At 65.1% G+C, this 226,071-nt stretch carries 195 protein-coding genes, 11 tRNA genes, 1 other RNA gene and 1 pseudogene (2 of these 208 cut by a window edge); 151 read left to right on the top strand and 57 right to left on the bottom strand.

The genetic code is table 11. From position 1 onward, the window contains the following. Positions 1–2,197, top strand: the 3' portion of a protein-coding gene (locus ACIGJC_RS09960) for an AAA family ATPase (RefSeq protein WP_483708619.1). 104 nt of this gene lie to the left of the window's left edge; the window shows 2,197 of its 2,301 coding nt (coding positions 105–2,301); its start codon lies beyond the left edge, outside the window; it ends in the stop codon at positions 2,195–2,197. Between the two features lie 3 nt (positions 2,198–2,200). Here the strand turns inward: ACIGJC_RS09960 and murI are convergent, their stop codons facing one another. From murI to ACIGJC_RS09940, 4 genes are all read right to left on the bottom strand, one after another. Next, positions 2,201–3,010, bottom strand: a complete 810-nt coding sequence (murI, locus tag ACIGJC_RS09955) for a glutamate racemase (protein ID WP_483708618.1) — start codon at positions 3,008–3,010, stop codon at positions 2,201–2,203. Positions 3,011–3,083: 73 nt separating this feature from the next. Further along, entirely contained in the window at positions 3,084–4,607 is a 1,524-nt protein-coding gene (locus ACIGJC_RS09950) for a fumarate hydratase (protein WP_483708617.1), read from the bottom strand. A 190-nt stretch (positions 4,608–4,797) separates the two neighbouring features. Continuing rightward, entirely contained in the window at positions 4,798–5,331 is a 534-nt protein-coding gene (locus ACIGJC_RS09945; RefSeq protein WP_483708616.1) for a TIGR00645 family protein, read from the bottom strand. Between the two features lie 99 nt (positions 5,332–5,430). After that, positions 5,431–6,309, bottom strand: coding sequence for a DMT family transporter (locus ACIGJC_RS09940; RefSeq protein WP_483711512.1), 879 nt, complete (start codon positions 6,307–6,309; stop codon positions 5,431–5,433). Positions 6,310–6,659: 350 nt separating this feature from the next. Here ACIGJC_RS09940 and acs point away from each other — a divergent pair, with 350 nt between their 5' ends. The 3 genes from acs to ACIGJC_RS09925 all read left to right on the top strand — a co-directional run bounded on the left by acs (position 6,660) and on the right by ACIGJC_RS09925 (position 10,947). Continuing rightward, entirely contained in the window at positions 6,660–8,642 is a 1,983-nt protein-coding gene (acs, locus tag ACIGJC_RS09935) for an acetate--CoA ligase (RefSeq protein ID WP_483708615.1), read from the top strand. 103 nt (positions 8,643–8,745) lie between these two features. Continuing rightward, entirely contained in the window at positions 8,746–10,797 is a 2,052-nt protein-coding gene (locus tag ACIGJC_RS09930) for a sodium:solute symporter family protein (RefSeq protein WP_483708614.1), read from the top strand. Between the two features lie 59 nt (positions 10,798–10,856). After that, positions 10,857–10,947 (top strand) — tRNA-Ser (locus ACIGJC_RS09925). Between the two features lie 64 nt (positions 10,948–11,011). Here ACIGJC_RS09925 and ACIGJC_RS09920 read toward each other — a convergent pair. From ACIGJC_RS09920 to ACIGJC_RS09910, 3 genes are all read right to left on the bottom strand, one after another. Next, positions 11,012–11,407, bottom strand: coding sequence for a winged helix-turn-helix domain-containing protein (locus ACIGJC_RS09920; protein ID WP_483708613.1), 396 nt, complete (start codon positions 11,405–11,407; stop codon positions 11,012–11,014). 177 nt (positions 11,408–11,584) lie between these two features. Beyond that, a complete protein-coding gene (locus tag ACIGJC_RS09915; RefSeq protein ID WP_483708612.1) occupies positions 11,585–11,869 on the bottom strand; it encodes a hypothetical protein in 285 nt (94 codons plus the stop codon). Then, on the bottom strand, positions 11,866–12,138 hold the full coding sequence (locus ACIGJC_RS09910; RefSeq protein ID WP_483708611.1) for a DUF2188 domain-containing protein: 273 nt from the start codon (positions 12,136–12,138) through the stop codon (positions 11,866–11,868). The genes ACIGJC_RS09915 and ACIGJC_RS09910 overlap by 4 nt, the downstream gene beginning before the upstream one ends. 155 nt (positions 12,139–12,293) lie before the next feature. Between ACIGJC_RS09910 and ACIGJC_RS09905 the strand changes: the two genes are divergently transcribed. The 4 genes from ACIGJC_RS09905 (at position 12,294) to ACIGJC_RS09890 (ending at position 14,352) form a co-directional block, all read left to right on the top strand. Then, positions 12,294–12,578 (top strand): hypothetical protein, encoded by a 285-nt coding sequence (locus ACIGJC_RS09905; protein WP_483708610.1) that lies wholly within the window; start codon positions 12,294–12,296, stop codon positions 12,576–12,578. A 174-nt stretch (positions 12,579–12,752) separates the two neighbouring features. Then, the gene (locus ACIGJC_RS09900; protein WP_483708609.1) at positions 12,753–13,082 is read left to right on the top strand and encodes a YciI family protein; all 330 of its coding nucleotides are present in this window, start codon (positions 12,753–12,755) and stop codon (positions 13,080–13,082) included. Positions 13,083–13,172: 90 nt separating this feature from the next. Beyond that, positions 13,173–14,021: a D-amino acid aminotransferase gene (locus ACIGJC_RS09895; RefSeq protein ID WP_483708608.1), complete on the top strand. Its 849-nt coding sequence runs from the start codon at positions 13,173–13,175 to the stop codon at positions 14,019–14,021. Between the two features lie 55 nt (positions 14,022–14,076). Further along, positions 14,077–14,352 carry a hypothetical protein gene (locus ACIGJC_RS09890; protein ID WP_483708607.1) on the top strand — a complete coding sequence of 92 codons (276 nt, stop codon included), beginning with the start codon at positions 14,077–14,079 and terminating at the stop codon, positions 14,350–14,352. Positions 14,353–14,365: 13 nt separating this feature from the next. Here the strand turns inward: ACIGJC_RS09890 and dgcN are convergent, their stop codons facing one another. Both dgcN and yfiR read right to left on the bottom strand, forming a co-directional pair. Continuing rightward, positions 14,366–15,640 (bottom strand): diguanylate cyclase DgcN/YfiN, encoded by a 1,275-nt coding sequence (dgcN, locus tag ACIGJC_RS09885; protein ID WP_483708606.1) that lies wholly within the window; start codon positions 15,638–15,640, stop codon positions 14,366–14,368. Further along, complete coding sequence (gene yfiR, locus ACIGJC_RS09880) at positions 15,637–16,152, bottom strand: regulatory sequestration protein YfiR (protein ID WP_483708605.1); 516 nt, start codon at positions 16,150–16,152, stop codon at positions 15,637–15,639. The genes dgcN and yfiR overlap by 4 nt, the downstream gene beginning before the upstream one ends. Positions 16,153–16,456: 304 nt before the next feature. On the opposite strand from yfiR, the gene ACIGJC_RS09875 reads away from it, so the two are divergent. From ACIGJC_RS09875 to ACIGJC_RS09860, 4 genes are all read left to right on the top strand, one after another. Then, positions 16,457–16,918, top strand: coding sequence for a CopD family protein (locus ACIGJC_RS09875; protein WP_483711511.1), 462 nt, complete (start codon positions 16,457–16,459; stop codon positions 16,916–16,918). Positions 16,919–16,999: 81 nt separating this feature from the next. After that, a complete protein-coding gene (locus ACIGJC_RS09870) occupies positions 17,000–17,203 on the top strand; it encodes a hypothetical protein (protein WP_483708604.1) in 204 nt (67 codons plus the stop codon). Between the two features lie 120 nt (positions 17,204–17,323). After that, positions 17,324–17,725 carry a YXWGXW repeat-containing protein gene (locus ACIGJC_RS09865; protein WP_483708603.1) on the top strand — a complete coding sequence of 134 codons (402 nt, stop codon included), beginning with the start codon at positions 17,324–17,326 and terminating at the stop codon, positions 17,723–17,725. A gap of 138 nt (positions 17,726–17,863) precedes the next feature. Continuing rightward, positions 17,864–18,091, top strand: a complete 228-nt coding sequence (locus tag ACIGJC_RS09860; RefSeq protein ID WP_483708602.1) for a hypothetical protein — start codon at positions 17,864–17,866, stop codon at positions 18,089–18,091. A 41-nt stretch (positions 18,092–18,132) separates the two neighbouring features. Here the strand turns inward: ACIGJC_RS09860 and ACIGJC_RS09855 are convergent, their stop codons facing one another. The 4 genes from ACIGJC_RS09855 to glpK all read right to left on the bottom strand — a co-directional run bounded on the left by ACIGJC_RS09855 (position 18,133) and on the right by glpK (position 22,210). Next, a complete protein-coding gene (locus ACIGJC_RS09855) occupies positions 18,133–18,525 on the bottom strand; it encodes a hypothetical protein (RefSeq protein WP_483708601.1) in 393 nt (130 codons plus the stop codon). A 77-nt stretch (positions 18,526–18,602) separates the two neighbouring features. After that, the gene (locus ACIGJC_RS09850) at positions 18,603–18,974 is read right to left on the bottom strand and encodes an MliC family protein (RefSeq protein ID WP_483708600.1); all 372 of its coding nucleotides are present in this window, start codon (positions 18,972–18,974) and stop codon (positions 18,603–18,605) included. A 45-nt stretch (positions 18,975–19,019) separates the two neighbouring features. Next, positions 19,020–20,624: a glycerol-3-phosphate dehydrogenase/oxidase gene (locus ACIGJC_RS09845; RefSeq protein ID WP_483708599.1), complete on the bottom strand. Its 1,605-nt coding sequence runs from the start codon at positions 20,622–20,624 to the stop codon at positions 19,020–19,022. A gap of 38 nt (positions 20,625–20,662) precedes the next feature. Next, the gene (gene glpK, locus ACIGJC_RS09840; protein ID WP_483708598.1) at positions 20,663–22,210 is read right to left on the bottom strand and encodes a glycerol kinase GlpK; all 1,548 of its coding nucleotides are present in this window, start codon (positions 22,208–22,210) and stop codon (positions 20,663–20,665) included. A gap of 38 nt (positions 22,211–22,248) precedes the next feature. On the opposite strand from glpK, the gene ACIGJC_RS09835 reads away from it, so the two are divergent. Both ACIGJC_RS09835 and purU read left to right on the top strand, forming a co-directional pair. After that, positions 22,249–23,091 carry an NUDIX hydrolase gene (locus tag ACIGJC_RS09835; protein WP_483708597.1) on the top strand — a complete coding sequence of 281 codons (843 nt, stop codon included), beginning with the start codon at positions 22,249–22,251 and terminating at the stop codon, positions 23,089–23,091. 69 nt (positions 23,092–23,160) lie between these two features. Continuing rightward, entirely contained in the window at positions 23,161–24,027 is an 867-nt protein-coding gene (purU, locus tag ACIGJC_RS09830) for a formyltetrahydrofolate deformylase (RefSeq protein ID WP_483708596.1), read from the top strand. A 76-nt stretch (positions 24,028–24,103) separates the two neighbouring features. Here the strand turns inward: purU and ACIGJC_RS09825 are convergent, their stop codons facing one another. Continuing rightward, positions 24,104–24,874: a DeoR/GlpR family DNA-binding transcription regulator gene (locus tag ACIGJC_RS09825; RefSeq protein WP_483708595.1), complete on the bottom strand. Its 771-nt coding sequence runs from the start codon at positions 24,872–24,874 to the stop codon at positions 24,104–24,106. Between the two features lie 158 nt (positions 24,875–25,032). Between ACIGJC_RS09825 and ACIGJC_RS09820 the strand changes: the two genes are divergently transcribed. From ACIGJC_RS09820 to ACIGJC_RS09795, 6 genes are all read left to right on the top strand, one after another. Beyond that, complete coding sequence (locus tag ACIGJC_RS09820) at positions 25,033–26,154, top strand: ABC transporter ATP-binding protein (protein WP_483708594.1); 1,122 nt, start codon at positions 25,033–25,035, stop codon at positions 26,152–26,154. 1 nt (position 26,155) lies between these two features. Further along, positions 26,156–27,274, top strand: coding sequence for an ABC transporter ATP-binding protein (locus tag ACIGJC_RS09815; RefSeq protein WP_483708593.1), 1,119 nt, complete (start codon positions 26,156–26,158; stop codon positions 27,272–27,274). Beyond that, complete coding sequence (locus ACIGJC_RS09810) at positions 27,271–28,155, top strand: carbohydrate ABC transporter permease (protein ID WP_483708592.1); 885 nt, start codon at positions 27,271–27,273, stop codon at positions 28,153–28,155. Before ACIGJC_RS09815 ends, ACIGJC_RS09810 begins: the two co-directional genes overlap by 4 nt. Then, positions 28,148–28,969: a carbohydrate ABC transporter permease gene (locus tag ACIGJC_RS09805; RefSeq protein WP_483708591.1), complete on the top strand. Its 822-nt coding sequence runs from the start codon at positions 28,148–28,150 to the stop codon at positions 28,967–28,969. Before ACIGJC_RS09810 ends, ACIGJC_RS09805 begins: the two co-directional genes overlap by 8 nt. Positions 28,970–28,993: 24 nt before the next feature. After that, on the top strand, positions 28,994–29,302 hold the full coding sequence (locus tag ACIGJC_RS09800; RefSeq protein ID WP_483708590.1) for a DUF2160 domain-containing protein: 309 nt from the start codon (positions 28,994–28,996) through the stop codon (positions 29,300–29,302). Between the two features lie 123 nt (positions 29,303–29,425). Further along, positions 29,426–31,141, top strand: coding sequence for an ABC transporter substrate-binding protein (locus ACIGJC_RS09795; protein ID WP_483711510.1), 1,716 nt, complete (start codon positions 29,426–29,428; stop codon positions 31,139–31,141). A 50-nt stretch (positions 31,142–31,191) separates the two neighbouring features. On the opposite strand, the gene ACIGJC_RS09790 is transcribed toward ACIGJC_RS09795, so the two are convergent. The 6 genes from ACIGJC_RS09790 to ACIGJC_RS09765 form a co-directional block, all read right to left on the bottom strand. Continuing rightward, on the bottom strand, positions 31,192–33,141 hold the full coding sequence (locus tag ACIGJC_RS09790) for a sensor domain-containing diguanylate cyclase (RefSeq protein WP_483708589.1): 1,950 nt from the start codon (positions 33,139–33,141) through the stop codon (positions 31,192–31,194). A 230-nt stretch (positions 33,142–33,371) separates the two neighbouring features. Then, entirely contained in the window at positions 33,372–33,983 is a 612-nt protein-coding gene (locus ACIGJC_RS09785; protein ID WP_483708588.1) for a hypothetical protein, read from the bottom strand. 201 nt (positions 33,984–34,184) lie between these two features. Continuing rightward, a tRNA-Val gene (locus ACIGJC_RS09780) sits at positions 34,185–34,259 on the bottom strand. Positions 34,260–34,380: 121 nt separating this feature from the next. Beyond that, entirely contained in the window at positions 34,381–35,091 is a 711-nt protein-coding gene (gene dnaQ / locus ACIGJC_RS09775; RefSeq protein ID WP_483708587.1) for a DNA polymerase III subunit epsilon, read from the bottom strand. A gap of 31 nt (positions 35,092–35,122) precedes the next feature. Then, positions 35,123–35,560, bottom strand: coding sequence for a ribonuclease HI (rnhA, locus tag ACIGJC_RS09770; protein WP_483708586.1), 438 nt, complete (start codon positions 35,558–35,560; stop codon positions 35,123–35,125). Between the two features lie 59 nt (positions 35,561–35,619). Further along, positions 35,620–36,414 (bottom strand): class I SAM-dependent methyltransferase, encoded by a 795-nt coding sequence (locus tag ACIGJC_RS09765; RefSeq protein ID WP_483708585.1) that lies wholly within the window; start codon positions 36,412–36,414, stop codon positions 35,620–35,622. Positions 36,415–36,426: 12 nt separating this feature from the next. Here ACIGJC_RS09765 and gloB point away from each other — a divergent pair, with 12 nt between their 5' ends. The 15 genes from gloB to ACIGJC_RS09690 all read left to right on the top strand — a co-directional run bounded on the left by gloB (position 36,427) and on the right by ACIGJC_RS09690 (position 55,937). Beyond that, positions 36,427–37,227 (top strand): hydroxyacylglutathione hydrolase, encoded by an 801-nt coding sequence (gloB, locus tag ACIGJC_RS09760; RefSeq protein WP_483708584.1) that lies wholly within the window; start codon positions 36,427–36,429, stop codon positions 37,225–37,227. 128 nt (positions 37,228–37,355) lie between these two features. Beyond that, positions 37,356–39,014 (top strand): transglycosylase SLT domain-containing protein, encoded by a 1,659-nt coding sequence (locus ACIGJC_RS09755; protein ID WP_483708583.1) that lies wholly within the window; start codon positions 37,356–37,358, stop codon positions 39,012–39,014. A 174-nt stretch (positions 39,015–39,188) separates the two neighbouring features. Beyond that, positions 39,189–41,081, top strand: coding sequence for a propionate--CoA ligase (locus ACIGJC_RS09750; protein ID WP_483708582.1), 1,893 nt, complete (start codon positions 39,189–39,191; stop codon positions 41,079–41,081). A 182-nt stretch (positions 41,082–41,263) separates the two neighbouring features. Continuing rightward, positions 41,264–43,633, top strand: a complete 2,370-nt coding sequence (locus tag ACIGJC_RS09745) for a bifunctional salicylyl-CoA 5-hydroxylase/oxidoreductase (protein ID WP_483708581.1) — start codon at positions 41,264–41,266, stop codon at positions 43,631–43,633. Then, the gene (locus tag ACIGJC_RS09740; RefSeq protein ID WP_483708580.1) at positions 43,633–44,433 is read left to right on the top strand and encodes an SDR family NAD(P)-dependent oxidoreductase; all 801 of its coding nucleotides are present in this window, start codon (positions 43,633–43,635) and stop codon (positions 44,431–44,433) included. Before ACIGJC_RS09745 ends, ACIGJC_RS09740 begins: the two co-directional genes overlap by 1 nt. Positions 44,434–44,496: 63 nt before the next feature. Further along, on the top strand, positions 44,497–45,348 hold the full coding sequence (locus ACIGJC_RS09735) for an enoyl-CoA hydratase family protein (protein ID WP_483708579.1): 852 nt from the start codon (positions 44,497–44,499) through the stop codon (positions 45,346–45,348). Between the two features lie 33 nt (positions 45,349–45,381). Beyond that, entirely contained in the window at positions 45,382–46,548 is a 1,167-nt protein-coding gene (locus ACIGJC_RS09730; protein WP_483708578.1) for an acyl-CoA dehydrogenase family protein, read from the top strand. A gap of 50 nt (positions 46,549–46,598) precedes the next feature. Beyond that, positions 46,599–48,275, top strand: coding sequence for an AMP-binding protein (locus tag ACIGJC_RS09725; protein ID WP_483708577.1), 1,677 nt, complete (start codon positions 46,599–46,601; stop codon positions 48,273–48,275). Then, positions 48,272–48,721 carry an acyl-CoA thioesterase gene (locus ACIGJC_RS09720; RefSeq protein ID WP_483708576.1) on the top strand — a complete coding sequence of 150 codons (450 nt, stop codon included), beginning with the start codon at positions 48,272–48,274 and terminating at the stop codon, positions 48,719–48,721. Before ACIGJC_RS09725 ends, ACIGJC_RS09720 begins: the two co-directional genes overlap by 4 nt. Positions 48,722–48,760: 39 nt before the next feature. Next, positions 48,761–49,171 carry a RidA family protein gene (locus ACIGJC_RS09715; protein ID WP_483708575.1) on the top strand — a complete coding sequence of 137 codons (411 nt, stop codon included), beginning with the start codon at positions 48,761–48,763 and terminating at the stop codon, positions 49,169–49,171. 333 nt (positions 49,172–49,504) lie between these two features. Beyond that, complete coding sequence (gene carA, locus ACIGJC_RS09710) at positions 49,505–50,641, top strand: glutamine-hydrolyzing carbamoyl-phosphate synthase small subunit (protein ID WP_483708574.1); 1,137 nt, start codon at positions 49,505–49,507, stop codon at positions 50,639–50,641. Between the two features lie 49 nt (positions 50,642–50,690). Then, entirely contained in the window at positions 50,691–51,371 is a 681-nt protein-coding gene (leuE, locus tag ACIGJC_RS09705) for a leucine efflux protein LeuE (RefSeq protein WP_483708573.1), read from the top strand. A 79-nt stretch (positions 51,372–51,450) separates the two neighbouring features. Beyond that, entirely contained in the window at positions 51,451–54,699 is a 3,249-nt protein-coding gene (gene carB / locus ACIGJC_RS09700) for a carbamoyl-phosphate synthase large subunit (RefSeq protein ID WP_483708572.1), read from the top strand. Positions 54,700–54,923: 224 nt separating this feature from the next. Next, positions 54,924–55,400 (top strand): transcription elongation factor GreA, encoded by a 477-nt coding sequence (gene greA, locus ACIGJC_RS09695; RefSeq protein WP_483708571.1) that lies wholly within the window; start codon positions 54,924–54,926, stop codon positions 55,398–55,400. 33 nt (positions 55,401–55,433) lie between these two features. Then, positions 55,434–55,937, top strand: coding sequence for a DUF4149 domain-containing protein (locus ACIGJC_RS09690; RefSeq protein WP_483708570.1), 504 nt, complete (start codon positions 55,434–55,436; stop codon positions 55,935–55,937). A 45-nt stretch (positions 55,938–55,982) separates the two neighbouring features. Here the strand turns inward: ACIGJC_RS09690 and ACIGJC_RS09685 are convergent, their stop codons facing one another. Then, positions 55,983–56,486 (bottom strand): YhbY family RNA-binding protein, encoded by a 504-nt coding sequence (locus tag ACIGJC_RS09685; protein WP_483708569.1) that lies wholly within the window; start codon positions 56,484–56,486, stop codon positions 55,983–55,985. Positions 56,487–56,693: 207 nt separating this feature from the next. On the opposite strand from ACIGJC_RS09685, the gene ACIGJC_RS09680 reads away from it, so the two are divergent. From ACIGJC_RS09680 to phoR, 11 genes are all read left to right on the top strand, one after another. Further along, positions 56,694–57,371: an RlmE family RNA methyltransferase gene (locus tag ACIGJC_RS09680; RefSeq protein WP_483708568.1), complete on the top strand. Its 678-nt coding sequence runs from the start codon at positions 56,694–56,696 to the stop codon at positions 57,369–57,371. A gap of 135 nt (positions 57,372–57,506) precedes the next feature. Next, positions 57,507–59,390, top strand: coding sequence for an ATP-dependent zinc metalloprotease FtsH (ftsH, locus tag ACIGJC_RS09675; RefSeq protein WP_483708567.1), 1,884 nt, complete (start codon positions 57,507–57,509; stop codon positions 59,388–59,390). A gap of 205 nt (positions 59,391–59,595) precedes the next feature. After that, positions 59,596–60,414, top strand: coding sequence for a dihydropteroate synthase (gene folP, locus ACIGJC_RS09670; protein WP_483708566.1), 819 nt, complete (start codon positions 59,596–59,598; stop codon positions 60,412–60,414). Positions 60,415–60,449: 35 nt separating this feature from the next. Continuing rightward, positions 60,450–61,793 carry a phosphoglucosamine mutase gene (gene glmM, locus ACIGJC_RS09665; protein ID WP_483708565.1) on the top strand — a complete coding sequence of 448 codons (1,344 nt, stop codon included), beginning with the start codon at positions 60,450–60,452 and terminating at the stop codon, positions 61,791–61,793. 242 nt (positions 61,794–62,035) lie between these two features. Next, a complete protein-coding gene (gene pstS / locus ACIGJC_RS09660) occupies positions 62,036–63,067 on the top strand; it encodes a phosphate ABC transporter substrate-binding protein PstS (RefSeq protein ID WP_483708564.1) in 1,032 nt (343 codons plus the stop codon). A gap of 110 nt (positions 63,068–63,177) precedes the next feature. Continuing rightward, positions 63,178–64,143, top strand: coding sequence for a phosphate ABC transporter permease PstC (pstC, locus tag ACIGJC_RS09655; RefSeq protein WP_483708563.1), 966 nt, complete (start codon positions 63,178–63,180; stop codon positions 64,141–64,143). After that, a complete protein-coding gene (gene pstA, locus ACIGJC_RS09650) occupies positions 64,140–65,042 on the top strand; it encodes a phosphate ABC transporter permease PstA (protein ID WP_483708562.1) in 903 nt (300 codons plus the stop codon). The genes pstC and pstA overlap by 4 nt, the downstream gene beginning before the upstream one ends. Before the next feature lie 62 nt (positions 65,043–65,104). Beyond that, positions 65,105–65,893, top strand: a complete 789-nt coding sequence (pstB, locus tag ACIGJC_RS09645) for a phosphate ABC transporter ATP-binding protein PstB (protein WP_483708561.1) — start codon at positions 65,105–65,107, stop codon at positions 65,891–65,893. A 57-nt stretch (positions 65,894–65,950) separates the two neighbouring features. Continuing rightward, complete coding sequence (gene phoU, locus ACIGJC_RS09640) at positions 65,951–66,655, top strand: phosphate signaling complex protein PhoU (RefSeq protein ID WP_483708560.1); 705 nt, start codon at positions 65,951–65,953, stop codon at positions 66,653–66,655. 25 nt (positions 66,656–66,680) lie between these two features. Beyond that, on the top strand, positions 66,681–67,388 hold the full coding sequence (phoB, locus tag ACIGJC_RS09635) for a phosphate regulon transcriptional regulator PhoB (protein WP_483708559.1): 708 nt from the start codon (positions 66,681–66,683) through the stop codon (positions 67,386–67,388). A 120-nt stretch (positions 67,389–67,508) separates the two neighbouring features. Then, positions 67,509–68,837 carry a phosphate regulon sensor histidine kinase PhoR gene (gene phoR, locus ACIGJC_RS09630; RefSeq protein ID WP_483708558.1) on the top strand — a complete coding sequence of 443 codons (1,329 nt, stop codon included), beginning with the start codon at positions 67,509–67,511 and terminating at the stop codon, positions 68,835–68,837. A 90-nt stretch (positions 68,838–68,927) separates the two neighbouring features. On the opposite strand, the gene ppk1 is transcribed toward phoR, so the two are convergent. Continuing rightward, the gene (gene ppk1, locus ACIGJC_RS09625; protein ID WP_483708557.1) at positions 68,928–71,012 is read right to left on the bottom strand and encodes a polyphosphate kinase 1; all 2,085 of its coding nucleotides are present in this window, start codon (positions 71,010–71,012) and stop codon (positions 68,928–68,930) included. A gap of 194 nt (positions 71,013–71,206) precedes the next feature. Between ppk1 and ppx the strand changes: the two genes are divergently transcribed. Next, a complete protein-coding gene (gene ppx / locus ACIGJC_RS09620) occupies positions 71,207–72,739 on the top strand; it encodes an exopolyphosphatase (RefSeq protein ID WP_483708556.1) in 1,533 nt (510 codons plus the stop codon). 77 nt (positions 72,740–72,816) lie between these two features. Here ppx and ACIGJC_RS09615 read toward each other — a convergent pair whose 3' ends face one another. The 3 genes from ACIGJC_RS09615 to infA all read right to left on the bottom strand — a co-directional run bounded on the left by ACIGJC_RS09615 (position 72,817) and on the right by infA (position 74,948). Next, complete coding sequence (locus ACIGJC_RS09615; RefSeq protein WP_483708555.1) at positions 72,817–73,659, bottom strand: GNAT family N-acetyltransferase; 843 nt, start codon at positions 73,657–73,659, stop codon at positions 72,817–72,819. Positions 73,660–74,025: 366 nt separating this feature from the next. After that, complete coding sequence (locus ACIGJC_RS09610) at positions 74,026–74,502, bottom strand: SixA phosphatase family protein (RefSeq protein WP_483708554.1); 477 nt, start codon at positions 74,500–74,502, stop codon at positions 74,026–74,028. A 224-nt stretch (positions 74,503–74,726) separates the two neighbouring features. Then, positions 74,727–74,948, bottom strand: coding sequence for a translation initiation factor IF-1 (gene infA, locus ACIGJC_RS09605; RefSeq protein ID WP_006578938.1), 222 nt, complete (start codon positions 74,946–74,948; stop codon positions 74,727–74,729). Positions 74,949–75,559: 611 nt separating this feature from the next. Between infA and ACIGJC_RS09600 the strand changes: the two genes are divergently transcribed. Further along, positions 75,560–76,093, top strand: a complete 534-nt coding sequence (locus tag ACIGJC_RS09600) for a hypothetical protein (protein WP_483708553.1) — start codon at positions 75,560–75,562, stop codon at positions 76,091–76,093. Positions 76,094–76,358: 265 nt separating this feature from the next. On the opposite strand, the gene ACIGJC_RS09595 is transcribed toward ACIGJC_RS09600, so the two are convergent. After that, positions 76,359–76,435: transfer RNA gene (locus tag ACIGJC_RS09595), tRNA-Pro, on the bottom strand. A gap of 374 nt (positions 76,436–76,809) precedes the next feature. Here ACIGJC_RS09595 and ACIGJC_RS09590 point away from each other — a divergent pair. The 7 genes from ACIGJC_RS09590 to ACIGJC_RS09560 all read left to right on the top strand — a co-directional run bounded on the left by ACIGJC_RS09590 (position 76,810) and on the right by ACIGJC_RS09560 (position 84,414). Continuing rightward, the gene (locus tag ACIGJC_RS09590) at positions 76,810–78,081 is read left to right on the top strand and encodes a GGDEF domain-containing protein (RefSeq protein ID WP_483708552.1); all 1,272 of its coding nucleotides are present in this window, start codon (positions 76,810–76,812) and stop codon (positions 78,079–78,081) included. A 41-nt stretch (positions 78,082–78,122) separates the two neighbouring features. Then, positions 78,123–78,199: transfer RNA gene (locus ACIGJC_RS09585), tRNA-Arg, on the top strand. Positions 78,200–78,521: 322 nt separating this feature from the next. Next, on the top strand, positions 78,522–79,235 hold the full coding sequence (locus tag ACIGJC_RS09580) for a YoaK family protein (RefSeq protein WP_483708551.1): 714 nt from the start codon (positions 78,522–78,524) through the stop codon (positions 79,233–79,235). After that, complete coding sequence (locus tag ACIGJC_RS09575) at positions 79,232–79,843, top strand: TMEM175 family protein (RefSeq protein ID WP_483708550.1); 612 nt, start codon at positions 79,232–79,234, stop codon at positions 79,841–79,843. Before ACIGJC_RS09580 ends, ACIGJC_RS09575 begins: the two co-directional genes overlap by 4 nt. Positions 79,844–80,155: 312 nt before the next feature. Further along, positions 80,156–82,639, top strand: a complete 2,484-nt coding sequence (gene ligD, locus ACIGJC_RS09570; protein WP_483708549.1) for a DNA ligase D — start codon at positions 80,156–80,158, stop codon at positions 82,637–82,639. Between the two features lie 39 nt (positions 82,640–82,678). Then, entirely contained in the window at positions 82,679–83,587 is a 909-nt protein-coding gene (gene ku, locus ACIGJC_RS09565; protein WP_483708548.1) for a non-homologous end joining protein Ku, read from the top strand. A gap of 26 nt (positions 83,588–83,613) precedes the next feature. Then, positions 83,614–84,414, top strand: a complete 801-nt coding sequence (locus ACIGJC_RS09560; RefSeq protein ID WP_483711509.1) for a tetratricopeptide repeat protein — start codon at positions 83,614–83,616, stop codon at positions 84,412–84,414. Positions 84,415–84,654: 240 nt separating this feature from the next. Here the strand turns inward: ACIGJC_RS09560 and ACIGJC_RS09555 are convergent, their stop codons facing one another. Beyond that, a complete protein-coding gene (locus tag ACIGJC_RS09555; RefSeq protein WP_483708547.1) occupies positions 84,655–85,011 on the bottom strand; it encodes a hypothetical protein in 357 nt (118 codons plus the stop codon). Positions 85,012–85,133: 122 nt separating this feature from the next. On the opposite strand from ACIGJC_RS09555, the gene ACIGJC_RS09550 reads away from it, so the two are divergent. The 4 genes from ACIGJC_RS09550 (at position 85,134) to ACIGJC_RS09535 (ending at position 87,563) form a co-directional block, all read left to right on the top strand. Beyond that, positions 85,134–85,523, top strand: coding sequence for a hypothetical protein (locus tag ACIGJC_RS09550; RefSeq protein ID WP_483708546.1), 390 nt, complete (start codon positions 85,134–85,136; stop codon positions 85,521–85,523). Between the two features lie 98 nt (positions 85,524–85,621). Then, positions 85,622–85,876: an RNA-binding protein gene (locus ACIGJC_RS09545; RefSeq protein WP_483708545.1), complete on the top strand. Its 255-nt coding sequence runs from the start codon at positions 85,622–85,624 to the stop codon at positions 85,874–85,876. Between the two features lie 28 nt (positions 85,877–85,904). Then, positions 85,905–86,921 (top strand): hypothetical protein, encoded by a 1,017-nt coding sequence (locus ACIGJC_RS09540; RefSeq protein ID WP_483708544.1) that lies wholly within the window; start codon positions 85,905–85,907, stop codon positions 86,919–86,921. A gap of 54 nt (positions 86,922–86,975) precedes the next feature. Then, a complete protein-coding gene (locus ACIGJC_RS09535) occupies positions 86,976–87,563 on the top strand; it encodes a hypothetical protein (protein WP_483708543.1) in 588 nt (195 codons plus the stop codon). Between the two features lie 208 nt (positions 87,564–87,771). On the opposite strand, the gene ACIGJC_RS09530 is transcribed toward ACIGJC_RS09535, so the two are convergent. Then, the gene (locus ACIGJC_RS09530) at positions 87,772–88,809 is read right to left on the bottom strand and encodes an AraC family transcriptional regulator (RefSeq protein ID WP_483708542.1); all 1,038 of its coding nucleotides are present in this window, start codon (positions 88,807–88,809) and stop codon (positions 87,772–87,774) included. Positions 88,810–89,017: 208 nt separating this feature from the next. Here ACIGJC_RS09530 and ACIGJC_RS09525 point away from each other — a divergent pair, with 208 nt between their 5' ends. The 3 genes from ACIGJC_RS09525 to ACIGJC_RS09515 are packed head-to-tail and all read left to right on the top strand — an operon-like array spanning position 89,018 to position 92,527. Further along, complete coding sequence (locus ACIGJC_RS09525) at positions 89,018–89,998, top strand: quinone oxidoreductase family protein (protein ID WP_483708541.1); 981 nt, start codon at positions 89,018–89,020, stop codon at positions 89,996–89,998. A gap of 12 nt (positions 89,999–90,010) precedes the next feature. After that, positions 90,011–90,859: a TauD/TfdA dioxygenase family protein gene (locus ACIGJC_RS09520; protein ID WP_483708540.1), complete on the top strand. Its 849-nt coding sequence runs from the start codon at positions 90,011–90,013 to the stop codon at positions 90,857–90,859. 21 nt (positions 90,860–90,880) lie between these two features. Continuing rightward, the gene (locus ACIGJC_RS09515; protein WP_483708539.1) at positions 90,881–92,527 is read left to right on the top strand and encodes a fatty acid--CoA ligase; all 1,647 of its coding nucleotides are present in this window, start codon (positions 90,881–90,883) and stop codon (positions 92,525–92,527) included. Between the two features lie 779 nt (positions 92,528–93,306). Here ACIGJC_RS09515 and ACIGJC_RS09510 read toward each other — a convergent pair. From ACIGJC_RS09510 to ACIGJC_RS09500, 3 genes are all read right to left on the bottom strand, one after another. Continuing rightward, entirely contained in the window at positions 93,307–94,284 is a 978-nt protein-coding gene (locus ACIGJC_RS09510; RefSeq protein WP_483708538.1) for a Bug family tripartite tricarboxylate transporter substrate binding protein, read from the bottom strand. 137 nt (positions 94,285–94,421) lie between these two features. Beyond that, positions 94,422–95,120, bottom strand: coding sequence for a DsbA family oxidoreductase (locus ACIGJC_RS09505; RefSeq protein WP_483708537.1), 699 nt, complete (start codon positions 95,118–95,120; stop codon positions 94,422–94,424). Positions 95,121–95,155: 35 nt separating this feature from the next. Then, on the bottom strand, positions 95,156–95,356 hold the full coding sequence (locus ACIGJC_RS09500; protein ID WP_483708536.1) for a DUF1289 domain-containing protein: 201 nt from the start codon (positions 95,354–95,356) through the stop codon (positions 95,156–95,158). Between the two features lie 115 nt (positions 95,357–95,471). On the opposite strand from ACIGJC_RS09500, the gene ACIGJC_RS09495 reads away from it, so the two are divergent. The 7 genes from ACIGJC_RS09495 (at position 95,472) to phaZ (ending at position 103,276) form a co-directional block, all read left to right on the top strand. After that, the gene (locus ACIGJC_RS09495; protein ID WP_483708535.1) at positions 95,472–96,488 is read left to right on the top strand and encodes an AraC family transcriptional regulator; all 1,017 of its coding nucleotides are present in this window, start codon (positions 95,472–95,474) and stop codon (positions 96,486–96,488) included. A gap of 163 nt (positions 96,489–96,651) precedes the next feature. Beyond that, on the top strand, positions 96,652–97,578 hold the full coding sequence (locus ACIGJC_RS09490) for an AraC family transcriptional regulator (RefSeq protein WP_483711508.1): 927 nt from the start codon (positions 96,652–96,654) through the stop codon (positions 97,576–97,578). A 244-nt stretch (positions 97,579–97,822) separates the two neighbouring features. Beyond that, positions 97,823–99,625, top strand: coding sequence for an acyl-CoA dehydrogenase C-terminal domain-containing protein (locus ACIGJC_RS09485; RefSeq protein ID WP_483708534.1), 1,803 nt, complete (start codon positions 97,823–97,825; stop codon positions 99,623–99,625). 38 nt (positions 99,626–99,663) lie between these two features. Continuing rightward, the gene (locus ACIGJC_RS09480) at positions 99,664–100,128 is read left to right on the top strand and encodes a MaoC family dehydratase (RefSeq protein WP_483708532.1); all 465 of its coding nucleotides are present in this window, start codon (positions 99,664–99,666) and stop codon (positions 100,126–100,128) included. Between the two features lie 45 nt (positions 100,129–100,173). Then, the gene (locus tag ACIGJC_RS09475) at positions 100,174–101,904 is read left to right on the top strand and encodes an alpha/beta fold hydrolase (RefSeq protein ID WP_483708530.1); all 1,731 of its coding nucleotides are present in this window, start codon (positions 100,174–100,176) and stop codon (positions 101,902–101,904) included. 54 nt (positions 101,905–101,958) lie between these two features. After that, positions 101,959–102,369: a phasin family protein gene (locus ACIGJC_RS09470; protein WP_483708529.1), complete on the top strand. Its 411-nt coding sequence runs from the start codon at positions 101,959–101,961 to the stop codon at positions 102,367–102,369. Between the two features lie 100 nt (positions 102,370–102,469). Beyond that, positions 102,470–103,276 carry a poly(3-hydroxyalkanoate) depolymerase gene (gene phaZ, locus ACIGJC_RS09465; RefSeq protein ID WP_483708527.1) on the top strand — a complete coding sequence of 269 codons (807 nt, stop codon included), beginning with the start codon at positions 102,470–102,472 and terminating at the stop codon, positions 103,274–103,276. Positions 103,277–103,294: 18 nt separating this feature from the next. Here phaZ and ACIGJC_RS09460 read toward each other — a convergent pair whose 3' ends face one another. From ACIGJC_RS09460 to ACIGJC_RS09445, 4 genes are all read right to left on the bottom strand, one after another. Next, positions 103,295–104,869 (bottom strand): GGDEF domain-containing protein, encoded by a 1,575-nt coding sequence (locus tag ACIGJC_RS09460; RefSeq protein WP_483708526.1) that lies wholly within the window; start codon positions 104,867–104,869, stop codon positions 103,295–103,297. A 237-nt stretch (positions 104,870–105,106) separates the two neighbouring features. Next, positions 105,107–106,270 (bottom strand): porin, encoded by a 1,164-nt coding sequence (locus ACIGJC_RS09455; protein ID WP_483708524.1) that lies wholly within the window; start codon positions 106,268–106,270, stop codon positions 105,107–105,109. A 149-nt stretch (positions 106,271–106,419) separates the two neighbouring features. Further along, entirely contained in the window at positions 106,420–106,989 is a 570-nt protein-coding gene (locus tag ACIGJC_RS09450) for an RBBP9/YdeN family alpha/beta hydrolase (RefSeq protein WP_483708523.1), read from the bottom strand. A 27-nt stretch (positions 106,990–107,016) separates the two neighbouring features. Then, positions 107,017–108,351, bottom strand: coding sequence for an MFS transporter (locus ACIGJC_RS09445; protein ID WP_483708522.1), 1,335 nt, complete (start codon positions 108,349–108,351; stop codon positions 107,017–107,019). Between the two features lie 523 nt (positions 108,352–108,874). Here ACIGJC_RS09445 and ACIGJC_RS09440 point away from each other — a divergent pair. The 3 genes from ACIGJC_RS09440 to ACIGJC_RS09430 are packed head-to-tail and all read left to right on the top strand — an operon-like array spanning position 108,875 to position 111,606. Then, a complete protein-coding gene (locus ACIGJC_RS09440; protein WP_483708521.1) occupies positions 108,875–110,344 on the top strand; it encodes a DUF3300 domain-containing protein in 1,470 nt (489 codons plus the stop codon). Between the two features lie 18 nt (positions 110,345–110,362). Continuing rightward, positions 110,363–111,277 carry a DUF2950 domain-containing protein gene (locus tag ACIGJC_RS09435; RefSeq protein WP_483711507.1) on the top strand — a complete coding sequence of 305 codons (915 nt, stop codon included), beginning with the start codon at positions 110,363–110,365 and terminating at the stop codon, positions 111,275–111,277. Continuing rightward, positions 111,274–111,606 carry a hypothetical protein gene (locus ACIGJC_RS09430; protein ID WP_483708519.1) on the top strand — a complete coding sequence of 111 codons (333 nt, stop codon included), beginning with the start codon at positions 111,274–111,276 and terminating at the stop codon, positions 111,604–111,606. The genes ACIGJC_RS09435 and ACIGJC_RS09430 overlap by 4 nt, the downstream gene beginning before the upstream one ends. Before the next feature lie 87 nt (positions 111,607–111,693). Here the strand turns inward: ACIGJC_RS09430 and fabI are convergent, their stop codons facing one another. Continuing rightward, complete coding sequence (gene fabI / locus ACIGJC_RS09425) at positions 111,694–112,479, bottom strand: enoyl-ACP reductase FabI (RefSeq protein WP_483708518.1); 786 nt, start codon at positions 112,477–112,479, stop codon at positions 111,694–111,696. Between the two features lie 220 nt (positions 112,480–112,699). Between fabI and ACIGJC_RS09420 the strand changes: the two genes are divergently transcribed. The 5 genes from ACIGJC_RS09420 (at position 112,700) to ACIGJC_RS09400 (ending at position 119,480) form a co-directional block, all read left to right on the top strand. Continuing rightward, the gene (locus tag ACIGJC_RS09420; RefSeq protein WP_483708516.1) at positions 112,700–114,589 is read left to right on the top strand and encodes an extracellular solute-binding protein; all 1,890 of its coding nucleotides are present in this window, start codon (positions 112,700–112,702) and stop codon (positions 114,587–114,589) included. Positions 114,590–114,605: 16 nt separating this feature from the next. Next, the gene (locus ACIGJC_RS09415; RefSeq protein WP_483708515.1) at positions 114,606–115,658 is read left to right on the top strand and encodes a microcin C ABC transporter permease YejB; all 1,053 of its coding nucleotides are present in this window, start codon (positions 114,606–114,608) and stop codon (positions 115,656–115,658) included. Then, complete coding sequence (locus ACIGJC_RS09410) at positions 115,655–116,773, top strand: ABC transporter permease (protein WP_483708514.1); 1,119 nt, start codon at positions 115,655–115,657, stop codon at positions 116,771–116,773. Before ACIGJC_RS09415 ends, ACIGJC_RS09410 begins: the two co-directional genes overlap by 4 nt. A gap of 32 nt (positions 116,774–116,805) precedes the next feature. After that, positions 116,806–118,440, top strand: a complete 1,635-nt coding sequence (locus ACIGJC_RS09405) for an ABC transporter ATP-binding protein (protein WP_483711506.1) — start codon at positions 116,806–116,808, stop codon at positions 118,438–118,440. 353 nt (positions 118,441–118,793) lie between these two features. Further along, positions 118,794–119,480 carry a C40 family peptidase gene (locus tag ACIGJC_RS09400; RefSeq protein WP_483708512.1) on the top strand — a complete coding sequence of 229 codons (687 nt, stop codon included), beginning with the start codon at positions 118,794–118,796 and terminating at the stop codon, positions 119,478–119,480. A gap of 68 nt (positions 119,481–119,548) precedes the next feature. On the opposite strand, the gene ACIGJC_RS09395 is transcribed toward ACIGJC_RS09400, so the two are convergent. Further along, entirely contained in the window at positions 119,549–120,481 is a 933-nt protein-coding gene (locus ACIGJC_RS09395) for a patatin-like phospholipase family protein (RefSeq protein ID WP_483708510.1), read from the bottom strand. Positions 120,482–120,744: 263 nt separating this feature from the next. Between ACIGJC_RS09395 and gltX the strand changes: the two genes are divergently transcribed. The 7 genes from gltX to ACIGJC_RS09360 all read left to right on the top strand — a co-directional run bounded on the left by gltX (position 120,745) and on the right by ACIGJC_RS09360 (position 123,376). Continuing rightward, a complete protein-coding gene (gltX, locus tag ACIGJC_RS09390; RefSeq protein ID WP_483708508.1) occupies positions 120,745–122,151 on the top strand; it encodes a glutamate--tRNA ligase in 1,407 nt (468 codons plus the stop codon). Positions 122,152–122,424: 273 nt separating this feature from the next. Next, positions 122,425–122,500: transfer RNA gene (locus tag ACIGJC_RS09385), tRNA-Ala, on the top strand. Between the two features lie 64 nt (positions 122,501–122,564). Then, a tRNA-Glu gene (locus tag ACIGJC_RS09380) sits at positions 122,565–122,640 on the top strand. A 67-nt stretch (positions 122,641–122,707) separates the two neighbouring features. Beyond that, positions 122,708–122,784, top strand: a tRNA-Asp gene (locus tag ACIGJC_RS09375). A 190-nt stretch (positions 122,785–122,974) separates the two neighbouring features. Beyond that, positions 122,975–123,050: transfer RNA gene (locus tag ACIGJC_RS09370), tRNA-Ala, on the top strand. Between the two features lie 107 nt (positions 123,051–123,157). Beyond that, positions 123,158–123,233 (top strand) — tRNA-Glu (locus ACIGJC_RS09365). 66 nt (positions 123,234–123,299) lie between these two features. Then, positions 123,300–123,376, top strand: a tRNA-Asp gene (locus tag ACIGJC_RS09360). A gap of 116 nt (positions 123,377–123,492) precedes the next feature. Here ACIGJC_RS09360 and ACIGJC_RS09355 read toward each other — a convergent pair. The 6 genes from ACIGJC_RS09355 to trxA form a co-directional block, all read right to left on the bottom strand. Then, a complete protein-coding gene (locus ACIGJC_RS09355) occupies positions 123,493–124,845 on the bottom strand; it encodes an MATE family efflux transporter (protein ID WP_483708507.1) in 1,353 nt (450 codons plus the stop codon). 98 nt (positions 124,846–124,943) lie between these two features. Beyond that, positions 124,944–126,725 (bottom strand): ArnT family glycosyltransferase, encoded by a 1,782-nt coding sequence (locus ACIGJC_RS09350; RefSeq protein WP_483708506.1) that lies wholly within the window; start codon positions 126,723–126,725, stop codon positions 124,944–124,946. A 182-nt stretch (positions 126,726–126,907) separates the two neighbouring features. Further along, on the bottom strand, positions 126,908–127,168 hold the full coding sequence (locus ACIGJC_RS09345; protein WP_483708505.1) for a type B 50S ribosomal protein L31: 261 nt from the start codon (positions 127,166–127,168) through the stop codon (positions 126,908–126,910). 174 nt (positions 127,169–127,342) lie between these two features. Then, a complete protein-coding gene (locus ACIGJC_RS09340; protein ID WP_483708504.1) occupies positions 127,343–128,200 on the bottom strand; it encodes a M90 family metallopeptidase in 858 nt (285 codons plus the stop codon). A 103-nt stretch (positions 128,201–128,303) separates the two neighbouring features. Beyond that, entirely contained in the window at positions 128,304–129,566 is a 1,263-nt protein-coding gene (gene rho / locus ACIGJC_RS09335; RefSeq protein WP_483708503.1) for a transcription termination factor Rho, read from the bottom strand. 184 nt (positions 129,567–129,750) lie between these two features. Beyond that, positions 129,751–130,077 (bottom strand): thioredoxin TrxA, encoded by a 327-nt coding sequence (gene trxA / locus ACIGJC_RS09330; protein ID WP_029046118.1) that lies wholly within the window; start codon positions 130,075–130,077, stop codon positions 129,751–129,753. 424 nt (positions 130,078–130,501) lie between these two features. Between trxA and ACIGJC_RS09325 the strand changes: the two genes are divergently transcribed. The 3 genes from ACIGJC_RS09325 (at position 130,502) to ACIGJC_RS09315 (ending at position 137,444) form a co-directional block, all read left to right on the top strand. Continuing rightward, positions 130,502–130,777 (top strand): hypothetical protein, encoded by a 276-nt coding sequence (locus tag ACIGJC_RS09325; RefSeq protein ID WP_483708502.1) that lies wholly within the window; start codon positions 130,502–130,504, stop codon positions 130,775–130,777. A gap of 176 nt (positions 130,778–130,953) precedes the next feature. Continuing rightward, complete coding sequence (locus ACIGJC_RS09320) at positions 130,954–133,833, top strand: PD-(D/E)XK nuclease family protein (protein ID WP_483708501.1); 2,880 nt, start codon at positions 130,954–130,956, stop codon at positions 133,831–133,833. Then, positions 133,830–137,444, top strand: coding sequence for a UvrD-helicase domain-containing protein (locus tag ACIGJC_RS09315; RefSeq protein WP_483708500.1), 3,615 nt, complete (start codon positions 133,830–133,832; stop codon positions 137,442–137,444). Before ACIGJC_RS09320 ends, ACIGJC_RS09315 begins: the two co-directional genes overlap by 4 nt. Before the next feature lie 207 nt (positions 137,445–137,651). Here the strand turns inward: ACIGJC_RS09315 and ffs are convergent. After that, positions 137,652–137,750, bottom strand: an RNA gene (gene ffs, locus ACIGJC_RS09310) — signal recognition particle sRNA small type. Between the two features lie 132 nt (positions 137,751–137,882). Between ffs and ACIGJC_RS09305 the strand changes: the two genes are divergently transcribed. The 11 genes from ACIGJC_RS09305 to ACIGJC_RS09255 all read left to right on the top strand — a co-directional run bounded on the left by ACIGJC_RS09305 (position 137,883) and on the right by ACIGJC_RS09255 (position 151,037). Next, positions 137,883–140,363 (top strand): adenosylcobalamin-dependent ribonucleoside-diphosphate reductase, encoded by a 2,481-nt coding sequence (locus ACIGJC_RS09305; protein WP_483708499.1) that lies wholly within the window; start codon positions 137,883–137,885, stop codon positions 140,361–140,363. A 99-nt stretch (positions 140,364–140,462) separates the two neighbouring features. After that, a complete protein-coding gene (locus tag ACIGJC_RS09300; RefSeq protein ID WP_483708498.1) occupies positions 140,463–142,628 on the top strand; it encodes a DNA polymerase III subunit gamma/tau in 2,166 nt (721 codons plus the stop codon). A 64-nt stretch (positions 142,629–142,692) separates the two neighbouring features. Further along, a complete protein-coding gene (locus tag ACIGJC_RS09295) occupies positions 142,693–143,019 on the top strand; it encodes a YbaB/EbfC family nucleoid-associated protein (protein ID WP_224009115.1) in 327 nt (108 codons plus the stop codon). 58 nt (positions 143,020–143,077) lie between these two features. Further along, positions 143,078–143,692 carry a recombination mediator RecR gene (gene recR, locus ACIGJC_RS09290; RefSeq protein WP_483708497.1) on the top strand — a complete coding sequence of 205 codons (615 nt, stop codon included), beginning with the start codon at positions 143,078–143,080 and terminating at the stop codon, positions 143,690–143,692. A gap of 43 nt (positions 143,693–143,735) precedes the next feature. Then, positions 143,736–144,641: a LysR family transcriptional regulator gene (locus ACIGJC_RS09285; RefSeq protein WP_483708496.1), complete on the top strand. Its 906-nt coding sequence runs from the start codon at positions 143,736–143,738 to the stop codon at positions 144,639–144,641. 148 nt (positions 144,642–144,789) lie between these two features. Beyond that, a complete protein-coding gene (locus tag ACIGJC_RS09280) occupies positions 144,790–145,986 on the top strand; it encodes a CaiB/BaiF CoA transferase family protein (RefSeq protein ID WP_483708495.1) in 1,197 nt (398 codons plus the stop codon). Further along, on the top strand, positions 145,983–146,957 hold the full coding sequence (locus tag ACIGJC_RS09275; protein ID WP_483708494.1) for a hydroxymethylglutaryl-CoA lyase: 975 nt from the start codon (positions 145,983–145,985) through the stop codon (positions 146,955–146,957). The genes ACIGJC_RS09280 and ACIGJC_RS09275 overlap by 4 nt, the downstream gene beginning before the upstream one ends. A gap of 77 nt (positions 146,958–147,034) precedes the next feature. Next, complete coding sequence (locus ACIGJC_RS09270; RefSeq protein ID WP_483708493.1) at positions 147,035–148,048, top strand: Bug family tripartite tricarboxylate transporter substrate binding protein; 1,014 nt, start codon at positions 147,035–147,037, stop codon at positions 148,046–148,048. 168 nt (positions 148,049–148,216) lie between these two features. Continuing rightward, positions 148,217–149,260: an ABC transporter substrate-binding protein gene (locus ACIGJC_RS09265; RefSeq protein WP_483708491.1), complete on the top strand. Its 1,044-nt coding sequence runs from the start codon at positions 148,217–148,219 to the stop codon at positions 149,258–149,260. A 136-nt stretch (positions 149,261–149,396) separates the two neighbouring features. Next, the gene (locus ACIGJC_RS09260) at positions 149,397–150,209 is read left to right on the top strand and encodes an ABC transporter ATP-binding protein (RefSeq protein ID WP_483708490.1); all 813 of its coding nucleotides are present in this window, start codon (positions 149,397–149,399) and stop codon (positions 150,207–150,209) included. Positions 150,210–150,245: 36 nt separating this feature from the next. Continuing rightward, positions 150,246–151,037 carry an ABC transporter permease gene (locus tag ACIGJC_RS09255; protein WP_483708489.1) on the top strand — a complete coding sequence of 264 codons (792 nt, stop codon included), beginning with the start codon at positions 150,246–150,248 and terminating at the stop codon, positions 151,035–151,037. A gap of 7 nt (positions 151,038–151,044) precedes the next feature. Here ACIGJC_RS09255 and ACIGJC_RS09250 read toward each other — a convergent pair whose 3' ends face one another. Both ACIGJC_RS09250 and ACIGJC_RS09245 read right to left on the bottom strand, forming a co-directional pair. Continuing rightward, on the bottom strand, positions 151,045–152,463 hold the full coding sequence (locus ACIGJC_RS09250) for a sensor histidine kinase N-terminal domain-containing protein (RefSeq protein ID WP_483708488.1): 1,419 nt from the start codon (positions 152,461–152,463) through the stop codon (positions 151,045–151,047). Continuing rightward, on the bottom strand, positions 152,460–153,140 hold the full coding sequence (locus tag ACIGJC_RS09245) for a response regulator (RefSeq protein WP_483708487.1): 681 nt from the start codon (positions 153,138–153,140) through the stop codon (positions 152,460–152,462). The genes ACIGJC_RS09250 and ACIGJC_RS09245 overlap by 4 nt, the downstream gene beginning before the upstream one ends. Positions 153,141–153,609: 469 nt before the next feature. Between ACIGJC_RS09245 and ACIGJC_RS09240 the strand changes: the two genes are divergently transcribed. Beyond that, a complete protein-coding gene (locus ACIGJC_RS09240) occupies positions 153,610–154,668 on the top strand; it encodes a porin (RefSeq protein ID WP_483708486.1) in 1,059 nt (352 codons plus the stop codon). A 170-nt stretch (positions 154,669–154,838) separates the two neighbouring features. Here ACIGJC_RS09240 and ACIGJC_RS09235 read toward each other — a convergent pair whose 3' ends face one another. Then, entirely contained in the window at positions 154,839–155,813 is a 975-nt protein-coding gene (locus ACIGJC_RS09235; protein ID WP_483708485.1) for an NADPH:quinone oxidoreductase family protein, read from the bottom strand. A 207-nt stretch (positions 155,814–156,020) separates the two neighbouring features. Between ACIGJC_RS09235 and surE the strand changes: the two genes are divergently transcribed. From surE to ACIGJC_RS09210, 5 genes and pseudogenes are all read left to right on the top strand, one after another. Then, the gene (gene surE, locus ACIGJC_RS09230; protein ID WP_483708483.1) at positions 156,021–156,773 is read left to right on the top strand and encodes a 5'/3'-nucleotidase SurE; all 753 of its coding nucleotides are present in this window, start codon (positions 156,021–156,023) and stop codon (positions 156,771–156,773) included. A gap of 28 nt (positions 156,774–156,801) precedes the next feature. Then, a pseudogene (locus ACIGJC_RS09225) lies at positions 156,802–157,693 on the top strand (protein-L-isoaspartate(D-aspartate) O-methyltransferase). 8 nt (positions 157,694–157,701) lie between these two features. Next, positions 157,702–158,562 (top strand): peptidoglycan DD-metalloendopeptidase family protein, encoded by an 861-nt coding sequence (locus ACIGJC_RS09220; RefSeq protein WP_483708481.1) that lies wholly within the window; start codon positions 157,702–157,704, stop codon positions 158,560–158,562. A 6-nt stretch (positions 158,563–158,568) separates the two neighbouring features. After that, a complete protein-coding gene (gene rpoS, locus ACIGJC_RS09215) occupies positions 158,569–159,735 on the top strand; it encodes an RNA polymerase sigma factor RpoS (protein ID WP_483708480.1) in 1,167 nt (388 codons plus the stop codon). Then, positions 159,732–160,568: a 3'-5' exonuclease gene (locus tag ACIGJC_RS09210; protein ID WP_483708479.1), complete on the top strand. Its 837-nt coding sequence runs from the start codon at positions 159,732–159,734 to the stop codon at positions 160,566–160,568. The genes rpoS and ACIGJC_RS09210 overlap by 4 nt, the downstream gene beginning before the upstream one ends. 36 nt (positions 160,569–160,604) lie before the next feature. Here the strand turns inward: ACIGJC_RS09210 and ACIGJC_RS09205 are convergent, their stop codons facing one another. Continuing rightward, positions 160,605–161,459, bottom strand: a complete 855-nt coding sequence (locus tag ACIGJC_RS09205) for an endonuclease/exonuclease/phosphatase family protein (RefSeq protein WP_483708478.1) — start codon at positions 161,457–161,459, stop codon at positions 160,605–160,607. A gap of 131 nt (positions 161,460–161,590) precedes the next feature. On the opposite strand from ACIGJC_RS09205, the gene rlmD reads away from it, so the two are divergent. Further along, entirely contained in the window at positions 161,591–162,994 is a 1,404-nt protein-coding gene (rlmD, locus tag ACIGJC_RS09200) for a 23S rRNA (uracil(1939)-C(5))-methyltransferase RlmD (protein WP_483711505.1), read from the top strand. Between the two features lie 80 nt (positions 162,995–163,074). Here rlmD and ACIGJC_RS09195 read toward each other — a convergent pair whose 3' ends face one another. After that, complete coding sequence (locus ACIGJC_RS09195) at positions 163,075–163,776, bottom strand: Bax inhibitor-1/YccA family protein (protein ID WP_483708477.1); 702 nt, start codon at positions 163,774–163,776, stop codon at positions 163,075–163,077. A gap of 344 nt (positions 163,777–164,120) precedes the next feature. Between ACIGJC_RS09195 and ndk the strand changes: the two genes are divergently transcribed. The 16 genes from ndk to ACIGJC_RS09115 all read left to right on the top strand — a co-directional run bounded on the left by ndk (position 164,121) and on the right by ACIGJC_RS09115 (position 181,590). Continuing rightward, a complete protein-coding gene (gene ndk / locus ACIGJC_RS09190) occupies positions 164,121–164,546 on the top strand; it encodes a nucleoside-diphosphate kinase (protein WP_483708476.1) in 426 nt (141 codons plus the stop codon). 51 nt (positions 164,547–164,597) lie between these two features. Beyond that, the gene (gene rlmN, locus ACIGJC_RS09185) at positions 164,598–165,752 is read left to right on the top strand and encodes a dual-specificity RNA methyltransferase RlmN (RefSeq protein WP_483708475.1); all 1,155 of its coding nucleotides are present in this window, start codon (positions 164,598–164,600) and stop codon (positions 165,750–165,752) included. Continuing rightward, complete coding sequence (gene pilW, locus ACIGJC_RS09180; protein WP_483708473.1) at positions 165,749–166,528, top strand: type IV pilus biogenesis/stability protein PilW; 780 nt, start codon at positions 165,749–165,751, stop codon at positions 166,526–166,528. Before rlmN ends, pilW begins: the two co-directional genes overlap by 4 nt. After that, positions 166,521–167,531, top strand: a complete 1,011-nt coding sequence (locus tag ACIGJC_RS09175; RefSeq protein WP_483708471.1) for a RodZ domain-containing protein — start codon at positions 166,521–166,523, stop codon at positions 167,529–167,531. Before pilW ends, ACIGJC_RS09175 begins: the two co-directional genes overlap by 8 nt. Before the next feature lie 39 nt (positions 167,532–167,570). Next, positions 167,571–168,863, top strand: a complete 1,293-nt coding sequence (gene ispG, locus ACIGJC_RS09170) for a flavodoxin-dependent (E)-4-hydroxy-3-methylbut-2-enyl-diphosphate synthase (RefSeq protein WP_483708470.1) — start codon at positions 167,571–167,573, stop codon at positions 168,861–168,863. 47 nt (positions 168,864–168,910) lie between these two features. Further along, the gene (gene hisS, locus ACIGJC_RS09165; RefSeq protein WP_483708469.1) at positions 168,911–170,281 is read left to right on the top strand and encodes a histidine--tRNA ligase; all 1,371 of its coding nucleotides are present in this window, start codon (positions 168,911–168,913) and stop codon (positions 170,279–170,281) included. Between the two features lie 96 nt (positions 170,282–170,377). Beyond that, a complete protein-coding gene (locus ACIGJC_RS09160) occupies positions 170,378–171,010 on the top strand; it encodes a tetratricopeptide repeat protein (RefSeq protein WP_483708468.1) in 633 nt (210 codons plus the stop codon). A gap of 67 nt (positions 171,011–171,077) precedes the next feature. Continuing rightward, positions 171,078–172,247: an outer membrane protein assembly factor BamB gene (gene bamB / locus ACIGJC_RS09155; RefSeq protein ID WP_483711504.1), complete on the top strand. Its 1,170-nt coding sequence runs from the start codon at positions 171,078–171,080 to the stop codon at positions 172,245–172,247. A 225-nt stretch (positions 172,248–172,472) separates the two neighbouring features. Next, positions 172,473–173,816 (top strand): ribosome biogenesis GTPase Der, encoded by a 1,344-nt coding sequence (der, locus tag ACIGJC_RS09150; RefSeq protein WP_483708467.1) that lies wholly within the window; start codon positions 172,473–172,475, stop codon positions 173,814–173,816. 210 nt (positions 173,817–174,026) lie between these two features. Beyond that, positions 174,027–174,266: an RNA chaperone Hfq gene (gene hfq / locus ACIGJC_RS09145; RefSeq protein WP_238263859.1), complete on the top strand. Its 240-nt coding sequence runs from the start codon at positions 174,027–174,029 to the stop codon at positions 174,264–174,266. 254 nt (positions 174,267–174,520) lie between these two features. Beyond that, complete coding sequence (gene hflX, locus ACIGJC_RS09140) at positions 174,521–175,756, top strand: GTPase HflX (protein ID WP_483708466.1); 1,236 nt, start codon at positions 174,521–174,523, stop codon at positions 175,754–175,756. Positions 175,757–175,860: 104 nt separating this feature from the next. Continuing rightward, a complete protein-coding gene (hflK, locus tag ACIGJC_RS09135) occupies positions 175,861–177,231 on the top strand; it encodes an FtsH protease activity modulator HflK (protein ID WP_483708465.1) in 1,371 nt (456 codons plus the stop codon). Positions 177,232–177,241: 10 nt separating this feature from the next. Continuing rightward, positions 177,242–178,153, top strand: coding sequence for a protease modulator HflC (gene hflC / locus ACIGJC_RS09130; protein ID WP_483708464.1), 912 nt, complete (start codon positions 177,242–177,244; stop codon positions 178,151–178,153). 171 nt (positions 178,154–178,324) lie between these two features. Then, positions 178,325–179,476 (top strand): ATP phosphoribosyltransferase regulatory subunit, encoded by a 1,152-nt coding sequence (locus ACIGJC_RS09125; RefSeq protein ID WP_483708462.1) that lies wholly within the window; start codon positions 178,325–178,327, stop codon positions 179,474–179,476. A gap of 86 nt (positions 179,477–179,562) precedes the next feature. After that, complete coding sequence (locus tag ACIGJC_RS09120; protein ID WP_483708461.1) at positions 179,563–180,903, top strand: adenylosuccinate synthase; 1,341 nt, start codon at positions 179,563–179,565, stop codon at positions 180,901–180,903. A gap of 123 nt (positions 180,904–181,026) precedes the next feature. Further along, positions 181,027–181,590 carry a phosphoribosyltransferase gene (locus ACIGJC_RS09115; RefSeq protein WP_483708460.1) on the top strand — a complete coding sequence of 188 codons (564 nt, stop codon included), beginning with the start codon at positions 181,027–181,029 and terminating at the stop codon, positions 181,588–181,590. Positions 181,591–181,639: 49 nt separating this feature from the next. Here ACIGJC_RS09115 and ACIGJC_RS09110 read toward each other — a convergent pair whose 3' ends face one another. From ACIGJC_RS09110 to ACIGJC_RS09100, 3 genes are all read right to left on the bottom strand, one after another. Beyond that, a complete protein-coding gene (locus ACIGJC_RS09110; protein WP_483708458.1) occupies positions 181,640–182,251 on the bottom strand; it encodes an NAD(P)-dependent oxidoreductase in 612 nt (203 codons plus the stop codon). A gap of 104 nt (positions 182,252–182,355) precedes the next feature. Then, positions 182,356–182,790, bottom strand: coding sequence for an Rrf2 family transcriptional regulator (locus tag ACIGJC_RS09105; protein ID WP_483708457.1), 435 nt, complete (start codon positions 182,788–182,790; stop codon positions 182,356–182,358). 324 nt (positions 182,791–183,114) lie between these two features. Continuing rightward, positions 183,115–183,201 (bottom strand) — tRNA-Leu (locus ACIGJC_RS09100). A gap of 70 nt (positions 183,202–183,271) precedes the next feature. Between ACIGJC_RS09100 and rnr the strand changes: the two genes are divergently transcribed. From rnr to ACIGJC_RS09085, 3 genes are all read left to right on the top strand, one after another. Then, positions 183,272–185,860, top strand: coding sequence for a ribonuclease R (gene rnr / locus ACIGJC_RS09095; RefSeq protein WP_483708456.1), 2,589 nt, complete (start codon positions 183,272–183,274; stop codon positions 185,858–185,860). 91 nt (positions 185,861–185,951) lie between these two features. After that, positions 185,952–186,692, top strand: a complete 741-nt coding sequence (gene rlmB, locus ACIGJC_RS09090) for a 23S rRNA (guanosine(2251)-2'-O)-methyltransferase RlmB (protein WP_483708454.1) — start codon at positions 185,952–185,954, stop codon at positions 186,690–186,692. 169 nt (positions 186,693–186,861) lie between these two features. Further along, complete coding sequence (locus ACIGJC_RS09085; protein ID WP_483708452.1) at positions 186,862–187,644, top strand: SIR2 family NAD-dependent protein deacylase; 783 nt, start codon at positions 186,862–186,864, stop codon at positions 187,642–187,644. Between the two features lie 18 nt (positions 187,645–187,662). Here the strand turns inward: ACIGJC_RS09085 and tal are convergent, their stop codons facing one another. After that, positions 187,663–188,619, bottom strand: coding sequence for a transaldolase (gene tal / locus ACIGJC_RS09080; protein WP_483708450.1), 957 nt, complete (start codon positions 188,617–188,619; stop codon positions 187,663–187,665). A 158-nt stretch (positions 188,620–188,777) separates the two neighbouring features. On the opposite strand from tal, the gene rpiA reads away from it, so the two are divergent. Next, positions 188,778–189,464 (top strand): ribose-5-phosphate isomerase RpiA, encoded by a 687-nt coding sequence (rpiA, locus tag ACIGJC_RS09075; RefSeq protein WP_483708449.1) that lies wholly within the window; start codon positions 188,778–188,780, stop codon positions 189,462–189,464. 75 nt (positions 189,465–189,539) lie between these two features. On the opposite strand, the gene ACIGJC_RS09070 is transcribed toward rpiA, so the two are convergent. Together ACIGJC_RS09070 and argA are read right to left on the bottom strand one after the other, a co-directional pair. Next, entirely contained in the window at positions 189,540–189,812 is a 273-nt protein-coding gene (locus tag ACIGJC_RS09070) for an oxidative damage protection protein (protein ID WP_483708448.1), read from the bottom strand. Positions 189,813–189,970: 158 nt separating this feature from the next. After that, positions 189,971–191,404, bottom strand: a complete 1,434-nt coding sequence (gene argA / locus ACIGJC_RS09065; protein WP_483708447.1) for an amino-acid N-acetyltransferase — start codon at positions 191,402–191,404, stop codon at positions 189,971–189,973. 23 nt (positions 191,405–191,427) lie between these two features. Here argA and hrpA point away from each other — a divergent pair, with 23 nt between their 5' ends. From hrpA to ACIGJC_RS09035, 6 genes are all read left to right on the top strand, one after another. Beyond that, complete coding sequence (gene hrpA, locus ACIGJC_RS09060; protein ID WP_483708445.1) at positions 191,428–195,402, top strand: ATP-dependent RNA helicase HrpA; 3,975 nt, start codon at positions 191,428–191,430, stop codon at positions 195,400–195,402. 150 nt (positions 195,403–195,552) lie between these two features. Continuing rightward, positions 195,553–196,539 carry a YVTN family beta-propeller repeat protein gene (locus ACIGJC_RS09055; RefSeq protein ID WP_483708444.1) on the top strand — a complete coding sequence of 329 codons (987 nt, stop codon included), beginning with the start codon at positions 195,553–195,555 and terminating at the stop codon, positions 196,537–196,539. 24 nt (positions 196,540–196,563) lie between these two features. Next, the gene (locus tag ACIGJC_RS09050; RefSeq protein ID WP_483708443.1) at positions 196,564–197,409 is read left to right on the top strand and encodes a polysaccharide deacetylase family protein; all 846 of its coding nucleotides are present in this window, start codon (positions 196,564–196,566) and stop codon (positions 197,407–197,409) included. Continuing rightward, the gene (locus ACIGJC_RS09045; RefSeq protein WP_483708442.1) at positions 197,409–198,383 is read left to right on the top strand and encodes a sterol desaturase family protein; all 975 of its coding nucleotides are present in this window, start codon (positions 197,409–197,411) and stop codon (positions 198,381–198,383) included. The genes ACIGJC_RS09050 and ACIGJC_RS09045 overlap by 1 nt, the downstream gene beginning before the upstream one ends. 91 nt (positions 198,384–198,474) lie before the next feature. Further along, the gene (locus ACIGJC_RS09040) at positions 198,475–199,350 is read left to right on the top strand and encodes an EI24 domain-containing protein (protein ID WP_483708441.1); all 876 of its coding nucleotides are present in this window, start codon (positions 198,475–198,477) and stop codon (positions 199,348–199,350) included. 12 nt (positions 199,351–199,362) lie between these two features. Beyond that, on the top strand, positions 199,363–200,184 hold the full coding sequence (locus tag ACIGJC_RS09035) for a competence/damage-inducible protein A (RefSeq protein WP_483708440.1): 822 nt from the start codon (positions 199,363–199,365) through the stop codon (positions 200,182–200,184). A gap of 63 nt (positions 200,185–200,247) precedes the next feature. Here ACIGJC_RS09035 and ACIGJC_RS09030 read toward each other — a convergent pair whose 3' ends face one another. Next, positions 200,248–200,712, bottom strand: coding sequence for a rhodanese-like domain-containing protein (locus ACIGJC_RS09030; RefSeq protein WP_483708438.1), 465 nt, complete (start codon positions 200,710–200,712; stop codon positions 200,248–200,250). 476 nt (positions 200,713–201,188) lie between these two features. On the opposite strand from ACIGJC_RS09030, the gene ACIGJC_RS09025 reads away from it, so the two are divergent. The 4 genes from ACIGJC_RS09025 to ntrC all read left to right on the top strand — a co-directional run bounded on the left by ACIGJC_RS09025 (position 201,189) and on the right by ntrC (position 206,122). Beyond that, a complete protein-coding gene (locus ACIGJC_RS09025) occupies positions 201,189–202,604 on the top strand; it encodes a 3-hydroxylaminophenol mutase (RefSeq protein ID WP_483708437.1) in 1,416 nt (471 codons plus the stop codon). 127 nt (positions 202,605–202,731) lie between these two features. Next, complete coding sequence (locus ACIGJC_RS09020) at positions 202,732–203,310, top strand: DUF4124 domain-containing protein (RefSeq protein ID WP_483708435.1); 579 nt, start codon at positions 202,732–202,734, stop codon at positions 203,308–203,310. Between the two features lie 4 nt (positions 203,311–203,314). Further along, complete coding sequence (gene glnL / locus ACIGJC_RS09015; RefSeq protein ID WP_483708433.1) at positions 203,315–204,481, top strand: nitrogen regulation protein NR(II); 1,167 nt, start codon at positions 203,315–203,317, stop codon at positions 204,479–204,481. A 90-nt stretch (positions 204,482–204,571) separates the two neighbouring features. Beyond that, positions 204,572–206,122 carry a nitrogen regulation protein NR(I) gene (ntrC, locus tag ACIGJC_RS09010; RefSeq protein ID WP_483708432.1) on the top strand — a complete coding sequence of 517 codons (1,551 nt, stop codon included), beginning with the start codon at positions 204,572–204,574 and terminating at the stop codon, positions 206,120–206,122. Between the two features lie 57 nt (positions 206,123–206,179). Here ntrC and ACIGJC_RS09005 read toward each other — a convergent pair whose 3' ends face one another. Then, the gene (locus ACIGJC_RS09005; RefSeq protein ID WP_483708430.1) at positions 206,180–206,977 is read right to left on the bottom strand and encodes an HAD-IIB family hydrolase; all 798 of its coding nucleotides are present in this window, start codon (positions 206,975–206,977) and stop codon (positions 206,180–206,182) included. A gap of 190 nt (positions 206,978–207,167) precedes the next feature. Between ACIGJC_RS09005 and ugpB the strand changes: the two genes are divergently transcribed. The 16 genes from ugpB to ccoG form a co-directional block, all read left to right on the top strand. Next, positions 207,168–208,484, top strand: a complete 1,317-nt coding sequence (gene ugpB / locus ACIGJC_RS09000; RefSeq protein ID WP_483708429.1) for a sn-glycerol-3-phosphate ABC transporter substrate-binding protein UgpB — start codon at positions 207,168–207,170, stop codon at positions 208,482–208,484. Between the two features lie 114 nt (positions 208,485–208,598). After that, a complete protein-coding gene (gene ugpA / locus ACIGJC_RS08995) occupies positions 208,599–209,480 on the top strand; it encodes a sn-glycerol-3-phosphate ABC transporter permease UgpA (RefSeq protein ID WP_483708428.1) in 882 nt (293 codons plus the stop codon). 15 nt (positions 209,481–209,495) lie between these two features. Next, positions 209,496–210,344 carry a sn-glycerol-3-phosphate ABC transporter permease UgpE gene (gene ugpE / locus ACIGJC_RS08990; protein WP_483708427.1) on the top strand — a complete coding sequence of 283 codons (849 nt, stop codon included), beginning with the start codon at positions 209,496–209,498 and terminating at the stop codon, positions 210,342–210,344. A gap of 51 nt (positions 210,345–210,395) precedes the next feature. Next, complete coding sequence (locus ACIGJC_RS08985; protein WP_483708426.1) at positions 210,396–211,493, top strand: sn-glycerol-3-phosphate import ATP-binding protein UgpC; 1,098 nt, start codon at positions 210,396–210,398, stop codon at positions 211,491–211,493. A 2-nt stretch (positions 211,494–211,495) separates the two neighbouring features. Next, positions 211,496–212,260, top strand: a complete 765-nt coding sequence (gene ugpQ, locus ACIGJC_RS08980) for a glycerophosphodiester phosphodiesterase (RefSeq protein ID WP_483708424.1) — start codon at positions 211,496–211,498, stop codon at positions 212,258–212,260. A gap of 313 nt (positions 212,261–212,573) precedes the next feature. Beyond that, positions 212,574–215,426: a 2-oxoglutarate dehydrogenase E1 component gene (locus tag ACIGJC_RS08975; RefSeq protein WP_483708423.1), complete on the top strand. Its 2,853-nt coding sequence runs from the start codon at positions 212,574–212,576 to the stop codon at positions 215,424–215,426. A gap of 86 nt (positions 215,427–215,512) precedes the next feature. Then, on the top strand, positions 215,513–216,760 hold the full coding sequence (gene odhB, locus ACIGJC_RS08970; RefSeq protein ID WP_483708422.1) for a 2-oxoglutarate dehydrogenase complex dihydrolipoyllysine-residue succinyltransferase: 1,248 nt from the start codon (positions 215,513–215,515) through the stop codon (positions 216,758–216,760). A gap of 100 nt (positions 216,761–216,860) precedes the next feature. After that, on the top strand, positions 216,861–218,285 hold the full coding sequence (lpdA, locus tag ACIGJC_RS08965) for a dihydrolipoyl dehydrogenase (protein ID WP_483708420.1): 1,425 nt from the start codon (positions 216,861–216,863) through the stop codon (positions 218,283–218,285). A gap of 152 nt (positions 218,286–218,437) precedes the next feature. Beyond that, positions 218,438–219,535, top strand: a complete 1,098-nt coding sequence (zapE, locus tag ACIGJC_RS08960) for a cell division protein ZapE (RefSeq protein WP_483708419.1) — start codon at positions 218,438–218,440, stop codon at positions 219,533–219,535. 104 nt (positions 219,536–219,639) lie between these two features. Continuing rightward, positions 219,640–222,204 (top strand): heavy metal translocating P-type ATPase, encoded by a 2,565-nt coding sequence (locus ACIGJC_RS08955; RefSeq protein ID WP_483708418.1) that lies wholly within the window; start codon positions 219,640–219,642, stop codon positions 222,202–222,204. Between the two features lie 2 nt (positions 222,205–222,206). Beyond that, positions 222,207–222,353, top strand: coding sequence for a cbb3-type cytochrome oxidase assembly protein CcoS (ccoS, locus tag ACIGJC_RS08950; protein ID WP_483708417.1), 147 nt, complete (start codon positions 222,207–222,209; stop codon positions 222,351–222,353). A gap of 136 nt (positions 222,354–222,489) precedes the next feature. Beyond that, a complete protein-coding gene (ccoN, locus tag ACIGJC_RS08945) occupies positions 222,490–223,938 on the top strand; it encodes a cytochrome-c oxidase, cbb3-type subunit I (protein WP_483708416.1) in 1,449 nt (482 codons plus the stop codon). Between the two features lie 18 nt (positions 223,939–223,956). Next, positions 223,957–224,619 carry a cytochrome-c oxidase, cbb3-type subunit II gene (ccoO, locus tag ACIGJC_RS08940; protein ID WP_483708415.1) on the top strand — a complete coding sequence of 221 codons (663 nt, stop codon included), beginning with the start codon at positions 223,957–223,959 and terminating at the stop codon, positions 224,617–224,619. 3 nt (positions 224,620–224,622) lie between these two features. Then, a complete protein-coding gene (locus tag ACIGJC_RS08935) occupies positions 224,623–224,787 on the top strand; it encodes a cbb3-type cytochrome oxidase subunit 3 (RefSeq protein WP_483708413.1) in 165 nt (54 codons plus the stop codon). Between the two features lie 2 nt (positions 224,788–224,789). Beyond that, positions 224,790–225,704, top strand: a complete 915-nt coding sequence (ccoP, locus tag ACIGJC_RS08930; RefSeq protein ID WP_483708412.1) for a cytochrome-c oxidase, cbb3-type subunit III — start codon at positions 224,790–224,792, stop codon at positions 225,702–225,704. Between the two features lie 49 nt (positions 225,705–225,753). Continuing rightward, positions 225,754–226,071: the 5' portion of a cytochrome c oxidase accessory protein CcoG gene (gene ccoG / locus ACIGJC_RS08925; protein WP_483708411.1), read on the top strand. It continues 1,155 nt past the right edge of the window; 318 of the gene's 1,473 nt are visible here — the first part of the coding sequence; it begins with the start codon at positions 225,754–225,756; its stop codon lies beyond the right edge, outside the window.

Below are 226,071 nucleotides of genomic sequence, written 5' to 3'. Positions count from 1 at the left end.
CCTGCGGGTCGTGTGCGCGCTGGGGCCGCGATTCAATCTGCGCAGCAATATCAATGACGTGCTGACGGTCAGCGCGCAGGAAATGGTGTGGCCGTATGGTGTCGTGCTGCGCGTGCAGCGCTTTCTGTCGGCCCGCTGCGCCGACATGCCGGCGTGGAAAGGGGCGGGACGCCTGACGCCCGAGGAGTTCCTGGAGCGACATGGCCAATGGAACAGCGCTTTCGACGAAAGCGCGCTGTTTTACTACCTCGACGAGTACGTCAAGCACCACGCCAAGGACATGTTCGCGGTGTTCGATGCCTCGGCTTCGGCCATCGCATCGCGGCTCGATGGCGAACGCGTGCTGCTGGTGCGCAATATCGACATGCTCAGTCATGTGCTGGACCTGCCCGAGCACGAGCGCAAGCTGTTGCTCTTCGCGGCGCTTGCCAAGTACAAGCGCGACCTGCGCGCCGTGATGGTGGACTGCAAGGTGGCGCACAGCCAGGAGGCGTTCCAGATACTGTCCGGGCTGACCGGGGCGAGCCCGGCGGACGTGGCCGCGTCGCTGCGGCCAGGTTCGCGGCTGGAGACGCTGAACCTGATCGAGCAGCCCTTGCCCGAGAACAGCGTGACCGACCTGGGCGACCTGATGCGCCTGTCCGACCGCCTGCTGCATGTGCTGCTCGGCAACTATGCCAACGAGGCCGAGATGATGGCGGTGTTCACGCGCCCGGCCGCGCCGCCCACGCTGACCGTTGCCGATTATCCGCATGTCGACACCGACGCGCGCTATCTTTCCGCGCTGCTTTCCAATGCCACGCGCCAGCATGCGGCGGGCGTCAACGTGCTGATCTACGGCCCGCCCGGCACTGGCAAGACCGAATTCGCACGGCTGCTGGCGGGGGAGGCCGGCTGCGAGCTGTATGAGGTCGATTGCCTGGACCGCGACGGCAACAGCCTCTCGGGCAAGGACCGCTATCGCTCGCTGCAGGTGTCGCAGGCCTTCCTGCGCGGGCGGCCGCGCACCGCGCTGCTGTTCGACGAAGTCGAGGACGTGTTCCCCGGCAGTTCGCGCGAGCTGATGAGCCTGTTCGGCCAGGAGGATGCGCGTGCTTCGGTGAACGGCAAGGCCTGGGTCAACCAGACGCTGGAGCAGAATCCGGTCCCCGTGATCTGGATCTCGAATTCGATCCGGCAGATCGATCCCGCCTATCTGCGCCGTTTCCAGTTCCACCTGGAACTGAAGATCCCGCCGCCGCTGGTGCGCGAGAACATCATTCGCAAGCACCTGGGCGGGCTGGATGTCAGCGATCCGTTCATCACCGCGCTGGCCGGGCGCAAGACGCTCACGCCGGCCCAGGTGCAGTCCGCCGCACGCTTCGTGCAACTGGCCCGGCCCGACGTAGAGGAGCCGGTCGAGGCGCTGATCCTGCGCCAGCTCGAGCACGCCGACCGCGCCATGGGGCTGCGGCCGGAGGCCGAGGTCAGGCCCGTGGTGACCCACTATCGGCTGGACAACCTGCACCTGGAAACACGCTACGACGTGGCAAAGATCATTGAAGCGCTACGCGTGCGGCAACGCGGCACGCTGTGCTTTTATGGGCCGCCTGGCACGGGCAAGACCGCGCTGGCGGAACACATTGCCGCGGCGCTGGACACACCCTTGATGATCCGGCGCGCCTCGGACCTGATGAGCAAGTACGTCGGCGAGACCGAGCAGCAGATTGCCGCCATGTTCGCCCGCGCCGAGGAAGACGGCGCGGTGCTGCTCCTCGATGAAGCCGACAGCTTCATGCAAAGCCGCCAGCAGGCCGTGCGCAACTATGAGGTGTCGGAAGTCAACGAGATGCTACAAGGCATGGAGCGCTTCAACGGTATCTTTGTCTGCACGACGAACCTGTTCGACCGCATCGACGAGGCTGCGTTGCGCAGGTTCTCGTTCAAGATCCGCTTCCTGCCGCTGAAGGCCGGCCAGCGCGCCACGATGTTCGTCCATGAAGCGCTGGATGGTGACGAGGCCCGGCTGACGGATGCCATGCGGCAAGAGCTCGATGCGATGGACTGCCTGACGCCCGGCGACTTCGCCACGGTCAAGCGCCAGTGCGTGCTGCTCGGCGATTCGCTGACGCCGGAAGAATTTCTCGCGCAGTTGCGGCACGAGCACGCGGTCAAGCCGGACGTGCGGGCGCACCGTCCGCTCGGCTTTTTGCGCTAGTCGTCAGAAAGCGGGGGCGGGTTCGATGGTCACTGTCTCCGCCTGCGCTTCGATATGCAGCAGCGCGGCCACCATCTGCCTCAGGTGGGCGGCATCCTTGGTCGAGGCGAAGCGGTCCAGCGGCATGGCATCGGGTGCGCTTGCCAGGGCATGTTCCGTCAGCTTGCGCGCCAACTGACGCGCAATGGCGCTGCCGGTATCGACCAATGCCAACTGGTCGCCCACCATGCCGCGGATGGTGTCCGAGAGGAACGGGTAGTGGGTGCAGCCAAGTACCAGCGTGTCGGCGCCAGCCTCAAGCATCGGCGTGAGGTAATTGTTCAGCCGGCCGCGTATGTCAGGCCCGTCGATGTCGCCTTGCTCGATCAGTGGCACCAGGCCGAGCCCTGCTTCGCAGATAAACTGGCTTTCCCCATCTAGCGACTGCAGCAGTCGTGCAAACTTTGCGCTCTTGAGCGTATTGGCTGTGGCCAGCACACCTACCACCTTGCTCCGGCTGGCCGCCGCCGCCGGCTTGAGGCCAGGTTCAACGCCAATAATCGGCACCGGCAGTGTCTGGCGCAGCAGTTCCACGGCGTGACCGGTCGCGGTGTTGCAGGCGATGACAAGCGCCTTGCAGCCTTGCGCCAGCAGCCATTCGCACGCCTGCAGCGTGCGTGCCTGCACGAATGACTCAGGTTTCTCGCCATAGGGCGCGTACTTGGAGTCAGCCAGGTAAAGCAGGGACTCTTGCGGCAGCAATGCGCGGATCTCGCGCAGCACCGACAGGCCGCCGAGGCCGGAATCGAAGACGCCGATGGGAGCGGGGTTCACGTTGGGCAAGCGGAAGGGCGGGGGTGGAAAAAAAGCCGGGGAGAACCCGGCTTTTTCATGCAAGCGCGCAATCTTACAGCGCCGCGACCGGAATCTTGCCGATCTTGGCCTGCCATTCGGCGGGGCCGGTCTTGTGCACCGAGGTACCCTGGCTGTCCACGGCGACCGTCACGGGCATGTCCTTGACGTCGAACTCGTAGATGGCTTCCATGCCGAGGTCTTCGAAGCCGACCACCTTGGCTTCCCGGATCGCCTTGGCTACCAGGTAAGCGGCGCCGCCCACGGCCATCAGGTAGGCCGACTTGTGCTTCTTGATCGCCTCGATGGCGACCGGTCCGCGCTCGGCCTTGCCGATCATCGAGATCAGGCCGGTCTCGGCCAACATCATCTCGGTGAACTTGTCCATGCGCGTGGCGGTGGTGGGGCCGGCCGGGCCGACGGCTTCGTCGCGCACAGGATCGACCGGGCCGACGTAGTAGATCACGCGGTTCTTGAAGTCCACCGGCAGCTTCTCGCCCTTGGCCAGCATGTCGGCTATGCGCTTGTGCGCGGCGTCGCGGCCGGTCAGCATCTTGCCGTTGAGCAGCAGGGTCTGGCCCGGCTTCCACGACGCGACTTCTTCCGGCGTCAGCGTGTTCAGGTCGACGCGCTTCGAGGTTTCGGTGTTCGGCGCCCATTCGACCTTCGGCCATTGCGACAGGTCCGGCGCTTCGAGCTTGGCCGGGCCGCTGCCGTCCAGCGTGAAGTGCGCGTGGCGGGTCGCGGCACAGTTCGGGATCATCGCGACCGGCTTGGACGCGGCGTGCGTCGGGCTGGCCATGATCTTGACGTCGAGCACGGTGGCCAGGCCGCCCAGGCCCTGCGCGCCGATGCCCAGCGCGTTGACCTTCTCGTACAGCTCGACGCGCAGTTCCTCGATCCAGTCCTTCGGACCGCGGGCGATGATGTCCTGGATGTCGATCGACTCCATCAGCGATTCTTTCGCCATCACCATCGCCTTCTCGGCGGTGCCGCCGATGCCGATGCCGAGCATGCCCGGCGGGCACCAGCCGGCGCCCATGGTCGGCACGGTCTTCAGGACCCAGTCGACGATCGAGTCGGACGGGTTCAGCATCACGAACTTGGACTTGTTCTCCGAGCCGCCGCCCTTGGCCGCGACCTGGATGTCCACGGTGTTGCCCGGCACGATCTCGTAGTGGATCACGGCCGGGGTGTTGTCCTTGGTGTTCTTGCGGGCGCCTTCGGGCGGGCTGACGATCGAGGCGCGCAGCACGTTGTCCGGATGGGTGTAGCCGCGGCGCACGCCCTCGTTGATCATGTCCGTCAGGCTCATGGTGGCGCCATCCCAGCGCACGTCCATGCCGACCTTGACGAACACCGTGACGATGCCGGTGTCCTGGCAAATCGGGCGCTTGCCTTCGGCGCACATGCGGCTGTTGGTCAGGATCTGCGCGATCGCATCCTTGGCGGCCGGACTCTGCTCCAGCTCGTAGGCGCGGCCCAGGCTGGTGATGTAGTCCATCGGATGGTAGTAGCTGATGTACTGCAGGGAGTCGGCGACGCTCTGGATGAGGTCTTCTTGCTTGATGACGGTCATTTTATGGGGGGGTGGCAGCGGTGAAACACAGCCCGAAATCATACACCTAGCCGGGGCGCTCTGCCCGTTTGCATACAGGCGTCTACAGTGCGCGGGGCGCCTTTTCCGCCGCTTGGAGGCGCTGCGAGGCGCAAACAAAAACCGCGGCGCAGGGCCGCGGTCCGAAGTGAAGCCAACAGGGCATGCGGCTTCAGTGCGACTGAGACTTGGCATGGGTGCCGGCGGGGTGGGAAACCATCCGGTCCACCCAGGCCATCGCCACGGCCGAGAGCAGGAATGCCAGGTGGATGGCCACCTGCCACATGATGGTGTGGGTCGTGCGCTGTTCGGCGTCGATGAAGGTCTTGAGCAGGTGGATCGACGAGATGCCGATCAGCGCCATCGACAGCTTCACCTTGAGCACGCCGGCGTTGACGTGGTCGAGCCACTCCGGTTCATCGGGATGGTTGTCGATTCCCAGGCGCGAGACGAATGTTTCGTAGCCGCCCACGATCACCATGATCAGCAGGTTGGAGATCATCACCACGTCGATCAGGCCGAGCACCACCAGCATGATCTTGTTCTCGTCGTACTCGGTCACGTGCGACAGCAGGTGCCACACCTCGGCCATGAAGTGATAGACGTAGACGCCCTGCGCGACGATCAGGCCGAGGTACAGCGGCAACTGGAGCCAGCGGGAGGCAAAGATAAGGCGGGGGATCGGGCGCATCGAGGATTCGGCCATGGGCAATCAGCTAGGTCTTTGTTACAAGACATTCGAAATGGGTCTGGATTGTACCGCGCCCATGTGGCGTGCCGCGTGACTGTCGCGCCCTGAAACGATTCAGGCCCTATCCTGCAACACCCGGCGCGCCATCGGCCCGGGCCAGCTTGCCAGCAGGATGCCGCCGAGCACGCAGCCCAGCGCGATGGCGTGCGGCCAGCCCGGTGTCTCGCCCAGAAAGACAATGCCGTAGGCGGCTGCCGCCACTGGCAGTACCGACGTAAAGACGCCCGCGAGTTGGGCCGGTACATGACGGATGCCCTTCATCCACAGCCAGAACGAGAACACGCTCGCGGACAGTGCGTACCACAGCAGCATCAGCCAGGTCTGCGTGGGCACGGTGGTCGGGTCGAAATCCAGCAGCGGAATGAAACCGAGCGGCAGCATCAGCAGGCCGCCAATCAGGTGGGTGTAGGCGCAGATCTCGATGGCGGCCAGCGTCTGCGTCAGCCGACGCGACAGGATCACGTAGATCGATTCGCAGACCACGGCACCCAGGATCATCAGGTTGCCGAGCAGGGCCTGGCTGCCGCCGCTGCCTGCGCCATGCGAACCGCCGCGGGCTACGTTGAGCACCGCCACGCCGGCCACGGCCAGCAGCACCGACGCCACGGTCCGGCGCGACAGCCGTTCACGCAGCCACAGCCAGGACAGGATGGCCACCGTCGCCGGGATCGTGCTCGTAATCACGCCCGCGGCCATGGCGCTGGTCAGGCGCACGCCATTGAGCATCAGCAGCGTGAACAGGAAGGTGCCGAAGAACGCCTGCAGAAAAAGGTTGCGCCACTCCGCGCGCGACACCTGGCGCATGCGCGATGGCCGGTACCACGGTGACAGGCAGACGATGGCGACGACAAAGCGCAGCAGCGCGAACAGCAGCACCGGCACATGGGCGATGATGGACTTTCCCAGGCCGACGTTGCTGCCGACGAGTGCCATCGAGGCGATCAGGAAGAACGGGTAGACGGACACGGATGCTGCCTCGGGGAGTGAGCACAAAGCCCCTTGTGCGGGCCGGGTGCGGGCAGACTGCGGTGGTTCAGCAGGTGCCGGAACAGGGCGCGTTGTGGACGCTGAGGCGCCCGAATATCGGGCCCGGGGCATTATAGCTGTGCTAGCCTAATGAAGAAGGCTGCACATTCCTTGTGATGGCGATTGGCGCACAGGCTTGTTGCTTTGCAGCAAGGTACTGGGCCCGGACGCAGCGCGTGAGAGCGTCAGGTTTAAGTAAGCCGCCGGGCGTAGTTTTGCAGCCAAGCCGTTCAGTCAAAAATCAGGAGACCCGCCTTATGTCCGCTATCGAATCGGTGATGCAGGAGCATCGCGTTTTCAATCCGCCCGAGTCCTTCGTCCGGCAAGCCACGATCTCCGGCATGGATGCCTACCGCGCGCTCTGCGCCGAAGCCGAGCGCGACTACGAAGGCTTCTGGGCCAGCCGCGCGCGCGACCTGCTGCACTGGAACAAGCCGTTCACCAAGGTGCTCGACGAGAGCAATGCCCCGTTCTACAAGTGGTTCGAGGACGGCGAACTCAACGCCTCGTACAACTGCCTGGACCGGAACCTGCAGAACGGCAACGCCGAGAAAACGGCGATCGTGTTCGAAGCCGACGACGGCTCCGTGACCCGCGTGTCTTACCGCGACCTGCATGCCAGGGTCTGCCGTTTTGCCAATGGGTTGAAGAAACTCGGCATCAAGAAGGGCGACCGCGTGGTGATCTACATGCCGATGTCGGTCGAAGGCGTGGTGGCGATGCAGGCCTGCGCGCGCCTGGGTGCCACGCATTCGGTCGTGTTCGGCGGCTTCTCGGCCAAGTCGCTGCAGGAGCGGCTGGTGGACGTGGGCGCCGTGGCGCTGATCACCGCCGACGAGCAGATGCGCGGCGGCAAGGCGCTGCCGCTGAAGGCCATTGCCGATGACGCGCTCGCGCTCGGTGGCTGCGAGGCGGTGAAGGACGTGATCGTCTATCGCCGCACCGGCGGCAAGGTCAACTGGGTGGAAGGCCGCGACCGCTCGATGGAGGATGTCTCCGCCGGCCAGCCCGACACTTGCGAGGCCGTGCCCGTGAGCGCCGAGCATCCGCTGTTCGTGCTCTACACCTCGGGTTCGACCGGCAAGCCCAAGGGCGTGCAGCACAGCACCGGCGGCTACCTGCTGTGGGCGCTGATGACGATGCAGTGGACCTTCGATATCAAGCCCGACGATCTCTTCTGGTGTACCGCCGACATCGGCTGGGTCACCGGCCACACCTACATCGCCTATGGCCCGCTGGCGGCGGGCGCGACCCAGATCATCTTCGAAGGCGTGCCGACCTATCCGAACGCCGGCCGCTTCTGGGACATGATCGCGCGCCACAAGGTCAGCATCTTCTACACCGCGCCCACGGCGATCCGCTCGCTGATCAAGGCCGCCGAGGCCGACGAGAAGATCCACCCGAAGCAATACGACCTGTCCAGCCTGCGCCTGCTCGGCACGGTCGGCGAGCCGATCAATCCCGAAGCGTGGATGTGGTACTACAAGAACATCGGCAACGAGCGCTGCCCGATCGTCGATACCTTCTGGCAGACCGAGACCGGCGGCCACATGATCACGCCGCTGCCGGGCGCGACGCCGCTGGTGCCGGGTTCGTGCACGCTGCCGCTGCCGGGCATCATGGCGGCCATCGTCGACGAGACCGGACAGGATGTGCCGAATGGCGCCGGCGGCATCCTGGTGGTCAAGCGCCCGTGGCCGGCGATGATCCGCACCATCTGGGGAGATCCGGAGCGTTTCAAGAAGAGCTACTTCCCCGAGGAACTTGGCGGCACGCTGTACCTGGCGGGCGATGGCTCGATCCGCGACAAGGACACCGGCTACTTCACCATCATGGGTCGCATCGATGATGTGCTGAACGTGTCGGGCCACCGCATGGGCACGATGGAAATCGAGTCGGCGCTGGTGGCCAACCCGATCGTCGCCGAAGCCGCAGTGGTGGGCCGCCCGGACGACACCACGGGTGAGGCCATCTGCGCGTTCGTAGTGCTCAAGCGTTCGCGTCCGAGCGATGCCGAGGCGCAGCAGATTGCCACGGAGCTGCGCAACTGGGTGGCCAAGGAAATTGGCCCGATCGCCAAGCCGAAGGACATCCGCTTTGGCGATAACTTGCCGAAGACGCGTTCGGGCAAGATCATGCGGCGCCTGCTGCGTTCGCTGGCCAAGGGGGAGGAGATCACGCAGGATACCTCCACGCTGGAGAACCCCGCGATTCTTGATCAACTGAAGCAGGCGCAGTAACCGGATCAACCGGTAACCGCCAGCCGGACAGGACCCGCCGCCGTGCTCAGCGCGCCGGCGGGTTCTTCACTGTAAATCCCCCTTCACCGTCCGACCGCCGCCTATGCCCGACGCCCAGTCGCGTTTCCGCCGCCGGCTGATGCTGTACTACGGCCTGTTCACGCTGGGTTTGTTCGGCTTCGTCGGCATGATGGGGCTGCTCGAAAAATCCAATGCCGATGCGCTCTGGCTCGGCTACGTCTTTCTCTTTATCACGATCGCGATCTACGCCTGCATCGGCCTGATCTGCCGCACATCCGACCTCAACGAATACTACGTAGCCGCGCGGCGGGTGCCCGCCATGTTCAACGGCATGGCGATCGCGGCCGACTGGATGAGCGCGGCATCGTTCATCGGCCTGGCTGGTATCCTGTTCGCGTCCGGCTATGAAGGGTTGGCCTACGTGATGGGGTGGACGGGCGGCTATTGCCTGGTCGCATTCCTGCTCGCACCGTACTTGCGCAAGTACGGTGGCTACACGATTCCCGATTTCCTGGCAGCGCGGTACGGCAATGGCAAGCCGGGCGGCAACCTGCCCGTGCGCGCCATTGCCGTGCTGGCGGCATCGCTGTGCTCGTTCGTCTATCTTGTCGCGCAGATCCAGGGCGTCGGCCTGGTAGTCACGCGCTTTATCGGCGTCGATTTCGCGGTCGGCATTTTCTTCGGGCTGGCCGGCATCCTGGTCTGCTCGTTCCTGGGCGGCATGCGCGCCGTGACGTGGACCCAGGTGGCCCAGTACATCATGATGATCGTGGCCTTCCTGGTCACGGTCTCCATGATCGCGTGGAAGCATCATCAGGAAATGGTGCCGCAGCTCAGCTATGGTCCGATGCTGACCAGGCTTGACCAGCGCGAACGACAGATCGAACGGGAGCCGGCCGAGCAGGCGGTGCGAGAGTACTACCGGCAGCAGGCCATTCAGATGCAGGACCGTATTGCGCGCCTGCCGGAATCGTTCGGCGAGGAGCGCGCGGCGCTCGATGCGCGGCTCCTGGACCTGCGCGCGCGCAATGCGCCACTGCGGGAGATCAAGGCACTGGAACGCGAACGCATCGATTTCCCTGCCGATGCGGCCGCCGCGAAGCAGCAATGGAACCAGATGCGTGAAGACGCGCTGTCGCGCAGCAAGCCTTCCACGCCGTCGACGGAGCCCTATCCCTCGGCGTCCGAGCAGGAGCGCGGGAACAAGCGGCTGAATTTCGTGCTGCTGGTATTCTGCCTGATGGTGGGGACGGCCAGCCTGCCCCATATCCTCACGCGGCTGTACACCACGCCGTCGGTGAAGGAGACGCGCAACTCGGTGGCGTGGGCCATATTCTGCATCGCCTTGCTATACGTATCGGCCCCCGCGCTGGCGGCGCTGGTCAAATACGAGTTCTTCCAGCATGTGGTCGGCACGCCTTATGCCGAACTGCCGCAGTGGGTCGTGCAGTGGCGCAAGGTCGATCCCCCCGTCTTCGCGCTGCGCGACGTTAACGGCGACGGTATCGTGCAGTGGGCGGAAATCCTGCTACAGCCAGACATGATCGTGCTGGCGGCGCCCGAGATTGCAGGGCTGCCGTATGTGATATCGGGGCTGATCGCCGCCGGGGCGCTGGCTGCAGCGCTCTCCACCGCGGACGGCTTGTTGCTGACGATCGCCAATGCGCTGTCGCATGACGTCTTCTATCACATGGTGGACCGCCAGGCGAGCCACCAGCGGCGCGTCACCACAGCCAAGATCGTTCTGCTCGGCGTGGCGCTGTTCGCTTCGTACGTCACATCGCTGCGTCCCGGCAACATCCTGTTCCTGGTCGGCGCCGCCTTCTCGCTGGCCGCGTCGAGCTTCTTCCCGGTGCTGGTGCTGGGCATCTTCTGGCGCCGCACCACCGCCGCCGGCGCGGTGGCAGGCATGGCCGCGGGCCTTGGCATCTCGGTCTACTACATCTTCGTCAACTATCCGTTCTTCACCCGTATGACGGGGATTTTCGGCGATCGATGGTTCGGCGTGGACCCGATCGCGTCCGGTGCGTTTGGCGTCCCGGCGGGCTTTGCGGCGGCCATCCTTGTCAGCCTGGTGACGCCCAGGAACGCGCCTGTGATCGATCGCCTGGTGACTTACCTGCGAAAGGGGTAGACGCTAGATCAGGAATCGCTGGACTCGTCGGCGACCTCTGCTATAATCGCGGACTTCCCGGAGAGATGGATGAGTGGTTTAAGTCGCACGCCTGGAAAGCGTGTATAGGTTAATAGCCTATCGGGGGTTCGAATCCCCCTCTCTCCGCCAGATATTCTGCAAGGCTTTGCCGGTTAGCAGTCGCTAACGACAAAGTCCCGAACAAGGGCCTGGGTCATTGACCCCGGCCCTTTTTGTTTGCCTGGAGCTGGGCCATCGCAATCGGCTCCTCGTCGTCTTCCGACAGCGTCGCCGCAAATTCTGCCATGGCGGCCTCGAGGGCCGGTTGCGTGGCCTGCCGGAAGCGCCATTCGGCGTGCAGGAGTCGCATCGCGAACGGGGTCAGCATCGAGCCATTGCCGCGCGCGCCGACGATGAGTGGCTGCCCCAGCGCCTTTTCCCAACTGCGTATCAGCGTCCAGCCATGCCGTTGGGATAATCCGTTGGCGACGGCGGCCTTGCCCATGGACCGGGTGTCCCGAATGGACGCGAGCAAGCGCAGGACCTTTGCGCCGGTGCGCGGGTTGTCGTCCGTGGTCAGAACCGGAAACAGCTCGAAGTTGAATTCCATCGGGCAGGCCAGCAGATGTCTTCCAGTGCCGGCGCGGCTCCGTTGGGACGACGCCTCTGCACGTGTATTAAATGAGAATCATAACTGATTGCATTCGTGGTTTGTGATGATCGGGGTAGACCGGTGGTAAGTTCTTAAGAATCCGGGGGCGTATGCTCCCCTGGCCTCATGCGGAATTCAGCTTGCCTGGCGGCCGACCGGCCTGACGATCGGCATGCCGTCGATGTTTTCGATGCGAGGCAGTTCGCCCACGGCAATGCGCTGCCTGACGGTGTCCATCAGCTCAGCTGTGTCCCACTGGCCGTCGCCTATCAGGGATGACGCCTCGCCGGTGACGGAAAAGCGGCCGCCGCAACGGGCGCAGCGGTACATCCGATCGCCCTGCAGGGGACCGCGACGGTCATACCAACGCCGTGCCAGATGGCCGCACAACAGGCACGGTACGGCTGTGATGGAGCTCACGATTCGACTCCGGGGCACGGGCGGTGATCGTTCGGAATGGCCTTGTCCTTCAGCGCGGGCCCGATCGGCGCATCCGTGCCTGTGCTTCGCAGGCGGACGGTCCCGTCCTCCCGGCAAATCTCCAGCTCGACCTGCTCTTTTCGCGCGTAGTACCACCCCGCGGCAATGGCAGCTTCGAGCGTGGCGAAATGAAGCGGTGCGGGCAGGCCATCTGCCTGCATCGACCAACCCAAAACAGCCGGCAATACGCGAACCATTCGCGAAGTCATGCCAATCTCCTCGATCCGGGTAGCGAAATACTGTATAGGAAGATGACTGCATATTCGGATGTCCTGAAAGCGACCATTTTGGCGCCACGCACCGCGTGCCGTTTGGGGTGACTTGTGTCTATCCTCAAGTGGAAACCGAATTGCGGGAGAGAGACATGCTTGACCTTGAAACCAAGCTTCTGGATCTCGACCGCAGCACCCGCTATATCCGCGAAGGCCGTGAGCGGATCCGGCACCAGATTGCGCTCGTCAAGGCACTGCGCGCCGAAGGTTATGACGCCACGCCGGCATGCGAACTTCTGGCCGCCTTGCGCTGCGCGATGGCCGCGGAGCGCCAGCACCGGGCGTTGATCGTCGTGCTCAGCGCTTGTCCCGACCCGCAAGCCGATCGCCGGCGCGCTTTCGCGCGCACTGCGACACCGCTTACAGCGAAGGGCTGAGAAAAAAGGCGCGACAAACGCTTACGCTATGTGCGCGAGGCGGACCTCATCACGCGTTGATGAGGGTCAATGCAGTGTTTGCGCGGGTCATCCACGGTAGCAGGCAGTCGGGCGCACCTGCGCGATTCATACGCCTTTCCGCCAGCCTTCGCCCTGTGGTCGAATCCCTTTCGAATGAAAGGCAAACAGGCGGTCATCGTGATGGCACTGAAGCACCTGTACCTCGTTGAACTGACGTACCCGCATCCCGCCGAAAAGTTCTGGAGGCATCTGCAATCGCACCAGGACTACTTGAACAGGATGTTCGAGCAGGACCGCTTCCTGGCCTACGGACCAACGGCCTCCGGGAAGGGCAGCGTGATTCTGGCGCGGGGAGACTTGTCGCGCGATGAGCTCCAGACGCTGCTCGCGGCGGATCCGTTTCATCAGTTCGGTGTGGCAGTGTATCGGGTGACCGAATTCTCGCCATTCGAGTGCCACCCGAGGCTGGCGTCGCTATTTTGACGGCCGGAGATGGCTGTCTTATGCGGTAATTGCATAAGCTGACTCCGCTCCATGTGGAAGAATCGGATTTCCTCTCCAAGCCATCGCGCCATGTCCGACTCCACCGTCTATCTCAACGGCGAACTGACCCCCTTGTCCGAAGCCCGCATTCCGGTCCTGGACCGCGGCTTTATCTTCGGCGATGGGATCTATGAAGTCATTCCCATCTACAACGGCAAGCCGTTCCGCGGTGCCCAGCACCTGGCGCGCCTGGCGCGCAGCCTGGCATCCATCGGCATCCCGGATCCGCACAGCGAGTCCGAATGGCTGGCGCTGATCGCCCGTGTGGTCGAGGCGAACGGCTTGTCCGACCAGATGGTGTACATCCAGGTCACGCGTGGCGTGGCGCGGCGCATGCATGCGTTCCCTGCTGAAGTTACACCGACGGTGCTGATCATGACCAATCCGATGTCGCTGCCGTCGGCGTCGGCCGTGGCCAAGGGCGTGCCGTGCGTGACGATGGAGGATCGCCGCTGGCTCAATTGCCAGATCAAGTCGACCTCGTTGCTGGGCAACGTGCTGGCCGCACAGCATGCCGCGGAACACGGTGTCACCGAGGCGATCCAGTTCCGCGATGGCTGGCTCACCGAGGCGTCTTCATCCAATGTCTGGGTGGTCAGCAAAGGGAGGGTGTCGGCCCCGCCCAAGGACAACCTCATCCTGGAAGGCATTCGCTATGGCCTGATGGAGGAGCTGTGCGCGGCGCTGGATATTTCGCTGGAGGCGCGACGCATCTCGCGTGACGAAGTGTTCGGTGCCGACGAGGTATTGCTGTCGTCGGCAAGCAAGGAGCTTCTGCCCGTGGTTTCCCTTGATGGCCAGGCGATTGGGTCGGGCACGCCCGGACCGGTCTTCCGCAAGCTCTACGACGCCTACCAGGCCGCGAAATCCGCGCTTTGAGCACACGGGTTTGCCCGTGCTAGCATGACTGCCCAACCGCTTCCGGGAGACAGCGATGGCCAAGCGCGAGCGCGGCCGGCGCGCCTTGCAGGACGAGGTGAGCCGGCGAGTCCAGCAGATCGATGAAATCCGAGAGGACGGTGCGAAGATCCGCGTACCGATGCCCGAGCCTCACCCGCGCGATGCGCGCGGACGGAACTGGGATATGAAGGGGTTCGGCAGGGGCACCGGCTATGAGGCCGGCATCCGCGCCGCGGTCGACAAGGTGCGCGACGAGTTCGACTTGTCGGACGCCGTGGAGAATCGAGCGCCCAACCCGTTCGGCGACTGAGGACAGGCCGGCGTCATCGCTGGTCCTGGCAGGCCTCCAGGCGTGGCTCGGCACTCTGCCAGTTGCCGCCAGATTGGCGCTTGGCACCGTACATGGCCGCGTCGGCCGCATGCAGCAGCCCCTGGCTGGCCTGCGCATGCACCGGGAACACGGCCATGCCAATGCTGAGCGAAGCCGTGATGCGGCTGCCATCGGGCAACAGGACGGGCTCGGGAACCCGTTGCAGGATCTGCTCCGCAATCTGGATCGCGTCTGCCGGGGCGCGCAAGGAAGTGGTCAGCACCGCGAACTCGTCGCCGCCCAGCCGGGCGACGACATCGCCTTCGCGCACGCTGGCGCGGATGCGTTGCGCCAGGGCCACCAGTACGGCGTCGCCGGCAGCGTGGCCAAAGCGGTCGTTGATACCCTTGAAGTCATCGCTGTCGAGGTAGAGCACGGCCGCATGGCCGGCGCTCGCCGCTGCCGCGCGCACGGCGAGTTCCAGCAGTTCTTCGAACGCGGAACGGTTGAGCAGGCCCGTCAGCGAGTCATGGCTGGCACGATGGGCGAGCGACCGGTTCTCGTGCTGCATCTGGTTTTGCCACGTTTGCAGTTCGTCGAGCAGGCCGTTGAAGTCATCGCCCAGCGCATTGAGTTCCTCGATGCGGGCAGGCGGCGTGCGCTGGGCAAAATCGCGCTCCGAACGTACGGCGTGGGCCACGCGCATCAGGTTGCGCAGTGGCTCGATGATTTGCACCAGCATGCGGCTCGACAGGTAGTGCGCGCTTACCGCCGTCAGCAGCAGGCAGGCGAGGAGGCCGAGCGCGCCCTGCAGCAGGAAGTGCAGCAGGTTGGACGGATCGCCGGTCATGCGCAGCGTGCCGACCGGCTTGGCGTCATGCAGGATTCGCTGCTCGATCACGCCGGTGCCGAGCAATTCCCCGATCGCGTGGCGCAAGCCGTCACGGCGTTCGTGGCCCGCACGCTGCCAGTCCGCCAGGACGCGGTGGTCCGGATCGAGCACGGTGGCGCGGGATACGTCTTCGGATGCTGCGATCAGGGCCAGGGTCTCGCCGGTGGCAGCCTTGTCGTGGAAAACCACGGGTGCTTCGAGCGTATAGGCAATCGAACGCGCCACCAGCCGCAGGTTGTGGTCGGCATAGACCCGCAGTGCGGTCAGGCCCAGTGCCGTCAGCGAGAGCCCGGCTGTGCAGACCGCCAGCAGCGCCACCCCAAGATGGATGCGGCGCAGCGCGCCGTAGAGGGTAGGGCGTTGCCGGCCATCGGCAGGGCGCGATCCGGGCGTCATGACGATGCGCCCCTGCGCCGGCCCAGTTGCAGCACGGCGGGATGGACATGGACACCGCTGCGGCCGAGCGCATCGAGATTCACGCGGAACGACACCTGGCTCTCGCGGATACTCAGGCAGAACATGCTGCCGGTCTCGCACTCGAAGTCCTCTTCACTGATCACCAGCACCGGGCGGTCCGTCAGTTCCGCGGCGAGGCGCTGGCGCCGGACGTCAGTCATGGCGCCAAGATAGAGCGCGTCGCACTGGCTCGCGAGCGGGTCCGCCATGACGTCGACCTCGCGCGGGCGCACCTGCCTGCCGTTGCTCAGGGTAGCGCCTTCAAGCAAGCGCGCCGGATACCGGCTGGCGTTGTCCACGCACAGGCGGATCGACTCTCGCTCCGCCGGCCAGCGCGCATAGCCGAGCAGGCTGAAGACCACGCGCGCCACCATGTCGACGCGTTGCGGAGCCGGCTGCGCGGTGACGCCCGGGGGCAGCACGGCGGGGGCGATGGCAAGCACGGCGACCATAAGCGGCCGCAGGCAATAACGAAGGAAGATTGGGTTCCGCCTGGAGCGGATGGCTGGGGCGCGAGCCATGTGATGGGCGAGTGTGCGTATGGCCTGATCGGGTTGTTGGGACGGCTCCCGTCTTCTGGTCTTGATCGGTCCGGGATGGAGGAGGGGGCGGTTCCCGGATTGCCAGAGGCAGTTATCGGCACGATCGCGCCAATCCTGAATCGCTATCAAGTCTCGCGGCATCCTGTGCGCACAAATGCGCGTGGCGCATAGAATGCAGGCTTCGGCGCGTAGCGCCCGTTCCCGCACAGCCATGATGACCTTCCTGCCGATTCTCCTGTTCCTGCATGTGATGGCCGCCGTCGTCTGGGTGGGCGGCATGTTCTTCGCCTACCTGTGCCTGCGCCCGGTTGCCGGCCAGGTGCTGGAACCGCCGTCGCGCTTGCGTCTCTGGCACGGCGTTTTTGACCGCTTCTTCCGCTGGGTATGGCTGGCATTGGTGCTGATACTGCTCAGCGGCGGTGCCATGATGGCCAACGTCGGCATGGCCTCGGCACCGCCGAACTGGCATCTGATGGCTGGCATTGGCGTGGTCATGGCGGCGATCTTCGTCTTCGTCTTCTTCGGCCCCTATCCGGTCTTGCGGCGTGCCGTGGAAGCTGGCGAATGGCCCGTTGCCGGCGCCGCGCTCAACCGGATCCGGCAGGCGGTCGGCATCAACCTGGTGCTGGGCCTGATCAATGTCGCGGTAGCCACGCTGGGGCGATTTGCCGGCTGATGGCTTGGGGCGCCACGGGCTGGGGGAACTGTCGGCCTGCTGTGCTAGTCTTCCCAGACACGCATTGCGAGGAGGTGGATCATGACGAGCGAGTCCCGTTCCGGCCTGAAGGCTTTCGTGCAGACCGCGCCCCAGGCGGGCCGCTATGTCTGGATCATTTCACTGGTCGATTTCAATGCCCAGCAGATCCGGCGCACCATTGTTTCCGACGATACGTTCACCACTTCGGACGCGGCGCGCGTCGCGGGCGATGCCGAACTGAAGGCCATGGCGGCGGACCACTAGTCCACCACGCCGTCGTGCCGCGCCACGACGGCCGGCCGGTGCCCGGATACCCTTTCTTACAACGGGTGGACGCCCGTGGGCGTTAGACTTGAGTCACATCCACAAAAAGAAAGGGTTTCCATGACGAATCGTTTTCGCGTCCTGCCGCCCGCGGTCCTGCTTTCGGCCTTCATTTGCGGCGGACTGGCCGCTGGTTCCTCCGCGCAGGCCCAGGTCTCGGTCAACATTGCCATTGGCGTGCCGCCACCGGCACCGCTCTATGAGGTCGTGCCCGCACCGCGTCCCGGCTATGTCTGGGCGCCGGGCTACTGGGACTGGGACGACCACCACCACAAGCATGCATGGAAGCAGGGGCGCTGGGAACGTGAACGCGCTGGCTATGTCTACGAGTCTCCGCGCTGGATCCAGTCGCGCGACGGCTGGGTGCTGGTGCCCGGCCGCTGGGATGATTACCGCGGCAAGGGCAAGAAGGATAAGGGGTATCACTGCCCGCCGGGCCACGCCAAGAAGGGCGAGTGCTGACCTGATGGCGGATGCGGGGCCTGGGCCACTGCCTTAACGAGGAGAGCCGTGGGGATGCCATGCTACGATCCCCGCAACGGTAGTTCGACGCGACTGGGGCCGTCAGGCCCGCCTGCAGCCGACACGGAGAAACGGACCATGGCAAAGCATGTTTTCACGCGTGCCCAGTATCTCGACATCCTCAATGACAGCTTGCGCAACCATCCGGGCTGGCGGCCCGGGATGGCCTTTGTATTCCTGCCGCCAGGCGCCGATGCCAGCCAGGCAACGGCCGTCGGATGCACGGGCCCGCTCGAGGCCATCCCGGTGTATGCGGAAATCCAGCGGGTGGCGGCGGATCTCATCGAGGTGAGGGAAGGTCGCTAGCGCGGCGCGGCCCGCAGTCCTGACCGCGCTGCGCGCGGGCCTTACTCTTCGTCGTCCTCGTCTTCCTCGTCGCCGAGGAATTCGCGGCGCAACATCCAGTTGGCGATTGCCTCGTCGCAGATCTTCTTGAACTTCTGGCGGTCCGGCATCTTGTCGAACATCGAGAAGTTGACCAGCGCCATGCCCGCATCGGTGATGTAGAACATGCGCCGCGGATCGTCGGGGTGGACGATGCGTCCGTCGATGCCGCCTTCGTCACTGTCGGCCGGCATGTCTTCGAGTTCGACGACGCGGCACGTGAAGCGCGGGGTGCGCGTATGGGTCAGGTACTCGAACTCGTCATGCAGGACCTCTCCGCCGCGTCCGGCGGCGATCGCGAAGCCCCAGATGAAGCGTGGCATGGGCAGGTCGGACAGTTCTTCAAGTTCGTCCATGGTGTTCTCCGTATTGCAATGGCCCGCATTATCGCCCGGATTGCCGCTGCCTCAAATGGCGGCGATGACAGACCGCGCTATCGCATGGCGCGGCAGCCGCCCAGCATGGGCGGATTGGCGTCCGTCTGCATCAGGTCGCGCAATGTGCCCTCGTCACCCTTGGTCCACCATTCATAGCGTCCGCCCACATAGCGCGCGCCGGAACCGCTGACCACGCTCACGGCCAGCACGGGCTTGCCCTCCAGCCGCAGGATGGCCGCCTGGTTGTCGGTGCTGTTGAAGTAGCGCACGGTCAGCGGCTTGTCACCGTCGCACTGGTAGCGCACGGTGCGGACCTCGGGAAAGCGCACGCTGTCGATGCCCGGGGCGCCGGCAGCGTAGACGCCCGCGCTGGCGCATGCGGCCAGCAGAAGGGCGGGGAGGGCAAGTCGTGCCGGGCGGTGAGTCATCGGTGGTCCTGTCAAAAATGGAGCATTGGGTCAGCGGCCGCTGGCTCAGGCGAGCATGTAACCGGCGGCGAGCTTGCGGAAGTTCGCCACTTCGCCGGCCTGCCAGGCGTCGTCGTGGCCCAGCTCTTCCGCCAGGATCGCCGCCACGCGCGGCGCGGCGTCCACGGCCGCGCGGGCATCCAGGAAGAGCGCCCGGTTGCGCCGGGCCAGCACATCCTCGACACGCCGCGCCAGTTCATGGCGCGCGGCAAAGCGCACGTGGGCTTCTGTGAGCCCTGCAGTGGGCGCCAAAGAATTTTCATAACCGGGCAGGGCCCGCAATGCCGGCAACTCGTTGCCATAGTAACGGTCCGGCGAGACCGAGTTGGGCGCCGGCAGGTCCGCGGGCAGGCCGCTGGCGCCATGCAGGGCAAGCTCGCCCGTCACGCAAGGCGCGGCACGCAGCATCTGGCGCTGGATGGCGGTCTCGATGACATCTTCGGCCATCTTGCGGTAGGTGGTCCATTTCCCGCCGGTGACCGTGATCAGCCCGGCGCGCGATACCACGATGGTGTGCTCGCGCGACAGCGAAGCGGTCGAGGCCTCTCCGGTCGCCTTGACCAGCGGCCGCAGTCCGGCCCAGACACTGGTGACATCGGCCCGGCCCGGGTCCCTCGCCAGATAGCGCGAGGCGGTATCCAGGATGAAGTCGACATCGTCGGCGCTGGCATCGGGCTCCAGCGGCAGGTCCTTGCGCGGCGTGTCGGTGGTGCCGACGATCGTGTGCCCGTTCCACGGCACCACGAACAGCACGCGGCCATCATCGGTCTTGGGGATCAGCACGGCGCGGTCGCCGGGCAGGAAGGCACGCGGCAGCGTCAGGTGCACGCCCTGGCTGGGCGCGACCATGGTGCGCGCGTGGCCGTCTTCCATCTGGCGGATGGCGTCAACCCAGACGCCCGTGGCGTTGATCACGCAGTCGGCGCGCAGGCGGAAGGTGGCGTCGCCGAGCGCATCGCGCACGGTCACGCCGTTGACGACGCCGCCTTGCTGCGACAGGCCGGTCACCGGCAGGTAGTTGATGGCGGTGCCGCCCACGTCGAACAGCGTGCGCATCAGCGCAATGGCCAGGCGGGCGTCGTCGAACTGGCCGTCGAAGTACAGGTTGCCGCCGCGCAGCGGGCGCCCGCCCACGTGCTCGGCCAGCGCCGGCACGGCGTCCAGCACCTCGCGGTGGCTCAGCCAGCGGCTGCCGTCCAGGTTCAGGCTGCCGGCCAGCATGTCATAGAGCTTCAGGCCGATGCCGTAGAACGGCTGGTCGAACAACTGGTAGGCCGGCACGACAAAGCCCAGCGGCCAGACCAGGTGCGGCGCGTTGCGGGCCAGCAGCCCGCGCTCATGCAGCGCTTCGCGCACCAGGCTGATATTGCCCTGCGCCAGGTAGCGCACGCCGCCGTGCACGAGCTTGGTGGCCTTGCTCGACGTGCCCTTGGCGAAGTCGGCGGCTTCCACCAGCAGTGTGCGATACCCGCGCGACGCCGCGTCGACGGCCGTGCCGAGGCCGGTTGCGCCGCCGCCGATGACGATCACATCCCAGCGCGGCTCCCGTTCCAGGCGCGCAAGCAGGGCGGCGCGGGACGGTGGCTGGATCGGGGTCGGGACTTTCTGCATGACGCGTTCGTGTTGTGGTTGGGGGGCTGGCGTGGCAATCAGGATGTCGCGGCGCCCGCCGCTTCGTCGTCTTCGCGCGCCCAGTCGCGGGCGCGTTCCACGGCGCGGTGCCAGCGGGCCAGCCGGTGCGCGCGCGCATCACCGGACAGGTTCGGCTCGAACCGTTGCTGCACCTGCCATTGCGTCGCGATTTCCCCGGCATCGCTCCAGTATCCGGTGGCCAGCCCGGCCAGGTAGGCCGCGCCGAGTGCCGTGGTTTCCGTGACGCGCGGACGCACCACGGTCGTGCCGAGCAGGTCGGCCTGCATCTGCATCAGCAGGTCGCTGCGCGAGGCGCCGCCGTCCACGCGCAGTTCGGCCAGCGAGAGTCCGGCATCCTTCTGCATGGCGTCGAGCACGTCCACGCTTTGCAGCGCGATCGATTCCAGCGCGGCGCGTGCAATCTGCGCGCGGCCGGTGCCGCGTGTCATGCCGACCAGAGTGCCGCGCGCGAACGCATCCCAGTGCGGCGCGCCCAGGCCGGCAAAGGCCGGCACCAGCACCACGCCGCCGGTGTCATCGCATTGCCGCGCCAGCGGCTCGACCTCGGGCGCGCTCTCGATGATCTTCAGGCCGTCGCGCAGCCACTGGATGGTGGCGCCGCCCATGAAGACGCCGCCCTCCAGGCAGTACTGGGTCTGGTCGCCGATCTGCCATCCGATCGTCGTCAGCAGCCGGTTGCGCGACACCACGGGCTGGTCGCCGGTGTTCATCAGCAGGAAGCAGCCCGTGCCATAGGTGTTCTTGGCCATGCCCGGCGACAAGCAGGCCTGGCCGAAGGTGGCCGCCTGCTGGTCGCCCGCGATGCCGGCAATGGGCACCTCCAGGCCGAACAGGCGCGGCACCGTGCGGGCCACTTCGCCGCTGGACGGCACCACTTCGGGAAGTACCCCGTGCGGGATGTCGAGCAGTGCCAGCAGCGCGTCGTCCCATTGGAAGGTATGGATGTTGAACAGCATCGTGCGCGATGCGTTGGACACGTCGGTCACGTGGCGCGCGCCGTCGGTGAGCTGCCAGATCAGCCAGCTGTCCACGGTGCCGAAGGCCAGCTCGCCGCGCTGCGCGCGTTCCCGTACGCCTGGAATGTTGTCGAGCATCCAGCGCAGCTTGGTGCCCGAGAAGTAGGCGTCGACGACCAGCCCGGTCTTCTCGCGGATCATCCGTTCATGGCCGGCGTCCAGCAGCGCCTCGCACATCTGGGCGGTGCGGCGATCTTGCCAGACCAGCGCGCGGCCCACGGGTTCGCCGGTCTTGCGGTCCCAGAGCACCGTGGTCTCGCGCTGGTTGGTGATGCCGACCGCGCGCAACTGCGAAGCCGAGATACCCGAGCCGTTCAGGACCTCATGCGCGACCGCGAGCTGCGACTGCCAGATTTCATACGGGTCGTGCTCGACGTGGCCGGGATGTGGGTAATATTGGCGGAACTCGCGCTGGGCCAGCCGTACCACGCTGCCGGTGTGGTCGAACAGGATGGCGCGAGAACTGCTGGTGCCCTGGTCGAGCGCCAGTACGAACTGCCGCCCGGCCTGCGTGGTCTGCTGGTTCATGCCTTTCGTCCCTGAAATACCTCAACTTGCGTCTGCCGATGCCTACCGACACCCTTGCCGCCATCGACGCGTCCATTGCCGCGCGCAGCCCGTTCGACCGCACGACCAAGCTGCGCCTGATGGTGTCGGGTCAGCAGGTCGGCTGGTTGCCGCGCGCGCATGCCGACATCCTGCGCGGCATGGGCTGCGTGCTGGGGCCGGAGGAGGACACGCCCATCGGTTGCGCCGTCGACCTGTTGCCGGGCCGTGGCAACTTCACGGTACGCAGCGCCGCGCTCGAGGCCCTGGCCCGGCAGCTGGCCGATGCCGGCCATGTGCGGGGCTGGCGCAACGAGCTGTTCGCCGTGACACCGGCGCTCGAGGCCCCGGCGCTGGCCGTGATCGAGCGCGCGGCGGCGCGCTTCCTTGGCCTGCTCACGTTCGCCTCGCACATGAACGGCGTAATCCGGGGCGAGCCGACTTTCTGGATATCGCGCCGCAGCCAGGCCAAGGCGGTCGACCCCGGCATGTGGGACAACCTGGTGGCCGGCGGCATGCCGCACGGCAGCGACCCCCTGGCCACGCTGGTGCGCGAATGCGAGGAAGAATCGGGCATCCCGGCAGCGCTGGCCCGTGGCGTGCAGGCCCACGGCCACATCGAAGTGCTGCGCGAGATTCCCGAAGGCGTGCAGTGGGAACACGTCTATGCCTATGACCTGGAACTGCCCGCCGACTTCATCCCGCGCAACCAGGACGGCGAGGTGGCCGAACACCGCCGCATCGATCCCGCCGCATTGCTTGCTATCATGTCGGCCGGCACCATGACGGTCGATGCGACACTGGTGACGCTGGATGCCCTCCGCCGGCGCGGCTGGCTGGCATCCGCGGGCGATTCCGCCTGACGCCGGGCCCGCGGCCCCGCCTGCGCCCTCGCGGCCCCGTGCCGCACGCACCCGACAGAACAATTCAAGATGAGCAACACCGGATTCATTCTTACTCTTTCGTGCCCGGACCAGCCGGGCATCGTCCATGCCGTATCGGGCCTGCTGTTCCAGAACGGCTGCAATATCGTCGATTCCGACCAGTACGGCGATGAATTTACCGGCCGCTTCTTCATGCGCGTGCATTTCACCCCGCCGGCCGGCGGCCCGGGGCTGGACACGCTGAAGGCCGCGTTCGCGCCGGTAGGCGAGCAGTTCGGCATGCAGTGGGAGCTGCACGACGCCGCGGCCAAGCCGCGCGTGATGATCATGGTGTCGAAGATCGGCCACTGCCTGAACGACCTGCTGTTCCGCGCCAAGGTGGGCGGCTTGCCGGTCGAGATCGCGGCCATCGTGTCGAATCACCGCGACTTCTATCAGCTGGCGGCGTCCTACGACGTGCCGTTCTTCCACCTGCCGCTGATGAACGCATCGGCCGAGCAGAAGGCCGCGCAGGAAGGCCGCGTGTTCGAAGTCGTGCGCGACCAGAATATCGACCTGGTGGTGCTGGCGCGCTACATGCAGGTGCTGTCCGACGACCTGTGCCGCAAGCTGGCCGGCCGTGCCATCAATATCCACCACTCGTTCCTGCCGAGCTTCAAGGGCGCCAAGCCGTATTACCAGGCCCATGACCGCGGCGTGAAGCTGATCGGCGCGACCGCGCACTACGTGACGGCCGACCTCGACGAAGGCCCGATCATCGAGCAGGAAATCGCGCGCGTGGACCATAGCATGGACCCGGAGCAGCTGACGTCGGTCGGCCGCGACGTGGAATGCGTGGCGCTCGCGCGCGCGGTCAAGTGGCATGCCGAACACCGCATCCTGTTGAACGGCCACAAGACCGTCGTCTTCAAGTAATTCCGGCAGCTTGCCGCCGGCGCGCATCGTGCCGGCCGGTGGGCGGACACGGTCGCGCGCCGCCATGGCGGCTGCTTCAGTCCTGGTCCGCCACCACACAGTTCACTCCGCTGTCCGCGACGATCTGCCCGAACGGGACCGCCAGCGGCTGGTCGGTGAACAGCCTGTCCACCTGCGACAGATGCGCCAGTTCCACCATGGCCTGGCGATGGAACTTGCTGGCGTCCGCCGCCAGCCACACTTCGCGCGCGTGCTCCATGATGGTCCGCGCCACCTTGACCTCGCGGAAATCGTAGTCGCGCAAGGTGCCGTCGGCCTCGATCCCCGAGATGCCGATCAGCCCGATATCTACCTTGAACTGGCGGATGAATTCCACCGTCGCTTCGCCCACGATGCCGCGGTCGCGTGAACGCAGCACGCCACCGGCCACGATGACTTCGCAGTCCGGGTTGTCGGCCAGGATGCCGGCCACGTTAAGGTTGTTGGTAATCACGCGCAGGCCGCGGTGATGCATCAGCGCGCGGGCAATCTCTTCGACCGTCGTGCCGATGTTCAGGATCAGCGAGCAGCCTTCGGGCACCGCCTTGGCCACCGCGCGCGCGATTCGTATCTTGCCTTCGGCGTTGAGTACCTGCCGCTGTCGGTAGCCGATATTCTCGGTGGTCGATCCCTCGACCCGCACCCCACCGTGGAAGCGGGCCAGCATGCCGCTTTCCGCCAGCAGGTTGACGTCGCGCCGTACGGTTTGCAGCGTTACGCCGAACTTGCGCGCAAGCGCTTCGATCGAGGCAAAGCCCTGGTTGCGGACTTCATCGAGCAGGGCGGTCTGGCGCGGATTGAGGGTCATGTCCGGAATTCTAGTTCAATCACAAACGAAAACAAATGATGCGCTGCACTATTGTTTTATGTTCGTTATTTTACTAAAACGAGCATAAAGCCAAGTGCCGTGCGCGTGGGGTGCGCGAATTCTTGTGATGCAAAGGGCATTTCAAACATGGAGCTCGGATGCAGCTGAGTCTCGAGGGCATTGCGCAGCAAGCGGGCTCGGAAGCCTGCCTGTATCCGATGTCGCTGGCGCCCGCCGCGGGTGCGGTGACGGTGCTGCTCGGCGCTACGCAGGCCGGCAAGACCTCGCTGATGCGCGTCATGGCCGGCCTGGACCGGCCCAGCGCGGGCCGCGTACTGGTGGATGGCGCCGACATGACCGGCGTGCCCGTGCGCGCGCGCAACGTCTCGATGGTGTACCAGCAGTTCATCAACTATCCGTCGATGCGGGTGTTCGACAACATCGCGTCGCCGTTGCGGCTGCGGCGGCAGGCGGATCGCCATGACATCGCCGCGCGCGTGCGGTCGCTGGCTGCCCGGCTCCATATCGACCATCTGCTGGACCGCTACCCTTCCGAACTGTCGGGTGGCCAGCAGCAGCGCGTGGCGCTGGCGCGCGCGCTGGCCAAGGGCGCGCCGCTGATGCTGCTGGACGAGCCGCTCGTCAACCTGGACTACAAGCTGCGCGAGGAACTGCGCGAAGAGCTGACCCACCTGTTCGCACAGGGCGATGCCACCGTGGTCTACGCCACCACCGAGCCGGCCGAGGCACTGCTGCTCGGCGGTTACACCGCAGTGCTGGATGCCGGCGAACTGCTGCAGTACGGCCCGACGCCCGACGTCTTCCACTACCCCGATTCACTGCGTGTGGCGCGCGCCTTCAGCGACCCGCCCATGAACCTGGTCGAAGGCACGCTGCAGGGCGGCTGGGTCACGCTCTCGGACGACATCTCGGTGCCCGTGCCCGAAGCCGGCCGTTACGGCGGCCCCGTTACCGTCGGCGTGCGCGCGGCGGCGCTGCGCCTGGAAGGTTTGCCGGGATCGGTGCCGGTGCCGGGCCGCGTGGCGCTGGCGGAGCTGTCCGGCTCCGATACGTTCGTGCACGCCGACACGCCCGTGGGCAACCTGGTCGCGCAGTTCGCCGGCGTGTTCGACCTGCGGCTGGGCGCGCCGCTGATGCTGCATCTCGTCCCGGAGCAGCTCTACGTGTTCGATGAGGAAGGCCAGCGCCTCTGTGCGCCCAGGCGGCCTGCGGGCCTGGCGGCCGATGTCCTGCCACGCCGCGCGGCAGCAAGGGGCTGACATGGCGCGTATCGACCTGGACCTGGCCCATGCCTACGTCGCCAACCCGCAAGCGGACGAGGACTACGCGCTGCTGCCGCTGCGGTTCAGCTTCGAGGACGGCGGGGCCTATGCGCTGCTGGGGCCGTCCGGCTGCGGCAAGACGACCTTGCTGAACTGCATATCCGGTCTGCTGCGCCCGTCGCAGGGCCGCATCCTGTTCGACGGCCGCGACGTGACCGCCGACTCGCCACAGGCGCGCAATATCGCGCAGGTGTTCCAGTTCCCGGTGATCTACGACACCATGACCGTCGGCGAGAACCTGGCCTTCCCATTGCGCAACCGCGGCGTGCCGCCGGCACAGGTGCGCGAACGGGTAGGGCGCGTGGCGGAGATGCTGGACCTGTCGGGCGCGCTGGACCGGCGCGCGAGCGGGCTGGCGGCCGACGCCAAGCAGAAGATCTCGCTGGGCCGCGGACTGGTGCGGCAGGACGTGTCGGCGATCCTGTTCGACGAGCCGCTGACGGTGATCGATCCGCAGCTCAAATGGCAGTTGCGGCGCAAGCTCAAGGAGATCCATCACGAGTTCCGGCTGACGCTGATCTACGTGACCCATGACCAGACCGAGGCGCTGACCTTTGCCGACCAGGTGGTGGTGATGTCGCGCGGCAAGGCCGTGCAGGTCGGGCCCGCCGACGCGCTGTTCGAGCGGCCCGCGCATACCTTTGTCGGGCACTTCATCGGTTCGCCCGGCATGAACTTCCTGCCGGCGAACTGGCGCGACGGTGCTGTTGACATGGGGGGGCGCCGCTATATGCCGGCGTTGCCCGAGGCGGTGGCCGGCGCGTTGCAGGACGCCGGCAGTTTCCGCGTCGGCGTGCGGCCCGAGTACCTGCGACTGGCCGGCAACACCGATACGCAGGCGGTGCCGGTGCGCGTGGAACGCGCGCAGGACATCGGCACCTACTGGCTGGTGACCGGCTCCGTGCAGGAGGCCGGCGGGCAGGTTGGCACGCTGCGCGCGCGCCTCGGGCCGGAAGCCGCGGCGCTACGGCCTGGCGATACGGCGTGGCTGTCCGTGTTCAACCGCCATACCTGCTACTACGTGAATGAAGTGCTGGTGCCATGGAGCCAGCCATGAAGCCGATCAACCAGAAAGCGTGGCTGCTGGTGTTGCCGGTGGTGCTGTGCGTGGCGTTCTCGGCCATCCTGCCGCTGATGACGATCGTCAACTACTCGGTGCAGGACATCATCTCGCCCGAGCGGCGCGTGTTCGTCGGCACGGAGTGGTTCCGCACCGTGCTGCGCGATGGCGAGTTGCATGACGCGCTGCTGCGCCAGCTTGGCTTCTCGCTGGCGGTGCTGGCGGTGGAGATCCCGCTGGGCATCCTGCTCGCGCTGTCGATGCCCGCGAAGGGATGGAAAGCATCGGCCGTGCTGGTCATCATCGCGCTGTCGCTGCTGATCCCGTGGAATGTGGTGGGCACGATCTGGCAGATCTTCGGGCGCACCGATATCGGCCTGCTCGGCGCCGCGCTCGACGGCATGGGGTTTGACTACAACTACACCGGCAGTGCCTTTGATGCGTGGATGACGGTGCTGGTCATGGATGTCTGGCACTGGACGCCGTTGGTGGCGCTGCTCTGCTACGCGGGGTTGCGCGCCATCCCGGACGCTTACTACCAGGCCGCGCAGATCGACGGCGCGAGCCGCTTCGCGGTGTTCCGCTACATCCAGTTGCCGAAGCTGCGCGGCGTGCTGATGATCGCGGTGCTGCTGCGCTTCATGGACAGCTTCATGATCTACACCGAGCCGTTCGTGCTGACCGGCGGCGGCCCGGGCAACGCCACCACGTTCCTGTCGCAGTACCTGACGCAGAAGGCGGTCGGCCAGTTCGACCTGGGCCCGGCCGCGGCCTTCTCGATCGTCTATTTCCTGATCATCCTGCTCATGTGCTTCATCCTCTATAACTGGATGCAGCGCGCGGGCACCGCCGGCAGCGAGGACATGCCCCATGGCTGATACCCGCCACCGCGCCACCGCGTGGCGCACCACGTTCCTGCTGCTCTACCTGCTGTTCGCCATCCTGCCGATCTACTGGATGGTTAACATGTCGTTCAAGACCAACGAGGAGATCCTCTCCACGCTGTCGCTGTGGCCCGCGCAATTCACGCTGGAGCACTACCGGACCATCTTCACCGATGCCTCGTGGTACTCGGGCTATATCAATTCGCTGGTCTACGTCGCCATGAACACCGTGATCGCAATCGCGGTCGCGCTGCCCGCGGCGTACGCTTTTTCGCGCTACCAGTTCATCGGCGACAAGCATGTCTTTTTCTGGCTGCTGACCAACCGCATGACGCCGCCGGCGGTGTTCCTGCTGCCGTTCTTCCAGCTCTACAGCACCATCGGGCTGATGGACACGCACCTGGGCGTGGCGCTCGCGCACCTGGTCTTCAACGTGCCGCTGGCGGTGTGGATCCTGGAGGGCTTCATGTCCGGCGTGCCGCGCGAGATCGACGAGACCGCCTACGTGGACGGCTATTCATTCCCGCGCTTTTTCCTGACCATTTTCCTGCCGCTGATCAAGGCCGGCGTGGGCGTGGCCGCGTTCTTCTGCTTCATGTTCAGCTGGGTGGAACTGCTGCTGGCGCGCACGCTGACCTCGGTCAACGCCAAGCCGATCGTGGCCACCATGACGCGCACGGTATCGGCGTCGGGCATGGACTGGGGCGTGCTGGCCGCGGCCGGCGTGCTGACCATCGTGCCGGGCGGCATCGTGATCTGGTTCGTGCGCCACTACATCGCGAAGGGTTTCGCGATGGGCCGCGTCTAGCCACCGATCCATGAGGAGATCGCCATGCTGAACTGGATGGTCTGGACCACGCCGGTGGCCGTGTTCTTTGCCTGCATCGTCGTCATGCTGGTGGCCATGACGGCATGGGAGGTCCGCTCGCCAGCGGTGCTGCGCAAGGGCTTCCTGCCGATTGCCACCACGCGCGGCGACCGCCTGTTTATCGGCCTCATGTGCGCCGCATGGATCAACCTGGCGTGGGTGGGACTTGGCGAAAGCATGATGCTGTGGTTTTCGCTGGCCGAGGAACCCTCCATCTGGATCAGCTTCGGCCTTTCGATGCTGGTGCTGCTGCTGGTCATGCGCAAGGGCTGAGGGCCGGCCCGCATCACGATTCGCGGGACATGCGGCTTGACCCTTCCCCGGGGCCGCGCGCGGACAGCAAACGGGGAGGGGACTATCGAGGAGACACCGATGAACGTGCACGTGAAGTCAGGAATGACGGTCCTCGCCTGCGCGGCCGCGCTGGCATGCGGCCATGCCTGGGCTGGCGAGGCCGAGGCGAAGAAGTGGATCGACAACGAGTTCCAGCCGTCGTCGCTGTCCAAGGACAAGCAGCAGGCCGAGATGAAATGGTTCATCGATGCGGCCGCCAAGCTCAAGGCCAAGGGGGTCACGCAGATCAACGTGGTGTCGGAGACCATCACCACGCACGAGTACGAGTCCAAGACGCTGGCCAAGGCCTTCGAGGAGATCACCGGCATCAAGGTGAACCACGACATCATCCAGGAAGGCGATGTGGTGGAGAAGCTGCAGACCTCGATGCAGTCGGGCAAGTCGATCTATGACGGGTGGATTTCCGATTCCGACCTGATCGGCACCCACTACCGCTACGGTGCAATCCTGCCGCTGTCGGACTATATGGCCGGCGCCGGCAAGGAATGGACCAATCCCGGCCTGGATGTGAAGGACTTCATCGGCACCAAGTTCACCACCGCGCCGGACGGCAAGCTGTACCAGTTGCCCGACCAGCAATTCGCCAACCTGTACTGGTTCCGCGCTGACTGGTTCGCGCGCAAGGACCTGCAGGACAAGTTCAAGGCCAAGTACGGCTATGACCTGGGCGTGCCGACCAACTGGTCCGCGTACGAGGACATTGCCAATTTCTTCACCAACGACGTGAAGGAACTGGACGGCAAGAAGGTGTACGGGCACATGGACTACGGCAAGAAGGACCCCTCGCTCGGCTGGCGCTTTACCGACGCGTGGCTGTCCATGGCGGGCACGGCCGACAAGGGCCTGCCGAACGGCATGCCGGTCGACGAGTGGGGCATCCGCGTGGCCGAGGATAAGTGCACGCCGGTGGGCGCGTCGGTGTCGCGCGGTGGCGCGACCAACAGCCCGGCGGCGGTCTATGCGCTGACCAAGTACATCGACTGGATGAAAAAGTTCGCCCCGCCACAGGCCATGGGCATGACGTTCTCGGAAGCCGGGCCCGTTCCCGCGCAGGGCCAGGTCGCGCAGCAGGTGTTCTGGTACACGGCCTTTACCGCCGACATGACCAAGAAAGGCCTGCCCGTGGTGAATGCCGACGGCTCGCCGAAATGGCGCATGGCGCCGTCGCCGTATGGTCCGTACTGGAAGCAGGGCATGCAGAACGGCTACCAGGACGTGGGTTCGTGGACCTTCTTCAAGAACACCGATCCCAACCGGCTGGCCGCGGCATGGCTCTATGCGCAATTCGTGACGGCCAAGACGGTGTCGCTGAAGAAGTCGCTGGTCGGCCTGACGTTCATCCGCGACAGTGACATCCATCACGAGTACCTGACCCAGAACGCGGCCAGGTACGGCGGGCTGGTCGAGTTCTACCGCAGCCCGGCGCGCGTAGCGTGGACGCCGACCGGGACCAACGTGCCTGACTATCCGAAGCTCGCGCAGCTCTGGTGGAAGAACGTGGCCACGGCGGTGACCGGCGAGAAGACGCCGCAAGCCGCCATGGACAACCTGGCCGAAGAGATGGACCAGGTCATGGGCCGGCTGCAGCGCGCGGGCATGAGCCATTGCGCGCCCAAGCTCAACACCAAGAGCGAGCCGTCGAAGTGGCTCTCCGGCGAGCACGCGCCGTGGAAGAAGCTCGACAACGAGAAGCCGAAGGGCGAGACCATCGCCTACGACAAGCTGCTGCAAGCGTGGAAGGAAGGGCGCGTGCGCTGATGGCTTGTGGCGGGGCCTGCCGGCACCTGGCAGGCCCCGGCTGACCTTCGCTACGCGGGCGTGTCCGCCAGCGGGGCCGCATAGCGCGCCTTGCCGTGGCGCTTGGCTTCATAAAGCGCCATGTCCGCCCGCATGAACAGTTCGCTGACGGACATGCCTTGTCCGGGCCGGTGAATGGCCGAGCCGACGCTGACGGTGGCGGCATGCGCCTGCCCATCGATGACGAGCGGTGCCAGCGCCGTCTGCACGATGGCGTTGGCGATACGCTCGACCGCGCGGATATCGTTGACGTTCTCCAGGATCACCGCGAATTCGTCACCGCCAATGCGGGCGACGGCGTCTTCCTTGCGCACGCTGCGGGTCAGGCTCTGGGCGAAGGCAATCAGGAGGCGGTCGCCGATGGCGTGCCCGTAGCCGTCGTTGACGGCCTTGAAGTCGTCCAGGTCGACAAGCAGCAGCGCTGCCGCCCGCCCGCCGGTGTCGGCGCGTGCCAGCGCTTCGGCAAAACGCCGGTCGAAGCCCTTGCGGTTGAGCAGGCCGGTCAGGTGGTCGGACATGGTCTGCGCTTCCAGGCTGCGCAGCTTCTGGCGCTCGCTCGTGACATTGCGCGCGAACAGGTGCAGTCCGTGGATGGTGTCTTGCGCATCGTTCCAGGCCGGCTGGCAGGTGATCTGCACGCATTCCGATCCGTCCGGACTTTCGCGCGTGAACTTCACCGCGTTGCCGGCAAAGGCCTGCTCCAGGTACGGGCGCGAGGCCAGGTAGGCCTGGGTGCCCCACAGTTCGCGCAGCGACAGGCCGATGATCTGCTGCGCCGGCAGCCCGAAGTGGCGCGCATAGGCCTGGTTGACGAAGACAAAGCGCTCGTTCATGTCGACGAACGAGACAAAGTCCGGCACGTGGTTGGCAATCGCCTCGATGCGCTTCTCGCTCTCGGCGGCGTGGTCTTTGGCAGCCTTTAGTGCCGCTTCACGCTCGGAAAGCTGGTGCATGACATCGGCGAAGGTCGCTGACAGTTCGCCGATCTCGTCGTCGCGGCCGACCGGCAGTTCCGAGGCGGCGGCGGGATTGGCGGCGACGCGGCGCACCGCGCGGTGCAGCCGCTGCAGCGGCGCGAGCAGCCACACCATCACCAGCCACATCGACGCGGCTGCGACCGCGAGCGACGCCGCGGCAATGGCAAGCACGCGGCGGCGCGCCTCGATCAGCGGGGCGTAGGCTTCGGCGGCCGGCAGCACTGACACCAGTTCCCAGCCATTGGATTCCAGCAGATAGCGCGCAATAACCGGCTGGCGCGGGCGGATGGGCTCCCAGAACGTTTCGGGCTGCTCGGCCCCGCAGTTCTCGCCGACGGCCCTGGCCGGGGTCAGCAGTTTCGCGGCATCCCGATGCATGGCGTAGCGCGGATTGGGACCGGCGGAAACCAGGCAAAAGGTGCCGGTGATACCAACCGGGCTGCGTGCCAGTTCCTGCAGGAAATTGTTCAGCGACAGGTTGATGACGCCGCCGACCACCGCACGCAATTCGCCGTCAGGCCCGCGCAGCGGAACGGCAAGTACCACGCCGGGCGCCTTGGTCAGTTTGCCCTGCAGCAGGTCGGACACCGCAAGCGGGGCGCCATTGGCGATCGCGCGGAAATAGTCGCGCTCGCCCACGTTGATGTGTACGCCGTCCGGCACCGCTGTACTGAAAATCAAATCGCCGGTCGGGCCCGCCAGGAACACGGCGTTGAACATGACTGACAGGTCAGGCATCTGCCTGGCGATGCGCTTGAGTTCGGCCGGGCGATTGCCCAGCGCAGGCGCGAACTGGTGGGCCATCTGGCGCAGGATGGTGGCCCGGTTCTCGAACTTCTCGTCGAGCTCCTCCGCGACCAGCCTGACCATGGTGTCCTGATGGCTCTGCTGCAGCGCCTTCAGGCCGTCGTAAGCGTAGTACTGCGAAGCGAAGGCCCGCAGCACGATGATCAACGTAACCACCATGGCGGTTGCCACCGCCATTCGCAGTTTTATTGAGTGACGCATGATGTGTTTGTTCTTCTGCGCACTGACCCGTTTCCGGTCCCAGGGATATGGATTGACGACCCCGCCCTTCTTGTACGGAACCAGGCGCCAGCGTAGCAGATGTCGTCATCATCGCGATGGGCGCCGACGGTTGTGGTCGGGCATTGTGGGGCTTGCTGCACTCTGACGGCGCAATGGTGGCAACTGCGCGACGGTATTCTCGGCGATCAGCGCGCGCCGACGGGCCACTGGCGGATGCGCAGGATGACCCGGTCGCCGAGCCGGACCAACAGCTCCAGCAGCGCGGGCTCACGCCGGCGCGTGATGCCGGCGGTATAGCGCACGGTGGCTTCGTTGCCGCTCTCCGGCGCATCACGGCAGCCGCATCGGATCGCGAGCCGCAGGATATGCAAAGGCACGAAGCGCTCGGCTTGCTGCATATCCGCCAAGGCCTCCACGGAGAAATGCAGCGGCAGGCGGGACAGCCGGATGAAACGCTCGCGCAGCTTGCCGCATGTGCGCGCATCGAGCGCGGCGCCTTCGGCGTGGAAGCCGGCGCGCGTCATGCCCTGGGCCGCTGGCTGCCAGAGGGCGCCCACGGCGAGGTGGGGCAGGGCGGGCCGGTCGGGACTGGCTTCCAATGATTCATCGATCGCCACGAAGCTGCCCAGCAAGTCATAGGTCAAGGCCGTGCGGCCAAAGGCGCGGTGGTAGCCGGTGATGCAGTCGAGGTCTTCGTCATAGACAGGCCTGGCGTCGCGAGGCACGCGTACCGGGCGGACTTCGAACCAGCCGGGTGACACGGGGGAATGTCCAGACCAGGTAAATGCCGCTTGCATGGCGGGCGCCTGCGAAAGGGCGTGAGGCGAAACGTGTGGCATGAGCCGGCTCCAGATGGTTGTTGGAGCTGACTACCGTATCGGCGCGGCGATCATGCCGGAATGAGACGGCGCCGTTTAGTCGGAACGGGGGTGTTGCGGGAGAACGGGGAGGGTGGGGGGGAATGAAAAAAGCCAGCACAAGGCTGGCTTTCCTGAATCTGGTGGGTGGTACAGGGATTGAACCTGTGACCCCTGCCGTGTGAAGGCAGTGCTCTACCGCTGAGCTAACCACCCCAGGCTGCGTCGCTACCGCGTTGACTTTCGTCGTGCAGCTGAGAAACGAGATTATGCAGACCTTCTTGTATCTTGTAAAGCCCTTGCGCCAGATTTTTTCAGGGGCGGGTGCCGGGCCACCTTACGCCGTAGCGGCTTCCTGCCAGACGGTCTTGCCGCCGCTCGCCTTGTCCAGCTGCTTGAGCACGCCGATATGCGCAGTCGTTTCTTCTTCGCTGGCGCGCAATACGGTCAGGTTGAGGTGCGAGAGGTCCGAATCCGCGACGGAGCCATCCGCGGATTCAGTGCCGTCCAGCATGTCGATGACCAGGGAGTTCTGGCCGCGCGTCATGGCCAGGTAGACCTCGGCCAGCAGCTCGGCATCGAGCAAGGCGCCGTGGAGCGTGCGGTGCGCGTTGCTCACGCCAAGCCGGTCGCACAGGGCATCGAGCGAATTGCGCTTGCCGGGGAACATCTGGCGTGCTTCGAGCAGGGTATCGATCACGCTGGCGGCATGGCCCCGGAACGGCGGCAGCCCCAGCAGGCGGAATTCCATGTCCAGGAAGCCCAGGTCGAACTGCGCGTTGTGGATGATGAGCTCGGCGCCCCGCACGAAGTCGCGGACGTCGTTGACGATCTCCGCGAACTTCGGCTTGTCGGCCAGGAAGTCGATGGTGATGCCGTGGACAGCCACGGCGCCCTCGTCGATATCGCGCTCGGGATTGACGTAGAAGTGCAGGTGACGGCCCGTGAGCCGCCGGTTGACCAGTTCGACACACCCGATTTCAATCAGGCGGTCGCCGCTGGCGGCATTCAGGCCGGTGGTTTCGGTGTCGAGAACGATTTGTCGCATGGCGGGCATTCTAGCGGAGCGGCGGACCGGCTCAGGCGTTGAGCGATTCGACGCCGCGGTTGGCGAGCGCGTCGGCCCGCTCGTTGCCCGGGTGGCCATTGTGGCCGCGTACCCAGTGCCAGCTGATCTGGTGCGGCTGCACCAGATCATCGAGGACTTGCCACAGGTCGGCGTTCTTCACGGGCTTCTTGTCGGCAGTTTTCCAGCCGCGGGCCTTCCAGCCTGGCAGCCATTCGCTGATGCCCTTCTGCACGTACTGCGAGTCGGTGTACACGCGCACGATGCAAGGGCGCTTGAGCGCGCGCAGCGCTTCGATGACCGCGGTCATCTCCATGCGGTTGTTGGTGGTGTTGGCCTCGCCGCCAAACAGCTCTTTTTCGCTGGTGCCGGCCACCAGCACGGCGCCCCAGCCGCCACGGCCGGGATTGCCCTTGCAGGCGCCATCGGAATAAATCGTAACTTCTTGCATGTGTCGTTCGTCAGGGCAGCCCGTCCAGGGCTGCCGCAGGGTTGATGTGCGCGCCGGGATCAGCAGTCGTCGCCGGGCGTCTTGCCGTGTGTGCCGGTCGGGGTCGCCACCGGAGAGGCCACCGGCGTCAGGGCGGCCTTGGCGGTCTTCCAGGCCGGGCCGACCAGGCGGATATTGCGCACGCGCTTGACCGCGGAAATCATGTACACCGCGCCAAAGATCGGCCACCAGCGGTCGCCGGCCTTTTCCATGAAATTGGCGCGCTGCAGCCAGCGGTCGGTGCGGTAGGGCGGGCAGTAGCAGCCGAAGCGGCCGCGAATGATGTCAAAGCCCAGCAGCTTGAGCCAGTCCTTGATGCGTACGAAGCCGATCGATTGCGCATCGGTGGGCAGGAACGGCATGGCGCCAAGCCGGTTCAGGCCCTGGCGCGCACCCCAAAGGCTCATCGGGTTGAAGCAGGTCACCACGACACGGCCTTCGGGCATCAGCACGCGCGAGACCTCGCGCAGCACTTCGTGCGGGTCCTCGGCGAACTCGAGTACATGGGGGAGGGTGGCAAGGTCTATGCTCTGCGTATCGAATGGCAGTTCGTCGAACCGGCACAGCAACTGGCGCGCATCAGGATGCGCCGCGCGCGGCCCGTGGGGGCCGCTGGCCGGATCGAGCGCGAGCGCCGAAAACGGCATCCGGTTTTCGCGCAGGGTGTCGATCACGGGCAGGCCCATCTGGACCGCGTGATAGCCGAAGATATCCGTCACGATCCGGTCGTATTGCTGAGCCTCCCACCGGAGCATGTATTGCCCGGGAGGCGAAGCCAGCCAGTCTTCCCAGCTTACAATCGGACGGTCAGCCATAGGAGTACACGCATGTTGAAGGTGGAGCCGATCCCGGCATTTCAGGATAACTATATCTGGGCCATCCACGACGGCCGCACTGCCGCCGTGGTCGATCCCGGCGAGGCGGCGCCGGTGGAGCGGTTCCTCGTGGACAAAGGCCTGGCTCTGGGCGCTATTGTAATCACCCATCACCATGGCGATCACCAGGGTGGCGTGGCGGCGTTGCTCGCCTCGCACCCGGCTGGCCCCGACGGCGAGCCGATGCCCGTGATCGGGCCGGCAGGCGAGCGTATCGGCGCGCGCACGCAGGCTGTGCGCGAAGGCGATACGGTGACGTTGCAGGCGCCCGCGCTGCAACTGCGCGTGCTCGATGTGCCGGGCCATACCGCAGGCCACGTCGCCTATGTCGGCGAGTTGACCGGCGCCGGGCCAGTCGTGTTCTGCGGCGATACCCTGTTCGCCACCGGCTGCGGCCGCCTGTTCGAAGGCACGCCGGCACAGATGCTGTCGTCGCTGGACAAGCTGGCTTCGCTGCCGGGCGAAACGCGTGTCTACTGCGCGCACGAATACACGCGCAGCAATGTGCGCTTTGCGCGCGCGGTCGAGCCCGGCAATGCGGCGCTGGCGGCCTGGGATGCGCGCGTCGAGGCCTTGCGCGCGCAAGGCCAGCCGACCGTGCCCTCCACCATTGCGCTGGAGCGCGAGGTCAATCCGTTCCTGCGTTCGCGCGAGCCCGCGGTGCGTTCGGCCGTGCAGGCGCAGGGAGGCAGCGTAGCCGGCGATGCGGAGGCTTTTGGCGCCTTGCGGGGCTGGAAAGACAATTTCCGATGAACAGCATCACGACAGGGCTCGAGGCGGTTCGCCGGATTCATAGCCTTGCCACTGGAAAATCTCATTGACGCGAAAGCCTGTTTTTTTTAGCATCACGCAACCTTTTAGCGTCACAATTCGAGAATTTAATGAAATTTGGTCGATTACTGGCGGTGTTTGCAAGCGTGGCGCTGCTGGCTGCCTGCGCCAGCACGCCCACACCGCCCGGCGCCGATGCGTCCGGCGTCCCGACCGCCCTGACTTCCTCGCGCAGCGGCAAGGATCCGCTGAACTCGCTCAGCGCCGACAAGACCGTCGCGCCTGGCGCCGTGAAGATCAACGCTGATCAGCCCGGCCTGGACTGGCTGCGCGGCCCGTCCGCCGATATCTGGGACCGCATCCGCCGGGGCTTCGCCATGCAGGACCTGGAAGGCACGCTGGTGGATGACCGCACGCAGTGGTACGCGCAACGCCCGGAATACATGGAGCGCATGGTAGCCCGGTCCAGCCGCTACCTGTATCACATCGTCGAGGAACTGGAGCGGCGCAATATGCCGACCGAGCTGGCGTTGCTGCCGTTCGTCGAAAGCGCGTTCAATCCGCAGGCGCAGTCGAGCGCCAAGGCCGCGGGCATGTGGCAGTTCATTCCGAGCACCGGCAAGTCCTACAACCTGAAGCAGAACATGTTCCGGGACGAACGCCGCGATGTGCTGGCCTCGACCGACGCGGCGCTCGATTATCTCCAGCGCCTCTATGACATGTTCGGCGACTGGCACCTGGCGCTGGCGGCGTACAACTGGGGTGAAGGGGCGGTGTCGCGCGCGATCGCGCGCAACCAGGCGCGTGGCCTGCCGACGGACTATGCCAGCCTGACGATGCCCAACGAGACGCGCTACTACGTGCCCAAGCTGCAGGCGGTCAAGAATATCATCGCCAACCCGGCGGCCTACGGCGTGCGGTTGCCCGAGATCCCGGACCATCCGTACTTCGTCACGGTCACCACGAGCCGCGATATCGACGTCAAGCTCGCGGCCAAGCTGGCCAATATGTCGCTGGAAGAATTCAAGGCGCTGAACCCGTCGTTCAACCAGCCGGTCATCCTGGGCGCTTCGAATCCGCAGATCCTGCTGCCGTTCGATAACGCCGAACGCTTCCAGTACAACCTGAACACCTATCGTGGCGGTTTGTCGAGCTGGACCGCGGTGACGGTGGACAACCGCGAGCGCGTGGAAGCGCTGGCGGCGCGCCTGAACATTGACCCGGACACGCTGCGCGAGATCAACAGCATTCCGCGCGGCATGCGGCTGAAGGCTGGCTCGACGGTGATGATCCCGCGCTCGGGCCCCCACGACCAGGACATCAGCGCGACGCTGGCCGACAGCGCCATGCTGGCGATGGAGCCCGACCTGCCCGATGCCCGCCGCGTAGTGGTGCGCGCCGGCCGCCGCGATACCGTCACCTCGGTGGCACACCGCTACGGCGTGTCGACTGGTCAGGTGCAATCGTGGAACAAGCTGTCCGGCACCAAGCTGGTGGCGGGACAAAGTCTTGTGCTGATGGTGCCGGTCCGCGCCCGCGGGGCGGTCAGGGCCGCGCGTGCAGAGCCGGCTGCCGACAGGCCCGAAGTGGTGCGGGTGTCGTCGCCTGCACGGGGCAAGGCCACAGCGCGCAAGCGCATGACGGTGGAAGCCGCGCCACGGCAGGCAGCCGGCAAGAGTTCGGGAGCGCCGCGTGCTTCGGCGGCCAAGGCTGCACCGACGGTGAAGGCGTCGTCCAAGGGCAGTTCCAAGGCCGCCAAGACCCGCTAAGGTGCGGCATGAACGGTAAAACGGGGCGTTGCCGGCGGCACGCCCCTTTTTTTGTTGCCCGGGCGTCGCTGTGCGATGTGGCGCATGCCCGTCTGCCAGGGGCGCACAGGACGCCGTGCCGGTGGCAAACTAGCAGGGATGATAACTACCCGCACGACGCGGAGGAGACCTGCCATGACGGCAAGCCATGCCGTGCACGCCCGTTCGCTGGCCGACCCCGAGGGGTTCTGGGCCGAACAGGCACAGCGCATCGATTGGGAAACCCCGTTCGGACAAGTGCTGGACAACAGCCGCGCGCCCTTTACGCGCTGGTTTGTCGGCGGGCGCACGAACCTGTGCCACAACGCCGTGGACCGGCACCTGGCCACGCGCGCGCAACAGCCGGCGCTGGTCTGGGTGTCGACCGAGACCGAGCAGGAGCGCACCTTTACCTACGCCCAGCTGCACGACGAGGTCAGCCGCATGGCAGCGACCTTGCAAGGGCTGGGCGTTCGCAAGGGCGACCGCGTGCTGGTCTACATGCCGATGATTCCGGAGGCGGCGTTCGCCATGCTGGCGTGCGCTCGCATCGGCGCGATCCATTCGGTGGTGTTCGGCGGTTTTGCCTCGGTCAGCCTGGCGGCCCGCATTGACGACGCGCAGCCGCGTGTGATCGTCAGCGCCGACGCCGGCTCGCGGGCCGGCAAGGTGGTACCGTACAAGCCACTGCTCGACGAGGCCATCCGGCTATCCGGGCACAAGCCCGAGAAGGTGCTGCTGGTCGACCGCCAACTCGCCGACATGCCGCGCGTCGCGGGCCGCGACGAAGACTACGCGGCCTGGCGTGAACGCGTGGCCGATACCGAAGTGCCATGCGTCTGGCTGGAATCGTCCGAGCCGTCCTACGTGCTCTACACGTCAGGGACTACCGGCAAGCCCAAGGGCGTGCAGCGCGACACCGGCGGCTACGCGGTGGCGCTGGCGACCTCGATGGAGTACATCTTCTGCGGCAAGGCCGGTGACACCATGTTTACAGCGTCGGACATCGGCTGGGTTGTCGGGCACAGCTACATTGTCTATGGCCCGCTTCTGGCCGGCATGACCACGCTGATGTACGAGGGCACGCCGATCCGCCCCGACGGCGGCATCCTCTGGCGACTGGTCGAGAAGTACAAGGTCAACCTGATGTTCAGCGCGCCCACGGCGATCCGCGTACTGAAGAAGCAGGACCCCGCCTTCCTGACGAAATACGATCTATCGAGCCTGCGGCTGCTGTTCCTGGCCGGCGAGCCGCTCGACGAGCCGACCGCGCGCTGGATCCAGGAGGGCATCGGCAAACCGGTGGTCGACAACTACTGGCAGACGGAATCGGGCTGGCCGATCATCGCCATCCAGCGCGGCATTGCGGTGCTGCCGCCCAAGCTGGGCTCTCCGGGCGTGCCGGCCTATGGCTATGACCTGCGCATCGTGGACGAGAATACGGGCGAAGAATGCGCACCCGGGCAGAAGGGCGTGGTGGCCATCGACGGCCCGTTGCCGCCTGGCTGCATGAGCACCGTGTGGGGCGACGACGACCGATTCGTGCGGACTTACTGGTCTGCGGTGCCGAACCGGCAGTGCTATTCGACGTTCGACTGGGGCGTGCGCGACAAGGATGGCTACGTGTTCATCCTCGGCCGTACCGACGACGTCATCAACGTAGCCGGGCACCGGCTGGGCACGCGCGAGATCGAGGAAAGCCTGTCATCGCACGCAGGCGTGGCCGAAGTGGCCGTTGTGGGCGTGCAGGACGCGCTCAAGGGGCAAGTGGCGATGGGCTTTTGCATTGCCCGTGACGCCGCGCGCACCGCGACGCCCGAGGCGCGGCTGGCGTTCGAGGGCGAACTGATGAAGACGGTGGAGCAACAGCTTGGCGCGGTGGCGCGCCCCGCGCGCGTCTTCTTCGTCAACGTCCTGCCCAAGACGCGCTCGGGCAAATTGCTGCGGCGCGCCATCCAGGCCGTGGCGGAAGGGCGCGATCCGGGCGATCTCACCACGATCGAGGATCCCGCCGCGCTGGAACAGTTGCTATCCGCCCTGAAGAGTTGAGCGCAGCCTCCGAGGCTGCGCCACGGAGACCGACGAAACTTGCGGTGTGCGCCCGTCAGGACACATCGCAAATTCGGCTTGCACGCGCCGCGCATGCGGACTAATATTTGAAGTATAAAATATTTAGACCTGATTTAGATGTGTGCTTCCGCCTGCGGCGGGCGGCACGGCGGAGACGACAGATGCGAGTGCTTTGTATTGGCGGCGGCCCGGCTGGCTTGTACTTCGGCCTGTTGATGAAGTTGCAGGACCCTGACAACGAAGTCGTGGTGGTGGAGCGCAACCGCCCCTACGACACCTTCGGCTGGGGCGTGGTGTTCTCCGACGCCACCATGGACAACCTGAAGCAGGCCGACCCGGTCAGCGCCGTCGAGATCAACGAGGCCTTCAACCACTGGGACGACATCGACATCCACATTGGCGGGCGCACCATCCGCTCGGGCGGCCATGGCTTTATCGGCATCGGCCGCAAGCGGTTGCTCAATATCCTGCAGGCGCGCTGCGAAGCGCTCGGCGTGAAGCTGGTATTCGAGACCGATGTCAGCGACGACCAGGCGCTGGCCATGCAGTACCGGGCCGACCTCGTCATTGCCTCGGACGGCCTGAACAGCCGCATCCGCACGCGCTACGCCGAAACCTTCCAGCCCGATATCGACACGCGCCAGTGCCGCTTTGTCTGGCTGGGCACGCACAAGCTGTTCGACGCCTTCACCTTTGCGTTCGAGAAGACCGAGCACGGCTGGTTCCAGGCCCATGCCTACCGCTTCGACGACAACACCTCCACCTTCATCGTGGAGACGCCGGAAGAGGTCTGGCGCGCTGCAGGCATCGAGCAGATGAGCCAGGAGGAGGGCGTGGCGTACTGCGAGAAGCTCTTCGCCAGATATCTTGATGGCAACAAGCTGATCAGCAATGCCACCCACCTGCGCGGCTCGGCGAACTGGATCCGCTTCCCGCGCGTGATCTGCAAGCACTGGGTGCACTGGAACACGCTGCCCGACGGCCGCCGCGTGCCGGTGGTGCTGATGGGCGATGCCGCGCATACGGCGCACTTCTCGATCGGCTCCGGCACCAAGCTGGCGCTGGAAGATTCGATCGACCTGGCCATGGAGATCGCCAGCGCCGGCCCTTCCGCGCAAGATGCCTTGCCGGCGGCGCTGGAGCGCTACGAGGCCACCCGCGGCGTCGAGGTGCTGAAGATCCAGAACGCCGCGCGCAATTCCACCGAGTGGTTCGAGAACGTCGAGCGCTATGCGGCGCTGGAACCCGAGCAGTTCGCCTATTCGCTGCTGACGCGTTCGCAGCGCATCTCGCACGAGAACCTGCGTGCGCGCGATGCTGGCTATGTTCAGAAGTTCGAGCACTGGCTGGCAGCCCGGGCCGGCGTGTCGCCCGAGACGCTGCGCCTGCGTGAAGACAAGCCGGTGCCGCCCATGTTCACGCCGTTCCAGATACGGGGCGTGACGCTGAAGAATCGCGTGGTGGTGTCCCCGATGGCGATGTATTCGGCCGTGGACGGCGTGCCGGGAGATTTTCACCTCGTCCATCTTGGCTCGCGCGCACTCGGCGGCGCCGGCATGGTGGTGGCCGAGATGACCTGCGTGTCGCCCGATGCGCGCATTACGCCGGCTTGCCCGGGTTTGTGGAACGATGCGCAGCGCGATGCCTGGAAGCGCATCGTCGATTTCGTTCATGCCAACAGCGATGCGCGCATCGCCATGCAGCTCGGCCATGCCGGCCGCAAGGGCTCGACACAGCTCGGCTGGGAGGCCATGGACCATCCGCTGCCGCAGGGCAACTGGCCGCTGCTGTCGGCGTCGCCGATCCCCTACCTGCCCGGTGAATCGCAGGTGCCGCGCGAGATGACGCGCGACGACATGGACCGCGTGCGCGATGACTTCGTCGCAGCCGCGCGCCGCGCCGCGCAGGCCGGCTTCGACTGGCTCGAACTGCATTGCGCGCACGGCTACCTGCTGTCGACATTCATCTCGCCGCTATCCAACCAGCGCACCGACGAGTATGGCGGCACGCTGGCCAACCGCCTGCGCTATCCGCTCGAAGTGTTCGCGGCGGTGCGCGCGGTGTGGCCGCAGGACAAGCCGATTTCGGTGCGCATCTCCGCGCACGACTGGGTCGAAGGCGGCATCACGCCGGACGATGCCGTGGAGATCGCACGGGCCTTCAAGGCGGCCGGCGCCGACATGATCGATTGCTCGTCCGGTCAGGTCAGTCCCGACCAGGCGCCGGTGTATGGCCGCATGTACCAGACCCCTTTCGCCGACCGCATCCGCAACGAGGCGGATATCCCGACCATTGCGGTGGGCGCGATCTTCGAGGCCGACCATGTCGACAGCATCATCGCGGCCGGCCGTGCCGATCTGTGTGCCGTGGCGCGCCCCCACCTGGCCGATCCGGCCTGGACGCTGCATGAAGCGGCCAAGCTTGGCTATCGCGACGTGAGCTGGCCGCGCCAGTATGAAGCCGGCAAGCGCCAGCTCGAAACCAACCTGGATCGCGCCGCAGCCATGGTCCGCGGCGTGGTGGAGCATTGATGATGGCGGTCGATTCCCTGCAAGGCCGGCACGCGCTGGTGACCGGCGGCGGCCGCGGTATTGGCGCGGCCATTGCGCGCCGGCTGTTGGTTGAAGGCGCCAGCGTCACGCTGGTGGGCCGCGATGTGCAGGTGCTGGAGCGTGCTGCGGACGAGCTGCGTGCGCTGCTCGCCGATGGCGCCGTATTGACAGCGGTCCCGGCGGATATCAGCGATGCGGACAGCGTCGCCGCCGCGTTCTCCGTTGCGCAGTCCAAGGCGGGTCCGGTCAGCGTGCTCGTGAACAACGCCGGCCAGGCGCACAGCGCGCCGTTCGGCAAGACCAGCCTGGCGCTGTGGCAGCGCATGCTGGACGTCAACCTGACGGGCACCTTCCTGTGCACGCAGGCCGCGCTGCCCGCCATGACGGCGGCAGGGTGGGGGCGCATCGTCAACGTGGCAAGCACTGCCGGACTGGTCGGCTACGGCTACGTCAGCGCCTATTGCGCGGCCAAGCACGGCGTGATCGGCCTGACGCGCGCGCTGGCGCTGGAGACCGCGCGCAGCGGAATTACCGTCAACGCGGTGTGCCCCGGCTATACGGAGACCGACATCGTGCGCGACGCCGTGGCCAATATCGTCGACAAGACCGGTCGCACCGAAGCCGAAGCACGCGCCGAGCTGGCCGCGCGCAATCCGCAGCGCCGCCTGGTGCGGCCCGACGAAGTGGCGGACGCCGTGGCATGGCTGTGCCGCCCGTCGGCCAGCGCGATCACAGGACAGGCGATCGCCGTGGCGGGCGGGGAAGTAATGACAGGATAAGCGCGGCAGCGCCAGCGAACAGGCAGCGGATCGCGTTGCCCACCGAACTGACAGAGAGAGAACATGACCGATATCGCACTCGATATGCGCCACCACAAGCGCAGCTTCGCGGACTACAAGCCGAAACACTTCCTGTGGTCCGTCTCGGACGACGGCAAGGTGGGCACCATCACGCTGAATCGCCCGGAGCGCAAGAACCCGCTGACGTTCGACTCCTACGCCGAACTGCGCGACCTGTTCCGCGCGCTGTGCTATGCCAGCGATATCAAGACCGTGGTGGTCACGGGCGCCGGCGGCAATTTCTGCTCCGGCGGCGACGTGCACGAGATCATCGGACCGCTCACGAAGATGAGCATGCCCGAACTGCTCGATTTCACGCGCATGACCGGCGATCTGGTCAAGGCCATGCGTGCCTGCCCGCAGCCTGTCATCAGTGCGATCGACGGCATCTGCGCAGGCGCTGGTGCGATGATGGCGCTGGCCTCCGATATGCGCGTGGGGACGGCACAGGCCAAAACCGCATTCCTGTTCGTGCGCGTGGGCCTGGCCGGCGCCGATATGGGCGCATGCTCGCTGCTGCCGCGCGTGATCGGGCAGGGTCGCGCCAGCGAACTGCTCTACACCGGTCGCGTGATGACGGCCGAGGAGGGTTTGCAGTGGGGCTTCTTCAACGCGCTGCATGCGCCGGACAAGGTCCTGGCCGAGGCGCACGCGCTCGCCGCGCAACTTGCCGCGGGCCCGACCTTCGCGCACGGCGTGACCAAGAAGCTGCTGCACCAGGAGTGGAATATGGGTCTCGATGAAGCGATCGAGGCGGAAGCCGAAGCGCAGGCCATCTGCATGCAGACGCGTGACTTCCGACGTGCCTACGAGGCCTTTGTCGCCAAGGGCAAGCCTGTGTTCGAAGGCGACTGACAGCGACTGAAGCGCGAACCAAAGGGATTCCCGATGTCCGACAAGACCTATCTAGACCTGCCGCTGCTCGACGACTCGCACCGTTTGCTGGAGCGCGAGCTGGACGCGTGGTGCGCGGCCAGCCTGAAGGTGGATCACAGCGATACCGACGCCGCCTGCCGCGCACTGGTGCGCAAGCTGGGTGAAGCCGGCTGGCTGCGCTACTGCGTGCCGGCCGAGCATGGCGGAGCCTTGCCGAAGCTCGATTCGCGCGCGCTGTGCCTGCTGCGCGAAACGCTGGCGCGCCATGATGGCCTGGCCGATTTTGCCTTCGCCATGCAGGGCCTTGGCTCCGGCGCAATTTCGCTCGCCGGCAGCGCCGGGATCCGCGAACGCTACCTGCCGCGCGTGGCGCGCGGCGAGGCCATTGCAGCCTTTGCCTTGTCCGAGCCGGACGCCGGCTCCGACGTGGCGGCGATGCAATGCAGCGCGCGGCTCGATGCCGATGGCAGCCACTATGTGATCGATGGCGCCAAGACCTGGATCTCCAATGGCGGCATTGCCGATTTCTACTGCGTGTTCGTGCGCACCGGCGAGGCGCCGGGTGCGCGCGGCATTTCAGCCTTCGTGGTGGATGCCGACACGCCGGGCCTGAGCGTTGCCGAACGGATCGACGTGATGGCGCCGCACCCGCTTGCAACGCTGCGCTTCGATAATTGCCGCGTGCCGGTGGCTAACCGCCTCGGCGAGCCCGGGCAGGGCTTCAAGGTGGCGATGATGACGCTGGACATCTTCCGTGCCTCGGTGGCGGCGGCCGCGCTCGGTTTTGGCCGGGCCGCGCTTGATGAAGCGCTGGCCCGTGCCCGCGCACGGCCGATGTTCGGTGGCGTGCTGGCCGACCTGCAACTCACGCAAGCCGCCATCGGCGACATGGCGACTGCCATCGATGCGGCGGCGCTGCTGACCTATCGCGCGGCCTGGCTGCGCGATGTGAAGGGCGTGCGCACCACGCGCGAGGCGGCCATGGCGAAGATGGTGGCCACGGAAAACGCACAGCAGGTGATCGACCGCGCGGTGCAGATGTTCGGCGGCCTCGGCGTCAAGGTCGGCACGCGCGTGGAAGGGCTCTATCGGGAGATCCGCTCGCTGCGCATCTACGAAGGCGCCACCGAAGTGCAGAAGCTGATCATCGCGCGCGAAACGCTCGCGGCGGCAGGCTGAGCCGGCACGGCACCCGTCAAGTCAGCGACGCAGCAGACAGGAGACAAGTCATGGCGACCACCGCCCATCTCGATACCTTCGCCCGCGACCGGCTGCCCCCGCCGCAGGCGTGGCCGGAATTCCGTTTCAACGCGGATACCGATTACCCCGAGCGCCTGAACTGCGCCGTGGAACTGGTTGACCGGCATGTGCGCGAAGGCCGCGGCGAGCGCGTGGCGGTTCGCCAGCGGCGCGACGGCGGCATGGAGACCATCACCTATGCTCAGCTTGCGGCGCTGAGCAACCGCATCGCCCATGTGCTGACCGAGGACATGGGCCTGGTGCCGGGCAACCGCGTGCTGCTGCGCGGACCGAACAACGTCATGATGGCGGCGAGCTGGCTGGCGACCATCAAGGCGGGGCTGATCGCCGTGCCGACCATGCCGCTGCTGCGCGCGAAGGAGCTCAAGCAAATCATCGACAAGGCACAGGTCACCGCGGCGCTGTGCGATGTGCGGCTGCACGAGGACCTGGAGGCGAACCGGCAAGCCGGTGGCGAGTTTCACTGCCCGAGCCTGACCCAGGCGCTGTACTTCAACGGCGCAGGCGAGGGTTCGCTGGAAGCCGCGATGGCCGGCAAGCCGGACACGTTCAATTCCTGCGACACGGCGGCCGACGACGTATGCCTGATCGCCTTCACGAGCGGCACGACCGGCCAGCCCAAGGGCACGGTTCACTTCCACCGCGACGTGCTGGCGATGTGCGACCTGTTCCCGCGCCACGTACTGCGGCCTGAGCCGGATGACATTTTCTGCGGCACGCCGCCGATCGCCTTCACGTTCGGGCTGGGCGGCATCCTGTGCTTTCCGTGGCGCATCGGCGCCAGCACCGTGCTGGCCGAAAAGCTCACGCCGGATACGCTGCTGGAACTGATTGCGGACTTCCGCGCGACCATCGTGTGCACGGCGCCGACGTTCTATCGCCAGATGGCCGCGCTGGCGTCGCGCTACGACCTGCGCAGCCTGAAGAAAAGCGTGTCGGCCGGCGAGGCGCTGCCCGATGCAACGCGCCAGGCGTGGAAGACCGCCACGGGCATCGAAATGACCGATGGCATCGGCGGCACGGAGATGATGCATATCTTCATTTCGAGCGCGGGCGCCGAGGTGAGGCCGGGCGCTATCGGCAAGGTTGTGCCGGGCTACATCGCGCAGATCGTCGACGAGGACATGCAGCCGGTGCCGCCGGGCACAGTGGGCAAACTGGCGGTGCGCGGCCCGACGGGCTGTCGCTACCTGGACGACCCGCGCCAGGCCAACTACGTGAAGGCCGGGTGGAACCTGCCCGGCGACACGTTCTACATGGATGAGGACGGCTACTACTTCTACCAGGCCCGTTCCGACGACATGATCATCTCCGCCGGCTATAACATCGCCGGCCCCGAGGTGGAAGGCACGCTGATGCAGCACAAGGACGTGGCGGAGTGCGGCGTGGTCGGCGCGCCGGACGCGGAGCGCGGCCAGGTGGTGACGGCCTACGTCGTGCTGCGCGAAGGCGTGGAGGCCAGCGACGCTACGCGCGCTGCGCTGCAGGACTACGTGAAGCGCCAGATCGCGCCATACAAATATCCGCGGCGCATCGTCTTCGTGCCGGCGCTGCCGCGCACGGAAACCGGCAAGCTGCAGCGCTTCCGGCTGCGCCAGCTGGCGCAGCAGGGCAATGGCGGCGGGACCGGGGCCGCCAAGCCATGAACGAGGTGTTCCGCAACGCCGTGCTGGTGCGCTTCGGGCATTGCGATGCCGCCGGCATCGTGTTCTATCCGCGCTACTTCGAGATGCTCAACGACTTCATCGAAGACTGGTTTGCCCAGGCGCTGGACTGGCCTTTCAGTGCTATGCACGGTACGGGGCATGCCGGCGTACCGACCGCCGATCTGCACTGCCGCTTCGTCGCGCCCAGCCGTCTGGGTGAATCGCTCACGCGTGAACTGCGCGTGCTGAAGCTGGGGCAATCGAGCTTCACGGTGCAGGTGCGGTTCATTGGCCCCGACGGCGGCTTGCGACTGGAAGTGACGCAGCGGCTCGTCTGCGTCGACACGGGCGAGATCGCGCCAAGACCGTTGCCAGACCCGGTGCGGCACGCCATGACGCAGTACCTGGATGCCAGCCTGCCCGCACCGGCCGGCCGGGGCATTTGAAGAAGACTATTCGAGTAACCAAGACCTCAGGACGCAATCATGAAGATTCTGCAGCCGCCCGACTGGGCCGCACCGCGCGGCTATTCCAACGGCATCATGACAGAGATGCAGGCCGGCAGCCGGCTCATCTTTGTCGGAGGCCAGATCGGCTGGAACGGCCAGTGCGAGTTCGAGACCGACGACTTCGGCCTGCAAGTGGCCCAGACCTTGCGCAATATCGTCGCAGTGCTCGCGGCGGGCGGCGCAAAGCCGGAGCACATCACGCGCATGACGTGGTATGTGAAGGACAAGGCGGAATACGTGGCGGCTTACCCGGTTATCGGCCAGCATTACCGGGACAGCATCGGCCGGCATTTCCCGGCGATGACGGCCGTGGAGGTCGCGGACCTGGTGGAGCCGCGTGCCAAGGTAGAGATCGAGGTCACGGCGGTGGTGCCGCCGGCTGCCTAACGCGGATGCTGGGGTGGCAGGGAGCGGACGGGGCGGCGCAGGCATGGCCCGTGCCGCACGCAAGTCCTTGAAAACTTGAGAAATTGCCCGGTGCGGGATATAATCCGAAAGTTTCGCTTTCAGAACCCTTCACCCTAGCGCCAACCGCTTTCCACCTTCCGCCGCCCCCGTCCGCGCAGTGTTGCCAGCATTGAAATATGTGATGCAAAGAGCGCGCTGCGACCGAGTCGCGCCGCAATGGCAGCCTTGCCAGTGCGGCCGTACCGGATCTCTTCCAGGGGCACGAGGCGTTGATCAGGTCGGGCACGGGGTGAGTCCAGCAGGAGCCTACCCGTGTTACCGTCTTTTCCGTCCGCCATTCTCGCGCTTGCAGACGGCACGGTCTTTCGTGGCTATTCCATTGGCGCATCCGGCCATACCATCGGCGAAGTGGTGTTCAACACCGCCATCACCGGTTACCAGGAAATCCTCACCGACCCGAGCTATTCCCGGCAGATCGTCACGCTGACGTATCCGCACATCGGGAATTACGGCGTCAACCGTGAGGATATTGAAGCCACGAAAGTCCATGCCGCCGGCCTGATCATCAAGGATCTGCCGATCCTGGCATCGAATTTCCGCAAGGAGCACACGCTCGGCCATTACCTGAAGCAGGAAAAGGTCGTGGCGATCGCGGGCATCGATACCCGCAAGCTGACCCGAATCCTGCGCGAGAAGGGTGCCCAGAACGGCTGCATCCTGGCTGGCGAGGACAATGTGCAGAAGGCCATCGACCTGGCCCGCTCGTTCCCCGGCCTGGCCGGCATGGACCTGGCCAAGGTAGTGTCGGTCAAGGAACCGTACGAGTGGACCCAGTCGGAATGGGCGCTCGGCGCGGGCTACGGCAAGCAGGACAAGCCGCAGTTCCACGTGGTCGCCTATGACTACGGCGTGAAGTTCAACATCCTGCGCATGCTGGCCGAGCGCGGCTGCAAGGTGACGGTGCTGCCGGCCCAGGCCAGCGCGGCCGACGCCCTGGCGCTGAATCCGGACGGCGTGTTCCTGTCCAACGGCCCCGGCGACCCGGAGCCGTGCGACTACGCCATCAAGGCCACGCGCGAATTCATCGAGCGCGGCATCCCGACCTTTGGCATCTGCCTGGGCCACCAGATCATGGCTCTCGCCATCGGTGCCAAGACGCTGAAGATGAAGGCCGGCCACCACGGCGCCAACCATCCGGTCAAGGACCTGGATGACGGCCGTGTGATGATCACGTCGCAAAACCACGGTTTCGCGGTCGATGCGGAAACCCTGCCGGCCAACGCGCGCGTGACGCACGTGTCGCTGTTCGACGGCACGCTGCAGGGCTTCGCGCTGACCGACAAGCCGGCCTTCTGCTTCCAGGGCCACCCGGAAGCGTCGCCGGGCCCGAACGACGTGGCTTACCTGTTCGACCGCTTCACGAAGATGATGGCGGACGCGCGCAAGTAAGCGCGGCGCCATTCGAGAAACAGGGACGAGCAGGGAACAAGGACACGCCATGAACGCCTTCATGCATACCGCTTTCGGCATCACCGATTTCTGGACTTATGTGCTGGGCACGATCTTTATCGTGCTGCTGCCGGGGCCGAATTCGATGTACGTGCTGTCCGTGGCGGCGCAGCGCGGCGTGCGCACGGGCTACAAGGGTGCCTGCGGCGTGTTCCTTGGCGATGCGGTGCTGATGGTGCTGTCGGCGGCAGGCGTCGCCTCGCTGCTCCAGGCCAGCCCGGCGCTGTTCTACGTCGTGAAGTACATCGGCGCGGCGTACCTGGGCTGGATCGGGTTCAACATGCTGCGCGGGGCGGTACGCAACGGGTCCAAGGCAGGTCAGGCGGGGCAGGCAATCAATGCCGCCGCGGCCATGCCCGTCGACCAGTCGAACCCGTTCCGCAAGGCGCTCATCATCAGCCTGATGAACCCCAAGGCCATCCTGTTCTTTATCTCGTTCTTCATCCAGTTCGTCGACCCGGGCTTCGGCTATCCGGCGCTGGCGTTCCTCGCACTGGGCGTGGTCGTGCAGATCTTCAGCTTTCTGTACCTGACGACGCTGATCTTCGTTGGCGTGAAACTGGCCGCCGCCTTTCGCCGCCGCCGCCGCTTGTCGGCGGGCGTGTCGAGCGGCGTGGGCGCCATGTTCATCGGCTTCGGCGCGAAGCTGGCCACGGCCACCCTGAGCTGATTTTCCGAATCCCGCGGGATTCCTGATATTCCGGCGCGGCCGTCCCGAACGGGCGGCCGGCCAAAAAAGAGATAGTGCAATGCCAAAACGCACAGACATCAAGAGCATCCTGATTATCGGCGCCGGCCCCATCATCATCGGCCAGGCGTGCGAGTTCGACTATTCCGGCGCGCAGGCCTGCAAGGCGCTGCGCGAGGAAGGCTTCAAGGTCATCCTGGTCAATTCGAACCCGGCGACCATCATGACCGACCCGGCCACGGCCGACGTGACCTATATCGAGCCGATCACGTGGGAAGTGGTCGAGCGCATCATCGAGAAAGAGCGTCCGGACGCGATCCTGCCGACCATGGGCGGCCAGACCGCGCTGAACTGCGCGCTGGACCTGCATCGCCACGGCGTGCTGGACAAGTACAAGGTCGAACTGATCGGCGCGTCGCCGGAAGCCATCGACAAGGCCGAAGACCGCCAGAAGTTCAAGAATGCGATGACCAAGATCGGACTGGGCTCGGCCAAGTCCGGCATCGCGCATTCCATGGACGAAGCCATGGGCGTGCAGTCGCAAATCGCCACGGAAACCGGCACCAGCGGCTACCCGATCGTCATCCGTCCCTCGTTCACGCTGGGCGGCACCGGCGGCGGCATTGCCTACAACCGCGAAGAATTCGAAGAGATCTGCAAGCGCGGCCTGGACCTGTCGCCGACGCGCGAACTGCTGATCGAAGAATCGCTGCTGGGCTGGAAGGAATACGAGATGGAAGTGGTCCGCGACAAGGCGGACAACTGCATCATCATCTGCTCGATCGAGAACCTCGACCCGATGGGCATCCACACCGGTGACTCGATCACCGTGGCCCCGGCCCAGACGCTGACCGACAAGGAATACCAGATCCTGCGCAATGCCTCGCTGGCCGTGCTGCGCGAGATCGGCGTCGATACCGGCGGCTCGAACGTGCAGTTCTCGATCAATCCGAAGGATGGCCGGATGATCGTGATCGAGATGAACCCGCGCGTGTCGCGTTCGTCGGCGCTGGCCTCGAAGGCCACCGGCTTCCCGATCGCCAAGGTCGCGGCCAAGCTGGCCGTCGGCTACACGCTGGACGAGCTGAAGAACGAGATCACCGGCGGCGCGACCCCGGCTTCGTTCGAGCCGTCGATCGACTACGTGGTCACCAAGGTGCCGCGTTTCGCCTTCGAGAAATTCCCGCAGGCCGACAGCCACCTGACCACCCAGATGAAGTCGGTGGGCGAGGTGATGGCCATGGGCCGCACCTTCCAGGAATCGTTCCAGAAGGCCCTGCGCGGCCTCGAAGTCGGCGTGGACGGCCTGGACGAGAAGTCCACCGACCGCGACGAGATCGTCGAGGAAATCGGCGAGGCCGGTCCGGACCGCATCTGGTACGTGGGAGATGCATTCCGCCTGGGCATGTCTCTCGAAGAGGTATATGCCGAGACCGCGATCGACCCGTGGTTCCTGGCCCAGATCGAGGACATCGTCAAGACCGAAGGGCAGATCAAGGCGCGCACGCTGGCAAGCCTGTCGACGGCCGAGCTGCGCTACGTGAAGCAGAAGGGCTTCTCCGACCGCCGCCTCGCCAAGCTGCTGAAAACCGACGCCAAGGCTGTGCGCGAGGCGCGCATCGCCCAGAACGTGCGTCCGGTGTACAAGCGCGTCGACACCTGCGCGGCCGAGTTCGGCACCAACACCGCCTACATGTACTCGACCTACGAGGCCGAGCATGGCGAGTGCGAGGCCAGCCCGACCGACAAGAAGAAGATCATGGTGCTGGGCGGCGGCCCGAACCGGATCGGCCAGGGCATCGAGTTCGACTATTGCTGCGTGCACGCCGCGCTGGCGCTGCGCGAAGACGGGTACGAGACCATCATGGTCAACTGCAACCCGGAAACCGTGTCGACCGACTATGACACCTCGGACCGCCTGTACTTCGAGCCGGTGACGCTGGAAGACGTGCTCGAGATCGTCGCGATCGAGAAGCCGGTCGGCGTGATCGTGCAGTACGGCGGCCAGACGCCGCTGAAGCTCGCGCTCGACCTGGAGCGCAACGGCGTGCCTATCATCGGCACGACGCCGGACATGATCGACGCCGCGGAAGACCGCGAGCGCTTCCAGAAGCTGCTGCAGGAGCTTGGCCTGCGCCAGCCGCCCAACCGCACCGCACGTGCCGAGGACGAAGCGCTGCGCCTGGCCGAGGAAATCGGCTACCCGCTGGTGGTGCGTCCGTCGTACGTGCTGGGTGGCCGCGCGATGGAAATCGTGCACGAGCCGCGCGACCTCGAGCGCTACATGCGCGAGGCCGTCAAGGTGTCGAACGATTCCCCGGTGCTGCTGGACCGCTTCCTGAACGATGCGATCGAATGCGACGTCGACGCGCTGTCGGATGGCAAGCGCGTGTTCATCGGCGGCGTGATGGAGCACATCGAGCAGGCTGGCGTGCACTCGGGCGACTCGGCTTGCTCGCTGCCGCCGTACTCGCTGTCGGCGGAAACCGTGGCCGAACTGAAGCGCCAGACCGCTGCCATGGCCAAGGCCCTGAACGTGGTCGGCCTGATGAACGTGCAGTTCGCGATCCAGCAGAGCAACGGTGTCGACACCGTCTACGTGCTGGAAGTGAACCCGCGTGCCTCGCGTACCGTGCCGTACGTGTCGAAGGCGACCGGCATGCAGCTCGCCAAGATCGCCGCGCGCTGCATGGCCGGCCAGTCGCTGGACTCGCAGGGCGTTATCGACGAGGTGGTGCCGCCGTACTACAGCGTCAAGGAAGCGGTGTTCCCGTTCAACAAGTTCCCGGGCGTCGATCCGGTCCTCGGACCTGAAATGCGTTCCACCGGTGAAGTGATGGGCGTGGGCAAGTCGTTCGGCGAGGCGCTCTTCAAGAGCCAGCTGGCCGCGGGGTCGCGTCTGCCGGAAAAGGGCACCGTGCTGATCACCGTGAAGGACAGCGACAAGGTACGCGCCGTTGCCGTGGCCCGCATGCTGCACGACATGGGCTACCCGATCGTCGCCACGCGCGGCACGGCCTCGGCCATCGAAGCCGCCGGCATCCCGGTCCGGGTGGTCAACAAGGTCAAGGATGGCCGTCCGCATATCGTGGACATGATCAAGAACGGCGAACTGGCGCTGGTGTTCACCACGGTGGACGAGACCCGCGGTGCGATTGCCGATTCGCGTTCCATCCGTATCTCGGCGCTGGCTAACCGCGTGCCTTACTACACCACCATCGCCGGCGCGAGCGCTGCGGTGGAGGGCCTCAAGCACATGCAGAGCCTGGAGGTCTATGACCTGCAGGGCCTGCATGCGACGCTGGGGTAACAATATGACCTGGCGGGGCGATTGCGCTCCGTCAAGGGCTGGCGGCCCGCCGGTGTTGCTGCCTGCGGGCATCTTGTCCTAAACTACGTCGAATTCATCGATCGGCGCCCGGTATCCCCGGGCGCCTTCCCCATCCGAAGCCGCGGTTGAGCGGAAGTGCCCTGGATTATGTGCCGGGCATGGTTCCAGCTCCGCTGCGGCTCATTTTTTTGTTGATCGAAGACATGAGCACCATTCCGATTACCAAGCGTGGCGCCGAACTGCTGAAGGAAGAACTGCAACGCCTGAAGGCTGTCGAGCGTCCGGCAGTGATCAATGCCATCTCCGAAGCCCGTGCGCAGGGCGACCTGTCCGAAAATGCCGAGTACGATGCTGCCAAGGAAAAGCAGGCATTCATCGAAGGCCGCATTCTGGAAGTCGAATCCAAGCTGTCCACAGCGCAGGTCATTGACCCGACCCAACTGGATACGGATGGCCGCATCGTGTTCGGTGCCACGGTAGACCTGGAAGACCTCGAATCCGGCAGCCCGGTGAGCTACCAGATTGTCGGCGATGACGAGGCTGACCTGGAGAGCGGCAAGATTTCCGTCAGCTCGCCAATCGCGCGTGCGCTGATCGGCAAGTTCGAGGGCGACGTTGCGACCGTCCTGGCGCCCAGCGGTGACCGCGAGTACGAAGTCATCACCGTCCGCTACATCTGAAGTCGGTACCCGACCGACTGGACCAAGCGGATCGTGTTCTCTACTTCCTACTCAAGCCTGCCGCCGCTGCCCCACCGCATCTTCCTGCTCCTGACGGTTGTCTGGGCCGGCAGCCTGTGGACGGTGGGTTACATGGTGGCGCCGACGTTGTTCTCGGTCCTGCCGAGCCGCGAAATGGCGGGCATGATCGCCGGCCATCTGTTCCAGACCGAGGCTATCCTTGGCGTGACCATCGGCGTCTTGCAGCTTGTGCTATGCAACGTGCTGATCCGGCGCGGTGCCAACCGATATCGGGCTCTGCGCTGGCTGGTACTGGCCATGCTGTGTTGCGTGCTGGTGGGCTATTTCGGCACCCAGCCGTTCATGGGCAGCCTCAAGGAGAAGGCGACGGCGCTCGGTGTCGGCGTGTCGGAGTCGCCGTTCCGCGCGCAGTTCGGCATGCTGCACGGCGTTTCCAGCGCCTTCTACCTGGTGCAGAGCCTTCTGGCGCTGGCGCTGGTGTGGCGCGCTTCGGCGCCGCGTTCCGCCGGCGAATAGCCGGCGAATGTATGAAAAAAGGCGGCCCGCTCGGGCCGCCTTCGTTCAGGCCAGCGCCTTTTTCTTCGGGCTGGCGGGCCGGGCACGCGAGCGCTTGACGTTGCCGCCGGCGGTGACGCGTTCATTGCCCAGCACCGTGACGTCCTTGCGGGTCGGACGGCGGTTGGGTGCGCCGCTGGGCTTCTTCACCGTCACGGTACGGGGCGCGGCGCCACCACGGCGGACCGGCGTGTGGCGACCGAGATCCTGAGGCTGGTTTTCCTTGAGGCGGGCGTCGCCCGGCCGCCAGATAACCAGCAGTTTGCCGATATGCTGGATCGGTGCGGCGCTCAGTTCATCGCAAATGGATTCGTAGATGGCGATACGCGCTTCGCGGTCGTCGCCGAACACGCGAATCTTGATCAGGTCGTGCGACGCCAGGCTGCGGTCGATTTCGGCCAGCACCGCGCGCGTGAGGCCTTCCGCGCCGATCATCACGACCGGATTGAGGCCGTGGGCACGGGAGCGGAGTTCGGAGCGCTGGGCTGGAATAAGTTGAAGTGCGGACATAAATAGGCGCTGACGGCGCAGGAATAAGTGCTGCCAACGGCCCGAACGGGCAATGGCGGCCCGAATTGGCCACCGCTGGCATGCGATTGGCGCGTATTATCCGCCAAATCAACGCAGGTTGGCGGCAAGAAACGGCAAAACAGGCAAGAAATTGCGGCGCGCTCGCTTCGCGGGGGAGCCGGCAAACAGGAAACAGGCGTAATCAGAATGGCCAAAGGCAAGTCGAAGAACAAGTTCAATCAGTCGTGGCTCCACGACCATATCAACGACCCGTATGTGAAGATGGCCCAGCGCGAGGGGTATCGCGCGCGCGCGGCCTACAAGCTCAAGGAAATCGACGAGCAGGACAACCTGATCCGTCCAGGCCAGGTCATTGTCGACCTGGGCGCCGCGCCCGGCAGTTGGAGCCAGTATGCGCGCAACAAGCTGGCGGCCTCTGCGCGGGCGGTCGATGGCAAGCCGGATGGCGCGGTAGTGGCCATCGATATCCTGCCCATGGAGGCGGTCGCGGACGTCACGTTTATCCAGGGTGATTTTCGCGAGGAAGAAGTGTTCCGCCAGCTTGAGGAAGTGGTCCTGGCAGCTTCCGGCGGTGCAAAGATCGACCTTGTATTGTCTGACATGGCCCCCAACTTGTCCGGTGTGGCCTTTGCTGACGCCGCCCGCATCGAGTATCTGTGCGAGCTGGCATTGGATTTTGCCCAGGCCCATCTCAAGGCGGACGGGGCATTACTGGTAAAGTGCTTCCACGGTAGTGGTTACAGCCAGATCGTCGAGAAGTTCAAACGGCAGTTCAAGGTGGTCGCGGCACGCAAGCCCAAGGCGTCGCGTGACAAATCCTCTGAAACATTTATCCTTGGGCGTTACCTCAAAGTCATGAATTGACGGATCCGGCGGAAGCCGGGCTGTCTGGTCCCGGGGGGCTATCGGCTCCATAGTTTTCGGTGTTACCCCTTCGGGGCGGGTGCTGCATTACAATGCAGCTATCCGTTGGCAAGGCAATTGCAAAGGAGTTCGGCCTTGAATAACAACCTGTTTCAAAAGGCGGCAATCTGGCTCGTGATCGCGCTGGTGTTGTTTACCGTCTTCAAGCAGTTCGACAAGCCCCGTGCACAGGACGGCGTCACCTATTCGCAGTTCATGGATGACGCCAAGAACGGCAAGGTGTCGCGTGTCGACGTGCAGGGCCGCAACCTCGTGGTGTCGCCGAAAGAGGGCGCCAAGTACACCATCATCTCGCCGGGCGACATCTGGATGGTCGGCGACCTGATGAAGTACGGCGTTCAGGTGACCGGCAAGGCGGACGATGAACCCAATGTGCTGGTCCAGGCGCTGTACTACCTCGGACCGACCCTGCTGATCATCGTGTTCTGGTTCTACATGATGCGGCAGATGCAGGGCGGCGGGAAAGGCGGAGCCTTCTCGTTTGGCAAGTCGCGCGCACGCCTGATTGATGAAAACCAGAATGCCGTCACGTTCCAGGACGTCGCCGGCTGCGACGAGTCCAAGGAAGAAGTCGTCGAACTGGTCGACTTCCTGAAGGACCCGCAAAAGTTCCAGAAGCTGGGCGGCCGCATTCCGCGCGGCGTGCTGCTGGTCGGCCCTCCGGGTACCGGCAAGACGCTGCTGGCGCGCGCCATCGCCGGCGAAGCCAAGGTGCCGTTCTTCAGCATTTCGGGTTCCGACTTCGTTGAAATGTTCGTTGGCGTGGGCGCTGCCCGCGTGCGCGACATGTTCGAGAACGCCAAGAAGCAGGCGCCGTGCATCGTGTTCATCGATGAAATCGACGCGGTCGGCCGCCATCGTGGCGCCGGCATGGGCGGCGGTAACGACGAGCGCGAACAGACCCTCAACCAGATGCTGGTCGAGATGGACGGCTTCGAGGCCAATTCGGGTGTGATCGTGATTGCCGCGACCAACCGCTCCGACGTGCTCGACAAGGCGCTGCTGCGTCCGGGCCGCTTCGACCGCCAGGTCTATGTGGGGCTGCCGGACATCCGCGGCCGCGAGCAGATCCTGAAGGTCCATATGCGCAAGGTACCCATCGGCAACGATGTGGATGCTTCGATCATCGCGCGCGGTACGCCGGGCTTCTCGGGCGCAGACCTGGCCAACCTGGTCAACGAGGCCGCGCTGTTCGCCGCCCGCCGCAGCAAGCGCGTGGTAGACATGCAGGACTTCGAGGACGCCAAGGACAAGATCTACATGGGTCCGGAGCGCAAGTCGACGGTCATGCGCGAAGAAGAGCGCAAGGCCACGGCTTACCACGAGTCCGGCCATGCGGTGGTGGCAAAGCTGCTGCCGAAGGCCGATCCGGTCCACAAGGTCACGATCATGCCGCGTGGCTGGGCGCTGGGCGTGACCTGGCAGCTGCCGGAGCATGACAAGTACTCGAAGTACAAGGACAACATGCTCGAAGAGATTGCGATTCTCTTCGGTGGCCGTGCGGCGGAAGAGGTCTTCCTCAATGCCATGAGCACTGGCGCGTCCAACGACTTCGAGCGCGCGACCAAGATCGCGCGCGACATGGTGACCCGCTTCGGCATGAGCGACGAACTCGGTGCCATGGTCTACGTCGATACCGAGCAGGATGGCATGTTCGGCAAGCTGTCGTCGAAGACCGTGTCGGAAGCCACGCAGCAGAAGGTTGACTACGAGATCCGCCGCATCATCGACGATCAGTACGCGCTGGCCAAGCGCCTGCTCGAAGAGAACCGCGACAAGGTCGAGGCCATGACTGCCGCGCTGATGGAGTGGGAAACGATCGACGCCGATCAGGTCAACGACATCATGGCTGGCAAGCCGCCGCGTCCGCCGCGCGGTGTGTCAGGTCCGAACGGCGGCGGCAATGCCCCGTCCGGTGGTTCGCCGGTGGCGCCTTCGAACGCGCCCGCCGCGGCCTGACGGCTCGGATCGCTGTTCACAGGACTTTGATCGCCTGGTAGTTCCGACAAGCCGGTGCCTCTGCACCGGCTTTCTTGTTTCTGCGCGGCACGCGCGTAGAACCACCCTTTTCCCATTGCGCCTTCCTACCTTGCAGCAGACCTCGCCATCCCCGTATTTCCAGTGCGGCCGTTATTGCTTTGCACTGGATCGTCGCCCGCTCGTCATGGGCATTCTCAATGTCACGCCCGATTCCTTCTCGGATGGCGGCAAGCACGCCACGCGGGACGCAGCGCTGCGGCATGCCGAACAACTGATTGCGCAAGGCGCGAACATCCTCGATATCGGGGGCGAGTCGAGCCGCCCGGGTTCGGCTGCCTTGCCGCTGGACCAGGAACTGGCCCGCGTGATTCCGATCGTCGAGGCATTGCGCGACTGCGGCAGGCCGCTGTCGATCGACACTTACAAGCCGGAGGTGATGCGCGCATCGCTGGCGGCCGGTGCCGATCTGATCAACGATATCTGGGGCTTCCGCATGCCCGGTGCCATCGAGGCGGTTGCCAAAGGGCAGGCCGGCCTGTGCGTGATGCATATGCAGCGGGATCCGCAGACCATGCAGGAGGATCCGCACTACGCCGACGTGGTGGCCGAGGTGGGTGACTTCCTCGGAGAACGCGTGGCTGAATTGCGCAAGGCCGGCGTCGACCCCGCGCGCATCACGCTGGACCCGGGATTTGGCTTCGGCAAGACTCCGGATCATAATCTGCGCCTGCTCGGGCAGTTGCCCGCACTGGAAAGGTTTGGGCTGCCGCTGCTGGTGGGCTTGTCGCGCAAGTCGACACTCGGCGCGATCCTGGGCGGCCGGCCGCCGACGCAGCGTGTGGCAGCGAGCATTGCCGCGGCGGTCTGTGCGGCAGAGCGGGGCGCTTTTATCGTGCGCGTGCATGATGTACAGGATACGGTGGATGCCCTCCAGACCTGGTGGGCCGTACGGAATGAGGCTGTGACGACTGTCGACCAGCCATCGCAGGTATCGCAGCAATAGTTGCCAGACAGAGCAAGAAAGAAAGGACGAATCGAATGACGCGCAAGTATTTCGGGACAGATGGCGTACGGGGCAAGGTCGGCGAGCTGCCGATCACCCCGGATTTCGTGATGCGGCTGGGACACGCCGCCGGCAAGGTGCTCGCCCATGGCGCCCGCACTGCGCAGGGGCGGCCGACCGTGCTGATCGGCAAGGACACGCGGATCTCCGGTTACATGCTGGAGGCAGCGCTGGAGGCCGGCTTTACCTCGGCCGGCGTGCATGTGTTGCTGACCGGGCCGCTCCCGACCCCCGGCATCGCCTACCTGACGCGCGCGCTGCGGCTGTCGGCGGGCGTGGTCATTTCGGCAAGCCACAATCCGTATTACGACAATGGCATCAAGTTCTTCTCGGCCGACGGAGACAAGCTTCCCGACGAGGTCGAGGCGCAGATCGAGTCCGCCATGGATGATCCGATGGTCTGCGCGCCATCCGACGACCTCGGGCGTGCACGGCGCATCAACGATGCCCCGGGACGCTACATCGAATTCTGCAAGAGCACCTTCCCGAACAGCCAGGACCTGCACGGCCTCAAGCTGGTCGTGGACTGCGCGCACGGTGCCGCCTACCACATCGCTCCGCATGTCTTCCACGAGCTTGGCGCGGATGTCGTGGCGATCGGCAACCAGCCTGACGGCCGCAATATCAATGACGGATACGGGGCCACCGCACCGGGAAAGCTGGTGGAGGCAGTGCGTGAACACGGTGCCGACCTGGGGCTGGCATTCGATGGGGATGCGGACCGGCTGCAGGTTGTGGACAGCGAAGGCCGCCTCTACAACGGCGACGAATTGCTGTACCTGATCGTACGCGACCGCATGGCGGAAGGTCAGGCCGTGGAAGGCGCCGTCGGTACGCTGATGACCAATATGGCGGTGGAACTTGCGCTCAAGCGTATTGGCGTGGACTTTGTGCGGGCGAAGGTCGGTGACCGCTATGTGCTCGAAGAGTTGAACAAGCGCAACTGGATCCTTGGCGGCGAGGGGTCGGGCCACTTGCTGTGCCTGGACCGGCACAGCACCGGCGACGGCATCGTCTCCGCGCTGCAGGTGCTGGCAGCGCTGCGCCGCAGCGGCAAGACACTGGCGGGCCTGCTCGAGGGTGTCACCCTGTTTCCGCAGAAGCTTATCAACGTCCGTGTCGAGAAGGGGTTTGACTGGCAGTCACATGCCGGCCTGAAGGCGGCGCAAGCGTTGGTGGAGCCAGAACTGGCAGGCCGCGGCCGCGTGCTGATCCGTGCGTCGGGCACCGAACCCGTGGTCCGCGTGATGGTCGAGGCCGAGAAGGCCGAAACCGCTGAGCGCGCCGCGCAGACACTGGCAGAGGCCTTGCGTGCCTGAACCACGCTAACCCCCGCCGATAGCGATGCGCCGGACATGTTCCGGCGTTTTTTTTTTTTGCCCGATAACGCAATTAACAGATGACATCTCCTGACATGGCCTGGGCAGGGCGGCTGTGAGAGACCCGCATCACCATTGGCTTTCAAGAAGATTTGAAGATGTCATGGAATTGTCATATACGCGGCTTAGAGTTCGTCTTGTCAAAAATTTGTCATTCCCAACCAATGTTCTCTGGAGGACATATGAAGCTGGTCAAGACTGCCGTGGCAGGCATCGTTTCGATGGTCGTAGCGGGTACTGCGTTCGCGGCGGAAATTACCGGTGCAGGCGCTTCCTTCCCGGCGCCCGTGTATTCCAAGTGGGCCGATGCATACCAAAAAGCAACGGGTAACAAGGTCAACTATCAATCCATCGGTTCGTCGGGCGGCATCAAGCAGATTGGCGCCAAGACGGTCGATTTCGGCGCCTCCGACGCGCCGCTGAAGGACGAGGACCTGAGCAAGCAGGGCCTGGTCCAGTTTCCGACGGTGATCGGCGGCGTGGTGCCGGTGATCAACCTGCAAGGCGTGAAGCCGGGCGAACTCACCATCACCGGCGAAGTGCTGGCCAACATCTACCTGGGCAAGATCAAGAAGTGGGACGATCCGGCCATCAAGGCGCTGAACCCGCACGCCAAGCTGCCGAGCCAGGACATCCTGCCGGTGCGTCGCGCTGACGGCTCGGGCACGACCTTCATCTTCACCAACTACCTGTCGAAGGTGAGCCCTGACTGGCAGAAGTCGGTGGGCGAGGGCACCACGGTCAACTGGCCGGGCGGCGGTACCGGCGGCAAGGGCAACGAAGGCGTGGCCGCGTTCGTGCAGCGTCTGAATGGCGCAATTGGCTATGTCGAATACGCCTACGCCAAGCAGAACAAGATGACCTACCTGAACATGAAGAACGCGTCGGGTGCCGTGGTCCAGCCGGGTGACGATGCCTTCAAGGCCGCCGCCGCCGGCGCGGACTGGAGCAAGAGCTACTACCAGATCCTAACCAACCAGCCGGGCAAGACGGCATGGCCGATCGCCGGTGCCACCTTCATCCTGGTTCACAAGAACCAGGAAAAGTCGGCGCAGGGTGCTGAAGTGCTGAAGTTCTTCGACTGGGCCTACAAGAGCGGCGGCAACATGGCTGCCGACCTGGATTACGTGCCGCTGCCCGAGGCGGTCGTGAACCAGATTCGCACCACCTGGAAGACCAGCGTCAAGGACGCTTCGGGCAAGGCACTGTACTAAGCCGCAGTCCGACTGCATGGCAGCCGGCCGCAGCGTGTGCCGCGGCCGGTTGAGTGGCCCGGCGGCTTGCCGCCGGCGCCTGCCAAATCATCGACAGTATTTTCTGCACCATGGCGACTTCGTCCGATCTCTCAGCCGTACGGCCGCCCAGCCGCATTGGCGACATCCTGTTCGGCGGCCTGACGCGCGGGGCCGCCATCGTGACGCTGCTCTTGCTGGGTGGCATCATCGTGTCGCTGGCGATCAGCGCCTGGCCTTCGATCCAGACATTCGGCGCTCGCTTCCTCTGGACTGCGGAGTGGGATCCCCCCGCGGACGTCTATGGCGCGCTCGTGCCGATCTACGGCACGCTCGTCACTTCGCTGATCGCACTGATCATTGCCGTGCCGGTCAGCTTCGGCATCGCGCTGTTCCTCACCGAGCTTTCGCCGGCCTGGCTGCGCCGCCCGCTGGGCACCGCGATCGAACTGCTGGCCGCCGTGCCGTCGATCGTCTACGGCATGTGGGGCCTGCTGGTGTTCGCGCCGCTCTTCGGCGAGTACTTCCAGAAGCCGCTCGCCGCCACGGTCGGCCAGCTTCCGGTGATCGGCAAGCTGTTCCAGGGCGCCCCGCTGGGCATCGGCCTGCTGTGCGCGGGCGTCATCCTCGCGATCATGATCATTCCGTACATCGCCTCGGTGATGCGCGACGTGTTTGAAGTCACCCCGGTGCTGCTCAAGGAATCCGCCTACGGCGTGGGCTGCACCACCTGGGAAGTGATGTGGAACGTGGTCCTGCCCTATACCCGCGCCGGCGTGATCGGCGGCGTCATGCTCGGCCTTGGCCGGGCGCTGGGCGAAACCATGGCTGTCACCTTCGTGATCGGCAATACCAACCTGCTCGACAACGCATCGCTGTTTTCGCCGGGCAACAGCATCACGTCCGCACTGGCCAACGAATTCGCGGAAGCCGGCGCAGGCCTGCACACGGCGGCGCTGATGGAACTGGGGCTGATCCTGTTCTTCATCACGTTCGTGGTGCTGGCGCTGTCCAAGCTGCTGCTGCTGCGACTGGCAAAGAATGAGGGTGGAAAATGAACCAGGCCAGCCACACCGTGTCTTCCGCATCGATCCCGGCCGTGCGGCCCGACGCCGATGCCGTGCGCACGCGCCTGCAAGCGCGCCGTCGCCGCATGAACCTGATCGCATTGACGGCCTCGCTGGGCGCAATGATCTTCGGTCTGTTCTGGCTGGCGTGGATCCTGTTCACCACTGTCACGCTGGGCGTCGGCGGCCTGTCCCTGGACTTGTTCACGCAGATGACGCCGGCGCCGAATACCGCCGGTGGCGGCCTGGCGAACGCGATCTACGGCAGCTTCGTGATGGTGGCGCTGGCCACGCTGCTCGGCACGCCGCTGGGCATCCTGGCAGGCATCTACCTGGCCGAGTATGGCAAGTCGTCGCCGCTGGCCAGCCTGATCCGCTTTATCAACGACATCCTGCTGTCGGCGCCGTCGATCGTGATCGGCCTGTTCGTCTACGCGCTGGTGGTGACCCGCATGGGCCATTTCTCGGGCTGGGCAGGCGTGTGCGCGCTGGCGCTGCTGCAGATTCCGATCGTGGTGCGCACGACCGAGAACATGCTGAACCTGGTGCCGAATGCACTGCGTGAAGCGGCCTTCGCGCTCGGTACGCCGAAGTGGAAGATGGTGCTGTCGATCACGGTCAAGTCCTCGTATGCCGGCATCGTGACCGGCGTGCTGCTGGCCGTGGCGCGTATCGCCGGTGAAACCGCGCCGCTGCTGTTCACCGCGCTGTCCAACCAGTTCTGGACCAGCGATCTGAACAAGCCGATGGCGAACCTGCCCGTCACCATTTTCCGCTTTGCCATGAGCCCGTTCACGGAGTGGCAGCAACTGGCCTGGGCAGGCGTGTTCCTGATTACGGTCGGCGTGCTCGCGCTCAATATCCTGGCGCGCATCCTGTTCAAGAAATAATGACCGGCGCGCGATTCCAGAGCCGGAATCGGACCGGAACCTGAATTCAAGCGAGAACCAGCATGACTTCGACTGTCATCGATATTCCCGACGCCGTGCGCTCCAAGATCGACGTGCGCAACCTGAACTTCTTCTATGGCCAGTTCCATGCCCTGAAGAACATCAACATGTCGATTCCTGACCGCAAGGTGACGGCCTTTATCGGCCCGTCGGGCTGCGGCAAGTCCACGCTGCTGCGCACCTTCAACAAGATGTACGGCCTCTACCCGGAGCAGCGTGCCGAGGGCGAGATCAACATGGACGGCGAGAACCTGCTGACCAGCCGCCAGGACATCGCGCTGCTGCGCGCCAAGGTCGGCATGGTGTTCCAGAAGCCGACGCCGTTCCCGATGTCGATCTACGACAATATCGCCTTTGGCGTGCGCCTGTTCGAGAAGCTGTCGCGTTCCGAAATGGATGACCGCGTGGAGTGGGCACTGTCCAAGGCCGCGCTGTGGAACGAGGCCAAGGACAAGCTGCACCAGTCCGGCTACGGCCTGTCGGGCGGCCAGCAACAGCGCCTGTGCATCGCGCGCGGCATTGCCATTCGCCCCGAAGTCTTGCTGCTCGACGAGCCGTGCTCGGCGCTGGACCCGATTTCCACGGGCCGCATCGAGGAACTGATCGCCGAGCTGAAAGACGAATATACGGTGGTGATCGTGACCCACAATATGCAGCAGGCCGCGCGTTGCTCGGACTACACCGCCTACATGTACCTGGGCGAACTGATCGAATTCGGCGAGACCGAGAAGATCTTCATCAAGCCGCACCGCAAGGAAACGGAAGACTACATTACCGGACGGTTCGGCTGATGCCGGCCGACGTGCCACGCCAACTCCCCGGAAACCCATAGCGGTCTGGAGATACCCATGCCTGAAAAGCACCTGTCAACGCAGTTCGACGCCGACCTCAATGCCATCAACACCAAGCTGCTGCAGATGGGTGGCCTGGTCGAGTCGCAGATCCAGCTCGCCATGCGCGCGCTGGCCGACTTCGATGCCTCGCTGGCCGACCAGGTCATCGCGCGCGAGCAGCAGCTCAATGCGCTGGAAGTCGAGATCGACGCCGACTGCGGCAACATCATCGCGCGTCGCCAGCCGACCGCGCGCGACCTGCGCCTGGTGATGGCGATTTCCAAGACCATCACGAACCTCGAGCGCGCGGGGGACGAGGCCGAGAAGATCGCCAAGCGCACCAAGCACATCATGGAAGACGCGGCGGCGCATAATATCAATTACGCCGAAGTGAAGCTGTCGGGCGAGATGGCCATCTCGCTGCTGCGCCAGGCCCTGGACGCCTTTGCTCGCCTGGACACCGTGGCGGCCGCGAGCATCGTCAAGGACGACAAGGCCATCGACGAGGAATTCCGCGGCTTTGTGCGCAAGCTGATTACCTACATGATGGAAGACGCGCGAACGATCTCGGTCGCCCTGGACTTCCTGTTCGTGGCCAAGGCGGTCGAGCGCATCGGCGACCACGCCAAGAACATTGCCGAGTTCATCATCTATATCGTCAAGGGGACCGATGTCCGCCACGTATCGCGTGAGGACATGGAGCGCGAAGCCCTGAGCTGAGCCGCACCTCCGGAGAAACAGACACATGCCAAGCAGTATTCTCGTTGTCGAAGACGAACCGGCGATCGCCGAGCTGATCGCCGTCAACCTGCAGCACGCGGGGCACTATCCGATCCGTGCCTATAACGCCGAGCAGGCGCTGTCGCTGATGAGCGACGTGCTGCCCGACCTGGTGTTGCTGGACTGGATGCTGCCGGGCAAGTCAGGCGCAACCTTCGCCAAGGAACTGCGTGCCAATGAACGCACCAAGCAGATTCCCATCATCATGCTCACCGCACGCAGCGAGGAACAGGACAAGGTGATGGGCCTTGAGGCCGGTGCGGACGACTACGTCACCAAGCCGTTCTCGCCCAAGGAACTCCTTGCGCGCATCAAGGCCGTGCTGCGCCGTCGTGCGCCGCAGCTTACCGATGATGTGGTGGCGATCAACGGCCTGCGGCTGGATCCGGCCACGCACCGTGTGACCGGAGAAGACAACGCTGGCCAGATCAAGCTCGATCTCGGTCCTACCGAGTTTCGCCTGCTGCACTTCCTGATGACCCATCCGGAACGCGTGCATAGCCGCTCGCAACTGCTCGACCACGTCTGGGGCGACCATGTCTTCGTCGAAGAGCGTACCGTCGACGTGCATATCAAGCGCCTGCGCGCGGCGCTGACGCCCGGTGGCTATAGCAATATGATCGAAACGGTGCGGGGAAGCGGCTATCGGCTGGCCCGTACGCCAGGCAACTGAATGCGGGCATGGCCAGGGCTGCATGGCCCGTCGTCACGAATTCGTGGCAAACTCTGCCGCAAAACGGCGGCTCTGCTGCCATCTGCCCGGACTCCGGGCCTCTGAGTTTCCTTTGCGCGCATGAATGTCATCTGGGCCCGCTCCGCGGCCATCCTGATCAGCCTTGTGGTGGTTGCCGTCGGAACCTATTTCGTGGCGGGCGCGGTACCTGCGCTGGCCGTGATGAGTGCTTCACTGGTATGCCTGGTGGCATTCCATCTCTACCAGATCAACCGGCTGTGGAAGGTCCTGGACGCGCCGGCGTATGGCGAGATTCCCAGCGCGCCCGGTCTCTGGGGCGAGGTCTACTATCGCCTGCACAGGCTGGTCAAGCGCTGGCGCCTGCAGGTCCTGCAGGTCGAGCAGCAGCACACGCGCTTCATCCAGGCCATCCAGGCCTCGCCAAACGGCGTGCTGATGCTCGATGATGCCGACCAGATCGAGTGGTGCAATGACGTGGCCGAACAACATTTCGGCCTGAACGCGCGGCGCGATGTGCGCCAGCGCATCACGCACCTGATCCGCCGTCCCGAGTTCGTCCACTACCTGACGCGCCAGCGCTTCGACGAGCCGCTGTCGATGCGCGACATGGGCGAGCACAAGCAGGGCGTGATCTCGGTGCAGGTGCTGCCCTATGGCGACAACCGCAAGCTGGTCATCACGCAGGACATCACCAAGCTGGAGAACACCGAGGCCATGCGGCGCGACTTCGTGGCCAACGTATCGCACGAGCTGAAGACGCCGCTGACCGTGTTGACCGGCTTTCTCGAGACCGTGCGGGACTTGCCGGTGTCCGAGGAGGACCGGCGGCGCTATGTCGACATGATGCTGGTGCAGTCCATGCGCATGCAAAGCATCGTGGAGGACCTGCTGGCCCTGGCCAAGCTTGAAAGCGACGGGAATGCGCCCGGGCAGGATCTGGTGCCGGTCCGGGAACTGGCGAGCCATCTGGTGCACGACGCGGAAGCGTTGTCGCAGGAGCGCCACGAGATCGTTTCCGAGATCGACCCTACGGTCGGGCTGCGCGGCACCGAGATGGAACTGATGTCGGCGCTGGGCAACCTGGTTTCGAATGCCGTGCGCTACACGCCGGCCGGCGGGCGCATCACGATCCGGCTCGGCTGGGATGACGGACATGCCGTGTTCTCGGTGGCCGATACCGGTCTCGGCATCGCACCCGAGCATATTCCCCGCCTGACCGAGCGCTTCTATCGTGTCGATCGCAGCCGTTCGCGCGATACCGGCGGCACCGGCCTTGGCCTGGCCATCGTCAAGCATGTGGTCTCGCGCCACCATGCCGAACTGCGCGTGAGCAGCGAAGTGGGACGGGGCAGTGTGTTCCGCGTCATCTTCCCGCTGGAGCGCAGCGTGCGCCTGGAAGCAGCCGATCCTTCGCGTCGCGCCGCCTGAAGTCACACCGGCATATCGCTGGAGGAATCTGATGTAAGAAGAAGGGCCCGCTCTGAAGCGGGCCCTTCTTCGTTGTGCCTGTGCAAGCGCTCAGGCGCTGCCGAACATGGCCAGCAGATCGTTCTGGCTCACGTGCGGGTGCTTGGAGCGCGTCTGCTTGCGCACGTAGTTGCCATCCGGCTGCATGATCCACGCCGAGGCATTGTCGCGAAGGTGCACCTGCAGGCTTTCCTTGATGACGCGTGCTTTCAGCGCCTTGTCCAGCACGGGGAACGCTACCTCGACACGGCGGAACAAGTTGCGGTCCATCCAGTCGGCGCTCGAAAGGTAGAGTACGTCTTCGCCGCCCGCCAGGAAGTAATAGACGCGGTGGTGCTCCAGGAAACGCCCGACGATCGAGCGCACCGAGATGTTCTCGGACATGCCCGGCACGCCCGGCATCAGCGCGCAGACGCCGCGTACGATCAGGTCGATCTTCACGCCCGCGCGCGACGCCTTGTACAGCTCGTCGATGATGGACGGCTCCAGCAGCGCGTTCATCTTCGCGATGATGCGGGCCGGCTTGCCGGCACGCGCATTGCGGGCCTCGGCGCGGATATGCTCGACCAGGTTGCTATGCATGCTGAAGGGCGACTGCCACAGATGGTTCAGCCGGATCGTGCCGGCGGTCCCCGTCAGCAGCTGGAAGACGTGGTGAACGTCCTCGCAGATGGCCTCGTTGGCGGTCAGCAGGCCGAAATCCGTGTACAGGCGTGCAGTGCGCGGATGGTAGTTGCCCGTGCCGAGGTGGGCGTAGCGGCGCAGCTTGACCTGCTTGGCCTTGGCGCCGGCGGCTTCGCGCCGCACGATCAGCAGCATCTTGGCATGGCACTTGTGTCCGACCACGCCGTAGATGACATGGGCGCCGGCCGATTCCAGGCGCTCGGCCCAGTTGATGTTGGTTTCCTCGTCGAAGCGCGCCAGGAGTTCCACGACGACGGTGACTTCCTTGCCGTTGCGCGCGGCGGTCATCAGCGCTTCCATGACCAGCGATTCATTGCCGGTGCGGTAGACCGTTTGCTTGATCGCCACCACGTGCGGGTCGGTCGCGGCCTGCTGCAGCAGGTCGAGCACGGAGTTGAAGCTCTCGAACGGATGGTGCAGCAGCACATCCTGCTGGCGGATGACATCGAAAATCGGTGCGCCGGTCGTGAATGGCTTGACCGGTGCCGGCACGTGTGGCGGAAACTTCAGCGCCGGACGATCCACCATGTCCGGAATCTGCATCAACCGCACCAGGTTCACGGGCCCCGAGACGCGATACAGGTCCTGCTGGCCGAGGCCCGATTCCAGCAACAGCCGACGCGAAAGCGCCGGCGGGGTGTCCGACGACACTTCCAGCCGCACGGTGTCGCCGAAGTGGCGCGCCGGCAGTTCGCCCTGCAGCGCTTCGCGCAGGTCGGTGATCTCGTCTTCGGAAACAAAGAGGTCGGAATTGCGCGTCACGCGGAACTGGTAGCAGCCCAGGACGTCGATCGACGGAAACAGTTCATGCACGAATGCCTGCATGAACGAGGACAGCATCACGAAGCCGAACGGGTAGCCGGACAGCTTTTCAGGCATCTTCACCACGCGTGGCAGCGCGCGGGGCGCCTGCACGATGGCCAGGTCCGCATCGCGGCCGAAGGCGTCCTTGCCTGACAGCTCGACCACGAAGTTCAGGCTCTTGTTCAGGACACGGGGGAACGGGTGTGCCGGGTCCAGGGCGATTGGCGTAAGGACCGGGCCGAGTTCGCGCACAAAGAAATCCCTGGCCCACTCGCGCTGCGTATCGGTCCAGGTCGTCGTCAGGTGAAAAAAGATGCCTTCCTTCTCAAGAAGGGGAAAAATGACGTTCTGCAGCATGTCATACTGCGAAGCCACCAACTGCTGGGTGCGCGCCGTGACAAGCTGATAGGTCTGCTGGAAGGAGAGGCCGTCGGGCGTGAGGCCGGAAGCGTTGTCGCGCATCTGTTCTTTCAACCCTGCCATGCGGATTTCAAAGAACTCGTCCAGATTGCTGGACACGATGCAGATGAATTTCAGCCGTTCCAGCAGCGGAACCTTGGGGTCGGCAGCCTGTGCCAGGACGCGCGCGTTGAATTCCAGAATGCCTAGCTCGCGGTTGAGCAGCGTGCTGGACGGTGTCGTCGACATGGGCATGACCTTCTTTTGGTAATGTGGCGACTTTTCCATAAATTCATGTCACTTTTATGACACTTTGATTTTGTCATGATGTTGACATGGCGAGGACATAATTTTCTGGTGTATCACCATGCCGGCCAAGCGACCACGCGTCCCTTGCTGCGCGGTAACCTGTACGCCATGCGTTCCAGTTTTCCAGACATCGAATGAACAACTCTCCACGCTTGCTGGCTGCCGTCGACATGGGCTCGAACAGCTTTCGCCTCATGATCGGGCGAGTGGACGAAACCCCTACCGCCAATGGCCCGGCCAGCCAGATCTTTCAGGTCGACGCGCTGCGCGAGCCGGTGCGGCTGGCGGCGGGACTGACGCCGGATAAATATCTCGATCAGCCTGCGCGTCGGCGCGGCATCGATGCCTTGCGCCGCTTTGGCGACCGGCTGCGCGATTTCCCGCCTGACCAGGTGCGCGCCGTGGCGACAAACACGCTGCGCGTGGCCAAGAACGCCTCGGAGTTCCTGATCGAGGCCGAGGCCGCGCTCGGCTTCCCGATCGAAGTCATTGCCGGCCGCGAAGAAGCACGCCTGATCTACCTGGGTGCATCGCACGACGCGCCGGTCTGCCAGGGCAACCGGCTGGTGGTCGACATCGGCGGCGGGTCTACCGAGTTCATCATCGGCAGCGGTTACCAGTCGAAGCTGATGGAAAGCCTCTACATCGGCTGCGTATCGCACAGCCGCCAGTTCTTTCCGAGCGGCAACGTCGACGAGTACGCGATGAAGCAGGCCGAACTGGCCGCACGGCGCGAGATCCAGGTGCTGGTGCGCCAGTATCGCGCGGCCGGTTGGCAGCAGGCGGTCGGATCATCGGGCACGGCGCGCGCGCTGGCCGAGCTGATCGAACTCAACGGCATGAACGACAGCACGGCCGAGCATGGCATTACACGTGAAGGGCTGGAGAGGCTCAAGCGCGCACTGGTCAAGGCCGAGAATACCAATCGCGTCAAGCTGGCGGGGCTGAAGGCGGACCGCATTCCGGTGTTGCCGGGTGGGCTCTCGATCATGCTTGGTGTGTTCGCCGAACTCGACATCGACCGCATGGATGTGACCGATGGCGCGTTGCGCCTCGGCGTGCTCTACGACCTCCTCGGGCGCAGCCACCACGAGGACATGCGAACCGTGACCGTGGACCAGTTCATGCGCCGCTACGGCGTGGACCGCGCCCAGGCGACCCGCGTGCGCCGCGCCGCGACCACGTTGTTGTCGCAGTTTCCCGAGCCGGCTGATGAACGCCGCGAGGACAATCTCGGTTTGCTTGGTTGGGCCGCCAGCCTGCATGAGGTGGGGATGTCGATTTCCCACAGCGGCTACCACAAGCATTCGGCCTATATCGCGACGCACGCGGACATGCCGGGCTTCTCCAGGACCGACCAGGCGCGCCTGGCGGCCTTGCTGCTCGGTCACGCCGGCAAGCTCGGCAAGCTTTCAGGCAGCGGCAAGTTCCTCGACTGGCGCATGCTGTTCAGCTTGCGGCTGGCATTCGTGCTGTGCCGCCGGCGTTCGGATGCACCGCTGCCCGATATCCGTGTGTCGCAGCGCTCGGATGCGTTGGACGAGGGCTTCGAGGTTCGAGTGCCCAAGAGCTGGATCGAAGCCAATCCACTGGTCGAATACAGCCTGACGCAGGAGGCCGACGAATGGCAGCGCGTCGGCAAGCGGTACAAGGTGGTGTACGCCTGAGTGGTTCCCCGGCGCCGCCGGGGCGCCAAACAGAAGCGGCGGCCCCTGGCCGCCGTTTTTCATTGCGCCAGAGCGATTCAGGCCGGGCGGTTCAGGCCCAGGAAGTGGCGCGCATAGCGCGGGTTCATGTCGTTCACGCGCAGCAGCGTCAGGAAGTCGGCCACGTTGAAGTCAGGATCCCATGCGGGCAGGCCGCAGATGCGGGCGCCCAGGCGCAGGTAACCCTTGATCAGCGCCGGCGGCTCGACTTCAAGTTGCTGGTTGAGGTCTTCGACGGGTAGCGGCAGGCGCGGGAAGGCGTGGTACTCGATCGGTGCCAGCGAGCGCTCGCTGAACAGCCGGTACAGGCTGGCCGCATAGTGCCCGCCATCGCTCATCGGCACGCTGGCGCAGCCGAGCATGGACTCGATGCCCCAGCGCTGCAGATACTCGCCCAGGCCGCCCCACAGGGCCATGATGACGCTGCCAGAGCGATAGTCGCGATGCACGCAGGAGCGCCCAAGCTCGAGCATCTTGGGGCGCAGGTGCGACAGGCGAACGAGGTCGAATTCCGATTCGGCATACAGGCAGCCGATGCGCTTGGCCTGGTGCGGCGGCAGCACCCGGTAAGTGCCCACCACCTTCAGCGTGGCCATGTCCCGTACGATCAGGTGGTCGCAGTAGTCATCGAACATGTCGACGTCCAGCTCGGGCACCTTCGATGCCAGGCGCGCGCCCATCTCTTCGGCGAACACCTTGTAGCGCAGGCGCTGGGCTTCGACTACTTCGTCCTGGTGGCGCGCCCACGCCACGTTGAGAACAGGCGATTCATTTGCCGGTGTATCCGACGGGCGATGAAGACGCCTCCGCGCCGACTGGCCGACAAGGCCATTGGGCAGGGAGTCGAAAAGCGGCTGGGTCGGCGTCGGGAGGTCTCGCATCAGAGTGTCCTTTTGGTGACGAAACTGTTGCGAAGCAATGTAGTGAGCCGCGGTGACAGTGCCGTGACCCGGCGATGACGCTTCCATGACGCATGCCGGCGCAGCATGGCTACCGGGGGCCACCGACGGCGGTGTGGGGTGGGCCGGGCGGTTGGGGCGGGTAAGCGGGGTGGGGCTGCGGGACATGCCTGTTTCTCCGGGTCAGCGGCGCCGGACGCGCCGGCGAACCCCGCGACTCTATTGAGTGGAGAAACAACGAACTATCGTTCTTTGCTGAATTTTCTCTGGGCGCCGGGCCGATGAGCGACAACTGGCGTGTCCACGCGGCGCCTGAGCGAAGATTGAGAAATGCCTTGCCGGCGAATCTCAAAGAAATTCAGGATTGATGACCGCGCGCAGCACCGTTTGCGCTTCGCTTTCGCGGGTACGGCTGGCCAGCCACCAGATGCCGCTCTTGCGCACGCTCCAGTTCATTTCGGTGCCGGCCAGCAGCAGGCTCGCCAGCCTGCCGATCCAGGGCTGGTGACCCACCACCACGACGTTCTCGTCGCCCTGCGGCCAGCCAATTGCGCTGAGGACCGCGCTGACGTCCGCACCGGGCACCAGGTTCTCCACAATTTCAGGATGGCCGCTGTACGCCGCTGCGGTTTCGCGCGCGCGCAGCGCAGGGCTGCACAATACCCGGGTCTTGGCCGGCAACTGAGCCCGCAGCCACGCCGCGGAGTCGTCCGCCTGCTTGCGCCCGCGGCGCGTGAGCGGTCGCTGCAGGTCCGCGTTCCGGCTCAGGCTGAGCGGATCGGGGAGTTCTTCGGCTTCGGCGTGACGCCACAGGATCAGGTTCATGTCGGAGCAGGCCAGGGAGTGAGCTTCGAGTATGGTGAAGCCGTCCGACAGGCGCAAGCAGCGCGCGCCGTGGTGGCGGCGCGCACAAACAATACGGGCTGCCTGTCAGGCAGCCCGCAAGTGTCTCCGAGCGTAGTGTCAGGCACGTGACACACGCCGGCGCGCAATCATTGCGCTGAGGCCGGGGCCGGAAAATCGCTTCCGAACCCGGCGCTGGCAAAGACTCAGGACTTGTGGCGGAAGTTGATGCGGCCCTTGGTCAGGTCGTACGGCGACATTTCCAGGGTAACGCGATCGCCTGCCAGAATGCGGATGCGGTGCTTTTGCATCTTGCCCGATGCATAGGCCCAGATCTCGACGCCATTCTCGAGCAGGACTCGGTAACGATTGTCGGGCAGGGCTTCCGACACCACACCGCCAAATTCAATGAGTTCTTCCTTAGCCAATCTATCTTCCTTTTCTGCAACCCGCAGGGTGCAATGGTTTCGTTTTACATTCGATGTGACGCGACGCGCGGGCATGCTGGTCCGGCGCATGTGCACAGACTTGCCGCATGGCGGCGGGGGCGCACCTTGAGTTGTCCCAGGCAAGCTGACACGGTCCAGAAGGCGCTGCAAACCGCGTGCCAACTGGTCCAGCTAGGAAATCGTCCAGGGGGCGCTGTCTGCCCGGCCGATCTGTCTTGCCGATACGGCCGCAGAACCTCGGCCGTGCGAGTCGCGGGTGCGCGGGCAACGTGTTACCGGTCGCTCGCCATGTTTGTAACGCTGCGGAAGGATCTGAAGGGCCGGCCTTCACGCTGGAGAGAACGCCCGGTGACAGGGATGCGCGGAACATCCCGGGCTAACGGCATATTGTACCACGGGCATGGGTTTTCAATGAAAGGTACGTAAGCGCGGGAGCGGGGCTTCCTGCGTTGGCCCGGCAGGCGATAGCCATGGGTGAATAAGTGATTCATGGTTATCAGTAGCGCGGCTATGGCCCTTGGTATTTGACCGATATGCACTAGAACTAACTCCACAGGCCTTGTCAGAAGGTCTAGCAAACGGAGGTAGTCATGGAACTCCACCTGCAATCGCACCACTATGCACGCTGCCGCCCTGACTGGCGCATGGCCGTCGTCGCCGGCCTGATTGCCGGCACGGTGTACATGGTGCTGGAACTGCTGACCGCACGCTTCCTGTTCTACCTCGGCGCCTGGGACACGGTGAAGATGGTGGCGGCCATCATCCTAGGGCGCGAGGCGCTGGCTTCGCCGGACACCTTCAACTGGACTATCGTCCTTGCCGCGGGTACGGTTCACTATGCGCTGTCGATCATCCTCGCGTCGGCGCTGGCATTCATCCTGGGCTCTTTTCGACTGGATTCGAGCATGGGCCTGGCATCCGTCGTCGGGATCGTCTTCGGCGTCATGGTGTACCTGGTGAACTTCTACGCGCTGGGGCGCTATTTCAACTGGTTTGATGAGGCGCGAGGCTGGGAAAGCCTGTTTGCGCATGCCCTCTTCGGGTTGGTCGCCGCCGATGCCTACTGCCATTTCGAGCGGCGCAATGCGGCGGCGGGCGAGGCGCAACCGTCTTCGCCTCCGTGAATCAGCTCATTGTCGGCAGCTCAGACGGTGCCGGAACCATGCAAGTTACTTTGTCGGTGCGCTATATCCGTACGGGCACTGTAGGGTCGGCGGTGGCAAACGGCTACGGGACCTTCACCGATGATCTATCCGTGGAGCAGAAAAAGCCCGCGCGAGGCGGACCAGAACTGCTGTCACGAGCGGTACTGGCGACCTATTATCGGGAAAGAAAAGAAAAACGGCTTAGACATCACTGTCTAAGCCGTTGATCTGTAAAGCAAAAAACTGGTCGGAGCGATAGGATTCGAACCTACGACCCTCTGATCCCAAATCAGATGCGCTACCAGGCTGCGCTACGCTCCGAAGCCGACTATTGTAGCGGGCTCTGCGTGGCGCGGTCAATCCATCTTAAAAAGTGTTGTCCACAACGCCCCGGAGGTGCCGCCGCGTACGCATCCCGCTTTGGGCGGGTCAACTGCAGCTTGACTTGGATTCGGGCCCGGCGATAATCGCCACACCGCCGTAGTCCGCCCGTCGCCGCTGGGTATCGATGGGGGGTACACCTCTTGGGCGGACTGTCCAGATCATCATGAAGAAGTGCGCTGCCGTGCGCGGAAAGCGTGCCCGCCGTACCAATCCGTTTGCCGCCTTGGCTGCCGGATGTCCGGAGCGGTCTGGCGGCAACTTGAAAACGACGGTCCCAAAGCAGGATCGATACAAAAAGGGACGGTGGCGTCGTGCGGGTCGCTGCCTGTCGCTGGACGGGAATGAAGATGTTTCAGTCGCACATGATTGTGCTCATTGCGGGCCTGCTGGCCCTGCAAATGGCAGTGGTTTGCGCCGTGCTGCGCCGCTCGCAGGGAATGGGGCTGAGCGGCCTCATGTCGTGGGCACTCGGCGACCTTGTGGCCGCTTCAGCGGCCGCCATGCCGGCCGTGGCCGAGTTCACTGGGTACTGGCTGGCTGCCGATGCCGTCGACATGGTCCTGTTCGCCGGCATTTCGCTGATGGTGGTGGGCACGCGGCATTTCGCCGGCAGGCCTGGCCGCGCGTCCTTGCTGGCCGTCCTGAATCTGATTTTGGGTGCCGCGATTGCCGGTGGCACGTGGTTGCCGCATGCCGACTGGCTACAGGCGCTGCGCCCATGGGTGCCGATAGCGCTTGGCATCGGACAGACCTTGCTGCTGCTGGATATCGTTCGCAGCGTTGCGCCGTTGCTCCGGCAGAAGCGGGGCACGGGCAGGTTCGCTGCGCTGTCGCTGGTCCTGATTGCTGCCGGCTGTGCCGGGCTGAATGCCTGGAATCTCTCTGGTTCCATCGCGCAGCCCGGTGTACCGGGTCTGCTGGCGCAGGACGGCTCGATGATCGTACTGAACATGTTCGCCGTGGTGGGGCTGTCGGTCAGCTTTGCCCTGATGGCCCACGACCGCCTTCGCCGGATGCTGGAGAGCAGGGCCAGCCATGACGACCTGACGGGGCTGCTGGCGCGCGGCGCATTCTGGCAGCAGCTGGAGGACGCGAGTGCGCTGGCGGACCGGAATGGCAAGCCCCTCACCGTCGCGTTCGTTGACCTGGATCATTTCAAAGCCATCAACGATGTCTACGGGCACCTGGCCGGCGATAGCGTGCTGAGGCATTTCGCGGGTTTGCTGCGCAAGACGGTGGGTCCCCAAGACATCATTGGCCGGCTCGGTGGCGAAGAGTTCGCCGTGGTCATGCAGGAGACCACGCTCGAGCGGGGACGCGTGACAAGCCTGCGCCTGAGCTCGGCCGTGAGAAGCACGCCGTGTCCTTCCGAGCCGGACGCGATTGCCTATACCGTCAGCATCGGCATGGCCCAGCGCGAGCCGACCGAGACTGTTGACAATCTGATGCGCCGCGCTGACCAGGCGCTCTACGATGCAAAGCACGCAGGCCGCAATTGCGTATCGCTTCACCGTGACAGTAAGGCAGGGCATCGCACGGGCGCAGTCGAATCCGCACCCTGGCAGCGGCGCGTCACTTCCTGATCCGCCATGCGGCACCGCGCTGCGGTAGAATGCTGCCCTTCGCGTCCTTAGCTCAGCTGGATAGAGCACTCGCCTTCTAAGCGAGCGGTCAGAGGTTCGAGTCCTCTAGGACGCGCCAGTCTTCTTGCGGGTGTGCGGTCAATTCTCGACAAGGCCCGATCCGCTGTATAGGTCCCGGTAACAATCTGCGGACAACGGCTTTCTTGTGGCCATGTGGCAACAAGGGGGCAGAGCGGGCTTCCCCGACTGTCTAGCCCCCCGAATGGTAGTTATCTTCTTCCTTTTTGGTCGCTTCGGATTCGCGGTGAAGAGCGGTGCCCTGGTTTTTGTCGCACGCTGCAGGCGCAGTTCCAACGCTTTCAGTTTGAATGTCAGTCCGTCAGTCCGTCAGTCCTGCACAAGTTCCGCGGCGCCCGAGGCCATTTGGAGATGCATTCGACATGACAGCCATCAGCGATTCGCAGTCACATGACAGCCCGCCCGTCAGCTTGTGGATGCAATGCCGCACAACAGTGCTGCTTACCATCGTCGGGGGCGCCATTGACACAATAGGCTTTATCGCTTTGCTGGGCTTTTTCACTGCCCATGTGACAGGCAACCTGGTGCTGGCCGGCGCTGCCTTCGTGAAGGGCGGAGCGGGACTGTGGATCAAGCTGGGCGCCATCCCGTTATTCATCGCCACGGTCATGCTTGTCAAAATCTGGATAGACCATTGCGGCCAGTCCCACAAGACCCTGGGCTGGCTGTTCGTGGCAGAGGCGGCATTCCTGTCGGCCTTTATGCTGGCGGGCTTGTGCTTCGATCCACTTCGCGATCCGGACGCCGGCGTCCTGGCCTTGACCGGCGGCCTGGGCCTGGTGGCGCTGGCGATCCGCAATACGGCGAGCAAGACGTTGATCAAGCACATCAGCCCCAGCACCATGATGACGGGCAATACCACTCAGCTTGGCATCGATCTGTCCAACTTCGTGCGCACGCTCAGCCGCGAGCATGGTACGGCCTTGCTGAAAAGCGCAAGCATCGTGGCAGGTTTCGTCCTGGGTGCATTTCTTGGCGCCGTGCTCTACGTGCGTATCGGGTTCTGGAGCGTGCTGCCCTTCATGCTGATCATTCTGTATCTGGCCAGTCTTTCATTCCGCAAACAGTTCATTTGAGGGAGTCCATCATCATCAACAAGAGCCGACTCGAGTCCTTCAGTGATGGTGTCATTGCCGTGAGCCTGACGCTGATGCTCTATCAGATTCAACTGCCGGCAGAATTCAACTGGAACGGCGTGCTGGCGGAGGCCCGGCAGTTCCTTGGCTATGTGCTCAGTTTTATTTACGTCGGCATTTACTGGAATAACCATCATCACTTGTTCCAGGTGGTGCGCGGAATAAACGGAAGAATCATGTGGGTCAATCTCAACCTGCTGTTCTGGTTGACGATGATTCCCATCGCGACCACCTGGATGGGGAAATCCGGCTTCCTGGCAATTCCGACTGCGCTATATGCTTTTGTGCTGTTCATGTGTGCCGTATCCTTTTGGGCGCTGCAGCGTGCCATCATTGCGGCGGAGGGAAAGGATTCCCCGCTCGCGGATACGATCGGCAAGGATCGGAAAGGGAAGTCCTCGCTTGTGGTGTATGCGCTGGCCATTGCGGCAAGCTTTTACAGCAGCGTTGGAGCAACGATTATTCTCGTTGCGATGGCCGCGCTTTGGTTTCTTCCTGATTCGCGCATCGAACGGCACCTCCTGAAGCAGGATGGCCGAAAGCCGTAGCCGCGTTGATCGGGATTCGTGGCATAGGGAAATGGGCGGAGGATTTCCGGCACAAGCGTAATTCCGTCCGCTTACCGGGCGCGCATCGCTTGCTGTGGATCAGCAGGAAGAACGCGACAACGCCGCGATAGCGGCAACGCCGGCCAACGCGAACCTCGGTTCCATATGTTCGATGCGATCTTGCCAATGACCTGCGCATCACGGTCCAACGTCAACGACTTCCGCGCGATCGTGATCGACTGATTGATTTCTGACGCCCAGGTAGGAGAACGCCGGCTACGCCACCCGCATGCTCGCGCCTATGCTGTTCACATGGCGCACGATTCGCTCGCCCGTTACCGCGACAAACGTGATTTTCGAATCACGGAAGAGCCGGCTGCGCGCACGCGCACCCGACGCTCCGCGACGAAGCCGCTGCGCTTCGTGATCCAGAAGCACTGGGCGCGGCGCCTGCATTACGACTTCCGTCTTGAACTCGATGGAGTGCTGCTGAGCTGGGCGGTGCCCAAGGGGCCCAGCTTTGACCCGTCCGACAAGCGCATCGCGATCCACGTCGAGGATCATCCGATCGACTATGCCGGCTTCGAGGGAACCATTCCGCCCAGGCAATACGGCGCCGGCTCCGTCATCGTCTGGGACAACGGCACGTGGGAACCGGTCGGTGATGCCCGGGCTGGCATGGCGAAAGGCAAGCTCGAATTCGCACTGCATGGACAAAAGCTGGCGGGCCGCTGGGAACTGGTGAAGATTTCGAAAGCCGGGGAGGCACACGACCAGTGGATGCTTTTCAAGAAGCGCGATCAGTGGGCACGGTCTCATGCGGAGTTCGATGTCATCACGGCTCTGCCCGACAGCGTGGTCGCGCATCCGCTGGGGCCGGTCGAGCAGCGCGAGAACAGCCGCGGCGTGAAGGAGCCGGACGAACCCGACCTGTCGGCCGCCGTGAACGCGCCATTGCCGGCGCGCCTCGCACCGCAGCTTGCCACGCCGACGGCCAGCCTGCCATCGGGCGGTGGGTGGATCATCGAGACGAAGTTCGATGGCTACCGGCTGCTCGCACGGATCGTCGACGCCAAGGTGCACCTGATCACACGCAACGGCCATGACTGGACCCGCAGGCTCGCCAGCCTTGCGAAGGAGGTCGAGAAGCTCGATATTTCCGAGGGCTGGCTTGACGGTGAAATCGTGGTGCTGCGCGACGGCTTGCCGGACTTCAATGCGTTGCAGAACGCGATCGACGGGCACCAGAACGACGCGATCGTCTACTTCGTGTTCGATGTTCCGTACTGGGAGGGGCGAGATCTTCGCCACGTGCCCTTGCGCGAGCGCCGTGCGCATCTGGCCCGACTGATCGACGAGCACTCGGACCGCGTTCGTTTCAGCGAGAGCTTTGACGCGCCCGCGGCACAGGTCTTCCAGGCCGCGGCCGAGCTCGGCCTGGAGGGCGTCATGCTGAAGCGCGCCGATTCCGTCTATAGCTCATCGCGCAATGCCGACTGGCTCAAGGTCAAATGCCGCTTGCGACAGGAATTTGTCATCTGCGGTTTTTCGGAGCGGGAGGGTGCCCCGAGCGAAATCGGCAGCTTGCTGCTTGGCGTGAACGAGGACGGCCAACTGCGCTATGCCGGCAACGTCGGCACGGGGTGGGACAGCAAGACTGCCGCGACCCTGCGGCACAAGCTTTCAAGGCTCGCGACCGAAGCGGCCCCGTTTCCGCCGGCCACCATTCGGCGCAGCCGGTGGGGGACGGCGCGGACCGGTGCGCCGCAGTGGGTGAAGCCATCGCTCGTGGCCGAGGTCGAGTTTGCCGAATGGACGTCATCGGGACAAGTGCGCCAGGCATCGTTCAAGGCGCTGCGCAGCGAAACGCCGGCGAGCGACGTCCGGCGCGAAGCCGTACGGGTCGATCCCACGCCATCGCGCACTAACGTGAAGGTCACCAACCCCGAGCGCGTGATCGATGCCTCGACCGGCATCACCAAGCTCGACCTGGTGCGCTACTACGAGAGCGTGGCGGAGTGGATGCTTCCGCATCTCGCACTGCGCCCCGTGGCCTTGCTGCGCGCACCGGACGGCATCGGCGGCGAGGTCTTCTTCCAGAAGCACGCCGAGACCACGAGTTTGCCGGGCCTGACCGAACAACCTGAGGCACTGTGGCCGGGACACGGCCGCCTGCTGACGGTCGAGTCGGCCGACGGGCTTGTCGCCGCCGCGCAGCTTAACGTGGTCGAATTCCACACCTGGAATTCGACGACCGAAGATCTGCCCCAGCCGGATCGCGTCATCTTCGACCTGGACCCCGGGGAAGGCGTGCCGTGGCAGCACGTGCAGGAGGCCGCCTTGCTCGTGCAGACCCTGTTGGGCGAACTGGGCCTGCAGGCGTGGCTGAAGACGAGCGGCGGAAAGGGATTGCACGTCGTCGTGCCACTCGCTCCGGCGCTTGACTACGATACCGTGAAGGCCTTCTCGCGCGCGGCCGTCATGCACCTGGCGCGGGCCATTCCGCAGCGGTTCGTGGCGAGGTCCGGCCCCAGCAATCGCAAGGGCCGGGTCTTTGTCGACTACCTGCGCAACGGCACCGGGCAGACCACGGCCGCGGCATTTTCGGCGCGCGCCCGGCCGGGCATGGGGGTGTCGATGCCAGTATCATGGGACCAGTTGCTCCAGCTCAAAAGCGCGGATCAATGGAACGTCGGGAACGCCCGGGAATACCTCAGCTTCCGCACCGGCGACCCGTGGCGTGGCTTCTGGTCATCCCCCCAGAGCCTGAAAGGCGCGATCGAGCACCTGGCGTGAGTGCGCATGGTTTTTCGTTTGTGACGTGGAGAATGCATTATGGCTGCGCGATCACTGGCATCCCTGTCCCTGTCGTTCGGCCTCGTGTCGATTCCGGTCAAGCTGTACACGGCGACAGATTCCGAAAGCGCGGTGCGCTTCAACCTGCTCAGCAAGGAAGGCTCGCGGCTCAAGCAGCAGTATGTGTCGGAGCAGACGCGGGAAGTAGTGCCGCGCGACCAGATGGTCAAGGGCTACGAATTCGAGAAGGACCAGTTCGTGATCTTCAGCCCCGATGAGCTGAAGGCGCTCGAAGAAGGCGCGAGCCACCTCGTGGAGATCGTCGCGTTCGTGCCGGAGAAGGGCGTCGACCCGATCTATTACGACAAGACCTACTACATCGCGCCGGACAAGCGTGGCGGCAAGCCGTACAGCCTGCTGCGGGCCGCCATGGCCAAGACCGGGCGGTGCGCCATCGCCAAGTGGGCCGCGAAAGGCAAGTCGCACATGGTGCAGATCCGGCCGATCGAGGGCGGGCTGGTCTTCCAGCAGTTGCTGTTTGCGGATGAAGTCCGGTCGATTGTCGACCTGCATGTCGAGGAAGTCGCGGTGTCCGACGCGGAACTGAAGCTGGCGATCCAGCTGATCGAGCAGGCCTCGGAGGATCACTACGACGCCAGCCAGTATCGCGACGAGGAAAAGCAGCGCGTCCTGGCTGCCATCGATGCAAAGATCGCCGGCAAGCAGATCGTCTCGCCCGAACCGGTCGAGGTCTCTCCGTCCGGCCAGGTCATTGACCTGGTGGAGGCGCTGAAGAAGAGTCTGTCGGCAGGCAAGAGAACCGCGCCGGCTGCCAAGACCGCCGCCGTCAAGGCGGCGGCGGGGGAATCGCCGGCACCGCGCAAGAGTGCCAAGCGAACCGCATCGACCGTGGCGGCCGTTCCCAAACGTGCGGCGAAGAAGGCCTGAGCATGCAGTCTTACACATTGAGCGACGTGCTGGCTTTGGTCGGCATTTCGCGTTCCGTGGTCAATGCCATGCTGACAGCGGGGGTGGTGACGCCCGATCGCGGCCGCGGCAACGCGTACCGCTTTTCGTTTCAGGACCTGCTGCTGTTCCGTACCGCCCAGTCCTTGCGTGCGGCCAACGTGCCGACGCGACGTGTCGTCCGGTCACTCAAGAAACTCGAGAGCCTGGAAGCCGGCCGGGCCCTGACCGGTGTCCGCATTACGGCGCATGGCGGCACCGTTGCCGCCCGGGACGCCCACGGTCAGTGGCTAGTCGAGACCGGCCAGCGGATCATCGATTTCGACGCGCGCGAGCGTTCTGCCCGCGTGGTGACGATCGGGGGGGCTCCGACGACGCGGACACCGGCGGCAGCGATGGATGGCTATACGCTGTTCGAGATGGCCCAGGAGCTTGAGCGCGCAGGATCCGCCGAGGCCGCTGCGGTCTACCGGCAGGCCATCGCCGCGGAGCCGGGGCTGGTCGATGCCTACGTGAATCTCGGGTACTTGATGTGCGAGCGCGCCGCGTTCGACGAAGCCATCGCGCTGTATCGAACCGCACTCGAACAAGGCACGGATGCGCCGCTGATCCGCTTCAACCTGGCGGTGGCGCTGGAAGACAGCGGCGATGCCGTGGGGGCGCTGGCTGAATACCATGCCTGCATCGCGCTGGCTCCCGATTTTGCCGACGCGCACTACAACGCGGCAAGACTGCATGAAGCGCTGGGGGACAGCCAGCGGGCCATCCGCCACTATCAACAGTACCGGCGGCTGGAGCCCGGCCGCTGACGCGGCGGCTTGGGACGGCACGGCGTGCCACGAATTCAGGCGCCCCGGATTGTCCAGAATAGTGCGGTTGCTGACACGCCCGAAGAGTAGATTTCGTTGACAGGTCATGGGAAAGTAGGTCCCGGAAGTCCCTGGCGTGGACATCCGATACCACTCCAGCCCTCGTCCTCCCCGGCCGAGGGCTTCTTTTTTTAAGCCACCCGATCGCCGGCGGGGATTCCAGTTGCCTGACGGCGTGGCTCAAGTGCAATTCGCCCGGTACGTCTCCTGCAATTCCTTGCGGCTCTTGTCCCGTTCGATCTTCGGGATCGGGCGACCCTGCGCGTTATGCGTGGCGGTACCCGACGACTGGTAATTCCGCTGTTTCGAGGTCCCGTTGAATTCCTCCTTCAGCGCTTCGCACTTGGCGCGCCTGGCCTCCTCGGGATCGGTGCTCCCACCCGAGGGCGGGCGATAGGGGTTGGTGCCGCCCTGGACCGCCTCGGAGATCGCGTTGGCCGCGCCCTGGCCCTGGCCCGGCGCGGTCTGCGCCCGGGCCGTGGAGGCAAGGCCCAGCACCATCAGGCCGGTCAGAAACAACGGAAGGGGCTTTCGCATGGGGTCTCCGGAGGAAGGGAATGCCGCTGGCCTGTCCAGCGGGCTAGACTAAGGGTAGCGATGCCGGGCTCGGTATGTCAAAGCGGCACGCCCTGGACGGGGAATTCGAGAGGGGGGCCTCCATGCGTTTGAACCATCCCCGCCATGCGCGGGCTGCCGTGCTGGTGCTCGTCATGGCGACGTCTCCGGTCCACGCGTATTTCGATCATTTCCTGAAAAACACCGTCATCGGAACCCTTCAGAAAGACGAGGTCCCGCAATACATCCAGCTCTACAAGGACGCGCTCGCCAACCTGCCGGATGGCGGCACGGCACCCGTGCACTTCCCCGCCGTCAACCGGCGTCCGGCCATCGACGGCACGCTCACGGTCGAGCGTAGCCGGACGGAGCAGGGTAAAAAATGCCGCCGCGTGCGTTCCGATCTGACGCAATCCGGCCGCAAGGAACACTGGGCGGGATGGTTCTGCCAGACGCCGGACGGGGACTGGAAGCGGCAAACCTCGAAGCGCTGAGCCGGCTTTTGCACACCAAATGCCTTGTACTTCACCAAAGATGAGCTAGAACATACAGGGATGCGGCCACATTTGTGGCGACGAACGGGGGACTGATCATGGCCGTGTTGTTTCTGGGGAACGTCGACGCCGGGACCACCGACGAGGAAGTCCGGGATTTTCTGACTAAATACGGTTTTCCTGCCTGCGACGAGATCGAGCCTGTGCAAGGCGACGGCACGCATCCGGGCGTGACGGTGATCTTCAACGAACTCGACCCCGAAGCGTTGCGCAAGCTGCAGCCGCGCATCCATGGCATGTTCTGGAAGGGCCACAAGATCAACGCGATGGTGATGGCCGAACGTTACCGGTGACATAAGCGGCTCACCGGCAAGCGCCGCCATGGGCTTTCTGCGGTGGATCCAGCGGCAGGGCCGTAAGCCGCAGCGCCGCGACGACAAGGAACTCGTCGCGATGACTGCGCGCGTGACGGCGCTGAACCCGCGCCTGCGCCTGGTTTCGCACTACGAGAAGCGGCTGGCGCCGGGGCTGCGCACGGCGCTGGAAGCAGTCCGCGCGACCGTGGCGGGACTGCCCGCGCCGCGCGAAGCCAGCGAGGCCGCCTGGGACAGCGATCCCCATATCCACGCGTACTTCGGCACCGCGGCGGACGTCGTTCGCGCCTTCAGCCGTTCACCGGACCTGCGCGAGTTCTTCGACCGTACGCCGTTCGCGGAACACGCCTATGCAGTGCTCGGCATGGCCATGAACGAGCGCCGCACGCTGGGCGTGGCGATGGAAGGCGATGTCATGCACACGGACGTGCCCCAGACGCTGGTGTCGTTCAGCGACTACCAGCTGAGGATTTGCGCGGAATCCGACGCCGCGCTGCGCGCGGAGATCCTGCTGCGCATGCTGGACCAGTTCGCCATCGAGGCCATGGCGCAGTTCGCGGCGGGCAAGGGCCGCCGCGACACGCTCGAGCGCGAGCAGGCCCTGCTCAAGGCGCAACTCAAGCTCTATGAACGGCAAGGCATTGGCCTGCGCTCGATGGTGGGCGGAGAGACACCCGACGGGGCGGCGGTCCAGTCGGTCAAGGACGAGATCGCGCAGAACGAGAGCGAACTGGCAGCGCTGGGCCACGGCGGCGACACGCTCGAGCGGCAGCTCGAATGCCTGGGAGAAGTCCTGGGCGACGCCGCCAACCGCATGCATGTCCAGCGGCGCCAGATCCGCCTGAGCCAGGTGAACGTGGTGCTGGGGGCGGACAGCACCGTGCCCGGTGTCGACCTCGAACTGCTTTGTGCGCACGTGCCCGGCGATCCGCCGCTCGTGCGGTGGTTTTCGATCGTGCGGTTCGCGCGGGCCGACATGCTGTCGCAGGCCACGCTGCTGGACGAGGCGGCACGCATGTTGTAGCCCGAGGGCGGAATCCACCGCCCGAATTTTCCAACCTGGCGCAAGGAGCCAAGCATGAATCCCAGCAAGATACTGGTCGCCGCCGCCGTGGCCGCGGCATCCCACCTGGCCATGGCCCAGCCGGAGACCCGCGTCGAAGCGGCTTCCGGCGTCGGCGCGGCCATGGTGACCGGCACGGTCAAGTCCACGGCGACGATCACGGCGATCGATCCCGCCACGCGCACGGTCTCGCTGAAGAACAAGCAGGGCAAGGTCACCGACGTGCAGGTCGGTGACGAGGTGCGCAATTTCGATCAGCTCCGCGTCGGCGACACGGTCACGGCGGAATACAAGGAAGCCCTTTCGGTCAACCTGACCAAGCAGACCGGCATGCGCTCGAGTACCGAGCGTGCGATGGAAGACCGGGCCGCGCCCGGCGCCAAGCCCGGCGGCATGGTCGGGCGCGAGGTGACCGTGACCGCCGATGTCGTCGCCGTGAACAGCAAGACCGGCAAGGTGACCCTGAAGGGGCCGAAGGGCAGGACGGTGGACCTGCATGTCGAAGACCCGCAGCAGCTGAAGGGCATCCGCAAGGGCGACCAGGTCCAGGCCGTGTACACGGAGGCCTTCGCGGTCTCGGTGACGCCCAAGGGCGGTCACTAGGCGCGCGAGGCCGCCGGACGTAGCCCCGGAGCCCGGAGCCCGGAGCCCGAAGCACGCGCGCGACGACGCGGGCCCGGCGCCCGGGTTTACGCCATCGGCACTCGACGTTCGGAGCCAGGGCCGCGGCTCGGCACGGAGCGGATGTTCTTCAGCCGAGCAGGCTGTGGCAAGCTTTGCCGAGCGCCGCAAGTCCGTGCAGGAATGAGCGTCAGCCCGGTGGCCCGGGATGGACGGGGACCGGCTGTGGCGCGCGCGAGCCATGCCGGCGCCGCCAGGTCACAGGCGCCTCGCCGAACTGGCTGGAGAACCAGCGCGTGAATGAACTCGCCGAGCCGTACCCCAGCAATTCGGCCACGCGCAGCAGCGAGTATTGCGGATTCTCCACATAGCGCCGCGCCAGTTCGCGGCGCACCTCGTTCAGGATGTCCGTGAAGGTTTCGCCGGCTTCATCGAGCTGGCGCTGCATGGTGCGCAGGCTCATGCCCAGGCCCTGCGCCACGCCTTCGCACGTGGCGCGGCCCATTGGCAGCATCAGGTACACGGCGCTGCGCACGTCGCGTCCGATAGACGGGGCATTGACGCGCGGCAGCGTATCGACAAAGCGCTGCGCATAGCGCGCCATGCCCGGGTCCGCGTTCGGGATGGCGGCGTCGAGGTCGGCCGCCAGGCAGGTGATGCCATTGAACTCGCTGCCGAACTCCAGCGGGCAGCCGAACAGGCGGCGGTGGACCTGGAGGTCTGCCGGGGCCGCATGGGTGAAATTGACATTGAGCGGATGCCAGTGCGGTCCGAGCAACGCGCGGCACAGGCGGAACACCACGCCAAGCGCCAGTTCGGTGCCCTGCCGGGAAGGCGTATCGAGTACGACCTCCTGCCGGATGATGACTACCTTTCCGGCATCTTCGAGCAGGATGGCGAGAGATTCGTTGACCAGGTGCCGATAGCGGATGATCGTGGCCAGCGCATCGCGCAAGGTGGGCTGCTGGCTGATGAGCAGGCTCATCACGCCGAAGTCCGACAACTGGCGCGACTCGGCCATGCGCAGGCCGAAGGTCTCGCATTGCGCGGCCTGGGCCGCGAGTTCCAGCAGCCTGGCGCAGGCGTTGACGGAAACGCGCTGGTCCGGGTCGCTCAGCAGCGCACGCGACAGGCGCGCTTCCCGCAGAAGCGGCTGGGGATTGAGGCCGAGATCCCGGGCCACTTCAAAGAAGTTGGTTACTGCGCCGGCGCGTATCAGCGTGTCCAAGGCTTGTCTCCGAATTCTCGTTATGTGTGCGGCGCACGCTTTGGGGCGTGCGCCTTGCTGCATTGCCTTCGCAGCGCATGATAGGCGGCCGTGGCATGAAATGCAAAGTCAGCGGAGGCCAATGCAAAGCGGCGCGCGCCGGCAGGTCCTAAATTTCAGGGCATGAGCGGCGCCCCCTGCGCCGATGCAAATACCAGGAGACGAGCAAATGGCAAAAGTCGTGCGCATGTATGAGGCCGGTGGCCCTGAAGTGCTTCGCGTGGAAGAGATGGAAGTCGGCGACCCGGGGCCGGGCCAGGTACGCATCCGCCACGTGGCGGTGGGCCTGAACTATGCCGACACGTATTTCCGCAACGGCACCTATCCGGTGCCGCTGCCGGCCGGCATGGGCGTGGAAGCCGCTGGCGTCGTGCAGGCGGTCGGTCCCGGTGTCACCAACGTTGCCGTGGGCGATCGCGTGACCTATACCGGCTTCATCAACACGCTGGGCGCGTACAGCACCGAGCGCCTGGTGCCGGCCGCGCCGCTGATCAAGCTGCCCGAAACCATCGGCTTCGAGACGGCTGCCGCCATGACCATGCGTGGGTTGACCTCGGCATACCTGATGCGTCGCATCTACAACTTCAAGGAAGGCGACACCATCCTGCTGCACGCGGCAGCGGGCGGCGTCGGCCTGATCGTGTCGCAATGGGCGAAGCTGCTGGGCCTGACCGTGATCGGCACGGTATCGAGCGAAGCCAAGGCCGAAGTGGCGCGCGCCCATGGCTGCGACCACATCATCAACTACAGCCATGAGGACGTGGCCAAGCGCGTGCGTGAACTGACCGACGGCGTCGGCGTGTCGGTGGTGTTCGACAGCGTGGGCAAGAACACCTTCATGTCGTCGCTCGATTCGCTCAAGCGCCGCGGCACGATGGTGTGTGTCGGTACCGCTTCGGGCCCGATCCCGCCGTTCGATCCGGTGCTGCTGGCGATGAAGGGCTCGCTGTTCCTGACGCGTCCGGCCCTGGCCGACTACATTGCCGACCCGGCCGAGAAGGCCGAGCTGGCCGGCGAAATCTTCGGTCATGTCGGTGCGGGCCGGATCCAGATCGAGATCAACCAGCGCTATGCGCTCGAAGACGCGGTGCAGGCGCATCGGGACCTGGAGTCGCGCAAGACCACGGGTTCGTCAATCTTCGTGATCTAAGGGAGCCGGACCATGCAAGTCAAGCCACTCACCTGCTCGCTGGGCGCGGAACTGGTCGGCGTGAATCTCGGCGATGCCGTGCGCGATGACGCCCTGTTTGCGGAGATCCGCGCGCAGTTGCTGAAGCACCGCGTGCTGTTCCTGCGCAACCAGGACATCAGCCGCGCTGACCACGTCGCGTTCGCGCGCCGCTTCGGCGAACTGGAAGATCACCCCGTTGCCGGCAGCGATCCGGAGCATCCGGGCCTGGTGCGCATCTACAAGACGCCGGATCAGCCCAACGACCGCTACGAGAACGCCTGGCATTCGGACACCACGTGGCGCGAAGCGCCGCAATTCGGCGCCGTGCTGCGCTGCGTGGAATGCCCGCCGGTTGGCGGCGACACCATGTGGGCGAACATGGCGCTGGCCTATGAGCGCCTGCCCGAACATATCAAGGCGCAGATCGCCGACCTGCGCGCGCGCCACAGCATCGAGGCGAGCTTCGGTGCGGCCATGCCGATCGAGAAGCGCCTGGCACTCAAGGCGCAGTTTCCCGACGCCGAGCACCCGGTGGTGCGTACGCACCCGGACACCGGCGAGAAGATCCTGTACGTGAACGCGTTCGCCACGCACTTCACCAACTTCCATACGCCGGAACGCGTGCGTTTCGGCATGGACGCGAATCCGGGCGCGCCCGACCTGCTGCGTTATCTGATCAGCCAGGCATATGTGCCCGAGTACCAGGTGCGCTGGCGCTGGGAACCCAACAGTGTCGCGATCTGGGACAACACGGCCACGCAGCACTATGCCGTGATGGATTACCCGCCTTGCCACCGCAAGATGGAACGCGCCGGCATCATCGGCACCAAGCCGTACTAAGATCGGCCCGAGGAAGACAGTATGCAGAACAATTTGATCGTATCCACGCCGTCGGCGTATTCCTTTCCGTTGCTGGTCAAGCAGTTGCTGACCCATTCGCTGAGCCTTTATGGCGACCAGGAGATCAGCTATCGCGGCGAGATGCGCTACACGTACCGCGATTTCCGCCGCCGCGTGGGCCAACTGGCTTCGACGCTGGCCTCGCTGGGCGCGAAGCACGGTTCCACCGTGGCGGTGATGGACTGGGACAGCCACCGCTACCTGGAGTGCTATTTCGGCGTGCCGATGATGGGCGCGACGCTGTTCACCGTGAACGTGCGCCTGTCGCCGCAGCAGATCCTCTACACGCTCAACGACGCCGACGCGGACATCGTGCTGGTCCATCCCGACTTCGTGCCGGTGCTGGACCAGATCCGCGGCGAGCTGACGTGCAAGCCGCGCTTCGTGCTGATGGCCGATGGCCAGGCCGCGCCGCAGACCGAACTGCCGTTGGCGGGCGAGTACGAGGCCTTGCTGGCAGACGCGTCGCCGGACTTCGAGTTTCCCGAGTTCGACGAGAACACCAAGGCGGCCACGTTCTACACCACCGGCACCACCGGCGATCCGAAGGGCGTGTGCTACAGCCATCGCGACATCGTGCTGCACACGCTGACGACCTCGGCCAGCCTGTGCTCGCCGCGCGAGGGTCAGCGCATGCACCGTGAAGACGTGTACATGCCGATCACGCCGATGTTCCACGTGCTGGCGTGGGGCATTCCTTACGTCGCGGTCATGCTTGGCCTGCGCACCGTGCTGCCGGGCCGCTATGCGCCGGACATGCTGCTGAAGCTGCGCCAGCAGGAGAAGGTCACGTTCTCGCATTGCGTGCCGACCATCCTGCAGATGCTGTTGCAGTCGTCGCAGGACAGCGCGCAGGACCTGTCGGGCTGGAAGATCATCATCGGCGGGTCGGCCTTGCCGCCGGCACTGTGCGATGCTGCGCTCTCGCGCGGCATCGATATCTTTGCGGGCTATGGCATGTCGGAAACCGGGCCGATCGTCTCGCTGGCGCAGTTGCCGCCGCGCGTCGCGCCGAAGGACCGCGCGGACGAAGTGCGCATGCGTTGCTCCACGGGGCGTCCGGTGGTGATGGTGGATTTCCGCATCGTCAGCGAAGACATGCAGGACCTGCCGCGCGACGGTACGAGCCGTGGCGAGATCGTGCTGCGTGCGCCGTACCTGACGCAGTCGTACTTCAAGAAGCCGGCGGCTTCCGAAGACCTGTGGGCGGGTGGCTACCTGCATACCCAGGACGTCGCGGTCATGGGGCAGGACGGCTTCGTGCAGATCGTCGATCGCATCAAGGACGTCATCAAGACCGGGGGTGAATGGGTGTCGTCGATCGAAGTCGAAAACCTCATCACCGAAGTGCCGGGCGTGCAGGAGTGCGCGGTAATCGGGGTGCCCGATGCCAAGTGGGGAGAGCGCCCGATGGCGTTTGTCGTCCGCAAGGCCGGGGCCGAGGTGGGTGCGGATTCCATCCGCCAGCAATTGCTCGGACACGTCGATACGCAACGCCTCAGCAAATTCGCTGTGCCCGAGGCGGAACGGATTGCGTTTGTGGCTGAGATTCCCAAGACCAGTGTGGGGAAGATCAATAAGAAGCAACTGCGTGAGAAGGCAGTCTGAAGGGTAGGAAAGGGAGAAGGTTTGGACGCTGGCTCTTGAAGGGGGGTCAGCGTTTTTTTTTGGTTGGCTGGGATGATGAGGTTATCGTTCTTGGCAGGCGCTGCTGTTTCGCCGGCGTAGCCGGCGAGTCACTTTTGTCTCGCGACAAAAGTAACCAAAAACGCGTTTTCGTGGTCGACGAACGGCCCGTGGTGGTGAAGACGGTACAGGGCATAGCCAGACTGCCTGCCGCGTAGATGATCAGGATAGACACGTCAGATGAGCGAACCCGGATTACTTGGTGGCTCCTCCTAACCCCGCCATCGGTAGGACGCCTACGGCTGCGCTGCGCGCACTCTGTGAAAACCGAGGGAAGAGAAGGGAAGGGAAGAGAAGAGAAGAGACAGAAGCACCAGCCTCTGCACCGTTGATGTCGTCCGGCCTGCCGACTACTGAGCCGCGCAGCAGCCGAAGGCGATGATGCGATAACGGTGGCAGTGTCGGGCCACGGACAGTTTCGGGGCTCGTTCAATCATTGCCGGAGAGCCTGCATACGGACGCGCTCCACGCGGCAGGCAGCCGGGCAGACTCTGAAGCTCATACCCGTACGAAATTCTTGGCACACTACGATCAATATTCGTCCGCTAGGACAAGCGACGCGTTTTTTGGTTACTTTTTGTCGCTCGGACAAAAAGTGACTCGCCGGCTACGCCGGCGAAACAGCCGCGCGTGTCAAGAACGCTAAAAAAAAATCGCCCTCCAGAACGGAAGGCGATTATTAATAAAAAAAAATCAAAAATTCAAGGCTGAATATTAAACGCCTTAACAATCTTCCCATTCCTTTCATATTCAGCCTGCAGCGACTGGCTAAGCTGCGGCAGCGTCTGCGCCGCCATCGGCTCATAGCCAAGCGTTTCCATCCGCTCATGAACCTTGGGCGTTGCTGCGGCCTTGTAAGCTGCAGTCTGGATTTTCTGCGCCAGTTCAACCGGCACCTTGGCGGAGGCAATCACCCCGATCCAGTTGCTGAATTCAACATCCCCATATCCCAGCTCCGCAAACGTCGGCACCTGCGGCAGCAGCGGCGAGCGGCTCTTCGAAGCCACCGCGAACGCCTGCACCTTGCCCGCCTTGATCATCGGCAGCGAGGTCACCATGCCGTCGTACATGACTGCAATCTGTCCCCCCATGACCTGGGTCAGCGCTGGCCCTGAACCGGCGAACGGCACATGCTGCAGATCCATCCCGGCCTTCTGGTTCATGATCATGCCGGCGTAGTGCGACGCGGTGCCCGAACTGTAGGAAGCGAAGCTGAGCTTGCCGGGATTGGCCTTGACATAGCTGACCAGGGACGGCAAGTCCTTGGCCGGCAGCGTCGGCGCACCGATCATCACCAGGCGCGACCGCGCCACGGCCGCCAGCGGACGGATGTCCTTCATGGTGTCGAACGACTGCTTCAGAACATGCGGCACTTCGGTCAGCACATTGGTGGCCGTCACCATGATGGTCTGTCCATCCGCCGGCGCCGCCAGCAGCGTGTTGATGGCAATGCCGCCACCGGCTCCCGGCTTGTTGTCCACCACCACCGGCTGCCCGAGATCGACGGAGAGCTGGTCGGCCAGCAGCCGCGCCATGACATCCATGGTGCCGCCAGCCGGCGCCGGCACCAGCATGCGGACCGGCTTGTTGGTCCATGCCATTGCGGCGGGCATGGAAACGATCATGACGGCGGCCAGCGCGGCGCGGCGCAGGCGAAGCAGGGCGGTGCGGTTCTTCATTTTTTTGTTGTCTCCGTTATGAACTTGATTTTAGGCGTGCAAAGGCACCCGTGCCCCGCCGTTCAACGGCACAGGCACGAGTATTGGGAATACGTTCGATACGGACGTGATTCGCTCCCGTTGAGGAAGAACCGCCTTCAGGCGGCAGCACGCGTGGCGATCTGCTTTGCCCGCGCCAAAGAGCGCAGCATGGCTTCCAGCAGCGCTTCCGGCGGGCGCGAGCCCGACACGCTGTGTGTGCCGTTGAAGACGAAATGCGGCACGCCAAGTCCTGCTCGCGGCGGCGAATCTTCGGGGCCATTCAACGCCGGCAGCCATTCCAGGTCATGCCGCACAGGCGTGCCTGCGTTGCCCGGCACCTCGATGCCGCACTCGATCAGCGCGTCGCCGAGCACTTGCCCGTCACCGATGTTCTGGGCGCGCAGGAAATAGCGCGTGAACAGGTTGTCGACCAGCGCCGTCGCGGCCTGTGCACCGTCCTGCTGGCGCACGAAGCGCACCAGCCGATGCGCCAGCAGCGTGTTGGGAAAGGTTTCGATGCGTTCGAGCGCCAACTCCAGGCCGGCTTCGCGCGCGGCACTCTTTACTTGTGCCTGGCGCACGGCGACGGCCTGCGGGCTGCCCAGCCGCGCGACGTAGAAGTCGCGATACGGAATGCCATCGGGCGGCGTGGCGGGAATCAGCGGATACGAGCGCCATTCGACTTGCACGGTAACGTCCGGGCGCTCGCGCGCTAGCAGGTCGATGGCGGTTTCAAGATGCCGTTTGCCGATCAGGCACCACGGACAGATCAGGTCGAAGTACGCTTCGACCGACAGAGTGTTGGTTGGGGTCATGTCTGGGGAGGGCGCGGAGGGTGGGCGCGTAGCGGTCAGGCGCTCGGCGCCGCCGTGCTGCGATTCGGGCGTCGTGTCGGCAGCGCGGCCATGACTTCGGCGCGCTGCACATCGGTCATCTGTTCCCAGCGGCCGATTTCCACGAGGGTCCTGCCACAACCCTGGCAATACTTGCCAGCCAGGTCCATGCGGCAGATGTTGATGCAGGGATTGACGACGGAATTGGACGCGTTCACGGTTCCTTCACTTGCGGTGGCGAGTTTGGGTGACCGAAGTATCGGTGAACGGCGCATGGAAATTTGACGATCCGGGACGGTCGATTTACATTTCGGGACAGTCAGGGAAAACGCGATGTCCTACTACCTTCGCAGTGCCAGCCTTACCAACTATGTGGAAGTGGCCCGCTCCGTGGGCCTGGATCCGCATCAGCAGTTGCGCGCCGCGAAGATCAGCCGCGATGCGCTGCTCGACCCGGATATCCGCATCCCGGCGGAGAAGGTCGGCCGCCTGCTGGATGATTCCGCGCGCGCCGCGCACGTGGACGATTTTGGCGTGCGCATGGCGGAACTGCGCCAGGTTTCGAATCTTGGTCCGCTTGCCTTCGTCGTGCGCGAGCAGCCGACGTTGCGGCGCGCGCTGGAGTCGATGGTGCGTTACATGGGCGTACAGAACGAAGCGCTTGCAATGCGCATGGAAGAGTCGGAGGGCCTTCTGATGATCCGTCTGCATGTCCTCAGCGACGTGCCAGGTACGTTACGGCAGGCCACGGATCTCGCGGTCGGCGTGATCTACCGCTTGCTGAGCGTATGCCTGGGACCGTCCTGGCGGCCGCGCAGCATCTGCTTCACGCACGCGCCACCCGCGAGCCAGGCCACGTTCCAGCGCGTGTTCGGCATGCCAAGCCTGTTCAACCAGGACTTCGACGGCATTGTCTGCGTCGCCGCCGACCTGGAAGGACCGTTGCCGTCGTATGACCCCGTCATGGCGCACCAGGTCAAGCGCTACCTCGGCACCTTGCTGGCCCAGGCAAACACCACGTTGCCCGACAAGGTGCGCGAACTCGTCCACGTGCTGCTGCCATCCGGCATGTGCTCGGTCGACCGCGTGGCGCAGCATCTCGGCGTGGACCGCCGTACGGTCCACCGGCGCCTGGCGCAGGAAAACACCAGCTACTCGGATATCGTCGACGAGGCCCGCGCCAGCCTGGTCGTGCGTTATATCGACAACCGCGAGCGGCCGCTGTCCGAGGTCGCCACGTTGCTGGGCTTCTCGTCGCTGAGCGCATTTTCGCGCTGGTTCGGCGGCCAGTTCGGCTGCAGTGTGTCGAAATGGCGCCTGCAGCAGGACGAAGCCCGGAACAACATGTAGCCGTCGGGTTCTCACCGCGTGGCGGCTGTGACAGAATGCGCCAGCCGCCACCTTTTCATCGCACGCATTGCCAAGGCCTCGCGTGAACGACGTGAACGACTTCTCCGCCACTGTCCCCATCTCCGTCGTCAACGGCTTCCTGTCCGGCGCCGACCCCGCCGCGATGGCACGGCTGGCCGAGTGCTCCGGCATTGCCTCCGAGCTGCTGGCCGAGCCGGCTGCCCGCGTCACGCAGGAACAGTTCGCGACGCTGTACCGGCTGCTGGCGAAGGAGCTGGACGATGAAATGCCCGGCATCTTCAGCCGGCCATTGCGCAACGGCACGCTCAAGTACCTCTGCCTGAGCCTGCTCGATGCGCCACGGCTCGAAGTCGCGCTGCGTCGCTTCGGGCAGTTCTTCCACCTGATCCTCGACGACTTCCGCATGGAATCCCGGCGCGAGGGTTCGGCTGGCATCGTCGAACTGGCAGACAGCACCTGCGCCCCCCCCGCGAGCATGCTGGGGCGCGAGCTGATGCTCAAGCTTGTGCATGGCGTGGCGTCCTGGCTGATTCGCCAGCGCATACCGTTGCTGGCGGTCGAGCTGCCCGATGCCCGGCCGCAATTCGCGAGCGACCATCTTTACCTGTTTCCGGGGCCCGTGCATTTCGACCGGCAGCACACGCGGCTGGTGTTCGACGCGGCCCTTCTGGACCTGCCTGTGCGGCAACGCAAGCCCGATCTCGAGAAGTTCCTGGCACGCGCGCCGGAAGACTGGATCTTCGTCTCGTTCGCAGAGGAGATGACCTGCCACCGGGTGCGCCAGCACGTGGCCGACTGCCTGCCGGCATCGCCCACCATCGATGAGGTGGCGCAGGCGCTGCACCATTCGGTGCGCACGCTGTGCCGTCGGCTCTCGGCCGAAGGCACTACGTTCCAGGCCATCAAGGACGAGGTGCGGCGCGATATCGCCATCCGCCGCCTGACGCGTTCCGAAGATGCCATCGCGGCCATCGCCTTCGACGTTGGCTTCGACAACCCTACCGCCTTTCATCGCGCCTTCCGCCACTGGACGGGCAGCACGCCGAACGCCTACCGGCGCGCGCCGTAGGCGTGCAGCGGCTGGCAAGGCTGGCCGTCGACTGACAAATCATGCCACTTCACGCGTCTCTGGCGTCGCACCGCGCGTGCGCCAGCCTTCGCATGCTGCAATGCGGCACGATTTGTCATTCAAAGGGCGGGTTTAGGTAATCGCTTTCGCGGGGATGGCCCTTACGATCAGGGCCATCAATGATGTCGCAGCACCGCAGGGCTTTGTCCCGGAGCCGGCGCTGCATCGCCGCGAAAGGAATGAGATGAGCTATACCGCGCCCACCAAGGACATGCTGTTCGCCATGCGCGAACTGGCCGGACTGACAAAGATTGCCACGCTGCCGGGCTATGAAGATGCCACGCCGGAAACGGTCGAGGCAGTGCTGGAGGAAGCCGCCAAGTTCCACGGCGAAGTGCTGGCCCCGCTGAACGCCGCGGGCGACCGCCAGCCGAGCAGCTGGAACGACGGCCAGGTCACGACCACCGAAGGCTTCCGCGACGCGTTCCGCCAGTTCGGCGAAGGCGGCTGGCAGGGCGTCGTGCATCCGGCGGAGTTCGGCGGCCAGGGCCTGCCCAAGCTGCTGGCCGCGCCGTGCATCGAGATGATGAACGCGGCCAACATGTCGTTCGCGCTGTGCCCGCTGCTGACCGACGGCGCGATCGAGGCACTGCTCACGGCCGGCTCGGACGAACTGAAGCAACGCTACCTGCCGCGCCTGATCGCCGGCGAGTGGACCGGCACCATGAACCTGACCGAGCCGCAGGCCGGGTCGGACCTGGCCCTGGTGCGCACGCGCGCCGACCGGCAGGCGGATGGTACCTACAAGGTGTCCGGCACCAAGATCTTCATCACCTACGGCGAGCACGACATGGCCGGGAACATCGTGCACCTGGTGCTGGCCCGCACGCCGGACGCGCCCGAAGGCGTGAAGGGCATCTCGCTGTTCCTGGTACCGAAGTTCCTGGTCAATGACGACGGTTCGCTGGGCGCGCGCAACGACGTGGAGTGCGTGTCGATCGAGCACAAGCTCGGCATCAAGGCCAGCCCGACCGCCGTGCTGCAGTTCGGCGACAACGGCGGCGCCATCGGCTACCTGATCGGCGAGGAGAACCGCGGCCTGGAGTACATGTTCGTGATGATGAACGCTGCGCGCTTCGGCGTGGGCGTGCAGGGCATCGCCATCTCCGATCGTGCCTACCAGCAGGCCGTGGCCTATGCGAAGGACCGCGTGCAGAGCCGCCCGGTCGATGGCTCGGCGAAAGAGGCCGTGTCGATCATCCACCATCCCGACGTGCGCCGCATGCTGACCGAAATGCGCGCGCTGACCGAAGGCGCGCGTGCGCTGGCACTGGTGGCCGCAGGCTATTCCGACTTTGCGCACCGGTCGCCGGACGCCGCGGCGCGGGAACAATTCGGCGCGGCCTACGAATACCTGGTGCCCGTCATCAAGGGCTGGAGCACGGAGATGTCGCTGGAAGTGACCAGTCTTGGCGTGCAGGTGCACGGCGGCATGGGCTTTATCGAAGAGACCGGCGCGGCGCAACACTACCGCGACGCGCGCATCCTGCCGATCTACGAAGGCACCACGGCGATCCAGGCCAACGACCTGATCGGCCGCAAGACCGTGCGCGATGGCGGCGCGGCGGCGCGCGGCATCCTGGCCGAAATCGACAAGACCCTGGAAGCCCTGAAGGAATACGCCGACGGCTGCCGCAATGGTGCATGCAGCGCCATGCTGATGCGCCTTGGCGTGGCGCGCCTGGCCCTGGGCAATGCGGTGGACCACGTGGTGGAGAACACCCGCAAGGACCCGAATGCCGTGTTCGGCGCAAGCGTCGCTTATCTGAAGCTGACGGGCATCGTGCTGACGGGCTGGCAGATGGCGCGGGCGCTGATCGTCGCGACGCAGAAGCGTGCCGAGGACGAAGCCTTCTACGGCGCCAAGATCGCGACCGCCGAGTACTTCGCCAATCACATCCTGCCGCGCGCCTCCGCGTTCGAGGCAGCCGTCATCAGCACGACGGGCCGGGACGGTTTCCTGGCGCTAGACGAATCCTGCTTCTGACGCGGCGGACCCGAATACAAGACAACGAAGGAAAGAAGATGGCAATCGAAGGCTACAGCATGGCCACGCTCGACGCGTTCGTCGGCAAGGAACTCGGCGTGTCCGAGTGGGTGGAGATCGACCAGGCGCGCATCGACGCGTTCGCGCATTGCACCGGCGACCACCAGTGGATCCACGTGGACGTGGATCGCGCGCAGCGCGAAAGCCCGTTCGGCGGCACCATTGCCCACGGCTACCTGACGCTCTCGCTCGTGGCGAGCCAGATGATCGAGCTGGGCGCAGTGCCGCACGACGCGAGCGCCGCGGTGAACTACGGCCTGGAGAAGGCCCGCTTCCTGACCCCGGTGAAGGCGGGTGCGCGCGTGCGCAACCGTCTGAGCCTGATTGCCGCCGACCGCAAGGGCGACGGTCGCGTGCTGGTGCGGATGGAGAACGCGGTAGAGATCGAAGGCGAGGGCAAGCCCGCACTGGTGGCAGAGTCGCTCGCGCTGCTGGTCGCCTGAAGCACAAACCAAACACGAATAAACAAAGCAGGACGAGGTGGCAGCATGACAACAGCCGTGAGTACGAGAACGCCGGCAAAGAAGGCAAAGAAGACGACAGCCAGGGCAGCCGCTCCGGCGGAGATCCTGGACAACACGCCGGCCGTGACGGGGCCGAATCCGTTCGTGGGCATGCGGCCGCAGGACCTGGTCAGCACCGCGCAGCAGATCGGCGCGCAGTGCGTGCAGGAACCGACGCTGCTGCTGGAGCAGCAGTCCCGGCTCGCGCAGGACCTGATGGCTGTCGCGAACGGCACGGCGCCCGCGCCCACCACGCGCGACCGCCGCTTTGGCGATCCTGCCTGGCAGGACAACCCGGTCTACCGCATGGCCCTGCAGGGATACCAGGCGTGGCGTGATGCGGTGACCGGTTTCGTCACCCGCTCGGTAATGGACGGCCGCAGCAAGGACCGCGCGCAGTATTTCACCGACCTGCTGATGGATGCGGTGGCGCCGACCAACACGCTGCTGGGTAATCCCGCCGCGCTGCGCAAGACGTTCGAAACCGGTGGCCTGAACCTGGTCAGCGGCCTGGTCAACCTGCTGACCGATACCCTGACCAACCAGGGCATGCCGTCGCAGGTGGACAAGGGCGCGTTCCGCGTCGGCAAGAACCTTGCCGCCACGCCCGGCGCGGTGGTGTTTCGCAATGATGTGCTCGAACTGATCCAGTACACGCCGACCACCGCGAACGTCCATGCCCGGCCGCAGCTGATCGTGCCGCCGCAGGTGAACAAGTTCTATGTGTTCGACCTTGCGCCGGGCAAGAGCATGGTTGAACACCTGCTGCGCAACGAGCTGCAGGTGTTCATGGTGAGCTGGCGCAATCCGACCTCGGCCCACCGCAACTGGAACCTCGACACCTACGTCGGTTCGCTGGTGGAAGCCATCCATGCGATCCGCGAGATCACGGGCAGCCCCGACGTGAACCTGCATGGCGCATGCTCCGGCGCGATGACGATGTCGGCGCTGATGGGCTACTGCGCCGCGCGTGGCGAGAAGCTCGTGCATTCGGCCACGCTGATGGTGTCCGTGTTCGGCCTTGACGCGCAGTCCCAGCTGGGCCTGTTCGCGACGCCGGAAGCCATCGATGCCGCGCGGCAGGGCAGCCAGGCCCGCGGCGTGCTCGACGGCGAGGAACTCGGCCGTGTATTCGCATGGATGCGGCCGAACGACCTGGTGTGGAACTACTGGGTCAACAACTACCTGCTCGGCAAGGCCCCGCCGGCCTTCGACATCCTGTTCTGGAACAACGACACCACGCGCCTGCCGGCAGGCCTGCATGGCCAGCTGCTCGACATGCTGACGCTGAACCAGCTGGCGACGCCGGGCGCGCTGCGCATCCTTGGCGAGCCGATCGACCTGGCCGCAGTGGATTGCGACAAGTACGTGCTGGCCGGCATGACCGACCACATCACGCCGTGGAAGGGCGTGTACAGCTCGGTGCGCGCCTTTGGCGGCAAGACCGAGTTCGTGCTCAGCTCCAGTGGCCACGTGCAGAGCCTGATCAACCCGCCCGGCAATGCCAAGGCGAAGTACTTCCTGAACGACGCGCAAGGGGCGGATCCCGAGGCGTGGCTCGAAGGCGCCACGACGACCCAGGCGTCCTGGTGGGAGCACTGGGGCGAATGGCTGAAGACGCGCTCGGGCGACATGCACGCCGCGCCGTCGGAACTGGGCAGCGCGCGCCATGTGCCCTTGTGCGAAGCGCCCGGACGCTATGTGACCGAGGCCTGATCTCCGGATCTCGGCCCGTCGATTTTGTGACGTAACCTGTAAGGAGAGTTGAAGATGGAAGCCACCAATACCGCCGCCTACAAAAAGGTGTTTGATTTCGTCAAGCAGAACCGCCTGGACCCGGCGGCGATCCTCGAATCGCGCCGCAAGGACATCGAGGCGATCGCCAGCGTGAACGTCACGCTGCTGGCCGGCCTGCAATCGCTGGTGCGTCAGCAGGCCGAGTTCCTGACGGACACCGCCGCCGAGCTGCAGTCGCTCGCGCGCCGTGGCCAGGGCGCCGACGGCGAGTCCGCGGCCAAGGTCTCGGAAGTGCTGCCGCGCTCGCTGCAGAAGGCCGTGGCCGGCCTGCGCGGCCTGACCGATACGGTGTACAAGGCCCAGGCCGACAGCGTTGCCACGGTGGGCAAGCGCCTGGCGGAAAACGTCGAAGAGGTGAAGGGCATCCTGCGTCCCAAGCAGTAAGCGCAAGGGAAGCATGGCCGCCCCCGGCCATGCTTCGCCGCCATTCTCTCCGGGACACTTGATGACGACAAACAACACCAGCCTCGACGCTGGACAAATCATGCAGACCCGAACGGTAGACCTGGACGGGCAGGAACTCAGGGTCGGCATCCGGCCCGGCAGCCGCGCGCATCCGCCGCTGCTCATCTTCAACGGCATTGGCGCCAACCTCGAACTCGTCGAGCCGTTCGTCGATGCGCTGGAGGACGTCGAAGTCATCATCTTCGACATCCCCGGTGCAGGGCACTCTCCGGCGCCATTGTTTCCCTATCGCTTTTCCAACCTGTGCGTGATGGCCGACAAGCTGCTGTCGCGCCTTGGCTATGCGGGACCCGTCGATACGCTCGGCGTTTCATGGGGCGGGGCGCTCGCGCAGGAGTTCGCGCGGCTGTATCCGCGGCGCTGCCGCCGGCTGGTGCTGGCCGCGACGTCGCCCGGTGTCCTGATGGTGCCGGGCAGTCCGTCCGTGCTCACGAAGATGATCGGCGTGCGGCGGTATTCCGATCCGCAGTACCTGCAGCGCGTGGGCGCGGAGCTTTACGGCGGGGCTTTCCGTGACGACCCGTCACTGCTCGACGAGCATGGCCGTCATATGCATCCGCCGCGCGGACGCGGCTACCTTTACCAGCTGATGGCCGCATGGGGCTGGAGCAGCCTGCCATGGCTCGGGGCGCTGAAGCAGCACACGCTGGTGTTGCATGGCAGCGATGATCCGATCGTGCCGCTGGTGAATGCGAGGATCCTGGCAAAGTGCATTCCGCACGCCACGCTCCGAGTTTTCGACGATGACGGCCACCTTTTCCTGCTGACCGCCGCCGGTGAAACGGCGCGCGTGGTGGCGGAGTTCCTGCACGGGAACAGCCACTGAGGATAGCGTGCGGGAGTTTCAGGAACTCGGTACGCCGGGCGCCTGCTCCTGCACGAAGCGGTTACGGCCGGTGCGCTTGGCCTGGTACATGGCGCTGTCGGCGCGGCTCAGGAGGGTGTCGATCGCCGGCATCTCCGGAATCGCGCAGACCGCGCCCAGGCTGATCGTGACCACCGGCTGGGTCGGCGAGCCGTCGTGCGGGATATCCAGGCGGCGCACCGCCGCGACCAGCCGCTGCGCCAGCGCGTGCGTGTCCTGCGGGCTGGCTTCGGGCAACACCACCGCAAATTCCTCACCGCCCAGGCGCGCGCAGAACTGGCCAGGCTCCAGTTCGCTGACCAGGGCGCCTGCCACCTGCCGCAGGCACGCGTCGCCGACCGGATGGCCGTAGAGATCGTTGAACTGCTTGAAGCGATCGATATCGAGGATCATCAATCCCAGCAAGCTGCCGCGTGCAAACGCGCGCTCGGCGGCGGCGTGCGCTTCGCGCTGGAAATATCGGCGGTTGGGAATGCCGGTCAGCGCGTCGATGTCCAGGTCGGCCTGGATGCGCGACAGCTGCGCCTGGGTCTGGCCCAAGCGCTGGGTCAGCGCCAGTTCGCGCTCGCGATAGCGGGTGATATCACGCAGGAAGACCAGCGTGCCGATGCGCTTGCCGTCCATGCGACGGACCGCCTCGGCGCACAGTTCGAACGGCATGCCGGGCGGCACGATCGGCACCGCATTGCCGGCCGTCTCGGACAGCACGCTTTCCAGCGCCGCGGGCGCCGGCCGGTTCCGGGCAATCTCCGGCAGCAGCCGCGCGCAAGCCGGGTTGAAATCCACCACCATGCCCTCGGGGCTCACGATCACGCAGCCTTCGCCGAGGGCATCGAAGACGCGCAGCCGCGCGTAATGGCCAATGTCGCCAAGATGCGTGCGCAGGGCGCAGAACCACACCAGCACCGCCATCAGCGAGAACGTGGCAGGCGTCAGGTCGCCGCCCAGCGGGCCGGTCCAGCGCACAAGGTAGGCCGCGTGCGCGCTCAGCGGAAGCAGCAGGGCGCCGGCGAGGATATTGCGGCCCCGTCGCGACAGCGCTTCGTTCGGCACTTCGGCGGTCAGCAGGAAGTACAGGCTCAGGGCCAGCAGCCCGTAGGTCCACGCGGCGGCCAGGGCATAGCCGGGGCCGTGCTCGAACACCGCTCCCGGCGCAACGCCAGGCGGCGAGAGCGTGATGCGGGTCCAGATCCAGTGGTGGTATTCGTTGGTAAAGACCAGCGCGACCGTCACGGCCGCCGCCAGCCATGGCAGAGACAGGATCGACCACGGCACCACGTAGCGCGGCCGGCTCAGGTGCGCCATGGCTACAAGCCAGCCGATCGGAACGGCGACGATGCCGAAATACTGGATCTTCGCCCAGAGGATGCGCCAGTAAAGGTCTGGCGAACTGACCTCCAGCAGCCGCCCGCCACTCCAGATCGCCACGCCGACCGCCAGCGTCAGGAATGCCCTGACGGTCGGATCATCGCGCCGCGGCAGGGCGGTGAAGATCATGCCAACGGCACCGACTACGGCAATCGTCAGGCAAAGGACTAGAGGGTAGAAAGGCATGGGTCGCGGCTGGCCCGGAGGGCATCGCAGGTCGTCTGCCTTGCCTGCCCTGAATGGTGGCGCCCATTATAGATCGGGCTCCGGCCGACTCCACGCCACGGTATCGGGCTGGCTGTCGGCGGGTTGCCGGAAAGCCAGCGACGCTGGTTCTTGGTGGGGGCAGGCAAAGAAAAAAAACGGCTGCGCGGGGATCTCTCCCCGACACAGCCGCAACGAGCATGCTTTTCTTAAGTCGGCTTAGAACTTGTGGCGAATACCCAGGGCCACGCCAAGCATGGAGTTCTGGCCATTGGCCAGCGCGTAGCTGTTGCCCGTGGCAAGGCTGGTGGCGAAGACGTTGGCGACCGAATCCATGGACAGGCCGGCGTGCTTGGAGTAGGCCGTGCTCAGGTACACATCGGTACGCTTGGAGAATGCGTAGTTCGCAATGAACGCGACCTGCCAGGGATTGGCGAGACCGGTGTTGCCGAACTGGCTCTTGAGGTTGTCGTAGTCGTACTCGAGCGACAGGGCAACGGACGGCGTCACCTGGTAGGCGGCGCCGATCCAGTAGAAGTCATCGCGCTGGATCAGGACGTCCGCCGCATTCTTGTTCTGGCCCCAGCGGTAGCCGCCCATGACCTTGGCCGGCCCGTAGGTGTAGCTGGCAGCGACCACGGCCTTCTTGAAGGTGCCGTTGCCGGTGCCGATGGTCGGATTCCACTGGTCGTAGCCGGCGGTAACGCCGAACGGGCCCGCCGAGTAGGCCAGGGCCGTACCGTAGGCGCTGTCGCGCCGGAACTGGCCCGGGACTTCGCCGTTGCCGCCGATCGGCGTGGCCGCGCCGATAAAGGCCGGCAGGGCCAGCCCGGTACCGAACGACCAGTGGGCCAGGGCCGTGACCGGGCCGAACTGGCCCGTGTACTTCACCGTGTTGTCTTCACGGAAGTTCGGGCCGGTCAGGAAGGCAGCCGGCTCGTACTGCGTGGCATAGGCACCCGGCACGAAGTTGGCGAGCGCTTCGAAGATCGAGGTGTACTGGCGACCGAGGGTGACCTGGCCGAAAGTGGCGCTCTGCACGCCGACATACGCCTGGCGGCCGAACAGGCGGCTGCTCTGCTGCAGGGTGCCGCTATCCAGGCTGAAGCCGTTCTCGAGCACGAACAGCGCCTTCAGGCCATTGCCGAGATCTTCGGTGCCGCGCAGGCCCCAGCGGGAGCCCGACACACCACCGGAGTCCATGCGGTAGACGTTGTGGGACGGACCCGAATTGAACTGGTTGGCCGCCTGCGGAATGGCGCCAACATGGTTTGCATATTCGATGTTGATGTCGGCGACGCCGTACAGCGTGACGTTGGATTGCGCAAATGCGCTTCCCGAACAGGCAAGCAATGTGGCCAGGGCCATGCTCCTGAGTTTCATGGGGCAATTCTCCGTTTCTTTCTTTGGTGGTGGTGCGGGTGTTCCCGTCGAAATGAGGTGCTGCTGGGTACTGCTTTGGGGGCGCGCGCCGACGCGGCCCGTGCCGACCTTGCGGTCTGCGGGTCTGCTGCCGGCGTTTGTCGTATTCGTCAGCAGAGGCGGAGTAACTGGTCGATCAGTTCCGTAGCGCGCGGCCAAGGTCCGTAGCCGGCGGCCGGGTTGAGGTGGCCGACCTCGCCGAGGTCGACCAGCTGGCTGCCCCAGTCGCTCGCCATCCGGGTGGCGCGTTCGTACGTTGCCAGCGGATCATTGCGGCTCGCGGCCAGGATGCTCGGGAAGGGCAGCGGCTTGCGTGGCACGGGCAGCCAGCCATGCTCGGCCAGGGCTTCCTTTTGCGGATAGCCGGCCGGCATCGGCGTTTCGAGGTCGGCCGGCGTCACCAGCAGGGCGCCGCGGATCTTGCGGTGATGCTTAGCGGCCCAGTGCACGCTGATCATCACGCCGGCGCTGTGGGCGACCAGCACCACGGGACCGTTGATCTTCGCCAGCGCAGCGTCCAGCGCGGCCACGCGTGCGTCGCGGCTCAGCTTGTCGTGCTCCAGCGGCGCCACGGAACGAGCGTTCGGCAGTTGCGCCTCGAGCAGGGTTTGCCAGTGCTCGGCCACGTGGTCGCGCAGACCGGGAACCAGCAGGACGGTGGTGTCGGGAGTCAGGCTCATCGGGATTCCAGTTAGTCGGGGTGGAGGTCAGTGGGCGGCTTGCCGGGCGTCGCACTGGCGTTCCAGGCGCTGCAGGTCATCGGCGTAGTAGCGGCGGCCGACGATGAAGCACACCGCGGCGAGCAGGCCGGTCAGCGGAATCCACTGCAGGGCGCCGAGCAGGCCGATGCGGTCGGCGAGCACGCCGGTGACGAACGGTCCGGGCGCCAGGCCCATCAGGTTGTTGGCCAGCGTGAGCGTGGCGAATGCCGTGGCGTGGATGGCGGGATTCGTCAGGTTGGCGACCACCGCACTGGCGGGGCCGGCCGTACCGCCCACCAGCAGCATGCCGGCACCGATCAGGGCCAGTTGCGCTGCACCGGCCGGCATCCGGAAGGCCACGGCCAGCAGCGCGCAGCAGACCAGGCTATAGGCGATCGCCATCAGCCATTTGCGGGCCGGGCAACGACGGGCGACCCAGTCGGTCAGCGCGCCGCACGCCACCATGCCGACGCCCGCAGCCAGTACGAAGGCGGCAGCGGTGATGCCTGCGCGATCGGTCGCCATGCCGTAGTAGCGCGACAGGTAGCTGGGCATCCAGGCCAGCAGCGCCCCCATGACGAGCAGTTGCAGCGCGCTGCCAACGTAGGCGCAGAGGATCGAACGGGCCGAGAACAGTGCGGACAGCAGCGGGCGCAGGGCCAGGCTCTCGCGCTTGGTTTCGTCGGGTGCGTCCTCCCCAAGCGCGAGGCGTTGAGCCTTCAGGCGCGGTTCCGTGATGAGAGCGCGATAGATGACTACCAGCACCAGGCCGAAGATCGCCATGCCGGCGAATGCCCAGCGCCAGCCGAACTGGGCCGACAGCGTGCCGCCGGCGGCCATGCCCAGCACCGAACCGAAGGCGCCGCCGGCGATGAAGGCCGAGCTCAGGCTGGCGCGCAGGTGGCGCGGGAATACCGACAGCACCACGGCGATGCCGACGCTGCCGTAAGCGGCTTCGCCGATGCCGACACACAGTCGGGCGATGAACATTTCACCAAAATTGTTGGCCAGTGCGCAGCCCAGCGTGGCCAGGCTCCAGAGCGCGGCCATCAGCGTCAGGCTTTTGACGCGGCCCCAGCGGTCGGCAAGGATCGACAGCGGAAACGTAAGCAGGCCGACCATCAGGGCGACGATGCCGCCCAGGGCGCCCAGCTCGGTATCGGTCAGCGCCCATTCCGCCTTCAGCAGCGGGAACACGGCGTTGAGCACCTGGCGCGACATGTAGTCGGACAGCAGCAGGCCGAAGCTCAGGGCGAACACCAGCCACGGGTACAGGCGCGAAGCGGTCGCGGCCGGCTTGCCGGTCAGCATGGTGGGGTGGGTGGATTGTTGTCCAAGCATGGATGCCTCTCTTCTGTAAGACTCGATCGCTTGCGGCTGCGGCCGCCGGGCGTCGCCGCTTCTGCCCGGGCACTTGAACGGCTCCGGTCGCGACTGGCGAAGTATCGGGGATTGTCAGGTCGCGGTTTGACTATCCGGGACAACTTGTTTGCATCTCGGGACAGTCGGGGAAAACGCGTAGGAGGTGCCCGGCGGGCCGCACCGCGCGTGTCGGACAGTGCAATTCGGCAGCGGTGATGGGCCTGCTTCACCCATCTTAGGCAGGCATCCGATGCGTCGCCGGATCGGTTGTGTGTCCGCGGATTGATGACCCCGATACGCTCCATCACACGCCGACGCACTCGTGAATGAAAGCGCTGTGCAGGCCTGGCCCAAGTGATCTGAATTAATTCGCGAGAAATTGCAAATGTGCCCGCGACGCACTATCGTCGTAGCGTGACCGTCACTCGCAGTGCCCGGACGGTTCGCGCGCGCACGGGCAACCGTGCCGCTTTTCCGCTGACTTCAGCCGGGGAGAGTCGTCATGAGTGTTTGTGGAAGGAGCCTGGTCCGGGTGGCCTGCGGCGTGCTCGTGACCAGCCTGATGTCAGGCGCTGGCACTGTCATTGCGCAACAACAGGCGCCCGCTCCGGGACAGCCGCAGCCGCAGGCGTCTACGCAGCCACAGGCGCCCACGTTCAAGCCCGAGGAACTGGAGGCGCTGGTAGCGCCCATTGCGCTTTACCCGGATTCGGTGTTGTCGCAGGTGCTGATGGCCTCAACCTACCCGCTTGAAATCGTGCAGGCGGCGCGCTGGGTCAAGGCCAATCCCAAGCTCAAGGGCGACGATGCCGTCAAGGCGGTGGCCAACCAGTCGTGGGATGTCAGCGTCAAGTCGCTGGTCGCCTTCCCGCAGGCGCTGGAGCCGATGAACGACAAGCTCGACTGGACCCAGAAGCTCGGCGATGCGTTCCTGGCGCAGGAAGCGGACGTGCTGGCCGCGGTGCAGCGCCTGCGCGCAAAGGCGCAGCAGGCCGGCAACCTGAAGTCGAACGAGCAGCAGCAGGTGAGCGTAGAGCAGGGCATGGTATCGGGGCAGCCGGGACAAACCATCGTCAAGATCGAGCCGGCCAACCCGGAAGTCATCTACGTGCCGTCCTATAACCCGACCGTGGTGTACGGGTCATGGGGATATCCTTCCTATCCGCCGTATTACTGGCCGCCGTATCCGGCCTACTATCCTGGCGCCGCGCTGGCGACGGGCTTCGCCTGGGGCGTCGGCCTGGCGGCGGCGGGCGCGATCTTCGGTGGCTGCAACTGGGGCGGTGGCGACGTCAACGTCAACGTCAACCGGGCCACCAATATCGACCGCAACTTCAACGCCTCCAAGGTGCAGAACGGCAAGTGGCAGCACGACGCCGGCCACCGCAAGGGCGTGGCCTACCGGGACAATGCCTCGCGCGAGAAATTCGGCCGCAATGTGCCCGGAGGCGATCGGCGCAACGAGTTCCGTGGCCGCGAAGGTGCCGGAGACAGGGGCGGTCTCGGTGATCGCGGGGGCGTGGGTGACCGGGGGGGCGTTGGCGATCGCGGCGGCGTGGGCGACCGGGGCGGCGTGGGCGACCGCGGTGGTGTCGGTGACCGTGGTGGTGTAGGCGATCGCGGTGGCGTAGGCGATCGCGGTGGCGTCGGCGATCGCGGCGGTGCATCGAACCGGGCTGGTGTTTCGGACCGGGCTGGCACCGGGAATCGTGGCGGCGCGGCGGGTGCGGGGAACCGCGCACAGACCGCGAATCGTAGCGGAGCCCGCGATAGTGCCTTCCAGGGCGTTGGCGGCGGCGGCGCGTCGCAGCGTGATTTCGATCGCGGCCGCAGCAGCCTGCAATCGTCGCCGGCCAATCGCGGTGGCGGCGGGTTCAGTGGCGGAGGCGGCGGTGGCCGCGGAGGCGGTGGATTTGGCGGTGGCGGTCGCGGCGGCGGTGGCGGCGGTCGTGGCGGTGGTGGCAGGCGCTGAACGGGGAGAACGGCCATGATGAAGCCACTTGTCTTTTCCGGTATGCCATTTGCGGCCCGGTGCCGCCAGGTCGCCGTCGCGCTGGCGCTGGTCGCCGGCACCGCAGGGTTCGCGCACGCGCAGCAGAACTTCCCGACGGCCAATGACGCGATGGCCGCCTTTGGGTCTGCGGTCGAAAGCAGCGACGACGCGGCCATGAAGAAAATCTTCGGTGAAGGGTTCGCGAAGCTGATTCCACCCGTCGGCGCCGACATCCGTACCCGGTTCCTGACCGCCTGGGGTGCGTCCCACGCGGTGCAGGCAGTCGATGACCAGCATGCGCGCATTGCCGTCGGCTCGGATGGATGGACACTGCCCGTGCCGCTGGTCAAGACCGCGCAAGGCTGGCACTTCGATACGGCCGCGGGCCTTCAGGAAATGCGCGTGCGCCAGATCGGGCGCAACGAACTGGCCGTCATGCAGACCTTGCTGGCCATTCACGATGCGCAGGCCGAGTATGCGCAGGTCGATCACGACGGCAGCGGCGTGCTCGCCTATGCCTCGAAGCTGGCCAGCTCGCCCGGCAAGCAGGACGGCCTGTACTGGCCCACCAAGCCGGGAGAAAAGCCGAGCCCGCTGGGCGAGGCGTTCCTGACCGCCGGCAAGCGCGGCGCGGGCGCGGAAGGCTACTACGGCTACCACTACAAGCTGCTCACGAAGCAGGGCGCGAGCGCGCCCGGCGGCGCATTCGATTACCAGGTGCGCGGCAAGCTGTTCGGGGGATTCGCCGTGATCGCCTGGCCGGTCCGCTATGGCCAGACCGGTGTGAAGACCTTCATGGTCAGCCATTCGGGTGAGGTCTTCGAGCGCGACCTCGGCACCGAGACCGCGACCAAGGCGGCAGCGACGACCTCATTCGATCCGGGATCGGGCTGGACCAGGGTGACGCCATGACACGCATCTTCCTCGCGGGGCTGGCTGCGGTGCTGATGACCTTCCAGGGTGGATGCACCTACTATGGCGCGCCGGCGATGGTGCCGGCGAATTTCGATCGCTCGTTCGACGCCGCGGCGGGCGCCATGCGCGATGAGGGTGTGGCTGTCAGTGTGCAGGATCGCGCCAGCGGGTCCATTGCCGGCAATGTCGGCAATACGATGATCCGGGCCAGCGTAGTGCGGCAGGCCGACGGCTCGGTGCGCGTACAGTTCGATTCGAGCGATTCACGCGATCCGGGCCTGCTCGGACGTATCTCCAGCCGTTACGACCAGCGCATGGGCCGGTGAGGCCTGCGCGCGTGCACTGAACCGCCGCCCATGAAAAAGGCGCCAGCAAAGCTGGCGCCCCTTCAGGGCCGGCAGGCGGACGGCGGCTTACGCGTCGGCCGGCATCGCGCCGACGACATTGAAGCCGGCATCGACATACGTGATTTCGCCGGTCACGCCGCTGGCCAGGTCCGACAGCAGGAACGCCGCGACATTGCCCACTTCCTCGATGGTCACGTTGCGACGCAGCGGGGCCGTGTTCTCGAAGGCGTTGAGCAGCTTGCCGAAGTCCTTGATGCCGGACGCCGCCAGCGTCTTGATCGGGCCGGCCGAAATGCCGTTGGCACGGATGCCGCGCGGACCGACCGAGGCCGCCAGGTAGCGCACGCTGGCTTCCAGCGCGGCCTTGGCCAGGCCCATGGTGTTGTAGTTGGGCACCACGCGCTCGGCACCGAGGTAGGTCATGGTCAGCAGCGAGGCATTGTCCGCCAGCATCGGCAGCGCGGCCTTGGCCAGTGCCGGGAAGCTGTAGGCCGAGATGTCGTGCGCGACGCGGAAGCCTTCGCGCGACAGGCCTTCCAGGAAGTCGCCGGCAATGGCTTCACGCGGGGCGAAACCGATCGAGTGCACCAGGCCGTCGAGCTTTTCCCAGCGCTGGCCCAGGCCGGCGAAGGTCGCGGCGATCTGCTCGTCGCTGCCGACGTCGCAGTCGAAGATGAGGTCGGTGCCGAATTCCTTGGCAAAGTCGCTGATCCGGTCCTTGAACCGTTCACCGACGTAGGTGAAGGCGAGTTCGGCGCCTTCGCGTTTGCAGGCCGAGGCGATGCCATAGGCAATCGAACGGTTCGAGAGCAAGCCGGTGATGAGGATCCGCTTTCCTGCCAGAAATCCCATGAATTCTCCTAGGTGGTCAAGGTGGTGTTTGGGGCACGCTTTCTGCGTCGGCCCTGCGGCCGGGGGCATGCCCCCGGTGTCAGACGGCCATTTTATTGCGCCGCGTAGAGGGAATGTCCGGATGGCTGGAGCCCACCCGAACGCATGTAAAATTGTCTCACAACTTGGCCCGGCCGCAGAACGCCGGACCCCAGAGGTCATATTGGAGGAATCCAGCGGGATGCCTATTCAAGCACGTTGGCCGCTTCAGGCGGCATGGCAGTGCTTCCGTCGGGATGCGGTACTGCGGGTTGGGCTGGCGCTGGCGCTGGCGGCGGGGGTTCCCGCTACGGCGAATGCGGAGCATGGTTTTGCCTTGCACGGCGATCTCAAATACCCCGCCGATTTCAAGCATTTCGATTATGTCAATCCGGACGCCCCGATCGGCGGTACGCTGACACTCGCCAATCCGGACCGCCGCACGAGCTTCGACAAGTTCAACCCGTTCACGCTGAAGGGAACTGCCGCGCCGGGCCTCAATGCCCTGATGTTCGAGTCGCTGCTGATCAGCAGCGCCGATGAAACCGCCAGCTCGTATGGCCTGCTGGCCGATGACGTCACGGTGGCGCCGGACGAGCTGTCGGTGGTCTTCCATATCCGTCCCGAGGCACGCTTCTCCAATGGGGATCCGGTCCTCGCTTCGGACGTGAAGTATTCCTACGACATGCTGATGAGCAAGGCGTCCAGCCCCGGCTACCGCAGCATGTGCACGGACGTGAAATCGGTGGTGGTCACGGGCGAGCGTAGCGTGCGCTTCGATTTCAAGCAGCGCAACCGCGAATTGCCGCTGATTGTCGGCTCGCTGCCCGTGTTCTCAAAGAAGTGGACCCAGAAGGTGTCGTTCGAGAAGCTGACCTTCGAGGAGCCGGTGACCAGCGGCCCGTACATCATCGACCGCTATGACGCGGGCCGCGGCATCATCTTCAAGCGCGACCCGAACTACTGGGGCAAGAACCTCGCGGTGCGGCGCGGCACCTTCAACTTCGAGCGCGTGGTGTACCGGCTCTACAAGGACGAAACCGCCAAGCTCGAAGCCTTCAAGGCCGGCGAATTCGACGCCATCGTCGAATACCGTGCCAAGAACTGGGCCAAGAGCTACCAGGGCACGCGCTTCAGCAAGGGCGAGCTGATCAAGACCGAGTTCCCGCACCGCAACGGCGCCGGCATGCAGGGCTTCGTCATGAATATGCGCAAGCCGATCTTCAAGGACGTGCGGGTCAGGCAGGCGCTGATCCTCGCGCTGGATTTCGAATGGCTCAACCGCCAGCTCTTCTATGGCGCATACAAGCGGCTGAACAGCTGGTTCTCCAACAGCGAACTGGCGGCAAGCGCCACCTTTGACGGCAGGCCGGGGCCGGGGGAGCTGAAGCTGCTCGAGCCGATGCAGGCCAAACTGCCGTCCGAGGTCTTTGGCCCCGATGTCGTGCAGCCGAGCACCAATCCGCCGCGCTCGCTGCGGGACAACCTGCGCGAGGCGCGCCGCCTGCTGGCGCAGGCCGGCTGGACCTACACCGATGATGCGCTGCGCAACGCCAAGGGCGAGCCGATGGTGTTCGAGTTTCTTGACGACGGCGGCGCCATGAGCCGGGTGATCACGACCTACGTCCGCAATCTCGAGAAGCTCGGCATCCAGGTCAACCAGCGCACCACCGACTACGCGCTGTACCAGAAGCGGCTCGAGGACTTCGACTTCGACATGGTGTCGATCCGCTTCCCCGATTCGCAGAGCCCGGGCAACGAACTGCGCGACCGGTTCTCGAGCGAGGCGGCCGATACGCCGGGCTCGGACAACCTGTTCGGGTTGAAGTCGCCGCAGGTCGACCGGCTCGTGGACGATGTCCTGCACGCCAATACGCGTGAGGAACTCGTCACTGCGGGCCGGGCGCTGGACCGGGTGCTGATGCATGGCTATTACATCGTGCCGAACTGGTACAGTGCTTCGCATCGGGTGGCTTACCGCAAGGAACTGAGCTATCCGAAGGACCGGCTGCCTTACTACTACACGGCCGAAGGCTGGATTCTGAGCAACTGGTGGCGCACCGATACGGTCGCGTCATCCGCGGCTCGCTGAAGAAAGGGGGCAGCCGATGCTTGCCTATCTGTTCAAGCGCATCCTGCTGATGATTCCGACGCTGATCGGGGTCATCACGCTGACCTTCGCCGTGATCCAGTTCGTGCCGGGCGGCCCCGTCGAGCAGATGATGCTCGAACTCAAGGGGCGCGGCGGCGGTGGCGGCGAAGCCAGCGGCGGCGGTGCCGAGTACCGTGGCCGCCGCGGCGTGGATCCAGAGAAGATCAAGGAAATCCAGGCCCTGTATGGCTTCGACAAGCCGCCGCTCGAGCGCTACTTCCTGATGCTCAAGCGCTTTGCCAGGTTTGACCTTGGCCAGAGCTATTTCCAGCACCGCAGCGTGTGGGAGCTGGTCAAGTCCAAGCTGCCGGTCTCGGTGAGCCTCGGGCTGTGGACCTTCTTCCTGACCTACCTGATATCGGTGCCGCTCGGGATTTCCAAGGCCATCCGCGCCGGCAGCCGGTTCGACGTGGTGACCAGCATGATCGTGCTGGTCGGCTACGCCATCCCGGGCTTCGTGCTGGGGGTGCTGCTGCTGGTGCTGTTCGGTGGCGGTACCTTCGTCCAGTGGTTTCCGCTGCGCGGCCTGACCTCCGACAACTGGGACCAGCTGTCGCTGATGGGCAAGGTCATGGACTACCTGTGGCACCTGGTGCTGCCGATTACCGCGTCGGTGGTGGGCAGCTTTGCCGTGGTGACCATGCTGACCAAGAACGCCTTCCTGGACGAGATCCGCCGCCAGTACGTGCTGACCGCGCGGGCCAAGGGTTTGTCGGAGCGCCGCGTGCTCTGGAAGCACGTGTTCCGCAACGCCTTGATCCCGCTGGTCACCGGGTTCCCGGCCGCGTTCATCGGCGCGTTCTTCACCGGGTCGCTGCTGATCGAAACGCTGTTCTCGCTCGACGGCCTTGGCCTGCTGTCGTATGAGGCCGTGCTTCGGCGCGACTATCCGGTGGTGCTGGGCACGCTTTACCTGTTCACCCTGATCGGCCTGGTTACCCGGCTGATTTCCGACGTCTGCTACGTGCTGGTCGATCCGCGCATCCATTTCGAGGCCTTGCACCGATGAAATCACTTTCGCAAGCGACGGGCTTGCCGCACTCGCTGTCGCCGCGCCAGCGGGCGTGGCAGCGATTCCGGCGCAATCGCCTGGGCTACTGGAGCCTGATCCTGTTCGTGGCGATCTTTGCGCTGAGCCTGTGTGCGGAAGTGCTGTCGAGCGACCGCCCGCTGGTGGTGCGCTACAAGGGCGAGTGGTATTTCCCGATCGTCAAGGTCTATCCTGAAACCACCTTCGATGGGGATTTCGCCACGCCGGCGGACTACCTCGATCCCTATATCCGCGACCGCATCACCTCGAATGGCAATTTCGCGGTGTTCCCGCTGAACCGCTATTCGTACGACTCGCTCAACTACTTCGCCAAGGAGCCCAACCCCGCACCGCCGTCGGCTGAAAACTGGCTCGGCACCGATGACCGTGGCCGCGACATCCTGGCGCGGCTGCTCTATGGCTTCCGCGTGTCGGTGCTGTTCGGCATGGCGCTGACGGTGCTTGGCGTGCTGATCGGAACACTGACCGGCGCGCTGATGGGCTTCTTTGGCGGGCGCTTCGATTTGTTCTCGCAGCGGGCCATCGAAATCTGGAGTTCCATGCCGGAGCTGTACCTGCTGATCATCTTCGCGTCGATCTTCGAGCCCAGCCTGGCGCTGCTGATCATCCTGCTGTCGCTGTTCGGCTGGATGGGGCTTTCGGATTACGTGCGCGCGGAGTTCTACCGCAATCGCTCGCTCGACTACGTCAAGGCCGCGCGCGCGCTGGGCCTGTCCAACGTGCAGATCATGTGGCGCCATATCCTGCCCAACAGCCTGACGCCGGTGATCACGTTCCTGCCGTTCCGCATGAGCGCGGCGATCCTGGCGCTCACCAGCCTGGATTTCCTGGGCCTGGGCGTGCCGCCCACCACGCCCAGCCTGGGCGAGTTGCTGGCGCAGGGCAAGGGGAACCTCGATGCCTGGTGGATCTCGCTGTCGACCTTCGCCGTGCTGGTGGTGACCTTGCTGCTGCTGACGTTCATGGGCGATGCGCTGCGCGATGCCTTCGACACGCGCCTGGGCCTGGCCGCGCTACGCGGCCGCGTGGCGCCCAAGGTGCCGGCTGGTGCGCCTGCGGGAGCAACGCCATGAACGTGGTGCCCAAGCTCCGCGAAGCGGAGGCCATGCTGGCCGATCCGTCGCCACCGCCGTCGGCAGGTGGCACGCTGATCTGCGTGGACAAGCTTTCGGTCACGTTCGGCCATGGCGACGATGCCACGCGCGCCGTGCGCGAAGTCAGCTTCGACCTGCGCGCCGGCGAGCGCTACGCGCTGGTCGGGGAGTCAGGCTCCGGCAAGACGGTGACCGCGCTGGCGATGCTGCGCCTCGTGGAAGACGCCCACTACGATGGGGCGATCCGTTTCCAGGACCGGAACCTGCTCGACGTCTCGGATCGGGAGATGCGTGCCATCCGCGGCGCGGAGATCGCCATGATCTTCCAGGAGCCGATGACCGCGCTGAATCCGCTTTACACGATCGGCAACCAGATCGTCGAGACGCTGGCGCTGCATGAAGGGCTGGACCGGCGCGCGGCGCGCGAGCGCGCCATTGCCTTGCTGGAGCGCACCGGCATCAGCGATGCCGCGCATCGCTTCGACAGTTTCCCGCACCAGCTGTCAGGCGGGCAGCGCCAGCGCGCCATGATTGCCATGGCCCTGGCATGCCGCCCGAAGCTGCTGCTGGCCGACGAGCCGACCACGGCGCTGGACGTCACCATCCGTGCGCAGATCATGGACCTGCTGCGCGACTTGCAGACCGAGTTCGGCATGGCGGTGATGCTGATCACCCACGACCTGAACCTAGTGCGCTCGTTTGCCCAGCGGGTCGGTGTCATGGAGAAGGGCGTGATGGTCGAGACGGGCGACACTGCCCAGGTGTTCGCCTCGCCCCAGCATCCCTATACGCGCAAGCTCATCGACAGCCGCCCGCGCCGCGAGGTGCTGCCGCTGGTGCCGCTGGCGCCTACGCTGCTGGAAGCGCGCGGACTTTGCGTGAACTACTCGCGCAAGCGCAAGGGGATGGCGGGGTGGTTCGGCAAGGACCAGTTCGCGGCCGTCAAGGATGTCGATTTCCAGCTGCGCGAGGGCGAGACCATCGGCATCGTCGGGGAATCGGGCTCGGGCAAGACCACGCTGGCCCATGCGGTGCTGGCCCTGCAGCGCAAGAGCGCCGGCACTATCCATTTCCTCGGGAGCAGTTTCGACGGCGCCACGCGCAAGGACCGTTGCGAAATGCGTTCGCGCATGCAGGTCGTGTTCCAGGATCCGTTCGGGTCGCTGTCGCCACGCATGACGATCGAGCAGATTGTCGGCGAGGGGCTGGGGCTGCACCAGAAGGGTTTGTCGCGCGACGCCATGCGTCAGCAGGTCATCGAGGCGCTGCGCGAAGTCGGGCTCGACCGCACGGCGCTGGGACGCTACCCGCATGAGTTCTCGGGTGGCCAGCGCCAGCGCATCGCCATCGCCAGGGTGCTGATCCTCAAGCCGCAGGTGCTGGTGCTCGACGAGCCCACTTCGGCGCTCGATGTCTCGATCCAGCAGCAGGTGCTGGGGCTTCTTTCCCAGTTGCAGCACAAGTACAACCTCAGCTACCTGTTTATCAGCCACGACCTCGCCGTGATACGCGCCATGGCGCACCGGGTCATCGTGATGAAGGCGGGCGAGGTGGTCGAGGCGGGGCAAACCGAGTCGGTTCTCGGCGCGCCGCAACATCCGTATACGCGCAAGCTGATGGCGGCTGCCCAGGTTGGTGCAGCCTGACATCATTGCTGTGCAGCATGCACACTGCCTGCGGGCGGTGTCACGCCACTGGCATGCGGAAAGCAACATTCCAGATGCGGAAACCGAAGTAGGTCGTTGATTGGAAAGCTATTTCTGTCAAATTTGTAACGAACTTTGACAGAGTGGCGACGAGCCGATACCATCCCGCGAGGACTATTTTTGGGGTGGTCGCTCGTCCGCTTTGGGACGTGCCCTGCACGGCTTGTATGCCTTTGTGACCGGCGCGGTTCTTGCGTACGGTCATCCCCGCAATGATTCAGGCATCACCATATTCGCTGGCGTTATTCGTCGGGCGTGATGGCGATGATTCGAACGATTCATCAGGAGAACCAATGCAGCGATCGGTACTTCATTCCCTGGCACGCGTGGCCGTCGGGATTGCCATTGCCTGCGGTGCGACTGTGTCGAATGGAGTGCTGGCGGATACGGTTTTCAAGGACCCCGATGCCCGCATCGATGCTTCGGCCCAACTGGGCGCGGACACGCATGCGGAAGGCAAGCGCGGCTTGCTGTCGTCGGTCGTGAATTCCACCAGCCACGTCGCCAGCAAGGCGGGCGACCTGGTCATGAATGCGCTTGGCCTGATTGGGGTGCGTTACCGCTTTGGCGGCAACAGCCCGGAATCCGGCCTGGACTGCAGCGGCTTTGTCCGCTACGTGTTCAATGACACCTTCGGCTTCATGCTGCCGCGCCGTTCCGTCGAGATCAGCCAGGTTGGCACCAATGTGGCTGTCAATGAACTACGCCCGGGCGACCTGGTGTTCTTCAACACCATGCGCCAGACCTTCTCGCACGTTGGCATCTATATCGGCGACAACAAGTTCGTGCATGCCCCCTCCACGGGCAGCAAGATCCGCGTCGACGACATGCGCGCCGCCTATTGGGTGACGCGCTACAACGGCGCACGCCGTATCGACGACGGCCAGTCATCGAACCGCGGCGACGGCCTTGGCAACATGGTCGAGACGCTCAAGCGATTCGACCCGAACGCCACCTCGCGTACGCTGTACGGCGGTTGAAGCCGGACCGGCTGCAACAAAAAAAGGACTGCTTCGGCAGTCCTTTTTTGTTGGTGGGAAGCGTCCGGCTATTGCGCCGCCACGGTGCCGGCCGGCTGCAAGCGGGCCCGCTCCAGCCGCTGGCGCAACGTGGACATCATGGCGGCCGTGGCCTGTTCGCCGGCCAGAACCGCGCGGTTGCGCGCATTGAAGTCGCTGCCGCCCATGTCGGGCAGTTCGGGGCGGATCACCACGTCGGCGCGCGCCAGCGCCATCTTGTTGATCGACTGGCCCATGATCGTCGTCGTCTGCAGCAGCACGCCGCTCTGGCCGTCATTCTTCTGGCTGGACGGGTCCGCCGAGATATTGACGGCAATGACGAAGTCCGCGCCCATGCTGCGTGCCGAATCCACGGGAACCGGCTCGACGAGACCGCCATCCACATAGTCCCGCCCCTGGACCGAGACCGGCTGGAACACGCCCGGCACGCTGCTGGACGCGCGTACGGCCTGTCCCGTATTGCCGCGCCGGAACAGGACGCGCTCGCCGGTCTTGAGGTCGGTCGCCACGATGCCCAGCGGCAGCTTCATGGCCTCGATCGGACGATTCGAAACCAGGCGGTTCACGTACTTTTGCAGCGCCTCGCCCTTGAGCCAGCCGCCAAAACGGCTGCCGAAGGGCAGGGCCCAGTCGGCAATGGCGGCCTCGTCCATGGTCAGCGCCAGCTTGTTGAGTTCGAAGCCGCTCATGCCGGTGGCGTAGAGCGCGGCGACCACCGCTCCGGCGCTGGTGCCCGTGACCAGGTCAGGGTGGATGCCTTGGGCTTCGAGTGCCTTGATCACGCCGATATGGGCGAAACCACGTGCGGCGCCGCCGCCCAGCGCCAGGCCGATCTTGATGGGGCGCGGTGCCGGCTGGGTCGCCACCGGGTTGGCCGTCGTCGGCGTGCCGCGGCGCGGGCCGAACGAACAGGCGGAAAGCAGGGCGGCTGCCGAGGCGCCAAGGAAATGACGTCGTTGCATGAATCGAGGGTGCCGGTGGATGGGCAGAGGCGGGCGGAAATTCAAATGTGACTGGATCGGCGTGAGGATAGGGCGTTTCGTACCGGCCGTTCCTGTGACTCCGCGAAGCATAAATGATTCCGTTGGAGACGGTGGCGATGCCGGCCGTGCTCAATCCGTGGGTCGGCAGGGCGGCCAGGCTTCGCATTGCTATAATGCAGGATCGACATATATATCCAGCCTGCGCGCGTCCGCGCGGGCTTTTTTGTTTGTTCCCGACCACCATGACCCAACGCGTCCGCACCCGCTTTGCGCCGAGCCCGACCGGCTTCATCCATCTCGGCAATATCCGATCCGCGCTTTATCCGTGGGCGTTTGCCCGGCGCATGAAGGGCGATTTCGTGCTGCGCATCGAAGATACCGATGTCGAGCGCTCCTCGCAGGAAGCCGTCGACGTGATCCTCGAAGGCATGGAATGGCTCGGCCTGGATATCGACGAGGGCCCGTTCTACCAGATGCAGCGCATGGACCGCTACCGCGAGGTGCTGGCCCAGATGGTCGACAGCGGGCTGGCCTACCCGTGCTACATGAGCACGGAAGAACTGGACGCATTGCGTGAAGCCCAGCGCGAGCGCGGCGAAAAGCCGCGCTACAACGGCTTCTGGCGCCCGGAGCCGGGCAAGGTCCTGCCGCAGCCGCCGGCCGGGGTGAAGCCGGTGCTGCGCTTCCGCAATCCGCTCGACGGCAGTGTGGTGTGGGATGACGCGGTGAAGGGCCGCATCGAGATCTCGAACGAAGAACTCGATGACCTCGTCATCGCACGCCCGGATGGCACGCCGACCTACAACTTCTGCGTCGTGGTGGACGATCTCGACATGAAGATCACGCACGTGATCCGTGGCGATGATCATGTCAATAACACGCCGCGCCAGATCAACATCATCCGCGCGCTCGGCGGCGCCACGCCGGTCTACGCGCACCTGCCGACCGTGCTCAATGAGAGCGGCGAGAAGATGAGCAAGCGTCACGGGGCCATGAGCGTGACCGGCTATCGCGACGAAGGCTATCTGCCCGAGGCCGTGGTGAACTACCTGGCCCGCCTGGGCTGGGCGCACGGTGACGCGGAAATCTTCAGCCGCGAGCAGTTCGTCGAATGGTTCGACCTCGAGCACCTGGGCAAGTCGCCGGCGCAATACAACGCCGAAAAGCTTGCCTGGCTGAACAACCACTATATCAAGGTGGGCGACAACGCGCGTCTGGCTGAGCTGACGCGTCCGTTTATCGAGTCGCTCGGCGGCAAGGTGGAGGGCGCGGACCTGGTCGGGGTGATCGCCCTGGTCAAGGACCGTGCCAATACGCTGAAGGAAGTTGCCCAGACGGCACTGCTTTTCTATCGTGGCGAGCCGCAGGCCGATGCGGCCCTGAAGGCGGAACACCTGACGCCGGAAATCCAGCCGGCGCTGAAGGCGCTGGCGACCCAGCTCGGTGCGCTGCCCGAATGGAAGCGGGAAGCGATCAGCGCCACCTTCAAGGCGGTGCTGGCAGAGTTCGGGCTCAAGATGCCCAAGCTCGCCATGCCGGTACGCCTGCTGGTTGCTGGTCAACTCCAGACACCGGCTATCGACGCGGTGCTGGAGCTGTTCGGCCGCGATATCGTGCTGCGCCGCCTTGCGGCTGGCTTGATCGGTTAAAAAAGTTGCGAAAAGTCCTGGTGGGGGCTTGCGCTCCGCCCGGGACTTAGCCATAATCTCGTTCTCCCTGCAGCGCGGTCAGAAACAAGATCAGCGGGCGATCTGAAAAGAATCTCGTGGCCGTCAGGTCAGAATCTGCGAAAGCGGATTGAGAGGAAAAACAGATCGGGGGGCTTGCAAAAAATCGAGGTTGATATATAATCTCGGCTTCGCTTGAAACGGTAATTTTTCCGATAGGGCGAATAAGCAGGTTGCAGTAGATGGAAGTACCATGGGGCTATAGCTCAGCTGGGAGAGCGCTTGCATGGCATGCAAGAGGTCAGCGGTTCGATCCCGCTTAGCTCCACCAAGACATCGGGATTATCTGCGGTTCGGGATGATTCCAGACGGAACGCGTTGAAAGACAAGTTTCTGTCCCCTTCGTCTAGAGGCCTAGGACATCACCCTTTCACGGTGAGTACAGGGGTTCGAATCCCCTAGGGGACGCCATAACATCAGGCGTAATCATATGTCTGGATTGTCGCACCGAGCGAAGCTCGGTGTGACGATGGAATATGGAGTGGTAGTTCAGTTGGTTAGAATACCGGCCTGTCACGCCGGGGGTCGCGGGTTCGAGTCCCGTCCACTCCGCCAAAACTAAACCCACATGGTTAATGCCATGTGGGTTTTTTCTTATAAGTGAGAGGATTATCTGATAATCACCGCGGCGGTAAATAAGTGTTGCGGTTTATATCAAGGCAGTATAGAATCCTTTTATTCGCCCATGCATTTTCGTTAATGCTGAAGCGGTGAATAAGCAGTGCCGTAGTAAATGCTGTAATAAGGGGCTATAGCTCAGCTGGGAGAGCGCTTGCATGGCATGCAAGAGGTCAGCGGTTCGATCCCGCTTAGCTCCACCAGAATTCAGGATGCATCGCAGTAAAAAGATGCTTCCAAAGCGAAGAAAAGTTTGTTAGAATGACGGACTGCTCAACGCGAGACGGAACGTGTTGAAAGACAAGTTTCTGTCCCCTTCGTCTAGAGGCCTAGGACATCACCCTTTCACGGTGAGTACAGGGGTTCGAATCCCCTAGGGGACGCCATAACATCGGGCGTAATCATATGCCTGGATTGCTGCAGCGAGCAAAGCTCGGGTGGCGATGGAATATGGAGTGGTAGTTCAGTTGGTTAGAATACCGGCCTGTCACGCCGGGGGTCGCGGGTTCGAGTCCCGTCCACTCCGCCAAAACTAAACCCACATGGTTAATGCCATGTGGGTTTTTTCTTTTGTACTCTGCATGTCAAGCCAATGGCGCTGCGTCGCACCGTCCGTTCCGCCTGGAGCCGGCCAGGTGCGCGCAATCAATGCCGTTGCGCAGCACTGATGCGCATGAAGTAGCGCACCAGCAGGCAGCCGGCAATGGCCAGGCTCAAGCTGTTGGCGATCCAGAAGCCTGAGGCACCGCGCGTAAAGGCCGGCAGTGTCTCGATCAGGCCGAAACCCAGCACGTAGCCCCCGCCAATGCCAATGCCCCAAAGCGAAGCGGCGTAGATCAGCGTCGGGATCAGCGCGATCTTGTAGGCGCGCAGGATAAAGGCGGTCATGACCTGCACGGCATCAAAGGCCTGGTAGAAGGCGATGAACAGTACCAGCGGCAACGCGGCGGCCACCACGGCAGCATCCTTGGTATAGGCATGCAGCACGGGCTCCCTGAGCAGCCACAGCAGGCAACCTGTTATCAAGGCGAGGGAGGCGGCCAGGCAGATGCCGCGCCATGCGAGCCGGCTGGCGCCCGCCATGTCGCGTGCGCCGATCGACTGTGCCACCAGCGTCGACGTGGCGATGGCCAGCGATAACGGCAGCATGTAGGCCACGGCTCCGAGATTGGCAATGATCTGGTGCCCGGCAAGGGTGACTGTTCCCATGCGCGTGATGAAGATCGACATCAGCGTGAAGGATGTGATCTCGATCAGGTACGTAAGTCCCATCGGCACGCCCAGGCGCAGCAGTGCCATCAGCTGTGCCGGCGCCGGCCAGCTCCAGGCGGAGAAGATCTCCAGGGACAGATAGACGGCGCTATGGCGAAGGATCAGCAGGCCGGTAACGCACCAGCCCCAGCTGATCAGCGTCGACGCCAGTGCGCAGCCCGGACCGCCCATGGCCGGAATGCCAAATCCCCCGTTGATAAACCACGCGTTGAGTGGCACCTTCAGGCCCAGGCCGACGATTTGCAGCACCGTCACCATGACCGGACGCGAAAGCGCGTTATTGAGTGCGGAATAGATGCGGAAACCCAGTGCTGCGGGCAAGCCGAACGCGCCAATGTGAAGATACTGGCTGGCCTTGTCGACCAGTTCTGGCGGGGCCTTGGCAAAGGCGAGCAGTGGCTCCGGGAACATCAGCAGCAGCACGCCGGGAACAGACAGTGCCAGGCCCAGCCATGCGGCTTGCCTGACTTCGCTGCCGATCTTTTCGCTGCGGCCGGCACCGTAAAGCTGGCCCGCGATCGGTGCGAGTGCCTGCAGCACGCCCATCAGGCTGATATAGACCGTCACGTAGATCGAACCGCCGAGGCCGACCGCGGCGAGGTCATTCGCCGAGGCCCGGCCGGCCATGATGGTATCCATGACGCCGAATGCGATCACAGCGAGCTGGCCGACCAGTACCGGCGCGGCAAGATGGGCGATACGACGCAGATCGTGAAGCAGGTTCATGCCGGTTCCGCGCAGGCGCTTTCACGCGCCCGAGAGCCGGCCGGCAGCGGCGGCGGCGGCGCGGCCGCCAGCCATGCCGCCGGCAGGAGGGTTGGGAATTACTGGGGCAGGCGGTGGCGCGGCAGTTCCGGTCGTGCGTGCGTCGCGCGCGAAGTATCGACCAGGCGATACATGCGGAAACGCTCGTCACGGTCAGCGGGCCGGCGACCTTCCCAGATCAGCCGCCATTCGAAATGCGAGATCTTGCTCGGTTCGCCGTAGTCGGCGCTATCGTGCCGCAGCAGGATGTCGCAACCGTCTTCGGGGCCGCCGAAGCGGAAATGGCCAAAGTAGGCGAATGACGCTAGCTGGGCATTGCCCATGCGGATCGGCTGCACGCACTGGTACGTAGACGGCAGCGCCATGGCGGCAGCCTCGACCACGTCGCGGTAGGTCTTGCCGTAGTTGATCGACGGCAGCCAAAGCGTCATGGCCATGACCCACATCAGCGTGGTGCCGGCGGCGGAAATCACCACCGGACGCCAGATCTGTTTGGGCGCGCGCGACAGCCGCCAGCGTACCACCAGCACCCAGGCCACCGTCACCAGCAAGGCAAAGATGACTGAGGAAAGCTTGAAGTGATGCTGGTAGCCGGGCAACTGCCGGAACACGTTGCCCGCGATGCGCGGTGGCCAGCCCGTGGTCTTGGCGAGCCACAGGAACCACACCGTGCCACCGAAAATGGTGAAGAACAGCAGGGCGAACCAGTCGATCGCGTTGATCACGCCGCGCGCCAGCGTGGGCAGCGCAAACGCACCGAGGATCGCCATCGGCGGCAGCAGCAGGATGAACTGGACATCGCTGGCATTGGTCTGCAGGAACAGCAGCGCCAGTGTCGGCAGCAGCAGCGCCAGCGGCAGCGCCACATGTGGGGCGCGGCGCATGCCGGCCCACGCCACCCAGGCCCAGGCCGCGATCGGCCAGACCGGCCACGCGTACAGGAACAGGTTGCGCATATTGAAGCCGAACGACTGCATGTTCGGCGCGCCGTAGCTGCGCCGGTCATAGCGGGCCCATTCGCGGATGAAGGTCACCGCGTCGTGCCGGTCCGCCGCGCTAAAGTAAGCGGCGGCCAGCCAGGCGGCGACAATCAGCAACGCCAGCGGCACGCCGATGGCCGCCAGCCGTCGACCGGGCATCGGGGCGCAGACGGCGGCGCAGATCGTGGCGGCAACCAGCAGGGCCAGCGGCAGGATCGGCCCGCTGGCCAGGGTCAGCGCGCCCAGGCCGAGTCCGAACACAAGGCTGCCCTGCACGGGCTTGTCGAGGCTGCGCACCAGCCCGTACAGGATCATGGCGATCAGCGCGACCTGGCCGACCTGCGCGGTGGTTTCATGTCCCCGGACCGCCAGCCCCACGCAGGCCAGGAACACGAGCAGGGCGCCGTCGGCCAGCGTGCGGCCATAGTCGCGCGCGCTGGGCTGGCCGCCGAAGGCGTAGGCAAACGGCTGCACTTCGTCCCGGCGGCCGAGCAGGTAGGTGGTGTACCAGATGAAAGCGCAGGTGCCGAAGAAGCACAGTGCCGTGGCCAGGCGCGACGCATCCGGGGCGCCGAGCCAGCCGCCGAACAGGCGGATCATGGCCGCGCCGATCCAGAAGACCAGTGGCCCGTCCTCGGTGAACGGACGTCCCGCGATGTTGGGCATCAGCCAATCATGCGCGCCGCCCGTGGCCAGTTGCCACATCACGCCGAAACCGGCGGCATCCTCGTTCTTCCACGGGTCGCGGTGGAACAGGCCGGTCAGCCCATAGATGATGCAGATCGCCAGCAGCAGGGCGCGCGGCAACGCGCCCGTTGCGGCGGCGGTCAACTGAACGGGGGAAGTCTTGGCTTCACGCATCGGCGGATCGGGTCAGCAGCGCGGTACCGGCCGGGCTGCCGCAAGCGAGTGGCGGCGCCCAGGGCCGGACGGTAAGGAGGGCACAAATGCAAAGAGGCAGCCGCTGCTGCCTCTTTGCGGGTCTGCGGGGCGCCGGAACATCTGTCCGCTGGCGCCGCGCAAACGGGTGTTCGCAAGAGCGATTACTTCGCAGCCTTGCCCAGCTTGCTGCCGAACTTCTGGCGGAACTTCTCGACGCGGCCGGCGGTGTCCATGATCTTCTGGGTGCCGGTGTAGAACGGGTGCGATTCCGACGAGACTTCGATCTTGGCCAGCGGGTATTCCTTGCCGTCCCTCACGATCGTGTCGCGCGTCTGGATGGTCGAACGCGTGATGAAGCTGAAGTCGCTCGACATGTCCTGGAACACGACTTCGCGGTAATTCGGGTGGATGCCTTCTTTCATGGTGATTCCTTTCTGGTTGGGTAGCCAGTCCGTTGCGCGCTGCCGGCCCATTGCCGCGGCGCGAGACGAACCACTTGCCGATTACGGGCAAACCAGGATTATGGCAGAAAAACAATGGCTCGGGGAAGCGTAACGGCAATTCCCGTCGGGCCGGCGAGCCGCGGATTGGACAGCTTACGCCGATGTGCCGGCCGGGTCCTGCCGGAAGAACGTTGCAAGGCATTGGTACACCACGGGCCAGTGACGTTTCAGGCCCGTTGGTTCAACAAAAAATGCTTCGGCCGTCACGGCGAAGAATTCGCTCGGTGCTTCGCAGCCGTAAGGGTCGATCAGGCGCAAGGCAGGCGGCAGCCGTTCAGGGTGCTCCCAGGCTGTCGCAGGATGCTGGTCCCAGGTTTCGGCGAAACGGTCGTACTCGCTCAGGAAGGTCTCCGCCCAGGCTTCGGCATCGACGCCGGGGTGCAAGACCCGGGAGAAGGGTGGAACGCCGTCGGGTTCGCCGTCGAGCATGTCCAGCTTATGGGCGAATTCATGGACCACCACGTTGTAGGTGTCGGCCGGAACATCGTGTTCGGTATCGAGGCCGCCGCCCGGCATCTCGACATCGGGCCAGGACAGGATGACCGGGCCGTGTTCCCACGCTTCACCGCTGGCCTCCTCGACGACGCCATGCACCAGCCCGATTTCGTCCTGCACCGTGCGCCGGATGACGAACTCGCCCGGATACAGCACGATGCCGTGCCAGCCGCGATACCACTCGATCCCGAGCCGCAGGATGGGCACGCAGGCCTGCACCGCGACGCTGACCACCATTTCGTCGGTCAGCGGCAGCTCGTGCGCGGTGGAGTATTCCTTTTCGGCGATGAATAGCGTGGCCAGTTCGCGCAGCGCGCGCCGGTCGTCCTCGGCGTAGCGCCGCACGAACGGCAGCGCCGACACGGTGCGTTCCCACAGCGCATCGGGAATGGCGTAGTGCTCGAGCTTGCGGGCTTTCGAGCGGGTACGCAGGAATTGGGTCAGTTTGCCGAGCATGGTGCGTTGAGGGCTAAAAGCCGGGGCCAGCCCTGGCAATGCGACAAAACAAAAAGGCGTGCCGCGGCACGCCTTTTTCTGTTCGGACGAAGATGCCGGAGGCTTAGCCGCCTCTGCGCATCATATCGAAAAACTCCACGTTGTTCTTCGTCGCCTTCATCTTGTCCATGATGAATTCCATGGCCTGCACTTCGTCCATGTCGGAGATGAACTTGCGCAGGATCCAGATCTTCTGGAGGATGTCCGGCTTGATCAGCAGTTCTTCGCGGCGCGTACCGGACTTGTTCAGGTTGATCGATGGATAGACGCGTTTTTCCGCAAGGCGGCGTTCCAGGTGCACTTCCATGTTGCCGGTGCCCTTGAACTCTTCGTAGATCACGTCGTCCATGCGGCTGCCCGTCTCGATCAGCGCGGTGGCGATGATGGTCAGCGAACCACCTTCCTCCAGGTTACGCGCGGCACCGAAGAAGCGCTTCGGACGTTGCAGCGCGTTGGCGTCGACACCTCCGGTCAGCACCTTGCCCGAGGCCGGCACCACCGTGTTGTAGGCACGCGCCAGACGTGTGATCGAGTCCAGCAGGATGACCACGTCGCGCTTCAGTTCGACCAGGCGCTTGGCTTTTTCGATGACCATTTCGGCGACCTGCACGTGGCGGATGGCCGGTTCGTCGAAGGTCGACGCCACCACTTCGCCGCGCACCGAGCGCTGCATTTCGGTCACTTCTTCCGGGCGCTCGTCGATCAGCAGCACGAACAGGTCCGCTTCCGGATGATTGTTGGCGATCGCGTGTGCAATGTGCTGCAGCATCACGGTCTTGCCGGACTTCGGCGATGCCACCAGCAGCGCGCGCTGGCCGCGGCCGATCGGCGCGATCATGTCGATGATGCGGCCGGTGATGTTCTCTTCGGCCTTGATGTCGCGTTCGAGCTGGAGCGGCCGGTTCGGATGCAGCGGCGTCAGGTTCTCGAACATGATGCGGTTCTTCACCGCCTCGGGCGCTTGCCCGTTGACCTTGTCGACCTTTACCAGGGCAAAGTAGCGCTCGCCGTCCTTGGGCGTGCGCACTTCGCCTTCGATCGAATCACCGGTATGCAGGTTGAAGCGGCGGATCTGCGACGGGCTGATGTAGATGTCATCCGTGCTGGCCAGGTACGAGGTTTCCGGCGAGCGCAGGAAACCGAAGCCGTCCGGCAGAACTTCCAGGGTTCCGTCGCCGTAGATGGTTTCGCCCATCTTGGCGCGCTTCTTCAGGATCGCAAACATCAGTTCCTGTTTGCGCATCCGCTGTGCGTTGTCGATCTCGAGCGTTGCCGCCATTTCGAGAAGCGCAGACACGTGAAGCGATTTGAGTTCTGTCAGGTGCATAGACAAGGGGTACAGAAGCCCGGACGGGCGAGACCTAGAGGGAAGGGGGAAAGAAATGAGCGAACGCTCGGGGAAGTTGTTGGTGGCATCTTAGCACAATCCGACCGGCGCGCCAGGGGGTGGCGCACGCACATCGGATTGTGGGAAACCCGGAGCCCATGCCAGGGCTCCGGCATGCAAGCGCTTACAGGTTGCCGTCGAGGAACGCCGTGAGTTGCGACTTGGACAGCGCGCCGACCTTCTGGGCCGCGACCGCACCATTCTTGAACAGGATCAGCGTCGGGATGCCGCGGATGCCGAACTTGGCCGGCACTTGCTGGTTCTCATCGACGTTGATCTTGGCGACCTGCAGCTTGTCGCCGTAGTCCTTGGCCACTTCGTCCAGGATCGGGGCGATCATCTTGCAGGGGCCGCACCATTCCGCCCAGAAGTCGAGCAGGACCGGCTTGTCGGACTGGAGGACGTCGGCGTCGAACGAGGCGTCGCTCACATACTTGATTTGTTCACTCATGGCGGAAAACCTCTGGTTTCGCTCTGTTTATGTCAATGGCTGGGAATGGCCGAACTGCTACCTTACACGAGAATCCCGGGATTCGCCTGACGGTACAGTCGGGGATTCTCCGCGGCGGCGGCGGTTGCGCGCCGGTTTCGTCGATATGTTACCAGTTTGCGGATTTTCAAGATGGCACCCAAAAGAGCCCATTGGCAGTCCGGATAATCGACGGCGGTGCATATATTCTGCCTTGGATTTGCGAGGCGCATGAATGGTTGTTTCAATCGCGGCGAGAGATTTCCGCAATCGAGGATGTGGGCTATGCCGCACGTTGTCGATGGCTCTGATTTGCCCCGCACGTGTGCCGGATGCGCCCGCCGGACGCGTAGAATAGAAGGACAGCACTTCCTGCGCGCCATGCGCCATTGACAAGGCCATCGACATGACTCCTGATTCCCGCAAGCCCACGCAGCCGGACGCCGAGCCGGCGTCTCCGGATGTGGAACACCTGAGCGACGCGCTGGACCACATCAGCAGCGCGGTCGAGACTGAAAGCATTGCCAGCGGCGCGGCCAAGGGGCTGGTTTACAGCATCATCGAAACCCTGGGCACGCTGGTCGGCGACCCGGACCTGCCCGAGCACGCGCGCTCGGGCTATGAAGGCCTGCTCGAAACCGCGCGCGAGATCCGGGCGCGTCTGGAGGGCGGTTCGGACTGAATCCGGTGCGGGGCAGCCCGCGCGATTTGCAGATCGCCCCGCGCGCTGACATTTCAGTGCGCGGGAAGCGGCCTTCGTTGTTCCCGCAATAGCCGTTCCCGCAATAGCCGTTGTTTCCTTCCCTTGTTTTCACCCTTTGCCTCCCGCAGTCCGCCTGACCCGCGGCACGCGCGCCCATGACACCACTGCGCTTTCGTCCCGGCCCGGATTTCCTCGACCAGGCGGCTGCGGCTGCCTGGCATTTTCTTGACCACTGCGGTGTGCCGGAAGCCGCCGCGCATGTGGTCGTGCCGACCGCGGCGCAGATTCCAGGCGTGCGCATGGCGCTCGATGCCGTGGCGCGCGCGGCCGGCCGGCCGCGGTTGCTGCCGCGCGTCGTGACGCTCGGCCACTGGCTGCTAGACCTGCCGCCCGATGGCACGCCGGTGCGCAGCCCCGCCGCGCGCCTGCTGGCCGTGCAGCAGGCGGTGCGCGCGCAGGACTGGCTGAGGCGCTCGTTCGGCGCGCAAACGGAGTCCGCGGCGTGGGGCCTGGCGCAGACGCTGCTGTCGGTCTGCGACGAACTCAATACGCGCTGGCTCGAGGACGTCGCGGTGAGCGATGGCGAAGCCATGGACGGCGCCGATCGCGCATCGCTGCTGCAGGGCGCGCTGGAACGGACCTATGCGCATCTGACCGAGCGGATGCTCGGCGAGGAGGCGCGCATCGTGCTGGCGTTCTGGCAGGCGCTGTCCGGTCCCGACGATCCCATGCCATCGCGCCGGCGCGCGTTGCGGCAGCTTGCCCAGCAACTGCGCGGGCCGGTCGTGTGGATCGCCCCGACGCCGCCGACGCCGATCGAGTCCGCGTTCCTGAACGATGCCGCCGAGCTGGTGCCGGTGCTCGCGGTTGGCTACGACTGGTCCGGGGCCACCGAAGCCGGACACAAGGACGATGCCGCCGGTTGGTATGAGACGCTGGTTGCCCTGTGGCCCGAGGCACGTATTGCCACTGACGACGATGCGCCGCCATTCACGCATGCCCTGCCCGTGTTGCCGGAAGCGCGGCCATCGATCCGCGTCATCGGCGCTGCCCGCTTCGAAGACGAAGCGGCCGCCGCGGCCGATCAGCTCGTGCAATGGCTCAACGCAGGCCGGCGCAACATTGCGTTGGTCGCGCACGATCGCGTCGTGGCAAGGCGCGTGCGGGCGTTGCTGGCCCGCGCGGGCGCACCCGTGCGTGATGAAACCGGCTGGAAGCTCTCAACCACGCGCGCGGCCGCGGCGCTGATGCGTTGGTTCGACTTGCTGGTGCGCGATGGCGACACTGCCGCGCTGCTCGATTTGCTGAAGAGCCCCTTCTGCCTGCCCGAATTTCCGGATCGCGGCGCCGCTATCGCGTTGATCGAGCGTCAGGTCCGGCGTGACGGTATCAGCGGCGGATGGGACCGGCTGCGCCACCTGTCCGGCGCGTCGCCATCCGTGTCGGCAGACGCCGACGATGCGGAAGTCCAGCGTGCGGAAGCGGCGCGCCGCAGCGCGGGTGACCTGCTTCTCGTGCTCGCCGATGAGGCGGCCCGTTGGCCGCGCGGCATTGCTCAGCATCCGTTGTCGATGTGGCTCCGTTGCCTAGAGGGTACGCTCGACGCGCTCGGCATGCGCGCCGCCCTCGCCGCGGAGGAAGCTGGCCGCCAGCTGCTTGACGCGCTGGCGCGGCTGCAGGAGCTGCCGTCCGACGAAACCAGTGCGCACGCCACGCTGTCCCAGGCGGAATTCCGCTCGATGCTGTCTGCGTTGCTGGAGTCGGTGGCCTACAAGGAGCCACCGGCCAGCGGCGCGGCGCGGATCACGATCCTGCCGCTGAACGGCGCGCGCATGCGGCGCTTCGACGGGGTCGTGGTGGTGGGCTGCGACGACGCCCAGCTGCCGTCGAGCGCCGCGGAGCTGATGTTCTTCTCCAACCAGATGCGCCGCGAGCTGGAACTGGAGGACCGCGAAGCGCGTTTTGCGCAGCAGGCCCGCGACCTGGCGGAAGTCCTGCTGAACAATGACGACGTGGTGCTGACCTGGCAGCGCCTGGGCGGGCGTGGCGAGCCCAAGCACGTGTCCGGCTGGATCGAGCGCCTGTTCGCATGCTGCGCGCGTGCGGGCGTGAAGATCGATGCGAGCATGGCGCCGCTCTTCCACCAGACGTTCGCCGATACGCGTGGCATGCCCGCGCCGGCGGCACCGGAGCTGGTGCCGGCCCGCTGGAGCGCGCAGGCCTACAACATGCTGCGTCGCTGTCCCTACCAGTTTTTCGCCGGCCGCATGCTGGGGCTGGCCGGGCTCGAGATCGTCAGCGACGACCTGGAAAAGCGCGATATCGGCGACCTGCTGCACCGCGTGCTGTTGCGCTACCACCGCGAACTGCTGGCGCGCCGCGAGCGCGGCGAGGCGGTGCCGGAAGCGGCGCGGCTCGAGCGGTTGCGCGAAATCTCGGACGACGTCTTCGGCGCGCTGATGGCCGAGGACGGCAATGCGATCGGCTACTACCGACGCTGGTGCGAAGTGCTGCCTTCCTATGTGTCCTGGCAGACCGCGCGCGAAGCGCAGGGATGGTACTGGCGCGGCGGCGAGGTCGACGCGGGCGTGGACCTGCCCATGCCGGACGGCAAGCCGATCCGGCTGAACGGCCGCATCGACCGGCTCGACCAGGGGCCCGATGGCACGCATGCCGTGCTCGACTACAAGACGCAGAGCGCCACGCGCCTCAAGCGCAAGGCGAGCGAGGTCGAGGAGGATTGCCAGTTGCCGTTCTATGGCCTGCTGCGTGCCGATGCCGTGGGCGGAAGCTGGGTGGCGCTGGAGGGCGCGCGCGAAGGCGCCGCCGCGCCGCAGCGCGAAGTCGACCTGCCGGATTTCGACGCCGCCGTGGCGTGGCTGGAGCGGCAGATGCGCGACGACGTCATGCGCCTGCGCCAGGGCGCGCGGCTGCCGGCGTTCGGCGACGCGTCGGCCTGTACCTATTGCAGTGCCCGTGGCCTGTGCCGCAAGGGCTTCTGGGAATCCACCGCCGTGCCGGTGCTGACATCATGACAGTCCACGCCTACCTGCGCGACGGCCAGCCCGTCAGCGAGCCCGATTTCACCCGCGCGGCCTGCGATCCCGCCAGCTCCGTGGTGGTGGAAGCCTGCGCCGGCAGCGGCAAGACCTGGCTGCTGGTGGCGCGCCTGGTGCGCCTGCTGCTGGCGGGTGCCGCGCCACACGAAGTGCTTGCCATCACGTTCACCCGCAAGGCGGCCGAAGAGATGCGCGAGCGCTTGCTGGAAGTGCTCGCGCAGATGGCGCGCGACAGCGACGACGCGGTGGTCGAGGCGCTGGTCATGCGCGGCATGACGACGCAGGCCGCGCATGAAGCGCTGCCGCGTGCGCGGCGCCTGCATGCACAGGTGCTGGCGGCGCCCGGACGCATGGCCATCGACACCTTTCACGGCTGGTTCGGCACGCTGCTCCGGGGCGCACCGCTTGCCTCCGGGGTCGTGCCGGGCGCGTCCCTGCGCGAGGACTCGCTGCGCATGAAGCGCGAAGCATGGGCCCCGGTCTGGCGCTCGCTCGCGGCGCCGCGCTATGCCGAGCTGCGGCAGGCCTATGAGACGCTGGTGGATGCAGTCGGCGAGTTCCAGGCCCGTGGCCTGCTCGACGCCATGTTCCATGCACGCAGCGAATGGTGGGCCATGCGCGAAGGCGGCGACCCCGCCCAGGCGCTGGCCGATTGCCTTGGCGAAGATGCGCAGGGCGACGTTCTGGTGCCGGTGCTCAGCGACGAAGCCTGGCTTGAAATGTGTCAAGCGCTCGCATCGCGGCTCGGTGCCGGCGGCAAGACCGAACAAGCCCACGCGGGCCGGATCCAGGACGCGCTGATCGCCATCGGCAACTGGCGCGAGGACGGAGCGGCCGCTGGCAAGCCGGCCGAACACGCGTTCGCGCTGCTGCGCACCGCATTCTTCACCGCGGCGGGCAGTCCGCGTTCGCTGCGCCGAACCAGCGCGCTGGTCAAGGCGGCCGGCGGGGATTCGCAGGCCGATGCGCTGGTGGCGCAGCACGGCGAGTTGTGCGCGATGCTCGACGAGATCAGCGCGCGCCGCTGCGAGGCCGCGGTGCTTGCCGTCAACCTGGCGCTCTATCGCTTTGGCGACGCACTGCTGGACCGCTACCAGCAGTACAAGAGCGAGCAGCGCGCGATGGATTTCGCCGACCTCGAGTGGCAGGCCGCCTGCCTGATGGCCGAGGAAGAAACCGCCACCTATCTGCAGGTGCGCCTCGACGCGCGTTACCGCCACCTGCTGCTGGACGAATTCCAGGACACCAACCCGCTGCAGTGGCGCATCCTGCAGGGATGGCTGGCTGGCTATGCGGGCCTGGGCGAGCGCCCGACGGTGTTCCTGGTCGGCGATCCCAAGCAGTCGATCTACCGCTTCCGTCGCGCCGACGCGCGCCTGTTCGGTGCCGCAAGCGCGATGCTTCAGGCGGAGTTCGGGGCCACGGTGCTACGCACCAACCGCACCCGCCGCAACCGCACCGAAGTGCTGGCGTGGGTCAACGCCGTGTTCGATGCCGCCCGAGGCGAGGGCCGCTATCCGCTCTACGAGACCCAGACCACCGCGTTGCCGGAAGGCGGCGGCCCGGTCTGGCTGCTGCCGCTGGTGGAGCCTGAGGACGGCGGATCGGCCGCTGCGGCGGCCGAGGAAGATGGCACACCTTCGGATGTGCAAACCGAAGCCGGCCATCGCGACACGCTGCTGCAGCCGCGGCAGCACGAGGGCGACTCGTTGCGCCTGGAAGAGGGGCGGCGCGTCGCGGCATGGTTGCGGCATATCCACGATACGGTCCCGGTTCATGAGGGCAGCGAGCGAAGGCCGGCGCGCTGGAGCGATATGCACCTGCTGGTGCGGCGCAAGACCCATCTGGCCGACTACGAGCGCGCCCTGCGCGAGGCCGGCATCCCGTGCCTGAGCCCGCGCCGTGGCGGCCTGCTGGCCACGCTGGAGGCGCTGGACCTGTCTGCGTTGCTGGCGTTCCTGATGACGCCGGAATCCGACCTGGACTTGGCCCACGTGCTCAAGAGCCCGCTGGTCGGAGCCACCGACGATGACCTGATAGCGCTGTCGCAACAGGAAGGCGAGGGCGGCTGGTGGGCGCGCATCGAGTCAGGCGGCGTGCCGGAAGCCTGTTCCGATGCCGTCCGCGAAGGCGTGGCGCGGCTGCGGCGCTGGTTGCGGCTGGCGCCGCACCAGCCGGTGCATGACCTGATCGACCAGATTTTCCACGGCGGCGAAGTGCGGCGGCGTTACGCCGAAGCGGCGCCGCCGGATATCCGCGAGCAGGTGCTGGCCAACCTCGATGCGTTCCTGAAGCTGTCGCTCGACCTGGATGGCGGCCGCTATCCCAGCCTGCCGAAGTTCATCGACGAGCTGCAGGAAATCCGGCGTGGCGACGAGCAGGAAAGCCCTGACGAGGGCGGCATGGCGGACGACGCCGAACCCGCCGACGAGGACCCCACGCAGGCGGGCCTGGATGCCGTGCATATCCTGACCGTCCACGCCGCCAAGGGGCTGGAGGCGCCGTTCGTCGTGCTGCTCGATGCGAATCACAGCGACCCGGCGCCCGATCGTGGCGGGATCCTCATCGACTGGTCGCCGGAGTCGCGCGTGCCGCGGCATTTCTCCGCCTACGGCAAGCGCAGCGAGCGCGGGCTGGCCCGCGCGCCGCTGTTCGAGGCCGAAGCCGCGCTGGGCGAGCGCGAGAACTGGAATCTGCTGTACGTCGCGATGACGCGTGCGCAGCAGGGTTTGCTGGTCAGCGGCGTCAGGGGACGGGCGAGCCGCAACGCTGAATCCGAAGCGGGCAGCGAGATCGCGGGCAGCTGGTATGTGCGACTGCAGGCCGCCGGCGTGGCAGACGCCGTGGCGGAGCGTCCGCCCACCGTGGCGGACAACCTGCCCGCAGCTTCGCGCCTGAGTGAGCCCGTGCGTTTCACGGATTTCCGGCTGCGTTATCACGATGCGGCGGACGTAGTGGCCTTTGATGATGATGATGCCGACGGCATGGGGGAGCTACGCATGGGGGAGCTACTGCTCGAAGCGTCGGCCGATGAATCCGAAGGCATCGTCTTCAATGCCGCCGCGGCCCGCCATGGCGAACTGATCCACGCACTGCTGGAGCGGATCACGCGCTATCCAGATGCGTTCGATGCCGTGCCGGACGTGCCGACCGTGCTGCGCTGGTTCCCGCTGGCGGGGGCCGGCTCCCCAGGCGCGCGGCAGGCATGGCAGGGGCAGGTGGAAGAGGCCGTCGGCGCGGTGCAGGCAATGCTCGCGGCACCGGCGCTGTCGCGGCTGCTGCAGCCGTTTGATGCGATGTCCGCGCGCAATGAGGTCGAACTCTATGATGCAAGGGGCAGGCTGCTGCGTATCGACCGCCTGGTCGAATTCGAAGACAGGGTCGTCATCATCGATTACAAGCTGCGTCTGTTGCCCCAGGAACATGCCGCCTATCGTGCCCAGCTCATGCGCTACGTGGCCGCAGTGGCGCCGATGTTCGCCGGCAAGCCGGTGGAGGCTGGCGTGGCCACGTCGAATGGCGAGTGGATTCCGGTCGAAGCGCTGTCCGCGCCGGCTGCGGAGCCGGTGCAAGGCTCCTTGTTCTGAATGCCTGACGGGCCGCGTCCTGCTGTCTCGCCCGAATCGGCGCAGAATGCGGGAGGCGGCGCCCGGAATCCCGCTGTACTAAAGTGACGGAATGCCCGGTGTGGCCGGCTGTGGGGATGCGTAGGGAATTCTTGCGGGACGGCCCGTGTTCCGATCGGATGACGGGAAGCGGGCGGCAAAGCGAGAGGCAAAGCGGGAAGGAATGAGGTGGACGAGCCTGGCCCTCGGCACTGGTGGAAAACGGCTATGGCTGCTTCGTTCCCGACCTGACCAGGTTGACCGCGCCACCATGCGAGGAGGCCCGTCCGACCGCTATTGTAACCCAGAGTGGCGCACTGCGTTGAAATTGCATCAAGCTTGATTTGGGACAGGCGATATTCGCTGTCATGGCACGAGCATACCGGCTGCCCAATCCGGACACGAATGGTGAGCCAAGACATGAACGCAAACGACCAGATCCTCCGCGGCGCGCTGGCGCCGCAGGAAATCTCGACCGAAGTCCTGCTGGAGAAATATGCCAAGGGCGAAGAGCAGAGCGTCACGGACGTGCGTGAGCGCGTGGCGCGCGCGCTGGCGCAGGTGGAGGCCGAAGACCAGCGCGAAGCCTGGGCGGCGCGTTTCCTGTGGGCGCAGGAGAACGGCTTCGTGCCGGCCGGGCGGATCAATTCCGCCGCGGGTACCGGTATCCAGGCCACGCTGATCAATTGCTTCGTGCAGCCCGTCGGGGACTCAGTGTCGGAGCCGCGCGAGGGCCGGCCCAGCATCTACACGGCGGTGGCGCAGGCTGCCGAAACCATGCGGCGCGGCGGCGGCGTCGGCTATGACTTCTCGGCCATCCGCCCGGCCGGCGCGCTGGTGCGCGCCACGCACTCGCGCGCATCGGGGCCGGTGTCCTTCATGAAGGTGTTCGACGCATCGTGCGCGACGGTCGAGTCGGCCGGCGCGCGGCGCGGCGCGCAGATGGGCGTGCTGCGCTGCGACCATCCGGATATCGAGAGCTTCATCCACGCCAAGGACAAGGGCGAACTGAGCAACTTCAATATCTCGATCGGGGTCACCGACGCGTTCATGCGCGCGGTGGAGGGCGACGACGAGGTGGAACTGATCCACGAGGCCGAGCCCGGCGCCGACCTGATCGCCAGTGGCGCGTACCGTCGCGACGACGGCCAATGGGTCTACCGCCGCATGCCCGCGCGCCTGCTGTGGGACCAGGTCATGCACGCGACCTACGATCACGCGGAGCCCGGCATCCTGTTCCTGTCGCGCATCAACGCCGACAACAACCTCTATTATTGCGAGACCATCGAGGCGACCAATCCCTGTGCCGAGCAGCCGCTGCCGTCGTATGGCTGCTGCTGCCTGGGGTCGATCAACCTGACCGGCTTCGTGCGCAAGCCGTTCATGGCGGACAGCGAATTCGACTTCGATGCGTTCGCGGAGGTCGTCCGCGTGGCCACGCGCATGCTGGACAACGTGCTCGACGCGACGTTCTGGCCCTTGCCCGAACAGAGGGCCGAGGCGCAGGCCAAGCGCCGCGTGGGCCTGGGGTTCCTCGGCCTTGGCAGCGCGCTGGTGATGCTCGGCCTGCGCTATGACAGCGAGCCGGCACGCGAAATTGCCGCCCGCATCTCCGAGCGCATGCGCGACGAGGCCTACCTGGCATCGACCGGACTGGCCGCCGAGAAGGGCGCGTTTCCGCTGTTCGATACCGAGGCCTACCTGCAGAGCGGCTTCGCCAGCCGGCTGCCCGAGCCCGTGCGCGAGGCGATCGGGCGCAACGGGCTGCGCAACTCGCACCTGCTGTCGATCGCGCCGACGGGGACGATCACGCTGGCGTTTGCCGACAACGCGTCGAACGGCATCGAGCCGGCGTTCTCGTGGACGTACAACCGCCGCAAGCGCATGCCGGACAACAGCTACCGCGCCTACGAGGTGGCCGACCACGCATGGCGGCTCTACCGTCACACGGGTGCCGACATGGAGCAGTTGCCGGACGCGTTCGTGACGGCGCTGCAGATGTCGGCGCTGGACCATATGCGGATGCTGCAGGCCGTGCAGCCCTATATCGACACGAGCATCAGCAAGACCGTCAACGTGCCGGAGGACTATCCGTACGAGGCGTTCCGCAACCTGTATTTCGAGGCCTGGAAGGCGGGGCTGAAGGGTCTGGCGACGTACCGGCCGAACAGCGTGCTCGGTGCCGTGCTGTCCGTCAGCGCGCCGGCGGCGGCACCCGTCGCGGCGCCCGCGGCGGACGATCCGCTGGTTCGCCCGTTCGGCAGCCGCCCGGTCGGCGACCTGGAAGGTGTGACCTCCAAGCTCGACTACATGACCTACGAGGGCCACAAGACCGTCTACCTGACCGTGAATTTCCTGCGGGTCAGCGGCATGCTCGATGGCAAGCCGGTCGAGATCGAGCGGCCGATCGAGTTCTTCATGCCGGCCGGGCAGCGCAGCGAGGGGCAGCAGTGGATCACATCGACCATGCGCCTGCTGTCCATGGTGGCGCGCTCGGGCGGGTCGGTGGCCAAGTCGCTCGCCGACATGCGCAATGTCGTGTGGGACAAAGGCACGGTGCGCTACGGCACGCTGGCCCGGCAGGACGGCACGGAGGTGCCGCGCTTCCATGATTCGGAGGTGGCGGCGATCGGGTATGCGCTGCAGCGCATCCTGATCAAGCGCGGCTTCCTGGACGCCGAAGGCGGCCAGGTGCCGGTGGCCGGGCTGGCGGCGCGCCTGGCCAGGCGCGAGGGCGGCGCCGTCGCGGCGGAGAACGGCGAGGGCGCCACTGCCGCTGCCCCGGTCAATCCGGCCCTCGGCACGGGAAAACCTTGCCCGGAGTGCGGCGCGCACGCCCTGCACAAAGTGGACGGCTGTGCCAAGTGCGCCAACTGCGGATACGTGGGGGAATGCGGCTGACCGGGCCTGGCGCGAGCCCAGGCGGCGCCACGCCTGGCGGGCGGGCGGGTTGCCGCGGCGGCCGCCGTCGGCGCGCCGCCTTTTGCTACAATCGCCGCCATGAGTTATCAAGTTCTAGCGCGCAAATGGCGCCCCAGGGATTTCACCACGCTGGTCGGCCAGGAGCACGTGGTCCGCGCGCTCACGCACGCGCTGGAACAGCAACGGCTGCACCACGCCTACCTGTTCACCGGCACGCGCGGGGTCGGCAAGACCACGCTGTCCCGGATCCTGGCCAAGGCCCTGAACTGTACCGGCCCTGACGGCAACGGCGGCATCACCGCGCAGCCGTGCGGCCAGTGCAAGGCCTGCACGGAAATCGACAGCGGCCGCTTCGTCGACTATATCGAGATGGACGCGGCCTCCAACCGCGGCGTCGACGAAATGGCGCAGCTGCTGGACAAGGCGGTGTACGCGCCGACGGCGGGGCGCTTCAAGGTCTACATGATCGACGAAGTGCACATGCTGACCAACCACGCCTTCAACGCCATGCTGAAGACGCTGGAGGAGCCGCCCGGCCACGTCAAGTTCATCCTGGCCACCACCGACCCGCAGAAGATCCCGGTCACGGTGCTGTCGCGCTGCCTGCAGTTCAACCTCAAGCAGATGCCGCCGGCGCAGATCGTGTCCCACCTGGACAACGTCCTGGCGCAGGAAGGCATCGGCCACGACGGCAACGCGCTGCGGCTGCTGGCCCAGGCGGCCCACGGCTCGATGCGCGACGCGCTGTCGCTGACCGACCAGGCCATTGCCTATAGCGCCGGCCAGGTCTCCGAGGAAGCCGTGCGCGGCATGCTGGGGGCAATCGACCAGGGTTACCTGGTGCAGCTGCTCGATGCGCTGGCTGCCGAGGACGGCGCCGCGCTGATCGGTATCGCCGATGCCATGGCCGACCGCAGCCTGTCGTTCGCGGGGGCCCTGCAGGATCTCGGTTCCCTGCTGCACAAGATCGCACTGGCGCAGGCCGTGCCGGCATCGGTGCAGGAAGAGTGGCCGGAAGCCGGCGACGTGCGCCGGCTGGCTGGCGTGTTCGATGCCCAGGAAGTCCAGCTGTTCTACCAGATTGCCAATCTCGGCCGCAACGAACTGGCGCTGGCCCCCGACGAGTACGCGGGCTTCACCATGACGCTGCTGCGCATGCTGGCCTTCCGCCCGTCGTCCAGTCCGGAGCCCCTGCCCGCCACGGCAGCGGGGCAGGGCGGTGGTGCCACGCCACGCGCGCGGTCTGCGGCTGCCGCGCAGGTTGCGGCGCCAGTTGCCGCCGCCGAACCGGTAGCCCGCCCTGTGGCGGTCGCCGCGCCGCCGGCAGCCGCGCCCGTGGCGCAGGCTCCGGTCGCTGCAGCGCCGGCCATGCCGGATGCCCGTAGCGACGCGCCGATGTCGCCGGCCCGGGCGGCCCTGGCGGCGGCACGTCAGGCGTCCGCTGCTCGCGGCGGTGGCGGCCGTACGCCGGTCGCAGCGCCCATGCCGTCGCCGACAGGTGGCGCCGCGCGCCAGCCGGCTCAGCCGCTGCGCGCGCCCGCGCCCACTACGGTGTCACGTCCCGCTCCCGCTCCCGCGCCCGCTGCGAGGCCTGCACCGGCTCGCAAGCCCGAGCCGGAAACGGAAAGCGTGCCACCGTGGGAAGCCGCCGGTGGCAGCGACATCCCGCCGTGGGAAGACCTGCCGCCCGACCTGCCAGCCTTTGGACCTTATGACAGCGAGCCCGCGAGCTTGCCGCCGAAGGCGACGACTCCCGCGCGCCAGTCAAAACCCGAGGCCCCCGCGCCGGAGGCCCCGCGCGCGCGGCCCGTCGCTGCAGCGGTCGCGCCACGGCCGCCCGTCGCGGCGGAAGACGGCACGCCGCCCGTGTTCACCGGCGCGTGGCCTGCACTGGCTGCCAGCCTGTCGATCAAGGGCCTGGCGCAACAGCTGGCGTACCAGAGCGAACTGACCCAGGTGGTGGGACGCACCTTCCACCTGCGCATCCCGGTCGCGGCCATCGGCGAGAATGGCGTCGCGGAACGCCTGCAGCAGGTGCTGTCGGACCATTTCGGCGTCGAAGTGCGTGTCCAGTGCGAAATCGGCGCGGTTTCGGAAACGGCCGCCGCGGCCGATGCCCAGGCCCGCGCCGAGCGCCAGGCCGAGGCCGAGGCCAATATCGAGGCCGATCCATTTGTGCAAGGCCTGCTGCGCGATTTTGGCGGGCAGATCGTGCCCGGTTCGATCCAGCCGCGCGTAGCCTGATTTTCCGGGCCGCGCGGGGCGCGGCCTTCCATCCGTTTACCATCGAATCCAGGAGCATTCCATCATGATGAAAGGTCAACTGGCGGGGCTGATGAAGCAAGCCCAGCAAATGCAGGAAAACATGAAGAAGATGCAGGAGCAACTGGCCCTGATCGAAGTCGAGGGCCAGTCCGGCGCCGGCCTCGTCAAGGTGGTCATGACCTGCAAGAACGACGTCAAGCGCGTCACCATCGATCCGAGCCTGCTGGCCGACGACAAGGACCTGCTGGAAGACCTGGTGGCCGCCGCGTTCAACGACGCCGTGCGCAAGGCCGAGGCGACCACGCAGGAAAAGATGGGCTCGATGACTTCGGGCCTGCCGCTGCCGCCGGGCTTCAAGCTGCCGTTCTGATCGATACTGCCGGCACGATGATGCGCGCAATGTCCATGTCGACGACGGGAGAGCGGCCGTGAAGGCATCGCCGCCGACCTCGCTGCAGGCGCTGATCGAGGCGCTGAGGGTGCTGCCCGGCGTGGGGCCGAAGTCCGCCCAGCGCATGGCCTACCACCTGCTGCAGCACGACCGCGAAGGCGCGCGCAAGCTGGGCGACGCCCTGCGCGGCGCGGCTGACCATATCCGCCATTGCGCGCGCTGCAATACCTTCACCGAGCAGGAAATCTGCGAGACCTGCCTGGACGACCGGCGCGACGCCTCGGTCCTGTGCGTGGTGGAGACGCCCGCCGACCAGGTCATGATCGAGCAGACCCTGACCTATCGCGGCAAGTATTTCGTGCTGATGGGCCGGCTCTCGCCGCTCGACGGCATCGGTCCCAAGGAAATCCATCTCGATCGCCTGCTGGCACGTGCCACCGATCCGGAAATGGGCGGTCCGGTGGGCGAAGTCATCGTCGCCACCAACTTCACCAGCGAAGGCGAAGCGACCGCGCACTACATCGGCGAAATGCTCAAGGCGCGCGGACTCAAGGTATCGCGGCTGGCGCGCGGCGTGCCGGTGGGCGGTGAACTCGAGTACGTAGATGCCGGCACCATTGCCCGTGCGGTGATGGACCGGCGCAATCTCTGAGCCCCGGACTTCCGTCCGCCAACCCACTCCGGCAACGCCTGCAATGAACCTGGCCCGCTTCGATCTTGTCACGCTCGGCTTGTTCGTGGCCGTGGTCCGGCAGGGCAGCATTTCGGCGGGCGCCAGGCAGTCTCACCTGGCGGTGGCGGCCGCCAGCAAGCGGATCTCGGACCTGGAAGCGGCCGTTGGCGCGCCGCTGTTCTTCCGTCACGCCGCCGGTGTGCAGCTCACCGAGGCCGGGCAGGCCTGCTTCCACCACGCGCTGACCATCCTGCAGGACGTCGAACGCATGGCCGGCGTGATGTCGGATTATGCGAGCGGCGTGCGCGGACAGGTGCGCGTCTGCTCCAACACCTCGGCCATCACGCAGTTCCTGCCGGATGACCTCGCGACGTTCATGCGGCTGCACCCGACCATCCGCATCGAACTGGAAGAGCAGAACAGCAGCGATATCGTCGCGGCGCTGGTCGAGAACCGCGCCGACGTCGGCATCTTTGCCGACCGCACGCCGAGCGCGGGCCTGGTGACCGTGGAGTACCGCCAGGACGAGCTGGTCATGGTCACGCCGCCGGGCCACCCGCTTTCGGAGCGCGGGCCGGTGCGCTACGCCGATACGCTCGAATACGACTTCGTCAGCCTGCCGCAGGTGACCTCGCTGGCTGCGCGCCTGCTCGAGGAAAGCAGCCGGCTGGACCGTCCGTTCCGGCTGCGCATCCAGGTGCGCAGCTTCGACGCCATGTGCCGCATGGTGATGGCCGGGCTGGGCGTAGGCGTGCTGCCGCGCATCGCCGCCGAGCCGCATGTGAAGTCGATGGGCCTGTCGCTCGTGACGCTGCAGGATGCCTGGGCCAAGCGCTCGCTGCTGATCGGCATGCGCGATCCGGCCGGCCTGACCGTCTCGGCCCGGTTGCTGATTACGCACCTTTGCGGCGATCGCGCGCCGTTCTAGCCACCTCACGCAAGGCCGCGGCCTTTCGCATTCCGAGAAAGCCCGCTTCACCGATTGCCGATTCCGGCCAGCAGGCCGCTGAGGCACACTCCGTCAAAACGCAATTGCGGCCCTCGTAAGGACAGGCCGCAACGGAACGGAGACAAGCATGGCGCAACAGATTCTCGAGGGCATCCGCGTCCTCGAACTTGGGCAACTGATTGCCGGCCCTTTCGCTGCCAAGACCCTGGCCGACTTCGGCGCCCACGTGGTGAAGGTCGAACCGCCCGGGCAGGGCGACCCGCTGCGCAAATGGCGCATGCTGCATGAAGGCACCTCGGTGTGGTGGGAAGCGCAATCGCGCAACAAGGAGTCGATCTGCATCGACCTGCGCCAGCCGGAAGGGCAGGCGCTGGTGCGCAAGCTGGCCGCCGAGGCCGACGTCCTGATCGAGAATTTCCGCCCCGGCACCATGGAGAAGTGGGGCCTTGGCTGGGACGTGCTGCACGCCGACAATCCGCGCCTGATCATGCTGCGCGTGTCGGGCTATGGCCAGACCGGCCCGAAGAAGGACGAACCCGGGTTTGCGGCCGTGGCCGAAGCCATGGCCGGCCTGCGGCACCTGACCGGCGAGCCGGGCCGTGCGCCGGTGCGCGCGGGCCTGTCGCTCGGCGATACGATCGCAGGGCTGCACGGCGCAATGGGCGTGCTGCTCGCCCTCTACCAGCGCGATGCGCGTGGCGGCGAGGGGCAGGTCATCGACGTGGCGCTGTATGAGTCGCTGTTCAACCTGAGCGAAAGCCTGCTGCCGGAGTACTCGGCATTCGGCGCAGTGCGCCAGCCTGCGGGCGGCGCGCTGCCCGGCATTGCGCCGTCGAACGCCTATCCGTGCCAGAGCGGGGAATATGTCCTGGTCGCGGCCAATGGCGACGCCATCTTCAAGCGACTGATGCACGCGATCGGCCGCGCCGACCTGGCGGAAGACCCGGCGCTCGCGCATAACGACGGCCGCGTGAAGCGCGTCGAGGAAATCGACGCCGCCATTACGGCCTGGACCCGCACGCAAGGCGTGGAACCGGTGCTGGCCGTGCTGCGCGAGGCCGAGGTGCCGTCGGGGCGCATCTACACCGTGAAGGACATTGCCGAAGACCCGCACTACCGCGCGCGCGGCGTGATCGAATCGGTCACGTCGGCCGGCGGCCTGACCGTGGAAGTGCCCGGCGTCGTGCCGAAGCTCTCGGGCAGTCCCGGCGGCATCCATGACCGCGCGCCGACGCTGGGCGAGCATACCGATGCCGTGCTGGCCCAGGCGGGGTTCGATGCCGCGGCCATCGCAGACCTTCGTGCCCGCAAGGTGATCGCATGAGCGCCGCAGCAAGCTCAGCCCTGCGCGGCCCGGCCCGCATCGAGATCAACGAGGTGTCGCCGCGCGACGGCCTGCAGATTGAGCCGGTGGTGGTGCCGACCGATGCCAAGGTGGCTTTTCTCGATGCGCTGTCCGCTTGCGGCTTCGCCCGGATCGAAGCAACGTCGTTCACATCCGCCAAAGCCATCCTCGCGCTGGCCGATGCCGAGGCGCTGATGCACCGCATGCACCGCCAGCCCGGCGTGCGCTACACCGCGCTGGTGCCGAACCTGCGCGGCCTGGAGCGCGCGCTGTCGTGCCAGCCGGACGAGGTCAACCTGGTGATGTCGGTCAGCGAAACCCACAACCGCGCCAACCTGCGCATGACACGCAAGCAGTCGCAGGCGCAGTTGCTGGCGATGATCGCCGAGGCGCGCGCCGGGGGCGTGCCGGTCAACGTGTCGTTGTCGACAGTGTTCGGCTGCCCGTTCGAGGGCGAGGTGGACAGCGATGCGGTAATGGCGCTTGCGGAGAACTTTGCGCAAGCCGGCGCGCAAGGCATCACGCTGTGCGACACCACCGGCATGGCTTATCCGAATCAGGTGGCGCAGCTGTGCGAGCAGTTTCAGCAGCGCCTGCCGGACGCGGGGCTGACCATCCATCTGCACAACACGCGCGGCATGGGGCTGGCCAATGCCGTGGCGGCATGGGAAACCGGCGTCACGCGCTTCGATGCCGCCGCCGGCGGACTGGGCGGCTGCCCTTATGCGCCGGGCGCCAGCGGCAACGTCGGCACCGAGGAACTCGTGCACATGTTTGCCTGCATGGGCGTGCAGACCGGTGTCGACCTCCCGGCGCTGCTCGACGTCGTGGCCGGCATTCCGGCGCTGGTGGACCGCGAAATCGGCAGCCAGCTGCTGCGCGCCGGCCCGCGCCTGCGCACGCATCAGCCGCCGGCCTGGCTGGCTGAACACTTCGCCGGCCAGGACTAGCTTCCTGCGGCAAGCGCGCCGCCGCAAGGCAGGCGTCACCATAAAAAATCAGTCAATACCGATACCGGAGACATTTCATGAAGAAAGCCTTCTCTTTCCTGCCCGCGCGCCGCAAGCAGATGGCCGCAGCCGTGCTCGCCCTTGGGGGCGCCATCGCGGCGACGACCCCACGTGCCTTTGCCCAGGACGGCAGCTACCCGAGCCGCCCCATCACCCTGGTGGTTTCCGCCGCGGCCGGCGGCACCACGGACCTCGCGGCCCGCATGATTTCCGAGCCGCTGGCCAAGGCCCTGGGGCAGGCCGTTGTCGTGGACAACCGCCCGGGCGGCAACGGCAGCATCGCCGCGCAGGTCGTGGCACGGGCCAAGCCCGATGGCTACACGTTGCTGGTGCAGTACTCGGGCTTCCATGTCATCACGCCGCTGCTGGTGAAGAACCTGCCGTGGGACCCGGTCAAGGATTTCGCGCCGGTGGCCAACCTGCTGTCGGCGCCGCAGGTGCTGGTGGTGCGCCAGGCGCTGCCGGTCAAGTCGCTCAAGGAGCTGGTGGCCTATGCCAAGAGCCATCCGGACAAGCTGAACTACGCGTCGTCGGGCAACGGCTCGCTGCAGCATGTCTCGACCGAGTTGCTGAACCAGATGGCGGGGATCCACATCACCCACGTGCCGTACAAGGGCACCGGTCCGGCGATGACCGACCTGCTTGGCGGCAACGTGGACATGACCATGACCACGCCGCCGCCGCTGATGGGCCATATCGCCGCGGGCAAGCTGCGCCCGCTCGTGGTGACCAGCAAGACCCGGCTGCCCAGCCTGAAGGACGTGCCGTCGGCGCCGGAAGCGGGCTACCCCGACCTGGAGGTGTCGTCGTGGTTCGCCATGTACGCACCGGCGGGCACGCCCAAGCCCGTGATCGACAAGCTGGCCGGCGAGATCGAAAAGATCATGCGCACGGACGCGTTCCGCAAGAAGGCCGAGGAACTCGGCGCGCAAGCCGATTTCATGGGGCCGCAACAGCTGGCGCAGTACCAGAAGGCAGAGCTGGCGCGCTGGGCCAAGGTCATCAAGTCCGCCGATATCCACGCCGAATAAGCCCGGGCGGCAAGCCGATCGAAAGCAAAGGCGCGTAAGCTGGGGCCGGCTGCCATTTGGCCGGCTTTAGGTGTTCGCCCCGATGCGGGTCCGTGAAGGGTCCGCTAGCATCGCACTGAGCCGCCGCGCGGCACGCCGTTTGCAGACCCCAACGGGCAGGAGAATCAAATGGATAACAAGAAATTCTGGAAACAGTTGCTGATCGCGCTGGCGTTGTTCCTGGCAGGGTGGCTCACCTTCGGCCAGGCGCAGGCACAGGGCAAGCCGGAAAAGACCAAGGTCACGATTGCCGTCGGCGGCAAGAACCTGTTCTATTACCTGCCGCTGACCATCGCCGAGCGGCTTGGGTACTTCAAGGAAGAAGGGCTGGACGTCGATATCGTCGACTTCGCCGGCGGCGCCAAGGCGCTGCAGGCTGTGGTGGGCGGCAGCGCGGACGTGGTGTCCGGCGCGTACGAACACACCATCGGCCTGCAGGCCAAGGGCCAGCGCTACCAGGAGTTCGTGCTCCAGGGCCGCGCGCCGCAGATCGTGCTGGTGGTGTCGAACAAGACCATGCCGGGCTTCAAGTCGGTCGCCGACCTGAAGGGCAAGAAGATCGGCGTGACCGCGCCGGGCTCGTCGACCAACATGATGGCGAACTTCGTGCTGGCCAAGGCCGGTCTCAAGCCGTCGGACGTGTCGTTCATCGGCGTCGGCGCCAGCGCCGGCGCGGTGGCGGCGATGCGCTCGGGCCAGATCGATGCCATGGCCAACCTGGATCCGGTGATCTCGATGCTGACGCAAAAGAACGAAGTCCGCATCGCATCGGATACCCGCACGCTCAAGGACACGCAAGCGGTGTTCGGCGGCAATATGCCGTCGGGCTGCCTGTATGCGTCGTCGGCGTTCATCCAGCAGAACCCGAACACCACGCAGGCGCTGACCAATGCCATGGTCCGCGCGCTGAAGTGGCTGCAGAAGGCCGGTCCGTCCGACATCGTCAAGACCGTGCCGGAGAGCTACCTGCTGGGCGACCGCGCGCTGTACCTGGCAGCCTGGGACAAGGTCAAGGAAGCGATCTCGCCGGACGGCATGATGCCGGCTGACGGTCCGCGCACCGCGCAGAACATGCTGCAGCAGTTCGATGCCGAACTGAAGGGCAAGTCCATCAAGCTGGAAGATACGTACACCAACGCGTTTGTGCAGAAGGCCAACGCCAAGTACAAGTAAGCCCAGTTCACCCACACAGCCTCCGTTGCCGGCCCGCTGTGCGCAGCGGGCCTTTGCTTTGGGCGGCGGTGGCCATTCACTCACTCGATCCGAGCCGGCGCAAGCCGCGGCGGCAAGGTTGACGAGACGGTTTCCCATGAGCACTCCCGCACTTTCCCTCGACAAGGTCACCTGCACCTTTGTCTCGCGCGAAGACCGCAACCAGCGCTATACGGCGGTCAAGGACGTTACCCTGGCGATCCAGCCGGGCGAGTTCGTATCGGTGGTCGGCCCGACGGGCTGCGGCAAATCCACGCTGCTCAATGTCGGCGCCGGCCTGCTGGAGCCGTCCACCGGCAAGGTCACGGTGTTCGGCGAGCCGCTGCGCGGCATCAACCAGCGCGCCGGCTACATGTTCCAGGCCGAGGCGCTGATGCCGTGGCGCAGCGCGCTCGACAACGTGGTGGCGGGACTGGAGTTCCGCGGCGTGCCGCGTGCCGAGGCGGTGAAGCAGGGCGAGGAATGGCTGCGCCGCGTTGGCCTGGGCGGTTTCGGCGACCGCTATCCGCACCAGCTCTCCGGCGGCATGCGCAAGCGCGTCAGCCTGGCGCAAACGCTGGTGCTGGACCCCGACATCATCCTGATGGACGAGCCGTTCTCCGCGCTCGATATCCAGACGCGCCAGCTGATGGAGAACGAGGTGCTGGACCTGTGGGCGGCCAGGCGCAAGGCGGTGCTGTTCATCACGCACGACCTCGACGAGGCGATTGCCATGAGCGACCGCGTGGTGGTGCTGTCCGCCGGACCGGGCACGCACCCGATCGGCGAGTTCGCGATCGACCTGCCGCGCCCGCGCGACGTGGCGGAGATCCGCAACCATCCGCGCTTTGTCGAGCTGCACGCCGCAATCTGGGACGTGCTGCGCGAAGAAGTTCTCAAGGGCTATGCGCAGCAGCGCAACGCGGCCTGAACCCGACGGCCAATCTGATACCGAAACCGAATTCCCATGGCATTCCGTCCTGACTCAAAGGGCATGCTGCGCGTCTGGCAGCTGCTGGTCCTGGTGGTGATCCTCGGCGTGTGGCACTTCGCCACGCGCTCGCAAGAGATCGCCTTCTTCTTTGGCGAGCCGCTGATGGTGGCGCAACGCATCTGGAACTGGTTTATCGTCGAGCGCGATATCTACCTGCACCTCGGCGTGACGCTGATCGAAACGGTGCTGGCATTCGGCATCGGCACCGTGGCCGGCCTGGGCGTGGGCCTGTGGCTGGCGCTGAGCCCGATGACCGCCGCCATCCTCGATCCCTACGTGAAGGCGATGAACTCGATGCCGCGCGTGATCCTGGCGCCGATCTTCGCGGTGTGGTTCGGGCTGGGGATCTGGTCCAAGGTGGCGCTGGCCGTGACGCTGGTATTCTTCATCGTGTTCTTCAACGTCTACCAGGGCGTGAAGGAAGTCAGCCCGGTGGTGCTGGCCAATGCGCGCATGCTGGGTGCCAACCAGCAGCAGTTGCTGCGCCACGTGTACCTGCCGAGCGCGACGAGCTGGGTGTTTTCGTCGTTGCACACCTCGGTGGGCCTGGCCTTCGTCGGCGCGGTGGTGGGCGAATATCTCGGCTCCGCGCGCGGCGTGGGCTACCTGATCCTGCAGGCCGAGGGCACCTTCGACATCAACACCGTGTTCGCGGGCATCGTGGTCCTGACGGCCTTCGCGCTTGTGCTGGACTGGATGGTCGGCATCGGCGAAAAGCGGCTGATGAAGTGGCAGCCGAAGACCGGCGAGACCGAAAAACTCTGAACGGGCGCTAGGGCAGCGACTGTCCGCCCGGCGCGGGGAAGCGCACCGTGACGGTCAGGCCTCCGCCGGGAGTTTCATCCAGCGTGGTAGCGGCCTGGTGCAGCCTGGCGATCTCCCTGACGATCGGCAGGCCAAGCCCGGAGCCTTCGACGCCCTGGCCGCTCTCGCCGCGGTAAAAGCGCCGGAACACGTCTTCGCGCTCGGCCGGCGCAATGCCGGGGCCATTGTCGATCACCTGCAGCACGGCGGCCCCGTCCGCTTCTTGCGCGACCCTGACCGTGACAGCGGCGCCAGCGCCCGCATAGCGGATGGCATTGTCGATGAGATTGGCGGTCAGCTCCTGCAGCAGTTCCGTTTGCCCGAGCACGGTCGCCGGCTTATCTCCCTCGAAACCCAGATCGACGCCCTGGCGGCGCGCGACCAGCGCCCATTCCAGCGCCACCGCGCGCGCCGCGGCGTCGAGCGGAAGATCGCGTAGCGTGGGCGCGTAGCCGCTTTCTGAGTCGAGCCGCGACAGCGACAGCAGTTGCTGCACACCCTTTGCGGCATGGCGCACGGTGCCGTGCAGCACACGCATGTGTTCGCGCACGCGCTCGCCATCGGGCTCGCGCAGCGCCAGTTCGGATTCGGCCTGGATCACGGCCAGCGGCGTCTTGAGCTGGTGCGCGGCATCGGCGAAGAAGCGCTTGCGCGCCTGCAGCATGCGGTGCAGGCGGTCGACGTACTGGTTGAGCGCGCGCACCAGCGGCTTCATCTCCGACGGCAGGTCGCGGTGCTCGATCGGATCGAGCTGGCTGGCGCTGCGCGCCGCCACGGTATCGGACAGGCGGTGCAGGGGCCGCAGGCCGCGGCGCACGCCGAGCCAGACGATGCCCAGCGCCAGCGCCACCAGCACGAGTTCCTGCAGCAGTGAACCGACCAGGATCTCCCGCGCCAGTGCCTGGCGCGGCTCGATGGTTTCGCCGATGACGATCCATACCAGCTGGCTGCGCGCGGAGCCCACGTCGTGGACCGGCAGTGCCTGCGCCGCCATGCGCAGCGGCTGCTCGCGGAAGACGGTGTCGTAGAACACGGTCCGGTACAGCGGCGGGCGCGCGCCGGGCGGCCCCGGCAGGTCGTTGTAGCCGGTGACCGTGTCGCCATGGTCGTCGCGCACCTGGTAGAAGACATGCGGGCCGGCCTTGTCGTCGAACAGCTCCAGGGCGAGGTTCGGCACGTCGATGTCCAGCCGGCCATCGCGCAGCGCAATGCCCTCGCGCATCGCGCGCAGCGAGGCTTCTAGCGTGCGGTCGAAGGCCGTGTGCGCCGCCGACATGGCGCGCTCGTACGTGAGCCAGGCATCGAGTGCCAGCAATCCCAGCAGCGGCAGCAGCAGCCACAGCGACAGTTGCAGGCGCAGGCTCGGCGTCCTGCCGAGGCGGCTCATGGCGCGGGATCTGCGCGCGCTTCGAGCAGGTAGCCGAGGCCCCGCAGGGTGACGATGCCCACGCCGCTACCGTCCAGCTTCTTGCGCAGGCGGTGGATATAGATCTCGATCGCATCGGGGTTGACCGACTCGTCGATGCCGAAGATCTTCTCGGACAGGGCCGCTTTGTTCACGGCCTTGCCATCGCGCAGCATCAGCACTTCCAGCACCGAGCGCTCGCGCTTCGTGAGCTGCAGCAGTTCGCCGTCGATCGTGAAAGCGTGGCTGATCGTGTCGTAATGCAGCGGGCCGCAATCGAGCTGCGTGGATTCGTGCCCGTGGCTGCGGCGGATCAGCGCCCGTGCTCGTGCCTCCAGTTCCGAGAGATCGAAGGGCTTGGCCAGGTAGTCGTCCGCGCCCAGGTCCAGGCCGCGCACGCGGTCTTCGACCGAGCCATGGGCGGTGAGGATCAGCACGGGCATCCGGTTGCGGCGCTGGCGCAGCCGGCGCAGCACCTCAAGACCGTCGAGACGCGGCAGGCCAAGATCCAGGATCAGCAGCGCATAGTCCTGCGTGGCCAGCAGGTGGTCGGCGCTGCGGCCGTCGTGCATGCAGTCGACCGCGAAGCCGGCCTGGGTCATGGCCTGCGTCAGGGAGTTGGCCAGCATCACGTTGTCTTCGGCAAGCAGGATACGCATCAGGTAATTCAAGGCAGCAGGGCAGGCGGCGCGGCGGCATGGGCCGGGCGGCGCTCGCTGCACAAGCGGGATGTGCCCGTCCGTGACCCGTCACGGCGCACAGCCCTGGGCAATTCAAATGAATGGAATGGCCCAGACTGATACAGCGAAGTGCGCAATCTTTAAAGCTAGGGAAACTCCCAACCCCGAGTTGGCCCAACACGCGCCAAAGCGCGTTCGCCCGAAAGCGAACTGAAAGTGCCGCTCCCCTACGATGCCGCCATTCCAGCGTTCCACCGCTTGCCGGATGGAACGCCATAACGACCAGGGGACAGTTGCGAGGGACGTGCCGGCAGACGGCTGCCGGCACCGGGGCCGACGCGGGGCGGCCACGACTCCAACGCAATGCGCTGCCGGCTTGCCCGGCGGACAAGATCCTCCGGCGCAAGCGACTGGCATTACCACAACAAGCAAAGCAAGGAGAGAAAGCATGAAACGTACGGCACTGGCCCTGGCCTGCATCGGTCTGACGGGTACCGGTTCGGCCTTCGCGCAGTCGAGCGTGACGATGTATGGCCTGGTGGATGCAGGCGTCGAGTATGTCAACCATGCCGGGCCCAATGGCTCCGTGGTCAAGCTGACGTCGGGCGGCCGCAATACCTCGCGCTGGGGCCTGCGCGGTACCGAGGACCTGGGTGGTGGCCTGAAGGCGCTCTTCAACCTGGAAAGCGGCATTGCCATCGACACCGGCAACCTCGATACCAGCGGCACGCTGTTCGATCGCCGTGCGACGGTGGGCCTGAGCAGCAGCTATGGCCAGGTGGTGATGGGACGCACGTTCACCACGACCTACGATTTCATGCTGCCTTTCGATCCGATGGGCTACGCGCCGAACTATTCGTGGGCGACGTCTTCGACCGCCACCGGCGGCCGCAAGGACGGGCTGTTCTCGCGCGCGTCGAATGCCATCCGCTATGACGGCGCCTTCGGTGGCTTCAAGCTGGGCGCGACCGCGGCCATGGGTGAAGTGGCGGGTGATTTCAAGACTTCGTCGAAGTATGCCCTCGGCGTTGGCTACAACGCGGGCAAGTTCGCCGCCGCGGCGACCTGGGACCGCCAGAACGGCGCCGGCAGCAGCACCACGCCAGCCGATGCCACCGACTACATCCAGGGCATCCACGCTGGTGCCAGCTATGACTTCGGCAGCCTGTCGCTGTTCGCCGGCTACCGCAACTACAAGCGCACGCTGACCACGGGCGCGGCTTCGGAGCGCAGCGACATGTACTGGGGCGGCGCCAGCTACGACTTCACGCCGGCGTTCACGCTGTATGGCGCGGTCTACAAGCAGAACATCAAGGGCGGCAACGACGCCGACCCGATCCTGTTCTCGCTGCGCGCGCAATACTCGTTCTCGAAGCGCACGCTGGCCTATCTGTCGGCCGGCTACGCCAAGGCCCGCAATGGCCAGAACGTCAGCCTGTCGCGCGATTTCATCGGCTATGCCAACAGCCAGACCGGCGTGATGGCCGGTCTGCAGCACCGCTTCTGACGAGGTCCATGTCGATGCAGCAATCCACCGATTGCTGATTTGGGAACTGTCTTCCGCTGCCAGTAGGGGTGTGCATTCAGGCGGAAGACGGCTTGGGGCGAATTGCCCCATCGGAGGGCGCAGGGCGTTGCCGCACGCACTGCGCCCTTATTTTTATGACCGTTTCCGCTTCAGGGAACGATCACGACCTTGCCGGTCACCTTGCGCGCTTCCATGTCCTTGAGCGCTTGCGGAGCCTGCTCCAGCGAGTAGCGCGCGGAAATGTGCGGACGCAGCTTGCCTTCCCTTATCCAGCCCAGCATCTGCGCCATATTGGCCGCGTTGGCTCGCGGTTCGCGCCGCACGAAGTCGCCCCAGAACACGCCCACCAGCGATGCGCCCTTCAGCAGCGCCAGGTTCAGCGGAATCTTCGGGATCTCGCCATTGGCGAAGCCCACCACCAGATAGCGGCCGCGCCATCCGATCGAGCGGAAGGCCGGCTCGGCATAGACGCCGCCGACGGGGTCGTAGATGACGTCCGGGCCGTTGCCGTCGGTCAGCGCCTTGACGCGTTCGCGCAGGTCTTCGGTGCTGTAGTTGATCAGCGCGTCGGCGCCGTGCTCCTTGCAGACCGCGAGTTTTTCATCGGTCGATGCCGCCGCGATGACCCGCGCGCCGATTGCCTTGCCGATTTCGATCGCGGCGAGCCCGACGCCACCAGCGGCGCCCAGCACCAGCATGGTCTGGCCAGCCTTGAGTTCGCCGCGGTCCACCACCGCGTGGTGGGAGGTGCCGTAGGTGAGGGTGAACGCTGCCGCGGTTTCAAAATCGATGCCCGGCGGCATCGGCATGACCTTGTTGGCGGGCGCTTTCACGTGCGAAGCGAAGGCGCCATTACCGAGATAGGCAATCACGTGGTCGCCCGGCTTGACGTGGCTCACTCCCGCGCCGACCGCGGTGACGATGCCTGCCAGTTCCGAACCCGGCGTGAACGGCAGTTCGGGCTTGGCCTGGTATTTGTTCTGGATGATGAGCACGTCCGGAAAGTTCACGCCGGCGGCCTTCACCTCGATCAGCACTTCGCCCTGGTCCGGGACCGGATCCGGCAGGGTTTCGACGGTCAGGGAATCGGGCGGCCCCCAGGCTTTGCACAGAACGGCTTTCATCTTGTCTCCGGTGATAGGTATGGTTGATTAATGCTGGCGCCTGTCCGCTTGCCGCAGCCAGACGGCAAAGCCAAGTGTAGCGCAAATAGCACGATCGTTTTTTTTCTCGATTTCACCGGTTTGCGTCCCGCATGGCGGCGCGGGACGGCAGCTTTCGCGGCGCCTGCGGGGGCCGCTTGTGCAGGCGCCGTCAGGTACAATCGCGGGATGCACATCCTTCTAGCCAACGACGACGGTTATCTCGCGCCGGGACTCGCCGTCTTGCACGCCGCGCTCGCTCCGCTGGCGCGTATCACGGTGATTGCACCCGAGCAAAACCACAGCGGGGCTTCGAACTCGCTGACGCTGCAGCGGCCGCTGTCGATCTACGAGGCGCGTGAAGGCGTGCAGAAGGGATTCCGCTTCGTCAACGGCACGCCGACCGACTGCGTGCATATCGCGCTGACCGGCCTGCTCGACGAAAAACCCGACCTGGTGGTGTCCGGCATCAACCAGGGGCAGAACATGGGCGAGGACGTGCTGTATTCCGGCACGGTCGCGGCCGCCATCGAGGGCTACCTGCTCGGCATTCCCTCGATCGCGTTCTCGCAGGTGCACAAGGGCTGGGAGCATCTCGACGCTGCTGCGCGTGTGGCGCGTGCCGTGGTCGAGCGCGCGATTGCGACGCCGCCCACCGAGCCGTTCCTGCTGAACGTCAATATCCCGAACCTGCCTTTCGAACATATCAAGGGCTACCGCGCGACGCGGCTTGGCAAGCGGCATCCGTCGCAGCCGGTGATCACGCAGGTCAACCCCCGCGGCGATACCAACTACTGGATCGGCCCGGCGGGCGACGCGCGCGATGCGAGCGAGGGCACCGATTTCCACGCGACGGGCGAGGGCTATGTGTCGCTCACGCCGTTGCAGCTCGACCTGACGCATCGCGGCCAGCTCGACGCGCTTGCCAAGTGGCTGAACTAGCCATTCCCGCCGTAGCGTCTCACCCCCGATGAGCCCAACGCCCCCTCGCAGCAAGCCCCCTGCCGCTGGACGCCGTCGTGCAGCGCAAGCCGGAACCGGCGCGCACGGCCGGCATGCCGGCAGTCGGCGCGCCACGCCCGGCAGGGGCGCCGGCCAAGCTCCGCGACAAGCAGCCCTGCACGCCCACGCCCGCGGCGAGTGCCGTGGAGGCACGCGCTTCGGCCGCGACGGCGGGCGGCGGCGGCATGGCATCGGACCGCGCGCGTGGCGCGCTGGCGGCGCGGCTGCGTGCCGGGGGCATCCGCGACGAACGCGTGCTGGCCGCCATCGGCACCGTGCCGCGTCATCTGTTCGTCGAGCCAGGGCTGGCATCGCAGGCCTATGAGGATGCCGCGCTGCCCATTGGCCATCAGCAAACCATCTCGAAGCCGTCGGTGGTCGCGCGCATGATCGAACTCCTGCGTGAGGGACTGCCGGCGGCCACCCCCCTGGAGCGCGTGCTGGAGATCGGCACCGGCTGCGGCTACCAGGCCGCGGTGCTGAGCCTGGTCGCGCGTGAAGTCTTTTCCATCGAGCGCATCCGTCCGCTGCATGAGCAGGCGAAGGCGAACCTGCGGCCGCTGCGCGTGCCAAACCTGCGGCTGCATTATGGCGATGGCATGCTCGGCCTGCCGCAGGCGGCGCCGTTCTCGGCCATCATCCTTGCCGCGGCCGGCATGGACGTGCCACAGGCCCTGCTCGAGCAGCTTGCCATTGGCGGCCGGCTGATCGCGCCAGTGGCGCTGATGCCGCCACCCGGAGCAACGGGCCAGACGGTCACGCAGCAGCTGCTGCTGATCGAGCGGCTCAATCGGCATCGCTTTCACCGGACCGCGCTTGAAGCCGTTTTCTTTGTGCCCTTAAAATCGGGCACCATCTGAGTCGAACTATGCACAAGATCGTGAATTCGCATCACTTTGCACGCGCTGGCCAGCTTGTGGCGGCTTCCACGCTGGCGACGCTGTTGGCCGCCTGCGCCAATTCGCCGATGCCGGCGCCCGTGGTGGACCGCACCTCGACCGCCAGCACGGCGGCTGCGCCGCTGGAACCCGCACCTCCTGGATACTATCGGGTCAAGCGAGGCGATACCCTTTACCGCATCGCGCTCGAGAACGGCCAGTCGTACCGCGATGTCGCGGGCTGGAACAATATCAGCAACGCCAACCAGATCGAGGTGGGCCAGTTGTTGCGTGTCGTCCCGCCTGGCGCGGACGTCAATGCCGGCCAGGGCGTGACCACCACGCCGGTGGCGCCGGGTTCGATCCAGGGGCAGCCGCTCGACCAGGCGCGTCCGGCTGGCACGCCGGTGCCGCCTGCCCCGGCCGCCGCCGCGGCGGCGGCAGGTGCCGCAGCGTCCGCCAGCACGTCCGCGCCGGTCGCCGACGGGGCGATGAAACTGGCGTGGCCGGCAACCGGCCAACTGATCGGTAGATTTGATGACAAGAGCAATAAAGGCATCGATATTGCGGGCAAGAAAGGCGATGCCGTGCTGGCTGCCGACGACGGTCGGGTGATTCACGTTGGCCCCTTGCGCGGCTACGGGAATCTTGTCATCATCAAACACAATGAGACATTTCTTACTGCCTACGGTCACAACGACAAGGTGCTGGTGGCAGAGCAATCAACGGTCCGAAAGGGACAGAAGATTGCGGAGATGGGCAACAGTGATACCGACCGGGTAAAGCTTCACTTCGAAGTTCGCAAGAACGGAAAACCGGTTGATCCGATGCGGTATCTGCCGCCACAGTGAGGGTTCATGCCACGCCAGAAAACTGTCTCCTCCGGAACCGCCAGCAGGGCCCGCCGTCCCAAGCAGCCGGAAGTGAAGGCTGGTGTGGCCCATGCCGACGATCGCGTTGATCTGGACGACGTCGGCGCTGACCTGCTCCCCGTCACCGATGAACCGATCGCGACGACGGCGGCCGTCGGCCTTCGCGAGGCCGACCTGCTCAGCGACGACAATGATCGCCAGCTGCGCGATGATGACGACGATGAGGCAGAAGAGGAAGAAGAGAGCGAGGGCGAGAATGGCACTGAACCCGCCGCGGCGGAGCACGATGACTTCCGCACGGTCCTGCACACGGAACTGGCTGCCGATACGGTCCAGCACTACCTGAACCGCATCAGCATCAAGCCGCTGCTGTCGGCGCCCGAGGAGCTGCATTTCTCGACGTTGGCCAAGGACGGCGACTTCTCCGCGCGGCAGGTCATGATCGAGCGTAACTTGCGCCTGGTCGTGAGTATCGCCAAGGGCTACCTCAACCGCGGCGTGCCGCTGCTGGACCTGATCGAGGAAGGCAACCTCGGCCTGATGCACGCGATCGAGAAATTCGATCCCTCGCGCGGCTTTCGTTTTTCCACTTATGCGACCTGGTGGATCCGCCAGAGCATCGAGCGCGCCATCATGAACCAGGCGCGCACGGTACGCTTGCCGGTCCACGTGATCCGTGAACTCAACCAGGTGCTGCGTGCAAAGCGGCACCTGGAAAAAGGCGGCACCGACGGCCGCGACGCCAGCCTCGAAGATATTGCCCACCTGCTGGGCAAGACGCCTGACGAAGTGCAGGACGTGCTGGCGCTTAACGAACATACCACCTCGCTCGATACGCCGTTTGACCTGGACCCGGGCTCCAGCCTGCTGGACTTCCTTTCCGACGAGCACAACGCCGCGCCGGACCAGGAGGTCGCGCACCGCGAGCTCGAAGGGCTGATGAAGCTGTGGCTGGCCCGCTTGTCGGAAAAGCACCGCTATGTGGTGGAGCGCCGCTTCGGCCTGAACCACATCGAACCGGCCACGCTGGAAGAGCTGGCCGAGGAAATGGGCCTGACGCGCGAGCGCGTGCGCCAGATCCAGCAGGAAGCCCTGGTCAAGCTCAAGCGGCATTTCGCATCGCAAGGTGTCAGGAAGGACGCCGTTCTATGACTCCTGTGCTGGTATTCGACATCGAGACCATTCCCGATGTCGACGGCCTGCGCCGTTTGCATGACCATCCCGCATCGATGAGCGACGACGAAGTCGCCGAGCATGCGTTCTCAGCCCGCCGCGAAAAGACCGGAAGCGATTTCCTGCCGCACTACCTGCAGCGCGTGGCAGCGATTTCCTGCGTGTTGCGCCGTACGCAGCGCGACGGATCGGCCGTCTTCCATGTCGGCTCGCTGGGAACCCTGGAGGATGGCGAAGCGACGCTGATCCAGAAATTCTATGAACTGATTGCGCGCTACAGCCCGCAGCTGGTGTCGTGGAATGGCGGCGGTTTCGACTTGCCCGTGCTGCACTACCGTGGCCTGGTCCACGGCGTGGCCGCGCCGCGCTACTGGGAAATGGGCGAGGGCCGCGAGGACGACAGCCGCGACTTCAAGTGGAACAACTACATCAGCCGCTACCACATGCGGCACCTGGACCTGATGGACCTGCTTGCCATGTACCAGCCGCGCGCGAGCGCACCGCTGGATGACCTGGCCAAGCTGTGCGGCTTCCCAGGCAAGATGGGCATGGACGGCAGCAAGGTATGGCGCGCGTTCCAGGATGGCCAGCTCGAATCCATCCGTGCGTACTGCGAGACCGACGTCGTCAATACGTATCTGATGTACTGCCGCTTCCAGCTGATGCGGGGCGGCGTGACGCCGCGAGAGTTCGATCAGGAGGTGGAGCTCGTGCAGGAGTCGCTGGCCGAACTGCCGGGCGAGCAATGGATGGAATACCTCCAGGCGTTCCGCCTGAAGCGCCTGACGCCGGAAGACGAAGAGCTGGACTGAGTCACCGGCGGGGCCCGCCGGTGGCGCGGGCTTTCTTCAGATGTCCAGTGACAGCACGATGGGCTGGTGGTCCGAGTCCTTCGTCGCGGCATTGACCTCGCACCGGGTGACCTGGCCGGCAAGATTCTCCGTCACGAAGACGAAATCGCAGGCGAAGGGCGGTTCGGGCCATTGCTCCTTGTCGTACATGGCGCAGGTGGGCGCGTGCGGCTGGCCCGGATGCCCGAGCAGCCATGCGTCGCGCCATGGCGTGGTGCCATCGTCGAAAGGCTCCAGCACCCTCCGGTAAGCAATGTCGGAGGGTTTGCTGTTGAAGTCGCCGCACAGGACGGCTTCGGATGGCCGGGCTTCCGGTGTGAATGGTCCAGGGGTCGGTTCGCTGCGGCCGGGACGGCGTGCGTGGCCGCAGGCCTCGGCGTGCCAGTTGCGCAAGGCGTCGGCCTGGGCCGCACGCTGGGTCGCCGAATAGTATTCCAGGTGCGTACAGACGACGCGCAGGCGCTTGCTTCCCGATTGAACAGTAGCTTCCAGTGCCACGCGGGGCATCGATGCCACATCGGGATCGGGAGGCCAGGGCAGGGCGTGGCGGAATAACTCTCGCACCGTTAGCCGCGTGGCGATCACATTGCCGAACTGGCGCGGACCGCCGTTGCTGCCGAAGCGGTCGACGCCCGGGGCGAACATCACGCGATAGCCCGGCAGCAGCGCCGCCAGCTCCGCCACCTGATCGGCACCGGGGGCTCCGCGCAGGTCGCCAAAGCCGCGGGTGACTTCCTGCAGGCAGATGACGTCGGCGTCTGCCATCGCGCGCATGGTGGCCACGCTGCGCGACAGGTCGACTTGTCCGTCGGCGCCCCGGCCCCACTGGATATTCCACGAAATCAGTTCCATGGCATGACTCCTTTCGCGGTGCGCCACCGTTCGACCGGCTTCGCACTGCGTGTCTGGACTACAATCGCGCTTTCGCAAAACAATACGTCAGGTTTCGTCTGGTGTCCCAAGTCGTGTCCTCTCCGCAAGAAATGCCGGCAACGCCGCGTGCTGTATCTGCCAACCCCCCCGCGGCCCCCGCTGCCGCCGCGCCCACGGCTGATCCCGTGGTCGCCATTGACAGCCTCGACATGGAGGCCCGCGGTGTCGGCCGCCTGGTCAATGAGGACGGTACACCCGGCAAGGTGATCTTCGTCGAGGGCGCACTGCCCGGCGAGACCGTGACCTACAAGAGCTATCGCCGCAAGCCGAGCTACGAGCAGGCTCACCTGCTTGAAATCCGGCAAGAGTCCGTCATGCGGGTCAAGCCGGGCTGCCAGTATTTCGGCATTTGCGGCGGGTGCTCGATGCAGCATCTTGACTCGCGCGCGCAGCTCGCCATCAAGCAGCGCGTGCTGGAAGACAATCTCTGGCATCTCTCGAAAGTCCGGCCGGAAGTGATGTTCCGGCCCATTGCCGGCCCGGACTGGGGCTACCGCTATCGGGCGCGCCTGACCGTACGGCACGTCGCCAAGAAGGGCGGGGTACTGGTCGGCTTCCACGAACGCAAGAGCAGCTATGTCGCGGATATGAAGAGCTGCGAGATTCTTCCGCCACATGTCTCCGCGATGCTGGTGCCGTTGCGCGAACTGGTGGGGAGTCTCTCGATCCTCGACCGCTTGCCGCAAATCGAACTGGCGGTCGGCCACGAAGTCACGGCGCTGGTGCTGCGTATTCTTGAGCCGCTGACCGAAGCGGACAAGGACTTGCTGCGCGCTTTCGCCGACCAGCACAACGTCCAGTTCTGGCTGCAGCCCAAGGGGCCGGACACCGTGGCGCCGTTCTATCCGCTCGACCGGGAGCTGGCCTATACGCTGCCGGAGTTCGGCATCCGCATGCCGTTCAAGCCGACGGATTTCACGCAGGTCAACCACCAGATCAACCGTGTGCTGATCGGCCGTGCTTTGCGTCTGCTGGACGCCAGGCCGGATGACCGCCTGCTCGACCTGTTCTGCGGCATCGGCAACTTCACGCTGCCGCTGGCTACGCAGGGCCGCTCGGTCATGGGTATCGAAGGCAGCGAAGCGCTGACGACCCGCGCGCTGGCCAATGCCGGTCACAACGGGCTGGCGCACAAGACGGAATTCGCCTGCCGCAATCTGTTTGAAGTCACTGCCGAGGATATCGCCGCGCTGGGCCGCTTTGACCGCTGGTTGGTAGATCCGCCGCGCGAGGGCGCGCTGGCGGTGTGCAAGGCGCTTGGCGAACTGGCGCAGCAGGGCAGCGACGTGCTCCCGAGCCGGATCGTCTACGTTTCATGCAGCCCGTCGACGCTGGCCCGCGATGCTGGCCTGCTGGTGCACGAGGCTGGCTACCGGCTGGTGGGCGCGGGCGTCGTGAACATGTTCCCGCATACCTCGCACGTCGAGTCGATCGCCGTGTTCGAGCGCGGTTGAGCGGCAGGGCAGCGATAGCCGCCCAATGAAAAACGCCGGCCATGTGGCCGGCGTTTTTCTCATCTTCGCCGAAAGCGGTGTCAGTCCCGGCTGCCGCCGAAAATGCCCAGCAGGGCCAGCAGGTTCGTGAACACGTTGTAGACGTCGAGGTAGATCGCCAGGGTCGCGGTGATGTAGTTGGTTTCGCCGCCATTCACCACGCGCTGCACATCGAACAGGATGTAGGCCGAGAAAATACCGATGGCGATGACCGACACCGTGATCATCAGCGACGGCAGTTGCAGCCAGATGTTGGCCACGCTGGCCAGGATCAGCAGGATCACGCCGACGAACAGGAACTTGCTCAGCCCGGAGAAATCACGCTTGCTGACCGTGGCGATGGTGGCCATGGCGCCGAATACGGCCGCGGTGCCGCCAAAGGCATACATGATCAGTGCCGGCCCGTTCGAGAACTGCAGCACCGCGCCAATCAGGCGCGACAGCATCAGCCCCATGAAGAACGTGAAGGCCAGCAACAGGACCACGCCCATGCTGCTGTTCTTGGTCTTCTCGATGCCGTAGAAGAACGCGAACGCGATGCCCAGGAAGAGGATCAGCGACAGGCCGGGGCTACCCGCCATGAAGCTGAAGCCGCTCGCCACGCCGATCCACGCGCCGAGCACGGTCGGGATCATCGAGATGGCCAGCAGCCAGTAAGTGTTGCGCAAGACCCGGTTGCGCACGACGACGTCACTGACCGTCGACGCATTGCCGAATCCATATGTGTTCAGCTTGTTATCCATGGTGACTCCTGTTTCTTAACGGTGAGGCGCCGGGGCAACCCGGTGCCGACGCATCGCCAATGTGGCATCGCCTCTGCGGAATTGCAAGGGGATTAAAGTGTTACATCGGTCACTTATATGCAGTTGTGGTCGGGTTTGTGGCTCATGTTTGACGGTTTTGCATGTATTGCGTTCCGTGCATGGGGCCGGCGCGGGATATGAAGAATGTGTCGCATCGCATGTTGCAGTGCCGCATCCGGCTTCCCTTGGGCCAGCATAGGGCGGGCGCGCTCGAAACCGTCATCGTCTCATGCTAGAATTCTCGTTTAATCCATTTGTAACCCCTTCATTTTTCGGAGTTTTTCATGGCGATTGAGCGCACCCTGTCGATTATCAAGCCGGATGCCGTGGCCAAGAACGTTATCGGCCAGATCTACGCCCGTTTCGAAGCTGCTGGCCTGAAGGTCATCGCTGCCAAGATGGTGCACCTGTCGCGCGGCGAAGCCGAGCAGTTCTACGCTGTCCACAAGGAGCGCCCGTTCTTCAAGGACCTGGTCGACTTCATGGTTTCGGGCCCGGTCATGATCCAGGCTCTGGAAGGCGAGAACGCCATTGCCAAGAACCGTGAGCTGATGGGCGCCACCGACCCGAAGAAGGCCGACAAGGGCACCATCCGCGCCGACTTCGCCGACAGCATCGATGCCAACGCCGTGCACGGTTCGGACGCTGCTGAAACCGCCGCTGTGGAAGTTGCCTTCTTCTTCCCTGGCATGAACGTTTACAGCCGTTGATTGTCTGGTCTTCCACAAGCCTGGACTAAAACGGAAGTTGAGTTTGCCGTCATGAACGATCTCGTCAACCTGCTCGACCTGGATGCGGACGCGCTCACCGCCTATTGCGGAGAGCTCGGCGAGAAGCCGTTTCGTGCGCGGCAGCTGCAACGCTGGATCCACCAGTTCGGTGCCAGCCGTTTCGACGCCATGTCGGATCTCGCCAAGTCGCTGCGCGAAAAGCTCGCGACGCGCGCCGAGATCCGCTCGCCGGCCGTCATCACCGACCATTTGTCGGGTGACGGCACGCGCAAGTGGCTGCTCGATGTCGGCAACGGCAACGCAGTGGAGACGGTGTACATCCCCGAGGAAACGCGCGGCACGCTGTGCGTCTCCTCGCAGGCCGGATGCGCCGTCAACTGCCGGTTCTGCTCGACCGGCAAGCAGGGGTTTTCGCGCAACCTGACCACGGGCGAGATCATCGGCCAGCTCTGGATGGCGGAATTCGCCATGCGCGAGCAACTGGGCCGTGGTCCCAAAGATGACCGCGTCATCTCCAACGTGGTGATGATGGGCATGGGCGAGCCGCTGCTGAACTACGACCAGGTCGTCCCGGCCATGCGGCTGATGCTGGACGACAACGCGTATGGCCTGTCGCGCCGGCGCGTGACGCTGTCCACCTCTGGCGTGGTGCCGATGATGGACCGGTTGTCGAAAGACCTGCCGGTGGCCCTGGCGGTGTCGCTGCACGCGTCCAATGACGCCCTGCGCGACATGCTCGTGCCGCTGAACAAGAAGTATCCGCTGGCCGAGCTGATGGCGGCATGCCGCCGCTACCTCGAGTTCGCGCCGCGCGACTTCGTTACCTTCGAATACTGCATGCTGGATGGCGTCAATGACGGCGTCGAGCATGCGCGGGAGCTGTTGAAGCTGGTGGCCGACGTGCCTTGCAAGTTCAACCTGATCCCGTTCAATCCCTTCCCCGAATCGGGCCTGAAGCGCTCCAACAACGAACAGATCCGGCGCTTTGCGCAGGTGTTGATGGATGCCGGCATCGTGACCACGATCCGCAAGACGCGTGGCGACGATATCGACGCGGCGTGCGGCCAGCTGGCCGGGGAAGTCAAGGATCGCACCCGGCTTGCCGAGCGCGGCAAGTTCGGCAAGATCACGCCTTTGGTGCCGGTCGCCGCGACTGGCCAAGCTGGGGAGGCTCGCCCTGCATGATCCGTCTGATCGCTGCAGTCCTGCTGGGGCTGCTGATGTTGTCCGCCTGCCAGTTGCCGTCAGCGCCCACGCAGGATCTCCAGACCACTTCCGACCAGACCGATGCACGGCGCCGCGCCAGCATCCGGCTGCAACTGGCCACGAATTACCTTGAAGCCGGCCAGAACAGCGTTGCACTCGACGAGGTGAAGCAGGCGATTGCCGCTGATCCGACCATGGCCGATGCCTACCATGTGCGGGCGCTGACCTACATGGCCATGAACGAGAAGGCGCTGGCCGACGACAGCTTCCGCACGGCGGTTTCGATGCGCGGCAACGATGGCGACCTGCTCAATAACTATGGCTGGTTCCTGTGCCAGGAAGGGCGTTATAGCGAGGCAGTCCCGGTGCTGGAGCGTGCGGTGTCCGCTCCCTCGGCGGGCGGGCCGGCCAAGCCGCTGATCAGCCTCGGCGCTTGTCAGATTCGCAATGGCGCGGGCGCTGACGCCGAAAAGAACCTCAAGGCGGCGCTTGGCTATGACCGGAACAACCCGGTCGCCAGCACCAACCTTGCGCTGGTCTACTACCGGCGCGGCGATCTGAAGCAGGCTCAGCAGTATGTCGAGCGTGTCAACAACGGTAAATTCGCAAGCGCGCAATCCCTCTGGCTGGGTGCGCGCATTGCGCGTCGTCAGGGCGACACGGCAGCGCAGGGTGCCCTGGTGGCACAGCTACGCCAACGTTTTCCCGACTCGCGCGAACTGAGCGCCTACGAACAAGGAGCATGGGATGAGTGAGCAAGAGCGCGCCGCAGGCCAGGCCGCTTCGACGGGACACGTCGGCGGTGGCGCGACAGATTCGGAACGTGAAGCCGTAGCGCGCGAAATCGGCGCGCTGCTGGCGCAGGCACGGGAATCGCAACGGCTGTCCGTCGAGGACGTGAGCGCCCGGCTGAAAGTCGCCGCGCCAAAGCTGGCAGCGGTCGAGGCCGGTGACCTGGCCGCGTTGCCGGACGTCACCTTTGCCAAGGGCGTGATGCGTGCCTATGCGCGTATCCTGCACGTCGACGTTGACGCCTCGCTCGCGCGCTTGCAGCCGCGACCGGTGCAGGTGACCGAGATGGCGCGCCAGCGCGAAGGCGGTATCAACCAGACGTTCGACGATCGCAGGCGCTTCGGCAGGCGCAGCGGCGCCGGCGCTGGCGGACGCTGGGTCTGGCTGGCGTTGGTCGTCGCAGGCGTGGCGGCGGGCGGCTGGTTCGGGCTCGATCATATGAAGCAATGGCTGGAAGCGCGCAACAGCGCGGCGCCAGCCGCGCACGTCGAAGCGCAGGAGCAGCCGGCTCAGACGTCCGAGTCCGGCACCGTGACGGCCGCTCTGCCGCCGGTCATGGCTGGCGCCGACTCTCCGGCTCCGTCCGAGGCGTTGCCTGCCAGCGCGCCGGCCGCAGCCGCCAGCAACGCTGCCGTGCCCGTAGCGGTTGCGGCGGTGGCCCCAGCCGCGACCGTGGAGCCGGCCGCGCCGGCCGCCGCGACGGCGCCCGCGACGGCTGGCTCGGCACAGGGTGAACTGCAGATCAAGTTCGCGTCCGACACGTGGTACGAGATCCGCGACCGCAACGGCAAGGTCGTGCTGGGCGGCACCGCCAAGGCCGGCCAGGAGGTCTCCGGCGGGGGCGCGGCACCGTACAAGGTGGTCATCGGCAACGTGAAGGGCGTGGAGTCGATGAGCCGCAACGGCACGCCGGTCGACCTGAAGGCGGCCAACCGCAACAACGTCGCGCGGCTGACCCTGCCCTGACGCCAGCCCGGCACCGCATCATTGCGAGGTGGTAACGCTATGAACGAACAGCTTTGTCTTCCGGTACTGCCCGGCCCGCTGCCGCGCCGCGAAACGCGCCAGGCGCGTATCGCATGGCGCGATAACATCGTCACGATCGGTGGCGGGGCGCCGGTGCGCGTGCAGTCGATGACGAATACGGACACCGTCGATGCCATCGGTACGGCCATCCAGGTCAAGGAGTTGGCGCGCGCGGGGTCGGAGATCGTGCGCATCACCGTCAATACGCCCGAGGCCGCCGCGGCCGTGCCGCACATTCGCGAGCAGCTCGACCGCATGGGCGTCGACGTGCCGCTGGTGGGTGACTTCCACTACAACGGCCACAAGCTGTTGCAGGACTATCCGGCTTGTGCCGAGGCGCTGTCGAAGTACCGCATCAATCCCGGTAATGTCGGGCAAGGTGCCAAGCGCGACACGCAGTTCGGCCAGATGATCGAGATGGCTTGCCGGTTCAACAAGCCGGTGCGCATCGGCGTCAACTGGGGCAGCCTGGACCAGGACCTGCTGGCGCGCATCATGGACGAGAACGCCGGCCGCGCCGAGCCCTGGCCCGCGCAAAGCGTGATGGTCGAGGCGCTGATCACCTCGGCGATCGACTCGGCGAAGAAGGCCGAGGAAATCGGCTTGCCGGGCAACCAGATCATCCTGTCGTGCAAGGTGTCGCAGGTGCAGGAGCTGATCGCGGTGTACCGCGAGCTGGCGCGCCGCTGCGACTATGCGCTGCATCTCGGGCTGACCGAGGCGGGCATGGGCAGCAAGGGCATCGTGGCCTCGACGGCGGCGCTGTCGGTGCTGCTCCAGGAAGGCATCGGCGATACCATCCGCATCTCGCTGACGCCGGAACCGGGCGCACCGCGCGAGAAGGAAGTCTATGTCGGGCAGGAAATCCTGCAGACCATGGGCATGCGCAACTTCACGCCGATGGTCATTGCGTGCCCGGGCTGCGGCCGTACGACCAGCACCGTGTTCCAGGAACTGGCGGCAAGCATCCAGGCCTACCTGCGCGAGCAGATGCCCCACTGGAAGACGGCCTATCCAGGTGTCGAAGAGATGGACGTGGCCGTGATGGGCTGCATCGTCAACGGTCCGGGCGAGAGCAAGCACGCGAATATCGGCATCTCGCTGCCGGGATCGGGCGAATCGCCGGCGGCGCCGGTGTTCGTGGATGGCGTCAAGGTCAAGACGCTGCGCGGCGAGCGTATCTCGGAAGAATTCCAGGCGATCGTCGACGAGTACGTTCGCACGCATTACGGCCCGGGCGCGGCGCGGGCAGAGAAGCAAGCGGTGGCCTGAGCCGGTTTGGACCGGCTCGACCCCCACCCCAGCACGATAACTACAGAATGACGCAAAACGAGAATCCGTCCGCGCAAAGCGGCGCCAAGACAGAAGAGAAAGCACGCCCCGCCAAGGCATTGCAGGGCGTGAAGGGCATGAACGACATGCTGCCGGCCGATGCCCCGTTGTGGGAGCATTTCGAGAACGCCGCGCGCGCGATGCTGCGTGCCTACGGCTACCAGCAGGTTCGCACGCCCATCGTCGAGCATACCCAGCTTTTCGTGCGTGGCATCGGCGAGGTGACGGACATTGTCGAGAAGGAAATGTATTCCTTCACCGATTCGCTGAACGGTGAGCAACTGACGCTGCGTCCGGAAGGCACCGCTGCCGCCGTGCGCGCCACCATCGAGCACAACCTGCTGTACGACGGCCCCAAGCGCCTGTGGTACACCGGCCCGATGTTCCGCCACGAGCGTCCGCAGCGCGGCCGCTATCGCCAGTTCCACCAGCTCGGCGCCGAGGCGCTGGGTTTCGCCGGGCCGGACGTGGATGCCGAGATCATCCTGATGTGCCAGCGCCTGTGGGATGACCTGGGCCTGGTGGGCGTGCGCCTGGAGATCAATTCGCTGGGGCAGGCCAACGAGCGTGCCGCGCATCGCGAAGAGCTGATCAAGTACCTGGAAGGGTTCAAGGAGATCCTGGACGAAGATGGCAAGCGCCGCCTGTACACCAATCCGCTGCGCGTGCTGGATACCAAGAATCCCGCGCTGCAGGAGATGGCGGCCAACGCGCCGAAGCTGATCGACTTTCTCGGCGAGGAATCGCTGGCTCACTTCGAAGGCGTGCAGCGCCTGCTCAAGGCCAACAACATTCCGTACAAGATTAACCCCCGCCTGGTGCGTGGGCTGGACTACTACAACCTGACGGTGTTCGAGTGGATCACCGACAAGCTCGGCGCGCAGGGCACCATTGCCGGTGGTGGCCGCTACGATCCGCTGATCGCGCAGATGGGCGGCAAGCCGGCGCCTGCCTGCGGCTGGGCCATGGGCATCGAGCGCATCATCGAGCTGATCCGTGAAGAAGGCGTGGTGCCGGATGCGGTGGGCTGCGATGTCTACCTCGTGCACCAGGGCGAGGCCGCGTCCCAGCAGGCCATGGTCGCCGCCGAGCGCCTGCGCGACGCCGGGCTGGACGTGGTCGTGCATGCCACGACCGACGGCAAGAGCGGCAGCTTCAAGTCGCAGATGAAACGTGCTGACGCGAGCGGCGCGGCGTATGCCGTGATCATCGGCGACGATGAAGTCGCTGCCGGCGTGGTGCAGGTGAAGGAACTTCGCCAGGCCGCGCAGGCCGAAGGCGGTGGCCAGCAGGCGCAGGTGCCGGCTGAAGGCCTGGTCGATTACCTGATCGACGCAATGGTCGGCGCGAGCGAATAACGTAGCGAGCCGCGGCCCGCGATATCTGTCCAGCAGGAAACGGAGGCCGCCCGGGCGGCCTTTGACCCCAACCCAAACGCAAGAGATTGCCTCGACATGGCATACGATCTGGAAGAGCAGGAACAGCTTGAAAACCTGAAGGCCTGGTGGCGTCAGTACGGCAATGCCCTGACGTGGCTCCTGATTGCCGCCCTGCTGGCGTTCGCCGCCTGGAACGGCTGGAAGTACTGGGAGCGCAAGCAGGCCTCCGAGGCGGCCGTGTTGTACGACCAGGTGGTCAAGGCCGCCGAAGGCCGCGATGCCGAGCGCGTCAAGCGCGCCGCCGGCGACCTCGAAGACAAGTTCGGCAAGACCGCGTATGGTCCGATGAGCGCGTTGGTGGCCGCCAAGGTGCTGTACGATGCGGGCGACCTCGCGGCTGCCAAGACGCAGCTGCAGTGGGCCATTGATCATGGCGACGGCGAGTACGCGCTGATCGCCCGCGTGCGCCTTGCCGGCGTGCTGCTCGACGAAAAGGCCTACGACAAGGGCCTGGCGCTGCTCAAGGACGAGCCGCCGGCACCGTTCGTCGCGCTGTATGCGGACCGCAAGGGCGATCTGTTGGCCGCGCAGGACAAGCGCGACGACGCGCGCGCGGCCTACCGCAAGGCGCTGGACAAGCTGGGCGCCGACGATCAGTCGATGCGCCAGATCATCCAGTTCAAGCTCGACGCGCTTGGCGCGGCCTGACCGAGTGCCGCTCTACGTGAAGGACATCCGCCACCAACCAATGCAGGATCCTAACCTTATGACGTCAATGCTCTCCGCTGCCGAACAACAAGGCGACTCGCGCCGCAAGATTGCCCGTGCGTTCGTCGCCGGCGCCTGCCTTGTGGCGCTGGGCGGTTGCTCGCTGTTCAGCAAGGAGAACAAGCATCCGCCGGCCGAACTGAAGCCGGTGTCGGCGACGCTGTCCGTGCGTCAGGCCTGGAAGGCGGATGTCGGCAAGAGCGGCCCGTATGCGCTGCAGCCGGCCGCGGCCGGCAACAACGTGTACGTGTCGGCCAACAATGGCAACATCATGGCGCTGGACGGGGCCACCGGCCGTACGCTGTGGAAGGCCAAGACCGATGTCGACATCACCACCGGTCCGGGCAGTGACGGGTCCGTGACGGCGGTGGCAGGCGAGAAGGGCGCGGTCTACGCCTTCGACACCAGCGGCAAGCAGATCTGGAAAAAGCAGGTCAACGGCGAAGTCCTGTCGGCGCCGCTGGTCGGCAACGGCGTGGTGGTGGTGCGCACTACCGATACGCGGGTGCTCGCGCTGGACGCCCAGACTGGTGAACGGCGCTGGATCTACCAGCGTTCGCAGACGCCGCTGAACCTGCGCGCCGCCATGGGCATGGTGTTCGCCGGTGACGGCATAGTCATGGGCTTCCCCGGGGGCAAGCTGGGCGTCCTGACGCCGGGCAATGGCGTGCTTCGCTGGGAGAGCGCGGTATCGTATCCGAAGGGTGTTTCGGAGATCGAGCGCCTGAACGATGTCACCGGCCAGCCCATGGTCAGCGGCCGCCAGGTTTGCGCCACGACCTTCCAGGGCCGTATCGCCTGCCTGGAACTGGCCAGCGGCCAGCCGCAATGGGGCAAGGATTTCTCGTCGCCGACCGGCCTCGCCCAGGATGACAATGCCATCTATGCCAGCGACGAACAGTCCGTGGTATTTGCATTCGATCGCCAGAACGGCAACGAGCGCTGGAAGAACAACGAACTGCGCTATCGCCGCCTCGGCGCGCCCTTGGTGCTGGGCCGCTCGGTGGTGATGGGCGACTTCGAAGGCTATGTGCACTTCCTCTCGCGAGACGATGGCACCGAAGTGGCGCGCATGAAGACCGATGGCAGCGCCATCAGCGCCGCGCCGGTGGTGGCAGGACAGACGCTGGTCGTCCAGACCCGCGACGGCGACGTCTACGGCTACGTGCCGGACTGAGCCATCGATGGCAGCGCAGGCCGTACACCTGTCGGTACGGGCTGCGCCAATTCCGGTAGCATGATCCCTGGTCGTGCGGCGAAATACGGAGCGGGCCCTGGGGCTACGTTCCACCCGACAGGAGAAGCGGCTGGCCATGCATTTTTTGCATGAGGCGCCGTCGGATCAACTGACTCCGGAGTTCCAGGGGGGCGGCAGGTGCCGGCCCCCGTTTCCGTTTATTGCATGAAACCAGTTATTGCACTTGTCGGCCGCCCGAACGTCGGGAAGTCGACGCTATTCAACCGCATGACCCGGTCGCGCGACGCGCTTGTCGCCGACCTGCCGGGCCTGACGCGCGACCGCCACTACGGCGAAGGGCGTATTGGCGAACGTCCCTTCATTGCGATCGATACCGGCGGTTTCGAGCCGGTGGTCAAGGAAGGCATCGTCGCCGAGATGGCCAAGCAGACCAAGCAGGCCGTGGTCGAGGCGGACGTGGTCATCTTCATTGTCGACGGCAGGCTGGGCCTGGCGCCGCAAGATCGCGCCATCGCGGACTACCTGCGCAAGACCGGCCGGCGCGTGATGCTGGCCGTCAACAAGGCCGAGGGCATGAAGTACACCTCGGTTGCCGCCGATTTCTACGAACTCGGCATGGGCGATCCCTATGCGATCTCGGCGGCGCACGGCGACGGCGTTCGCGAGCTCGTGGACGAAGCGCTGCAACTGGCGATTCAGGAGCGTCCGGAGCTGGCCGAGGAAGAGGACGACAGCGGCAAGGGCGTGAAGATCGCCATCGTCGGCCGTCCGAACGTCGGCAAGTCGACGCTCGTGAATACGCTGATCGGCGAGGAGCGCGTGATTGCGTTCGACATGCCCGGCACCACGCGCGACGCCATCTACGTGGAGTTCGAGCGTGGCGGCAAGCCGTACACGTTGATCGACACGGCGGGCCTGCGGCGGCGCGGCAAGGTGTTCGAAGCGATCGAGAAGTTCTCGGTGGTCAAGACGCTGCAGTCGATCGCCGACGCCAACGTCGTGATCCTGCTGCTCGACGCGCAACAGGATATTTCCGACCAGGATGCCCATATCGCCGGCTTTATCGTCGAGTCCGGCCGAGCGCTGGTAGTGGGCGTCAACAAGTGGGATGGTCTCGATGGGCATACCCGCGATCGCATCAAGCATGACCTCGAGCGCAAGCTGCAATTCCTGAGCTTCGCCAATTTCCACTTCGTGTCTGCGCGGGAACGCACAGGCATTGGCGCCCTGATGCGTTCGGTCGACGACGCCTATGCCGCGGCCATGGTCAAACTGCCCACGCCGCAGCTCACGCGCGTGTTGCAGGAAGCGGTGGAGTTCCAGCAGCCCAAGCGCGCCGGCGTATCGCGGCCGAAGCTGCGCTACGCGCACCAGGGCGGGTCCAACCCGCCGATCATCGTGATCCACGGCAACGCCTTGTCGAGCGTTTCCGAGACCTACCGGCGCTACCTGGAAAACCGCTACCGCGCGGCGTTCAAGTTGAAGGGCACCCCTCTTCGCATTGAATTTCGCACGAACAAAAACCCGTATGCGGACTCGAAAGACTGAGTTCCGGGCGAGTGCATGGCGAGGCAAGTTTTCGTTTGCGTTCGTTTGGAACTGCGGCTAAATTTGCGTAAGCAGGGGGTTCTCTGCGCGCTGATGCCGCTTTGGTACTGTTTTTGATCTTTTTTCTGGCGCGAGCTTGCGCCGCATGACTTGAACCGGGGACTTTCGTCCCCATTAATCACCACTAAACCTATAAATTTGGAGTGTGCCATGAGCAACAAAGGGCAACTGCTACAAGACCCGTTCCTGAACGCGCTGCGCAAAGAGCACGTGCCGGTTTCCATCTATCTCGTCAATGGCATCAAGCTGCAAGGCAACATCGAATCGTTCGACCAGTATGTCGTGCTGCTGCGTAACACCGTGACGCAGATGGTCTACAAGCATGCAATTTCCACCGTCGTCCCGGCTCGCGCGGTCAATTTCCGCGTGGATGATTCGACCGAAGGCTGATCTTCCCGGGGGCCGCAAGTCGTTGCGGCCCTCGACAGCCGGCATCGCGCACACGCCACCCGACGTTGCGGCGGTGCCGGCCTCCGGTTCGCGCATGCGGCCGGCTCGCGGTGAACCGGACTGGCTGCCTGCCATGCCGGCGCCTCAATCGCGCAAGGGAGCGCGTGCCTGTACCGGCCCGCTCCCGTCTCAGAATCCGGCCAGTTCCGGCCATCCTCCCAAAACCGTCTTTCTTCGCGCGTAGCGCCGCCCGCTTGGATCCCAGAGCTACCTCCAACACCGAACCGTCACGTGCCATTCTCGTTGGCGTGGATTTCGGCAAGCACGACTTTCAGGAAAGCCTGAGCGAACTTGCCCTGTTGACCACCACCGCAGGCTCCATGCCGGTGCATACGCTGACCGGCAAGCGCTCGCGGCCGGACCCTGCGCTGTTCATTGGCTCGGGCAAGGCCGAGGAGCTGAAGGAGGCCGCCGATGCGCTGGATGCCGACATCGTGGTGTTCAACCATGCCCTGAGCCCGGCGCAGCAACGTAACCTGGAGCGCTTTCTCCAGCGCCATGTGATCGACCGTACCGGCCTGATCCTGGATATCTTTGCCCAGCGCGCCCAGAGCCATGTGGGCAAGGTGCAGGTGGAGCTGGCGCAGGTCCAGTACCAGGCATCGCGCCTGGTTCGTGCGTGGAGCCACCTGGAGCGGCAGAAGGGCGGTATCGGCATGCGCGGCGGACCTGGCGAGCGCCAGCTCGAACTGGACCGCCGCATGCTCGATACCCGGGCCAAGCGGCTGAAGACCGACCTTGCCCGGCTGCAGCGGCAGCACAGCACGCAGCGGCGTGCCCGTGCGCGCAACGAGACCTTGAGCATCTCGCTGGTCGGCTATACCAACGCGGGCAAGTCGACGCTGTTCAATGCCTTGACCAAGGCCGGCGCCTATGCGGCCAACCAGCTCTTCGCGACGCTCGATACCACGTCGCGCCGGATGTTCCTGGACGGGCTCGGCAACGTGGTGCTGTCCGATACGGTCGGCTTTATCCGCGACCTGCCTACCCAGCTTGTCGAGGCGTTCCGCGCGACACTCGACGAAACCGTGCACGCCGATCTCCTGCTGCATGTCGTGGACGCCTCGAGTACGGTGCGTCACGAGCAGATCGAGCAGGTGAACCGGGTGCTGGCGGAAATCGACGCCTCCGGAATTCCGCAGATCGTCGTGATGAACAAGATCGATGCGGCGCCGGAATTGCAGGAGCAGGGCGCGCGTATCGAGCGCGACGAAAACGGCGTGCCGACGCGCGTGTTTCTGAGCGCCCGCGAGGGCGTGGGCCTGGACGCGTTGCGGCAGTCCATCGTCGAAGTCGCGCAGTGGCTGGCAAACCAGCCGCCTGAACCGGCGCCGTTCGATCCGCGGCTATCGGAGCAGGGCCCGCGCGTGGAAGATGACGAATTTGACAGGGACGAGGGGCGCGATCCCGATGATCGCGTCCAGTCCTGAGCCATTTCGGCGAGATTCGGGCCGGTTTGCGCGATTTGGCCAAAAGTGGCGCAGATGACTGCTAGAATCCCCCAGTTACAAACTTCCCCGGACCCGTGCACTTCATGCCCCAGTTTTCCCGGAATCCTGAATCGAGCCAGCCCCCGGGCGGCCGCTTTCCGCTGCATGCGGGATGGCAGCGCCTGCGCGCAATCTTCTCGCTGAACGATCCTCGCTGGGGACGCGACGGCCAGGATGAGGATGACAAGGACAGCCGCGGGAACGACCGTGATGCGAACCGTCAGCACCAGCGGCCGCAGGATGGTCCGCCCGATCTCGACGAGCTCTGGCGCGACTTCAACCGGCGCCTGAACGGGCTGCTCGGACGCAAGGAGAACGGCGGTGGCGGCAACCAGGGCTTCGGCGGCCCGCGCGTGCCGGGCAAGGGCTCGGGCGTCGGTGTTGGCGTAGTGGTGGCCGCCGTGGTGGGTATCTGGCTGGCCAGCGGTTTCTTCATGGTGCAGGAAGGCCAGACCGCGGTGATCCTGCAGTTCGGCAAGTTCAAGTATTCGACGGGTCCCGGTATCAACTGGCGCCTGCCCTGGCCGATTCAATCGGCCGAAGTCGTCAACCTGTCGGCCGTGCGTTCGGTGGAGGTGGGCCGCTCCACGTCCATCAAGGACAGCAACCTGAAAGACTCGTCGATGCTGACGCAGGATGAGAACATCATCGACGTCCGCTTCACGGTCCAGTACTCCATCCAGGACGCCAGCGAGTTCCTGTTCTTCAACAAGACCGATCGTGGCGGCGACGAGGAACTCGTGACGCAGGCCGCCGAAACCTCGGTGCGCGAGATCGTCGGCCGCAACAAGATGGATGCGGTGCTGTACGAGAATCGCGAGCAGATCGCGCAGGGGCTGGCCAAATCGATCCAGTCGATCCTGACCGCGTACAAGACGGGTATCCGTGTCATCTCGGTCAACGTGCAGAGCGTGCAGCCGCCCGAGCAGGTGCAGGCCGCGTTCGATGACGTGAACAAGGCCAGCCAGGACCGCGAGCGCGCGATCAGCGAAGGCCAGGCCTATGCGAACGACGTGATTCCGCGCGCCAAGGGTACGGCCGCGCGGCTGAAGGAAGAATCCGAAGCCTACCGCGCCCGCGTGGTGGCGCAGGCCGAGGGTGATGCTTCTCGGTTCCGCTCGGTGCAGGGCGAATACGCCAAGGCACCGCAGGTGACGCGCGACCGCATCTATATCGAGACCATGCAGCAGATCTACGCCAATTCGACCAAGGTGCTCGTGGATGCGCGCCAGGGCAGCAACCTCCTGTATCTCCCGCTCGACAAGCTGATGGCGCAAGCCCAGGCAGATAACCGCGGCACGGCGTCGCCATCCCAGCCGGCCAGCAGTGCCGGCACGCAGGCTCCGGCGCAGGATTCGGCTGCCGATATCCGGTCGCGTGAATCCCTGCGCAACCGTGACCGCGATTCGCGTTGAGGAGACCGTCATGAACCGACTGATTTCCTTCGCGATTGGCGCTTTCATCCTGCTGGCCGTGGCATCTTCGATGATGTTCGTGGTGGACCAGCGCCAGTACGCCGTGGTGTTCGCCTTTGGCGAGATCAAGCAGGTCGTGCGCGAGCCGGGCCTGCACTTCAAGCTGCCGCCGCCGCTGCAAAACGTGGTATTCATGGACCGCCGCCTGCAGACCATCGACGTTGCGGCCAGCGAGCGTTTCCTGACCGCCGAGAAGAAGAGCATGGTGGTGGACTGGTTCGTCAAATGGCGCATTACGGAGCCGCGCAAGTTCTACGTCGCCTTTGGCGGTAATGTGCGCGGTGCCCAGGACCGCATGACCCAGCGTATCGACGCCGTGGCACGCGAGGAGTTCGGCAAGCGCACCGTGGCCGACGTGGTCGCAGGCGAGCGCGAGAAGGTCATGCAGAACATTCGCGCCGGCATGGCCGAGTACGCGCAGTCGGTCGGCGTGGAAATCCTCGACGTGCGCCTGAAGCGCGTGGATCTGCTGCCGGCCATCAGCGAATCGGTGTACCGCCGCATGGAAGCCGAGCGCAAGCGCGTGGCCAACGAGCTGCGTTCGACCGGCGCGGCCGAGGGCGAGAAGATTCGCGCCGATGCCGACCGCCAGCGCGAGGTGGTACTGGCCGAAGCCTATCGCGATGCGCAGGTGATCAAGGGTGAAGGCGATGCCAAGTCGTCGCAGATCTATGCGGATGCCTTTGGCAAGGATCCCCAGTTCGCCCAGTTCTGGCGCAGCATGGAAGCCTATCGCAATACCTTCCGCGACAAGCGCGACATCATGGTGCTGGAGCCGAATTCGGACTTCTTCCGCTATATGCGCTCGAGCGGCGGCGCCGCGGCGCCGGCGGCTAGCGGTGCGTCCGGAGGGCGGCGCTAGCGAGACCGCTGAAATTGTGGCGAGTTGACAAAACCCCGGCTTGCCGGGGTTTTGTCCGGCTGGAGGTCCGTGTCTGAAGTGACGGCGCGGACGCGCGCGGCCGTATCCGATTCGCCGGGTGTGCAGGCTGGGGCCTGCTCGCAAACGTGTCATACAGAGAAGAGATTCATCATGTCCAACCATTGGCTGCTGCCAGAAAACATTGCCGACGTCCTGCCGTCGGAGGCCCGCAAGATCGAGGAATTGCGCCGCCGCATGCTGGACCTGTTCCGCACCTACGGCTATGAACTGGTCATGCCGCCGATGCTGGAGTACCTGGAGTCGCTGCTGACCGGAACCGGGCATGACCTGGACCTGCGCACGCTCAAGCTGGTGGACCAGCTGTCCGGCCGCACGATGGGCCTGCGCGCCGATATCACGCCGCAGGTCGCCCGCATCGACGCGCACCTGCTGAACCGGCCCGGCGTGACGCGCCTGTGCTATGCGGGCAACGTCCTGCATGCGCGCCCGGCTGGGTTCCATGCCACCCGCGAGCCGATTCAGGTCGGCACGGAAATCTATGGCCACGCGGGCCTGGAGGCCGATGTCGAGATCCAGGAGCTGATGCTGGCTGCGCTGCAGGCGGCGGGGCTGTCGGATATCCGCATCGACCTGTGCCATGCTGGCATCCTGGAGGCGCTGCTGGAAGGCCTGCCTTCGATCCGAAAGATCGAAGATGCCCTGTTCGCGGCGCTGGAAACCAAGGACAGTTCGGCCCTGCGCGAAATCACGCAAGGCATGCCCCAGACCGAGCGCGACGCTCTGCTGGCGCTGCCGACGCTGTACGGTGGCGTCGAAGTCCTCGACCGCGCGCGCGCCACGCTGCCCGCCAGCCCGGCGATCGGGCGCGCACTGGATGAGCTCGCGGCATTGGCGACGCAGGTGCGCGGCGCCAGCGTCAACGTCGACCTGTCCGATCTGCGCGGCTACCACTATCACAGCGGTGTGATGTTTACGGCGTATGTGGCGGGGCTTCCAAACTATGTGGCGCGGGGCGGCCGCTATGACAAGGTTGGCGAGGCCTTTGGCCGCGCGCGTCCGGCCACCGGCTTTTCGCTGGACCTGCGCGAGGTGGCTGCACTGTCACCCATTGAAGTGCGTGCCCAGGCAGTTTTCGCACCTTGGGATGCGGATCCGGCGCTTCGTGCCGCGATCGTCGCGCTGCGGGCCGCCGGGGAGATCGTGATCCAGTCGCTGCCCGGGCATACCAATGAACTCGACGAGTTCAATTGCGACCGTCAACTCGTGCGCCAGGACGCTGGCTGGGTTGTTGTGCCGCGCTGAGCCTTGATACCGGTCATTTGCCCAAAAAGCGAGAATCGACCGGCAACGAGAGTAGAATACGTTTTTAACCTATTGACCAAAGCAATATGTCCGCATCCGCAGTAGGCCAGGGACGCAACGTCGTCGTGATCGGCACCCAGTGGGGTGACGAAGGCAAAGGAAAAATCGTCGATTGGCTTACCGACCATGCAAAGGGCGTGGTGCGGTTCCAGGGCGGCCACAACGCTGGTCACACCCTGATCATCGGCGGCAAGAAGACCATCCTGCGATTGATCCCGTCGGGGATCATGCGCGAAGGCACGGTCTGCTACATCGGCAACGGTGTGGTGCTGTCGCCCGAAGCCCTGTTCCACGAAATCGAAGAACTCGAATCCGCTGGCCTGGAAGTGCAGAAGCGTCTGCGCATCTCGGAAGCGGCGACGCTGATCCTGCCGTACCACGTGGCCATCGACAAGGCGCGCGAAGCGCGCCGCGGCGCCGCCAAGATCGGCACGACTGGCCGTGGCATCGGTCCCGCCTATGAAGACAAGGTGGCTCGCCGCGCGCTGCGCGTGCAGGACCTGTTCGATCCGAAGCAATTCGCCGAGCGCCTGCGCGAAAACCTGGACTTCCACAACTTCATGCTGACGCAGTACCTCGGTGCGGAAGCCGTGGACTACCAGCAGACGCTCGACGCTGCGCTAGCCTTCGCGCCGCGCCTGGCGCCGATGGTCGCGGACGTGTCGGCCGAGCTCTACGCGGTCAATGCCGCCGGTGGCAACCTGATGTTCGAGGGCGCGCAAGGCACGCTGCTCGACGTGGACCATGGCACGTACCCGTACGTCACCTCCAGCAACTGCGTGGCTGGTGCGGCTGCCGCAGGGGCCGGCGTGGGACCGGGTCGCCTGAACTACATCCTGGGCATCACCAAGGCGTACTGCACGCGCGTTGGTGCGGGTCCGTTCCCGAGCGAGCTGTACGACAACGACAATCCCGCTCGCCAGGATCCCGTCGGCGTGCGGCTTGCCAACGTCGGCAAGGAATTCGGCTCGGTGACTGGCCGTCCGCGCCGCACCGGCTGGCTGGATGCCGCCGCGCTCAAGCGCTCGGTGCAGATCAACGGTGTCTCGGGCCTGTGCCTGACCAAGCTCGACGTGCTCGATGGCCTGGAAAGCATCGGCCTGTGCGTGGGCTACAAGCTCGATGGCAAGACCGTGGACATCCTGCCGCGCGGTTCGGATGCCGTGGCGCGCTGCGAACCGGTCTACGAAGAGTTCCCTGGCTGGAACGAGTCGACCTTCGGCGTGAAGTCGTGGGACGCGCTGCCGGAAGCCGCACGCAACTACCTGAAGCGCGTGGAGGAAGTGGTCGGCATTCCGATCGACATGATTTCGACCGGCCCGGATCGCGACGAGACGATCCTGCTGCGTCATCCGTACCTGGCCTGACCCGGCGTACACAGGTGCCAAGGCCGCGCGCCAAAAGCGCAGCGGCTCAGCAATAACAAATCGGCCCGCGCAAGCGGGCCGAGCCATATCGGTCAACCGACCAGAAGAACAAGCGAGTCAATCATGAATCAGCCAACAAACGACGATGAGAACCTGTGGGTATCCTGGGATGAATACCATCGCCTGATCGCACGTCTGTCGCTGAACGTGCACGAGTCGGGCTGGAAGTTCGATAAGATCCTGTGCCTGGCGCGCGGTGGCCTGCGCGTGGGCGACCAGATGTCGCGCATCTTCGATGTGCCGCTGGCCATCCTGGCAACCAGCAGCTACCGCGAGGCCGCGGGCACCCTGCAAGGCGATCTCGATATCGCGCAGTACATCACCATGACGCGCGGCGAGCTCGCCGGCAAGATCCTGCTGGTGGACGATCTGGTCGATTCAGGGGTGACTCTGGAGCGCGTGGGGCGGCATCTGAAAGAGCGCTATCCCGCCGTGACGGAAGTCCGTTCCGCGGTGCTCTGGTACAAGGACTGCTCCAAGGTCAAGCCTGACTACCACGTGACCTTCCTGCCGTCGAACCCCTGGATTCACCAGCCGTTCGAGGAATACGACACGCTGCGCCCGCATAACCTTGCGGCCTGGCTCAAGCGCGGCAAGCGCGCGCCGGAAGACGGCACGCAAGGCTGACGCCGTCGTGAAACAGGCGGCCCCGCCCAAGGGCCGCTCCGATCAGACTTCAGTAGCCGACCGTGAAACGCTGGCGCGGATGCGCTGGCTTCTCGATCTCGTCGAGCATGGCGATCGCGTAGTCTTCCATCGTGATCCAGCTCTTGCCGGCAGCATCCGCCAGCAACGCATCCTGGCCCACACGGTATTTGCCGGTGCGCTCGCCCGGCTCGAACAAGGCCGACGGCGACAGGAAGGTCCAGTCAAGATCCGATTTTCCGCGCAAGGCATCGAGGAAGTCGCGGCCTGCCTGCGCCTCGCCTTTGTATGCCGCCGGGAATCCCGGTGTATCCACGAGTTGCGTGCCAGGCGCGACGAACAGGCTGCCGGCGCCGCCAACCACGAGCAGGCGCGAGACGCCCGCTGCCTTGACGGGGCCGATGACCTGCGGTGCCTTCAGTTGCTCGAACCGTGCTGTGCTGATGGCCACATCGTGGCCAGCCAGGGCGGCCGCCAAAGCGTGGCTGTCCGTTGCGTCGACATCGCGTGTGATCAGGCCTTTGCGAACAGGCAAGTGGCTGGCCGTGCGGGCCAGGGCGGTGACGCGATGGCCACGGCGCAGGGCTTCGTCGATCAGGCGGGTTCCCACGCGGCCGGTGGCGCCGATGATGGCAATGTTCATGTTTGCTCCTTCTTTGTCAGGGTAAGGGTCGGTCAGGTAAATGCCGCGTCGTGCGTGGCGGCTCCGATATGAAACTGATGTGGTTACACATCAGGGCAAAAAAATCAGCGCTTGCGGCGCCGGGCGGCATGCTCGACATCGGCGAGCATGCCGGCAATGGTGATCTCCGCCAAGGCATTGTCCATGGCGGACTGGGCCCGGTCCGCGACCAGTCGAAGGGCGCCGGTGATCTCCCTGCCTACCATGCATGCCGGATTCGGGGCGCTCTGGTGCAGGGCGATCAGTGCAGTGGTTTCGACTGCCCGGAACACGTCCAGCAAGGTAATGCGTTCAGCCGGGCGCGCCAGCGCCGAGCCACCGGTGCTGCCCATGGTGCTGGTGACAAGTCCGGCTTCGGCCAGTTGTCCGATCAGCCGCCGGATCAGCGCCGGATTGGTTCCGACGCTGCCGGCGATCAGCGATGACGGCAGCGGCTCGCTGGCGCTTGCCAGCAAGGTAAGGATATGGACGGCGACGGCGAACCGGCTGCTTGTGCTCATGGTCGGAATGGTAATGTGAAACCATGATAGTTACAGATTCGGTGGTCTGTCAATCCGTCGGGCGTGTCGCATGTGTTAGTGTGCGGCGACATGACGGTCGTTGCGATTTGTGTCGGAAGGGTGGCAGGAGAATGCCGGAATCGCCACTGAAACTGATACACTCGCCTGCAGTGCAGTCATTTGGCTGCCACAGATCAACAAAGGGCATGCGGTCTGACCAGACTGCGAATCGAGGAGTGCAAGTTGCCGGATCAGATGTGCGAGGCGAGAGCGGAAAACAAAAAACCCGCAGGCTTTAAAAGCGCTGCGGGTTTCTCGCTGATCTGGTGCCCAGGAGAGGACTCGAACCTCCACAGTGTTGCCACCGCTAGGACCTGAACCTAGTGCGTCTACCAATTCCGCCACCTGGGCAGGTGTCGAAACAACCGAAGCGCTCATTATAGAGAGTGCGGAAATTTTGTCAAATAGTTTTCACAAAAAATTGAATCAAAACAACTATCCGATCCCTAGCCGGGAAGAAATCCTTGGCGTACTGAGAACATCGGGGTCGCCCCAGTCGGCCGGCGATATTGCCAAGGCTCTGTCCGTCACGCGCAAGGAGCATGACGGATTCCAGAAACGCCTGGCCGCGATGGAACGCGACGGGCAGATCGAGCTGAATCGCAAGGGCCGCTATGAACTGGCCCATCAACCGAACTTCGTCACCGGCCGCGTGCAGGGGCACCGAGACGGTTTTGGCTTCCTGATTCGCGACGACGGCGAAGACGACATCTTCCTGCCGGAACGCGAGCTGCAGAAGGCCATGCACAACGACCGCGCGCAGGTGCGCGTGGTTGGCTACGACCGCCGCGGCCGCCCGGAAGGGCAGATCGTGGAGATCATCGAGCGCGCCAACCGCTACGTGATCGGTCGCCTGCTCAGCGAGGGCGGCGTGCTGGTGGTGGCGCCCGAGGACAAGCGCATCAGCCAGGACATCCTGATTCCGCCGAAGGCGCAGGGCAAGGCGCGCGTGGGGCAGGTGGTCAGTGTCGAGCTGATCGAATATCCGGATCGCTATGTGCAGCCGGTCGGCCGCGTGGTGGAAGTGCTGGGCGAAATCGATGATCCGGGCATGGAGATCGAGATCGCGGTGCGCAAGTACGGTGTGCCGCATGCGTTCTCGGATGCGGCGGCCAAGGAAGCCTCGGCGCTGCCCGACGAGGTGCGGCAAGCCGACCTCGATCACCGCATCGACCTGCGCGACGTGGCGCTCGTCACGATCGATGGCGAAGATGCGCGCGACTTTGACGATGCCGTTTACTGCGAGCCGGTGAAGATCGGCCGCACCAAGGGCTGGCGCCTGATCGTTGCCATTGCCGACGTATCGCACTACGTGCGGCCCGGTACGCCACTGGATGCCGATGCGCTCGACCGCGCCACCTCGGTGTATTTCCCACGCCGGGTGATCCCGATGCTGCCGGAGAAGCTGTCCAACGGCCTGTGCTCGCTCAACCCGCAGGTCGACCGCCTGTGCATGGTGTGCGATGCGGTGATTACCGCCAAGGGGGAACTGAAGGGCTATCAGTTCTATCCTGCCGTGATGCATTCGAAGGCACGGCTGACCTACAACGAGGTCTGGTCGATCCTGTCGAACACCAAGGGCCCGGAGGCGCACAAGCGCGCCGACCTCGTGCCTTACCTGCAGAACCTGTACGAGTTGTTCCAGGTCCTGCTCAAGGCGCGGCGTGCGCGCGGCGCGATCGATTTCGATACCACCGAGACGTATATCGTCTGCAACGCGCAGGGCAAGATCGAACAGATCCTGCCGCGCACGCGCAACGACGCGCACCGGCTGATCGAGGAGTGCATGCTGACGGCCAACGTCTGCGCGGCCGATTTCCTCGAGCGCTTCAAGCACCCGGCGCTGTATCGGATCCACGCGGGCCCGAGCGAGGAAAAGCTGAAGAACCTGCGCGAGTTCCTGAGAACCTCCGGCCTGTCGCTCGGTGGCGGCGACAAGCCGCAGGCGTCCGATTACGCCGAGGTGATGGACAAGATCAAGTCGCGGCCCGACGCGCCGATGCTGCAGACCATGCTGCTGCGCTCGATGCAGCAGGCGGTCTACAGCCCGGACAATATCGGCCACTTCGGCCTGGCCTACGAGGCCTACGCGCACTTCACCAGCCCGATCCGCCGCTATCCCGACCTGCTGGTGCACCGTGCCATCAAGGCGATCCTGGCCCACACCAAGTACCAGCCGGCTTTCGCGCACGGCACCGAGTTCAATACCGCGGTGTCGCCCAAGGCACGGCGCCTGCAGGCCAAGGACGCCGAGCAGAAGGCAGAGCTGACCGCGGCGCGTGCGCGGCGCAATGAAGCCATCTGGGACGAACTCGGGTTGCATTGCTCGGCCAACGAGCGCCGCGCCGACGAGGCGTCGCGCGATGTCGAAGCCTGGCTCAAGTGCTACTTCATGCGCGACAAGCTGGGCAGCGACTTTGCCGGCACCGTCAGCGCCGTGACGTCGTTCGGCATCTTCGTGCAGCTCGACGAGCTGTACGTGGAGGGCCTGGTGCACGTCACCGAACTCGGCAGCGACTACTTCCAGTACGACGAAGCGCGCAACGAACTGCGTGGCGAGCGTACCGGCATCCGTTATCGCCTGACCGACCGCGTGCGCGTGCAGGTGTCGCGCGTGGACCTGGATGCGCGCAAGATCGACTTCCGCCTGGTGCAGGAGCCGTCGGTCAAGACCCTGCGCGCTCGCGCCGGCGTGTCCGAGCCGCCGCGCGTGCCGGCCGCGCATGCGGTGCCGGCACGCAAGAAGGGGCGGCAACTGGCGGCCCTGCTGGGCGGGACTTCCAAGCCGGAGGAGTCGTTCGACGAGACGCTCGATCGCGTGATCGAAGAGCAGCCGGTGTTCGAGGCGGTGATCACGCCGCTGCCGCCGCACGTCAAGACCGGCGGCAAGCCGGCCAAGCGTGCCGCCAAGCCCAAGCCGGGCCATCTGGAGAAGCCGCGCAAGCCGGGTTCGAAGACGCACGCCGCAAAGGCCGCGGGCAAGACTTCGCGCCCGCCTCGCAAGCGTTGATCGGGGCTGTCCGGGGCGCGCGGTAATAGCGTTCCCGGACAGCGCGCAGCAAGCGTGCTGGCGAGCCGGGCAGGGCGAGTACAATCGCGCCATGGCTAAACAAAAACTTCTGATCGGCTTTCACGCCGTGACCGCGCGCTTGCGCCAGGACGCCAAGGGCGTTACCGATGTCTATGTCGAGGCTTCGCGCCGCGACCGTCGCATGCAGGACTTCATCCGCCTGGCCGAAGGCCTGGGCGTTCGTCTGCACCCCGTCGATGCCGAACGCCTGCGCGGCATGGCCGGCACCGATCGTCACCAGGGCGTGGTGGCGCGCGCCGAAGACGTGTCGCTGGCACTGAATCTCGACGAACTGCTGGATGGCATTGAAGGCACCCCGCTGCTGCTGGTGCTCGATGGCGTGACCGATCCTCATAACCTCGGCGCTTGCCTGCGCGTGGCGGACGGCGCCGGTGCGCACGCCGTGATCGCGCCCAAGGACCGCAGCGTCGGGCTGAACACCACGGTGGCGAAGGTGGCCAGCGGTGCGGCCGAGACCGTGCCCTATATCACCGTGACCAATCTGGCCCGCACGCTGCGCGAACTGCAGGAACGCGGCATCTGGGTGGTCGGCACGGCCGACGGCACCGACAAGACGCTTTACGACGTGGACCTGAAGGGGCCAATGGCCATCGTCATGGGTGCCGAAGGCGAGGGCATGCGCCGCCTCACGCGCGAGACCTGCGACGAGCTGGTCGGCATTCCGATGCTTGGCGGCGTCGAAAGCCTCAATGTGTCGGTGGCCAGCGGGGTCTGCCTGTACGAGGCCGTGCGCCAGCGGCGCCTGAAGTAAGTGTCTTCAAAACCTACGCGCCGCGATAACGCGGCGCGTGCCAGGCTGGCAGGTGGCGTCGATTCTGACGCCCGCCACTATTCTGCAAACAGGTCCGGTCCAAACACCTCGTAGTGGATACGCGTCTCCCGGACCCCCAGATCCTTCAGTGGCGCGCAGCGCTGACCGCATGACCTTTGATCCTCTGATCCCCACCTCGTCTCCATGGCCCGGCCTGGAAGAAGCTCGGGACCTGATCGCCCAGGCGCGCAGCGTGTTCGTGCTGACCGGTGCGGGCATTTCCGCCGAATCGGGCGTGCCGACATTTCGCGATGCGCTGACTGGGCTTTGGGCCCGCTTCGATCCGGAAGAACTGGCAAGCGAGGAAGCCTACCGCCGCCAGCCCGCGCTTGTGTGGGAGTGGTACCAGCACCGGCGCGAGCTGGTCGCGGCCGCCCGTCCGAATCCGGCGCACTATGCGCTGGCTGCGCTGGCCGCACAGAAGCCGGTGACGCTGGTGACGCAGAATGTCGACGGCCTGCACCAGCGCGCAGGCAGCGAGCATGTGATCGAGTTGCACGGCAACCTGTTCGCCAACCAATGGCTGAACGGATGCGGACGCTGTGACGAGGCCACCGCCATTCCCGGCGACCCGCCACGCTGCAGCCTGTGCGGCGCGCTGATGCGGCCCGGTGTGGTGTGGTTCGGCGAGGACTTGCCGCGCGTGGCGCGCTTCCGCGCCGAGCATGCTGCCGAGACTGCCGACCTGTGCCTGGTGGTGGGGACGTCGGGGCTGGTGTATCCGGCGGCCGGGTTGCCCGGCCGGGCCAAAGATCACGGCGCGCGGGTCGTCGTGGTGAATCCGCAGCCGTCGGTGCTGGACCAGACCGCCGACGTCGTGCTGCCAGCGGCGGCAGGGGCATGCCTGCCGCTGCTCTGGCCGCCATCCGGCCCCGAGGCGGAGCCGGATTAAGCGACGGGCTTCAGGCTTTTAGCCAGCGATTTCCGCGACCAGCTTTTCCAGCTTGATCGCGTCCGCTGCAAACTGGCGGATGCCTTCGGCGAGCTTCTCGGTGGCCATGGCATCTTCATTCAGCTGCCAACGGAACGCGGGCTCGTCCGCCGGAATGCGCGCAACGTTGCCGGCCTGCGCCAGGTCGACCGACAGCTTGCGTTCCACCGTGCCTTCGGTACTGGCTAATTGCTCGAGCAGATCGGGACTGATGGTGAGCAGGTCGCTGCCGGCCAGGGCCAGGATCTGCGCGGGGCTGCGGAAGCTCGCGCCCATCACTTCGGTCGAGTAACCGAACTTCTTGTAGTAGTCGTAGATCTGGCGCACCGAGCGCACGCCTGGATCGTTGTCGCCGGCATTGGCGGCAGCGTCCCACTGATCGCCTGCTTGCTTCTTGTACCAGTCGAGAATCCGGCCCACAAACGGCGAGATCAGCTGTGCGCCGGCCTCGGCGCAGGCGACGGCCTGCACCAGCGAGAACAGCAGCGTCATGTTGCAGCGGATGCCTTCGCGCTGCAGGATCTCCGCCGCGCGGATGCCTTCCCAGGTCGATGCAATCTTGATCAACACGCGCTCTCGGGCCACGCCGCGCTGCTCGTACAGGCGGATCAGGTGCCGGGCTTTCTCGACCGTTGCACCGGTGTCGAACGACAAGCGGGCATCGACTTCGGTCGACACGCGCCCCGGCACGATGGCGAGGATCTCGCAGCCAAAAGCAATCAGCACGCCGTCCATCACGGCATCGACGCCGCCTTCGTCGTGGTAATCGCGTACGGCCTGTTCGAGCAGCCCGCGGTACTCGGGCTTCTGCACGGCCTTGAGGATCAGCGACGGATTGGTGGTGGCGTCCTGGGGGGTGTACTGCTTCATCAACTGGAAGTCGCCGGTATCGGCCACGACCGTGGTGAACTGCTTGAGTTGTTCGAGCTGGTTCATGATCGGTATGTCGTTGCAGTCGTCATGTTGAGGCGGAGAGGGCGGCGGTACGTCAGGGCCGTGCGTGCCTTCCGGGCCATTGTACCGTCGCGCGCAAGCCGGGCCGCCGCAATCCGCTACACTACGCGTTTTCTTCCCCAAGCCATCTGGCTGTTGTCATGACTCAGGATGAACTCAAGGCGCTGGTGGCGCAAGCCGCGGCCGACTACGTGAAGCAGGAAGTCCCGGCGGGCGCGGTGCTCGGCGTCGGTACCGGTTCCACTGCCAATCTTTTCATTGACGCCGTGGCGGCGTTCAAGGAACGCTTCGCGGGTGCGGTATCCAGCTCGGAGGCATCCACGCGCCGGCTGCAGCAGCATGGTTTCAAGGTGCTGGACCTGAACGAAGTCGACGATATCCCGGTTTATGTCGACGGCGCTGACGAAGTCGACGCCAGCGGCGCGATGATCAAGGGCGGCGGCGGCGCGCTGACGCGCGAGAAGATCGTGGCCTCGGTCGCGGGCCGTTTCGTGTGCATCGCGGATGGCAGCAAGCTGGTGCAGACCATGGGCGCGTTCCCGCTGCCCGTCGAAGTGATTCCGATGGCACGTGCTGCCGTGGCACGCCAGCTGGCCGCGCTAGGTGGCCAGCCGCGCCTGCGCATGAACAAGGACGGCGGAATCTACAAGACCGACAACGGCAATGTGATTCTGGACGTGGCCGGGCTGAAAATTACGGATCCGCGCGGGCTGGAGCAGTCCGTCAACCAGATCCCGGGCGTGGTGACGGTCGGCCTGTTCGCGCTGCGTGGCGCGAACGTGCTGCTGCTGGGCACGGGGGACGGCGTCCAGCGCACCGACTTCTGATCCAACGGCGCTGACGCGCCGATGGCAAAAAGGGGTGCCGCCGGCACCCCTTTTTCATTTGGCTGGTCCGGATACTCAGGCCGACGGCGGCACGTAGCCCTGAGCCTGGTCCGCGCCTTCGCCGAAGAAGTACTTCTCGGTCTGCTTGAGCAGGTACTGGCGCGCACGGGCGTCAGCCATGTTCAGGCGGTTCTCGTTGATGAGCATGGTCTGGTGCTTGAGCCAGCCGGCCCAGGCTTCCTTCGAGACGCTTTGCCAGATCTTCTTGCCGAGTTCGCCGGGCAGCGGCGGGAGATCGAGCCCTTCGGCTTCCTTGTTCAGCTTGATGCAGTGGACCATGCGGGCCATGGGAACTCCTTCTTGTAGGTTGGCGTGAGCGGGGCGGCACGGCGGGTTCATGCCAGGTGCCGCGCGCTCGCGATTCTGTATTTCAGTCGACGACCGGTGCGCTATTGTAGCCAAGCAAGGCAGAGGCACCGCCGCCTGGCGGCATTGCCCCTACGGTTCTACAGTTTTTTCATGAGCACCATCGACTTGCGCTGCCAGTTGTAGAGCTTGCGCTTGTCTTCCGGCAGGTCATCCACCGTGGCGTGGACGAAGCCGCGCTTGAGGAACCAGTGTTCGGTCCGCGTGGTGAGCACGAACAGGCGCTCCAGCCCGAGCGAGCGCGCGCGCCGTTCGATGCGCTTGAGCAGGCGTTCGCCATCGCCAGTGCCTTGTGCTTCGGACGACACCGTCAGGCAGGCCATCTCGCCCATGTTCTCGCGCGGGTAGTCGTACAGCGCGGCGCAACCGAACAGCACGCCGTCGTGCTCGATCACCGAGAAGTTGGCGATGTCGCGCTCGATCAGGTGCCGGCCGCGCGGGACCAGCGTGCCGTCCTGCTCGAGCGGAGCGATCAGCTGCAGGATGCCGCCGACATCGTCCAGCGTGGCTTCACGCAGGCTTTCCAGGTCCGTGTCGGAGATCATGGTGCCGACGCCATCGTGCAGGAACAGCTCCAGCAGCACCGAGCCGTCCAGCGAATAGGGGATCAGGTGCGCGCGGGGCACGCCGCCCTTGAGCGCCTTGACCAGGTGCTCCAGGTAGAAGCCGACGTCGGGCGTCAGGTGGTTGTTCTGCAGGCGCTCAACGGCGGTGCGCAGCGACATTTCCTTCATCAGCTTGCCGACCGGATCGAGCACGCCCGGCACTTCGGTGATGAAGATAAGCTTGTCGGCCTTCAGCGTGGTGGCCGTGGCGCTGGCCACGTCTTCCATGGACAGGTTGAAGGCCTGCCCCGTGGGCGAGAAACCCAGCGGCGAGAACAGCACGATCTTGCCATGCGACAGCGACATGCGCACCGATTCGCCATCGATCTTGCGCACCAGGCCGGTGTGCTGGTAGTCCACGCCGTTGACGATGCCCACCGGCCGGGCCGTGACGAAGTTGCCCGAGATCACCGACAGCTGGGCGCCCGCCATCGGCGTGTTGGGCAGCCCCTGGCTGAAGGCGGCCTCGATATCCAGGCGCAGTTCGCCGGAGGCCTCCTTGGCGCATTCGAGCGCGGCGTTGTCGGTGATGCGCACGCCATCGGCAAACTGGGACTCGACATGGCGCAGCGCCAGCTGTTCTTCCACCTGCGGGCGCGAGCCATGCACCAGCACGATCTGCATGCCCATGGCATGCAGCAGTGCCACGTCGTTGACCAGTGCGTTGAGTACGCCGGCCTTGACCAGTTCGCCGTCGAAGGCGATCACGAAGGTCTTGCCGCGGAACGCGTGAATGTAGGGCGCGACGGTACGCAGCCAGTCGACGAACTGCTGGTGGTCGGGCGCGCCGCGCTCGCCGACTTCAGTCTGGGGCGCACCCGTGGCGGGCTGCGATTCGGTGGCAGGCTGGGGCTCGGCCGGCTCGGAAGGAGCCGGTGCCTGCGGTGGCGTGTCGGTTCTGGCGTTCATGCCGCGGATTATAATCCCGGCCAATGTCAGAACAACGTCCCGCCAATCCTTCTTCGCCACGCCAGCCAGCCGCCGGCGCACGGCCCGCCCCCCGACACGACGGCCGCGCCGAGCAGCGCCCGCCATCCCGCCCCGGACCTCGGCCCGAACGCGCGCCCGAACGCGCGCCCGGCGGGGAGGCGCAGTCCGGGCGCCGGCGCGCGCCACGCCCGCCGCGACAGGCCAATCCGCTGCCGCCGATCACGTTTCCCGAAGCGCTGCCAGTCTCGGCCCGCCGCGACGAGATCGCGGCCGCGCTGCAGGCCAACCAGGTCGTCATCGTGTCCGGCGAGACCGGTTCGGGCAAAACCACGCAGCTGCCCAAGATCTGCCTGTCGATCGGGCGCGGCCCCGGGCGCGAAGGCGGCGGCCTGATCGGCCACACCCAGCCGCGACGCATTGCCGCTACGTCGACCGCCAAGCGCATCGCGCAGGAACTCGGCTCGCCGGTGGGCGAGCACGTGGGCTACCAGGTGCGCTTCAATGACGCGCTGTCGGCGGGCGCCTCGGTCAAGCTGATGACCGATGGCATCCTGCTGGCCGAAACGCAGAATGATCCGCTGCTGCGCGCGTACGACACCATCATCATCGACGAGGCGCACGAACGCAGCCTGAACATCGACTTCCTGATCGGCTATCTGAGGCAGATCCTGCCCAAGCGGCCCGATCTCAAGGTGATCATCACGTCGGCGACGATCGATGCGCAGCGCTTTGCCGCCCATTTCTCGGTGGATGGCAAGCCGGCTCCAGTCATCGAGGTCAGCGGGCGGCTGTATCCGGTGGAGATCCGCTACCGGCCGATCCGGCAGGATGCGCCCGCAGACAGCCCGCCAAAGAGCGCCCAGGCCCGCGAGCGTGACCTGTACGACGGCATCGTCGATGCCGTGGACGAGCTATCGCGCCTGGGCCCCGGCGACGTGCTGGTGTTCCTGCCGGGCGAACGCGAGATCCGCGAGGCCGCCGAGGCGCTGCGCAAGCATCATCCGCCGCACACGGAAATCCTGCCGCTGTTCGCGCGCCTGTCGGTGCAGGAGCAGGAGCGCGTGTTCAAGCCGTCCAATGCACGCCGCATCGTGCTGGCAACTAACGTCGCCGAGACCTCGCTGACGGTGCCGGGCATCCGCTACGTGGTCGATACGGGGCTCGCTCGCGTCAAGCGCTATTCCTACCGCAACAAGGTTGAACAGCTGCAGATCGAGTCGATTTCGCAGGCGGCTGCCAACCAGCGCGCCGGCCGCTGCGGACGCGTGGCCGATGGGGTTTGTATCCGGCTCTATGAGGAATCGGATTTCGTCGGCCGCGTGCGCTTTACGGATCCTGAGATCCTGCGTTCCTCGCTGGCCGCGGTGATCCTGCGCATGAAGGCGCTGCGGCTGACGGATATCGAAGCGTTCCCGTTCATCGAGCCGCCGCTGGGCCGGGCCGTCGCCGACGGCTACCAGCTGCTGCAGGAACTTGGCGCGGTGGACGACGCCAACCAGCTCACGGGCACCGGCCGCCAGCTCGCCAAATTACCGCTGGACCCGCGCGTGGCGCGCATGATCCTGGCCGCGCGCGAGCAGCATTGCCTGCGCGAGGTGCTGGTCATTGCCAGCGCGCTGTCGGTGCAGGATCCGCGCGAGCGTCCGCAGGAAGCGCAGGAGGCGGCCGACCAGGCGCATCGCAAGTTCATGGACGAGAAGTCCGAGTTCCTGGGCTGGGTCAAGCTCTGGAAATGGTTCGAAGAGGCCATTGCGCACAAGAAATCCAACCGGCAACTGCAGGACCTCTGTCGCGCGAGCTTCCTGTCCCATGTGCGGCTGCGCGAGTGGCGCGACGTACATTCGCAGTTGCTGACCACGGTAACGGAGCAGGGCTGGCGCCTGAACGACAGCGAACCGACTTTCGAGCAACTGCACAAGGCCTTGCTGACCGGTCTCCTGGGCAACATCGGCTGCCGCATCGAGGACAGCGACGGCAAGGGGCGCGAATACCTTGGCGCGCGCGGCATCAAGTTCCACCTGTGGCCGGGCTCGCTGATTGCGCGCAAGGTGGGCCGCTGGGTCATGGCGTCCGAACTGGTCGAGACCAGCCGACTGTTTGCGCGCACGCTCGCGCGCATCGAGCCGGAGTGGCTGGAACAGGTCGGGCGCCATTTGCTCAAGGTGAGCTGGAGCGACCCGCACTGGGAAAAGAAGGCCGGGCAGGTGCTGGCACTGGAACGCGCCACGCTGTACGGGCTGGTGGTGTACCAGCACCGCCGGGTCCACTACGGCCCGATGAACCCGACCGAAGCGCGCGAGATATTTATCCGCCGCGCTCTGGTCGAGGGCGAGTTCGAAACGCGCCTGCCGTTCTATGCGCACAACCAGCGGCTCGTGCGCGAGATCGAGAACCTCGAGCACAAGTCGCGCCGCCAGGACGTACTGGTCGACGATGAGCTGATCTACGCGTTCTACGATCGCGCGATTCCGGCCGATATCTGCCAGCAGACTACGTTCGAGCAGTGGTACCAGGCCGAAAGCGCCAGGGACCGCAAGCTGCTCTACCTCAACCGCGATGAGCTGATGCGGCACGAGGCGGCCGGCATCACCACGGACCTGTTCCCCAAGACCCTGTCGGTGGCTGGCGTCGACATGGGCCTGACTTACCATTTCGAACCCGGCAGCCACCGCGACGGCGTCACGCTGGCCGTGCCGCTCTACGCGCTCAACCAGGTGCGCCCGGAGCGGGCGGAGTGGCTGGTGCCGGGCATGATCAAGGAAAAGGTCCACCTGCTGCTCAAGTCGCTGCCGCAGAAGCTGCGCCGCCACTGCGTGCCGCTGCCGGACTACGCCGCCAGTTTCGTGGCGCGGCGCCCGTTCGGCGAAGGCGAGCTGGTCGATGTCCTGATAGCTGACATTCGCGAGCAGACCGGCACGATGGTGAAACGTGCCGATTTCAAGCCGGAAACGCTGTCCGCGCACCACTTCATGAATTTCAAGGTGGTCGACGAACACGGCCGCCAGCTCGACATGGGGCGCAACCTGGCGCAGTTGCGCGCGGAATTGGGCGGCCAGGCGCAGCAGTCGTTCCAGAACATTGCCGCGCGCGACGTGCCGGCCGCCGAGGCCGGCCAGTACGAAGGTTTGACGTCCTGGTCGTTCGGCGAGCTGCCCGACCTGCTGGAAATCCGCAAGGGCAACCAGACGCTGTTTGGCTACCCGGCACTGGTCGACAGGGGCACGCATTGCGACGTGGAAGTTTTCGATGATCCGCAGGAAGCCGAGCGCATCCACCATGCGGGCCTGCGCCGGCTGTTCGCGCTGCAGTTGCGCGAGCCGGTCAAGTTCATCGAGAAGAACATCCCCGGCATGCAGCAGATGGCCATGCAGTACATGACGCTGGGCACGCAGGAGATGCTGCGCGACCAGATCGTGTTGCTGGCGCTGGAACGCGCCTGCCTGCAGGCGCCGCTGCCGCGCAACGACGCCGAGTTCAGCGCCCGCAAGGACGAGGGGCGGGCCAGGCTGTCGCTCCTGGCGCAGGAGATCGCGCGGCTGGCCGGCACCATCCTGGCCGAATACGCGGGGCTGCCGCGCAAGTTGCTGCAGGCGAAGCCTTTCGGTACGGCCTATACCGATATGGAGGGCCAACTCGGCCGTCTGGTGGGCAAGCAATTCCTGATCGAAACGCCGTACACGCAGCTCGTGCATTTCCCGCGCTACCTGAAGGGCATCGCCATGCGCGTGGACAAGCTCAAGGGCGACCCGGCGCGCGACACGCAGCGCATGCAGGAGATGATGCCGTTGCTGCAGCAGTGGCAGCGCGCCGAGAAGCAACTGCGGTCGCAAGGCAAGGGTGCCGCGGATGCCAGGCTGGATGAGTTCAGGTGGATGCTGGAAGAACTGCGCATTGCACTGTTTGCCCAGGAACTGCGTACGCCGGTCCCGATGTCCGTCAAGCGCTTGCAGAAGGTCTGGGAGGCTATGCAGCGATAAGCTGCGTGGCCTTGCCGGGCGAATTGGCACGAACGGCGTAGAGATATGTAACCAATTGTGAAAGTCTTGTCCGTGGTCAGTTCGCCGGTCATCTGGGCGCCCCTGCGAAACGTTAGAATGTGCGATTCCGCCCTTGGATTGACTGGACTTATGCTCGTGTTGCGTCGTGTTGTTGCTGGTGTGTTGACGGTCGGCTCCCTGGCCTTGGGGCTGATGGCTTCGCCGGCTTCGGCGGAAGTCGTGGTGGTGCTCAATTCAGGTGATGCAACCGTCACGCTGATCGACAAGGACACGCAGAAGGTGCTTGAAACCTTCCCGGTCGGCAAGGAGCCTCATCACCTGATCGCCACCCCGGATGAAAAGTCCCTGATCGTGGCGAATGCCGTGGGCAATGATTTGGTCTTCCTGGATCCGGTCACCGGCAAGGTTCAGCAGCGGGTGCCCGGCATCGACGATCCCTACCAGATCGGTTTTTCGCCGGACCAGAAGTGGTTCATCACCACGGGAAACCGGCTCGACCGCGTCGATCTCTACCGCTGGGACGGCAAGGCGCTGAAGATGGCCAAGCAGTTCCCGCTGGCCAAGACGCCGAGCCATATCGCCTACACCGCCGACAGCCGTATTGCATTCATTACGCTGCAGGACTCGAACGAGGTCGTCGCCATCGACCTGGCCACGCAGAACGTGATGTGGCGCATGGACGCGGGCTCGGCGCCGGCGGGTATCTGGGTCACGCCTGACCAGCGCTACCTGCTGGTCGGCATGACGGGCGCGGATTATGTGGCCGTGATCGACTGGCGCACCCGTACCATCGTGAAGCAGATCCAGACCGGCAAGGGCGCGCACAACTTCCGTGCGGTGGGTGACAAGCGCCACCTGTTCCTGAGCAACCGCGTGACCGGGAGCATCAGCATCATCGATCAGCAGACCCTGACCAAGGTGGGCGACATTACCGGCCTGCCGCCCGGTCCGGACGACATGGAACTGACTGCCGACGGCAAGACGCTGTGGGTGACGTTCCGCTGGGCACGCGCGGTGGGCCTGATCGACGTGGCGAATCGCAAGCTGGTCAAGACCATTCGCGTGGGACGTTCTCCCCACGGGATCTATTTCCGCACCCGGGCGCCGCTCTACTGAAGCCGACAGGGCAGGGGAAGCAACATGCGCAAATCCGTCGCGCCTCGCTTGAAAACGCTGCTGGTTGCCCTGGCGACTACAGTCGCGCCGGTGACGGGACTGCAGGCGGCTGATGCGGCGGCGCCGGCCGCAAAAGCCTGCCCGGCGGGAACGCTGTATCTCACGTTCGACACGGGCAGCATGAGCCAGGCCCAGCTGATCGCCGATACGCTGCGCCGCCACCATATCAAGGCCACGTTCTTCCTGGCCAACGAGCCGACCATCAACAAGGACAGCTCGCTCGAGCCCGGTTGGGCACCCTACTGGAAATCACTCGCCGCAGACGGCCATGCCTTCGGCACGCATACCTACGACCACGTCTACCTGCGCAGCGTGCGTGACGGCAAGGTGATCATGCGTCCGCAGTTCGGGGCGCAGGCCGGCAAGGATGTGAGCATGGACGCCGATGGTTTTTGCCGCGAGCTGCAACGCAGCGCGCAGGCGCTGCGTGGCATGACCGGCGTCGACCTGGTGCCGCTGTGGCGCGCGCCGGGCGGCCGCACCGCGCCGCAAACGCTGCAGTGGGCGGAGCAGTGCGGCTTCCGGCATGTAGGCTGGGCGCCGGCCGGGTTCCTGGGCGACGAGCTGTCATCGGAGCGCTACCCGAACCAGGCGCTGCTGGCACGCGCGCTGCGCGACCTGCGCGATGGCGACATCGCCATGGCACACCTCGGCATCTGGTCGCGCAAGGATCCGTGGGCCCCGGGCGTGCTCGAGCCGCTGATTTCCGGCCTGGAGCGCAAGGGCTTCTGCTTTGCCACGCTGCGCGAGCATCCCGCTTACCGGGACTGGATCGCCGCGGCCGGGCAACGCAAGGAGGGCAAGCGCTGATGCTGGACACGCTCAATGGCTGGATTGCCCAACTGGAAGGCTCGCTGTTCCAGGACGTGGTCCTGCCGGTGGTCTACAACCTGGGCTTCGGCGGCTATGCGGAGGATGCATTCACCGGCACCGAGTGGCTGCTGGTAGGCCTGGTGCAGATTGCCGTGATGGTGCTGATCCTGGGGCCGCTGGAAAAGCTGCGTCCGGTCGAGGCCGTGACCGACCGTGCCGGCATTCGCACGGATATCGTCTATACGCTGATCCATCGGCTGGGACTGTTCCGGCTGGCGATGTTCTTCATGCTGGCGCCGCTGTCCGATCTGCTGGAAGGACACCTGCGGCTCGTCGGCTGGCAACGCCTGAACGTGGAGGACTTGTGGCCGGGCGTGACGTCGATCCCGCTGGTCAGCTTCTTCGCCTACCTGTTGTTGTTCGACCTGCTCGACTACTGGTACCACCGCCTGTCGCACACCTACCGCTGGTGGTGGAGCCTGCACGCGGTGCACCACAGCCAGCGCCAGATGACGCTGTGGAGCGACAATCGCAATCACCTGCTCGACGACATGCTGCGCGACCTGGTGTTCGCCGTGGTTGCCATCGCCGTAGGGGTGGAGCCGTCGCAGTACGTGTTGCTGGTAGCGCTGTCACAGCTACTGCAAAGCCTGCAGCACGCCAACCTGCGGCTGCATTTCGGCGCGATCGGCGAGCGCCTGCTGATCTCGCCGCGATTCCACCGCACGCACCACGCCGTGGGAATCGGGCATGAGGCGGCCGGCGTGCCGGCACGCCTCGGTGGCTGCAACTATGGCGTGATCTTCCCGTGGTGGGACATGCTGTTCTGCACGGCGGTCTTCACGCCGGCCTATCATCCGACCGGCATCCGCGACCAGATGCCGCCGCCGACAGGCAAGGGCCGAGACTATGGCGCCGGGCTGCTGGCCCAGCAGTGGTACGGCATCAAGCGTCTGCTGCGCCTCGGCTGAACCGACACGCCGCGTTCCGGGCGGCGTATGCTAGTGTCTCGGTGCGCGTGCATTTTCCGGCGCATTGCACTGTTCCATTCCGACATCCCGCATGAACGACATTTTTCGCTCGTTTGGCCGAGCGCTCGTGAGCCAGTTGCATCCGCGCATGCTGATGCTGACGGTCCTGCCCTTCGTCCTTGCCACGGCCCTCTGGGGCGGCCTGTTCTGGTGGGGCTGGGATCCGATCATGGGCGCGACGCGTTCTTTCCTGGAAGCTTCGGTCCTGACCAGCTGGATCTACAGTGCGCTGGACTGGTTCGGCCTGCAGTCGATGCGAGCCGTGGTCGCGCCGCTATTCGTGGCCGCGCTGGCAGTGCCGCTGGTCATTGCCTCGATGCTGCTGTTCATCAGCCTGTTTTCGGTGCCTGCAGTCGTGCGCCATCTGGAGCGCAGTTATCCGGACCTGGCCAAGGAGCGCGGTGGCAGCATCTTGGGCAGCGTGTTGCAGTCGCTGGGCAGCACGGTGGTGTTCCTGGTGTTGGTGCTGGTGACATTGCCGCTGTGGCTGTTGCCGTTGTTCTTTGCGCTGATCCCGCCCGTGCTGTGGGGTTGGCTGACCTACCGCGTGATGACTTACGACGCGCTGGCTGACCACGCGTCCGCCGAGGAGCGCAAGACCCTGATGCGGCGCCATCGTGTCCCGCTGCTGACGATGGGTGTCGTGGTGGGACTGCTCGGTTCGGCGCCGACGCTGCTGTGGGTGTCATCGGCCGCGGTCATTTTCCTGTTTCCATTTGTGCTGGCGGGCATGCTGTGGCTGTATGTGCTTATCTTCATTTTTTCGGCACTGTGGTTCGGCCACTTCTGCCTGCGCGCGCTGGCGCAACTGCGTGCCGAGCGCGGCGCGGCCGCGCCGCCATCGGCGTCGGCTGGCGACGTGATTGATCTGGCGCCGTCGGACGTGCGCCGCATTGAACATTCCTGAAGCGGGGGCATCATGGGTTTCGGCCTGATCGTCATTGGCGACGAAATACTTTCCGGGCGGCGCGAGGACAAGCACCTGCGCCGCGCCATCGAGTTGCTGGGCGCGCGTGGGCTGAAGCTGGACTGGGCGCAGTATGTCGGCGACGACCGCGACAGCATCACGGCAACGCTGCGCCGCACGCTCGCGGGGCCGGACATCGTGTTCTGCACGGGCGGCATCGGCGCGACCCCGGACGACCATACGCGCCAGTGCGTGGCCGCCGCGCTCGGCGTGCCGCTACAGCTGCATCCCGAGGCGCGCGAGCTGATCGCGCTGCGGATTGCGGAAACCGCGCAAGGGGATCCGGTCAAGGGCGACCTCAACCTGCCCGAAAACCAGCATCGCTTCAAGATGGGCGAGTTTCCGCAAGGCGCGCGCATCATCCCGAACAGCTACAACCGGATTCCCGGGTTCTCGGTGGCTGACCATCATTTCATGCCTGGTTTTCCGGTCATGGCGTGGCCGATGATGGAATGGGTGTTGGATCACGGCTATGCCCACCTGTTCAACCAGGCCGGTCAGCAGGAGCGGGCGTTCTACGTGTTCGAGGCGCCCGAGTCGACGTTGACACCGCTGATGGAGCGGGTCGAGGCTGCTTTCCCCGGCATTCGGGTGTTCAGCCTGCCATCCGTGGGAGACGCCCAGCGCGGCGACCAACTGGCGCGGCGCCATATCGACCTGGGCGTGAAGGGATCTGCGGAGCAGGTCGGCCCGGCGTATGCGATGCTGCTCGAAGGCGTGCGAGGCATGGGCTTTGAAACGGTAGAGCAGACGGTGGCGGACGCTGGCAACTGAAGCCGATCGAGAAAAACGAAACAGGGGCCGGTCAGCCCCTGTTTCGTTTTGCGTGTCGCCGTGTCAGGCGCCGTGCCAGGGAAGGCCGCGCACACACCAGCCCTCCACGGTCTTGCGGTGGTGGTTGTCGTCGCGGTTCCCTTCGAAGCCTTCCAGCACGTCCATGGCGAACCGATAGCCGGCTTCGGTGGCCACGCGGGCGGCGTGCTTGGAGCGCGCAGCGCTGCGGCACAGGAACAGCACCGGTGCATCGGCCGGCACGCGCGCCTTCAGTTCTTCGATGAAGCGCGAGTTCTGCGCGCCGCCCGGGTAGGACATCCATTCGACGTGGGCGAACTGGGCATCGGGCAGATCGACGCAGCCTACCCAGTCGAGCTCGGCCTGCGTGCGTACGTCCACCAGCACGGCCGACGGATCGCCCTGCAGCAGCGCGAAGGCTTCCACGGGCGACAGGGCGCCGAAATAGGGAAGCTGGTTCTGTTGCTGGCGCAGTTGCGCAGCCTTGAGGAGTTCGTCTCGCGTAGTCATCTGGGTGACAAGATTGATAGATGGAATGGCGGATGCCAGTCCGCTATTCTATAGCGCGCCCGCGATTCGCCGCCGCCCCGGAGTAATTTGGAAGATGGCGGTGCAGAGATAACCTGTTTGGTGCATAAGCACTAATAAGGTGCCAAAACTTGATGCGTGCACCGATATGGTGTTTTATGGATGCGGTGTCCATGAATCACCTTGTTGCGCTGACATCACGTGCGCATGGCGTCGTGCGCAACCGGCCGAGGGATGAACCCCGGTATGGTGCGCCGGCCGTGGGTGGACGGCTTTTTGGCAACTGCGGGATGGGAGAGGAAGTTTACTTGGCATGCTTTCTGCTAACATTCCTCGTCCCTTTTTAGGGCAAGGAATCGCGCGGGCGCAGTGGCTCGGAACCACAGCACTTCGCACCGGCGCGATGACCGGCCCACGAATGACTTTCTAGACTTCAGCCGAATTTCCAGGAGATTGGCATGGCCCAAAGCGTTGCAGATGTGATGAAGCTTGTGAAAGAAAACGACGTCAAGTTCGTCGATTTCCGCTTCACGGATACCAAAGGCAAGGAGCAACACGTTTCGGTTCCGACGTCGCACTTCGACGATGACAAGTTCGAAAGTGGCCACGCCTTCGACGGCTCGTCCATCGCTGGCTGGAAGGGTATCGAGGCTTCGGACATGCTGCTGATGCCGGATCCGAACACCGCCATCATCGACCCGTTCTACGAAGAGCCGACGCTGGTCCTGACCTGCGACGTGGTGGAACCGTCGGACGGCAAGGGCTACGACCGCGATCCGCGTTCGATCGCCAAGCGCGCGGAAGCCTACCTGAAGAGCACCGGCCTGGGCGACACCGCCTTCTTCGGTCCGGAACCCGAATTCTTCATCTTCGACGGCGTGACCTGGAACGTCGACATGCAAGGCTGCTTCGTGAAGGTGCATTCCGAAGAAGCCCCGTGGTCGTCGGGCAAGGAATTCGAGCACGGCAACTCGGGCCACCGTCCGGGCAAGAAGGGCGGCTACTTCCCGGTCGCCCCGATCGACACGTTCCAGGACATGCGTTCGGAAATGTGCCTGATCCTGGAATCGCTGGGCATCCCTGTTGAAGTCCACCACCACGAAGTGGCTGGCCAGGGCCAGAACGAAATCGGCACCCGCTTCAGCACGCTGGTGCAGCGCGCCGACTGGACCCAGCTGCAGAAGTACGTGATCCAGAACGTCGCCCACACCTACGGCAAGACCGCCACGTTTATGCCGAAGCCCATCGTTGGCGACAACGGCTCGGGCATGCACGTGCACCAGTCGATCTGGAAGGACGGCCAGAACCTGTTCGCGGGCAACGGCTACGCCGGCCTGTCGGAATTCGCCCTGTACTACATCGGCGGCATCATCAAGCACGCGCGGGCGCTGAACGCCATCACCAACCCGGGCACGAACTCGTACAAGCGCCTGGTGCCGGGCTTCGAAGCCCCGGTGAAGCTGGCCTACTCGGCCCGCAACCGTTCGGCCTCGATCCGTATTCCTTACGTCGCCAACCCGAAGGGCCGCCGTATCGAAACCCGCTTCCCGGATCCGCTGATGAACCCGTACCTGGGCTTCTCGGCGCTGATGATGGCTGGCCTGGACGGCGTGATGAACAAGATCCACCCGGGCGAAGCTGCCGACAAGAACCTGTACGACCTGCCGCCGGAAGAAGATGCAAAGATCCCGACCGTCTGCAACAGCCTTGACCAGGCGCTGGAATACCTCGACAACGACCGTGAGTTCCTGACCCGCGGCGGCGTGTTCTCCAACTCCATGCTCGACGCCTACATCGAGCTGAAGATGGAAGAAGTCACCCGCTTCCGCATGACCACTCACCCGGTCGAGTTCGAAATGTATTACTCGCTGTAAGCGAGTTGTTGCCCGGCAATGACGACAGGTTGTGGTCGGGCAACAGTTGCACCAGCAAGGGGCGGCTCAGGCTGTCCCTTTTTCTTTTGATGGCTAGAATGGGGCTTTCCGTTCCACCCTACCGCTGATGTTCATGAACGCGTTCCCGCCCACGGCCACACCGGCCAAGCCGTTGCACCAGACTCGTGTGCGACTCCCCATGCTGGTGTCTGCCGCATTGCTGGTGGCGTCCGCGTGGAGTCAGGTTGCCCTGGCGCAGTCCTCTGACGTCTATGTTTGCGTCGGACCCAATGGGGTGCCGGAGTATCGCAACGGCAGCGCGGGTAAGGGGTGCAAGCGGCTGAACCTGCCCGATGTGGTCACCGTCCCGGGAGGACGTACGGCCGGCGCGGCAAAGGCCGCGTCGACGTCAGGCGGAGCAGGCGGCGGGACGGCGGCCACGAGCGGTTTTCCGCGCGTGGACAGCGCCACGCAGAGAAGCCGCGACAGCGAGCGGCGCACCGTGCTGGAGCAGGAGCTGCAGGCCGAGGACGCCAAGCTGGCGGCGCTGCGCGCCGAATACAACAACGGCCAGCCGGAGCGGCAGGGCAATGAACGGAATTATCAGAAGTATCTCGATCGGACGGCAGGTCTGCGCGATGACATCGGCCGCAGCGAGGCCAACGCGGCGTCGCTGCGCCGTGAACTCTCCAACCTGAAGGACTAGTCTTATGCGTCGCCTGATTCGCAGTGTGCCGCGCAAGGGCGGCGGCGCTGACGGCGGCCGCGGCGACACGGCTGGTCTGGCTTCACCGGTCGCGGGCCAGTGTGGCGGTCAGGTGTCGCCGCTGCAGGCGGGCCTCGATGTCGTGGCCAATCCCGTCCTGCTGGTCAGGCAGCCGGGTCTGCGCGTAGCCTATGCGAATCCGGCGGCCGAATCGACCTTCGCGGTATCGCGCAAGGCCATGCTGGAACTGTCCCTGCCGGACCTGTTCGGACCGTCTGAAGAGCTGCAGGGCATGATCGATACGGTGATCACGCGACAGTTCGACGTACGCCGGCAGGACCTGGTGTTGCGCCCGCCCTTGCAGGAGCCGATCCACGCGCATGTGGTGATCGGCGCGCTGGAAGCCTTCGGCGATACCGTGCTGGTCGAAGTCCTGCTTAATGAGCAGAAAGTCCGCAGCGACCGCGAGGAGCGTATCCTCGACCTGACTTCCGCCAATAAAGAACTCATCCGCAATCTGGCGCACGAGATCAAGAATCCGCTGGGCGGCATCCGCGGCGCGGCGCAATTGCTGGAATTCGAACTACCAGAGCGCTCGCTGCGCGAGTACACGCAGGTCATCATCAAGGAATCGGACCGCTTGCAGACGCTGGTGGACCGGCTGCTGGAGCCGCACCGCCATCCGCATATCGTGTCGAGCCTGAATATCCACGAGGTGCTGGAGCGCGTGCGCTCGGTCGTGCTGGCCGAGTTTCCCAATGGCCTGGACATCGTGCGCGACTACGATGCGAGCCTGCCGGAGTTGCACGGCGATATGGAGCAGCTGATCCAGGCCGTGCTGAACATCGTCCATAACGCCGCGCAGGCGCTGGCCGAACGCATCGCGCGCGGCGATGCGCAGATCGTCTTGCGCACCCGGGTCGCGCGCCAGGTCACGATCGCCAAGCGTCTTTTCAAGCTGGCATTGGACTTGCATGTGATCGACAACGGCCCGGGAATTCCCGATGACATCCGCGAACGCATCTTCTATCCGCTGGTTTCGGGCAGGGATGGCGGCAGCGGTCTCGGTCTCACACTCGCTCAAACCTTCGTGCAGCAGCACGAGGGCTTGATCGAATGCGAGAGCAGGCCGGGCTGTACCGACTTCCGCATCCTGCTGCCGCTGCACTAGCTGTCCCGCCGGCATCCGCGATCGAACGTTGCACTGTCGCCAGGCGGGCATGCGGAAGACCAAATGACACCGAGCAGACAAGCGACGCACATGAAGCCGATCTGGATAGTCGACGACGACCAATCAATCCGCTGGGTACTTGAAAAGGCCCTGGCCCGTGAAAGCCTGCTCTCCCGCAGCTTTACCAATGTCCGCGACGTGCTAGCGGCATTGGAAGACGATGTTCCGCAAGTCCTGATATCGGATATCCGCATGCCCGGAGGATCGGGCCTGGACTTGCTGCAGACCATCAAGGCCAAGCACCCAGGCCTGCCCGTCATCATCATGACGGCCTATTCGGACCTCGACAGCGCTGTGGCGGCGTTCCAGGGCGGGGCCTTCGAATACCTGGCCAAGCCATTCGATGTCGACAAGGCGGTCGAACTAATCCGCCGCGCGCTGGAGGAAAGCCTGCGCGAGGCCGAGATGGACGACCGGCTCGTCGATGCGCCTGAAATCCTCGGCCAGGCGCCCGCCATGCAGGATGTCTTCCGCGCCATCGGCAGGTTGTCGCAGTCGAACGTGACCGTGATGATCACTGGCGAATCAGGCACCGGCAAGGAGCTGGTCGCGCGCGCGCTGCACAAGCACAGCCCGCGCGCCAACGGCCCGTTCATCGCCCTGAATACGGCCGCCATTCCGAAGGACCTGCTTGAATCGGAGCTGTTCGGGCACGAACGCGGTGCGTTCACGGGCGCGCAAACCATGCGCCGCGGGCGTTTCGAGCAAGCCGAGGGCGGCACGCTGTTCCTCGATGAAATCGGCGACATGCCGTTCGACCTGCAGACCCGGTTGCTGCGCGTGCTGTCCGACGGCAATTTCTATCGTGTTGGCGGCCACAATCCGCTGCGCGCCAATGTCCGGGTCATTGCAGCCACGCACCAGAACCTGGAGGTGCGCGTCAAGGAAGGCCTGTTCCGGGAGGACTTGTTCCATCGCCTGAACGTGATCCGGTTGCGGCTGCCTCCGCTGCGCGAGCGGCCGGAAGACATCACGCTGCTGGCCCGGCATTTCCTGCAGAAGAGCGCGAAGGAGCTGGGCGTGGAGCCCAAGCGCATGTCCGACGAGGCGCTGACCTATGTCAGCACCTTGCCGTTCCCGGGCAATGTGCGGCAGCTAGAAAACCTCTGCAACTGGCTGACCGTGATGGCGCCGGCCCAGACCATCGAGGTCAAGGACCTGCCGCGCGAAATGATCGGGACGGGCAGTGTCGTAGGCGTGCCGGCGGTGCATCGAGCCGTCGAGCCGCGCTTGCCTTCAACGGAGTCCGCTGGCGGCCACGACCTGTCTGACTATGGCGGCCTGGCCATGCCGGTTGCCGAGTCGGACACCATGACGGCGGTGCGACCCGTCACCGCATCGGCAGCTTCCGCGTTGGCATCGTCGACGGGCGGATGGGAAGGGTTGCTCGCCGGCGAGGCACGCGCGATGCTCGAATCCGGGTTGCCCGAAGTGATGGATGTGCTGACGCGGCGCTTTGAAAAGGCCGTCCTGGAGGCGGCGCTGGGCGTCACGCGCGGCCGCCGCGTGGAAGCCGCCACGCGCCTGGGCATTGGGCGCAATACCATTACGCGCAAGCTGCAGGAGCTGGGATTCGACTAGGCCGAAAAAGGCGCCCATTGATGTGTAAAAAGGCCGGGTTTTTTGTCCCGGCCTTTTTCATTGCCCGCTGCGCGCCGCTAGCAGCTGTCCTGCCATTTCAGCAAATCCTTCGCCGCCGCTGGCCTCGGTCACATAGGCGGGCGGGACCGGCAGTTGCGGCAGGATTTCGCGCACATTGGCCACCCCGACCGACAGCGGGAAATGCCGGAACATGCTGGCATCGTTGGCGGAGTCGCCAATGAACAGCCATTCGTCGCGTTGCGCATCGAGGTCATCGCCCAGGAGCTCGGCCACGCACAGCCGGCTCATGCTGAGCTTGTCATGCTGGCCGAACCAGCCGTTGACGTGAATGGAGCTGACGGTGGCGGTCATGCCGGCGTCCTGCATGAGCCGGACGATCCGGGTCACGGCATCTTCCGGCAGTGGCGCGACGTCTTCCGCATGGTCGATGGCGAGGTCGGCCGCATGCCAGGCCTGGTCTGAAGCGAGCGCGCTGCCGGGCACCTCGCGCCGGATGCGTTCGCCCAGTGCATGGATACGCTCAAGGTTGCGTGCCCGGGTCGGGGCATCATCGAGAAAGCGGGTCAGCAGCCGGCCATTGCGCAGATGGGAATAGAACGCGCCGTTCTCGCCGATGATGGCATTCACGGGCCAGAGCCGGACCAGGATCTCGGCCCATGCGATGCAGCGCCCGGTGACAGGAATGACATGCAGGCCGGACTGGCTCAATTGTTCAAGGGCCTGGGCCGCTCGCGCCGGCAGCCTGCCGCCGGTAGTCAGGGTGCCGTCGATATCCGTCAGGATGCCGCGCACGCGGCGCAGGGCGGAGGCGGGGAGATTTCGCAGGGGATGCATGGGTCGGCATTTTACTGCCGTCCGTCGCGAGCTTGCGGCATTGCACTGCAGCATGTCGCCTACTGGTGGTTTTGCTGAATTGCCCCGCGGGGTGCGACAGGCGTAACATGCCGCTGTCACAAAAAGCACATAAATTCGCTTGATTGACGATCACGATGCAGCGAAGACCCTGACCAGGAGAGACTGACCCATGTCCTTTTCCCGTAGTGTGCTGAAGATCGCCGTGCTGGCCGCCCTGACCGGGGCAGGCAGTGCCCAGGCAGCGGTCGAAATCCAGTGGTGGCATTCGATGGAAGGCGCCTTGAACGACAAGGTGAATGCCATAGCCAACCAGTTCAATGCCAGCCAGTCCGACTACAAGATCGTGCCGGTCTACAAGGGCCAGTATGACGAGTCGCTGGCGGCCGGTATCGCGGCGTTCCGTTCAGGCAACGCGCCCGCTATCCTGCAGGTCTTCGAAGTGGGCACGGCGACCATGATGAACGCCAAGGGCGCCATCAAGCCGGTGGCCACGGTCATGAAGGAAGCCGGCGAGAAATTCGACCCCAAGGCGTACATTCCCGCTGTCGCTGGCTATTACACGTCGAACAAGGGCGAGATGATGTCGTTCCCGTTCAACAGTTCGACCACGATCATGTACTACAACAAGGACGCCTTCAAGAAGGCCGGCCTTGACCCCAACAAGCCACCCGCGACGTGGCAGGAGGTGGCGACCGACTCGGCCAAGCTGAAGGCTGCCGGTGTTTCATGCGGCTATACCACTGACTGGCAGTCGTGGGTGCAACTGGAGAGTTTCTCAGCCTGGCACAACGTACTCTTCGCCACCGAAAACAATGGCTTCGGCGGCCCAGGTGCGCGCCTCGTGTTCAACTCGCCATTGCATGTGAAGCATATCGCCAATCTGCTCGACATGGCGCAGAAGGGCTACTTTGTCTATGGCGGCCGCAAGGACGAGCCGAAGGCCAAGTTCATTGCCGGGCAATGCGCGATGCTGACGGGTTCGTCGGCGGCGCTGGCCAATATTCGCAAGAACGCCAAGTTCGACTTCACGGCCGCGCCGTTGCCGTACGAGCAGGGCGTGCCGGGCGCGCCGCAGAACACGATCATCGGCGGTGCCTCGCTGTGGGTGATGGGCGGCCGCAAGCCCGAGGAATACAAGGGCGTGGCCAAGTTCTTCTCGTACCTGTCGCGCCCGGATGTCCAGGCCGACTGGCACCAGTCGACGGGCTACCTGCCGGTGACGGTGGCCGCCTATGAACTGACCAAGAAGTCCGGCTACTACGACAAGAACCCCGGTGCGGACGTGGCGGTCAAGCAGATGATCGTCAAGACTACCGACAAGTCGCGCGGTATCCGCCTGGGCAACTTTCCGCAGATCCGCAGCGTGATCGACGAAGAGCTCGAGGCTGTCTGGTCGGGCAAGAAGCAACCCAAGGAGGCGCTTGATGCCGCCGTGGCGCGCGGCAACGAACTGCTGGAGCGTTTCCAGAAGACGGTGCGCGAGTAAGCGTCGCGAGTTCGTGTAGCGGGGCAAGGCGAAGGCAGCCGCAACGGCGGCGCCCGGCCCTTGCCCGTTGTCCATGCGAGGCGGCGCCGTAACCGCCGCGGCACGAGATGCTTTATGGAAAAACGCGTTGTCTTCCGTTCATCCTGGCTGCCTTATCTGCTGGTGTTGCCGCAGATGGCGGTCACGCTGATTTTTTTCTTCCTGCCTGCCGGACAAGCGCTGTACCAGTCTGTGTTCCAGCAGGACGCCTTTGGCATCGAATTGCAGTACGTCGGGCTGGACAATTTCCGGACACTGCTGAATGACGGCGAATACCTGCACTCATTGCAAGTCACCGCGGTGTTCGCGGTGGGTGTGACGCTGCTGGGTTTGTCCGTCTCGCTGCTGCTGGCTTACTTTGCCGACCGCGTCGTGCGCGGCGCGACGGGGTACAAGACGCTCCTGATCTGGCCCTATGCCGTGGCGCCCGCCGTGGCGGGCGTGCTGTGGATGTTCCTCTTCAATCCTACGCTGGGCGTCGTTTCCTACGCGCTGCATGCGGCCGGCGTGGACTGGAATTTCCTGCTCAACGCCAACCAGGCCATGCTGCTGGTCGTCATCGTCGCCGCGTGGAAGCAGATCAGCTACAACTTCCTGTTCTTCCTCGCTGGCTTGCAGAGCATTCCGAAATCGCTGATCGAGGCGGCGGCGATCGATGGCGCCGGACCGTGGCGGCGCTTCTGGTCGATCGTATTTCCGCTGTTGTCGCCGACCACTTTCTTCCTGATGGTGGTCAATGTGGTCTACGCCTTTTTCGACACCTTTGCGATCATCGATGCCGTGACGCATGGGGGGCCGGTCAATGCCACCAATACGCTGGTGTACAAGGTCTATCACGACGGCTTCCGCGGACTCGATATCGGCGGCTCGGCGGCGCAGTCAGTCGTGCTGATGGGGATCGTGATCGCGTTGACGGTCGTGCAGTTCCAGTACGTGGAACGCAAGGTGCAATACTAAAAGGCGGACTGCAAGATGGTGGAACGACGACCTTTGCTCGATGTACTTTCGCATTTGATGCTGCTGCTTGGCGTGGGCATCGTGGCGTTTCCGGTCTATGTGACCTTTGTCGCCTCGACGCTAACCGCGGACCAGGTCTTGCAGGCGCCCATGACGTTGGTGCCCGGCAGCCACTTGCTGGAAAACTACAGGACGGTCCTGGTGGATGGCGTCGGCAATGCCGCATCGCCCGTCTCCACCATGATGAAGAACAGCCTCATCATGGCGCTGGGCATCGCGCTGGGGAAGATCGCGATCTCGATCATTTCCGCGTTTGCCATCGTCTATTTCCGCTTCCCGCTGCGCAAAACGTTCTTCTGGCTGATCTTCATCACGCTGATGCTGCCGGTGGAGGTCCGCATCCTGCCCACCTACAAGGTGGTGTCGGACCTCGGCATGCTGGACAGTTACTTCGGCCTGACGATTCCCATCATCGCCTCTGCCACGGCCACGTTCCTGTTCCGGCAGTTCTTCCTGACCATTCCCGATGAGCTGGCCGAAGCCGCGCGCATCGACGGGGCGGGGCCGTTGCGCTTCTTCTGGGACGTGGTGCTGCCGCTGTCGCGCACCAGCATCGCGGCGCTTTTTGTGATCCAGTTCATCTATGGCTGGAACCAGTACCTGTGGCCACTGCTGATCACCACGCAGAAGTCGATGACGCCGGTGGTCGTGGGCGTGACGCAGATGATCTCGCGCTCCGGCGATGCCGCGACGGACTGGAACCTGGTGATGGCGACAGTGATGCTGGCCATGATCCCGCCGGCCGTGGTGGTGGTGCTGATGCAGAAGTGGTTCGTCAAGGGACTGGTCGAAACCGAGAAGTAAGCGTGACCGGGGCGCGTGACCGGGTCACGCAGGCTGCACAGGAATATAACAATGGCAAAACTGTCGCTTCGCAATGTTCAGAAGACCTATGCCGGCAATGTCAGGGTCGTGCACGGTATCGACATGGAGATCGCCGATGGCGAGTTCATCGTCATCGTAGGGCCGTCCGGTTGTGGCAAGTCGACGCTGCTGCGCATGGTGGCGGGGCTGGAGACCATAACCGGCGGCGACGTCCATATTGGCGACAGGATCGTCAACCAGCTGGAGCCGGCGGAGCGGGATATCGCCATGGTGTTCCAGAACTACGCGCTGTACCCGCATATGACCGTGTACGACAACATGGCATACGGGCTGAAGATACGCGGCATGGCGAAGGCCGAGATCGAGCAGCGCGTCAGGCACGCGGCGGGTATCCTGGAGCTGGCGCCGCTGCTGGAGCGCAGGCCCCGGCAGTTGTCCGGCGGACAGCGTCAGCGCGTGGCGATGGGGCGTGCCATCGTGCGCGAGCCGTCGGTGTTCCTGTTCGACGAGCCGTTGTCGAACCTCGATGCCAAGCTGCGCGTGCAGATGCGGCTGGAGCTCAAGGAGTTGCATCGGCGCCTGGGAACCACCAGCCTGTACGTGACGCATGACCAGGTCGAGGCCATGACGCTGGCGGACCGCATGATGGTGCTCAATGGCGGGCGGGTGGAGCAGATCGGCACGCCGCTGGAGGTCTATGCCCGCCCGGCGAGTACGTTCGTCGCTGGCTTCATCGGTTCGCCGCCGATGAATCTCGTCCCCGTCGCGCGCAACGGCGACGCGGGCGGGGCGCAGATGCGGGTCGTCGGCAAGGAGGGGAATGCCAACGGCGCAACGCTGGGCCACCTGCCCATGGGGTTGCATCTGCCCGCGGAGGCGCTGCTGGGCCTGCGGCCCGAACATATCGAGCCCTGCGCCGCGCATGAGGCGATTGCCGAGGTGGATGTGCGCGTGGTCGAGGCGCTGGGCGCCGACTCCTTTGCTTATGGATCGCTGGGTGGCCAGCCCATCGTCGTGCGGCTGGACAGCCATGCGCGGGTGCAAGCGGGAGACAGGCTGCCGGTCACATCATCGGCCGATCACCTGCATTTTTTTGACGCCCAGTCGGGCAAGCGCATCGAGGCCTGAGCATGGGCACAAGCAATTCTCCGGTCGTCACGGCGGCCAACTGGCCATACCCGCGCTACATCGCTCATCGTGGCGCCGGCAAGCTGGCGCCGGAAAACACGCTGGCGGCATTTCGCCTCGGGGCGTCGCTCGGCTACCGCATGTTCGAGTTCGACGTGAAGCTCAGTGCGGACGGCAAGCCGATCCTGATGCACGACGCGACGCTGGACCGGACGACTTCCGGTTCGGGCCGCGTCGATGGGCTGACCCTGGGCGAGCTGGCGCAGCTCGACGCCGGTGCCTGGCACAGCCCGGCCTATGCTGGCGAGCCGGTTGCGACTCTGGCTGCCGTAGCCTGCTATACGCAAGCCAACGGGCTGCACAGCAATATCGAGATCAAGCCGGTGCCGGGGCGCGAAGCGCAGACCGGCGCTGCGGTGGCGCTGGATGCCCAGGGTTTGTGGCGCGACGCCGCGGTGCCGCCGCTGCTGTCGTCATTCTCGGAAGAGGCCCTGTCTGCGGCGCGCCAGGCCGTTCCAGAGCTGCCGCGTGCGCTGTTGGTTGACACCTTGCCCCGTGACTGGCTTGAGCGTGCCAGGGCCCTCGGTTGCGTGGCGCTGGACGCCAATCACAAGGTGCTGGAGGCGCAGCTTATCGCCGCGGCGCACGCCGCAGGATTGAAAGTCCTGAGCTTTACGGTCAATGATCCCGAACGGGCCAGGGAACTGCTCGCCCGGGGGCTGGACGGGCTGATCACGGATGCGGTCGATGTCATCGCGCCGGCCTGATCATTATTGCGAAAGCGTTGTTTCCAAACCGAATTGATGCGTTACGCAGTTCCGCATCGCGAAAAGTCCACATTGCGCATAAGCAAACGTGCTATTCTTACCGCCGTGAAGACTTAGGTCCTTCCCCGCACAACTTGCCCTTTCGGGCCTTGTGACGGCACTTTCACTTCGGCGCCCTTGTGGTGCCGTTTGTCCAAGGGCCGTCCGTTGGGCTCCCAAGAGTTGTTTGCAATCCGCTAACCGGTCAAGCCGTGTCGCGGAAGGTTGAATAACCCGCTGAACTCCGGCATTCCCGGAGAAAAGTGAGCGTCCCATGATGCAGCAGTATCAGAGCAATTCGTATCTCTTCGGCGGCAACGCCCCGTACGTTGAAGAGCTGTACGAAGCCTACCTCCAGAACCCGACTTCGGTTCCCGACAACTGGCGCGCGTATTTCGACGCGATGCAGAACGTCCCCGCCGTCGACGGTTCCAATTCGCGTGACGTCCCGCACGCTCCCATCGTCGCCTCGTTCGCCGAGCGCGCCAAAGCCGGCCCCATCAAGACCATCGTTGCCTCGGCCGATTCCGACATGGGCCGCAAGCGCGTCGCTGCCACCCAGCTGATCGCCGCTTACCGCAACATTGGTACGCACTGGGCCGACCTGGACCCGCTCAAGCGCCAGGAGCGTCCGCCCCTGCCCGATCTGGACCCGGCTTTCTACGGTTTCTCCGAAGCTGATCTCGACATCGTCTTCAATGCCAGCAACACGTACTTTGGCAAGGAGTCGATGAGCCTGCGCGAGTTGCTCAACAACCTGCGCGAAACGTACTGCGGCACCATCGGCGCCGAATTCATGTATGTGAGCGACCAGGCGCAAAAGCGCTGGTGGCAGGAGCGCCTGGAATCCACGCGTTCCAAGCCGGTCTTCACGCTGGAAAAGAAGAAGCACATCCTGGACCGCCTGACCGCGGCCGAAGGCCTGGAGCGCTTCCTCCACACCAAGTACGTCGGCCAGAAGCGCTTCTCGCTGGAAGGCGGCGAAAGCTTCATCGCAGCGATGGACGAGCTGATCCAGGAAGCGGGCAGCAAGGGCGTGCAGGAAATCGTGATCGGCATGGCCCACCGCGGTCGCCTGAACGTGCTGGTCAATACGCTGGGCAAGATGCCGGCCGACCTGTTCGCCGAGTTCGAGGGCAAGCACGTCGATGACCTGCCGGCCGGTGACGTCAAGTACCACAAGGGCTTCTCGAGCGATGTCTCGACCCAGGGTGGCCCGGTTCACCTGTCGCTCGCTTTCAACCCGTCGCACCTGGAAATCGTCAACCCGGTGGTCGAAGGCTCGGCCAAGGCCCGCCAGGAGCGCCGCGGCGAAGTCGGCCACAAGGAAGTGCTGCCGGTGCAGGTGCACGGCGACGCGGCCTTCGCCGGCCAGGGCGTGGTCATGGAAACGCTGAACCTCGCGCAGACCCGCGGCTATGGCACGGGCGGCTCGATGCACATCGTCATCAACAACCAGATCGGCTTCACCACCTCCGATCCGCGCGATGCCCGTTCGACGCTGTACTGCACGGACGTGGTCAAGATGATCGAGGCCCCGGTGCTGCACGTGAACGGCGACGATCCCGAAGCCGTCGTGTACGCCATGCAGCTGGCCGTGGACTTCCGCATGGAGTTCAACAAGGATGTCGTGGTCGACATCATCTGCTTCCGCAAGCTGGGTCACAACGAGCAGGACACCCCGGCCGTCACGCAGCCGCTGATGTACAAGAAAATCAGCCAGCATCCGGGCACGCGCAAGCTGTACGCGGACAAGCTGGTCGCCCAGGGCCTGGTGCCGGCCGACTTCGGCGACGAAAAGGTCAAGGAATACCGCGCTGCAATGGACGCCGGCAAGCACACTGCCGACCCCGTCCTGTCGAACTTCAAGAACAAGTTCGCCGTGGACTGGATGCCGTTCCTGAACCGCAAGTGGACCGATGCTGCCGACACCGCCGTGCCGGTGACCGAGCTCAAGCGCCTGGCCGAACGCATCACCACCACGCCTGACACGCTGAAGCTGCACCCGCTGGTGGAGAAGGTCGTCAAGGACCGCGCCAACATGGGCCGCGGCGACCAGCCGCTGGACTGGGGCATGGGTGAACACCTGGCCTTCGCTTCGCTGGTGTCGTCGGGCTACCCGGTGCGCATCACCGGCCAGGATGCAGGCCGTGGCACCTTCACCCACCGTCACGCCGTACTGCACGACCAGGCCCGCGAACGCTGGGATGCCGGCTCGTATGTGCCGCTGCAGAACGTGTCGGAAAACCAGGCACCGTTCACGGTAATCGACTCGGTGCTGTCGGAAGAAGCCGTGCTCGGCTTCGAATACGGCTACTCGGCCGCCGAGCCGAACGCGATGGTGATCTGGGAAGCCCAGTTCGGCGACTTCGTCAACGGTGCCCAGGTGGTGATCGACCAGTTCATCTCGTCGGGCGAAGTGAAGTGGGGCCGTGCCTCGGGCCTGACGCTGATGCTGCCGCACGGCTACGAAGGCCAGGGTCCGGAACACAGCTCGGCCCGTATCGAGCGTTTCCTGCAGCTTTGCGCGGACCACAACATGCAGGTCTGCCAGCCGACCACGCCGGCACAGATCTTCCACCTGCTGCGCCGCCAGATGATCCGCCTGTTCCGCAAGCCGCTGGTGATCATGACGCCGAAGTCGCTGCTGCGTAACAAGGAAGCCGTCTCGCCGCTGTCCGACCTGGCCAAGGGCCACTTCGAAACGGTCATCCCCGACCACGAAGAGCTGAACGCCAGCAAGGTCAAGCGCGTGATCATGTGCTCGGGCAAGGTCTACTACGACCTGGTCAACTCGCGCAAGGAGCGCGAGGCGAACGACGCAGCGATCATCCGCCTGGAGCAGCTGTATCCGTTCCCGCACAAGGCGCTTGCCGCAGAGCTCAAGAAGTACCCGAACGCCACCGAAATCGTGTGGTGCCAGGACGAGCCGCAGAACCAGGGTGCCTGGTTCTTCGTGCAGCACTACATCATGGAAAACATGACGGAAGGCCAGAAGCTCGGTTATGCCGGTCGTCCCGCTTCGGCTTCGCCGGCAGTGGGCTACTACGCAAAGCACAACGAGCAACAGAAGGCGCTGCTGGATGCAGCGTTCGCCAAGCTCAAGGGCTTTGTCCTGACCAAGTAATTGTGGCAGCACGGCGGCGCTCGCAGATGACCGCCGTGTTCTTTTCTGCCTGAAGAACAAAACGCATACACGAGGAATTCACAACCATGGCTATCGTTGACGTCAAGGTTCCGCAACTGTCCGAATCGGTCGCCGAAGCGACCATGCTGAACTGGAAGAAGAAGCCCGGCGAAGCTGTCGCCCAGGACGAAATCCTGATCGAGATCGAGACCGACAAGGTCGTGCTCGAAGTGCCGGCCCCGTCCGCCGGCGTGCTGTCGCAGATCATCAAGAACGACGGCGACACCGTCGTGGCCGATGAGCTCATCGCCCAGATCGACACCGAAGCCACCGCTGGCGCCGCTGCCCCAGCAGCGGCCGCCCCGGCACCGGCCGCTGCTGCACCGGCGCCCGCCGCCGCAGCGCCCGCCGCCGGCGCAGTTGCCATGCCTTCGGCGGCCAAGCTGATGGCCGAAGCCGGCCTGTCGGCTGGCCAGGTTGCCGGCACCGGCAAGGATGGCCGCATCACCAAGGGCGACGTGCTCGGCGCCTCGGCGGCCCCGGCTCCCGCCGCCAAGGCTGCTCCGGCTCCCGCCGCTGCCAAGCCGGCGCTGCAGCAAGTCGCCGCCAACCTGGATCTCGCCGCGCTGAGCGACCGTCCGGAAGAGCGCGTGCCGATGAGCCGCCTGCGCGCCCGTATCGCCGAGCGCCTGGTGCAGTCGCAATCGACCAACGCCATCCTCACCACCTTCAATGAAGTGAACATGAAGCCGGTGATGGATTTGCGCAACAAGTACAAGGACCGCTTCGAGAAGGAACACGGCGTGAAGCTCGGCTTCATGTCGTTCTTCGTGAAGGCCGCTGTCCACGCGCTGAAGAAGTACCCGGTCATCAACGCTTCGGTGGACGGCAACGACATCGTCTATCACGGCTACTTCGACATCGGTATCGCCGTGGGTTCGCCGCGTGGCCTGGTGGTGCCGATCCTGCGCAATGCCGACCAGATGAGCCTGGCCGACATCGAGAAGAAGATTGCCGAGTACGGTGCCAAGGCCCGCGACGGCAAGCTGTCGCTGGAAGAGCTGACCGGCGGTACGTTCTCGATCTCGAACGGCGGCACCTTCGGTTCGATGCTGTCGACCCCGATCATCAACCCGCCGCAATCGGCCATCCTGGGCGTTCACGCCACCAAGGATCGCGCCGTGGTGGAAGATGGCCAGATCGTCATCCGTCCGATGAACTACCTGGCCATGTCGTATGACCACCGCATCATCGATGGCCGCGAAGCCGTTCTTGGCCTGGTGGCGATGAAGGAAGCGCTGGAAGATCCGGCCCGCCTGCTGCTGGATCTGTAAGAACCGGTCCCCCCGCGCATGGCCACCCTGGCCGCGCGGGCGCGTTCCCAGTGTTGACGGTGCGCCGGCGCGAGCTGCCGGCGTCCAGAAAGGAATCTCCATGAGCAAACAATTCGACGTGCTGGTGATCGGCGCCGGCCCCGGCGGCTATATCGCCGCCATCCGCGCAGGCCAGCTTGGCCTGAACGTGGCCTGCTGCGAAGGCAACGCCTACGACGATCCCAAGAACGAACCGCGCCTGGGCGGCACCTGCCTGAACGTGGGTTGCATTCCCTCGAAGGCGCTGCTGGCTTCCTCGGAAGAATTCGAGAACGTCCAGCACCACCTCGGCGACCACGGCATCACCGTGGGCGACGTCAAGGTTGACGTTGCCAAGATGCTCAAGCGCAAGGACGACATCGTCGGCAAGATGACCAAGGGCATCGAGTTCCTGTTCCGCAAGAACAAGGTCACGCTGCTCAAGGGCTACGGCAAGTTCGTCGGCAAGACGGCCGAGGGCTTCCAGGTCGAGATCGCAGGTGAAGTCGTGACCGCCAAGCAGGTCATCATCGCCACCGGTTCGAAGGCTCGCCACCTGCCGGGCATCGCGGTCGACAACGACCTGGTCAGCGATAACGAAGGCGCGCTCAAGTTCCCGTCCGTGCCCAAGAAGCTGGGCGTGATCGGCGCCGGCGTGATCGGCCTGGAGCTGGGCTCGGTGTGGCGCCGCCTCGGTGCCGACGTGACCGTGCTGGAAGCGCTGCCCGCGTTCCTGGGTGCCGCCGACGAAGGCGTGGCCAAGGAAGCCCAGAAGCAGCTGACCAAGCAGGGCCTGAAGTTCAGCCTCGGCGTGAAGGTGGACGAAGTGACGACCGGCAAGGCCGGCGTGACGGTCAAGTACACCGACAAGGACGGCGCTGCCCAGACCCTGGAAGTGGACCGCCTGATCGTGTCGGTCGGCCGCGTGCCGAACACCGACAACCTGGGCCTGGAGGCTATCGGCCTGGCTGCAGACCAGCGCGGCTTCATCGAGGTGGACGAGCACTGCGCCACCAAGGTGCCGGGCCTGTGGGCGATTGGTGACGTGGTGCGTGGCCCGATGCTCGCGCACAAGGCCGAGGACGAAGGCGTGGCCGTGGCCGAGCGTATCGCCGGCCAGAAGCCGCATATCGACTACAACTGCATTCCGTGGGTGATCTACACCTTCCCGGAAATCGCATGGGTCGGCAAGACCGAGGCCCAGCTCAAGGCCGAAGGCCGCGAGTTCAAGGCTGGCCAGTTCCCGTTCATGGCCAACGGCCGTGCGCTGGGCATGGGTCATCCGGAAGGCTTCGTCAAGATGCTGGCCGACGCCAAGACCGACGAGATCCTTGGCGTGCACATCGTTGCCGCCAACGCATCAGACCTGATCGCCGAAGCTGTGGTGGCGATGGAGTTCAAGGCCGCGAGTGAAGATATCGGCCGCGTCTGCCATCCGCACCCGTCGATGTCGGAAGTCATGCGCGAAGCTGCGCTGGCCGTCGACAAGCGTCAGCTCAATATGTAAGGCATCTGTCCGCATTTGCCTGAGCACCGGCGCGCCGCAACAGCGGCGCGCCGTTTTCACTTGCAAACCATGCCGGATCGAAACGACTCCGGGCATGGCCGGGGAAGGTGCGGCCGCACTTTCCGCGCGCAGTCCAGAACGAAACAGCCAGCATGAACGTCAGCGAGTATTACGAGAAGGAACTGAAGCAGCGCGGCTACCATTCCGACGAAGCGCAACTGCGCGCCGTGGCTCGCCTGCAGCAATGCTACGACGAGTGGGTGGCCTACAAGAGCCGCCGCAGCAATGCCATCCGCAAGCTGCTGGTGCACCCGGAAGTGCCCAAGGGCGTGTACATGTGGGGCGGGGTGGGGCGCGGGAAGTCCTTCCTGATGGACAGCTTCTATACGTGCGTCCCGGTGGTGCGCAAGACGCGCCTGCACTTCCACGAGTTCATGCGCGAAGTTCACCGCCAGCTGGAAGAGCTGCGCGGACGCCCCGATCCACTGGACGAACTGGCCAAGCGGATTGCCCGGCGCTACCGCCTGATCTGCTTCGATGAATTCCACGTCAATGACGTCGCCGATGCCATGATGCTGCACCGGTTGCTGCAACAGCTGTTCGAGAACGGCGTGCAGTTCGTCATGACTTCCAACTACCGGCCCGACCTGCTTTACCCGGACGGGTTGCACCGTGACCGTGTGCTGCCGGCCATCGCGTTGCTCCAGCAGAAGTTGGACGTGCTCAACGTCGATGCCGGGATCGACTATCGCAAGCGCGCGCTGGAGCAGGTGGAGGCGTATCACACGCCGCTCGATGCCAGGGCCAATTCGGCGCTCCGCGACGCCTTTACCGCCATCGCCGGCGTAGCGGACGAGTCGCCGCTCCTGCATATCGAGCATCGCGAATTGCGCGCCCTGCGCAAGGCCAATGGCGTGGTCTGGTTCGACTTTGCCACGTTGTGCGGCGGCCCGCGCTCGCAGAATGACTACCTGGAACTGGCCTCTCAGTTCCATACGGTCATTTTGTCCGATGTTCCGCGCATGACGCCGAGGATGTCGTCGGAAGCTCGCCGCTTCACATGGCTGATCGATGTGTTCTACGACCACAAGGTCAAGCTCCTGATGTCGGCCGAAGTCCCGGCGGATGAACTCTACGTCGAGGGCCAGATGGCGAATGAATTCCATCGCACGGTGTCGCGCATCATCGAGATGCAGTCCCGGGAGTACCTGGAAGCCGAGCGCAGGACCGCAGACACCTCGCTTACCTGAGCGCTGCGTTCCGGCTTTGGGAAACAAGACCGGCCGCTATTGACATATATCAAGGCCGATTTGGAGATCGGCATATACCCTCCAACGGGTAAAAAAAGATCTCCATGTCCGCCCCCAACGCCAGTCTCCTTGCCGACGCCCCGACGTCCGCTTTCCCGCCAGTTCCTGCCGGTCGCTCCGCGCCCGTGACGGCGCAGCATGCCGCCCAGCCGGCATGCTTTCATTGTGGCCAGATCGTGCCCGGTGGCCGGGAACTGTCCGAGGAGCTGGACGGCCAGCGACGCGTCTTTTGCTGCGGCGGTTGCCAGACGCTGGCACGCACGTTGCACTCGGCAGGCTTTGCGCACCTCTACGGAGACGAGGCGCGTTTTGCCAGGCCGATCGATGACGCCGCAAGGCGGGAATCTGAGCCGGTATGGGCGGCCTACGATACCCCTGAGTTGCGCAGCCAGTTCGTCCGTCCGCTTGACGGCGGTCGCGCCGAGATCACGCTGGCGCCCGAGAACATCCGCTGTGCGGCGTGTGCGTGGCTGATCGAGCAGCACCTGGGGCGCCTGCCGGGCGTGGAATCCACGATCGCCAATGTGGCGACGCGCCGCCTGGTGGTGCGCTGGCGCGAGGCCGACCAGACAGTTTCCGGCCTGCTCGCCGCGCTGGCCGATATTGGTTACGTTGCGTGGCCGTTTGAAGTCTCCCGCAGCGACCAAGCCGACCGCCGTGCCCGCCGCAGCCTGCTGATGCGCATGGCCGTGGCCATGCTTGGCATGATGCAGGTGATGATGTACGCGTGGCCCATCTATACCCACGAGGCCACCATCGATCCCGGCCAGCTGCAGTTGATGCGCTGGGCCAGCCTGGCCCTCACGCTGCCGGTCGTTTTCTATTCCGCTTCGCCGATTTTTTCCGGTGCCTGGCGCAGCCTGCGCCATTGGCACATGGGCATGGATGTGCCGGTGGCGCTTGGCGTTTCGGCAGGGTTTGTTGCCAGCACGGTAGCGACCGTCCGCGGAGTCGGGGAGGTCTACTTCGATTCGGTGACGATGTTCGTCGCCTTCCTGCTGGCTGCCCGCTATCTCGAATTGCGTGTGCGGCAGGCTTCGCGCAGCGGTGCGGAGATGCTGGCGCGGCAGTTGCCGGCTACATGTGAACGGCTTGGCGCAGGCGATCTGGTCGCGGAGCGCATACCGGTGGCGCGCCTGCGGCAGGGCGACCGTATCCGTGTCAGGGCCGGCGAAATCATTCCGGCGGACGGCACCATCGTCGCGGGCGCCAGTGAACTTGACGAATCGATGCTGACCGGCGAAAGCCGCCCGGTGCACCGCACCGTGGGCGAGGTAGCGCTGGCCGGCTGCTACAACACCGCCAGCCCGCTCGAGATCGCCGTGGACCGCGTTGGCGCGGGCACGCGCCTGGCTGAAATCGTCGCCGTGCTGGACCGTGCACTGGCGGAAAAGCCGCGGTTGGCGGCGCTTGCCGACCGAGTTGCCGGATGGTTCGTGGCCACGCTGCTGGCGCTGGCGGCGTTGACCGGGACGGTGTGGGCACTCTGGATCGATCCTTCCCGGGCCTTGCTGGTCACGGTTGCAGTGCTTGTTGTCAGCTGCCCGTGTGCGCTTTCCCTTGCGACCCCGGCGGCGCTGGCCGCCGCGGGCGCGGCGCTGTCGCGGCGCGGCTTGCTGTTGACCCGTTCGCATGCACTGGAGACGCTGGCGCGCGTGACAGACGTCGTGCTGGACAAAACGGGCACACTGACCGAAGGCTGTTTTGTCCTGACGGGACAGCAGACGCTCGGCGCCATGCCAGCCGCCCAATGTCTTGCACTGGCAGCGGTGCTGGAAGCGGGTAGCGAGCATCCGATCGGCAGGGCGCTGGTCGGCGCGGCCGGTAGGGCGGATATCGGTGGAGACAGCCCGTCAGTTACCGCCGTGCTAAATGTGCCGGGGCAGGGCGTGCAGGCCGACATTGACGGCAAGCGATTCCGGCTGGGCCGCGTCACCTTTGTCGCCGAAATCGCCAAGTCATGCGCCACGGCATCGGTACCGGACGCGGACCGCGCTCGAATTCCCGGCGCCACGCAAGTTTGGCTGGGCGCCGAAGACGGCATGCTGGCTTTATTCGAGCTGTCCGACCAGGCCCGTGAATCGACGCCGGAACTGCTTGAAGCGCTGCGCCGACAGGGTGCGCGCTGCCACCTGGTCAGCGGCGACAGCATCGAAACCGTGCAGTGGTGGGCGTCGCACTTCGGCATGGAGCGAGCCCGCGGCGCCGTATCCCCCGAAGGCAAGCGTGAATATGTCGCACGGCTCCAGCGTGAAGGGGCCGTGGTGCTGGCCGTCGGGGATGGCATCAATGACGCGCCGGTGCTGGCGCAGGCGCAGGTATCCGTTGCCATCGGCAGCGGCGCCCCGCTTGCGCAGGCGGGGGCCGACGCTGTGCTGACGCACGGAAACGTCGCGGAAATCGCTCGGGCGATCGCGCTGGCGCGGCAGACGCGCCGCGTAGTGCGGCAGAACCTTGGCTGGGCCTTCTTCTACAACGTGGTGGCCATCCCGCTGGCGGCGACGGGTTTTGTCACGGCATGGATGGCCGGCATCGGCATGTCGGTGTCCTCGCTGCTCGTGGTGGCGAACGCCTGGCGCCTGCTGCGTGCGGGCAGAAACGGAGTCTAGGAATGGAAACGCTGTACCTGCTGGTGCCCATGAGCCTGGTTCTTGTCATTGTCATCGCTGGTGCGCTCTGGTGGGCCCTGCATGCCGGCCAGTACGACGATCTCGACCGGCCCGGGGAGGCCATTTTGCTGGACAACGACAAGCCCTGAAGGGTGCCGTCGACTTGCAGTGCGGAGATAGGTTCATGGGCTCCCTGTGCAACTTGATAAAGATCAACGCGGTAAGAGCGCTCGTTCCATAAAGTCACAACGTCAATCGGTTTATCTTTCTAATGTGGGGGTCTGAATGGATGTCTCAGCCGCGTCTTCACGCGTCGACACCTTCAATTACGGCGTCGTAAGGCAGTTCGCTGTCATGACGGTAGTCTGGGGGATCGTCGGCATGGCCGTCGGCGTGCTGCTCGCAGCACAGCTGATCTGGCCGGATCTCAACTTCAACACGCCATGGCTGTCGTTCGGCCGACTGAGGCCGCTGCATACCAATGCGGTGATCTTCGCTTTCGGCGGCAGCGCGCTGTTTGCGACTTCGTACTACGTCGTGCAGCGTACCTGCCAGGCGCGCCTGTTCTGCGGTCCGCTTGCTGCCTTTACGTTCTGGGGCTGGCAACTCGTGATCGTCGCGGCGGCTATCACGCTGCCGCTGGGTATCACCAGCTCGAAGGAATACGCCGAACTGGAATGGCCGATCGACTTGCTGATCACGGCCGTCTGGGTGGCCTACGCCGTGGTCTTTTTCGGCACCATCGTCAAGCGCAAGACCCGGCATATCTACGTTGCCAACTGGTTCTTCGGCGCGTACATCCTGACGATCGCCATCCTGCACATCGTCAACAACATTGAAATGCCGGTGTCGATGTGGAAGTCCTATTCCGCCTATGCCGGCGTGCAGGACGCCATGATCCAGTGGTGGTATGGCCATAACGCCGTAGGCTTTTTCCTGACCACCAGCTTCCTGGGCATGATGTACTACTTCATCCCGAAGCAGGCGGAACGGCCAATCTATTCGTATCGCCTGTCGATCGTCCACTTCTGGGCGCTGAACTTCACGTACATGTGGGCCGGGCCCCACCACCTGCAGTACACCGCGCTGCCTGACTGGGCACAGTCGCTGGGCATGGTGTTCTCGCTGATTCTGCTGGCACCGTCCTGGGGCGGCATGATCAACGGCATCATGACGCTGTCGGGCGCCTGGCACAAGCTGCGCACCGACCCGATCCTGAAGTTCCTGGTAGTGGCGCTGTCGTTCTATGGCATGGCCACGTTCGAAGGCTCGATGATGTCGATCAAGACCGTCAACGCGCTTTCGCACTACACGGACTGGACGATTGGCCACGTGCATTCGGGCGCGCTGGGCTGGGTGGCGATGATTTCCATCGGCTCGCTTTATTACCTCATTCCTCGCCTGTTCGGCGAGAAGCAGATGTACAGCGTTCGTCTGATCGAGTGGCACTTCTGGATCGCCACCATCGGCGTGGTGCTCTATATCGCCTCGATGTGGATCGCCGGTGTGATGGAAGGTCTGATGTGGCGCGCCACGCAGCCCGACGGCACGCTGACCTACGCGTTCGTTGAAGCGGTCAAGGCCAAGTACCCGTTCTACCTGATCCGTCTGCTGGGCGGCATCTGCTTCCTGTCCGGCATGCTGCTGATGGCCTATAACGTCGCGAAAACCATCATCGGCAAGCGTGCGGTGGATGCGCCGATCCCGGCCAGCATTCCTGCCTCTGCCCACTGATCCATCAGGATAGAAACGATGTCCGAAAAACAAAGCTTCTTTTCCCACGAAACGCTGGAGAAGAACATCGGCTGGCTGATCATCTGCACGATCCTGGTGGTCAGCATTGCCGGCCTGGTGCAGATCGTGCCGCTGTTCTTCCAGCATTCCACCACCAAGCCCGATGTCGGGATCAAGCCGTATTCGCCGCTTCGGCTGATGGGCCGTGATATCTACATCCGCGAAGGCTGTGTCGGCTGCCATTCGCAGCAGGTCCGTACGCTGCAGGCCGAGACCGAGCGCTATGGCCATTTCTCGACGGCGGGTGAATCGGTCTACGACCATCCGTTCCTGTGGGGCTCCAAGCGCACCGGGCCCGACCTCGCGCGCGTCGGTGGCCGCTACTCCGATGACTGGCAACGCATTCACCTGCGCAATCCGCGCGATGTCGTGCCGGAATCGGTGATGCCGTCCTATCCGTGGCTCGAGAAGGCTCAACTGCCGACCGATGATATCCAGGCCCGCATGCGCGCACTGGTGCGACTGGGCGTGCCGTACACCGAGGCGGAAATCGCCAAGGCCCCTGAAGAGCTCAAGAACAAGAGCGAAGAGGATGCGCTGGTCGCCTACCTGCAAGGATTGGGCACCAACCGTCGCAATGTGCGCGTGGACGCAGCCGCAGCCGCGCCTGCGAAGGAGTAAGTCATGGCGATGCTGACCGCTTTTGCCACGATCGTGTCGATGGTCGTATTCCTGGGAATTTGCTGGTGGGCCTGGTCGAATGGCCGGCAAGCCGCCAACCAGGAGTCCGCCATGCTGCCGTTCGCACTGCCTGACGAGACCCACACAACATCGAGCCGGAATACCTAGTCATGAGCGATTTCTTTTCCGATTTCTGGAGCTACTACATCGCTGCCATCGCGCTCGTCGGCATCGTCTGGTGCGTGTGGCTGCTTTTTTCTCAACGCAAGGTCACAAAGGTTGCCAACGCCGGTGATGACACCGGCCATGTCTGGGACGGCGATCTGCGCGAGCTGAACAACCCGTTGCCACGCTGGTGGATGTGGATGTTCCTGCTGGCCTGCATCTTCGGCCTGGTCTACCTGGTCCTCTATCCTGGACTCGGCTCGTATGCGGGCGTGCTGAAGACTTCGACGCAAGGCGAACTGGCCGCGCATCAGCAGGCACAGGAGAAGTTGCAGCACGATGTCTACGCCAAGTACCTGAATATGGACGTCAAGCAGGTGGCGGCAGACCCGCAGGCCCGCGAGATTGGCCAGCGCCTGTTCCTGAACTACTGCGCGCAATGCCATGGCTCGGACGCACGCGGCAGCCGCGGCTTTCCGAACCTGACGGACCACGACTGGCTCTATGGCGGTGAACCCGAGACGATCCAGCAGACCATCACGAAGGGCCGCAATGGCGTGATGCCGTCGTTTGCCTCGACCATCGACGGCAAGCTCGCAGCGGATGTGGCGCAGTATGTGCGATCGCTGTCGGGCCTGTCGTTCGACCCGATCCGGGCATCGCGCGGCGAGAGCACGTTCAAGTCCACCTGTGCTGCGTGCCATGGTGCGACCGGCAAGGGCAATCAGGCACTCGGCGCGCCCAACCTGTCCGATAACGTGTGGCTGTATGGCAGTTCGGAAGGCAGTATTGTCGAGGCCATCCTGAAGGGTCACAACAACCACATGCCCGCGCACGAAGAGATCCTGACTCCCGAGCGTATCCGCATGCTGACGGCCTATGTCTGGGGGCTTTCCAATACCGGAGGCTCAGGGCAATGATCACCGACTCAGGCACGGGGTGCGCCATGGCGTCTGAAGGAGCGCGCGCATGAACGCCCCCGGGACAGAACCTCTGGCCCGCACGGCCGGCCCGCAAGGGCCGGCGTCGTCGCCTGTCGAAACCTCCGACGAAACGCTCTACGAGGTTCGACGCAAGATCTACCCGCGCTCGGTGACGGGCGCGTTCTCCAACTGGCGGGTCTGGATGGTACTCCTGACCCAGCTCATCTACTACGGCACGCCCTGGCTGCAATGGAATGGCAGACAGGCCGTGCTGTTCGACCTTGGCGCCCGCAAGTTCTATATCTTCGGACTGGTGCTTTGGCCGCAGGATGTCATCTATCTTGCCGTCCTGCTGGTGATCTCC

It is taken from the genome of Cupriavidus sp. C3SS-1 (genome assembly GCF_057073755.1).
Note: the sequence above shows the minus strand (reverse complement) of the source record. Positions and strands in the feature narration are given on the sequence as shown.

What these genes read in the sequence shown, in the direction of transcription:
- ACIGJC_RS09910 (WP_483708611.1), bottom strand. Translation starts at nt 12,138, where the DNA reads ATGACTTCGCGAATGGTTCGCGTATTGCCGGCTGTTTTGGGTTGGTCG.
- ACIGJC_RS09265 (WP_483708491.1), top strand. Translation starts at nt 148,217, where the DNA reads ATGGATAACAAGAAATTCTGGAAACAGTTGCTGATCGCGCTGGCGTTG.
- ACIGJC_RS09755 (WP_483708583.1), top strand. Translation starts at nt 37,356, where the DNA reads ATGAAATTTGGTCGATTACTGGCGGTGTTTGCAAGCGTGGCGCTGCTG.
- ACIGJC_RS09020 (WP_483708435.1), top strand. Translation starts at nt 202,732, where the DNA reads ATGTTCATGAACGCGTTCCCGCCCACGGCCACACCGGCCAAGCCGTTG.
- ACIGJC_RS09685 (WP_483708569.1), bottom strand. Translation starts at nt 56,486, where the DNA reads ATGTCCGCACTTCAACTTATTCCAGCCCAGCGCTCCGAACTCCGCTCC.
- ACIGJC_RS09800 (WP_483708590.1), top strand. Translation starts at nt 28,994, where the DNA reads ATGCTGAACTGGATGGTCTGGACCACGCCGGTGGCCGTGTTCTTTGCC.
- ACIGJC_RS09730 (WP_483708578.1), top strand. Translation starts at nt 45,382, where the DNA reads ATGTCCGACAAGACCTATCTAGACCTGCCGCTGCTCGACGACTCGCAC.
- ACIGJC_RS09435 (WP_483711507.1), top strand. Translation starts at nt 110,363, where the DNA reads ATGAAGCCACTTGTCTTTTCCGGTATGCCATTTGCGGCCCGGTGCCGC.
- ugpA (WP_483708428.1), top strand. Translation starts at nt 208,599, where the DNA reads ATGGAAAAACGCGTTGTCTTCCGTTCATCCTGGCTGCCTTATCTGCTG.
- ACIGJC_RS09105 (WP_483708457.1), bottom strand. Translation starts at nt 182,790, where the DNA reads ATGAGCACAAGCAGCCGGTTCGCCGTCGCCGTCCATATCCTTACCTTG.
- pstS (WP_483708564.1), top strand. Translation starts at nt 62,036, where the DNA reads ATGAAGCTGGTCAAGACTGCCGTGGCAGGCATCGTTTCGATGGTCGTA.
- ispG (WP_483708470.1), top strand. Translation starts at nt 167,571, where the DNA reads ATGAACGAACAGCTTTGTCTTCCGGTACTGCCCGGCCCGCTGCCGCGC.
- ACIGJC_RS09415 (WP_483708515.1), top strand. Translation starts at nt 114,606, where the DNA reads ATGCTTGCCTATCTGTTCAAGCGCATCCTGCTGATGATTCCGACGCTG.
- ACIGJC_RS09160 (WP_483708468.1), top strand. Translation starts at nt 170,378, where the DNA reads ATGGCATACGATCTGGAAGAGCAGGAACAGCTTGAAAACCTGAAGGCC.
- ACIGJC_RS09520 (WP_483708540.1), top strand. Translation starts at nt 90,011, where the DNA reads ATGCAAGTCAAGCCACTCACCTGCTCGCTGGGCGCGGAACTGGTCGGC.
- ACIGJC_RS09615 (WP_483708555.1), bottom strand. Translation starts at nt 73,659, where the DNA reads ATGCGAGACCTCCCGACGCCGACCCAGCCGCTTTTCGACTCCCTGCCC.
- ACIGJC_RS09740 (WP_483708580.1), top strand. Translation starts at nt 43,633, where the DNA reads ATGATGGCGGTCGATTCCCTGCAAGGCCGGCACGCGCTGGTGACCGGC.
- ACIGJC_RS09300 (WP_483708498.1), top strand. Translation starts at nt 140,463, where the DNA reads ATGAGTTATCAAGTTCTAGCGCGCAAATGGCGCCCCAGGGATTTCACC.
- ndk (WP_483708476.1), top strand. Translation starts at nt 164,121, where the DNA reads ATGGCGATTGAGCGCACCCTGTCGATTATCAAGCCGGATGCCGTGGCC.
- ACIGJC_RS09835 (WP_483708597.1), top strand. Translation starts at nt 22,249, where the DNA reads ATGCCTACCGACACCCTTGCCGCCATCGACGCGTCCATTGCCGCGCGC.
- ACIGJC_RS09470 (WP_483708529.1), top strand. Translation starts at nt 101,959, where the DNA reads ATGGAAGCCACCAATACCGCCGCCTACAAAAAGGTGTTTGATTTCGTC.
- carB (WP_483708572.1), top strand. Translation starts at nt 51,451, where the DNA reads ATGCCAAAACGCACAGACATCAAGAGCATCCTGATTATCGGCGCCGGC.
- ACIGJC_RS09195 (WP_483708477.1), bottom strand. Translation starts at nt 163,776, where the DNA reads ATGGATAACAAGCTGAACACATATGGATTCGGCAATGCGTCGACGGTC.
- ACIGJC_RS09280 (WP_483708495.1), top strand. Translation starts at nt 144,790, where the DNA reads ATGGCGCAACAGATTCTCGAGGGCATCCGCGTCCTCGAACTTGGGCAA.
- ACIGJC_RS09945 (WP_483708616.1), bottom strand. Translation starts at nt 5,331, where the DNA reads ATGGCCGAATCCTCGATGCGCCCGATCCCCCGCCTTATCTTTGCCTCC.
- ACIGJC_RS09875 (WP_483711511.1), top strand. Translation starts at nt 16,457, where the DNA reads ATGACCTTCCTGCCGATTCTCCTGTTCCTGCATGTGATGGCCGCCGTC.
- ACIGJC_RS09870 (WP_483708604.1), top strand. Translation starts at nt 17,000, where the DNA reads ATGACGAGCGAGTCCCGTTCCGGCCTGAAGGCTTTCGTGCAGACCGCG.
- ACIGJC_RS09235 (WP_483708485.1), bottom strand. Translation starts at nt 155,813, where the DNA reads ATGAAAGCCGTTCTGTGCAAAGCCTGGGGGCCGCCCGATTCCCTGACC.
- ACIGJC_RS09210 (WP_483708479.1), top strand. Translation starts at nt 159,732, where the DNA reads ATGACTCCTGTGCTGGTATTCGACATCGAGACCATTCCCGATGTCGAC.
- odhB (WP_483708422.1), top strand. Translation starts at nt 215,513, where the DNA reads ATGGCTATCGTTGACGTCAAGGTTCCGCAACTGTCCGAATCGGTCGCC.
- hfq (WP_238263859.1), top strand. Translation starts at nt 174,027, where the DNA reads ATGAGCAACAAAGGGCAACTGCTACAAGACCCGTTCCTGAACGCGCTG.
- ACIGJC_RS09750 (WP_483708582.1), top strand. Translation starts at nt 39,189, where the DNA reads ATGACGGCAAGCCATGCCGTGCACGCCCGTTCGCTGGCCGACCCCGAG.
- ACIGJC_RS09860 (WP_483708602.1), top strand. Translation starts at nt 17,864, where the DNA reads ATGGCAAAGCATGTTTTCACGCGTGCCCAGTATCTCGACATCCTCAAT.
- ACIGJC_RS09900 (WP_483708609.1), top strand. Translation starts at nt 12,753, where the DNA reads ATGAAAGGCAAACAGGCGGTCATCGTGATGGCACTGAAGCACCTGTAC.
- ACIGJC_RS09260 (WP_483708490.1), top strand. Translation starts at nt 149,397, where the DNA reads ATGAGCACTCCCGCACTTTCCCTCGACAAGGTCACCTGCACCTTTGTC.
- ACIGJC_RS09600 (WP_483708553.1), top strand. Translation starts at nt 75,560, where the DNA reads ATGGAACTCCACCTGCAATCGCACCACTATGCACGCTGCCGCCCTGAC.
- hrpA (WP_483708445.1), top strand. Translation starts at nt 191,428, where the DNA reads ATGTCAGAACAACGTCCCGCCAATCCTTCTTCGCCACGCCAGCCAGCC.
- ACIGJC_RS09785 (WP_483708588.1), bottom strand. Translation starts at nt 33,983, where the DNA reads ATGCAAGCGGCATTTACCTGGTCTGGACATTCCCCCGTGTCACCCGGC.
- ACIGJC_RS09890 (WP_483708607.1), top strand. Translation starts at nt 14,077, where the DNA reads ATGGCCAAGCGCGAGCGCGGCCGGCGCGCCTTGCAGGACGAGGTGAGC.
- ACIGJC_RS09085 (WP_483708452.1), top strand. Translation starts at nt 186,862, where the DNA reads ATGACCTTTGATCCTCTGATCCCCACCTCGTCTCCATGGCCCGGCCTG.
- argA (WP_483708447.1), bottom strand. Translation starts at nt 191,404, where the DNA reads ATGAACGCCAGAACCGACACGCCACCGCAGGCACCGGCTCCTTCCGAG.
- ACIGJC_RS09850 (WP_483708600.1), bottom strand. Translation starts at nt 18,974, where the DNA reads ATGACTCACCGCCCGGCACGACTTGCCCTCCCCGCCCTTCTGCTGGCC.
- dgcN (WP_483708606.1), bottom strand. Translation starts at nt 15,640, where the DNA reads ATGACGCCCGGATCGCGCCCTGCCGATGGCCGGCAACGCCCTACCCTC.
- ACIGJC_RS09765 (WP_483708585.1), bottom strand. Translation starts at nt 36,414, where the DNA reads ATGGCTGACCGTCCGATTGTAAGCTGGGAAGACTGGCTGGCTTCGCCT.
- ACIGJC_RS08935 (WP_483708413.1), top strand. Translation starts at nt 224,623, where the DNA reads ATGGCGATGCTGACCGCTTTTGCCACGATCGTGTCGATGGTCGTATTC.
- ACIGJC_RS09410 (WP_483708514.1), top strand. Translation starts at nt 115,655, where the DNA reads ATGAAATCACTTTCGCAAGCGACGGGCTTGCCGCACTCGCTGTCGCCG.
- hisS (WP_483708469.1), top strand. Translation starts at nt 168,911, where the DNA reads ATGACGCAAAACGAGAATCCGTCCGCGCAAAGCGGCGCCAAGACAGAA.
- rpiA (WP_483708449.1), top strand. Translation starts at nt 188,778, where the DNA reads ATGACTCAGGATGAACTCAAGGCGCTGGTGGCGCAAGCCGCGGCCGAC.
- rpoS (WP_483708480.1), top strand. Translation starts at nt 158,569, where the DNA reads ATGCCACGCCAGAAAACTGTCTCCTCCGGAACCGCCAGCAGGGCCCGC.
- ACIGJC_RS09510 (WP_483708538.1), bottom strand. Translation starts at nt 94,284, where the DNA reads ATGAAGAACCGCACCGCCCTGCTTCGCCTGCGCCGCGCCGCGCTGGCC.
- ACIGJC_RS09070 (WP_483708448.1), bottom strand. Translation starts at nt 189,812, where the DNA reads ATGGCCCGCATGGTCCACTGCATCAAGCTGAACAAGGAAGCCGAAGGG.
- ACIGJC_RS09610 (WP_483708554.1), bottom strand. Translation starts at nt 74,502, where the DNA reads ATGAACCTGATCCTGTGGCGTCACGCCGAAGCCGAAGAACTCCCCGAT.
- ACIGJC_RS09240 (WP_483708486.1), top strand. Translation starts at nt 153,610, where the DNA reads ATGAAACGTACGGCACTGGCCCTGGCCTGCATCGGTCTGACGGGTACC.
- folP (WP_483708566.1), top strand. Translation starts at nt 59,596, where the DNA reads ATGGGCATTCTCAATGTCACGCCCGATTCCTTCTCGGATGGCGGCAAG.
- acs (WP_483708615.1), top strand. Translation starts at nt 6,660, where the DNA reads ATGTCCGCTATCGAATCGGTGATGCAGGAGCATCGCGTTTTCAATCCG.
- ACIGJC_RS09125 (WP_483708462.1), top strand. Translation starts at nt 178,325, where the DNA reads ATGTCCAACCATTGGCTGCTGCCAGAAAACATTGCCGACGTCCTGCCG.
- der (WP_483708467.1), top strand. Translation starts at nt 172,473, where the DNA reads ATGAAACCAGTTATTGCACTTGTCGGCCGCCCGAACGTCGGGAAGTCG.
- phoR (WP_483708558.1), top strand. Translation starts at nt 67,509, where the DNA reads ATGAATGTCATCTGGGCCCGCTCCGCGGCCATCCTGATCAGCCTTGTG.
- ACIGJC_RS09110 (WP_483708458.1), bottom strand. Translation starts at nt 182,251, where the DNA reads ATGAACATTGCCATCATCGGCGCCACCGGCCGCGTGGGAACCCGCCTG.
- ACIGJC_RS09035 (WP_483708440.1), top strand. Translation starts at nt 199,363, where the DNA reads ATGGGTTTCGGCCTGATCGTCATTGGCGACGAAATACTTTCCGGGCGG.
- glnL (WP_483708433.1), top strand. Translation starts at nt 203,315, where the DNA reads ATGCGTCGCCTGATTCGCAGTGTGCCGCGCAAGGGCGGCGGCGCTGAC.
- trxA (WP_029046118.1), bottom strand. Translation starts at nt 130,077, where the DNA reads ATGAGTGAACAAATCAAGTATGTGAGCGACGCCTCGTTCGACGCCGAC.
- ligD (WP_483708549.1), top strand. Translation starts at nt 80,156, where the DNA reads ATGGCGCACGATTCGCTCGCCCGTTACCGCGACAAACGTGATTTTCGA.
- ACIGJC_RS09555 (WP_483708547.1), bottom strand. Translation starts at nt 85,011, where the DNA reads ATGCGAAAGCCCCTTCCGTTGTTTCTGACCGGCCTGATGGTGCTGGGC.
- phaZ (WP_483708527.1), top strand. Translation starts at nt 102,470, where the DNA reads ATGCAGACCCGAACGGTAGACCTGGACGGGCAGGAACTCAGGGTCGGC.
- glmM (WP_483708565.1), top strand. Translation starts at nt 60,450, where the DNA reads ATGACGCGCAAGTATTTCGGGACAGATGGCGTACGGGGCAAGGTCGGC.
- gltX (WP_483708508.1), top strand. Translation starts at nt 120,745, where the DNA reads ATGACCCAACGCGTCCGCACCCGCTTTGCGCCGAGCCCGACCGGCTTC.
- ACIGJC_RS09455 (WP_483708524.1), bottom strand. Translation starts at nt 106,270, where the DNA reads ATGAAACTCAGGAGCATGGCCCTGGCCACATTGCTTGCCTGTTCGGGA.
- ACIGJC_RS09450 (WP_483708523.1), bottom strand. Translation starts at nt 106,989, where the DNA reads ATGAGCCTGACTCCCGACACCACCGTCCTGCTGGTTCCCGGTCTGCGC.
- fabI (WP_483708518.1), bottom strand. Translation starts at nt 112,479, where the DNA reads ATGGGATTTCTGGCAGGAAAGCGGATCCTCATCACCGGCTTGCTCTCG.
- ACIGJC_RS09355 (WP_483708507.1), bottom strand. Translation starts at nt 124,845, where the DNA reads ATGAACCTGCTTCACGATCTGCGTCGTATCGCCCATCTTGCCGCGCCG.
- ACIGJC_RS09550 (WP_483708546.1), top strand. Translation starts at nt 85,134, where the DNA reads ATGCGTTTGAACCATCCCCGCCATGCGCGGGCTGCCGTGCTGGTGCTC.
- ku (WP_483708548.1), top strand. Translation starts at nt 82,679, where the DNA reads ATGGCTGCGCGATCACTGGCATCCCTGTCCCTGTCGTTCGGCCTCGTG.
- ACIGJC_RS09855 (WP_483708601.1), bottom strand. Translation starts at nt 18,525, where the DNA reads ATGGACGAACTTGAAGAACTGTCCGACCTGCCCATGCCACGCTTCATC.
- phoU (WP_483708560.1), top strand. Translation starts at nt 65,951, where the DNA reads ATGCCTGAAAAGCACCTGTCAACGCAGTTCGACGCCGACCTCAATGCC.
- ACIGJC_RS09475 (WP_483708530.1), top strand. Translation starts at nt 100,174, where the DNA reads ATGACAACAGCCGTGAGTACGAGAACGCCGGCAAAGAAGGCAAAGAAG.
- ACIGJC_RS09545 (WP_483708545.1), top strand. Translation starts at nt 85,622, where the DNA reads ATGGCCGTGTTGTTTCTGGGGAACGTCGACGCCGGGACCACCGACGAG.
- phoB (WP_483708559.1), top strand. Translation starts at nt 66,681, where the DNA reads ATGCCAAGCAGTATTCTCGTTGTCGAAGACGAACCGGCGATCGCCGAG.
- bamB (WP_483711504.1), top strand. Translation starts at nt 171,078, where the DNA reads ATGCTCTCCGCTGCCGAACAACAAGGCGACTCGCGCCGCAAGATTGCC.
- ACIGJC_RS09920 (WP_483708613.1), bottom strand. Translation starts at nt 11,407, where the DNA reads ATGGAATTCAACTTCGAGCTGTTTCCGGTTCTGACCACGGACGACAAC.
- ACIGJC_RS09120 (WP_483708461.1), top strand. Translation starts at nt 179,563, where the DNA reads ATGTCCGCATCCGCAGTAGGCCAGGGACGCAACGTCGTCGTGATCGGC.
- hflK (WP_483708465.1), top strand. Translation starts at nt 175,861, where the DNA reads ATGCCCCAGTTTTCCCGGAATCCTGAATCGAGCCAGCCCCCGGGCGGC.
- ACIGJC_RS09395 (WP_483708510.1), bottom strand. Translation starts at nt 120,481, where the DNA reads ATGCAACGACGTCATTTCCTTGGCGCCTCGGCAGCCGCCCTGCTTTCC.
- ACIGJC_RS09745 (WP_483708581.1), top strand. Translation starts at nt 41,264, where the DNA reads ATGCGAGTGCTTTGTATTGGCGGCGGCCCGGCTGGCTTGTACTTCGGC.
- ACIGJC_RS09940 (WP_483711512.1), bottom strand. Translation starts at nt 6,309, where the DNA reads ATGGCACTCGTCGGCAGCAACGTCGGCCTGGGAAAGTCCATCATCGCC.
- ACIGJC_RS09295 (WP_224009115.1), top strand. Translation starts at nt 142,693, where the DNA reads ATGATGAAAGGTCAACTGGCGGGGCTGATGAAGCAAGCCCAGCAAATG.
- ACIGJC_RS09525 (WP_483708541.1), top strand. Translation starts at nt 89,018, where the DNA reads ATGGCAAAAGTCGTGCGCATGTATGAGGCCGGTGGCCCTGAAGTGCTT.
- ACIGJC_RS09865 (WP_483708603.1), top strand. Translation starts at nt 17,324, where the DNA reads ATGACGAATCGTTTTCGCGTCCTGCCGCCCGCGGTCCTGCTTTCGGCC.
- dnaQ (WP_483708587.1), bottom strand. Translation starts at nt 35,091, where the DNA reads ATGCGACAAATCGTTCTCGACACCGAAACCACCGGCCTGAATGCCGCC.
- ACIGJC_RS09325 (WP_483708502.1), top strand. Translation starts at nt 130,502, where the DNA reads ATGACTCCTGATTCCCGCAAGCCCACGCAGCCGGACGCCGAGCCGGCG.
- ACIGJC_RS09480 (WP_483708532.1), top strand. Translation starts at nt 99,664, where the DNA reads ATGGCAATCGAAGGCTACAGCATGGCCACGCTCGACGCGTTCGTCGGC.
- ACIGJC_RS09045 (WP_483708442.1), top strand. Translation starts at nt 197,409, where the DNA reads ATGCTGGACACGCTCAATGGCTGGATTGCCCAACTGGAAGGCTCGCTG.
- ACIGJC_RS09580 (WP_483708551.1), top strand. Translation starts at nt 78,522, where the DNA reads ATGACAGCCATCAGCGATTCGCAGTCACATGACAGCCCGCCCGTCAGC.
- ACIGJC_RS09720 (WP_483708576.1), top strand. Translation starts at nt 48,272, where the DNA reads ATGAACGAGGTGTTCCGCAACGCCGTGCTGGTGCGCTTCGGGCATTGC.
- tal (WP_483708450.1), bottom strand. Translation starts at nt 188,619, where the DNA reads ATGAACCAGCTCGAACAACTCAAGCAGTTCACCACGGTCGTGGCCGAT.
- lpdA (WP_483708420.1), top strand. Translation starts at nt 216,861, where the DNA reads ATGAGCAAACAATTCGACGTGCTGGTGATCGGCGCCGGCCCCGGCGGC.
- ACIGJC_RS08985 (WP_483708426.1), top strand. Translation starts at nt 210,396, where the DNA reads ATGGCAAAACTGTCGCTTCGCAATGTTCAGAAGACCTATGCCGGCAAT.
- ugpQ (WP_483708424.1), top strand. Translation starts at nt 211,496, where the DNA reads ATGGGCACAAGCAATTCTCCGGTCGTCACGGCGGCCAACTGGCCATAC.
- ACIGJC_RS09820 (WP_483708594.1), top strand. Translation starts at nt 25,033, where the DNA reads ATGCAGCTGAGTCTCGAGGGCATTGCGCAGCAAGCGGGCTCGGAAGCC.
- ACIGJC_RS09795 (WP_483711510.1), top strand. Translation starts at nt 29,426, where the DNA reads ATGACGGTCCTCGCCTGCGCGGCCGCGCTGGCATGCGGCCATGCCTGG.
- leuE (WP_483708573.1), top strand. Translation starts at nt 50,691, where the DNA reads ATGAACGCCTTCATGCATACCGCTTTCGGCATCACCGATTTCTGGACT.
- rlmB (WP_483708454.1), top strand. Translation starts at nt 185,952, where the DNA reads ATGGCTAAACAAAAACTTCTGATCGGCTTTCACGCCGTGACCGCGCGC.
- ACIGJC_RS09340 (WP_483708504.1), bottom strand. Translation starts at nt 128,200, where the DNA reads ATGCTCGGCAAACTGACCCAATTCCTGCGTACCCGCTCGAAAGCCCGC.
- ACIGJC_RS09440 (WP_483708521.1), top strand. Translation starts at nt 108,875, where the DNA reads ATGAGTGTTTGTGGAAGGAGCCTGGTCCGGGTGGCCTGCGGCGTGCTC.
- ACIGJC_RS09245 (WP_483708487.1), bottom strand. Translation starts at nt 153,140, where the DNA reads ATGCGTATCCTGCTTGCCGAAGACAACGTGATGCTGGCCAACTCCCTG.
- rlmD (WP_483711505.1), top strand. Translation starts at nt 161,591, where the DNA reads ATGCCGGCAACGCCGCGTGCTGTATCTGCCAACCCCCCCGCGGCCCCC.
- ACIGJC_RS09405 (WP_483711506.1), top strand. Translation starts at nt 116,806, where the DNA reads ATGCTGGCCGATCCGTCGCCACCGCCGTCGGCAGGTGGCACGCTGATC.
- greA (WP_483708571.1), top strand. Translation starts at nt 54,924, where the DNA reads ATGAGCACCATTCCGATTACCAAGCGTGGCGCCGAACTGCTGAAGGAA.
- ccoS (WP_483708417.1), top strand. Translation starts at nt 222,207, where the DNA reads ATGGAAACGCTGTACCTGCTGGTGCCCATGAGCCTGGTTCTTGTCATT.
- ACIGJC_RS09030 (WP_483708438.1), bottom strand. Translation starts at nt 200,712, where the DNA reads ATGACTACGCGAGACGAACTCCTCAAGGCTGCGCAACTGCGCCAGCAA.
- surE (WP_483708483.1), top strand. Translation starts at nt 156,021, where the DNA reads ATGCACATCCTTCTAGCCAACGACGACGGTTATCTCGCGCCGGGACTC.
- ACIGJC_RS09220 (WP_483708481.1), top strand. Translation starts at nt 157,702, where the DNA reads ATGCACAAGATCGTGAATTCGCATCACTTTGCACGCGCTGGCCAGCTT.
- ACIGJC_RS08975 (WP_483708423.1), top strand. Translation starts at nt 212,574, where the DNA reads ATGATGCAGCAGTATCAGAGCAATTCGTATCTCTTCGGCGGCAACGCC.
- ppk1 (WP_483708557.1), bottom strand. Translation starts at nt 71,012, where the DNA reads ATGTCGACGACACCGTCCAGCACGCTGCTCAACCGCGAGCTAGGCATT.
- ntrC (WP_483708432.1), top strand. Translation starts at nt 204,572, where the DNA reads ATGAAGCCGATCTGGATAGTCGACGACGACCAATCAATCCGCTGGGTA.
- ACIGJC_RS09490 (WP_483711508.1), top strand. Translation starts at nt 96,652, where the DNA reads ATGGCACGGCTGGCCGAGTGCTCCGGCATTGCCTCCGAGCTGCTGGCC.
- ACIGJC_RS09515 (WP_483708539.1), top strand. Translation starts at nt 90,881, where the DNA reads ATGCAGAACAATTTGATCGTATCCACGCCGTCGGCGTATTCCTTTCCG.
- ACIGJC_RS09790 (WP_483708589.1), bottom strand. Translation starts at nt 33,141, where the DNA reads ATGGCGGTGGCAACCGCCATGGTGGTTACGTTGATCATCGTGCTGCGG.
- zapE (WP_483708419.1), top strand. Translation starts at nt 218,438, where the DNA reads ATGAACGTCAGCGAGTATTACGAGAAGGAACTGAAGCAGCGCGGCTAC.
- ccoP (WP_483708412.1), top strand. Translation starts at nt 224,790, where the DNA reads ATGAGCGATTTCTTTTCCGATTTCTGGAGCTACTACATCGCTGCCATC.
- ACIGJC_RS09950 (WP_483708617.1), bottom strand. Translation starts at nt 4,607, where the DNA reads ATGACCGTCATCAAGCAAGAAGACCTCATCCAGAGCGTCGCCGACTCC.
- ACIGJC_RS09040 (WP_483708441.1), top strand. Translation starts at nt 198,475, where the DNA reads ATGAACGACATTTTTCGCTCGTTTGGCCGAGCGCTCGTGAGCCAGTTG.
- ACIGJC_RS09005 (WP_483708430.1), bottom strand. Translation starts at nt 206,977, where the DNA reads ATGCATCCCCTGCGAAATCTCCCCGCCTCCGCCCTGCGCCGCGTGCGC.
- ACIGJC_RS09305 (WP_483708499.1), top strand. Translation starts at nt 137,883, where the DNA reads ATGAACGCAAACGACCAGATCCTCCGCGGCGCGCTGGCGCCGCAGGAA.
- ACIGJC_RS09930 (WP_483708614.1), top strand. Translation starts at nt 8,746, where the DNA reads ATGCCCGACGCCCAGTCGCGTTTCCGCCGCCGGCTGATGCTGTACTAC.
- ACIGJC_RS09725 (WP_483708577.1), top strand. Translation starts at nt 46,599, where the DNA reads ATGGCGACCACCGCCCATCTCGATACCTTCGCCCGCGACCGGCTGCCC.
- ACIGJC_RS09460 (WP_483708526.1), bottom strand. Translation starts at nt 104,869, where the DNA reads ATGCCTTTCTACCCTCTAGTCCTTTGCCTGACGATTGCCGTAGTCGGT.
- ACIGJC_RS09535 (WP_483708543.1), top strand. Translation starts at nt 86,976, where the DNA reads ATGAATCCCAGCAAGATACTGGTCGCCGCCGCCGTGGCCGCGGCATCC.
- ppx (WP_483708556.1), top strand. Translation starts at nt 71,207, where the DNA reads ATGAACAACTCTCCACGCTTGCTGGCTGCCGTCGACATGGGCTCGAAC.
- ACIGJC_RS09505 (WP_483708537.1), bottom strand. Translation starts at nt 95,120, where the DNA reads ATGACCCCAACCAACACTCTGTCGGTCGAAGCGTACTTCGACCTGATC.
- ACIGJC_RS09050 (WP_483708443.1), top strand. Translation starts at nt 196,564, where the DNA reads ATGCGCAAATCCGTCGCGCCTCGCTTGAAAACGCTGCTGGTTGCCCTG.
- pilW (WP_483708473.1), top strand. Translation starts at nt 165,749, where the DNA reads ATGATCCGTCTGATCGCTGCAGTCCTGCTGGGGCTGCTGATGTTGTCC.
- ACIGJC_RS09205 (WP_483708478.1), bottom strand. Translation starts at nt 161,459, where the DNA reads ATGGAACTGATTTCGTGGAATATCCAGTGGGGCCGGGGCGCCGACGGA.
- ACIGJC_RS09320 (WP_483708501.1), top strand. Translation starts at nt 130,954, where the DNA reads ATGACACCACTGCGCTTTCGTCCCGGCCCGGATTTCCTCGACCAGGCG.
- rho (WP_483708503.1), bottom strand. Translation starts at nt 129,566, where the DNA reads ATGCACCTGACAGAACTCAAATCGCTTCACGTGTCTGCGCTTCTCGAA.
- ACIGJC_RS09825 (WP_483708595.1), bottom strand. Translation starts at nt 24,874, where the DNA reads ATGACCCTCAATCCGCGCCAGACCGCCCTGCTCGATGAAGTCCGCAAC.
- yfiR (WP_483708605.1), bottom strand. Translation starts at nt 16,152, where the DNA reads ATGGTCGCCGTGCTTGCCATCGCCCCCGCCGTGCTGCCCCCGGGCGTC.
- ACIGJC_RS09250 (WP_483708488.1), bottom strand. Translation starts at nt 152,463, where the DNA reads ATGAGCCGCCTCGGCAGGACGCCGAGCCTGCGCCTGCAACTGTCGCTG.
- ACIGJC_RS09495 (WP_483708535.1), top strand. Translation starts at nt 95,472, where the DNA reads ATGTCCTACTACCTTCGCAGTGCCAGCCTTACCAACTATGTGGAAGTG.
- ACIGJC_RS09715 (WP_483708575.1), top strand. Translation starts at nt 48,761, where the DNA reads ATGAAGATTCTGCAGCCGCCCGACTGGGCCGCACCGCGCGGCTATTCC.
- ccoN (WP_483708416.1), top strand. Translation starts at nt 222,490, where the DNA reads ATGGATGTCTCAGCCGCGTCTTCACGCGTCGACACCTTCAATTACGGC.
- purU (WP_483708596.1), top strand. Translation starts at nt 23,161, where the DNA reads ATGAGCAACACCGGATTCATTCTTACTCTTTCGTGCCCGGACCAGCCG.
- ACIGJC_RS09350 (WP_483708506.1), bottom strand. Translation starts at nt 126,725, where the DNA reads ATGCGTGAAGCCAAGACTTCCCCCGTTCAGTTGACCGCCGCCGCAACG.
- ACIGJC_RS09810 (WP_483708592.1), top strand. Translation starts at nt 27,271, where the DNA reads ATGAAGCCGATCAACCAGAAAGCGTGGCTGCTGGTGTTGCCGGTGGTG.
- glpK (WP_483708598.1), bottom strand. Translation starts at nt 22,210, where the DNA reads ATGAACCAGCAGACCACGCAGGCCGGGCGGCAGTTCGTACTGGCGCTC.
- ACIGJC_RS09055 (WP_483708444.1), top strand. Translation starts at nt 195,553, where the DNA reads ATGCTCGTGTTGCGTCGTGTTGTTGCTGGTGTGTTGACGGTCGGCTCC.
- ACIGJC_RS09815 (WP_483708593.1), top strand. Translation starts at nt 26,156, where the DNA reads ATGGCGCGTATCGACCTGGACCTGGCCCATGCCTACGTCGCCAACCCG.
- ACIGJC_RS09275 (WP_483708494.1), top strand. Translation starts at nt 145,983, where the DNA reads ATGAGCGCCGCAGCAAGCTCAGCCCTGCGCGGCCCGGCCCGCATCGAG.
- ACIGJC_RS09115 (WP_483708460.1), top strand. Translation starts at nt 181,027, where the DNA reads ATGAATCAGCCAACAAACGACGATGAGAACCTGTGGGTATCCTGGGAT.
- ugpE (WP_483708427.1), top strand. Translation starts at nt 209,496, where the DNA reads ATGGTGGAACGACGACCTTTGCTCGATGTACTTTCGCATTTGATGCTG.
- ACIGJC_RS09345 (WP_483708505.1), bottom strand. Translation starts at nt 127,168, where the DNA reads ATGAAAGAAGGCATCCACCCGAATTACCGCGAAGTCGTGTTCCAGGAC.
- ACIGJC_RS09175 (WP_483708471.1), top strand. Translation starts at nt 166,521, where the DNA reads ATGAGTGAGCAAGAGCGCGCCGCAGGCCAGGCCGCTTCGACGGGACAC.
- ACIGJC_RS09315 (WP_483708500.1), top strand. Translation starts at nt 133,830, where the DNA reads ATGACAGTCCACGCCTACCTGCGCGACGGCCAGCCCGTCAGCGAGCCC.
- rlmN (WP_483708475.1), top strand. Translation starts at nt 164,598, where the DNA reads ATGAACGATCTCGTCAACCTGCTCGACCTGGATGCGGACGCGCTCACC.
- pstC (WP_483708563.1), top strand. Translation starts at nt 63,178, where the DNA reads ATGGCGACTTCGTCCGATCTCTCAGCCGTACGGCCGCCCAGCCGCATT.
- pstA (WP_483708562.1), top strand. Translation starts at nt 64,140, where the DNA reads ATGAACCAGGCCAGCCACACCGTGTCTTCCGCATCGATCCCGGCCGTG.
- ACIGJC_RS09255 (WP_483708489.1), top strand. Translation starts at nt 150,246, where the DNA reads ATGGCATTCCGTCCTGACTCAAAGGGCATGCTGCGCGTCTGGCAGCTG.
- gloB (WP_483708584.1), top strand. Translation starts at nt 36,427, where the DNA reads ATGTTGAAGGTGGAGCCGATCCCGGCATTTCAGGATAACTATATCTGG.
- hflC (WP_483708464.1), top strand. Translation starts at nt 177,242, where the DNA reads ATGAACCGACTGATTTCCTTCGCGATTGGCGCTTTCATCCTGCTGGCC.
- ACIGJC_RS09285 (WP_483708496.1), top strand. Translation starts at nt 143,736, where the DNA reads ATGAACCTGGCCCGCTTCGATCTTGTCACGCTCGGCTTGTTCGTGGCC.
- ccoO (WP_483708415.1), top strand. Translation starts at nt 223,957, where the DNA reads ATGTCCGAAAAACAAAGCTTCTTTTCCCACGAAACGCTGGAGAAGAAC.
- ACIGJC_RS09680 (WP_483708568.1), top strand. Translation starts at nt 56,694, where the DNA reads ATGGCCAAAGGCAAGTCGAAGAACAAGTTCAATCAGTCGTGGCTCCAC.
- ACIGJC_RS09270 (WP_483708493.1), top strand. Translation starts at nt 147,035, where the DNA reads ATGAAGAAAGCCTTCTCTTTCCTGCCCGCGCGCCGCAAGCAGATGGCC.
- ACIGJC_RS09735 (WP_483708579.1), top strand. Translation starts at nt 44,497, where the DNA reads ATGACCGATATCGCACTCGATATGCGCCACCACAAGCGCAGCTTCGCG.
- pstB (WP_483708561.1), top strand. Translation starts at nt 65,105, where the DNA reads ATGACTTCGACTGTCATCGATATTCCCGACGCCGTGCGCTCCAAGATC.
- ACIGJC_RS09485 (WP_483708534.1), top strand. Translation starts at nt 97,823, where the DNA reads ATGAGCTATACCGCGCCCACCAAGGACATGCTGTTCGCCATGCGCGAA.
- ACIGJC_RS09905 (WP_483708610.1), top strand. Translation starts at nt 12,294, where the DNA reads ATGCTTGACCTTGAAACCAAGCTTCTGGATCTCGACCGCAGCACCCGC.
- ACIGJC_RS09420 (WP_483708516.1), top strand. Translation starts at nt 112,700, where the DNA reads ATGCCTATTCAAGCACGTTGGCCGCTTCAGGCGGCATGGCAGTGCTTC.
- ACIGJC_RS08955 (WP_483708418.1), top strand. Translation starts at nt 219,640, where the DNA reads ATGTCCGCCCCCAACGCCAGTCTCCTTGCCGACGCCCCGACGTCCGCT.
- ACIGJC_RS09025 (WP_483708437.1), top strand. Translation starts at nt 201,189, where the DNA reads ATGGCCCAAAGCGTTGCAGATGTGATGAAGCTTGTGAAAGAAAACGAC.
- ugpB (WP_483708429.1), top strand. Translation starts at nt 207,168, where the DNA reads ATGTCCTTTTCCCGTAGTGTGCTGAAGATCGCCGTGCTGGCCGCCCTG.
- ACIGJC_RS09805 (WP_483708591.1), top strand. Translation starts at nt 28,148, where the DNA reads ATGGCTGATACCCGCCACCGCGCCACCGCGTGGCGCACCACGTTCCTG.
- ACIGJC_RS09445 (WP_483708522.1), bottom strand. Translation starts at nt 108,351, where the DNA reads ATGCTTGGACAACAATCCACCCACCCCACCATGCTGACCGGCAAGCCG.
- ACIGJC_RS09430 (WP_483708519.1), top strand. Translation starts at nt 111,274, where the DNA reads ATGACACGCATCTTCCTCGCGGGGCTGGCTGCGGTGCTGATGACCTTC.
- ACIGJC_RS09845 (WP_483708599.1), bottom strand. Translation starts at nt 20,624, where the DNA reads ATGCAGAAAGTCCCGACCCCGATCCAGCCACCGTCCCGCGCCGCCCTG.
- rnhA (WP_483708586.1), bottom strand. Translation starts at nt 35,560, where the DNA reads ATGCAAGAAGTTACGATTTATTCCGATGGCGCCTGCAAGGGCAATCCC.
- ACIGJC_RS09895 (WP_483708608.1), top strand. Translation starts at nt 13,173, where the DNA reads ATGTCCGACTCCACCGTCTATCTCAACGGCGAACTGACCCCCTTGTCC.
- ACIGJC_RS09400 (WP_483708512.1), top strand. Translation starts at nt 118,794, where the DNA reads ATGCAGCGATCGGTACTTCATTCCCTGGCACGCGTGGCCGTCGGGATT.
- ACIGJC_RS09540 (WP_483708544.1), top strand. Translation starts at nt 85,905, where the DNA reads ATGGGCTTTCTGCGGTGGATCCAGCGGCAGGGCCGTAAGCCGCAGCGC.